Origin of the sequence: Hymenobacter sp. BT559 (genome assembly GCF_017571525.1) — a bacterium.
GTDB lineage: Bacteria > Bacteroidota > Bacteroidia > Cytophagales > Hymenobacteraceae > Hymenobacter > Hymenobacter ginsengisoli.
In genome coordinates this window covers 1-177,433 of the sequence record NZ_JAGETY010000012.1, presented here as the reverse complement: position 1 = coordinate 177,433, position 177,433 = coordinate 1, and the positions used below count along the sequence as shown (strand labels likewise).

Sequence of the window (177,433 nt, the reverse complement as noted above, 5' to 3'; positions counted from 1 at the left end):
GTGCAAAGGTACGGTGAGCATTTTTGATTTCGCAAGCGATTTGAAAAATTTCTTTTTCTACTCGGGTTGCGGCGCGCTCGGCAGGTACTACCCGCTGGCTCGCCAGAAAGTTCCGCGACCGGTGCGTGTGCTAAAAACCTGCGTTTGCAGCTTGCCAGTGGGCCTTTTGCCGTTTGGGACTGCAAAGGTAGCAGGACTTTTGGAGCAGACAAGCATATGAGTACGAAATAGGACGTGCTGCAGTTGTAAGTGCCTGAGAATGGCGGCAAAAAAGTTCTGTATTATTTGCCACCGCATTTCTACTGAATTTTGCAACTTAGCTGCGTCATAATATGGGCCTTATTGCTCTTCTTAGGGCTATACCTCTCTACCTTAGCGTCTTATATCCAAGCAATAAACGAGAAATTCATCCCAGCATGCGCTGTCACAAAACGAGCTGCTACCATGCTCAAAGCTCACAAGGGTATTAAACACTTAAGGTAATCGAAAGCAGAATCGGATTTTGTATGCTAGTGAGTGATGGAATTGTAACTGCTCAAATTCGCTCTGGAGAGCGACAGACTAAGCTGGAAACGTGGCGCAAGGTCTTTTCAGACTTTTACCAATATCAGAATTACCCGCAATAAGCTTTACTTACAAGGAATCGGAGGGCAACTTTGGGCCATTCATGAATGAGGGTAAGAGAAATGACGGATTGAGTGTTGACAAACCCTGAAGCGACTTGGTGGAAAAAGGTCAGCTTAAGATTGGGGCACGTACTGGGTCGCTTTTGGACTACATATAAGGGCAACTGCCTATAGGCTTCTTATAAGGTGTTAAAGCCTGCCGACTTTAGCAGGTATAATATAGATCAATTGACGCTGATACATAATTAAGGTATTTGCCAAGTATATGTGCACCTTTTCGAGGAACGATAAGATGAGGCTGTATTTCACAAAAAAGGAGTGAGTACTAAGCCGAGAAGTATCTCTGGACTTAGTACTCACTCCAATTGAGAACATGTTCTGCTACTTATACAGGCAGCGGAAGCTCAGGTAGCTCTAACGAAACAACGTGCTCATTCTATCAGGGCCGACGCTGACAATGCGGATGGGCACCTGTAGCTCCTTTTCGAGGAAGGCTAGGTAGTCTCGGAGGGGCTGGGGAAACTGAGCAGCGTCGGTGACCTGGGTAAGGTCGGTATTCCAGCCACGGATGGCTTGATATTCGGGGGTGATAGTTTCGAGTTGGCCGGGGTCGGGCAGATTAGGGGTGCTTTCGCCAGTGGCAGTGCGGTAATGGGTGCAGGCCTGAATTTCGGCGAAGCCGTCGAGTACATCGGCTTTCATAAGATGCAGCTCGGTGACACCATTGAGCATGATGGCGTAGCGGAGGGCAGGCAGGTCTATCCAGCCGGTGCGGCGAGGGCGGCCGGTAGTGGAACCGAACTCGCGGCCAGCCTGGCGGATTTGCTCGCCCACTTCATCGTTAAGCTCGGTGGGGAAAGGACCGCTGCCGACGCGCGTGCAATAGGCTTTGGTGATACCGTATACCTTGTCGATGTGGCGTGGGGCGATACCCAGCCCAGTGCAAGCGCCAGCGGCGATGGTGCTCGATGAAGTAACGTAGGGGTAAGTACCAAAGTCGATATCGAGCAAAGAGCCTTGGGCCCCCTCGGCAAGGATGCGCTTGCCTTTGCTAAGCAGGTCGTTGAGTAGAAACTCGGTGTCGATGAGTTGAAGTGTGCGCAGAAACTCAACGGCGGAGAAGAAGTCGGCTTCGAAGTCTGCTATTTCCAGTTCCTTGTTATAGTGCGCAGCGATGCTGGCGTGGTGCGCCACGGCTTCCTGGTAGCGCTCCTGAAAATCGGGCAGCAAGATGTGGCTAACGCGCAGACCTACGCGACCAATTTTGTCGGAGTACGTGGGGCCGATGCCTTTGAGAGTGCTGCCGATTTTGGTGTTGCCACGCGCTTCTTCGCTAATGCGGTCGAGGGCACGGTGCGAGGGCAGAATGAGTTGCGCTTTTTTGGAAACAAAGAGGTTTTGGCTCCAGTCTACTCCCCTATCGGTCAGCTTTTGCAATTCCTGACGGAATACAACGGGGTCAAGCACAACACCATTGCCGACAATATTAAGGATGTGGGGGTGAAAAATGCCGCTAGGCACCTGGTGTAGCACATGCTTTAGTCCATCGAAGGTGAGGGTATGGCCCGCATTAGGCCCACCCTGAAAGCGTGCTACGGCATCGTAGGTGGGGGCTAGCACATCCACGATTTTGCCTTTTCCTTCATCGCCCCACTGGAGGCCTACTAATACGTCTACTGGCATTTCTAAAAAACAAAAAAATAGCCGCCTAAGAGGCGGCTGTGAGTAGTTGCTGGCGGGCGGTGGCTGCGTCAGCAGCTACGATGAAAATATTATTAAGCTTGGTGAGGGCTAACATCTTACGGGGGTGGTCGGCAGGGTTGATGAGAACCATCTCGCCACCCCGGCTCCGAAACTTGGTGAGCAGTGACACTAGGACGCCGATGCCAGTGCTATTGATGTAGCGAATACTAGATAAGTCCACGGCGCAGCTAGTGACCGCATCGCCAAGGTATTCATTTACCGAAGCAACAAGCTGCTGGGTATCGGGGCTGCCAATGAGGTCGCCATTCAGCGTTAGGTAAAGAATGCCGTCGGTGAGGGTGCTGGTAGTGGTCATCTACGCTACTTTACGGGCTCAGGAGCGGGGCCGCTAGCCCCCTTGGCGCGGCAATCGCCGCAGATACCGTACAAATTTAAGGAATGATGCAGAATGTGAAAGTTCAGCAGGTCGCCTACCATCGTCTGAATACCATGAATGCGGGGGTCGCAAAACTCTACCACCTTGTGGCACTCGGTACAAATAACGTGGTCGTGCTGCCGATAGCCATAACTTTTTTCGTACTGCGCGAGGTTGCGGCCAAACTGGTGCTTGCTCACCAAACCCTGCTCTACCAGCAAATCGAGGGTATTATAGACCGTGGCGCGGCTTACCTGCAGGTTACGCTCTTTCATCCCGGCATACAACTCCTCGACATCGAAGTGGCCCGAGCGCACATAAATTTCTTCGAGAATGGCATATCGCTCGGCCGTCTTGCGCAGGCCTTTGTTTTCGAGGTGAGCCGTAAATATTTTTTTTACTTCTTCCAGCCGGTCAGTATTCAGGGTGGCTTGGCTTGAAGCGCTAGGGGTATGACGGTCGGCGTAGCCAACTTCCGAGGAGCCGCCGGCGCCTTGGGCGGCCTCGGCAGCACGGTAAGGAAATGCTAGGGGTGTATTAAGCACGGAGTAGGTAAGGATAGATAATTACAAAAGCTCTTGGCTGCGTAAGTCGAAAACCCAGCCTTAAGTTTTACTGCTCGAAATAGAGGTGGTAATGTGTGGCACAGCCGGGGTTGAACGCCGCCTGGCAGCTAGGGCACTTATTAGCGCAGGCTAGATATTGCTCGATGCTGAGCGTGCTGTGGCAATTGCCGCAGTACACGGCCGGCTCGCTAAACTCCTGGCGCGGCCACACCTGCGCCGGGTGGCTAGCCGCCTCGTTATGACACTTGATACAAGCATAAAAAGTATCGCAACACTTATGCTTGATGGCAATAATGTCGCGCTCGGAGTGGTAATGCGCGCACTGCGTGCGGGCATTAACCCGGCTTCCGGATACAAAAACTGGGGCTGACTGCATTACGAATCGAAGCGCTCAACTTGCAGCACCCCATTAACTTTTGATAAACGCTGGATGAGCTTATTTAAATGGTCGGTATCGTTGACAAATACCATAATCTGGCCTTCGAAAAAGCCATCGTTCGAATCGACGGTAATGGAGCGCATATTTACCTTAAGGCTAGTGGAGATGATGCGCGTCACATCATTCACTATACCCACGCGGTCGGAGCCTTTAAGGCGAATGCCCGCTAAGAAGGCTAACTCTAGTTGGTCGGTCCATTTGGCCCGCACAATGCGGTTGCCATAGTTCGACATCAAATCGACGGCTCGCGGGCAACTTGTGCGGTGGATAATGAGGCCCGTTTCGGTTTCGAAGCCAAACACGTCGTCGCCCGGAATAGGATTGCAGCAACGCGCCAAGCTGTGGTTAAACTTATCCGTGCGCTCCCCCACTACGAGCATATCGGCCCGTACACCCCTGATTTTCTGCACTTCGTGGTCAAATGCCTTCCGCTCCAGTACCGAGCCTGGCCGAGCCGCCGTTGAGGTCTTAAACAGCGAGTCGCGGATTTCACGCCCATCGAGCTGGCCCATGGCTAGCCTATAGTAGAAGTCCTGCGCGTGAGGCACGTTGAAATAGGCTAGCACCCGCTGAAAATTTTCGGGCGTATTCTCTACCCCAATTAGCTCCAGACGCTTTTCGTAGATGAACTTGCCATCGTCGGCCTTGGCACGCTTGTCATCGCGCAAAAAGTCCTTGATACGCGTCTTGGCCTTACTGGTAATCACGTAGTTAAGCCACTCAGGCGTCGGCTTCTGCTTATGCGAAGTCAGAATTTCAACCTGGTCGCCGTTGCGCAGCTGGTAGCTGAAGGGCTCCAGCTTCTGGTTGACTTTAGCCCCTAGGCAGTGCAGACCGATGTGCGTGTGGATATCAAACGCAAAGTCGAGCGCCGTTGCCTTGTCGGGCAAGATAACAAGCTTGCCCTTGGGCGTAAAGGTGTATACCTCCTTCACAAACAGGTTCTGGCGGAACTCATCCATGAACTCCAGGGCACTGGAGTTATTGGTTTCCAGCATTTCGCGCACACGGTTCACCCACGCCTCAAGCGTTGATTCGGGCTGTAGGCTGCCGGTATCCTTGTATTTCCAGTGCGCAGCGTACCCTTTTTCGGCGATGTCGTCCATACGACGCGAGCGGATTTGCACCTCTACCCACTGGCCGGGGTGCGACATCACCGTAGTGTGCAGGCTCTCATAGCCGTTGGCTTTAGGCGTGCTTACCCAGTCGCGCAGGCGGTCGGGGTTAGGCTGGTAAAAGTCCGTCACAATGGAATAAACCTGCCAGCAAGCCGCTTTCTCTTGCTCGGGCGGCACATCCAGAATGACGCGAATAGCAAACAGGTCGTATACCTCCTCAAAGGTAACGTTCTGCTTGCGCATCTTCTTGAGAATCGAATAGATACTCTTTGGCCGGCCCTTTATTTCGTAGTGAAAGCCTTGGGCTTTCAGCTCCTCGTCAATGGGGTGCACAAACTCTTTGATGAAGCGGTTGCGGGCGCTTTGGCTTTGCTTCACCTTGCCTTTCAACTCCGCATACACCTCCGTGTCGGTATACTTGAGGTGCAGGTCTTCTAGCTCTGTCTTGATGGCGTAGAGACCCAAACGGTGGGCTAGCGGGGCATAGAGATAGATGGTTTCGCTGGCAATTTTGAGCTGCTTATGGCGCGGCATCGAGTCGAGCGTGCGCATGTTGTGCAGGCGGTCGGCTAGCTTGATGAGAATCACGCGCACATCCTCGCTCAGCGTGAGCAGCATCTTGCGGAAGTTCTCAGCCTGTTCGCTCGAACCGTATTCAAAAACACCCGAAATCTTAGTCAGGCCATCGATAATACGGGCGACTTTGGGCCCAAAGTCGCGCTCGATGTCCGACAATTCGGTGGGCGTGTCCTCTACTACATCGTGCAGCAGCGCCGCCACGATACTCGTAGTACCCAGACCTATTTCCTCTACCGCAATCTGGGCCACAGCCAGCGGATGCAGGATATAGGGCTCGCCCGATTTGCGGCGCATATCCTTATGCGCCTCCAGGCTCTGGTTGAAGGCCTTCTTAATCAGCTTAGTATCACCGTCGTGCAAGTAAGGCTTGGCCGTGCGCAGCAGGCGGCGGTAATGGCGCAGGATTTCCTGGCGCTCGGCTTCAAGGTCAATTACGGGAGGCATGATACCGCAAATAACACGCGTAGGAAGCAAAAGGTGACAGCCAATTATTTATTCTGGCTAGGGTTTTGCGCAGCCACCAAATAATTCCTACCTTTGCGGCCCCGCAGCGACCGGCAGCGAGGAGCCCACCTGCGGATGTGGCGAAATTGGTAGACGTGCCAGACTTAGGATCTGGTGCCGCAAGGCGTGTGGGTTCGAGTCCCTCCATCCGCACTTTTCTGTTAAGCAGGCCCCTGGCTACGTAGTTGGGGGCCTTTTTTTTAACCTTTCCGACTGGCAAGCACCAAGCTTGCTCCCACCGTTTTGAATATTACGCTTGACCGCAATGAGGAGCAGCTAACCGGGCTGCTAAACGTGCATCTCGATGAGGCTGACTACAGCGACGCCGTAGAGAAGCAAATCAAAGAGACCACCAAGAAGGCGCAGTTCAAAGGCTTCCGCCCCGGCAAAGTGCCCGCCGGCCTGGTGCGCAAAATGTATGGCAAAGGCATTCTCGCCGACGAAATCAACCGTCTGCTCGGCAGCTCGGTGGATTCGTACCTGCGCGACAACAACGTAAAAATCTTGGGCGAGCCGATTCCGGTGCCTAGCGACGTAGATTTTGACACGGCCAAATCGTTCGACTTCCAGTTTGAGCTAGGCCTGCTGCCCGACTTCGAGCTGCCCGCTGAAAACAAGGTAGAGCTGAAGCGTCCCGCCATTACCCTCGACGACGCAACCCTAGCGGAGACCAACGAGCAGATTGTGCGTCAGTTTGGTGAGACCACCAACCCCGAGGCTTCGGAAGCTGATGACTACCTCTTTGGCAAGCTGAAAAAGGCTGGCGCAGAAGGCGAAGGCCAGACAGTATTGCTGCCCATCAACAAGGTGAAGAATGGCCAGGAGCGCTTTATTGGTGTGAAGGCTGGCGACACGCTGACCTTTGACCTGAGCGATGCTTTCGGCGGCGACGCAGGCGCTATCCGTAGCTTCTCGGGCTTGAGCAAAGAGGAGGCTAGCGGTGCTACTGGCGACTACGAGTTTGAGGTAGAGAAAATCAACCGCACGGCTGCTCCCGAAGAAAACCAGGAGCTGTTCGACAAGGTGTTTGGCCCCGAGGCAGTTTCTTCGAAAGAGGAATTTGACGCCAAGGTGCGCGAAACGGTACAGGGCAACTACGACCGTGAGTCGGACAACCTGGTGAACCGTCGCCTCATCGACGCGATGATTGACAACACCACCATCCAGATTCCGACCGAGTTCTTTAAGAAGTGGCTAGTGCGCGCCAACGAAGGCAAGCTCGACGCCGCCACGGTAGAGCAGCACTACTCGGATTACGAGCGTGAGCTGAAGTGGAGCCTCATCCGCAACAAGGTGGTAGAAGACATGGGCCTCAAAGTAGAGACCGACGAAATCCGCAACCGCGTGCTGGACAAGATTTTGGGCCAGTTTGGTGGTGGCATGCAGCTGACCGACGAAATGCGCCAGGGCATGGTAGGTTTTGCTGATAACTACCTCAAGCAGGAGAACGGCAAGAACTACGTGCAGGAGTACGAAGCCATTCTGGCAGAGAAAGTAGTAGAGGCCCTGCGTGGCAAAGTTGTTGTTACGGATGAGCCCGTAACGGCCGAAGAATTCCGCAACCAGAACGAGGGCTAAACCTTCGGCCTAGTTGACAAGTTAAAAAGCCTTTACGCCCCGCGTAAGGGCTTTTTTGTGTTGTACACAGTACGTTTACAATATCACTAGCCCCTACTCGTCTTTTGGTTTTGAACACGGGCAAGCAGCCGCTTACCCCCTACTTAATCCCCAATGCTGAATAAACAAGAGTTTCGCAAATTTGCCGTAAAGCATCAGGGCCTCAGCGGCTTGGGTGTTGACCAATACATCCAGCACGTAGAGGGCCAAACGCGTGGCGGGCTCATTATGCCCACCGGCATGACCCGCTCGGTAATTGAAGAGCGCCCGCAGAACTTCCGGGAAATTGACGTGTTTTCGCGCCTCATCATGGACCGTATCGTGTTCTTGGGTACGGCCGTAGATGATTACATCGCCAATATCCTAACGGCGCAGATGCTATTCCTGGAGTCGGCCGACTCGAAGAAAGATATCTTGCTGTATATCAACTCTCCCGGTGGCTCGGTGTATGCTGGCCTCGGCATCTATGACACGATGCAGTATGTGAACCCCGACGTGGCGACCATCTGCACGGGCCTAGCGGCCTCGATGGGTGCCGTGCTACTGGCCGGTGGTGCCAAGGACAAGCGTTCGGCCCTCCCCCACGCTCGCGTGATGATTCACCAGCCTAGCGGCGGCGCCCAAGGTCAATCGACCGACATTGAAATCACGGCCCGTGAGATTTTGAAGCTCAAGAAGGAGCTATATGACATTCTGGCAAAACACTCGGGCAAGACGTATCAGGAAATCTATGACAACTCGGAGCGCGACTACTGGATGCGCGCCGACGAGGCCAAGGAGTATGGCCTGATTGACGAAGTACTGGAGAAAAAGCCTGCCTAGACCGCAGATTCAAACGGATTTCGCAAATACGCTCGCTAACGCGGGCTGACTAGCCGGGATTTGTGGCGTTTAGAAAAAGGCCGTTCGATTGGACGGCCTTTTTTAGTGGATTTTTAGTACTCGCAGCAACTAAACCCTGGAGCAACGTCTTTACTGCAACGCGTCTCTTTGAGGTTAGCCAGGCGCAATGCTGGGCGGCCAACTTATCTTTGTAGCCGTTTTCTTCGGAAAACGCTTCTTCTATCTGAATACTCCCGATGCCGGAAATAGCCTGCTCCTTCTGTAACAAGCCCAAGCGCGATGTCGCGGTGATGATTTCGGGCATTAATGCCCACATCTGCGAGAAGTGCGTGGCGCAGGCCCAGCACATCCTGAGCGAAGAAACCAAGCTGCAGGCCGAAGCCCGCACGCCCAAGTTCAACCTCATCAAGCCCCGCGAAATCAAAACCCACCTTGACCAATATGTGGTGGGACAGGACGAAGCCAAGCGTGTGATGAGCGTGGCCGTGTACAACCACTATAAGCGCCTGATGCAGAAGCCGCAGCACGACGAGGTAGTGATTGAAAAGTCGAACATCATCATGGTGGGCGAAACTGGCACTGGCAAGACTTTCCTGGCCCGCATGCTGGCCAAAATTCTGCAAGTGCCCTTCTGCATTGCCGATGCTACGGTGCTGACTGAGGCGGGCTATGTGGGCGAAGACGTAGAAAGCATCCTGACGCGCCTGCTGCAAGCGGCCGACTACAACCTCGAAGCGGCCGAGCGCGGCATCGTGTACATCGACGAGATTGATAAGATTGCCCGTAAGAGCGACAACCCCAGCATCACGCGCGACGTGAGCGGCGAGGGCGTGCAGCAAGCCTTGCTGAAGCTGCTCGAAGGCACGCATATCAACGTGCCGCCGCAGGGCGGCCGCAAGCACCCCGACCAGAAAATGATTTCGGTAAATACCGAAAATATTCTCTTCATGTGCGGCGGGGCGTTTTCGGGTATTGACCGCATTATTAAGAGCCGCCTGAATACTAAGCCAATGGGCTTCTCGAAGACCAACCTCGACGAGAACGTAGACACGCAGAATTTCCTGCGCTACGTGTCGGCGCAGGATATCAAGTCGTTCGGGCTCATTCCGGAACTGATAGGTCGCCTACCAGTGCTCACGCACCTCAACCCGCTGGATAAGAGCACACTGCGCCTTATTCTCACCGAGCCCAAGAACTCGTTGGTGCGGCAGTACAAGCGCTTGTTTAACATGGAGAACATTGCCCTCGACTTTACTGAGGAAGCCCTCGAATACATCGTGGAGCGCGCCGACGAATATCGCCTCGGTGCCCGTGGCCTGCGTTCCATCTGCGAGAGCATCATGACCGATGCCATGTTTGAGATGCCTTCGGAGGCAGGCGTGGTAGAGTTTACCATCACGGAGAGCTACGCCCGCAGCAAGTTTGAGAAATCGCCGCTACGGCTGATGCGCGCGGCGTAGGCCGCTGGCAACCCGCTAAGTAAGAAGGTCGTGCTACGCAAAGTGCAGCACGGCCTTCTTTTTTTAACTTTTCAGCAACTGAACCCTGGCCTAACTTGCGGGCCATGACGATAACTGAACGCGGGCGGCAGCTGCTGGGCGTGCGTCCCGAAGAAGGGCGCACGGTGTGGCTGTTCTTCCTGCACAATTTCCTGCTAGGGGTCGGTACCATCCTGGTCTATGTGGCGGCCAACGTGCTGCTGCTCGAAAACAACCCCGAGCGCAACCTGCCGCTGGCTTATGGGGTAGCGGCGCTGGCTATGCTAGCCACAGGCCAGGTGTATGCGCATTTCGAGCACCACTGGCTGCTGCAAAAGCTGGCGGTGCGGGTGCTGCTGGCGGCAGTGGCCCTGGCGGGCGTGCTAGGGGTACTGGTAGTAGTAGGCCACTCGGTGGCAGCGGCCATAGCCATTATGGCGGGCTACCGGGTTATTTATCTGCTGACTAATCTGGAGTTCTGGGGCGTGTCGGCAGTGGTGTTTGATGTGCGCCAAGGCAAGCGGCTGTTTGGCATTATCAGCGCGGGCGACATGCCGGCCAAAGCCATGGGCGCGGTGCTGGCCATCTTTATCCACAGCAATGGGGAGCTGCCGTGGCTGCTGGGCACGGCGTTTGGCGCCTATCTGCTGGCGCTGCTGGCCCTGCGGGCCACGCTAAGCTCACACGTAGTGGAGGCGGCGCCGATGGCACGCCGGGCACGCGTGCAGGCCGTGGCGCCGGGACTGCGACGCTGGTTTGGCGACAGCCAGATGGTGCAGACCATGTGCCTGGCCCTGCTAGGGCTAGCGGCCGTAACGACGGGCATCGAGTACTTGTTTTTTGTGAATGTGAAGCACCGCTTTCACGATGAAGCGGCCATCATGCGCTACGTGGGCACGGTGCTCGTGAGCACGTATCTCGTAGCCATGCTGTTCAAGCTGCTACTGTCGCAGCACACCGTAGACCGGCTAGGGGTGCGCTGGGTACTGTTGGCCCTGCCGGCCGCCGTGCTAGCGGGACTGGCCCTCTATGCCGGCCTGAACCGAGCCGATATCGAGGCTACATTACTGTATTTCTGCGGGTTGTATCTGGGGCTGGAAGTATTGCGCCGGGCAGTATTTGACCCCGTATTCCTGCTTTTATTTCAGCCCTTAACGCCTACCGAGCGCCTGCAGGCCCATACGTTGGCCAAGGGCTTGTATGAGCCGCTGGGCATGGCGGTGGGCGGCGGGCTGCTGTTTGCTCTGCACGCGCTGCCTGGCGGCCAAACGTGGGGGCCATTTATCTGGATGGGCCTGCTAATGGCGGGCGTGCTGGTTTTGCTGACGCGCACTTACCGCCAATACGTGGCCGAATTGCAGCACGCGCTCAGCCGCCGCTTTGCCGATGAGGAAGTCGTAGCAGAACCAACGAATATGGCAGGCGCCACTGCAACACCAGCAGTGGCGAGCGCCGACGAAATTCGCAGCCTAGCCCATCAATTGCACAGTAAAACCAGCCGGCCGGCCGCTACACAGCAGCTACTGCGCCTGGGCGATGCCGCCCTACCTACCCTGGCCGAGGTATTGAGCCTTGACGCTGACCAAAGCGTGGTGCGGCGCGTGGCCCAGGTATTCGGCCGGCTGCGCACCCCGGCCAGCCGCCAGCTGCTGGTGGCACTGGCCCGGCAGCCCAACCTATTTCGTCGCGAAGCGGCGCTACGGGCACTGCGCCATTTTGACGTGGCGCCAACTGAGGTCCCGCTGTTTCAGGCCCTGGTGCACGATGAATTGCAGCTGGCCCAGCAGCTACTGCACGGCCAGGCCACAGCTAGCCCCGAGCTAGCCAGCTGCCTCGACTATGAGCTGACGCGCACCCAGCAGCGCGTGTTTGCCCTGCTAGGCCAGATTTATTCGCCCCAACTCATTGCCGATGCCCAGCGTGGGGTAGCCCACGCCGCCCGCGAGCGCCAAGCCAACGCCCTTGAGATTCTTGATAACAGCATTGCCCGGCCCACCTACCAGGGCCTGCAAGCCCTGTTGAGCCTGGCCCCGCCAACTGAAAAAGAGCGCACCTTCGACCGCCTGCTGGGCCCGCTGCTAGCTCCCCCACCCATCGTCGAAACCATTGTAGAGCGCGGCGAAACGGCATTTTCGGACTGGACCGTGCGCGCCGCGCTAGCGCAGTGGCAGCCTGCGGCGACTACCGTAGCGGCCCTTTCCCCGCATTTGCGCAGCCCTAGCCCGCTGGTGCGCGAAAGCGCTTTTGCCATTTTGGCGCGGCTGAAAAGTCAGCAGCCTACCTTGTATCAGCAGCTGCACGCTGCCCACCAAACGCTTGATACCTTACTTATGAGCCACGCCGCCACTACCTCGCACATCAGCGCCGCCGAGCGGGTGGCGGTGCTTCAGCAAACGGCCCTCTTTGCCGAAACGCCCGAAAATGTGCTCAGCAGCATCGTGCCGATTATGCACGAAGTCAGCTTTGCCGCCGGCCAGCAGATTTTTGCCAAGGGCGACCTAGGGGCCTCGCTCTTTATTGTCTACGAGGGCCTAGTGGGCGTTTTCAACGGCGCGCAGCAGTTAGCCACGTTCAGCAAGGGCGACTTCTTTGGCGAGCTAGCCCTGCTCGATGCCGAGCCGCGGTCGGCCTCGGCCGTGGCGCAGGGCGCCGTGACGGCTTTCCGGCTCGACCAGGAGGACTTTTATGACGTGATGGAAGAGCGGGGCGAGGTACTGCGCAACATTATGAAAGTGCTCTGCCAGCGTCTCAGAAAGCAAAATGAGGCGATGCAGGTACGCTAGGCAAGCCAAGGACTAGGCCCCGCTTGTCATTGCGAGCAATGCGAAGCAATGACAAGTAGATTATAGGCTACGCCACTACCTCGTAGGTCATTATTGGGTTAGCTTTATTTTTCAGCTTCAACTCGCCTATCGGCTGGCACTCAAAGCTTTCCTTGATGCGCTCGTAGATAGTTTCGGTGATAACAATCTGGTTCGGCTGGGCAGCCGACTGTAGGCGCTGGCTCACGTTTACGGTGTCGCCTATCACGGTGTAGTCGAGGCGCTTGAGGCTGGCCGAGCCAATGTTGCCCGATACCATTTCGCCGGTATTGATGCCGATACTGATGGCCGGGCGGTAGTCGGTGCCGTTGGGCAGCGCGTCGTGGGCAGTTTGCAGCTGAGCGCGCACGGCTAGGGCCGCGTCGAGGGCGCGGTCGAGGTGGTACTCGCCCCGAAATACCGCCATCACGGCGTCGCCCATAAACTTATCGACGTAGCCGCCGTGGGCAATTATCTCCTTCACTATCTGGTCGAAATACTTATTTAGCAGCCCCACCACCGTGGCGGCCGGCTGCGTCTCAGACAGCGAGGTGAATCCGCAAATGTCTACGAACATCACCGAGGCCTCGACCGTTTCGCTGGCCAGCAGCTTGTTTTCGAAGCCGGGCCGGGCCATAAAATTGATGACCGTCTCGTCGACGTACATCTTCAGGATGTTGTTTTCCTGGATGGCCTTCATGGTGTCGCGCAATTGCTGCACGTGGCTAGCCGTCTTCTCAATGGTCAGCTCTAGGTCGTTGAAATCGACGGGCTTGCACACAAAATCGAAGGCCCCGCCGTTCATGGCCGCCCGGATGTTTTGCATGTCGCCGTAGGCCGACACCATCACGGTTTTGGTGACGGGGCTAGCCTCGGGCAGGCGGCCGAGCAGCGTGAGGCCATCCATGACGGGCATGTTGATATCGGAGAGCACGATATCAGTATCGGGGTGCTCACTGAGGCGGTCGAGGGCTTCCTGGCCGTTGCCGGCGAAGACAAACTCGTAGGCATTTTCGCGGATTTTGCGGCGAAACTTCTGCTTGATAAGCAGTTCCAAGTCAGCCTCGTCATCCACTACTAAAATCTTGGTTTTCATGTATTTTCAATAGCGTGGAGCTTGTCGCGCAGGGTAGCAAAATCGACAGGCTTGGTCAGAAAGTCATCGGCCCCTAGCTGAAGGGCTTGTTGGTGGGTAGCCTCGTCGCCGTAGGCCGTCAGCATCATTACGCGGGGTGGCGGCGGGGGCAGCGGGTCGCTCTTTACGTGGCGCAGTAGTTCGAGCCCGCTCATGCCGGGCATGTTGATATCAGATAGAATCAGGACGACTTCGCTCGGGTGGTCGCGCAAAAATGTGAGCGCTTCTTCGCCCGAGTAGGCAAAAGAGAACGTGAACTCGCCACTACGGATTTCGCGCCGGAAGCGCTGCTCGAATAGCATCCGCACGTCCATTTCGTCGTCAACTACCAGTATTTTCATCTTAAGTAAAGGTAAGAAAAAGCATGAGCCGCTAGGCTACCGACCGGGGTAGCCGCAACGTAAATTCGGTGCCCTGGCCGGGCTGGCTTTCTACCGTGAGCGTGCCGCCGTGGCCCTGGGTCACGATGTCGTGGCTGAGCGAGAGGCCTAGCCCCGTTCCCTCGCCGGTGGGCTTGGTAGTAAAAAAAGGCTGAAAAATCTTGTCCCGCACTTCGTCCGGGATGCCCGTGCCATTGTCCGACACCTGCACCTGCACATAGCCATCTGTTAGCTGGGTAGCTACGCGCACGGTGGGCTGGTAGCCTGGTTCGCCCGCCTGCTGGCGCTTTTGCACCGCATAAAAGGCATTGGTAACCAGGTTGAGTAGCACCCGGCCCAGGTCGCCGGGCACCGCCTCTATGAGGGGCAGCCCAGGCGCCAGGTCCAGCTTCAAGTCGGCGTTGAACGACTTATCCTTGGCGCGCAGGCCGTGATATGCCAGGCGCAGGTACTCGTCGGCCAGCGCGTTCACGTCGGTGGGCTGCCGCTCGCCGGTGCTGGCGCGGCTGTGCTCGAGCATACCGCGCACAATGCCCGCCGCCCGGCCCCCGTGCTGGGCAATGCGCGCTAGATTCTGCTTGAGGTCGGCGAGCAGCTCGGCTTCGAGGTCGTGGTCGCGGGTAGGGCTAACGCGCTCCTCGGTGAGCTCGGCCACGAGCTCCACGCTCACATCGGCAAAATTGTTGACGAAGTTGAGCGGGTTTTGAATCTCGTGCGCAATGCCCGCCGTGAGCTCCCCGAGCGAGGCCATCTTCTCACTTTGGATAAGCTGGTCTTGGGTGGCTTGCAGCTCGGCGAGGGTGGCGCGCAGCTCATCGGTCTGGCGGGCCAGGGCGGCCGTGCGCTGGTTTACTTCATATTCGAGCGTTTCGCTCTGCGTTTCAATGGCACGCTGCTCCTGCTCGGCGGCCAGGCGCGCCTGGGCCTCAGTTTTGAGGTTTTTGATTTGGCTGCGAGCCACTAGCAGCCAGGCCCCTGCCCAAAAAAGCACCAGCGCCTCCACACTATCGACCGCCCCACTCTTATCCAAGGCGGTAGTAAATGGCCGCACCAGCAGCTCGATAATCAGCAGGAGCGTGCCGGGCACCAGGGCCACGGCCATCCAGAGCGCGGGGCGGTAAGTGCGCAGCCGCCAGCCAATGGCTAGGCCCACACACATTACCAGGGCCAGAAAAATATCGTCGAGCCAATTTACCAGCGGCCCACCCACCACCATGCCTAGCCCTATAATGACCGCGGCCGGCTGCCAGAGGCGCGCAAGCCAGTGGTCCCACTGCGGCAGGCGCGTGGGAATGTCCAGGGCTTTGCGGCCCCAGTACACCATCCCGATAGCCATTGCCGGGGTCATTAACAATTCTCCATCTGCCATGCGCTCAGTTGGTTATAGTAGCATAAAAAGCATCCTGGCTCATCCCTTATCGAAACGGCAACCGTATCACAAACTCGGTAAACTCCCCCTCCTGGCTTTCCACGCTGAGCGTACCCTCGTGGCCCTGCACAATAATATCGTGGGCTAGCGAAAGGCCCAGCCCGGTGCCCTCGCCGCTGGGCTTGGTCGTGAAAAAAGGCTGAAAAATCTTATTCTGCACTGCCGCCGGAATACCGGTGCCGTTGTCACGAACGTAGATTTCGACTTCTTCGCCCGCCCGGCACGTGCGCACCTGCACGGTGGGCACGTAGCCAGGGCCTGCGGCCTGCTGGCGCTTTTGCACCGCATAAAAGGCGTTGGTGAAGAGGTTTAGCAGCACGCGGCCCAAGTCGCCGGGCACAGCAGGCACCAGCGGCAGCAGGGCCGCAAAATCAGTGTTGAGGGTAGCGTTGAAGGTCTTGTCCTTAGCCCGCAGGCCGTGGTAGGCCAGGCGCAGGTACTCATCGGCCAGCGCGTTCACATCGGTGGGCTGGCGCTCGCCGGTGCTCTGGCGCGAGTGGGCCAGCATACCGCGTACAATGCTGGCCGCCCGCTGCCCGTGTTGGTTGATTTTGTGGAGGTTGTGGCGCAGGTCGGTGAGCAGCTCGTCTTCCAGGCCTACATCGGGCGTGGGGCTGGCCTGCTCTGCTTCGAGCTCGGCTACCAGCTCGGCGCTCACATCGGCAAAATTGTTGACGAAGTTGAGCGGGTTCTGTATCTCGTGGGCAATACCGGCCGTGAGCTCCCCGAGCGAGGCCATCTTCTCGCGCTGAATGAGCTGTTGCTGCGTGGCGCGCAACTCGGTGAGGGCCCCTTGCAACTCGCTAGACTGCTGGGTAAGAGCCGCGGTGCGGGCGGCTACCAGCCGCTCAAGGTCGGCATTGCGGGCGGCGGCTTGGCGGCGCTGCTTTTCCTCCTCCTCGCGCCGGGCCTGCTGCTTAGCCAGCAATTTCTTTTGGTAAAAAGCTAGCCCCGTAATGATGCCGAACCAGTAGAGATTGAGCTTGCCCAAGCTCTTGAAATAATTGGACAGTGGCGCTACAAACTGATAGCCCAGCACTTGCTGCCCTAGCGAGGTGGCGCGGTATAGGGCGGGCACCGCCAGCGCCCAGAGCATAATGGCCGCCGGCCGGTAGTGGCGCACCGGCCACAGCACGGCCGCCGCCACCCCCAGCACGAAAAGAATGTACCATTCGTCGAGCAGGTCGTTGTGGTAGCGCAGCACCGCTGTAACGCCAAACCCCACGGCCGCCGGCACCCACAGCGCGAGCAGCCAGGTGCGGGCGCGGGGCATGTGGCGGGGCTTGTCGAGCAGGGCGCGCAGGATGGCTGCCAGCGCGAAAGCCATGCTCATGGCAGGCAGCAATTGCCAGTTATAGAGTTGCTTCCAGTCGAGAATGGCTTGCTTCATAGGGCGAGGGCCGGGCTGAGCGACAGCCGCCCGACAAACCTAGCACGGAGTGCCTGATTTGCGCATACCCGGCTCCCGCTTTCCTTCGGCTACCCTAGTGCCTGCTCGGCGGCGGCACGCTCGGCGGGCGTGTTCACGTTGCGCAGCGCCTCACCGGCGGGCGTGGGCAGCACGACTACGTCGCTGTTAATAAGCATTTTGCGGGGGCATGAATAGCCCAGCCCTAGAAACCGCAGCAGCTCGGGATAGGCGCGCGGCTCGAAAATGGTGATGAGCGGCTCTGGGAACTCGCTGCCCGGGCTCTGAAAGGCCGTGGCCAGCCGAGTGGGCTGGCGGCCAGCCACAAGCTGGCGCAGCACGTCGGCCGTGAGGAAAGGCAGGTCGCAGGCCAGCACCAGCCACGCGGCATTCGGGTCGTGGCGAAAAGCCGATAAAATTCCCCCTAGCGGCCCCAGACCCAGAAACGTATCGGGCAGGGGCTGCAAGCTGGCCGGCAGCTCAGCGGCCTGCTCGGCGCGGCACGACACAAAAACGTCTTGGCACACCTCGGCCAGCAGGCCAGCGGCTGCCTCGCGCTGCTCGCGGCCGCTAGGGCCGTAGCGCAGGCTGCCCTTGTCGGCGCCCATACGCTGGCTAAGGCCGCCGGCCAACACCAGGCCGCGCAACGGAGCCTGGCGGGCAGCCAGCCACTGCTGCACCCAAGCGGCTAGCCCGGCCACATCGGCCAGGGCAAAGCGTGGCAGCGTATGGTGGTTCGGCAAGTGGGCTTGCAGGTACTCTGGCACTTCGGCTACGCCTTCGGCCAGCACCAGGGCTTGCACATTGCTCAGCTTGTCGAGCTTGTGGGCCAAGGACTTGCGCGGGTCAATGAGTACTATCAGGTGGCTGGCGCGAAAATGGTTGCCGTTCACCAGGGCCAGGCTAGCCCCAGCCAGCAGGTCGGGCTGCGAAAAGCGGTCGAGGGCACGGCGCTCGTCGAGGCGGCGAAAGTGAATTTTGTCGGTCAGCTCGGCGTAGGCGCCGGCTTGTAAGAGCAGACTCTGGGTGCTGGCCGCATCGGCATCGCCGCTGGCGTGGTCGGCATCGACATAGCCCACGCGGTGGCCGGCCGGGGCTAGCACGGCCGTGAGCGCAGCTGCCAGCCGCTGAATATCGCCGCAGGGCGCGCCGAGAAAGGCGAGTTCGTGGCGAGCAAATTCGCCCACGGCGGGGCGGGTCAGGTCGGCGTGCTTGGTGCGGGGGGAAGCAGAATCAGTCATGGCACTCGTAACAATTGAACGGCAAAATAGCTTGCTTTGCGCGTATCAAATCGGGCTAGCCTGCCTTGCAGCGCTGCTTCTCACTTCTTCCTTCCGCCGTGCTTTCCGTCGAAGATGCCTCCCGCCAGGTGCTAGCCACTGCCCACCTGCTGCCCACCGAAACCGTACCGCTGGCCGCCGCCGTGGGCCGCGTGCTGCGCCAGGAAGTAGTGGCCGACCGCGATTTTCCGCCCTATAACCGTGTCACGATGGACGGCATCGCGGTGCAGTATAGCGCTTTGCAGAATGGTCAATCCACCTTTCCCATTGAGCGCACGCAGCTGGCCGGCGCCCCGCCCGCGCCACTGGCTAGCCCCCAGGCAGCCATCGAAATAATGACGGGCGCCGCCCTGCCGCCCGGCACCGACACCATCATTCGCTACGAAGACCTGGATATTAGCGATACGCCCAGCCGCCAGGCCACGGTGCGCGTGGCCCCGCCCCGCGCCGGCCACAACGTGCACGCCCAGGGCAGCGACCAGCCGGCCGGCGCGCGGCTGCTAGCCCCCGGCCTGGTGCTAAGCCCCGCCGAAATTGCCGTAGCTGCCACTGTAGGCGCCGCCACCCTGGCCGTAGCCCGCCGCCCGCGCCTGGCCGTAGTGAGCACTGGCGACGAAATTGTGCCCATTGAGGCCACGCCCCTGCCCCACCAAATTCGGCGCTCCAACGGCCCCATGCTGTGCGCCGCGCTAGCCCTAGCCGGCTGCGAAAGCCAGGAATTTCACTTGCCCGACGACCTGGCGTCGCTTAAGACGTCACTGCCGGCGCTGCTGGCGGACTTCGACGCAGTGCTGCTGAGTGGGGGCGTCTCGAAGGGCCAGGCCGATTTTTTGCCGCAAGCCCTACGCGAGCTGGGTGTGACGGAGATTTTTCACCGGGTGGCGCAGCGGCCGGGCCAGCCGTTCTGGTTTGGGCAAGCGCCGGGGGGCGCGGTGGTATTTGCGCTGCCCGGCAACCCGGTGGCCACGTTTGCCAATTACTACCGCTACGTGCAGCCCTGGCTGCGCCAGTGCCAGGGGCTGCCCGCCGAGGCTAGCCGGCCAGTAGTTGCCGAGCTAGCTGGCCCCGTGGAGTTCAAGCCAGCGCTCACCTACTTCCTGGCGGTGCGCCTCGAACAAGCGCCCGATGGCCGCCTGCTGGCTCACCCCACTCCCACGGCCGGCTCGGGCGACCTCGCCGGCCTGCTCGCCGCCGATGGCCTGCTGGAGCTGCCGCCCGACCAGTCGCAGTTTGCGGCGGGCACGGCGTGGCCGCTGTGGCGCTACCGGGCCTAGCCATTACCCCTACCACGACAAAAGCCGCTCATTCGGGGTAGAATGAGCGGCTTTTGGGTGGGCTAACTTTTGACTTACTTGAACAAAGCCAGCGCTTTCATAAACGTTTGCGACACGCCCCAGGCCAGGGGAATGCCCACGTAGAGCCAGGCCAGCACGGCCGAGCCGCCCGACGACGCTTCGGTCGCTACTGGGGCAGTGGTATTAGGGTTAGGGTTCATCGGTAGTAAGGTTTAGAGATAAGAAAAGGTGGCCTAGTGGCCGCCGGCTTCAATGGTTACCGGGCCTTTTTCCTGATATTTTTCGTTGACCGCCGTCACGGCCAGGTCGGCCAGGAAGCCCACGACCAGCAGGCCCGCCATCGTGTAGAATACGTTTTGGTAAGCTGCCGCGCCTACCAAGCCTTTTTCCTTGGCGTTGTCGTGCAATAGGTGCACGATAAGCGGCCCTAGCACGCCGGCCGTACTCCAGGCTGTGAGCAAGCGGCCGTGGATAGCGCCCACCTGGTACTTGCCAAACAGGTCAGATAAGAAGGCTGGCGCCGTGGCAAAGCCGCCGCCGTACATGCTGATAATTACGCAGGCCACCACCACAAACAGCGTCAGCTGCAAGCCGTGACCCAGGGTGGGGATAAGCGCGTACAAAATCACCCCTAGCCCGAAGTAAATCAGATAGGTAGGCTTGCGGCCGAGCTTATCCGAAGCCGACGACCAGAAGAAGCGGCCGAGCAGGTTGAACAAGCTGAGCAGGCCCACGAAGCCGGCAGCAGCAGCGGCCGTTACGCCCCGGCCTGCGCCCATAGCCGCGTCGGAAAAGGTTTCCTGGATGAGCGGCGAGGCCGTTTCGAGCACCCCAATACCGGCCGTTACGTTGCAGAGCAGCACCACCCACAGCAGCCAGAACTGCGGCGTTTTGATGGCGTTATCGGCCGACACGTTGCCAGTGGTGATGAGGGCGCTGTGCTCCTCGTTGGGCACGTAGCCAGCAGGCTTCCAGTCGTCGGCGGGCACCCGGATAGTCCACACCCCAAACTGCATGAAGAGCAAGTAGATAATGCCCATCGCAATAAACGTGGGCGCCACGCCCTGCGGCGCCGAGCCCTTGAAGTGGTTCATGAGGGCCACGGCCAGCGGCGAGCCTATCATGGCGCCGCCGCCAAAGCCCATGATGGCCATGCCCGTCGCCACGCCCTTGCGGTCGGGAAACCACTTGATGAGCGTGCTCACCGGCGAGATATAGCCGATACCCAGCCCGATGCCGCCCACGAAGCCGTAGCCGAAGTACACTAACCAGATATTATGCAGGCTCACCCCTAGCGCGGCAATGAGAAAGCCGCCGCCAAAGCACAGCGACGCGGCCAGCATGGCCTTGCGGGGCCCCACCCGCTCGAGCCACTTGCCAAAGAGCGCGGCCGACAGGCCTAGCAGCACAATGGCGATGGAGAAGGTAAAGCCAATCTGGGTGGGCGTCCAGTCGGTGGGCGCCGGGTTGGCCGGGTCGCCGCTGATAAGCGACCCTAGCGGCTTATTGAATACGCTAAATGCATAGGCCTGCCCGATGGCGAGGTGAATAGCCAGCGCGGCAGGCGGCACCAGCCAGCGATTGTAGCCGGGCGGGGCAATGGTACGGCTGCGGTCAAGCAGCGGGGCAGCGGAAGTATCGGCCATAGAAGGTGGGAAAGAGGAAGGTGAAAGCTGTGTGAACGATGGATTTAGCCGTGCTAAGCCTACGCAAGGTAGAAGCACTAGCGGGCCGGGCAAGCAGACTGAGCGCATTATTTTGCTCATCTGCTATAGCTGGCATTTTACTGCTAGGGGTCTGATTAGGTTGGGCAATGAAAAAGCCCCTGGCGAGGTTGCCAGGGGCCTTCATCGGGTATATTCGCTAGGCGGGCACGGCCTGCTGCCGCTGCTTCTGGGCTTGCGGCGCCTGCCCTACTTTAGTGGGTGCCACCGTCACTACCACGTACTTTGAGGTAGGCGTATTGCTCACCTTGGCCACGCTCGAAATAGGAACCAGCGGGTTGGCCTCGGGGAAGTAAGCCGACACGTTGCCCTTCGGAATGTCGTAGGGAATTGCCAGAAACTTCTCCACCGTGCGCTGCTCACCCTCAAAATGGCTCGTGATGTCGATGAGGTCCTTGGCTTTGAGGCCGCGCGCTGCCATATCCTCCTTGTTCATAAACAACACCCGGCGCTCGCCGTGGATGCCCCGGTAGCGGTCGTTGTAGTCGTAGATGGTGGTGTTGAACTGGTCGTGGCTGCGCACCGTCATCAGGATAAGCTGGTCGGGCTCCACGGTGTACTTCTCCAGGTCGGTGGTGGTGAAGTTAGCCATGCCGTTTTGGGTCGTGAACTTGCGCTCGCGGGGCCCGTTGGGTAGGTAGAAGCCGCCTGGCTGGCGCAGCTGCTCGTTGAACTTCTCAAAGCCCGGAATGACGCGCGAAATGTGGTCGCGAATCACGTCGTAGTTCTCGGTCATGGCCACCCAGTCGGCCACGTTGGTGCGGTCGGGGCCTAGCGTGGCAATGGCCACACCAGCCAGGATGGCGACCTCGCTCATCATGTTGTGGCCGGGCAGCGGCACGAGTACGCCCTTGTTCTGGCTTACCACACCCATCGAGTTTTCGCAGCTGGTCATCTGGTGGCCACTCTTCTGCATGTCGATGTCGGCGTGCGTGAAGCAGGGCAGCAGCAGGCTGGTTTTGCCGGTGGTAAGGTGGCCGCGGTTGAGCTTGGTGCCCACAAACACAGTCAGGTTTTGCTTGCGCATACCGTCGGCAATCAGCTCCGTGTCGGGGCCGGCGGCCAGCAGGTTGCCGCCCAAGCTGAAGAACACCTTCACGTCGCCGTGATACATGGCCTTGATGGTTTCAACCGTGTCGTGGCCGTGCTTGTAGGGCGGCGTGAAGTTAAACTCCTTGCCGAGCGCATCCTGAAACACTTTGGTAGGTTGCTCCCACACGCCCATCGTGCGGTCGCCCTGCACGTTGGAGTGGCCACGCACCGGGCAGGTGCCCGCGCCGGGCTTGCCGATGGCGCCCTTCATCAGGTGCAGGTTCACAATCTCCTGGATGGTCTGCACGCCCTGGCGCTGCTGCGTCACCCCCATGGCCCAGCAGGTCACTATCTTCTGTTTGGTGGCCAGCATATTAGCTGCCTCCAGCAGCAGCGCCCGGCTGATGCCGCTTACCTGCTCAATGTCTTCCCAGCTGGTGTTGCGGATATTCTGCTCAAACGACTCGAAGCCCGTGGTGAATTCCTTGATAAAAGCATGGTCTACCACCTGGCCGGGGTTACGGTCCTCGGCCTCGAAGAGGTGCTTCATGATGCCGCGCAGCAGGGCCATATCGCCATCTACCCGCACTTGCAGGAAGAGGTCGGTTATCGGCGTGCCATCGCCCAGCAGCACCCCTAGCGCCTTAAGGGGGTTCATGAAGTCCTGCGGGTTTTTGAAGTGGTTAAGGCCGGCTTCAATCAACGGGTTCACGCTGATGATTTTAGCTCCGTTCTTCTTGGCCTTTTGCAGGGCCGTGAGCATGCGCGGGTGGTTGGTGCCCGGGTTTTGCCCGATAATGAGAATTACCTCGGCTTCGTGAATGTCGTTGAGCGTTACCGAGCCCTTGCCGAGGCCTAGCGTGGGGCTAAGGGCCGCACCGCTGCTCTCGTGGCACATATTCGAGCAGTCGGGCAAGTTGTTGGTGCCGAACTGCTTGGCAAACAATTGAAACAGGAAAGCCGGCTCATTAGGTACCTTGCCCGAGGTGTAAAATGCAGCTTCCCAGGGCGAAGACAGGGCGTTCAGCTCCTTGCCAATTAGGTCGAAGGCTTCGGGCCACTCGATGGGCTCATAGTGAGTGCCGCCGGGGCGCTTCACCATGGGGTGCGTGAGGCGGCCGAGGTTGTTCTGGTCGCGGTCGGTGAAGTGCGAGAGCTCGGCCAGGCTGTACTTGGCAAATACTTCGGGGCCGCAGGCTTTGTCGTCGGCATCCGAGGCCGTGGCCTTGGCGCCGTTCTCACAAAACTCGGCCACCGAGCGGTGGTCATCCGGGTCAGGCCAGGCGCAGGAAGAGCAGTCGAAGCCGTCTTTCTGGTTCATCTTGAGCAGGCCGTGGGTGCCGCGCGTCACGCCCGCCTCGCCCCAGTTAAACTCCATCGACTTCATCACCGCCTGTACGCCGGCCGCTATTTTCATGCGCTTTTCGAGCCGCAGGCCAGTCAGCTCCTCGGTGGGCTGGGCCAGCACCGGGTTTTTATACTTGGCGCCGGCCACGTCGGGGGCCGGAATGTGACGCTGGTCGCGCTCGCCCTGGGGGTCGGGGCGGTAGTGGTCGTTGGTAGGCGCTGTGCCCTGGTCGGGACGCTCGCCGCTCTTGGGCGCGTTTTGCTGGGCGCCCTGCTGCTCGGTTTTGCCCGCCTTGCTCGGGTCGTTGATGGGAGACTCTTCCATATCAATAGGGGTAGTAAAGGGTGGGCTGAGAACGAAGGTAGAACAAGCTAAGGCGGCGAGCCGGTTATTAAATAAATCCTAGTGTTGACTGTCCAGGTCTTTTTCAACCAGAATACGTAATTCCCGGCCTTCAGCTACCAAAACCAGGCCTTTAAAACCAATGTTTTCGGTACCGGTCCAGTTGCGGGCCACGCTATCTGGCACTTCCACGGCCAGCGCACCAGCTTCGTAGCGCACCTGCACGGCTGTGGCTGGGCTAGCCGCCGGCAGGCGCTCCAAGGAGTAGAGCAGCGTTTGGGCCGGGCCCGGCCCAAACGCAATGCTATACGCCACCCGCCCAGTGGCGGCGAACTGCTGCACTTCGGCCTCCGACAAGCGCAGGCGCAGGGAGTTTTCTTCCAGTCGTAGTTTCATGACCGCAGATTCAAACGGATTAAACGGATTTCGCAGATACGCCCGCTGAAGCGGGCCGGCTGGTTTTTGGTGCTGAGGTTTGCTCGTTGTGGGGGTTATGCGGGGGCGATGCGCTGGGCATGGGTGTAAATATTAAAGCGGTCGCCGCGCACAAAGCCCAGCAGCGTGAGGCCAAACTCTTCGGCGGCTTCTACGGCCAGGCTGCTTGGCGCACCCACGGCGGCCAGAATAGCCACGCCTGCCAGGGCAGCCTTCTGCACCAGCTCGAAGCTGGCCCGGCCACTCAGCAGCGCAATATGCTGGCCCAGCGGCAGCTGGCCGGCCAGCAGGGCCGCGCCCACCACTTTATCAAAGGCATTGTGGCGGCCTACGTCTTCGCGCAGCAGCAATAGTTCGCCTTCGGCCGAAAACAGGGCCGTGGCGTGCAGGCCGCCCGTTTGCTCAAACACCGGCTGGGCCGCCCGCTGCCGCCCGGGCAGCGCATAAATGAGGCTGGCCGGCACCCGGGGGCTAGCGGGCGATGGCGGCACTGGGCAACTGGTGGCCTTCACTGCGTCGATGCTGGTTTTGCCGCACACCCCGCAGCTCGAAGTGGTGTAGAAGTGCCGCTCCAGCCGGTCGAGCTCCAGCACCACGCCCGGGGCCAGCACCGCGCGCAGCACGTTGCCGCGCTCCTTGGGCCGGCGCGGGTCGGCGTGGTGGGCTAGCGACTCAATGTCGGCCGGGCTGTTGATAATGCCCTCGCTCAGCAGAAAGCCCGCCACCAGCTCGGCGTCGTGGCCGGGTGTGCGCATGGTCACGGCCAGGCTGTGGGTTTGGCGCTGGCCGCTAGGGCCGTATTCCAAGCTGATTTCGAGCGGAGCCTCGATGGCCAGCACGTCGGTAGCGCGCGTGAGCGTGGTGCCCACCACGCGCTGCACGGTGGTGCGCTCGGCGCTGGCCTGGGCAGAAGAAAGGGAGGGCAGCATAGGGCTAGCCGGGCCTTAAACTAGTAGGGCCGGCCTGGCTACCTAAATAACCAAGCCGGCCCAAATGTTCAGGCGCTCCACGCGCTCGCGTAGCTGCCTCCGGCCTAAGCGGCGGCCTGCTTTTCACCCAAATAATTAATCATCAGTGCGGCGGCCTGGCGGGCAGCATTGTGCTGGCCCAGCTTTTCGCGCAGCTCGGCATAGCCGGCTTTTTGCTTTGCGATGTAGGCCTCGTCGGTGAGCAGGCGCTTAAGCTCGTCGAGCAGGTTGCGGGCCGTGAAGTCGCCCTGAATAAATTCTTCCACCACCGTGCGGCCCACAATGAGGTTGACGAGCGAGATGTAGGGCACCTTAATCACGGCCTTCCCAATCATGTAGGTGAGGCCGCTGGTGCGGTAGCACACCACTTGCGGCACCCCAAACAGGGCCGTTTCGAGGGTGGCCGTGCCGCTCGTCACGAGGGCCGCGCTAGCCCGGCTCAGCAGGTCGTAGGCCTGGTCGAACACGAGCTTGATGCCGTTGCGCTCGAAGTGGGCGTAGTAGGCGCGGTCGAGGTTGCTCACGGCCGCCACCACAAACTGGTAGTCCTGAAACGCGGGCAGCACGGCCAGCATCTCGTGCAGCATTTCTTCGATTTCCTGCTTGCGCGAGCCCGGCAGCACGGCAATAATCTTGCGCTCGGGGTCGAGCCCGTGCTGGGCCATGAAATTGGGGTCTTGCTGGAAGGCAGCTACCTCATCGGCCGTGGGGTTGCCGATGTAATCGACCTTGTACTCGAAGCGCTGGTAGAACTCGGACTCGAAAGGCAGAATAACGAACATCTTATCTACCAGTGCTTTAATTTTCTCGACCCGGCTCTGATTCCAGGCCCAGATTTTGGGCGAGATATAGTAAAACACCCGGATGCCGTGCGCCTTGGCCCAGGCCGCCATGCGCAGATTGAACCCGCCATAGTCCACGAGTATCAGCACATCGGGGCGATAAGCCAGGATATCGGCCTGGCACTGCTTCAGAAACCCCCGGAATTTGAGCAGGCTGGTAGCCGTTTCCCAAAAGCCCATCACGGCCAGCTCGCGGTAGTGGCGCACGAGGTGGCCGCCTTCGGCCTCCATTTGGTCGCCGCCCCAGTAGCGGAAGTCGGCGCCCGGGTCCTGGCTCTTCAATTCGCGCAAGAGGTGGGCGGCGTGGGTGTCGCCGGAGCGCTCGCCGGCTATTAGATAGTACTTCACCTTTTTAAGTCATCCTGAGCTTGCGAAGGACCTTCTCACGCCTGCGCCGCTGGGGTTGCTAATTTCTGATAAACGCCGCCGTGATAAGATGCTTCGTTCCTCAGCCTGACAAACGGCCCTAGCCGAAGTACTCTACCGCGTTGCGGGGCGTTTCGTAAATCTTGATGCAATGCAACTGGGCCGGTGTAATGGCTGGCAGCTCGCGCTGCAATATTTGCCAGAAGGCCACGGCCAGGTTCTCGGTGCTAGCCAGCTGTCCTTTCAGAAACGGCACGTCGAGGTTGAGGTTTTTGTGGTCTACCTGCTCGGTAATATGCGTGCGGATAAGGTCGCTGAGGGCCTTGAGGTCCACTACGAAGCCGGTGTCGGGGTCGGGCTGGCCCTTCACGGTCACTATCATTTCGTAGTTGTGGCCGTGCCAGTTTTCGTTGGCGCAGGGGCCGAATACCTCCGCGTTGCGCTCCGGGCTCCAGGCGGGGTTGTAGAGCTTGTGGGCGGCGTTAAAGTGCTCGCGGCGGCTGACGTATAGCATCTGGTTGTTGCTTGTTAATTGTTGATTATTGGCTGGCAAGCTGACTATGAGAAGTTTATTACTCAGCAATCAACAATTAACAGCCAACAATCAGCTTGTTTTGCGCAGCAAAGATACGAAAAACGGTACCCCCAGCAGGGCAGTCACTAGCCCCACCGGCAGGCCAGCCGGCGGATAAAGCAGCCGGGCCAGCAAGTCGCAGGCCAGCAGAAAGCCCCCACCCAGCACCGCGCAAAACGCCAGGTTGGCCCGCCCCGCCGTGCCCAACAGCCCCCGCGTGAGGTGCGGCACCACCAGCCCCACAAAGCCCACCGGCCCGCACAAGGCTACTACCCCACCCGTGAGCGCCGCCACCAGCGCCAGCAGCAGCCAGCGCAGCCGCGCCACCGGCAGGCCCAGTGCCTGCGCTCGCTCCTCCCCTAGCAACAAGATGTTCAGGTCTTTCTGCAAAAAAATCAGCAGTGCCAGGCTACCCGCCAGCACGGCGGCCGGGTAGCCCAGCACCGCCCAGCTAGCCCGCTCAAACGACCCAAACGCCCAAAATACCACCACCTGCAAATTGCCTTGGTCAGCCTTCAAAAACGTAATGAGGGACCCTAGCGCCGCGGCCAGGGCGCCCACCGCCACGCCGCCCAGCAGCAGCGGCGCCGGCAGCACCCGCCCCCGCCGCGAGCCGATGGCCACCACCAGCACCGTAGCCAGCAGCCCGCCCGCCAGAGCCGCCAGCGGCGGCAAATACAGCCCGCTCAGCGTAAGCGCCGGAAAAAATAAATAGGCCACAATGGCCCCCAGCGACGCCCCCGACGCCGTGCCGAGCAGGTAGGGGTCGGCCAGCGGGTTCGTAACCAGCGTTTGCAATAAGTAGCCGCTCAGCGCGAGGCTAGCCCCCGCCAGCCAGGCCAGCAGCAGCCGCGGCAGCCGCAGCTGCACCAGTACTAGCTGCGCCGGGTCAGTTGGGTCATAGTGGCGCAGTGTCTTGATAATGAAGGCATAATCAGTAGCATACGAGCCTACCCGCAGCCCTAGCCCGAGTAGCAGCAGCGTGAGCAGGATGCCCGCCAAGAGCCAGCGGCCGGGGTGCGTAGCGGGCATAAGCTACTTACGCAAAAGGGCTTGCAGCTCGCGTACGGCCTCTACGATGCGTGGGCTGGGCCGTTGCAGTAGGTTGGGCGTGGTAGCGTACACGCGCCGGGTCTGGTAGGCGCGGGTACGGCGCAGCTCGGGGTTGTTTTTAAAGAACGTGCTGTCCAGCTTGCCAAAGCGACCACCCAGTAGCACCTCTGGGTTCATCTTCAGAACGTATTCGCGCGTCAGGGCCGGGAAGGGCTGTGGAAAGGTATCGCGCACCGCGTTCTGCCCCCCCGCCAGCCTTATCTCATCCGTGAACAGGGTATTCTGCCCATACACATAAATGGGGTCGGCCGAGGCTAGCGCCAGCACCGTGGGCCGTGCAGCGCCCGGCACCGGCTTCGCTAGCCCGTTGAGTTGCGCTTGCAGCGAATCGGTCAGGCGCTTGGCCTGCGCCGGGCGGCCCAGCAGCCGGCCTATGTCGTTGATACCGCGCAGCACGTCGGCCACGCGCCGGTATTTCTGATAATAGACCGGGATGCCCAGCTGGCCCAGGCGAGCAGCTGCATCGGGCGGGGTAATGCCTTCGATGGTGAATACCACATCGGGGTGCAGCGCCACCAGGCGCTCCATATCGAGCGGATACGAGTTCACGAGGGGCTTGCGCAGGACCGCGGCGGGGTAGTCATCAACCTGCGTGCGGGCAATGATAGTAGCCGTATCGGCCACGGCATAGAGCGTTTCGGTGAGGCTGGGGGCTAGCGCCAGCACCCGGCGCGGGTGGGCGGGCAGCGTGAGGGCCCGGCCCAGGTCGTCGTGCACCTGCATGGTGGCGGGGGCAGTAGTCGGCTTATTTTCGGGCTGGCAGGCTAGCAAACCAAGCAGCCCCAGCGGTAGGTAGAGCGAAACGCGCATGGCTGCAAAGGTAGGCGGCGGCCCTAGCGCCGGCCGCCCTTGCTACCTTTAGGCCTTAATTCTCCTCGATATGATAGTCGTCACCGGCGCCGCCGGCTTCATCGCCAGCTGCCTAGTCTCCCGCCTCAACGCCGCCAATTTCAACGACCTCGTGGTGGTCGATAATTTCGCTATTGAGAAAAAGCTGCCCAACATTCACGGCAAAAAGCTGCGCGAGTACGTCGACCGCGAAGAGTTCTTTCCGTGGCTCGACGCCAACCACGAGCAGGTAGAATTCATCTTCCACCTCGGCGCCCGCACCGATACCACCGAGCAGGACCCGGCCATCTTCGACCTGCTCAACCTCAACTATAGCAAGCAGATGTGGCAGGCCTGCGTGCGCTACAACCTGCCGCTGGTGTATGCCAGCAGCGGCGCCACCTACGGCGACGGCCGCCTCGGCTACTCCGACCAGGACGATGCCCTACCCTACCAACTGCGCCCGCTCAACCCCTACGGCGAGTCGAAAAACGACTTCGACAAATGGGCCCTAGCCCAGGAGGAGAAGCCTTATTTCTGGGCTGGTCTCAAGTTTTTCAACGTCTACGGCCCCAACGAATACCACAAGGGCCGCATGGCCTCGGTTATCCTGCACGCCTTCCGCCAGATTCGCGAAAACGGCAGCATGCAGCTCTTCCGCTCGCACAACCCCGAGTATGTAGACGGCGGCCAGATGCGCGATTTCGTGTATGTGAAAGACGTGGTGGAAGTATGTTACTTCCTGCTGCACCACCGCACGCACTCGGGCCTCTACAACCTCGGCACCGGCCAGGCCCGCACGTTCATGGACCTCGCGCTCAATACTTTCGCCGCGATGGGCCAGCCCGCCGACATCCGCTTCCGCGACACCCCCGAAGATATCCGCGACACCTACCAGTACTTCACCGAGGCCGACATGCGCAAGCTCCGCAGCATCGGCTACGAGCGCCCTTTTGCGACGCTGGAGGAGGGTATTCGGGATTATGTGCAGGGCTATTTGGTGGAGGGGGCTTATTATTAGCTTTAGAACAAACACTAGCGCGAGTTCTACTTAGTTAAACTATTACTAGCGCCAGAGTAGTCCCCGCTAGAAAACCGCTTTTAGCAATGGAATGTGGACAATACCATCTAAGGTGGTGTAATCTATGTTCGCTTGACGCAGGCCTTCCTCAATTTGAGCTATGTTATCTATACGCTTGGGAGGTATGAGGCGCCCTGTATGCTCCATAGTGACAGGATTTATCTCTACCCATTCAACATCACGAACTGGCCAAGGCCCAACTGAGCCAAGCTCAATGTAGCTTGGAACTGGTATAATAATCCAAGACCAGCTACTTGCATCCAATCGCCCCTTTATTTTGATTCTAGCTGTGCATTTAGCAGCTTGAATAATGTCGACTAAAGCAGAGATATTCATTGTTGCAATAAATTAAAAGAGGCGTCACTTATGACGCCTCTTTTCTATTTCGTACCCGCCGACTTGCGGGCGCTAGCAGCCTGCCCGCCTGGCTTCAGTAATGCCGCGTAGCGGTTGGGGTCGTTGAGCACCGCGATGGCCGCCTGGATATTAAGGTCGTCGTCAAAGCCTGCTTCGGTGCGGCCCTTCTCGTAGTAGTAGCGCGAGGCTATTTCTTCTTCGAGCAACTCCCGAATTTCGGGCTTAAAGCGCTGTAAGTCGTTGGTTTTGTTGGCCGCTACTTTACGCTTGATGGCATCTAGCTCGGGCTTCACGTCGTCGTAGTGCTTTTCCTCTTTCACCTTTTTGGTGAGGTCGGTGAGCACGCGCTCGGCGTCGGTGCTGTAGGCCATGCTCTTGCCTTGCAGATACGTTACAAACTTCTGATAGTCAGCATCGGCCAGCTTGAAGTCGCGGGCCGGGGCAATGGTAGCGTGCTCGGCGCGGTAGCGGGTGGCAAAGTCAAAGAGATAGCCCTTTTGAATGAGCACGCGGGTAATATCCGCAATCTCGCGGTCCTGCACGTCAATGTCGGGGGCCACTCCCCCACCGTCGTACACCGTGCGGCCGGCCTGGGTTTTAAACGCCGTGCGCAACGAGTCGGGAAATTTACTGAGCGCACCATCTTCGGCGCGGTGCGAGTAGTCGATTTCCTGAATGCAGCGCCCGCTCGGGATATAATACTTAGCCGTGGTCACTTTGAGCTGCGAGTTGTAGCTCAGCGGCCGGGTGGCCTGCACAAGGCCCTTACCGAAGGTGCGCTCGCCCACCAGCACGGCGCGGTCGTAGTCCTGCAAGACACCCGACACAATTTCCGAAGCTGAGGCCGAGCGGTTACTCGTGATAACGGCAATCGGCATCTGGGTATCGAGCGGCACGTCGAGCGCCTTATAGGTTTTGTTCCATTCCGTCACCTTACCCTTGGTGCTCACCACGTCCAAGCCTTTGTCCACGAAAAGGTTGGAGATGTTTACGGCTTCGTTCAGCAGGCCGCCGGGGTTGTCGCGAATATCGAATACGATTTTCTTCGCGCCTTTCTCCTTAAGCTTTACCACCGCATTGCGCACTTCGCGGCCCGCATCCATCGTGAAGCCCCCTAGCTGGAAGTACCCAATGTCGTTGGTGAGCATGCCGTAGTAGCGCACGTTGTCTACCTGGATGCGGTCGCGGGTCACCTCAATCTCGACCGGCTTATCCTGGCCGTAGCGCGTCACCATCAGCTTCACCACCGAGTTGGCCTGGCCGCGCAGCAGCTTGTTGATATCCGAGCTGGATTTCTTATCCAGATTGATACTATTGATAGTCAGTATCTCATCGCCAGGCAGCAGCCCTGCTTTTTGGGCTGGGTAGCCCTCATAGGCACTCTGTACTACAAATTTGCCATTACGCCTAGCCACCTCAATGCCGATACCGCCATACTGCCCCGTAGTGAGCGTACGGAAGTCCTCTATATCGTCTTCCGGAATGTAATTGGTATAGGGGTCCAGCGACTTCAGCATGCCGTCGATGCCCGTTTTCACCAGCTTGCCGGGCGTAATCTCGTCCACGTAGTACGTGTTCACCTCCTTAAACAAGGTGGCGAAAATATCGAGGTTTTTGGCAATCTCGAAGTAGCGGTCGCTATCGGATGCGGCCCGAAAGCTGACCAGACCGAGCGCGCCAAGACCAAGAGTAGCGAGTAGTTTTTTACGGATTGTCATCGGGCAATTGAATAGCTGAGCGCCGTAACAGCGGTGGCACTACGCGAGGCTGCCCGCCTCACCTGCCAAACGCCGCCTTGCGCGCCCGTACGTATACTGACGTGAAGATAATCGAAACTACGGCGCGGGTTGCACGATAGATTCTGCCAGCAAACGATTCAGCCCAGAAATTAATTTTTTTTCGACCAGCGCCAGCTCACTTTTTTCTTTGCCGGTGTACAGAATACCCAGCACGGCCACCGCATGGCCGCCTTCGGCTTCGCTAAGGCGGTATTTATTAAGGCGATAGGCCTCGCGCACGAGGCGCTTGAGGCGGTTGCGGTCGACGGCCCGCTTAAAGGTGCGCTTGGGCACCGTAATCAGCACCTGGGGCGGGGCAGTAGTGCGCGCCGGCGCCGCCAGCCAGGTCAGGCGAAGCGGATACACCCCTAGCGATGGATTTTTCCGGCTGAAGAGCTGCTCAATCAGCTTCTTGCTGCACAGGTGCTCGGCCTTCGGAAAAGTATAGGTTCGGCTGGCGGATGCGGGTTGGGTGGTAGCAGCTGGCTCTTCCACGGCGGTAAGGGGGTAAAATAGCGAAGCCGCATTGTAGCGGCAGTGATTCCTGGCGTCGCCAGAAAACAACCTGCCCCAACAATGCGGCTACCTGCTAGCTTAAAGCCATCAGCTAGGTGCTAACAGCCTAAGATACTAGCGCTTGTGACGGCCTTCGTCCGATACGGTGAGGCGCTTGCGGCCTTTGGCGCGGCGACGGGCCAGCACGTTGCGGCCGTTAGCTGTTTCCATACGGTTGCGGAAACCGTGCTTGTTGCGGCGCTTGCGCTGCGAGGGTTGATAGGTACGTTTCATGTCCGGTCAAATTGCGAGTTGGGCCGGCAAAGGTACGGATTTGTATTTAGAATAGCAAGCAATCAACCCGATAAGGCGGCTCTTGGCTCAGCCTGACAGCGATGGGGGCGATGTTCTACGTACTGGCTACGCTCCTTCTGCCTCGCTAGGGCTAGTTTTACTCGTTGCTTTCGCTGCCGCCGCTCATGACTTACTACCACGTTTCGTTCGAGAATCCGCTCACGTTTTACCTGCAAATTCAGCTCATGGTGGAGGTGCCGGCCGAGGCCAGCGGCCCGCTAGCCCTGCAGCTACCGGCCTGGCGCCCCGGCCGCTACGAGCTGCAAAATTTTGCCCAGAAGATTCAGCGCGTGGAGATTAGCGACGCCGAAACCGACGAGCCCCTGCCCTACCGCAAAACCACCAAGGACCGCTGGGAGGTGCCCGGCGCGGCCGGCCGCAGCGTGCGGGTGCGCTACAACTTCTACGCGCACCAGATGGACGCGGGCGGCTCGTGGCTCGACGCCACCCAGCTCTACCTCAACCCGGTGCAGGCGCTACTATATGCCGAAGGGCACCAGGACGCCCCTTGCCAGCTCACGCTCGACTTGCCAGTAGACTGGCGCCTGGCCTGCGGCCTGCCCCAAACGTTGCCCAACACCTTGCAGGCCAGCAATTTTGACCAGCTGGCCGACGCCCCGCTCATCGCTAGCCCCACTATTCAGCACCAGCAGTACGAGGCCGGCGGGCTGCCGTTCCACGTGTGGGCGCAGGGCGAGGAGGCGCTACTTAACTGGCCGAAGCTGCTAGCCGATTTTAAGGCTTTTTCGGAGGAACAGCTGACGCTTTTCGGCAGCTTCCCGGTGCAGGATTATCACTTCCTGAACCAGTTTTTGCCCTACAAGCACTACCACGGCGTGGAGCACCACAACTCGACGGTGATTGTGCTAGGCCCCGCCGAGCTACTGATGCAGGAGGCACTATATAAGGAGCTGCTGGGCGTAAGCTGCCACGAGCTGTTTCATACCTGGAACATCAAGGCCATCCGGCCGGCCGAGATGCAGCCCTACGACTATGCCCGCGAAAACTATTTCCGCACTTGCTACATCGCCGAGGGCGTCACAACTTACTACGGAGAGTATTTGCTGGCTCGTAGCAAGGTGCGCACCCCTAGCCAGTATTTTGAGGAGTTGAATATTGTGCTGCGCAAGCATTACGACGACGCTGGCGGCCAGAATCTGAGCCTGGCTGACGCCAGCATGGACCTCTGGCTCGATGGCTACAAGCCCGGCGTGCCCGACCGCAAGGTGAGCGTGTACCACAAAGGGGCCCTGGCGGCCCTGTTGCTCGACCTCACGCTGCGGCAGCTGCACGGCCACGCTCGTAGCCTCGACGACGTGATGCGCCGCCTCTACGAAGAGTTCGGCAAAACGGGTAAGGGCTATACCGACGAGGACTACGCCCGCATCGTGAGCGAAGTGGCCGGCCGTAAGATGCAGGTGTACTTCGACAAGTTTATCAACGGTACCGCGCCTTTGCATGAGCCGCTCGACAAGGCGCTGCGCACCGTGGGCTGCCACCTTGTGGCTTATGAAAATGCCTCGGCCTCAGAAGGCACTTTTGGCTTCCGCACGGTGGTGAAAAACGAGCGCACTGAGGTGACGTACATCTGGCCCGGCTCACCGGCCGCCCTAGCACTTACCGTCGATGATGAGATTGTGGCTATCAACGGGCGCCGTGTAGATATGAACCTGCAAAGCCTGCTCAGCACCGAGGCGCCGCACTATGAAGTGGCCGTATTCCGCCAAAACCGCCTGTTGCTGATAGAGCTGGCGGCGCTACCGGGGGCGCACTTCGGCCCGCGCTACGCCGTGGAGAAGCTAGCCGAGGCCGACGAGGCGCAACGCGCCGGCTTCGCCAAGTGGCTGGGCTGGGAATTTTAACGCACAAGCAAAGGCCCGGGAGCTTGAGTTAACTCAAGCTCCCGGGCCTTTGCTTGCTAAACAGCGACTAGTGCTTGGCGTCGCCGCCTTTGCCCACTTTGCCGCTGTTTACCGACATCGGCTTATTGCCCTGCGGGTTATTGCGGATGTTATTGACGCCGTGGCCGGCGCTATTGCCATCGGTGGTGTTGCCGTGGGCCGATACGTCCATGGTATTCGGGCTCTGCACCTGCGTGCTTTTTCTCTTGGTATTGGCAGCAGGGTTAACAGACGTTTTATCGTTTGTGAGGTCGGTTTCTTTCTTGGCGAGTGACATGGCGGGAAAAGGGAAAGGTGATAGATACTTGCTTATCCTTTTACCGCTTGGCGCACGCTGGGGTTGCTTGGCCGGGCGCCTAAGCGGCCTAGGCGCTCACAAAGTACGGTCGAGGCTAGCCACCGGCACCCAGCTTTTCAAGAGCTGTCCGAAACGCGGGCGTGTCGTAGTCGGCCATGCCGTCGTGGCGGTCGGCCAGCCGGCCGCTAGGGGTCAGGATAACGGTGGAAGGAATCGAAGGTGAATCGAACGGCGCGGGCAGCGGCGCAGCCGGGAAAAACACCGGCATTGTGTAACCCTTGCGCTTCAGCAACGCCTTGGCCTTGTTGGGGTTGGCATCGAGCGAGATGAGCACGAAGGCCACCTTGCTGGTATCCGTTTTTTGGTACAGCGCCTGCAAGCCCGGCATTTCGGCCAGGCACGGCGGGCACCAGCTGGCCCATAGGTTTACCAGCACGGCCTTGCCCCGAAACTGGCGCAGGTTGGCCGGGCGGCCATCAAGCGTAAGCAGCGGCAGCGGATAGGGATAGTCAGTGCGCAGGCTGGCTAGCTGAACCTGTGGCCCAGCCTGCTGGCTAGCCGGGGGCGTGGCGCGCCACAGCCCGCTAGCCAGCAGGCCGCGCTGCAAGATGCTGACGACCGGCAGGCGCAGGTCGGTGCCCATCACCAAGGCAAAGGCGCTCAGACAGATGATTTCCCCGCGGTTTTTGCGCAGCCAGCTTTGCATTTTTCAGTGGGTTACCTATAAAACAAAAAGTCGTAAAAAAGAACGTCATGCCGAGCTTGCTGTAAACTAAGCCGTTACGCTGGCCGGCTGCACGCGCACTAGTTCTTCAAACTGGGCTTCGCGGGCTTCGATTTCTTCCTGGGTGAGGTTGAGCAGGCGCTCAGTACCGAACTTCTCGACGCAGAACGAGGCCATGGCCGAGCCATGAATAACGGCACGCTTGAGGTTCTCGAACGAGCAATCGTCGGTGGCGGCGATGTGGCCGATGAAGCCGCCCGCGAAGGTGTCGCCGGCGCCGGTAGGGTCGAATACTTCTTCCAGCGGCAGGGCCGGGGCAAAGAACGTCTTGTTCTTATGAAAAAGCAGCGCACCGTGCTCGCCCTTCTTGATAATGAGAAACTTAGGCCCTAGCGCCAGAATTTTACGGGCAGCCTTCACCAGCGAGTACTCGCCCGACAGCTGGCGGGCTTCCTCGTCGTTGATGCTGAGCACATCCACCATCTCGATGGTGGCCAGCAGCTCTTCGGCCGCGATGTCCATCCAGAAGTTCATCGTATCGAGCACGATAAGCTTGGGACGGTTCACGAGGCGCTGAATAACGAGGCGCTGCACCTGCGGAGCCAGGTTGCCCAGCATCAGGTACTTGCAATCGAGGTAGCTGTCGGGGATGATGGGGTCGAACGACCCTAGCACGTTCAGCTCCGTCGTGATGGTTTCGCGCGAGTTGAGGTCTTTATTATACTTGCCCGACCAGAAAAACGACTTCTCATCCTGTTTGATTTGCAGGCCCTCGGTGTTCACGCCGTGGCTTTTCAGAATCTGAATATCGGACTGCGGAAAATCTCCACCTACCACGGCTACCAGGTTCACCGGCTTGGTCGAGTACGAAGCCGAGAGGCTGATGTAGGTAGCTGCGCCACCGATGATTTTATCGGTTTTGCCGAAGGGAGTTTCCAGGGCGTCGAAGGCCACGGAGCCGATTACGAGCAGACTCATCGCGAGTAATTAGGGTAAAAAGAAAAGGAGGCGTTTGAAGACGCAACTATGCAAATAACAAAAAAAGTCCCCGGATTCGCATCCGGGGACTTCCTTGCGGGTAAATAATGGGGCTCGAACCCACGACCTTCGGAATCACAATCCGACGCTCTAACCAGCTGAGCTATATCTACCGTGTGGTGGTTTGTGGGTGCAAAGATACGCAATCGGCTAAACTTTGCAAGATTTTACATTAAAAAATCACTAGTAGCTGCCCCAGCAGCCAAGCTGGTTAAAACTGCTCCTTGCGCCCCGCGCAGCAAAATAGCCCGACCTTTGCGCTATGGATACCCCCGCCGCGTTCACCGACTTCAAGCTTAACAAGCAATTACTCACTGCCGTAGCCGAGGCTGGCTTCACCGAGCCCACACCGGTGCAGGTACAAACCATTCCGCTGCTGCTGGCCGGCCACGACGTGCTCGGCATTGCCCAAACCGGCACCGGCAAAACGGCCGCCTTCGGCCTGCCGCTGCTCATGAAGGTGAAATATGCGCAGGGCGAGCACCCCCGCGCCCTCGTTCTGGCACCCACGCGCGAGCTGGCTATTCAGCTTGAGAAGCACCTCAAGGCGCTGGCTACTTACACCGACTTGCGGATTTATGCCATCTACGGCGGGCTAGGGCCGAAAACCCAGATTGAAACGATAAAGGCGGGGCTCGATATCCTCATTGCCACGCCCGGGCGCCTGATGGAGATTTACCTGAAGGGCGACCTGGTGCTGAAAAACCTGACTACGCTGGTGCTCGACGAGGCCGACAAGATGATGGACATGGGCTTCATGCCCCAGATTCGGCGCATCCTGGAAATCATCCCGCGCAAACGGCAAAATGTGCTGTTTTCGGCCACCATGCCCGAGCGCGTAACCCAATTGAGCGAGGAATTTCTGGAGTTTCCGGTGCGCGTGGAGGTGACGCCGCCCGCTCAGCCCGCCCAAACGGTGACCCAGAGCCTCTACGAAGTGCCCAACCTGGCCACTAAGATTAACCTGCTAGAGTATCTGCTGCACCGCGATGCCGAGGAGATGACGCGCGTTATGCTCTTTGCCCGCACCAAGGAGAACGCCGATGAAATAGCGCGCTTCCTACAGCGCAAAGCACCCATTGGGGAGGTGCGCGTGATACACGGCAACAAAGGGCAAAATGCCCGCCTCAACAGCATGGACGCCTTTAAAGAAGGCAACGTGCGCTACCTGGTGGCGACCGATGTGGCCGCTAGGGGCATCGATGTACCGCAGGTGAGCCACGTGGTGAACTTCGACGTGCCGCTGATATACGACGACTATGTGCACCGCATTGGGCGCACCGGCCGGGCGCGGCACACCGGCGCAGCCATCACGTTTGCCAACCCCGCCGAGCGGCAGCACATCGAGCGCATTCAGGACATGATTCGCCAGGAGATTCCGCTACTGCCCATTCCAGCTGAAGTGGAAATTACGACCACGCCTTTCCTCGAGAAGCAAGCCCACGCCCGCGTGCTCGACGAGCAGCGCCGCCGCGAAGACCCCGACTTTGCGGGCGCCTTCCACGAGAAGAAGGAGTGGATAAAGCCGGGCGTAACCATCGACAAGCGCACGGGCAAGCCCTTTGAGGAAGGCCGCAAAAAAAGCCAGAAAGGCGCCAAGAAGAACCCAGGTAAAAAGGGCGCTTCGGCGCCGGGCATGAAAGCCATTAAGGCCCGGCCCCGGCGCAGAAGCAGCTAAGCTGAGACCTAAGAATAAAGCCGGCCGTTCAACAGCCTTAGCAAAGGTGTTGAACGGCCGGCTTTATTTCTTTTACGCTTCTAGTGGTGCAGCAAGTGCCCAATGCGGGTGCTTGCCAGGGTGAGGACACCTCCCCACAGCACGGCGCTCCAAAGCATGTGCAGCAGGATACGCTGGCGCGGCACCCCTAGCAGCGTGGCAATGACGGTGCCCCCGATGGGCGAGAGCAGAATAGGCGTCAGAAACGCGATGCCTCCCATGCCGAAGCGCTTAAATACCTTGATGATATTGCGCGAACGCTTGGAAAACACCGGCGCCCGGCGCAGGCGGCGCTGCTGCTGGCGGTGGCGCACCCAAGCCCGGCCCACCCCGGAAATGATAAAGACACTCGTCATCATACCCGCCACGGTGAGGGCGAGCGTGGGCCAAAACCCCAGCCCCATGCTACTGCCCGCTAGCGGACCGCCTAAAAATTTTACGGTGCTAAGTAGGAAAACGGAGGCAAGCTTCATGGCAAAGTGTAACACTAATACAGGAATAACAATAAACTAGCAGCCCAACCAACACTTTAAAACAGGTAGGACAGCAAAAATAGACAATTTCCTGTATCAATCTATGCGCTAGGCCTTGAAATTTAAGTGCTAGTGGTGAATAGCTGTTTTCGTGCCAGCATTTGCCCTGATACGAAAGAAGCCAGTAGTAGTGATAAAAATTTCGTTTGTCACCGTTCAAAAGGCTTGTATCTGATGAAGATACGGCAGCCAACGCGAAGCCACTAGCTACAATCCTAAATTTTACTACCAAAAGCCAAATCGCCAGCATCGCCTAGCCCGGGCAGTATGTAGGCCTGTTCATTAAGCTTCTCATCAACGGCGGCCACCCAGAGCGTGGCTTCCGGGATTTCGCGCATCACGTAGGCCACCCCTTCGGGCGAGGCAATAACGGCCGCGATGTGCACCTGGCGCGGGGTGCCGAAGCGCAGCATGGCGCGGTAGGTTTGCACGAGGCTTTTGCCGGTGGCAAGCATGGGGTCGGCCAGGATGAGCACCCGCTCGTCGAGGCGCGGGGCAGTGAGGTAGTCGAGCTGCACCTGCACCTGGGCCGTGCCCTCGATGCGGTAAGCTGCCGCGAAAGCACTCGGGCTTTGGTCGAAGTAATTGAGGAAGCCCTGATGAAATGGCAGGCCCGCCCGCAACACAGTGGCCAGCACCGGAAAATCGCGCAGCAGCTGGCTGGGGGCCTCCCCTAGCGGCGTGCGCACCGACTGTGGCGTATAACTAAGCTGGACGCTGATGCGGGTGGCAATGATTTCGCCCAGGCGCTGGAGGTTGCGCCGGAAGCGTAGGCTGTCTTTCTGAACGTCGACATCGCGCAGCTCGGCCAAAAAATGATTGGCAATGCTGGGCTCGGCACACACCACGCGCAGGCGGTCGGTGGGCAAAGCTGGGGCGGCCGGAGCTAGCGATTCGGGAGAGGTCAGGGGCGCATCCATGTTGAAAGCCAGGAAGTAGAAGTAAAAGAGAGGGCCGGGTAGCGTACGGACCGCGCCCCGAAATTGGCGAAGAAACGCCCAATGCCCGGCACACTGCCCCCCTCAAAGTCGAATACCTGGCCCGGCTGCCCGGCGTGGCGGGCCAGGGCATCGTCGAGCAGCAGCATGGGTGCCTTGGCGGCGCGCCCAGCCGACGTCACGGCCGCAAACAGGTAAATCACGCCCCCGGCGTGGTGGATGAACAGGGCGCCGGCCAGCAGCTCGCCCGTAGCCGGCGTCCGCACTTCGCGCAGCTCGGCTTGCCCCCGGGCCCGGGCGGCGGCATACACGCGCCGCAGGGGCTCGTAGTGGCGGGGTTGCAAGCCAGTGTGAGTGGGGCCGCGATACGATAAGAAAACCCGGATTAGCGCGTCCAGGTCGTGGCCCGCCGTTACCGTTAGCGGCTGGGCCAAGCGCAGGTTTTGGCGCAGGCGGCGGCGATACTCGGCCGTGTAGCCCGCCAGCAAGTCGGCATAAGCCGGCGCCAGACTCACTTGATAGGTGCAGCGCTCGGTGGCTGTGTAGCCGCGCGGCAACTTAGGCAACTGCCATTGGCTAGGCGGCAGCTGTTGGTAAAGCCGGGTGCAATAGCGTTTGGCCAATTCCAGGTACGCGGTCAGCTCGCGCTGCTGGCTTGCGGCGGTCAGCACCAAGCCCAGCTGCTGGGTGAAGAGCGGCTGGTAGGCCACCCGGCCCCAGGGCCGCCACTTGGTAGGCAGCGGCAGCAGCGAACGGTACTCGCCGGCCGGGCCCAGCTCGACTACGGCATTCCAGCGGCCAGCGGTGGCGGCCAGCCACCAGGCCTGCACGTAGGGTGGCGCACCGGGGCTAGCTGCCACGCAGGCGTCCCAGCGGGCCGGGTCGAGGTCATGAAAACGAAGCAGGCGCAGCACGGCAGACAAGGCAGCTTAAACTAGGGGGCTGAGGCCAAAGGTCGGGGCCGAAAGGCGGGGCCGCGTCGGCCGACGTAAATTTGCCAGGCCTGCCCCACTCAGGGTAGTTTTTTGATTGATGAAATACTACCTGTCTTCACTGCTTTTTGCCCTGGCTGGCCCGTTAGCGGCCCAGACTACGCCGCCCGCTGCTCCACCTCAGCCCAATTCGGCCAACTGGTACATTTTCAATCAGCCGCTGCCGGCAAACCCGGAAAGCGAAAAGCCGGTGAAAGACACCAAACCACTTAAAGCCGACCAGCCGCTGCGCGAGCCGGCCCCCGCGCCAGTGCCCGTAGTGCGCGAGCAGGCGCCCCGCCCGGCGGCAGCGCCCGCCGTGCTGGCTAGCCCCAGCCGCGCTAAGCATTCGCCCTACCAGGGGCCGCTCTACGTGCCGCTCGACCCGAATACGTACCGGCTGCTTGACCGCTACGCCATTAAATACGGGCCCGACTCGCTGCAAGACCCGCATACCAGCGTGCGGCCCTACACGCGCTCGGCGGCGGCGCACCTGGGCGAGCGCCTGCTGGCTAGCCCCAGCGGGCTGTCGGCCGCCGACCAGTTTAACGCCGCGTACTTAGCTAAAGACAACTGGATGTTCTCGCCCACCGGCGATAGCCTCAACCAGAGCCCGCAGCCGATACTCACGCATTTTTACCGCGACCAGACGGACTTATACCACGTTCAGAACAAGGACTTTGCCTTCCGGCTAAACCCCGTGCTGCTGCTGCAAGCCGGTAAGGATGGCGGCGACAACAGTCGCTCTGGTTTGCGCTATGTGAATACGCGCGGCGTGAGCTTTGAAGGACTGATAGACCAGCGGCTGGGCTTCTACGGTTTCCTCACCGACAACCAGGAGGCGGTGCCGGGCTGGGTGTATCAGCGCACTGTGCGCGACAGCTACCCCGGCTCGCTGGTGGCACCCCACGAGGGCTATACCAAGCTGTTTAAGGACAAGCCTGACCAGTATGACTTCTTCACGGCGCGGGGCGGCATTACCTACGCGGCTACCAAGCACATCAATGTGCAGTTTGCCCACGACCGTAATTTTATCGGCAACGGCTACCGCTCGCTTATTCTCAGCGATTATAGCGCCCCGTACTTTTTTCTGAAGCTGAATACGCGGATTTGGCGCTTCAACTACCAGAACATCTTTGCCGAGCTAAACGCCCGGCGCAGCATTTCGGGCCTCGACTCACTTTTTCCGAAGAAATACCTGGCGCTGCACCACCTGAGCCTGGATGTGACCAATAACTTCAACATTGGCGTGTTCGAGTCGGAGGTATCGGGCGGGCCCGGGCGCGGTCTGGAGCTGCAATACCTGAACCCAATTATTTTCTACCGCGCCATCGAGCAGAACCTGGGCTCGACCGACAACGCGCTGCTAGGCCTCGACTTTAAGTGGAACATCAAGCACCGCGCCCAACTCTATGGCCAGCTGGTGCTCGACGAGTTTAAGCTGAAGGAAATCTTGGCCGGCAATGGCTGGTGGGCCAACAAGCAGGCCTTTCAGCTAGGGGGCAAGCTGCTCGACGTGGCCGGCGTGCCCAACCTCGACTTACAGCTGGAAGTCAACTACATCCGCCCATATACCTATCAGCACGAAACCCCCTACACCAACTACCAGCACTACCAGCAGCCGCTAGCCCACCCTATGGGCGCCAACCTGACGGAGGTGCTTGGGGTGCTTAGCTATCAGCCGCTGCCCCGCCTCGGCCTCGTGGCGAAGGCGTTCTACACAGTGCAGGGCCTCGATGCGCAGGCCCCCGGTGGGGCGTCGGTGCTCACCAATTATGGCAGCAACCCACTGTTATCTTATAACACCCGGCCCATGGAATATGGTGTGCGCACGGGCCAGGGCGACAAAAACCGCCTGCTGCACTTCGACTTCACGGCTACCTATCAGCCCAAGCTGAACCTGTTTGTGGATGCCACCCTCATTGCCCGGCATTCATCGCTCGACCAGCCTACCTACTATGGCGCCGTAGCGGGCACGGAAGTATATGCCTCGCTAGCCTTGCGCTGGAACATCGCCCAGCGCTTGCACGAGTTTTAGGCCATGTCTGCAACTACCTTTTTATATCGTCCCGTCAATCAGCAAGAGCTGGATTTGATTGCGGCCAGCGATTGGCGCGCCTTTCCGCCGCGTTTGCCCGAGCAGCCTATTTTCTACCCAGTGCTGAATGAGGAATACGCCGTGCAAATCAGTCGCGATTGGAATGTGCCGTATTACGGCGTGGGCCACGTGGTGCGATTTGCCGTCGATAGCGACTACCTGGCCCAGTTTGCGGTGCAGAATGTGGGCGATGCGCAGCACAACGAGCTATGGGTGCCCGCCGAGCAGCTAGCCGAGTTTAATACGCACATCGTGGGCCCGATTGAAGTAACGGCTACCTTCCGGCGTTCTTAGTCGGTAGCCTCTTCTAGTTATGAAAATCTACCTCCGCCTGCTGAGCTTTTCGCGGCCATATGCCGACTTCGTGCCGCTGTATGCGCTGTATGCGACGCTAGGCATTGTGTTTGGCATTGCCAACTTCACGCTGATTATTCCGCTGCTCAATGTGCTGTTCAGCACTACGCAGGAGCATACGGCCGCCGCTCCGGCCGCTCTGCCGCATTTCACCTTGTCGCTAGACTACGTGAAGCAGGTGTTCGACTTTTACTTTCAGCAGATGCTGGTGCAGCACGGCAAGCTGGGCACGCTGTCGTTTGTGTGCGTCCTAGTTGTATGCTCCGTTTTTCTCAGCAACCTATTTCGCTACCTAGGGGGCAAGCTGCTGGCGGGCGTGCGTGCGCGGGTGGTGCGCAACGTACGGGGTACCCTCTTTGGGCGCATCACGGAATTAGAGTTGGGGTACTTTACCAACGAGCGTAAGGGTGACCTTATCTCGCGCCTCACCAACGACGTGCAGGAAATAGAGATTTCGGTGGTGAACACGCTGACGGCGGTATTTAAGGAACCGCTCAACATCCTGCTCATCTTCGCGCTGCTGCTCAAGATATCGCCCAAGCTCACGCTGTTCAGCCTGGTGCTGCTGCCTATTTCGGGCGGCATCATTGCCAGCGTTTCCAAGCGGCTGCGGCGGCACGCCGTCACGAGCCAGCAAACGCTGGGAGCCATGCTGTCCGTATTTGATGAGGTGCTGGGGGGTATGCGCGTAGTGAAAGCCTTTAATGCCCGCGCCTACGTGTACGCTAAGTTTCAGGCCCAAAACGACTTATACGCCCGCACCACGCAGAAGATTGACAACACCCGCGACCTGGCCTCGCCCTTCTCGGAATTTGCGGGGGTGAGCGTGGTGGCCGGACTGCTCTACTACGGCGGCTCGCTGGTGCTCAGTGGCCAGGCCGAGCTATCGGCGTCTGATTTTATCGGCTACATCATCCTGTTTTCGCAGATTCTGACCCCAGCCAAGAATTTGTCGGGGGCGTTTAGCAACATTCAGCGGGGCTTGGTGGCGGGCGCGCGGGTGCTGGCCGTTATTGACACGCCTCCCACCATCCAGGACCGGCCCGATGCCATCGAGCTGCCGGACTTTCACGAGCAGGTCGAGCTGCGCAACGTTAGCTTTCACTACGGCGATGTGCCGGTGCTCTTCGACCTCAACCTTACCGTGAAGAAAGGCCAGACTGTGGCCCTAGTGGGGCCGAGCGGTGGCGGCAAAAGCACCATTGCCGACCTGCTGCCGCGCTTTTACGACCCTAGCGCGGGCCAGGTACTCATCGACGGCCACGACGTGCGTGCCTGCACCTTGCACTCGGTACGCGCCCAGATGGGCATCGTAACGCAGGAGAGCATCCTCTTTAACGACACGATTTATAACAACATTAAATTCAACACCGAAGCTACGGAGCAGGAAGTAATCGAAGCCGCCAAAACGGCTAATGCGCACGACTTCATCATGGCTAGCCCCGAGGGCTACCAGACGACCATCGGCGACCGGGGCTCGCGGCTGAGCGGCGGGCAGCGCCAGCGCCTGAGCATCGCGAGGGCCATTTTGCGCAACCCGCCCATTCTCATCCTCGACGAAGCCACTTCGGCCCTCGATACCGAGAGCGAAAAGCTGGTGCAGGAGGCGCTTACGCGCCTTATGGCGTCCCGCACCTCGCTCGTTATTGCCCACCGCCTGAGCACGGTGCGCCATGCCGACGAGATTATCGTGCTCCAGCACGGCCGCATTGTGGAGCGCGGCACCCACGACGAGCTGCTAGGGCGCGAAGGAGGCCTGTATCAGCGCCTGAGCCAGCTGCAAACCAACGCGGCGTTGGTCTGAACGTAAGCTAACTACCGGGCCACGTGGCCTGGATTATCTTTCGCGCTCAACCTCCACCCTACTCTTCACATCATGCTCGCTCTCAAACGTATCGTAACCGTCGCCGTGATGGTGTATCTGCTCATCGCGCTATTATTTCTGCTGTTTCCGGCGGTGCGCTCTTCCATTGCGGGCATCGGCAGTGGCGCCCCCGGCCCGTACCAGGAGCGCGACTTTTTTATGATGCTCTGCTGGGTAGGTGTGGTCATTTTAGGGCTGCACCTCATCACCGAGAACCTGGACAGCACCCTGCTGCGCCGCAGCGTAGCACAGCAGGATAACCGCATCAATGAGCTGAAAGCCAAGCTCTATGATGCTCAGCAGCCCGCCGTGCGCCCGGCCGCCGTGCCGGTAGCGCCCGCCGTCACCTACCCCACCGCCGACGAAGCGCGCCTGCGCGATACGCCGCCGGCCCCCACCCCTCCCACCACCTACTAGCCTAGCCTTTTCGCTTGCACCTCCCCGACCTTATCCGCGCCGAGCTTACCGAAGCCCGCTCCGTCCTCGATACATTCCTGGCCGACGACGCCAACCTCACGCGCATTGCCCAGGCCGCTGAGCTCGTAGCCGCTAGCCTCCAAAACGGTGGCAAGGTACTTACCTGCGGCAACGGCGGCAGCCTCTGCGATGCCCAGCATTTTGCCGAGGAGCTGAGCGGCCGCTACCGCCAAAATCGCCGTGCCCTGGCTGCCATCGCTCTCACCGAAGCCTCGCACATGACCTGCGTGGCCAATGACTTCGGCTTCGAGTTCGTGTTCAGCCGCTTCGTAGAAGCGCTAGGCCGGCCCGGCGACGTGCTGCTGGCTATCAGCACCAGCGGCAACTCGCCCAACATTCTGCGCGCCGCCGAGGCTGCCCGCGAACTGGGCGTGAAAGTCATCTCGCTCACCGGCAAAGACGGTGGCCAGCTTGCTAGCCTCAGTGATGTCGAAATCCGGGTGCCCCACTTCGGCTACGCCGACCGCATCCAGGAAGTGCACATCAAGGCCATTCACATTATGATACTGCTGATTGAGAAGCTGGTAGCAGCCTAGCTACCAGCTTCTTCTCATGGCTGGGACGTCATGCTGAGCCCCGCGAAGGCTCTTGCGCGCATCGTTAGGATTAGTACCCCTAGCGGCGCGAGCGAGAGGCTTTGCGGGGCTCAGCATGACGTTCTTTTTGTGGGGCGCGTCATCGTTTATGCTTTAGCATAGCGTTTCTTTGTAAGTAAAATCGTTATACTAAAACCTATGCTAACCAAGACCTACGGCTCCGCCGTGCAGGGTGTTAATGCGTATACTATTACCATTGAAGTAGTTGTCACGGCCGGTACAAATTTTTATGTGGTTGGCTTGCCCGATAATGCTATTAAGGAAAGTCAGCAGCGCATCGAGTCGGCGCTGAAGCTGCGGGGCTACCGCATGCCGCGCACGAAAGTGGTCGTGAACATGGCCCCGGCCGACATTCGGAAGGAAGGTGCGGCCTACGACCTGCCCATTGCCCTGGGCATCTTGCACGCCTCGCAGCAGCTAAACACTGAGGAACTAGAGCGTTATATCATCATGGGCGAGCTAGCCCTCGATGGTGCGGTGCGGCCCATCAAGGGCGTGCTGCCGATTGCTATTCAGGCCCGCAAGGAAGGCTTTAAGGGCATTATTCTGCCCAAGGAAAACGCGCAGGAGGCGGCCATTGTCAACAACCTCGACGTGATTCCGGTGGAGACGATGCAACAGGCCATCGACTTCTTTGAAGGTCGCGAAACCATTGAGCCCGTGCGCATTGACACCCGCGACATCTTCCAGCACACTGCCAACCAATACGCTGCCGACTTTGCCGATGTGCAGGGTCAGGAAAACATCAAGCGGGCATTGGAAATAGCCGCGGCCGGCGGCCACAACGTGATTATGATAGGTCCGCCCGGCGCGGGCAAAACTATGCTGGCCAAGCGCTTACCCACCATTTTGCCGCCCCTGAACATGCAGGAGGCGCTCGAAACCACCAAGATTCATTCGGTGGCCGGCAAGCTGGGCAGCAACCAAGGGCTGCTCAGCCAGCGGCCGTTTCGGGCGCCGCACCATACCATTTCCGATGTGGCCCTAGTGGGTGGTGGCGGCAACCCGCAGCCAGGCGAAATATCGCTTTCGCACCACGGCGTGCTGTTTCTGGATGAGCTACCCGAGTTTAAGCGCACCGTGCTGGAGGTGATGCGCCAGCCTTTGGAAGAGCGCCGCGTTACCATTTCGCGGGCCAAGGTGAGCATCGACTTTCCGGCCAATTTTATGCTCATAGCCAGCATGAATCCTTGTCCCTGTGGCTATTACAACCACCCCGACAAGGAGTGCGTGTGCGGTCCCGGCGTGGTACAAAAGTATTTGAACAAGGTATCGGGACCGCTGCTCGACCGCATCGACCTGCACGTGGAAGTGACGCCCGTCACCTTCGACCAAATGGCTGAGACGCGCAAGGCCGAAACCAGCCACGACATTCAGCAACGCGTTGAGAAAGCCCGCGAAATCCAGAGCAAGCGCTTTGCCGAGCAGCCTGATATTCATTCGAATGCCATGATGCCGTCGCAGATGGTAAAGGATATTTGCCAGATAAGCCAAGCCGGCCGCAACCTGCTTAAAACTGCTATGGAGCGCCTCGGCCTGAGCGCTCGTGCCTACGACCGCATCCTGAAAGTGGCCCGCACCATTGCCGACCTGGCGGGCAACAACGAAATTCAGATTCAGCACTTGGCCGAGGCCATTCAGTACCGCTCGCTCGACCGGGAGGGCTGGGCGGGGTAACTTTGCCCGGCTGCTAAGCGGTTGCCGCGTTCCCCTGATGTATAAATCCTTCGTCAAGCCCCTGCTTTTCAAGCTCGATGCCGAGCGAGCGCACCACCTCGTTTTCGATAACCTGAAGCGAGTCAGCCAATTGCCGGGCACCGGCGCGCTGCTGAGCGGCCTCTACAACTACCAGCACCCTAGCCTGGGGCGTGAGGTCTTTGGCCTACGCTTCCCAAACCCCGTAGGCCTGGCAGCGGGGCTCGACAAGAATGCGGTGCTCACGGATGAGCTGGCGAGCCTGGGCTTTGGCTTTGTGGAAATCGGAACAGTAACGCCCCGGCCGCAGCCCGGCAATCCGCAGCCGCGTTTGTTTCGGCTGCCGCAGGATGGAGCGCTGCTAAACCGCATGGGCTTTAATAACGACGGAGCGGCGGCCGTGGCGGCGCGGCTAGCCCGGCGCCAGAACCGGCAGCTTATTATCGGCGGCAACATCGGCAAGAACAAGGATACCCCCAACGAGCGCGCGGCCGATGACTACGTAGCTGCCTTTGAAGCCCTGGCCGAGGTGGTCGATTATTTTGTAGTCAACGTCAGCTCGCCCAACACGCCGGGCCTGCGTGAACTGCAGGATAAGAAGCCACTTATCAGCCTCTTGCAGCAAGTGCAGGCGCGCAACCTGGCCCGCGCCACCCCGCGCCCGCTGCTGCTCAAAATCGCCCCCGACCTCACCGACGCCCAGCTCGACGACATCCTGGAAATAGCCCGCGAAACCAAGCTTAGCGGGCTGGTGGCTACCAATACCACCATCAGCCGCGAGGGGCTAGCCACATCGGCGGCCACGGTGGCAGCATATGGCGCAGGCGGCCTTAGCGGGCGGCCACTGCGCGCACGGGCTACTGAGGTTATTGCCTACCTGCACCGCCGCAGCCAGGGCGAGTTGCCCATTATCGGGGCTGGGGGTATCCATTCGGCCCAGGATGCGCTGGAAAAGCTAGCTGCTGGCGCCACCCTGGTGCAGCTCTACACCGGCTTCATTTACGAAGGGCCGGGGCTAATCAAACAGATTAACCAATCGCTGGTAGCGGCTGGCGGCCATTAGCGGGCAGCTTGCGGGCCCGCACTGCCCGCGTAGCGCCGCTGTGCCTCTAGCAGGGATAGTAGCGGGCCATCGGAAGAGCCAGCGCCAGAGAATGAAGTGCAGACTCGCGGCCAAAAAAACCACCACGGCCGCGAGATAAGCGCCTACAAACCCCAAAATACGGTTGCGCAACCACCCCGGCCACGCCCAAAACCATTGCGGGCACCATGCCGTGCCATATGCCATAATAGCCGAAAAAGCTAAATACCAGCAAGCCGGCCAGCGCCAGCCTAGCCCCAGCTGTTTGAGGGCAAGTGCCTGGTAAGGTGGCTAAAGCTTTACCCCTACTTTAAACTCAATAACATCAGCCGCAGCGCGATGGACCTTGAGGTCAATAGCACCAAAAATCACGTTCGTAAACTGGTATTTCAACCCGAGGCGCTCGTAGTAAACGGGATTCGACTTGTACGGATTATAGAAGTACAGCCCAAGGTGCGTAACGAGGGCTAGCCGCCCGAATAACAGCTCGTGGCCCACAAAAGCGCCTGCCTTCTTCACGTCGGGCAGGTGCTCTTGGCTGCGAGCCGAGTCGCGCAGCGCAGCTAGCAGCGAACGGTCGTAAAAACCCTCTAGCCCCACCAGCAAATTGCTTTTGCGGTTGAGGCGGCGGCCGGCGGCCAGGGTTACCGAGTTCACCAGGTAGTGCTTCGGGTCGCCGCTGCTGCGCTGCTTGTAACCCAGGCTAGTGCTAATGTTCAAGAAGTTGTGCCCCACATCAGCAGGTGCCGGCTCGGGCGCGCCCGCTGCGGGGCCTAGCCGCCACTGATGGTAGTTGAGGCCTACTTGCAGCGTGGGCAGGTTGATGCCAAAGTTGGGCTTGGCGGTGGCACCGTTAGAGTAATGGTTGAGGGCTAGCGCCAAGAGCAGACCTAGGTGGTCAGTCAGGGCCACGTCGTACTCCAGCCGCATTTGCAGCGTGGCATTGAGCGGCGAGCTCACAAACGTGTTCTTACGGTTGGTATAGAGGTCGTAGTGATTGGGGAAGTACGCTAGCCCCGTGCCCAGCCGAAAGCTCAGGTCGTGGCGCGCCGTGCGGCTGATGGGCTTGCTCAAGTACACTGTAGCCGCGTAGCTACGGCCTAGCACCGGGTTGTGGTAGTCGTAGTACACCAGTGCCAGGCCCACCTTGGGGTACTTATACCAGCCGTGCCAGGGCGCGGCCCCGGTGGTTTGGCGCTGCACGTTCAGCTCAATGCCCGTAGGGTGCGAGGCTATAAGGTGGCTAACGGGTACCGTGTGGTTGATGATACTACTGCCCTGCGCATAAACGCCAAAAATAAATGGACCGGGAGGCGCGGCCATTTTTAGCGAGTCGGGGGGGGCTAGCGCCACTGCCTGCGCCCGCCCGGCCGCCACCAGGCCGCCCAGCAAAATACCGGTAAGTATATAGTAACTAAGACCCTGCAAATTCTGATACAATCAAGACTACATCAACTAGCCAAACTTATTTCAAAACTACGTCTGGCCTTACCCGCCTGCCCACGGCCGGGCCCAAAAATCAAATTTCGTTCAGAATGCCAACCCGACTTCTTTCCAGCAAGTATAAGGCGCATTCCCGGTCAATTCTTCCATTAGCTATTCTATTCTTAAACTGACCCGGGACTATTAACCCCATTTTTTTCAATCATGAAGAAAGTACTTCTTTCCTTTGCCCTTCTAACCGGCTTCGCTGGTGCTGCCAATGCCCAGAGCGGCGTCCTAAAATATGGTGTAAAAGGTGGTTTCAGCCTGAGCTCGTACACGGGCGGTGGCAGCATTGGCACCAACACTGGCTTTAAGCCAGGCTTCACTGCTGGTGTGCTCGTAAATTATGGCCTTTCTGATATGACCTCGCTCCAAATCGAGGGCTTGTACTCGCAGAAAGGTGCTTACCTCGACCAAGTAAACTACACAGCATCTACTACCCAGTATAATGGGTATGCTTACCGCTCCACGCTCTCTTATATCGACGTGCCGGTATTGTTTAAAGTGAATACTGGCGAAGAGGGCAAGGGCCTTTTCTTCGAACTTGGTCCGCAGGCTAGCTTTGCCGTAGGCGACCGTGAATTTTTCCGCCCGCAAGGTGGCAAGGCTGGCGACCCAAGTGAAGTAACTGTATACAACAGCCGCGACCGGATGGTGCCCGTAGGCATCGGCTACGTAGGTGGCATTGGCTACCAGATTACGAGCGGCTTTGGCCTGGGCGTGCGTTACACCGGCGACTTCTCCAACGTGTATAAGGATGGCTTCGGCACGGGCAGTGCCCCGCTGCAAGGCTCCAACAACTTCCACAATGGCGTGTTCCAGCTTCAGGTGCACTACCTGTTTGGCGGCAAGAGCTAAGCTTTTGCATTTAGTCAAGGTATAACTCTAAAAAAGCCAGTTTCTACTTAGAGACTGGCTTTTTTATTTTCTCTTTATTCGGAATATGAATATAATCTAACAGTTGCCGAGCTTAGTTTTGCGCCGTAATTCACCTTTTTTACACTTCTCTATTCTTCCTATGAAGAAGACTTCTCTTTTTATAGCCCTGGCAGTAGGCGTAGCCAGCGCTGCTCAAGCGCAAAGCGCACGTTTCGGTGTAAAAGCCGGTGCTTCGCTCACTGGTGTAACTGGCAAAGACACTGATGGCACTGCCTATAAATTTGGTTTCAACGGCGGGGTAATGGCTAATTTTGCCATAAACGATATGTTCTCCATTCAGCCTGAGGTACTTTACTCTATGAAAGGTGCCAAAGACAACAGCAACAGCGATAATCGCATAAACCTGAATTACATTGATGTACCAGTGTTGGCAAAGGTATCAACCGGCGCTACAGGTCTGTTTTTTGAGCTAGGACCACAAATTGGTTTCCTAGCTTCGGCCAAAGCCAAGACAAGCAGCACTACCACCGATGTGAAAGACGGCTACAAAACAGTTGATTTTGGCTATGCTGCTGGCTTAGGTTTCCAAACTGAAGGTGGAGCTATGGTTGGCCTGCGCTACAATGGCGGCTTCACCAATGTAGGCAAGTCATATACATACAGTACCCCCTATGGCACGGTCACTGCAGATGCCGGTAATGCCAAAAACAGCGCTTTCCAGCTGTATGTAGGCTTTCTATTTGGCGGCAAATAAGCCGTTAGTTTACTTGCTTTTAAAGCCGGCCCTCGTACAAGGGCCGGCTTTTTTATGGCTACCAGCCCAAATTGGGGCCTAGCTTTGCCCAGTCAACCATTCCGTCATTTTTTGTTTTATGAAGAAACTCCTCCTTCTGCTGGCCGTAGTCCTATGCGTAAGTATTACCGCTCAGGCGCAGTATCGTGGGCGCGGTGGCAATGTTTCGCTGGGCATCAAGGCGGGCGCTTCGCTCACCAACTTCGTAGGCGCCGATGCCAAGGACGGCTCAGGCCACGACTTCAACAACCGCTTTGGTTTCCATGCCGGCATTTTTGCCAATATTGGGTTTGCTAAACTCTTTGCATTCCAGCCCGAGCTGCTGTACTCCCAAAAGGGGGCCAAAATAAATGGGGCCGATGCTGGCTACCGACTGCATTATATTGATGTGCCGCTTGCCTTTCATGTAAATACCGACGGTTTTTTCTTCGAAGCCGGCCCACAGGTCGGTTTTCTAGTGGCAGCTAAGTACGAGACAGGCAGCACATCGATAGACGCAAAACCTTCTTACAAATCTGTCGATTTTGGTTATTTGGCAGGCCTGGGGTATCAGCTCAAGCACGGCCTGGGCGTTGGCTTGCGCTACAACGGCGCCTTCACCAACTTCCCCAATTCCTACACCAACGGCAGCGTGACAGTGCAGCCACGTATCCGCAACAGCGCCTTCCAGCTCTACGCTACCTATTCATTCAACTAGCTCGTTGCGGTAGCTACTCCGGCCCTCCCACTTGTGTAGAAGCAAGTGGGAGGGTTATTTTTTATGAATATTTGATGAAGCAACTTGCTACGATTGAACCAGGTATAAGGCTCACACCGGATAATCCGGTCCATTATCCTATAGGCTATTCTTAGCTAACATGAAAAAATCATTCTTTACCCTCGGGCTTTGCATCGCGGCCATCGGCGCGGCCCATGCCCAGCAGCCCGCTAATACGGTAGGTATCACGCTCGGCTACGGCCGCACCAACCTTCGCGACAACGGCCCCTATTCTTCGGTGAACCACTCGGCCTACCAGGCCGGCCTAAATGCCGACGTGTACTTCAGCGAGATGTTCTCCTTCCACCCCGAGGCGCTGTACACGCTGCAGTATTTTGATGCCAGTAACGAGGCCTACAGCCGCGATATTTCCTACATCAACGTGCCGCTGCTAGCCCGACTGCACGCCAGCGGGCTGTTTTTTGAGTTAGGACCAGAAGTTAATTTTGCGCTAACGGCCAAAAACGAGGCCGGTGATAATGTGAAGAGCGACGTGAATACCGTGGTCCTCGATTACGTGGCGGGCGTGGGCTATCAACTAGGCTCCGGCCTGGGCATTGGTATTCGCTACGACGGCGGCGCTACCAACGTCTTTAAGAACAATACCTCGACTGTTATCGGCAACAATAGTCTAAAGTCGAACACTTTTTGGCTGAACCTTAGCTACGCTTTCGGCAAATAAAACCGGCAGCTGCCAGGCCTGCTTTTAGCTGCCTGCCAACAACAAGCCCCGGCTTCCTGTGTGGAGGCCGGGGCTTGTATTTTGAGGGCAGGGCAAGCGACTACTTCGCCGCAGCCGCGTACTCTTTGTAAAACTCGGGGATGGTTTCGATGCCTTTCAGGAAGTTGAAAACCCCAAAATGCTCGTTGGGCGAGTGGATGGCGTCGGAGTCGAGCCCGAAGCCGAGCAGCACCGAATCGAGGCCCAGCTCGGTTTTGAACATGGCCACGATAGGAATGGAGCCACCGCCGCGCGTGGGCACCGGCTTCTTGCCGAAAGTAGTTTCGAGGGCCCTAGCGGCGGCGCGGTAGGCGGCCGAGTCAGTGGGCGTTACAACGGGCTCGCCGCCGTGGTGAGGCGTCACCTTTACCGTGATACCGGCCGGGGCAATGCTTTCGAAGTGCTTCTGAAACAGCGCCGTAATTTCGTCGCTGGTCTGGTGCGGCACGAGGCGCATCGAGATTTTGGCGTAGGCCTTGCTGGCAATCACCGTCTTGGCGCCCTCGCCAATGTAGCCGCCCCAGATGCCATTCACATCGAGTGTGGGCCGGATGCTGGTGCGCTCGGGCGTGGAGTAGCCCGCTTCGCCCACGGCAGCGGGCAGGCCGATGCTCTGCTTAAACTCCTCTTCGGAGAACGGCGCCTGGGCCATTTCGGCACGCTCCTCAGCGCTTAGCTCGTCCACCTTATCGTAGAAGCCCGGGATGGTGATGTGCCGGTTTTCGTCGTGCAGGCTGCTTATCATGTCGCAAAGCGCGTTGATGGGGTTCATCACGGCGCCGCCATAAAGGCCCGAGTGCAGGTCGCGGTTGGGGCCAGTCACTTCTACCTCATGGTAGCTGAGGCCGCGCAGGCCGACTTCTATGCTCGGCACATCGTTGGCCAGGATGCCGGTATCGGAGATGAGAATAACGTCGGCCTGCAGCTTCTCTTTGTTTTCCCGGACGAAGATTGCCAAGTTGTTGGAACCTACTTCTTCTTCGCCCTCAAACATGAATTTGATGTTGCAGGGCGCCCCGGCGCCCCCATCGCGCAGCATCATTTCCAGGGCCTTCACGTGCATGTATACCTGGCCTTTGTCGTCGCAGGCCCCCCTAGCGTAGATGTTGCCGTCCTTGATAACGGGCTCGAAGGGCGGCGAGGTCCAGAGCTCATAAGGGTCGGCGGGCTGCACATCGTAGTGCCCATACACGAGCACGGTGGGGCGGTCGGGGCCGGCCATATACTCGCCGTACACAATCGGGTTGCCAGCGGTGGGGCAGATTTCAACCAGCGTAGCGCCGGCTTCGGCTAGCCTATCCTTCAGGTAGTCAGCCGCCCGCAGCACGTCGCCGTGAAATTTGGGGTCTGCCGAAACGGACGGAATGCGAAGCCAGTTGAGAAGCTCTTCGAGAAAGCGATTTTGATGTTGGGTTAAGTAGGCAGGTGCGGGCATAAGAGGAAAAGGATAAATGGTAGGACAAAAGTAGGCGGCTAGCAATAAGCCAGCCATACTTACCCCCTAGCAGCCGAGCTTATCCTGCTACGCTTCCGCTAGCCCACTCCCAGCGCCCGGGCCTTGCCGGGCAAGGTTTTGTGGCGCTCTTTGCCGAGGGCGGCGGCCGGCTCGGGCACCCAGTGGTGGCGCCCGCCGGCTTTTTCGTCGTTAAACTCCGTGGGAATATTGCCTGCGTCGGTGCGCTCCTTCCAGGTGAGGTGCTGGCTGCCGTCATCGCGGCGCTCCATCGTAATGCACTCATCTACTGGGCACACCAGCGAGCAGAGGTTGCAGCCCACGCAGTTTTCCTCGATAATGGCGGGCGTACGTGTGCCGGCTTGCAGCCGGATGGCCTGGTGCGCGCCGTCTTCGCAAGCGGTGTAGCAGAGTTGGCAGCCGATGCACTTTTCTTCGTGAATATGGGCCTTCACCTGGTACTTCATATTGAGGTCTTCCCAGTGCCGCACGTTGGGCAGGGCCTTGCCCACGAAGTCATAAATGGTCTGAAAATTTTTCTCCACCATGTACTGCTCCAGCCCGCTCACCATTTCGCGGATGATGCCAAAGCCGAAGTGCATAGCCGCCGTGCACACCTGCACCGAGCTGGCCCCCAGCAGGATATGCTCCACGGCATCGCGCCAGTTCTCGATGCCGCCGATGCCCGAAATGGGCAGGCGCACCTCAGGGTGCTGGGCGCAGTTCTTCACCATGTTCAGGGCAATAGGCTTCACGGCCGGGCCGCAGTAGCCGCCATTGGTGCCCTGGCCATCTACTATTGGGTAGGGCGAAAACTGGTCGAGGTCTACGCCCACGATGCTTTGGATGGTGTTTATCAGCGAAATAGCGTCGGCACCGCCGCGCCGGGCGGCCAGCGCCGGCTCCGTAATGTCGGAGATGTTCGGCGTGAGCTTCACAATGACGGGTTTTTGGGCTACCTCCATCACCCACTCCACTATCATTTGCAGGATTTTGGGCTCCTGCCCCACCGCCGAGCCCATGCCGCGCTCGCACATGCCGTGCGGGCAGCCAAAATTCAGCTCGAAGCCATCAGCACCGGCGTCTTGGCTTTGGCGCACAATGTCGTGCCATTCCTGCCGGCTCTGCACCATGAGCGAGGCAATAACGGCATGGTCGGGAAAACGCTTCTTGACTTCCGTGATTTCGCGTAGATTATCGGCTAGCGGGCGGTCCGAAATCAGCTCGATATTATTGAAGCCCACCAGCCGCTTGTCGCGGTAATTGACGCCACCGTAGCGGCTGGACACGTTGATGACGGGCACGCCGAGCGTCTTCCATACTGCGCCGCCCCAGCCCGCGTCGAAGGCTTTCATCACCTGGTAGCCCGAGTTGGTGGGCGGCGCCGAAGCCAGCCAGAAGGGGTTGGGCGACTTTATGCCGGCAAAGTTTATGGAGAGGTCGGGCATAGCAGTAGCGCGGGCTTTTAGTCCGCGATTGGATATAAAATGGAAGGAACCGGCTCAACTCGCGGACTGAAAGTCCGCGCTACTGGCTCAAATAGGCATAGATGCCCCTGGCGGCCACCTTGGCTTCGGCGGCGGCATTTACCACCTCGGCACCGCCGTTGCGGGCATCGCCCGAGGTGAAGTACTGCGGGTTGGTCGTCTGGCCCATCGCGTCGGCCACGATGCGGCCGCGGTTATCCAATTCCAGGCCGGGAATGTGGTGCAGAAAGTGCGTCTGCTTGGCCTGGCCAGTGGCTTTAATGACCATGTCGCAGGGCTGCACGAACTCGGTGCCGGGTACTTCCTGTACGCGGCCATCGACCACGGCGGTGCGGATGAAACGCACACCTGCCACGTAGTCGTCGCCCACTATTTCGAGCGGCGCTACGTTGAATAATCCTTTCACGCCCACACCTTTGGCCAGGCTATATTCAAACTCGTAGGCGCCCATTTCCTCCTTGCCGCGCCGGTAGGCTAGCAGCACGGTTTCGGCCCCTAGCCGCGCGGCTTCGGAGGCAGCGTCCATCGCAGTGTTGCCACCCCCCAGCACGATGACCGTGCGGCCAACCTGCATTTCGGCTTGGCGCATCCGTAGCTCTTCGATGAACTCGACCGCGCCCACGCAGTTTATTTTATCCTCGCCGGGCAGGCCTAGCGCACTGGTTTTGCCTAGCCCAATACCCAGGAAGATGGCGTCGTACTCCGCTTCAAGCGCGGCCAGGTTGGCGCGGCCGGTGATGGGCGCGTGGTAGCGCACCTCGTAGCCAAACTGCCCTTGCAGATAGGCCATTTCGGCTAGGGCCTCTTCATTGGTGATTTTGTAAGGTGCCACGCCATACACCGTCAAGCCCGAGGGCTGGGCCTTCGCCTCAAAAACGGTGACCTCGTACCCTAGCGACCGCAGCTCGCAGGCGGCCGAAATACCGGCCGGCCCCGCGCCGATTACGGCTACGCGCCTGCCGTTGGCCGGGCCGGGGCCGAAAAGCTTTTTGTTCTCCTTAATGGCCGCGGTGGTGGCGTAGCTTTGGAGGCGACCAATCTCTATTGGTTTCACATCCTGTAGGTTGTACACGCAGGCGCCTTCGCAGAGCACTTCCGTTGGGCACACCTTGCCGCAGGCGTTGCCGAAGTAGTTGGCCTCGTAAATCGTCCGGGCCGACCCCGTCACGTTGCCCGAGTTTATCTGCCGGATAAACTGCGGAATATCAATGCCCGACGGGCACGCCTGAATGCACGGCGCGTCGAAGCAGAACAGGCAGCGCGAGCTTTCATACAGCGCCTCCGTGCGGTTCATCAGTGGCTTGAGCTGCGCGAAGTTTTCGGCAAATTCCTGGGCAGTGGTAGGGGTAGAAAATTCGGCCATTTGATTATTGGTAAGAAATAACCCATCTGTCCTTGCGAGCCTGCGAAGCAATCGCATCAAAACGACCCTAGCGGAGTGAGCGGCGCGGGTGTCGTGCCGGTGCGATTGCTTCGCAGGCTCGCAATGACAATTGATTTTTAGTGCGCAGGTAACTAGCTACCTTACAGCTCCACCAGCTTCTCGTATGTCTCGGGGCGGCGGTCGCGGAAGAACTGCCAGGTGGCGCGCACCTCGTCAATCATATCGAGGTCAAACTCGGCGATGAGCAATTCATCCTTGTACTCATCGGCCTGGGCGATAATCTGGCCGCGCGGGTCCACGAAGTAGCTGGTACCGTAGAAGCGGCCCAGGTTCCAGGGTTTCTCCTCGCCTACCCGGTTGATGCAGCCCATGAAGTAGCCGTTGGCCGCCGCGTGGGCCGGCTGCTCCAGCTTCCAGAGGTATTGCGATAGGCCGGCCACCGTGGCCGAGGGGTTGTACACGATTTCGGCGCCGTTGAGGCCTAGTATGCGCGCGCCGTCGGGAAAGTGGCGGTCGTAGCAGATGTACACGCCCACTTTGGCATACATGGTTTGGAACACCGGGTAGCCCAGGTTGCCGGGCTTGAAGAAGAACTTCTCCCAAAAGCCGTTGGTGTGCGGAATGTGGTTTTTGCGGTACTTGCCGAGGTAGGTGCCGTCGGCGTCAATTACGGCGGCCGTGTTGTAGAGGAAGCCGGCGGCTTCGCGCTCATATACAGGCACTATCATCACCATTTTATATTTCCTGGCGTACTCGGCCATGCGCTCGGTAGTGGGGCCGGGCACCGATTCGGCTGAGGCGTACCACGACTGATTTTGGCCGGGACAGAAATACGGGGTGTTGAAAATCTCCTGCAAGCAGAGAATCTGCACGCCCTGGCGGCCGGCTTCCTCAATCAGCGGAATGTGCTTCTGCACCATCGCTTCCTTGATTTCTTCGATAGAGCCTTCGCCCTCGGTCATCGGCAGGCTCATCTGGATGAGGCCGGATTTGATAATGCGTGCCATGTGGGTTTGGTGATTGAATGATGGTTTTAACTACTGTTTTCGTCTTTTCCCGGCTGTCATTGCGAGCCTGCGAAGCAATCTTTCCTTGTCATCAGGGATACTAATCCTACTGAAGCGGACGACAAGGAAAGATTGCCGCGCTCCACTGCGTTGCGCTCGCAAGGACAGCCGGTTAGAATTAGGTAAAATGGCTCAAAAAGCCGTTTTGCCGCGCTTGATAAACTGCCCGTAGCCGGGCCCAACCCTCGCCTCGCCCGCCTCGATAGCTACCTGGCCGCGCAGCAGCACAGTCTCGATTTTGCCGGTTAGCTCCCAGCCTTCGTAGCCCGAATAGTCCACGTTCATGTGGTGCGTGGCGGCCGAAATGGTGTGCTGCTTTTCGGGGTCAATAACTACCAGGTCGGCGTCGGCACCAATGCTGATGGTGCCTTTGCGCGGAAACAGGCCGAATATTTTGCCCGCATTGGTCGAGGTCACTTCCACAAACTTTTGTGGCGTGATGCGGCCCTTGCTCACACCTTCCGAAAACAGCAGCTCCATGCGGTGCTCCACGGCGGGGTGGCCGTTCGGAATCTTCGAGAAGTCGTCTTTGCCCAGCAGCTTCTGCTCCCACATAAAGGGGCAGTGGTCGGTGCCCACCACATTCACTAGGCCCTGATTTATACCAGCCCACAGCGTGGCCTGGTCTTTTTTCTCCCGCAGCGGCGGCGACATGACCCACTTGGCACCTTCGGCCTCGTTCTCATACAGCGAGGCGTCGAGCACCAGATACTGAATGCAGGTTTCGACGAGCACGCGCTGGTTGCGCTCGGTGGCACGGCGCACTTGGTTGAGCGCGCCCTGGCAGGTGAGATGCACGATGTAGGCATTCACGCCCGTGTAGTTGGCAATGTCAGCGAAGCGGCCGGAGGCTTCGGCTTCGGTCACTTCGGGCTGCGACAGGTAGTGGTAGAGCGGCGACAGCTTGCCCTGCGCCCGGTGCTGCGCAATGAGCGTATCAATCATATCGCCGTTGGTGGCGTGGGCCGTTACGAGGCCGCCGTGCTTTTTCACTTCCTGCATCAGGCCCACCATCTGCGCGTCGTCAATCATGAGCGCGCCTTTGTAGGCCATGAAAGTTTTGAAGGACGTGATGCCTTCGTTCACCATGTCTTCGATTTCCAGCTGCGTGTTGGGGTTGAAATCCGTCACGGCCATGTGGAAGGAATAGTCGCCCACGGCTGTGCCGCTAGCCCGCCCACTCCATTCCTCAAAGGCCGCACGCAGCGAATTGCCTTGCTTTTGCAGAATAAAATCGATGACGGTGGTAGTGCCACCGTGCAGCGCGGCGCGGGTGCCGGTTTCGTAAGTATCGCTGCTGAAAGTGCCCATGAAGGGCATCGACAAATGCACGTGTGGGTCGATGCCACCGGGCACGATGAGCTTGCCCGCGCAGTCGATAACCTGCACATTTTCAGGCATGGGTAGGTTGCGGCCGATGGCGGCAATAGCCTCATCCTGCACCAGAATATCGCAAATACTGTCCGAATCGGCCGTGATAACACGGCCGCTTTTTAGTAGAATCGCCATACGAAAAGGTTAGTGCGTGTGCGCGTCCGCTATTTTCAAGGCCTCCGAAATGATGGCTAGGCCCTCATCCAGCTCTTGCTTGTTGATAGTCAGCGGCGGGACGATGAACACGTAGTTCCAGCGCACGAAGGTGTACATGCCCAGCTCCTTGATTTTGGCGGCCACCTCGTTCATGATGGTCATCTGGTCGGGCGTGGCATTCCAGGGAGCCATGGGCTCCTTGGTCTGGCGGTTTTTCACCAGCTCCAGGCAGCCGAAGAGGCCCGTATTGCGCCAGTCGCCGATGCTGGGGTGCTGCTTTATCAGCTCGGCCACGCGCTCATCGAGGTAGTGGCCCATCTCAACGGCGTTTTCGAGGAGGTGGTCTTCCTCGTAAATATTGAGCACGGCCACGGCAGCGGCGCAGCTTACGGGGTGTGCCGAATAGGTAAGGCCAATAGGCAACGGCTTGTTATCAAACGACTTGGCAATAGCCTCATCGACCATTACGGCCCCTAGCGGCACGTAGCCGGCCGTGATGCCCTTGGCCATGCACATGATATCGACTTTCACGCCGTGGTGGTCGGAGCCAAACCACTTGCCGGTGCGGCCGAAGCCCGACATTACCTCGTCGGCCACGAGCAGGATGCCGTGCTTATCGCAGATTTCGCGCACCCGCTTCCAGTAGCCAGGCGGGTACTTGATGCAACCCGACGTGCCCGACTCGCCTTCCAGAAAAATGGCCGCCACGCTGCCGGGATTTTCGTAGCCAATAATGCGCTCTAGGGCGTCGGCGGCGCGCTGGGCGCACTCCTCGGGCGTGGTACTGTGCCACGGGCACCGGTAGAAATAGGGGTTTTCGACGTGCACCGTGCCCGGCATGGCCTGGCTATCGACGGCGAACTTGCGCGGGTCGCCGCCCACGCTGATGGCCCCATAGCTAGCCCCGTGAAATGACTGGTAGAGCGACACAATCTTGTGCCGGCCGGTGTAGATGCGCACCAACTTGATGGCGTTTTCGATGGCCTCGGCCCCGCCCAGCGTAAAAAAGGCCTTAGTGAGGTTGGCCGGCGTTATTTCGGCCAGCTTCCGGCCCAAGTCGCCGCGCGCCTTGGTTATCATGCCCGGGTACACGTAGCTCAGCTCGCGCATCTGAGCGGCTACGGCTTCGGTCACGCGCTGGTCGCCGTGGCCGATGTTCACGTTCATGAGCTGCGACGAGAAGTCGAGGTAGCGCTTGCCGTCGCGGTCGTAGAGGTACACACCCGACGCCCGCTCGGCGCTAATGGGGTTCAAACCCGCCTGCTTCGACCACGAAAACAGCGTATGGTCGAGGTTGTCGTGCAAGATTTGCTGCTGGTCGGTGTCGAGGGTTGGGTGCATAATTATTAGAAAAAAAGCCAGCCTAACGACTTTAAAAAAGCCGGGCGCAAAACACCTAATAAATTAAAAACAAGTAGCTAAGCCTGCCTAGCTCATCCAGTTCACCCGCGACTCGGGGTTCCACTTGGTCGTGGTTTTCTTGAGCTGGGTCCAGAACTCGATGGAGCTTTTGCCGGTGATATCACAAGCGCCGAATTTCGACTCGTTCCAGCCGCCGAATGAGAAGGGCTCGCGGGGCACGGGCACGCCAATGTTCACGCCTATCATGCCAGCGCTGGCGTGGTCCATTACGTAGCGGGCATGGCTGCCGCTTTGGGTGAAAACGGCGGCGGCATTGCCGTAGGGGTTGGCATTTTCGATGGCTAGGGCCTCGTCAAGGCTCTTGGTGCGCAGAATGGCCAGCACCGGACCGAAGACTTCTTCCTTGGCGATAGCCATGTCGGGCGTCACATAATCGACTACCGTGGGGCCCACGTAGTAGCCATCCTCGTGGCCGGGCACGACCGCGCCGCGGCCGTCGAGCAGCACCTTGGCGCCAGCCGCTTCGGCCTCGGTGATGTAGCGCTCGATGCGCTCCTTGGCTTCGCGGCTGATAACAGAACCTAGGTTCTGACCCGGCACAATCTTCTTGGCTTCTTCGACCAGCTTACTTACAATGTGGTCGATACCAGCTACGCCCACCATCGTGGAGCCGGCCATGCAGCGCTGCCCCGCGCAGCCCGACATGCTTGCCGCTACGTTGCTAGCCGTCATTTCGGGGTGGGCATCGGGCAGCACGATGAGGTGGTTTTTGGCCCCACCCAGCGCCACGCAACGCTTGAGGTTGGAGGTGGCCCTGATGTAGACAGTTTTGGCAATGGGCGTCGAGCCCACGAACGACACGGCCGCGATGCCGGGGTGGTCGCAGATGGCTTCGACGATGGTTTTGTCGCCGTTTACCACGTTGAGCACGCCATCGGGCAGGCCGGCTTCTTTCAATAATTCGGCGATTTTAACGGCGCTCAACGGCACTTTCTCCGAGGGCTTCAGTATCATGCAGTTGCCGAGCACGAGGGCATTTGGAATGGTCCAGTGCGGCACCATGTTGGGGAAGTTGAACGGTGCGATGCTAGCCACCACCCCTAGCGGCTTGCGCTCGGCGCGGGCTTCCACGCCCTTACTCACTTCCAGAAACTCGCCTTGGATGAGCTGCGGCAGCGAGCAGGCAAACTCGGTGAGCTCCACGGCTTTTTCGACTTCGGCGCGGGCCTCGTCGTAGGTCTTGCCGTTTTCCTCGCGCACGAGGTCGGCCAGGGCCTTCATGTCGCGCTCCAACAGCGTTTTGTAGCGGTAAAATATCTGCACCCGCTCCTTAATCGGGGTGGCCGACCAGGCCGGGAACGCCGCCTGCGCGGCTTTCACGGCCGCATCCAAATCGGAGGCACTGCTCAGGGGCATGGCCGAGATGATGGCGCCGCTCAAGGGGCTAAACACATCGAGCAGGGCGGCGGCCGGAGTGTCTATGGGCTGACCGGCGACGTAGTTGCGGATGGCAGGATACTTCAGCGCTTGCGTTTCCATAGATTACCAAAGTGTTTAGGAGCGAAAGCTAGGGTTTTTTCTGGAAATACCAAATGCGCGCTACACTAATTTTCAGCTACTTGCTGCAGCTATCAGAAAATAAAGCCGCCACATCTGCTGAATTAGCAGATGTAGCGGCTCCGATTATTTTTCGGCAGGGCAGTTAGCGTCCGCTAGCGTCCTGTTTTGCGGCATCAGGGGGCCAGCCTTCCACAATTGGTCGGGGCCTCATTGCTTCAGAATGCGGTGCACCTGCTGGCCTTCGGCGCTGCTCACGGTGAGCAGATATACGCCCGCTGGGAGGCGGCTCACGTCGAGCTCGGTGCTGGCCTGGCCAGCCTCGGCAGTGGCGGTGTGTACTACAGCGCCGCGCAGGTCGCGCAGCACGAGGGTGTGGGCCGCCGCGCCGCTTAGCCCGACCGTGAGGCGGCTGGCGACGGGGTTGGGGTAGGCAGCATTAGTGGGGCTAGCTACGCTGGCGGGGACTGCGGGGGCCATGAGGCGGCCGGTGCAGGTAGTGCCGGCCGTGTAGCTGTGCGGCGTGGCACTGGAGTTGCGCTCGGTAGTGCTGGTACCTACGCGGTAGGTGAAGTAGAACGAAATAGCCGTGCCGGCCGGCTGCGCCTGCGAGAAGGTGAAATTGCTGCCCGAAGCTGTCATTTGATAGCCGGCGTAGCCGTTGGCCGCGCCCGCTTTGATGTAGATGAGCGCCATGGTGCAGCCCGCAATGGGCGCCTGCGGGATAAACGTCCAGTTGACGTTGCCGCTGGTGGTCGCTACCTGATAGGTGTAGTCGCCGCTAGCCACCGTGCCCGAGCAGGCGGTGCCTGTGCTGGTGCCACCGCTGGCGGCGGTGCCGTACACTTCCAGCTCGTAGAGCGAGTAGCCGTAGGTGGTGCCGCGGGCGGTGCCATACATGCGTACGTAGCGGCCGGTGCCGGCCAGGCCGGTCCAGTCGTTGGTGAGCGTGGTGTTGCCGGTCACGGTTTTGATGGTGGTCCAGGTCGAGGCATCGGGCGAGGTCTGGATGAGGTAATCTTTGCCGTAGGCAGCTTCCCAGGTCAGTTTTACCCGGCTCACATTGTAGCTAGCCCCCAGGTCCACGTAAAGCCACTGCGGGTCGGCAAAGGCGCTGCTCCAGCGGGTGCTGGTGGCGTCGCCATCCACAGCGGCCGAGCCGGGGGTGCCCGAGTTTTCGGTCGATGAGGTGAACGTGGGCTTGTTCAGGGCGAGGTTGGTGCTGGTGGGGGCGGCGCTCACCGTCACGCTCACGGCGGCCGAGGTAGTGGCGGCGCCCGCATTGTCGGTGGCTTTGGCCGCGAGCGAGTAGGTGCCCGCGGCTACGCCGGCCCAGGTGTAGCTGTAGGGGCTAGCGGTGGCCGTGCCTAGCAGCGTAGTGCCCTGGTAGAATTCTACTTTGCTCACCGTACCATCCGAGTCGGCTGCATTGGCGGTGAGCGTAAGGCTGGCGGGAGCCGTGTAGGTGGCACCCGCCGCTGGCGAGGTCAGGCTGACCGTCGGGGCCGCGTTGGTAGCGCCATTCTTGCTGAGGCTGCGCAGATTATCGACGTAGTACACATCGCCGGTGCTGGAATTGGGCGCGAACAGGAACACAGCCCGGTCTACGCTGGCGTCGGTAGTGCTGGCATCGGGCGAGCTGGCGTAGGTGAAGATGAGCGTGTGCCAGGTGTTGGTTTTCTGTACCACGGCCTGGTAAATGCTGTGGCGGCCCGCTGGATAATTGCTAGGGGTCGAAGCGGCGCTGCTTTCTAGCTGCCACGAAATAACGGTGCCCACGGGCGCGCTGGTATACAGGTCCATCGCCAGCACTTTAGTGCCCGAAACGTAGGCACTGCCATCCTTTATAGAGTTGGTGCTGAACGACAAGACGTCGTAGGTAGCTGTGGCCTTGCGGGCGTATTGGCCCACGTGAGCCGAGGTATTAACGCCCGTAGCCGAGGGGTTAGCCACGGTGGGCGAATAGGCGCCGTCCGAGCTGAGGTAGGTCAGGTTGTGCGTCGCCTCGTAGTCCTCAAACGTGGAGCCGGCCGAATACGTGGGGTCGGCCACGTGCTTGGCAATGCGCAGGTTGTCGAGGTAATAGGTATTGCCGGTATTCGAGTTGCCCGCAAACAACACGGCTAGCTGGTCGATGGCCACGTTGGCCGTGCCGGCATCGGGCGCGGTGTCGAAGTCTAGCGTGAGCGTTTCCCAGGCATTCTGCGTGGTGGTATTGACGATGTAGGTGCTGTTGCGGCCGGCCGGGTAGTTGCCTGCTGCGGCGGCTTTGTTTTGCAGCGTAATGCGCACCGAGGTACCCACTGGCGCGTCGGTGTAGAGGTCTAGCTGCAGCTGATACGTCTGGTCTTTAAACTTGCCCGCGTCGGTGATGACGGTGCCAGCCGGGGTAGCATTGAAGAACAGCACGTCGTACTGCTGGGTGCTGTTGCGCACGTACTTAGCCACCTTGGCCGAGGTATTTACGCCCGTGGCCGAGGGGTTGGCCACGGCCGCAGTGTAGGTGCCGTTGGTACCCGTGGCATCGTAGCTGATGGCGCTGGTGCCATCATAGTTTTCGAGCACGGTGGTGGCTACGATGGGCGGCGTGGGCTGGGTCAGCACCCGCACGTTGTCGAAGTAAAACGTATCGCCGGTGTACGTAGCTGGCTCAAACAGGAAAGCCACGTTGTTGATGGCGAAGATGCTCGTGCCGGCATCAATGGTTTGCTCGTAGGTGAACGCCAGCGTTTCCCAGGCATTCTGCCTGGTCGTGAACGCCTTGTAGGAGCTATGTCGCCCACTAGGGTAGTTGGTGGCAGTAGTTACCGAGCTGTTCTCAAACTGCATAGTGACCTTGCTGCCCACCGGCGCGGTCGAGTACACATCCACGTACACCTTTTTGCGGCCGGCCACGAAGTCATTGGCGTCGGCGATAGCCAGGTTCTTGACATTCAGCACATCATATTGCTGCGAGGCGGCGCGCACGTACTTGCCCACGGTCGAAGAGGTATTGGGCGCCGCGCTGCCGGGGTTGGCCACCGCTTGGGTGAGCGTGCCCGTGCCGGCATAGGCTAGCAGGCGGTTGCTCTCGAAGTCCTCAAATACTTTCTCTACCTGCAAGGCCGGACCGATGGTAACGGCCTTGGTGTAAGAGCCTGTGGTGCAGCCACTAACGGCTACCGATACGGCCACATTACCGCCGGTGCTGCCCCAGTTTACGGTGATGGTGTTGGTGCCCTGGCCGCTCACAACGGTGGCGCCGCTAGGCACCGTCCAGGTATAAGTGCCGCCCGCAATGGGGTCGATGCGGTAGTTTTTGTATTGCTCGTTGGGAAATACCTGCCCGTCGCCAATCACGGCGTAGTTGTAGGTGCCCTTGTACACGCGCACGTAATCCACTAGGGTCTGCGTGGGGTAGTCGGCGGGCGTAGGCGCGATATTGCCAGTGTAGCCCGAGCCGGGGCCACCCACGGCCGCGTTCAAAATGACGTAGAAGTTGTTGTCATTAAAGGGGAAGACACCGTTGGGGGTGGTCTGCGGCGTTACGGTATTGTAGAGGTTGCCGTCCACGTAAAAGCGCAGCACATCGGGCCCCCACTCCAGGGCATACACGTGGAAGCCCGTCGATAAATCGACGCCCGCCGCGTAGGTGCGGCTAGCGAAGTACGGATTATTACCTCCCGCATTGCCGATGGCCGTGCCCGTCACCGAAGTCGGGTTCTTGTGCTTGGCCTCCATAATGTCGATTTCGCCGGTAGTGGGCCAGTTGCCGGGGTCGGCCAGCATCCAGAAAGCCGGCCACACGCCGCCCGCCGAGGGTAGCTGCATGCGCGCCTCAATGCGCCCATACTTGAAGGTTTGGAGTGTACCCTTGCCCGGAATCTTCGACTGCAGCTTGCCCGAGCTGTACTGATACGTGTTGCCGCTAGGAGCCGTGGTGGTTTCAAACTTGGTGCTGATGACCAGATTACCGCCGGTGGTCGCGATGTTTTGGGCGCGGTAGTTTTCGAGCTCCGCGTTGCCCCAGCCGCACACCGTGGGGCAGCCATCGCCGGTGACGACCTTCCACTTGGTAGTGTCGAGGGTGGCGTTGTTGAACTCATCGGCCCAAACGAGCTGGGTGCATTGGGCGTGGCTAGCGGCTGGCAGGCCTAGCAGCAGTGCTCCGCCGTAGAGAGCGGCCCGCCAATAGCGGCGAGCCTGCACAGTAAAAGGTGCAGTCATACTTGTGGAAAAGGGAAAGAGGTTGGTAAACAGCCGGCGGCCTAGCCAAAATGGTCAGGGCCAGCACCCAAAGGTGCAGAAAATGCGCCTTAAAAAAGGCGTCTATCTTCTACCATCTGCCTGCTTCTCCTGCGCTTTTCCCCTACCCTATTCGCCTACTACACACTCACTTTTATGTTGATGGTGGTAGGCATGGCGCACTACCGCTAGCCGGCTTGGCCAGCCCTACGCTAAAAGACAACCCTACTTTTTACCGAATGCCAAAATTTTACACATCGGCTTGCTGCGCTGCGTACTCGGCCCGCGTGAGGCGGTACTGCCACAGGTCGTAGTAACGGCCGTCGCGCTTGGCATGCTGGGCCAGCTCTCCTTCCTTTACCATACCGTTTTTCAGCATTACCCGGCCCGAGGCTGGGTTTTCGGCAATGTGCGTGGCGTAGATTTTATTCAGCGCCAATTTCTCAAAGCCAAAGCGTAGCACCGCCGCCAGCGCCTCGCTGGCTAGCCCCTGCCCCCAGTAGGGCTGCCCGAGCCAGTAGCCTGCCTCGGCCCGGTCAAAGCGCCGCTCCACGGTGAGCCCGATGCCACCGATAAACTCGCCAGTGGCCTGCAGCTCGATAGCAAAGGCGTAGCCGGTTTGCCGCTCAATATTCTCCTGGGTAAGCTGCACCCAGCGGCGGGCATCCTCCACCCCATAAGGATGCGGAATATTGAGGGTGTTTTTGGCTACTTCGTAGTTGCCAGCCAGGGCCACGAGGTGGGGCACATCAGCAAGAGCGAAGGCGCGCAAACGCAAGCGCGAAGTGGTAAGTTGAGGAAAATTGGCAGTAGAAGACATATCATTTCGTTAGTTCACTCCTGATAATCTTCCCCGTTTCGGGGTCTAGTGTGCAACAGAAACAGTCAAAAGTGGCAGCTTGGAGCAAAGTACCATCGCCCACGAAATCAGTATAAAAATCTCCCAACCGCCGGGCTTCTGCTATCCATGCTCTACCGCCTTCCGCATCATATGCGTAGAGATTACGAACAGGCCCAGCGAATGGGAAATTCATCCAATCATAGATGACCACTAGCTTATTCCCGAACTGCCGCGTTGCAAGAACATTAAATTCCATAAGGCTCTATCGCTTGCCCCACAGTGGCACGCGGCTTTCGGTACCGGCACGCAGGCGGCCAATGTTAGCGCGGTGGGTATAGATGAGCATGAGGGCTAGCAGAAAGCCAAACCACACCTGCAGTGAGTTGGCGGGCCGGAAGGCGGGTAGTAATTGTAAAAAAGCAAATGTCACCCCGGCCGTCATGCTGCTCAGCGACACGTAGCGCGTAGTGCCCAGCACCACCAGAAACACCAGCAGCGCCACGCCCACCGTGGCCGGCGCAATAGCCAGCATCATACCCAGGATGGTAGCCACGCCCTTGCCGCCCCTAAACTGGGCTAGCACCGGGTAGATGTGTCCCACCACCGCCAGCACCCCGCAGGCCAGTCGGTAGTAAAACAGATTTTCGGGTTGAATAAGCCCTTGGCTTAGTAGCAGATTGGGCAGAAACCAGGCTGCCGCGAAGCCCTTAAAAGCATCGACGAGCAGCACAAACGAGCCTGCTTTTTTGCCCAGCACCCGGAAGGTATTGGTAGCGCCAGCGTTGCCAGAGCCGTGCTCCCGAATGTCGGCGAGGTTAAAAAACGCCCGGCCCACCCACAGGGCCGTGGGAATGGAGCCTAGCAAATACGCCGCAAGCAGCGCCAAAGCGATAAGTAGCATGGCGCAAAAGTAAGCCGCCCCGGAGGTCGGCTCCGGGGCGGCTTACTTTGGACTGCTAGGAGTCGCCGAAGGGGTCTTCGGCCTCCGTCTTCTTCTTTTTCTTTTTCGACTTTTTGTCCGTTTCCACCCCGGGTTCGGCGCTAGGGTCCGGCTCGGGGTCCTTGACCTTGGCCTTCTCCTTTTTGGCCGGCGCCTCGGGTGGGGCAGCAGCGGGCTCAGGGGCTTTCTCCTTCACCTTCTCCTTTTTAGCCGGGGCCGGAGCGGCGGCCGGCTCGATTATGCCATCGCCGAAGGGGTCATTCGCCTTCTTTTTCTTTTTCTTGGTGGGGGCCTCAACCGGGGGCTCGGCAAAGCTATCCGAGCCGCCGCCTGCCTCGGTGCCCGTGGCTTCGTCGGGCTTGCGCTTGCGGTTTTTCTTGGCTTCGATGGCCGCGGCAGCGGCTTCTTCTTCGGCCGCTTTTTCCTGGGCTAGCTTTTCCTCGGCGGCCGCCATGGCCTTGCGGCGCGCCATGGTTTCCTTGTCCGACTCGTTAAGGTAGGTCTTGCGGAAGCGCGTCCGGAAGGCTTCTACCTCATCGAGGTCGCCGAGGAAGGCGCCATACTCGGTAGCCGTGTTGTAGTCGTACTTGGCCTTGGAGCTAACGGCATAGTTATACTTCTCGTCGAGCGACTGCGTCACGAGCACGCCCTTGTCAAAGCGGAAGTAATAGAAGTAGCCCGGCGAGGGCTCCAGGTAGAGCTCCACATAATCCTGGCCATCCACGCGCTTTACTTCCAACAGGCCCTGCATGAGGGCATTGAAGGGCTGCTTGCCCACGCCACCCAGTCCGATGGGACCTACCGAGTACCAGGCCCGCTGCTTGGCATTCCAGCGCAGGTCAACCCGGTTGATAAGCAGCGTGCGCAAAAACTTGGGCGACAGCTTTTGCAAGGCATCGGGGGCAGCGCCCATCTTATGGTCGGCAAAGTTTTTAGCCGCTGCGTTGCCCCCTAGCTGGCCTATCAGGAACAGGTCGTTGGGGTCATTGCCGATGGCTTCGGCCGACGACTTGGTGAGCTTGACCACGTTAGCGGCCATAGCTTCCGGTGCCTTCTCAGGCATCGTGATATTAAAGCCCAGCATCGCCCGCATACGGTAGGCCCCCGAGTCGGGCGCTGCCGTGCCCACCGCAGCACCGGCGATGGTGAAGTTTTTCTGCGACGCTAGGGGGTTGAGCGGACCGCGCCAGGCCAGCTTATTGGTTGCTTCCTCAAAAGTTAGCGCAGCCCCTTCGTACTCATCCGGGTCGTCGAGTTTGGCCCGCGAGAGCGAGTATCGCCCCGCCTTGGTGTCGTAGCGCAGCGTGCCGTCTACTTTAAAGAGCGGCACATCGGTCGTGCTATTGGGCGTGCCAAAGTATAGGGGGTACAGGCCCTGCCCCTCATCGCCCATAAAAAGGCCGGCAAGGAGCGGAGTGCCATCCTCCCCTTTCGCATCTTCCAGGTTAATGGCAATGCTCTTCGGGTTGACGGTGTCCTTCATAGCTATCCAGTCGGCACCGGCCTTGTTCTTGCCGAAGTTGAGCTTCACCTCACCCTGGAAGGCCAGCCCACGCCGCTGCGAGTTCAGCTTTACCTCGCCCCGGTAGCCGATGCGCGGCGCCAGGTTGAAGTTGTCGGTGTCTTGCACATTGGCCGAGCCAGCAAGCGCCACTCCTCTGCTCACGGGAGCCTCGTCGCCAGCCTTGCGTGCCCGGAGCAGGCTGGTCAGGCCGCCGCGCTTGTGGGTGGTGGCACCGGCCAGGGGATGCGCATTGGCCGAGTCGGGGTGGAAGTCGCGAAACGTGAGGGCCACCGAGTCGCCATTCGCATACTTAAAGGTGTACTTGGCCTGGCCCGTAAACTCATACCTCGACTTAATAACGAGGCTACCCATGTAGAGGCGGTGAAACCTGGACACCGAGTCCATCAGTACCCGGGCCCGATGCATTTCCTGAAACTTGCCGCCCGGCAGCACCGCTACCCGGCCTGAATCGGGCATCACCCACGAGTCGGCAATGGCTATAGTATGCACCCCCTTGGCTTGCAGCTTGTACTTAGCCAGGTCGTAGATAGCCGACTCGGCCCGGAACTTCAGGCCGTACTGGTCGGGGCGCGTCGAGGTGAAGTACGAGTGCGTAGAGTCGGCGCCCGCACTCAGCAGCACGCGCTTTTTCTTGAAGTCCCAGCGCCCCGTGTTGAGCGAGCTGCTGAAGTCGGTATAAGGCAGGTCGATGGTGGCTTTACTGCCCGCTTCGCGCTTAAAATCAGCAAAGCCACGCTTGAGGTCATACGTCAGGCTCACGTCGTTGGCCGTGAGCGCGGGCTTGCCGGCCTGGGCCGACTTCACGCTTAGCAGCGCCTTCTGGCCCGAGTAAGAGTCGTTTTTGAACACCAGGCTTTCGGAGCGCACGTAGCTCTGGGGGCCATCGAGGCGGCCAGCGCCCCCCACTACCTTAGGCGTCAGCAGCAGCGAGCCTTTAAAGGTGTGGTCGGCATATACTTTAGCCGTGGCCCCATCGGGTGGCGTGCGCAGGCGCAGCGAGTCGGCGCGCGGGTTCCAGTTGATGAGGTAGCCGGTGGGCAGCACCACCTTGGGTGTAGTGGGGCTAGCGGCAATGCCGCCGGCCTTGCCCTCGCCGGTGAGCGAGTCGCTGTACATCACGAAGCGGTCGCTCTGGAGCGTAGCCGCCAGGTAGGTTACGGTGCCTTTCGCCTGCAGGCCGTCTTTATTGAGGCGCACTTTGGCGCCCGGCGCGAGGCGCCCCTTGCCGCCATACATGGGATAGCCAGCGGCAGGCACAGTGTGCACAAAGCCCATCGAGCCGTCTTCCTGCGTGCTCAGGGCCGTCTTGATGGGCGGCAGTGCCTTGCTATGAAATACGCCTATGAAGTTGCCGCGCGACTTGCCGGTGCCCATCGAGTCGAAGCTAAACGGGGGCACGTCGAAGTAGGTAGTGGTGTCGTAGGCCCCCCCTAGCACATCGGGCTTGTTAAAATAGACATAAGCGCCCGATGAGGAGGCAAAGGCCGGGTACTTCGGCATCTTCTTGCGGCCCGAGCGGTTGGTCGGGTCGTTCAGGTAAAGGCGCCCGCTTTGGTACTTACCCTTATTGGTGAGCACAAAATCGCTGGCGTGGGTTTCGTCAGCCGACACCGTTTTGTTGCTGGCTTTCTTGCGCTTATTCCGAATAGTAAGCGAGTCGATGCGGGGCATGTCGATGTAATACCCGTCATAGTCGAAAAGAAAGTCCTTGCCTTTAAAGCCGTAAATAGACGTTTTCACGCGCCCGCCAAACTTGAGATTACGGTTGCGCTCCATGCGCACCGTGCCGCTGTCGGGCTGCACAAACACTGCCGCCGAGTCATCGGAGAAGCTAAACTGCTTCACTCCGTGCACTATTAGCTGGTTGCTGGCCAGGTTGAGCGTGGCACTACGCCCCGAGCCGCTGAGCGACTTAATGTCGATGTGGTCGTAGTCTTTTTTGTCGCGCGCGGCGCCCACGTAGTGCCGGCCCTTACGCAGCAGCACTACCTCGCCGGTTTGGGGCAGAATATCAACGTACCCATCGCGGGCTAGCCCACTGATGGCCGAGCGCAGGTTGGCCTCGTTGGTGCCGGTGGCCACAGCCACGTCGTGCACATTGAGCACGCTGCTGTGGCCGTGCTCGATGCTGTAGCCCAGCAGCAACTGCAGCGGGTGCAGGTGGTTGATACTTTTAAGCTGCTGGTAGCGGGTAAACGAAAAAAAGTTGCTGCTCTCAAAATCGGCCGATACCTGCGTGGGCGAGGTAATAATGCTAAAGTCCATCTTCGGCTCGCGCAGGTTCCAGGTCAGCAGCTGGGCGCGAATGTCTACCTGGTGGTACGAGTCGGAGTAGGGCGCGTTATGGTATAAGCCCTTCTCGTATAGCAGCTTCAGCTGCTCTTTACTCTTCAAGTACTTCAGCTCCACGCCGGGGTGGGTAATGGAATCGCCGGTGCTCTCATACAGCGCCACGCCTGCCCGGCCGGCCGTAATGACCGAGTCGCCGAGCACAAAATTGCGCGAAGCCGAGCGGAAGCGCAGCTTGTTATCCTGGCTCACGGTGAGGTGCGAGAGCGAGCCATCGAGCGAGGCCGAGAGCAGCGTGCTGCCGGCCATCGACAAGCCGCCCTGGTATTTGATACCGGGCCCGATATCCTTGATACGCACATCATTGGTGAGCGAAATAAAGCGCGGATAGCTGCTTTCGGTAGCGCCCGCCTTGCGGCGCACACTCTTGTAGCTAAGGGCACCTTTTACGGGCGCTTCGAGCCGTGCGGCATAGGTCAGGGTTACGGGCTGGGCCGTGAATTCGGGCTTGGCCAGGTCGAAGTCGAAGGGGCCAAGGTCGGCCGTCACGGGGTTGCCCTTCACCGTCCAGGCCACCTGCCCGCCGGTGGCCAGAAAGTGGCTGCCCAGCGTGGCCGCCGTACCACTCACCTTATGAATCACAATCGAGTCGCTGGCCGTGCGCATCACCAGCTCCGCGTCCTTCAGCTCAATCGTGGGCCCGCTGATAGCCGGCGGATAGTAGGCGTCATACGCCGCGCTGGCCGATGGCGCAAAGGGCACGTTGGGCTGGTCGAAGTCCGAGGCACTGGGCGCCCGCGCAGCGGCCGGCTTTGCCGCTACGGGTTTAGGCGTCGCTTTAGCCGATGCCTTGGCGGTCGTTTTTTTCTTGGGCGTGCCCCAGCCATCATTAGCCGGTGCGCCCCAGCCGTCGTTGCTAGCCTTCTTTTTGGGGGCACTGCTGACAGGCGGGCCCCACCCGTCGTTGGCGCTACCCCAGCCATCGTTCTTGCTGGCTTTGCTAGGGGTGCTCCACATATCGGCCGTGTCCCAGCCATCACTGGCGCGCTTTTTCCTGGCTACGGGCTTAGGCTTGGGTTTCGGCTTAGCTGCGGCGGCCGCGGGCTTGGCGGCCGGCAGGGCTGCTGGCTTGGGCAGAGCCGGGGTGGTATCGAAGGTGGCGTTGGGGTCGGGCGCGGCGGCCGCTTTATAAGCAAACGACAACTGCCCGCTCATCACGCGCAACGCGTTAAAACCCGAGCGGTAGAGGTAGCCGCCATTGAGCACCCGCGCCGTGGTGAGCAGGTATTTTTCTACGTCGGCGGCCGGGTCTTTCTCCACCGACTGCCCTAGCGCGTCGAGGTACTGGTCTACTTGCTGGTCGCTCAGGCCAGCGCGGGCTTTGCCCGTCACGAGGGCGCTGTAAAATGCCGTGAGGTGCGGCACCGGCCGCAGCTTCTTATCCAGCATTTTTTGCGAAAGTGCCGCGATGGCAGTTTGCTGGCTGGCCGTGAGCTGGTTGCTACCCCAGAGCTGGCGCAGCTTGTCGCCCAGCGCCATCGCGCCCGCATTATTAGTAGCCAGCATCATTGTGCGCACATCAATGATAAACTGCGCCGGGTCGGGCGAGAGGTGCCCCGTGTAGCGCTGCACGCTCACCTGGCCGGGGCGCACCTCGCCGCTCGCCCGGCCATCGGTGGGCGGCACTGGCGTGGCGGCTGGCGGCACGCCGGGCTTGGCAGCCGGCGGCTTAGCCATTTGGGCCGCCGCGGGCAGCAACGGAAAACTTAAGCAGAAAAAGGCGGCGAGCAGTCGCTTCATAAGGTCGGGCAAAAGCCGGGGTGGCCGGCTGGGCGTTTCCCGGCGGGTAACCGGAGCAGCTTATAGTTTGGTGAAGATGGCCGAAACCCAGTTGCGCAGCGTGCGGTGCCGCTCGTAGCGCAGGTTCTGGCGGGTTGCCTCGGCCGTTATCTTGGGTAAATCCTCTTCGTAAAACCCGCTGAATAAAATTGGTTTCCCACTGGGCAGCAGGCGCGCATATTCGTGCATGTCCTCGAGCAGCACGTTGCGGTTGATGTTGGCCAGAATCAAATCAAAGGGCTCTTCATCGGCTAGGGTCTCGGCGCCGCCCAGCCGACACTCGATGGTGCGGCAGTGATTTTCGGCCGCGTTGTCGCGGGCATTTTCCACGGTCCAGGGCTCCACGTCTACGGCCAGCACCTGGCGAGCACCCAGCATCTCGGCCATGATAGCCAGAATGCCCGTGCCGCAGCCCATGTCAAGTACCCGCTTGCCGTGGTGGTCAATATCAAGCTGATTCTCAATCATCAACGCAGTAGTTTCGTGATGACCGGTGCCAAACGACATGCGCGGCATTATCTCGATATCATACTCCACGCCCTCGGGCTTGGGGTGAAAAGGCGCCCGCACCGACACGCGGTCAGCGATGATAAGCGGCTGAAAATTCTTTTCCCACTCCTGGTTCCAGTTCTGGCGCGTTATCACGCGGTCCGAATACGCGAGCTCGCCTAGCCCTTCGTAACGGCTCATAATCTCGGCCACCGCGTCGCGGTCGAAGGCATCTTCGGTAGTGTAGGCGCAAAAGCCAGCGTCGTTGTCTTCAAACGTGTCGAAGCCTACTTCGCCCAGCTCGGCAACCAGAATATCGGCCAGCTCGCGCGGGGCCTGCACAGTCAACTCAATAAAATCCATTTTGGCAACGTAAAATGTAGAAACGCAACAGCACCGCCGCGCATTGCAGGCGCCGCGGCCGAAGGATAGCGGGGGCTAATCCGGCGGTTGCGGCGCTTGCCCAGCGCAGCGGTGCTACTGCTTGCAGCCCGCAAACGAGCGCACCTTGGTGTAATGAATGGCGAAATCGGCCCGGCTGCGGTCGGTGGTTACGTACAGCGTGTAGTCGGCAAACTCGCGGTTTTCGGCTGGGCACCACAGCCCGGCCTTGTCAGCGAACAGCTTGTTAGTTTCGTTGAAAACCAACACGTCGGCAAATGCCTGCTCAGGTTCAATATACACCACGGCAAAGCACGAATTGGCGCGCCGCGGGTCGTTTTCGAGGTAGATGGAACCGTAAATTTTGCAGGGTTCTACCGAGCCGGCCGGGCGCACAGCTGCGCTACCCGGCCGGCTAGCCGCACTGCCCGAATTGGGCGGCGCGAAAAAAAGTAGAAAAGTGAGAAAAAAAGATAGCACGACGTAGCTGCGTAAAAGGATGAACTAGAATTTATAACAGTAGGCTAGCCGGTTAAGGCAATAATTCGGCCTAAAATACAATTCGTCCTCTTTGCAGTGCCAGCTAGCTAAAAGGACTTTACAATTTCGACAAAATCGCGCGATTTCAATGAAGCGCCACCAATAAGACCGCCGTCTACATCGGGCTGGCTGAAAAGCTCGCGGGCATTCTGGGCGTTGGCCGAGCCACCGTAGAGGATAGTGGTATCGTCGGCTGTGGCTTGGTCATAGGCGGCAGCTACCTGCTGGCGAATGAACGCGTGCACCTCCTGCGCCTGCGCGCTGGTGGCTGTGCGGCCGGTACCAATGGCCCAGATAGGCTCGTAGGCGATAACTACTTTCGCGAAGTCTTCCTTGCTGAGGTGAAACAATCCGTTGGCCAGCTGCTGGCCGATAAAGTCGAAGGTTTCGTCGGCTTCGCGGGTTTCGAGGCTTTCGCCCACGCAGAAAATTGGCTTCAGGCCCGCAGCTAGGGCCGTGCGTAGCTTCTCTGCCAGCAAGGCATCGTCTTCGCGGAAGTGCTGGCGGCGCTCCGAGTGGCCGAGTATCACGTACTCGCAGCCCACTGAATGCAGCTGCCGGGCCGATACCTCGCCGGTGTAGGCGCCGCTTTCCTTCTGGTGGAAGTTCTGGGCCCCTAGCGCGGGGTTGCCGCTGTCGCCCAGCAGCCGGTGCACGCCCATCAGTAGCGGAAAGGGCGGGCAGATAACCACCTGCGGCTTGGGGCCGGAAAGCTCATCGTGCAGCATATGCACTATTTCCGAGGTCAGGGCCTGCGCTTCGGGCAGGGTAAGGTTCATTTTCCAGTTGCCGGCAACGAATTTCTGGCGCATGTAGGGTGCTTATTGATAGGTGATTGATGGTTGTTAAGCAGGAGCCGCTCCTTGCTCTCGCAGGAAGAACAAGCCGCTGCCCCTTGTAACAATTACCTCAAAAGTACAGGCTGCCGCTAGCTCCCCGCCCCTACCCGGCCGCCAGCACCTGCTGGCTGCGCCGCCAGCCCACCACGGCCGCGCTCAGTAGCAGCACCGAGGCGGCCCCTAGCGCCGCCATGGCCAGGCCAGGCTGGCTAGCCCGCTGGGCCACCCAGGTGCCAACGAGCCCCCAGGCAATAGGCAGCGGCAGCCGCACATCGTGGCTGCGCCAGGCTAGCCCCACCCCCAGCCCTACGGCCACCAGCAGCAGTGCGCAACAAGCGGCCACGCTCACCTCGGCCGACCAAGTAAGGCCAAAGCCATCGCGCAGCCCGAAGATGAAATTGAGCACAGTGGCCAGCATTATCCAGCCCAGGTAAAAGCTCAGAAACCACGTGGGCCAGCCGGGAGCCATCTGCATAAGCACCAGCTGCCGCGCCCGGCCGTAGGCCTGGGCCAGCAGTAGCAGCAGCAACACCATCACGGTGAGGCTGGCACTGATGAGCTCATAGCTGAATACCAGCGTCCAGGCGGTAGTGGCCAGCACGGCCATCGTCAGCAAGCCGTTGATGGCCAATGGCAAGCGGGCGCCCCGCTGCGCCGGCAGCAATTGCCACACTGCGTACACTACCAGCCCCAAAAAGATGATGCCCCAGATGCTGAAGGCGTAGCCCGCCGGCGTGAGTAGCGTGGGATGCCGGGCCGACATGGCGCCGTTGCTGAGCGCGCCGGCGGGTGGGCTGGCATTGTACACATAGTTGACGTAGAGACAGGCTAGCACAGCCACAGGTAGCGCCCAGCGCCAGAAGCGGTCGGCCGAAATTTCCAGTTTTTCCATACCTGCTTATACGTGGTTGAAAATCAAAAAACAAAAGAACGTCAGGCTGAGCTTGTCGAAGCGGTTCGCTCGCACCGTTGGGATTAGGCCCCCAGCGGCGCGGACGAGCTGCTTCGACAAGCTCAGCCTGACGTTCTGTGTGCGGAGTAGTTTTTCAGCTACCCTAGCGCTTTACACAAACAAGCCTTCTACCGAGAGGTAGCGCTCGCCGGTGTCGTAGCAGAAGGTGAGCACCTTGCCTCCCTGCGGCACGTCGGCCAGCTTTTTGGCCACGGCAGCCAGCGAGGCGCCCGATGAAATACCGCATAGAATGCCCTCTTCGCGGGCGGCGCGGCGCGTCATCTCAAAGGCCTCGTCGCGGCTCACCTGAATCACGCCATCGAGCAGGTCGGTGTGCAGGTTTTCGGGAATAAAGCCCGCACCCAGGCCCTGCAGGGGGTGCGGCCCGGGCGCGCCACCACTGATAACCGGCGACAAGTCGGGCTCCACGGCAAAGGTCTTCATATTGGGAAACAGTGGCTTAAGCACTTCCGTAACGCCCGTGATGTGGCCACCCGTCCCCACACCCGTGATGTGCATATCGAAGCCGCCTTCCGGCGAATCGGCCAGGATTTCCTGGGCCGTGGTAGCCACGTGCACCGCAATGTTAGCGGGGTTCGAGAACTGCATGGGCATCCAGGCGCCGGGCGTGCTGTCTACTATTTCCTGGGCCTTGGCAATAGCGGCTTTCATGCCGCCCTCGCGGGGCGTTAGCTCCAGGTTGGCGCCGTAGGCCGCCATGAGGCGGCGGCGCTCAATGCTCATGCTCTCGGGCATTACGAGCGTGATTTTATAGCCTTTCACGGCGGCTACCAGGGCTAGCCCCACGCCGGTATTACCCGAGGTAGGCTCCACAATGAGGCTGTCTTTGGTGAGAATACCGTCTTTTTCGGCTTGCTCAATCATGCTCAGCCCGATGCGGTCCTTGATGGAGCCGCCGGGGTTTTGGCGCTCCAGCTTCACCCACACCTCCACATCGGGGCGCTCGGCGGCGAATAAGCGGTTGAGTTTGACCAGCGGCGTGTGCCCGATAACGTCGAGCATAGAATTAGCTTTCATGGGGTGGAGTGAGGGGGAGTTAAGAGAAGGCAATTAAGTTAAATAGAGAACATTAGCTCACCGGCCGGGTCATCTTGCCGGGCCATATGCAGCTGTGCCCGGTGATACACCCGCGAGTGCGAGGGCACGCTCTCGGTCAGCCACACGTTGCCGCCGATAATGCTGCGCGTGCCAATAACCGTGCTACCACCCAGGATGGTGGCGTTGGCATAAATCACGACATGGTCTTCAATAGTAGGGTGGCGCTTGAGGCCTTGCAAGCCCTTGGTGACGCTCAGCGCCCCTAGCGTAACGCCTTGATAGATTTGCACATGCGCGCCAATCTCAGCCGTTTCGCCAATCACGATACCCGTGCCGTGGTCGATGCAAAACGCGGTTCCGATGCGGGCGCCGGGGTGAATGTCGATGCCCGTGCGCTGATGCGCGTACTCGCTCAGCAGGCGCGGCAGGCGCGGCACGCCACGCTGGTGCAGCGCGTGGGCCAGCCGGTGCAGCGCCGTGGCATAAAACCCGGGGTACGTGCTTAGTATCTCCCCCATACTTTGGGCAGCGGGGTCGGCGGCCAGGGTAGCTTCGGCATCGCGCAACAGGGCTTCGCGCAGCATCGGCAGGCCATTGAAGAGGCTATGGGCCAGGGCGCCCGGGGCGCTGGGCAAGCCGGGCACCTGGGCCAGCAGCTCGGCCAGCTCGGCCTGCAGGTGGTAGAGGGTGGCCGCTACGGCATCGGTGCCGGCCAGCGGCCGGGCGGCGCGCTCGGGGAAGAGCACCGCCAGCACCTGCTCGGCTAGCGCGCAGAAAGCCTGCCCTGGAAGGGCGCTGGGCACGGCCGCATGCGCCCGCGCCAATTGCTCGGCAAAGGTTTCGAGAGCGGCGGCAGACACGGCAGAATCATGGCTAGGGTGCAAAAATGGCTGGCAGGATAAAATACCCCGCTAGCATGGGTTTCTTAACCGAGCGGCCGGGGCGAAGGTTTTGACGCGCTTGGCACAACCGCTGGGCTAGCTCGGCCGTTAGTAGCCCGGGGGCTGCCTGGCATGCTTGCCGCGCCTAGCTCCTCTTTATTTATCTTCTTAATAAGCGTGGCTTACTGCGCGTTACTTCCCTTTTCCATGTCTACTACCAATGTCAATGCCGCATCGGCCACGCCTGGAGCCGACGGCGCCAAACACCTGGCCACCGGCCACCACGTGGCACTGCGCCTCTGGGAAAACGAAGAGCCCGGCGAGCCTAAACCCCTCAGCAATAAGCCTTACGAAACCGTAGGCTACGTACTAAAAGGCCGTGCCGAGCTGCACCTCGAAAATAAGGTGACGATGCTGGAGCCCGGCGCGTCGTATCTGGTGCCGCAGGGCGCCTCGCACACTTACAAAATTCTGGAGACGTTCTCGGCTATCGAGGCCACTTCGCCCCCGCAAACAGCCTAGGCTTAGGCAACACGGTTCTGCTAGCGCCCTTCCGGCCCCCCGGATAGGCGCTAGCTTTGTTTTTTCATTTGCATCATGCAGCTAGAGCTACTTGCTGACCGGGCCGGAATCAGTATTTCCTACGACCATACCAATCAGTGGCTTTATGCTGATTGGTATGGAGACCACACGCAGGAAACCTCACGCGAAGCCTGTGTGCTGCTGCTTGAGCAGCTACGGCTTCACCCCACCAGGAAAATCCTGAACGATAACAGCCGCATCACAAATACTACCGTCGAAATGAGCGAGTGGGGCGCGTGGTGGCTAAGCGAAATGCGTACGGCGGGGCTCGCTGCGCTAGCCTGGATATATCCCCGCAATTTCGCCGCTCGTAAGGCTACCGATGCTGTATTGCTTCGCGTTCAGCAGCCTGTTATTGCCACTTTCGACGATGTGGCTTCGGCCTATTTTTGGTTGCAGGCACAGCCCTAGCCGGGCACGGCGCGGGTAAAAAAGTCGATGGCCCGCCGCTCGGAATAGTACGGTCCGGCGGGCCCGCCTTCGTTGAAGCCGACGTGCCCGCCGCCGGCCGGCGTTTCGAGGAAGAAAAACTGGCTGGCCGATGCCGCCTCACGCGGAAAGCAGCTAGCCGGCAAAAATGGGTCGTTCAGGGCATTTACCAGCAGCGTAGGAACGCGAATGCCCGCCAGGTAGCGCCCAGAGGCCGACTGCTCGTAATAATCATCGGCCGAGGCAAAGCCGTGCAGCGGCGCCGTGTAGCGCTCGTCAAACTGCGGAAAATCGCGCAGCTGGTTGAGCTCGGTGAGGTCGAGCTGGCCGGGCAGGTGCGAATCTTTCACCCGCATCTTTTCCTTGAGCGAGTTCATGAAGCGCCGCAGATAAATCTGATTCTGCCAGCGACTGATGTGCACTGAGCTGGCCTTCAGGTCGGTGGGCACCGAAAACACGGCCGCTCGCCGTACCTGCGCTGGCACCCGCGCCGCGTTTTCGCCCAGGTATTTAAGCGTCACGTTGCCACCGGCCGAGAAGCCGGTCAGGTAAATTTCCGGGTAGCCTTTTGCTTCGGTGGCATGCTTGATAACCTCGGCCAGGTCGTCGGTATCACCGAGGTGGTAGGCGCGCAGCAGGCGGTTGGTTTCGCCGCCGCAGCCGCGGTAGTTCCAGGCCAGCGCGTCAAAGCCCGCTTGGTTGAGGGCCCGCGCCATACCGCGCACGTAGGGCCGGCTGCTGTCGCCCTCCAGCCCGTGCGAAATGACCCCTAGCCGCCGCGCCGGCTGCCCTGCTTTAGCCAGCGACCAGTCGAGGTCCACAAAGTCGCCGTCGGGCAGTTCCAGCCGCTCGCGCTGGTAGCGCACCTCGGGCACCCTGCGCAAGGTGCTGGCGGCAATAGTTTGCAGGTGGCCATTGGCGAGCAGGGCAGCCGGACGATAGGAAGAGGCGGGAAGCAGCGGCATAAAAGCAAGAGAATAAACTGGTCAGCTAGCCTATATTTTGCAGCAAAAGCAGCGCCAACCTGCTGCTCCCAGGTGTACCTGACGCGTTATCCCCGCAAAGATGCGCGTAGCAGCTAGCTGTTTGCCCGCTTACGCTGACGCGCTTACAGCTCCTTTTTTTCTCTTATAAGCGCTGGGATTTCTTAGATTTATTGCTTACCTTTGCCCTCCCAAACGCGAAAACCGCAGCCGTCCGGCTGTCTCTATAGAATTTTCTTTTTTGTCATGGCAAACCATAAGTCGGCTATTAAGCGCATCCGCAGCAACGAAGCGAAGCGCGTACTGAACCGCTACCAGCACAAGTCTACCCGCACGGCTATCAAAAAACTGCGCGGCACTACCGATAAAACGGCTGCTCAGGAGCTGCTGAAGAAAGTAACTTCGATGCTGGACCGCCTGGCCAAGAAGAACATCATCCACAAAAACAAAGCTGCTAACAACAAGAGCAAGCTGACAAAACTCGTTAACGCGCTTTAGCGCGAGACGAGTTTAGCGGGACCGAACTCTGCCGCCCCACCGTTCGGTCCCGCGCTCATCACCAGAAAGCCCCGCTACTGCTAGCGGGGCTTTTTGCGTGGACCGCAGCTTCAAACGGATTGAACAGATTTCGGCGATACGCCTGCTGAAGCGAGTTGACCACGCAGCTAGGTTGTCGCATTAGGCGGATGCTACCGCTGTGTGCGTTCCATCAAGTAAAAAGGCCACCTCTTGCTGAGGCGGCCTTTTTAGTTATAGCAAACCGAAATCAGCGTAGTCAGCCCGCTTTAGCGGGCGTATCTGCGTAATCCGCTTGAATCTGCGGTCAGGTTACGCCACGCTCACTTTCACCATATTGGCCCGGCCGCGCTCGCTGATGGGCATGGTGCCCGTCGTGATGAACACGTTGCCGGTGTTGAGGTGACCGGTAGTCGTCAGGATGTTCTTGATGTCGGCAATGGTGCTATCAGTGCTGTTGAAGCGGTCGTAGTAGAAGCAGCGTACGCCCCACACTAGGCTCAGCACTGTGAGCAGCGGCCGGTTGTCGGTGAAGATGAAGATATCGGCCTTGGGGCGATACTTCGCTAGCTGGAAGGCCGTATAGCCTTTGCCTGTCATGCCCGTGATAACGCGGGCGGCAGTGTTCTTAGCCAAGTGGCAGGAGGCTGACAGAATGCTGTCTTCTACGAAAGTAGGGGCAGCCGAATCAACAGGCCACCACTTGTAGAACAGCTTAGGGCTGCGGCTTTCCACGCTCAGAATAGTAGCTACCATCGAGCGGATAACCTCGGCCGGGTACTGGCCCACGGCGGTTTCGGCGGAGAGCATCACGGCGTCGGCACCATCGATAACGGCGTTGGCTACGTCGCTGGTTTCGGCGCGAGTCGGGCGCGGGGCCGTTATCATGCTCTCCATCATCTGGGTGGCTACGATAACGGGCTTGCCAGCCCTGTTGCACTTCTCAATAATCATCTTCTGGGCCATCGGCACTTCCTCCATCTTCACCTCCACGCCGAGGTCGCCTCGGGCTACCATCACGGCATCGGTGAGGGCGATGATTTCGTCGATGTTGCGCAGGCCATCGGGCGTCTCGATTTTGGCTACTACACGGGTATTCTTGCCGGCCTCCGCAATCAGGTTTTTGATAAAGCGGATGTCTTCAGCTTTGCGGGCAAAGCTCAGCGCCACCCAGTCCACGTCGTGCTCCAGACCGAATTTCAAATCTTCAATGTCCTTCTCGGTCATGCTAGGGGCCGAAACCTCCGAGTCGGGCAGGTTAATGCCCTTGCGGGGCTTTACAAGGCCGCCGTATATCACTTCTACGTCTACCTCCTTGTCGCGGTCAGTGGCGAGCACTTTCAGCTCAATCTTACCATCGTCGATGAGAATCATGTCGCCGGGCTTGACGTCGCGGGCCAGGCCCAGGTAAATCGTGCTCAGGCGCGTGGCCGTGCTGATTTCCTTTTCGCCGCAGATAAGCTTGATTTTGTCGCCACGCTTTATTTCAACGCCGCCGCCTTCTACCTCACCAAGGCGAATTTTCGGCCCTTGCAGGTCTTGCAGCAGGCCCACGTTGGTGCGCATATCCTTATTAAGGCGGCGCACAGTGTTGATTACCGACAGGTGCTCTTCATAAGCGCCGTGCGAGAAGTTGAGGCGAAATACATCGACGCCCTCCCGGATGAGCATACCCAGGCGCTCGTAGGTGTTGGAAGCGGGGCCGACGGTGGCCACGATTTTGGTTTTATTGAAAGACACGGGGGACGGTTGCATGCGGAAAGAGTTAAGCAGCTTGGTTAAAAAATCAGGTTTTCTTTATACTTCAATTCGTTGGGGTCAAACTCGCTGGCGTACTGCACGGCTGGCAGCGCGGTGAGGCGGTCGAGCAGCTCAATACCGGCCCACTCGTCGGCACCGCCCTGCACCTGCAGCAGGTAGTCGTATTCTCTGATATCGGGGGCCAGAAACGGCTTGGCAAGCGTAGAAGGCAGCGCCGCCCGATTGCGCAGCAGGCGCAAAGTAAGCGCCTCCGTGGCGTAGAGGTAGTAGCTGAAAGCTAGAGCACCCTGCTGCACCAGGTTCAGCACAAAGTCGGGCTGGCGCACCAGCCGCATGCGCAAGCCCCGGTTGAGGCTCCAGGCCAGCGTATAGTCGCGGGTGCTCGACACAAGGCCAAACAGGGCGAAGTCGCAGTCGTACTCTGGCTCCAGGGTAAGGGTTTTCATGGGGCAGGGGCGAAATGCAAAGCTACAGCTTTCGGCGGGGCCCTGGCTGCCTCTTTTTGGCGCCAAGCCAAAATATTGTACGCCCCTCGAAGAGGGGTTTCGCGGCGTAGTTGCCAAAAGGTGCGTTACTTTGCAGGCAAGTTTCCCCCTTAACCACGACTGCAATGTCTGAAATCGCCGAAAAAGTAAAAGCCATCATTATCGACAAGCTGGGCGTTGAAGCCTCGGAAGTAACTCCGGAAGCCAGCTTCACCAACGACCTGGGTGCCGATTCGCTCGACACCGTGGAGCTGATTATGGAATTCGAAAAGGAATTCAACGTTAGCATCCCCGATGACCAGGCTGAGAACATCCAGACCGTGGGCCAGGCAGTAAGCTACCTCGAAGAGCACGCTAAGTAGTCTAATTGAAGCCTGGCTGCCATTAGCAGTCTGGCTTAAAAATGCCTATACCGGCCGGCCCGCCGCCGGCCGGTTTTGCTGCTTTACCCCTACCCCTTGTTTCGTTTCTAACTACGCCGCCCACTCGGCGTTTGCCTTATGTCGTCCATCCGCCGCGTTGTCGTAACCGGTATTGGGGCCATCACCCCGCTGGGTAATACTGCCCCTGCCTACTGGGAAGGGCTCGTAAATGGGGTTAGCGGAGCCGCCCCCATCACCCGCTTCGACGCCACCAAGTTCAAAACCCGCTTTGCCTGCGAGGTAAAAAACTACAACCCCCTCGATTATTTCGAGCGCAAGCAAGGGCCTAAGATGGACTTGTTTACACAATTCGCCGTCATTGCTTCTGATGAAGCCATTGCCGACGCCGGCCTGCTGACGGGCGGTGTCGATAAAGACCGCGTAGGTGTTATCTGGGGCTCGGGCATTGGCGGGCTGAAGTCGCTGCAAGAAGAGTGCTTCCAGTTTGAGCGCGGTGACGGCACACCCCGGTACTCGCCGTTCTTCATTCCGCGCATGATTGCCGACTCATCGTCGGGCAACATCTCCATCAAGAATGGCTTTCGCGGGCCCAACTACGTGACCACGTCGGCCTGCGCCTCGTCGAACGACGCGCTGATTGCGGCCTTCAACAACATCCGCCTGGGCCTGGCCGATGCTATCGTGACCGGCGGCTCGGAGGCGGCCATTACCGAATCGGGCGTGGGCGGCTTCAACGCCCTCAAGGCCATGAGTGAGCGTAATGATGACCCGGCCTCGGCCTCGCGCCCCTACGACAAAGACCGCGATGGCTTTGTGCTGGGCGAAGGCGCTGGCGCGCTGGTGCTCGAAGAATATGAGCACGCCAAGGCGCGCGGCGCTAAAATCTACTGTGAGGTTATCGGCGGCGGCATGTCGTCGGATGCCTACCATATTACGGCGCCCGACCCTACGGGCTCGGGCGTAGTGCTGGTAATGCAAAATGCGCTGCGCGACGCAGGCATCAAGCCTGAAGATGTGGACTACATCAACACGCACGGCACGAGCACGCCGCTCGGCGACGGCGCTGAGATTAAAGCCATCGAAACCGTTTTTGGTGAACACGCGCCCAAAATCAACATCTCTTCCACTAAGAGTATGACCGGCCACCTGCTAGGGGGCGCCGGCGGCATTGAAGCGGTGGCCAGCATCTTGGCTATGCAGCACGGCATGGTGCCGCCCACCATCAACCTGCACACGCCCGACCCGGAAATCAACCAAAAGCTGAACTTCACGCCCAACGTGGCGCAGAAGCGCGACGTGAATGTGGCCATCAGCAACACGTTTGGCTTCGGCGGGCACAACACCAGCGTGGTGTTCCGCAAGCTGACCGAATAGGCTTTTACGCCTTACTGCGCCTGATTAAGAACGTCATGCTGCGCTTGCCGAAGCATCTCTACCGAACGATACCCTAGCGGCGCGGTAGAGATGCTTCGGCAAGCTCAGCATGACGTTCTGGTTTATTTTATCAGTACCACTAGCTAACCGCTACTATCAAGATGCCCCTTCCCCTCTTTGGCCTGTTCCGGCGGCTGCTGGGCAGCGATAAACAGTTTCGGCAGGCTGTAGCCACCGTCATCGGCCAAGACCCGCAGAATGCGCGCCTCTACCAACTGGCTTTCACGCACTCGTCGGTGGTGAAGCAGGAACCCGGCGCGGGCCGCCACCAGAGCAACGAGCGGCTCGAATTTTTGGGCGATGCGGTGCTCGGTACCGTGGTGGCTGAGTATCTGTTTAAGAAATATCCCTACGAGCAGGAAGGCTTCCTCACTGAAACGCGCTCGCGCATCGTGAACCGCGAGAGCCTGAACGCCATCGCCCTAAAAATGGGCCTCGACAAGCTGGTGCAGCTCGATGCTACCCAAACCCGCGTGGCCCGCTCGCGCTCAGTCAATGGCAATGCGCTGGAGGCCCTAGTGGGCGCCGTGTACCTGGACCTGGGCTACAAGGCGGCACGCAAGTTTGTGCTTAAAGGATTAATTAAGCCTTTTGTTGACGTTAATAAGCTGACTACTACCACATCTAATTACAAGAGCAAGCTTATTGAATGGGCTCAGCGCAATGGCAAGGAAGTGCGCTACGAGCTCAGCGGCGAGCCCCGGCCGGGCGGCGTGATGGAGTTTACGGCCACCGTGCTACTGAGTGACGAGGTAATTGCCACCGGTATGGGCCTCAATAAAAAGCAGGCCGAGCAGCTAGCCGCCGAGCGGGCACTGGCCGCGCTAGGGGTGTAGCGGCTATTGCTTTACAAAACAACTATCATGGCGGTGAGCCTAGCGAACCGAAGGTCGGCGGAGCCAAGCAATCGCACCCGAACGAAACCTGTACCGCTCGTTCTAGTATCGTTTTGGTGTGATTGCTTGGCTCCGCCGACCTCTGGTTCGCTACGCTCGCAATGACAGTCGCTTTATGTACTCTTTATCTGCTTTTCCATGCGCATTGCCGGAGCCGCCCTCAACCAGATTCCCTTCGATTGGGCCCATAATATTCAGAATATCAGCACGGCCATTGCCCAGGCCAAGGAAGCCGGCGTGGAGCTGCTGTGCCTGCCCGAGCTGTGCCTGACGGGTTACAACTGCGAAGACCTGTTTTTGAGCGATTGGCTGCCGGCGGCGGCGCTGGAGCATTTACAACAGATTCGGCCGCTGACGGAGGGCATTTGCGTAGTCGTTGGCCTGCCGGTGCGGCTAGCCCACCGCACCTACAACACGGCCGCCGTGCTGCGCGACGGTCAGATTCTGGGCTTCGCAGCCAAACAGTTTCTGGCTAATGATGGCGTGCACTACGAAACGCGCTTTTTTGTGCCTTGGGTGGCGGGCGAAACGACAACCGTGGAGCACGAGGGCGAAAGCTGGCCGCTCGGCGACCTTACTTTTGAGCACCAGGGCGTGCGGTTTGGGTTCGAAATCTGCGAGGATGCCTGGCGGCCCGACGATGTGCGACCGGCCTGCCGGCTCGTGGGTAAGGTCGAGTTGATTATCAACCCGTCGGCCAGCCACTTTGCGATGAGCAAGACCGATGTGCGCTACAAGCTGGTGCTCAACGGGTCGCGCAAGTTTAAATGCACCTACCTCTACGCCAACTTGCTGGGCAACGAGGCCGGGCGCACCATTTACGACGGCGAAATTCTGATTGCCCGCAATGGCCACCTGCTTAAGCGTAACCAGTTGCTGAGCTTCAAGGAAGTGGATATGGAATGGGTGGACGTGGACTTCGCGGAGCCGCTCGAAGTAGCCGATGTAATCGTGGCGCTGCCCGAGCCCGACGAGTACCGCGAGCTCAACCAAGCCATGAGCCTGGGCCTTTTCGACTACCTGCGCAAGGCGCGCAGCCGGGGCTTTGTGCTGAGTCTCAGCGGCGGCGCCGACTCGTGCTTCTGCGCCGTGGGCGTGGCCGAGATGGTGCGGCTAGGAGTTGAGGAACTGGGGGTAGAGGAGTTTAAGCGCCGCAGTGGGGCCTTCGATGTGGCCAAAACGGCCGTAACGCAGGCCGGCGCGGGCGGCAAGGCCGAGCAGCAGGCTACAGACGTAGAAAACAAAGCTGCTCCCGAAAACCAGAAGCCGGCCAGTACCAATCAGCAGCTTGTCAACCACCTGTTGACGTGTGCCTACCAAGGCACTGTAAACTCGTCGGACGACACGCTGAACTCGGCAAAGGAGCTGGCCGACAGCATCGGGGCCCGCTTCTTTGACTGGACGATTGACGAGGAAGTAAGCGGCTACGTGGGCAAAATTGAGCACGCGCTAGGCCGTGAATTAACCTGGCAAACCGACGACCTGGCCCTGCAAAATATCCAGGCCCGGGTACGGGCCCCTGGCATCTGGCTGCTGGCCAATGTGCAGAACTGCCTGCTTATCACGACCTCCAACCGCTCGGAGGCCAGTGTAGGCTACTGCACCATGGACGGCGACACGGCGGGCAGCATCTCCCCCATCGCGGGCGTCGACAAGGATTTTGTAAAGAAGTGGCTGCGCTGGGCCCAAACGGCCCTTGGCTACGAAGCGCTGCGCCACGTAAACTCGTTGCAGCCTACCGCCGAGCTACGCCCCCTGGCCGACAAGCAGACCGACGAGCGCGACCTCATGCCCTACGTGCTGCTCAACCGCATCGAGCGGCTAGCCTTTTACGACCGGCTATCGCCGGCTGCCGTGCTAGCCCAGCTCGTGGCCGAAGAGCCGAACTACGAGCCCGAGCAGCTGCGCGCCTATGTGAAGCGCTTTTACCAGCTTTGGAGCCGCAACCAGTGGAAGCGCGAGCGCTACGCGCCTAGCTTCCACCTCGACGACTACAATGTGGACCCGCGCTCGTGGCTGCGCTTCCCCATCCTGAGCGGCGGCTTTGCCGAAGAGCTGGCGGCACTGTAAGTCCTGTTCTTTAACAAATAGTGTTTTTGTTAAATTATTATTGCTGACAGTCAGCATCTTACTAGTAGCACAGACAGGACGGCGCAAGTTTTTAACTACAAGGGCACCTTAGCTTTCGTGGGGCAGACCGGCTGGGCCGCGTTGGCCCCACGAAAGCTTTTTACTGCACTCACCTCCTTGTTTAGCTATGGCGTATTGCCTGCCGTTGCCGGCCACCCTTGCTGAGTCGCCTACCCCTAGCGCGGGCGCCGCCGATACCGAGCTGGTGGCCCAGCTGCAGCAGGGTAGCGAGGCAGCGTTTCGCACACTGGTTGCGCGCTTTCAAGGGCGGGTGTACAGCACGGCTTACTCCCTGCTGCGTTCGGCCGAAGAGGCGGAGGATGTGGCTCAGGAGGTCTTTGTGGAGGTATATCAAACCATCGGCCGGTTTAGGGGTGAGGCCACGCTTAGCACCTGGCTCTACCGGCTGGCCACCTCGCGGGCCTTGCAGCACCGCCGGCGGCAGAACGCCCGCAAGCGCTTCGCCTTTTTTACCAATCTGCTGGGCCTTACCAACGAGGTGCTCCATGAGCCGCCCGACCACGCGCACCCGCAGGCCCTGCTGGAAGGCGTGCAGCAATTGCAGCAGCTATACCTGCACATCGGCCGCCTGCCTGGCCAGCAGCAAGTGGCCTTCACGCTGCGCTACGAGCAAGACTTGCGTTATGACGAAATAGCGGCCGTGCTCGGCACCACTGTGCCAGCCGTCGAATCCTTGCTTTACCGCGCTCGGCACACGCTGCGCCAACACCTTCAGCCCGCTTCTCGCCATGCCTAATCCAGACCTTCGCCCCGGCTCCGATGCGGAGTGGCAGGAGTTGCTAGCCCGCTTGCGGCGCCAGCCCCCGCCCGAGCCCCGGCCATTTTTTTATGCCCGGGTGCAGGCCCGCCTTCAGGCGGAGCGCACCCGGCCCCTACCTTGGCTGGCTAGCTGGCTGCGCCGCCCGGCTTATGTTGTGCTGCTGGCCGCCTTACTGCTTGCCGTCAGCGGCGATGGCACGGCGTTGCGGGCCGCGCCAGTAGCCAGCCACCCGGGGCAGCTATCGCCCACCCCTACCCGCTGATTGTAGGCTAGGCCCCTGCCCTGCGCCGAGCGGCGGCCAGGCGCTGCCCGAAGTTACCTTTGACTCCTCTTTCCTTTTTGCTGCCCATGACTGCACCGCTCGCTTACATTACCTGGAACGTCTCGCCTATTATCGCCGAAATCGGGCCGCTGCTGCTGCGCTGGTACGGCGTGCTGTTTGCGCTAGGCTTCGTTATTGGCTCGTTTGTGCTCACGCACATTTATAAAGAAGAAAACGTGCGGCCGTATTGGGTCGATGTTATCACCTTCTACATGGTGGTGGGCACGGTGCTGGGGGCGCGGCTAGGCCACGTTTTCTTCTACGACTGGCCGTCGTACCGCGAGCATCCGGGCGAGATTCTCAAAATCTGGCACGGCGGGCTGGCCTCGCACGGCGCTACCATCGGCATCTTGCTGGCGGTGTTCATTTTCAGCATGCGCAATAAGTTTGACTACCTCTGGGTGCTCGACCGTATCGTGATTGTGGTGGCCATCGGCGGGGCGTGCATCCGCCTCGGCAACCTGATGAACTCCGAAATTGTAGGCAAGCCGACCGATGTGCCGTGGGCCTTCGTGTTTCCGCGCGATACCGAGCATTTGCAGCGCTATACGCCCGACCAACCACTGCCCACCGGGGCTGTGCTGGTGCAGCGCAGCCAGCTGCCCAATGGTGAGCAAACCACCGAAGTATTGCCCGCCGGCTCCACCCCTAGCGCCACCACCGAAGTGGCCGTGCCACGCCACCCAACCCAGATTTATGAGTCGCTGTTTTGCATTTTCCTACTAGTGCTGCTCTATAGCCTCTGGAATAAATACAAGGAGCGCACACCGCGCGGCCTGCTTTTCGGGCTGTTTGTGGTGCTGCTCTTCAGCTTCCGCATTGGGGTTGAATACTTAAAAGAAAATCAGGTATCCCAAGAAACGGGCATCATCGCGCAGTACCACCTCAATATCGGGCAGCTACTCAGCATTCCGTTCATTCTCATTGGCTTGTGGGTGCTGCTGCGCGCCGGCAAAGACCCCAAGAACCCCTATGGTTACGCCCCGCGCGACCTGGCCGAGGAAGAAGCTGCCGCCCGCGCCGCAGCGGTGAAGCCGTAGGCGGATGCACTAAAGCTTACACATAAAAAAAGCCCGCTGCTTACGTGCAGCGGGCTTTTTTTATGCTCGCCAGGATTTATAAACCGAGCTCGTACACATCACCCTGCTCGGTGGTGATGAGCAGCGTATTCTGGTCTTTGAAAGCCGCGCCTTCGGTTTGCCCGGCGCCTTTCAGGCTGATGTGGCGGGGGCTGGCTTTCAGGATGTCGGCCCAGGAATTACCATCCAGTATAAACAACTCTTGCCGGGCCAGCAGCACGAGGCGGTGGCCGTCGGGCGAGAGCGTGGCATCGGTCACTTCGCCCGGAATGGCCAGCTTGGTAATGAGCTTGGCGGTGTAGCTGCCGGGCTGGTCGGGCACCGTGTACACCTTGCAGGTGCTCTGGGTAGCGCGGTCTTTGGTAAACAAATACACCTGTCCGTCGTGCCAGAGGCTGGCCTCGCAGTCGAAGTTGCGCTCCTGCTTGCTGGGCGGAAACTCAGTTTGGTCGGGGTATTTGAAGTTGATTTTGCCGACCTGACTCGGGGTGGCGGGCCGAAACCGCAGGATGGCCAGGTTCTGGCGGTCCGAGTTGTTGTTGCCGCAGTCGCCCATGTAGTAGTTGCCGCTGTTGTCGCGGCTTAGGCTTTCCCAGTCGTGGTTGGGTGCGCCGAGGGTAAACTGGCCCACCTGCTGGCCGCGGCCATCGACGCGGTACACTACGGGGGGCTCGCCATCGTCGCCAAACGTGAAGTAGGTGCCGGCCTCGGGCGCGGCGCACAGCCCCGAGCTTTCCAGAATGCCCTGCGTGAGCTTGCCCACGCTGCGCAATCCATCGGCAGAGACCTCTTCTTTGTTCTTTTTGTGGCCACCTTTTTTCCCTTTTTTGCCGGGCTTGGCTTGGGCGGCTTCCTGTGGCTGGCCAGCCACGGCTTGTTCGCTAGGGGCCGACGAACAGGCTGCGGTAAGGAGCATTATGCCCACTAGCGGGCGAATAACGAATGGAATACAAAGCATAGGCCTGCGTGTACGGCAAAGGCCGCCCGCATGGTTAAGCTTTCATTATATCTTCAGGCACTAGGGCACCGGGTCGTAGCCCGAGCCGCCCCAGGGGTGGCAACGCCCAATGCGCCGCAGGGCCAGCCGCCCCCCGCGCCACGCGCCATACTTGCCGATGGCCTCGGCCGCGTAGGCCGAGCAGGTGGGCGTGTAGCGGCAGCTAGGGGGGGTAAGTGGCGAAATAAAGAGCTGGTAAAACCGCACCAGCAGCAGCAGTAAGCGACGCAGCATAAGCAGGAAAAGGCGGGGCGAGGCCACAAAGTTCGGTACCGGCTGCCTCAATCATCGGCAGGGGCTTCGTAACTGCCTCTTTTATCCGCAAGACTTGCAATACTTCGTATTCTAAAAAATTTATCAAGCTTATATTTCGACTTTATCCCTTTTAATAGCGCGTATGATAAAATACTTACTATTACTACTTATCAACTTGCTGTTAATGCCAAGCGCTTTGGTAGCCCAGGGCAATGGCCCGGCTGGGCACGGCGGCCGCGCGCAGGCGCTAGGCAACGCCTCGGCCACCCTGGCGGGCGAGGTATGGGCAGCTGCTAACAACCCAGCCGGGCTGGGCACTATCACCAAGCCCACTGCGGGCCTGTACTTTGAAAACCGCTACCTTATCCCGAGCCTGAATGTGGCAGCCGTGGCCGTAGCACTGCCGCTAGGCCCGGTAGAGCCCCTAGCAGCTGGGCAACCGCCCCGCGCCAGCCACGGCGTGCTGGGGCTGGAGGCGCAACGCTTTGGCGGCGTGCTATATAATGAGCTGCGGGTAGGTGCGGCCTACGGCTACCGGCTAGGGGTGATAAACATCGGCGGCCGGCTCGATGCGCTGCAAGTGAGCTTTCAGGACCTGGGCAGCCGGCGCGTACTGGTCGCCTCCTTAGGCGGGCAAGCTGAAATTTTGCCCCAACGCCTCACCTTGGGCGTGCACCTCTACAACCTGGCCCAGGCCCGGCTGGCCGACTACCAGGACGAGCGCGTGCCCACCGTGCTGCGCGCCGGCCTGGCCTACCGCGCCGGCCAGCAGGTGCTGCTACTGGCCGAAGCCGAAAAAGACGTGGAGCGCGACGCTGGCGTGAAAGCCGGCCTCGAGTACCTGCCCACCGCGGCCGTGGCCGTGCGGCTAGGCTACGCCAGCCTCAGCCAGCAGGCCACTGGCGGCGTGGGCCTGCGGGCCGGCGATTTTCAGCTTGACTACGCCGCTGGCTGGCACTCGGCGCTGGGGCTAAGCCAGTACTTCAGCCTGGGCTGGCAGTGGCGCAAAGCGGAAGCGCAGCATCCGGGCTGAGCCATGGAGAAGTACTGCTCCTTGTCGGCCGCTTTCGGCTGCTTAGCCAGTAAGAGCGGCTGGTGGCTTGTACTGCTAGCGTGCGGCCTCGCGCCTGGCTGGGCAGGGGCCCAGGAATACCCACGCCGCGCACCCGATTTTGACCGGCTTGCCCAAGAGCTGTTTGCCGAAATCCAGAGCGACCAGATTCCCTACGAAGACCTCTACGGCACGCTGCTGAATTATTACCAGTCGCCGCTCAACCTTAACACAGCCAGCCCCGAAGAGCTGCGCGCCCTGCCGCTGCTGCGCGAAAAGCAAGTGACGGCCCTGCTTACCTACCGCCGCGCGAACGGCCTGCTGCTGAGTGTGTATGAGCTGCAAGCTGTGCCGGGCTGGGACGTGCGCACCATTGCCCGCGTGGCACCCTTCGTAACGGTAGCCACTAATACCCCCAACTCGGTGCGCGGCCCACTGTGGCAACGCCTTAAAAACGAAGAGAACAACGCCCTGCTGCTGCGCTACCGGCGTGTAGTGCAGCCCCAAAAAGGCTACTCGCCGGTCGATACCTTTCAGGGCCGGCCCACGCTGCGCTACCTGGGCTCGCCCGATGCCGTGGCCCTACGCTACCGCGTGAGCCACGCCCACGACTTCAGCCTGGGCTTCACGGCTGAGAAAGACGCGGGCGAGCCGCTAGCCTGGCGGCCGGGTCAAAACCAGCTCGGACCCGATTTCTTATCGGCCCACTTCGTGCTCTATGAGCAGGGCAAGCTGAAAACACTGGCGCTGGGCGATTATCAATTGCAGTTTGGGCAGGGGCTGCTGCTATCGTCGGGGCTAGCCCAGGGCAAGGGGGCCGAAACCATTACCAGCCTGCGCCGGGCCTCGCTAGGGGTGCGGCCCTACGCGGCGCTGCTCGAAAACACGTTTTTTCGGGGTGCGGCGGCCACCTACCAGCTAGCCCCGCGCTGGGAAGCCACGGCCTTTGCCTCACGCAAAAACATCGACGCCAATGCCCGGCTGGCCACCGACTCGCTGGCGCAGTACGAGGAGTTTAGCAGCAGCTTGCTGCTGACGGGCTTGCACCGCACGGCCACCGAAATTGCCAACCGCCAACGCCTGGCCGAAACCGTAGGCGGCGGTCACCTCGGCTACCTCAGCCCCGATGGCAACCTGGCGCTGGGGGTCACGGCCGTGGGCACGCACTACGGCATGGCGTTTCAGAAGCGCAATGAGCCGTATAATCTCTACGAGTTTCATGGGCAGAACAACCTGGCGCTGGGCGTGCACTACAGCTACGGCTGGCGCAACCTCTTGCTGTTTGGCGAAAGCGGGCGCAGCAGCGGGGGCGGCCTGGGCACCGTGAATGGCCTGCTGGCCAGCCTCGGCCCCAACGTAGACGCCGCGGTGCTGGCGCGCCACTACGATGCCGACTTTCATACCTTTTACGGCAATTCCCTGGGCGAAAACACGCGCACCATCAACGAAAGCGGCTTTTATGTGGGCCTGAAAGTGCGCCCGCTAGCCCGCTGGGAAGTGTCGCTGTATTTCGACCAGTTTAGGTTTCCGTGGCTGCGCTACCGCGTAAGTGCCCCTAGCCACGGCCAGGATGCGCTGCTACGAGTGGCTTTTGCGCCTACTAAAACCAGCCTGCTCTACGCCCAGTACCGGGCCCGCCTCAAGCCGCTCGACCTGCCCGCCAGCCTCAGCGGACGGGCGCTGCCGCTGCCGGGCCAGCAATTGCGCCACTCGGTACTGCTCTATGCCGACGCGCAGCCCACTGCCGGGCTAGGCCTGCGCACGCGCCTGCAAGCCACCTACCTGCGCGCCGACGACGGCATGCCGTGGCGGCGCGGCTACATCCTGAGCCAGGATGCCTCGGTGCAGCTGGCCCGGCGCGTGAGCCTGGCCGGCCTATACGCCGTGTTCGACACCGACGACTACGACACGCGCCAGTATGTTTTTGAGCAAGATGTGCTCTATGCTGTGTCGGTGCACGCGCTCTACGGGCAGGGCACGCGGGCCTACCTTATCCTGCAAGCTTCTTTCAACAAGCATTTTACCTTGTGGCTGCGCTACGCCGACACGCGCTACCGCCACCAGACTACTGTAGGCTCGGGGCTGGAAGAAACTAAGGGTGCGGCCCACTCAGAAGTGACCGCCCAGGTACGCTACCGGTTCTAGAGAATCGAAAAAATCCCTACAAAGCTCGTGCGCTGACGTGCAACAGTTTTCGAGGTACATATGGTAGACCTCGCTCTGGCAATAGCCTCAGCAGTAGCGCCCTAGCAGCAGGTGATTGTCGTACTACGGTGAGCTGCTGCTTTCTCAGGCAGCTTTTTCGTCCTCATCACCTAGTGTTTTTATGGAAAAGCCGATTTCGCGCCGTCAGCATGGCTTTGCTGACTACTCCTACGTACCGCTTACCCTCGCGCTGCCCAAGCTAGCCGGCTTCGAGCACCAAAAGAAAGCGGTGCTGCTCACCCGAATTATCTCGAGCAACGTGCTGCTTTCCACGCTATTTACGCGGGCTGAATGGGGTGTATTCAAAAAAATTCCCTTCAAAACCCACCTTGCCCTCGATGTAGCGATGGGCGTGCTCATCAGCGGAGCGCCCTGGCTGTTTGGATTTTCGCACCACAAAGCCGCCCGCAATGCCTTCCTGGCGTTGGGCGCAACAAGCCTGCTCGCTGGCACGCTCACGCAGCCCGAGGAGATGCCGCTCGACGAGCCTGCTGCCCGCTAGGCGTCAGTTTTCACCAGCACCACTTGGGCATTATCAGCCTGGCTGATTTTACGACGGAAATCGCGGTATTCGCCGTACTTGGCCGCCGGCAGCGTGCCCCCTCCGGGGCGGCGCGTTTCGAGCTGGCGCACGTACTGCAGCGTGCCGTCGGGCAGCGCCGTGCAGGTGCTCGAATATGTACCATAGGCCGTGGTGAACTGCGCAGGCGCCGGCAAGTTTTCGACCTGAAAACCGGTAGGCACGTGCAGGCGCACGGTATCTTGGTATAATGCGGCAGGTGGCAGGGCTAGCGGCGCCTGGCGGGCTCCTACCTGGTTGGGTAGTGCTCCTAGGCGGCCTAGCACATTGGGTTCGAGCAATAGGCGGCGGCCAGCCGCGGTGCCCATACTAGCCAATTCGAGGCCCATTACTTCGACAACACCGGGCAACGCTGGGCCAGGGGCCGGGGCAAGCCGCAGGCTTGTGACCGTGAAATGACTCAGGCGCAAGTGGTTGGATACGTACTTTTTTTGCTCCTCGGGGTCTGCCTCATGCAAGAGCTGGGCATAGCGGTCTTGGGCCAGACCCAAGCGCTGGGTGCGCACCGTAGCCTTGGCACCACCGCTAGGGTCGAGCCAAAGGTCGGTGCGCCGCTGCTGCCGGTTGGCTTGCGCGCCGTAGCGTGGCGTGGCTACCAGGCGGCCGCCCTCCGGGGTGAGCAGCAGGGCGTGCCGGTTGCCCGTGAAGGAGCCCATGTAGCCGAAAGCCTCGGTCTGGCTGGTGCATTCCAGCCAGACCGTATCGGCGGGCGTGGTGCCGTGGCCGGCCAGCGGCAGGCACAAAATAGCGTGGTTGAACTGGCTGCTGGGAAAGCCCGTGCGCACGTCGGCGTGGTCGGCCCCGGCCCCCACCAGCGCCACGTAAGCCGGCAGGCCAGCTGCTTTTAGCAGCGCGCAGGTGTAGTTGCTCAGGGCTTTGCAATCGCCATAGCCGCCGGTGGCTACGGAGGTAGCCGGGCTCGTTTGCCAGCCGCCCAGGCCTAGCTGCACCGATACGTAGCGCGTCGAGCCCTGTAAAAACTCGTACACCTTGCGGGCCCGTTCGCGCGGGTCGGGGCTCGTCACCAGCAGCTGCGCCATCTTGGCCGTAAGGGCGGGCGGCAGCACATCGCGGCCTTTGCCCAGCTCATACACCCACTGCCCCAGGCTTTGCCAGGAGGCAAGCGAGCCGGCGTAGCCCTGCACTTCAAACGTGGCGGGGGCCAGATGCACGGCGGGCAATAGCGCAGATAGCGCGGGCGCCAGGGGCTCTTCCTCCACGGCCGGCGCGGCGGGCAGGCGCCAGCGGTAGGTAGTCTGGCTGCCCGCTACCACGGGCGGGCTAGCTGCCCCAGCGGGTAGCAGCTGCTCTTCGAAGCGCAGCGGCAGGGCAGTGGGCGTGGTCACTTGCAGGGTAGCGCCTTCCAGCGATACGTTTTCGTCGTGCTGCGGCTGCCAGTCGGGGTAGAAGAGCGTGTTCGCCGATGTCACCTCGTAGTCAAACTCCACGGTGTAAGGCGTGGCCGGCTGGCGTAGGTCGGCATAGCGCACCCGCACATCGGTCATGAGGCTGCCACCGGCGCTGCCCAGGCCCTGGTCGTGCACCTCGGCCGGCCGCAGCTGGTGCAGCAAGTTTCCTTGCGCATCGTACACCGCCCCGTGCAAATAATTGATACGGTTCAGGGCGTCGTAATACACCACCTCGCGGCCGTAGTCGTCACTTCCGGCTTCGTCTAGGACGGTTACTACGCGGTGCACCGTTTCTACTAGCTGCCCCGCCGATTTTACCGTCACTACTTTATCGAATGCCCGCACTACGGCATGGGCATTTTCGCGCAAGGCCGGCGCAATAGCATCGGCTGGGTATTTAGGAGCAGGGGGGACTAGCAGCGTTAGCGAGGCAAATACGGGCAGCAGCATACGGCGGCAGTAAGCTTAAAGAAGAAAGCAATAAAAGAAGCGTAAAGGCTAGCCAGCCTTTTTGATAACCAATGCCTCGGCCTGCTTGGCCAGCATTTGGCGGTAGAACTCGCGCAGGGCGTGATATTCCTGGGCGCTGTATACCGGCTTGTCGAGGGTGAGGCGGCTCATGAGCACCACTGTACCGGGCGTGGGGCTGCTGGCCGAGTAGGCATAGCGGCCACCGCCGTCGGGCAGCAGCAGGGCGGCTGGCTTGGGTAGCTCGGCGGTGTAGCCAGCGGGCACTTTCAGCGTGACCCGAATGACCTCTTGCTGCATCATCCCCATATCGACCGGGTAGGTCCGTAGCTCATGCTGAAACGGATTGCGCTGCTCAGCAAAGGTTTCCAGGGGCTTGATGTACAACTCGGTGGCTGTGCCGGTGCTGGCTGCGGGCAGGCGCAGCTCGTAGCTCAGCCCTAGCGGCTGGCCCACGTTAGCCTGCTGGTTGAACGTAAAGCTCGGAATCTCCCAGCCCATATGCGTGGCGGCCAGTTCAGCCACGTATTTCTTCTCCCCTAGCTGCTGCAGTTTTTCGCGTGCTTCGAGGTTTGCGTAGCCGCTATGCTCCTCACGCACCTGCCCGCTCAGGTTACCCTCAGCATCGAGCGCCAGTGTCACCTCCTGGTAGTGCGTATAGCGCTGCGCGGGCACCAGGCTTACCCAGCGGCCCTCGCCGCTGGCGGGCACAGTATGGCCTATTTTATTGAGACAGTGCGTGGGGAGCACCCCGGCCGGCAGCAAAGGTTCGGTTGCATCGAGCAACAGCTCTTTCTGGTCGGGCAGCTCGACTAGGGCCACTACATAGTTGAATTGCTCCAGCAGCGGATATTCCTGGCTGACCCGGCCGTGCCGACGAGTGCTTAAGAGCACGGGCACTACCGCTAGCCCCGCCTCGCGTAGGGCAGCAATGAGCAGCAGGTTCACATCGGCCGCCGTGCCGCGGTGCAGCTCGTAGCTTTTCTTCAACGAGCCACTGGCGTGGTAGCGGTTGGTGCCGTCGTACTTCACGTTTTTCATAATCAGCTCGCGCACGGCCGCGGCCCGGGCGGCCGGGTCGGGGTGCTGCGCCACCAGGGCCTGCGCCAGGGGGCGCACAAACTTGCACTCGGCCAGGGCCTGCCCAAAGAACTCATTGGCCAGCAAAACTTTGTTTTTCTGCGCCCAGCTATCAGTCAGGTCTTTGTAAGGCTCGTTGGGAAACTGGTAGCCCACCAGCTCAAACGTAATGCGCGGCAGGTAGTCGTTCGGCGTTGTGCTATAGGGCTCTTCCCGAAAAGCGGGCGCGTTTTGCAGCACCCACCGGTGCTGCTCGGTCGACATAGTCAGGCCGGTAGTGCCGACCTCCATGCCGGCCCCCGCGCCGGCGCCCTCGCTCAGGCGATTGGTCAGAATGAGGCTCACCGAGCCCGTATTCATTTCATTAACGGTCAGGGCCCCGTAGCCCTGATACAGCACTTTGTAGTGGTACACCTGCGGAATACTGGTGCGGTACTCGCTCCAGCGCGTTGGTATCTCGCGCTGAAAGGTCCAGTCCTGATAGTTATCGAAAAACGTAGAGCGCACCACGTAGCTGTACTCTATCACGGCCCCTTCCTGCACGGCAGGCAGAGTGAACTTGCGCACTTTCAGGTTGTTGGTACGCTTTTCCTCAAAGGCGGCACTAGACTCAAGCTTGGTTTTAGTAATCTTGCCATCGGCGCCCCGCACGTAGGTAAAGCCCCGCAGGTTACTCAGGGTTTCCGCATCTTCCTCGCGGTGGTAAAGCGGCACCTCTACAGTCGCATAGTCGTAGCCGGCTTTCTTAAGAATCTTGATGCGCGTCGTGCGCTCGGTGTTGATAGTCAGCTTACCGGCCGAGCTGCTAAACTGCGATACCCCGTAGTCGCACAGCACCACGGCCGGCGCGGTGCTATCGGCTACAAAGTTTTTGGCTTCAAAATCGGCTGGCTCGGGCTGGCCAAAGCGTATCGGCACAGGTGCGGGCTTCGGCGGGGCTAAGGTTTGCGCCGCGGCGGCGCTGGCTCCGGCTAGCTCAGCCCCCATTACCAGCAACCAGCCTAGCCAACCCAATCTATAAAAACGCAACAAATAGCTCATGCTGACTATTATGAGGAATACTAAGTAAGTGGCCGCTTATAAAAAACTATTCATTCTTTTTCACCACCAGTGCCTCGGCCTGCTTGGCTAGGGCGAGGCGGTAGAACTCGCGCAGCGATGCGTATTCCTCGGCTCCGTAAATAGGCTTATTGAGCGAGAGGCGACTCACCAGCTGCACCGTGCCGGGCGAAGTAGTCGCGGCCGTGAAAATATATCGCCCACCCTTATCTGGCATCTCCACCACCGCCGGCTTGGGCAGCTCGGCCGTGTAGCCGGCTGGCAGCGTGAGCGTAACCATAATGACCTCTTGCAGGGTCGTGCCAAAATCGACCGGATACAAGCGCTGCGCGTGTTGAAACGGGTTGCCGCTTTCGCCAAACATAGCCAGCGGGTTCAGATACAATTCACGGGCTGCACCAGGCGCGCTAGCCGCCCGGCGCAGCTCGTAGTTGAGGGTGAGGGGCTTGTCTACCTGGCTCACCTGGTTGAACTTGTAGCTCGGCAGTTCCCAGCTGGCATGCCGGCCGGCTAGCTCCGTCACGTATTTTTTCTCTCCTAGCTGCTGTAGCTTTTCGCGGGCAGCCGCCCCGGCATAGCCGGAATACTCTTCGTGCACCTGGCCCGTCAGATTACCTTGCTCATCCACGGCCAACGTCACTTGCTGGTAGTGACTGAGTGCGTGCCGAGGAGCCAGGCTTACCCAGCGGCCTTCGGTGCCTTTGGCCACAAGGCGGCCCGTTTGGTTGAGGCAGCGCGTGGGCAAGGCCCCGCAGGGCAATAGCGGCTCGGTCGCATCGAGCAGCAACTCCTGGTCTCCACCTAGCGGCAGCAGGCCTACTACATAATTAAACTGCTGAAGCTGTGGGAAATTAGCATCGACGCGGCCGTGGGCGCGGGTGCTCAGCAGCACCGGTTGGGCCGCCAGCCCGGCTTGGCGCAGGGCCGCAATGAGCAGCAGGTTCACATCGGCCGCCGTGCCGCGGTGCAGCTCGTAGCTTTTCTTCAGCGGCCCGCTGGCCGAATAACGGTTGGTACCATCGTATTTTACATTCTTGACAATGAGCTCGCGCACGGCCGCGGCCCGTTCGGCTGGGTCGGAGTACTGCGCCACCAGCGGCTTTATTGCTTCGGACAGGAAGCCGGCGCGGTCGAGCTGGCTGCCAAACTCGTCGCTAGCCAACAGGTCGGCATTAATTTTTTCCCAATTGCCAGCTACGTTCTGGTAGCCGCGGCCGGGAATGTTTTCGCCGGCAAGCTCAAAATTGATGCGGGCAACGTAGTCGCTAGGCGTCGTCATAAACGGCTCTTCGCGCAGCGCTGGCACGTTTTGCATGGCCCAGTGGTAGCTAGTGGCGCGCGCCGAGATGGTTTCATTTTCGGATGATACGTGCTGCCCGCGGTCCGTCATGCCACCTTCTGTATGCAGGTTATACTGGGTTTGTACCTGCTCCTGCGCTTGGAGGGCTAGCGGCTGGTAGCCCCGCATTAGTAGCTTATAGTCGAAATACTCGGGAATGGTAGCCCGAAACTCACTCCAGCGGGTGGGTATCTCGCGCTGAAACGTCCAGTCCTGAAAGTTGAAGAGAAAGTCCGACGTCACGGTGTAAGTGTACTCAATGACTGCCCCCTCGCGCACGTTGGGCAACGTGAACTTGCGCACTTTGACATTCTTGGTGCGCTCTTCGGTGAATGCCTGGCCGGTTTCGAGCTTTACTTTCTCAATCTTACCACCTACCTCATTATAGGTAAATCCTTTAAGGCCCGTTATTTTCTCTTCGCTCAGGTCTTTATGATAGAGCGGCACCTCTACAGTAGCCACGTCGTAGCCAGCTTTTTTGAGAATCTTGATGCGCGTTATGCGCTCCGATTCCAGCTGAAAGCTGGTGCCATTCAGTCGAAAGCGCGTGTTCCCAAAATCATAGAGCACTACGGCCGACGCGGCACTATCGGCCACGAAATTTCTGGCCTCAAAATCAGCCGGCTCCGGCTTGCCAAACTTTATTTCGACCACCTTTACCGGTGTAGGCTGTTGCGCCTGCCCTAGGCTTGGCAGGGCTAGCAAACGGGCAGCGAATAGGCTTAAAAACAGTAATTTTTTAACCATAGAAGGAGAAGTGCATAGCGTACCGGCTAAAATTTATATAGCAGACCTGCACTCGGTAAAAGTAGATGGCGACCACCTATTTACCAACTCCCCCTCATTCGTTCTACACCACTTCTTCGGGGCTAGCCACGGCCTGGGCCTGGGCAGCCAGCACGTCGTTCTGCGCCGGGCCAGCCGGCGTGTTTTTCACCCCTAGCACTAAGTAAGCAGTGGCCAAAAGCACGCTGGCTAGGCTCAGGGCGTGCACCCAGGGCAGGCGCGCGGGCTGGTTGCTGAAAATCCAGCCTGCCAGCAGCGCGCCCAGTCCAATGCCGACCTCAAGGGCAATGTACATGGTAGCGATGCCACGCCCGCGCCGCTCCGGGAGGCTCAGGTCTACCGTCCAGGCGTAGAGCGTGGGCGAGTTCAGCCCCGCGCCGAGGCCATATACCACCGCCCCGGCCAGGAATACCGGTACCGAGGGCGACCATACTAGCACAGCCAGGCCCACGGCCATCACTGCCGCCGACCACCGCAGCACGGGCACCCGCCCGTAGGTGTCGCTGGCCTTGCCCAGCCCTAGCCGCACCCCTAGCGAAGCCACCGTGTAGAAGCTGTAAAATAAGCCTTTGCTCGACATACCCAGCAGCGTGCTTTGGTCGGGCACTACCGTGAGCACGGCCCCGTAGGGAAACAAGCATAGCAGCGTGACGATGGCTGGGGCCAGCACGCGCGGCTCAAATACCTCGCGCCGCCAGTCGAGGCGCAGCAGCCCCAGGCTAAACGGCCGCCGCTGCGCCCGCGGCAGCGTTTCGGTGAGCGTGCCCTGCACCAGCACCGAGAGTAGCGCAATACCCGCCGAGAGGTAAAACAGGGTGTTGATGGAGAAATACTCCGTCACCTTGGTACCGAGCCAGGGCCCGGCCGCCATGCCCAGGCTACCCGTCACGCCGAGCAGCCCCATGGCCTCGCCACGCTTTGCTACGGGCACGATATCAGCCACAAATGCCGCCGTAGCGGTGGGCTTGAACCCAGTGCTGAAACCGTGCAGCAGCCGCAAAAACAAGAAGCTGCCCACCGCTAGCGCCCACGGATACACCAGCCCGCACACAAAACACACCAGCGAGCCGAATACCATCACCGGAATGCGGCCCACCGTGTCAGAAAGCTTGCCCGAAAACGGCCGTGAGATGGCCGCCGTCAGCGTGAAGAGCGCGATAATGAAGCCTTTATACTCGCCGCCCCCTAGCCGGGTGAGGTGCGCTGGCAGCTCGGGCAACAATAAATTGAACGAAGCAAAAAATAGAAATGACGACAGGCACATCAGCCAGAAGCCGCGCGAATAGGAACCAAACATAAGTGCCGCAAAGGTCGGGCAAATTACCAGAGTAGCTCGGTCTATAGGCTGGCTATAGCAGCAAGTTTCTAAAACTCTGGCATCTTATTTGGCAAGGCTGGGCTTCTCAATACTCCTTCCTTTTTCCTTCCAATTTCCCATGAAACGCTTTTCTCAAATCACTAGCAGTGCCCTGCTCCTTATTGGCCTCTCACTAGGCACTACCACTGTGCACGCCCAAAACAGAATCGCGGGTGCTGTGCAGCAAGGCAATGGCGCCTATGTGCAGAAGACCGATCGCACGACTTGCATTACTAGCCAGCTGCTCGGCGTGTCAGGTCTGGGCAGCTGCCTGGATATGCGCCAGGATAAGTTTATGGTTACCCCTTCGGGCAATGCCATGTCGGTATGGACCGGCACTTTGCCAGCATCGGTAGCGCACCCGGCACAGCGGCTGACTTACAATTCGACGTGGACGGAAACCAACAATGATGGGGTAACCCGTACCTACGACACCGTTGCTGTGACTGACCCCAATGGTTCGGTAAAGCTTACGCTGACGGACAAACAGAACGGCAACGGAAAAAACAACGGCAGAACCAGAAAATAGCCTGGTGTAGCACGCAGCGACTGTGCTTTGACGGCAACTTAAGCCTCAGCTTTCCAGCTGGGGCTTTTTTGTACAGCTTCTTTTCTCTGGGCCTCTAACTCCATGATAGCTACCTGTACTGCCAAAACGGCCACTTCCCCACCCCGGCCCCAAATGTGCCGTACCCTGGGCCTATGTCCTGGTTATTATGTCCTGGTTATCTTCTTTCATCAATTCTATTTCGGCTAAAAATCCCGGCCACGGGCGCGGCCCTGAAAAACCCGCCGTGAGCGTGCGCGAGCGTGTGTCGGCACTGCGCCACCTGCCAGCTTTCCTGAAGCTCATCTGGCAAACCTCGCCGACGCTGACGCTGAGCAACATCGGGCTGCGCCTGCTGCGGGCGGCGCTGCCGCTAGCCCTGCTCTACGTGGGGCGCCTCATTCTCGACGATGTGGTGGCCCTCACCAAGCTGCCGCCCGCGGGCCGCGCGCTAGGGCCCGTATTTGGGCTAGTAGCCCTGGAATTTGGCCTGGTGCTGCTCACCGATGCGCTGGGCCGCGCCGTGGCCCTGCTCGATTCGCTGCTCGGCGACCTTTTTGCCAATGCCTCGTCGGTGCGCCTCATGCGCCACGCCGCCGAGCTCGACCTCGACCAGTTTGAGGATAGCACCTTCTACGACAAGCTGGAGCGCGCCCGCCGCCAAACGCTCTCGCGCTCGGTACTTATGAGCCAGGTGCTAGCCCAGGGCCAGGATGCCGTGACGCTCGTGCTGCTCGCCGGGGGGCTAGTGGCCTTTCAGCCCTGGCTGCTGGGCCTGCTGTTGCTGGCCGTGGTGCCCGCCTTTCTGGGTGAAAGCCACTTCAACGAGCGCAGCTATTCGCTCTCGCACTCCTGGACGCCCGAGCGCCGCGAGCTCGACTACCTGCGCCAGACGGGGGCTAGCGACGAAACTGCCAAGGAAGTCAAAATCTTTGGCCTCTCCGATTTTCTCATAAACCGGTTTTCCACCCTCTCAGACCAGTTTTACAGCCAAAACAAAGCCCTGGCCCTACGGCGCGCTGGCTGGGGCACCGTGTTTGCGGCCATCGGCGCGGCGGGCTACTACGGCGCTTATCTATACATCATCAAGCAAGCCGTGGGCGGCGCAATCAGTATCGGCCAGCTCACCTTTCTGGCCGGCTCCTTCGCCCGGCTGCGCGCCCTGCTCGAAGGCATCCTGAGCCGCTTTAGCCAGGTAGCCGATGGTGCGCTGTACTTGCAGGATTTCTTCGACTTCTTTCAAATTATGCCGCGTATCGTGCGGCCCATGGTGGGCCAAGCGGTGCGGCCGTTTCCGCGGCCCATCCGGCAGGGCTTCACGTTTGAGGAGGTCGGCTTCAAGTATAAGAATGCCGAGAAGTGGGCGTTGCGCCACCTTAGCTTTGAGCTGCGCGCGGGCGAAAAACTGGCCCTAGTAGGTGAGAATGGCGCGGGCAAAACCACGCTCGTTAAGCTGCTGGCCCGCCTTTACGACCCTAGCGAGGGCCGCATCTTGCTCGATGGCCACGACCTGCGCGAGTACGACCCGGCCGAGCTGCGCCAGGAAATCGGCGTCATCTTCCAAGATTTCGTGCGCTTTCAGCTGCCAGCTGGCCAAAACCTGGCAGTGGGCCGCATTGAAGAGCGCAGCAATCAGCCGCGCATCGAGCAAGCCGCTCACCAGAGCCTGGCCGACTCGGTCATTGCTAAGCTGCCGCTCGGCTACGACCAGATGATAGGCCGCCGCTTCAACGGGGGCGTAGACCTGAGCGGCGGCGAATGGCAGAAAATCGCGCTAGGCCGCGCCTACATGCGCGAGGCCCAGTTACTTATCCTCGACGAGCCCACCGCCGCCCTCGACGCCCGCGCCGAGTACGAAGTCTTCGAGCGCTTCAAAGAGCTAACCCAGGGCAAAACGGCGGTGCTCATCAGCCACCGCTTCAGCACCGTGCGCATGGCCGACCGCATCCTGGTTATCGAGCACGGCCGCGTGCAGGAAATTGGCTCGCACGAGGAGCTGCTGGCCAGGGGCGGGCGCTACGCCGAGCTATTTCAGCTACAGGCCGCTGGCTATCGGTAGCCAAGCGCTTATGCTACAGCGCTAGGGCACTTGCCAGCGGTAAAGCCTTTAAGCGAAGAGCTTATTGCCCTTCCGAGCCGAAGTTCAGCTTCAAGGGTGCCACTCCAGCTTCTTCATACACGTCGGCCAGCGTCATGGTCAGGCCCAACTCTGGAATAGCTAAAGTGTCCTCTGCTTCGGCCAGGGCGGTGTGCGCCCACGCGCGATGCTCAGTTAGCTGGTACCACTCCACGAGCCACGTAGTCTGCGATACAAGCAGGTAGTGCCGCAGGCTTGGCAGCTTCTTGTACTGGTTGAATTTCAAGCCCCGGTCGTAGGCTTCGGTGGAGGGCGACAGCACTTCTACAATCAGCACCGGGTTGCGCAGCTGTTGGCTTTCGCGCTGGTCGGCCGGGTCGCAGCTTACCATTACGTCGGGGTAGGTATAGTGGCGGCCTTCTTCTACCGCCAGCCGCACGGCCTCTAGCTGCACCCGGCAATTTTTACCGCGTAAGCTTTGCCGTAGCATGATGTAAAAATTGCCAACAATTGTATTGTGCGCGATGCTAGCGCCCGCCATCGCGAAAATTTCCCCCTCAAAAAACTCGTGCCGCACCTCGCTTTGCGCTTCCAGCGCGAAGTAGTCGTCGGCGGTATACTGCTTTTGCTGCTCAGGCCGGCCCATGTGCTTGCGGTTTAATACTAGCCAAATATACTGGCTCCTGGGCCGGCCAGGCTAGCAGGCGGGCTTAATAAGCTGAGCAGTAGATAAAAAGTAAAATTCTTAGCGTAGCTTAGAGAATTCAAAGAATTCCCTCCTTACCTACTATGAAAGTTACTGCTACCCTCCAGCTTATCTGCCTGTTGAGCCTCGGCTTGCTCTCCAGCTGCCTCACTTCCCGCGATGCCCGTATTGAGTCGAGCTACAGCTACCGGGGCCGCTTTCGCCACTATCGCACCTATGGTTTTTTGAGCGGCAACGGGCTAGCTGCCGACAGCACTCGCCTCAGCGAGGCCCTGCGCGACGCCATCCGGCAGCGCCTGCGCCTGCAAGGCTACAAGTTTTCGCGCCGCAACCCCGACCTGATGGTGAGCTACAAGCTTTTTGAGGGCGATATGCGCTTTCCCGGCTTTGTGCAGGAAGACATCACCCGCTGGGTGAAAAATAATGAAGCCGAAGATGAGGAGACGCCCGAAGAGCAGCGTCATGCGTACCAGCAAACCCGCCTACTCATGCTCGACGGCACCCTGATGGTGACCCTCATTGATACTAAAACCGATAATGCTATCTGGAATGGCTATGCCTCGGGCGTAACCGTGCCCGAGGGCATCAAGGGCGAATATGTGCTGGTGCGCTCAGTGCGCTCCATCTTCGACCGGTACCGCATTTTCACCGAGAATTATTTCAACGGCGGCAACCTCGATGGGGCGATGAATGGCCAACCCACGGGCGAGCCGGGAGCCCCTAGCGTGGCTCCGCAGCCCACCGAAACCCCACGATAGGCCGTAACGGGCTACTTTTCGCTTTCGCTCAAACCGGCTCAGGTGTACCTTTGCTTGTCCGCGCCAGTGTGCCCGCTACCTAACTAGCTGAGTCCTATGCTTCTTGCCATTAATTCCTCGTATCAGCCCAGCGACTACCTGCCCATTCTTATTCAGTTTGGGCTAGCCGTGGCTTTTGTGGCTTTTGCCATGGTCGTGTCGCACCTTGTAGGCCCCAAGCGCCACAGCCGCGTCAAAGACGCCTCTTTTGAGTGCGGCATCGAGAGTGTGGGCAACGCCCGCACGCCCATCTCGGTGAAGTATTTCCTCACGGCCATCCTCTTCGTGCTTTTTGACGTGGAGGTAATTTTCATGTACCCCTGGGCCGTGAACTTCCGCCAGCTCGGCACCGCCGGGTTTGTGGAGATGTTCATCTTCATGACCCTGCTCATGGCGGGCTTCGGCTACGTTATCAAGAAAGGCATTCTGCGCTGGAACGAAGCCGTGCCTAGCCAAACTTTCGCGGCGAAACCGGTGTTGGAAAAACAGCCCGCAATCGCTGCGCAGGCTGCTTAAACTGACTTATTATCATGGTTGATACCCGCGTTCCCGAAATCAAAACCGTGCCGGCCCCCGAGGGCGTTGAAGGTGCTGGTTTCTTTGCTACCTCGCTCGAAAAGGTGGTGGGCATTGCCCGCGCCAATTCGCTGTGGCCCTTGCCCTTTGCTACCTCGTGCTGCGGCATCGAGTTCATGGCTACTATGGGCGCGCACTACGATATCTCGCGCTTTGGGTCCGAGCGCCCCAGCTTTTCGCCCCGCCAGGCCGACCTGCTGATGGTGATGGGTACCATCGCCAAGAAAATGGCCCCCATTGTGAAGCAAGTGTACGAGCAAATGGCCGAGCCCCGCTGGGTACTGGCTATGGGCGCCTGCGCTTGCTCGGGTGGTATCTTCGACAGCTACTCGGTGCTGCAAGGCATCGACCGCATCATTCCGGTCGATGTATACATTCCTGGCTGCCCACCCCGCCCCGAGCAAGTGCTCGATGGCCTGATGCGCATTCAGGACCTCGCCAAAAACGAAAGCATCCGCCGCCGCAACTCGCCTGAGTACCAGGCTCTGCTAGCCTCTTATAATATCAAGTAATTTAGAGCTGCTAGCCTTTAGCTGTTAGCTGTTAGCTTCTTGCCTTTGAAGTGTTTCAGTAAAAAGCTAACAGCTAACAGCTATAAGCTGACAGCTTAAATATGGCTGACCCGACCAAAGAAGAATCAACTGCCGCCCAGGAAACTGCTGCCGCCCTAGACCCTACCGCTCAGCAAAATGCGCAGGTGCTAGCCCTGCTGCACAGCCTGTTTGGCGAAGCCACGTTTACGGATGTGCAGGAGCCTTACGGCTTGCTTACGGTAACCACTAAGCGCGAGCACATCCACGGTATCGTGGCCGGCTTGCAGCAGGATGAAACGCTTAAGTTTCGCTTCCTGACGACCATGTGCGGTATTCATTATCCCGAGAACCTTAACCAGGAGCTCGGGATGATTTATCACCTGCACAGCCTGGTGCACAATATCCGGCTGCGCATCAAGATTTTCTTCCCCCTGGCCGACCCGGTGGTGCCCACACTCACCGACCTCTACGCCACCGCCAACTGGATGGAGCGTGAGGCCTACGACTTCTTCGGCATCATCTTCACCGGGCACCCCAACCTGCGCCGCATTCTCAATGTGGAAGACATGGATTATCATCCCATGCGCCGGCAGTACCCCCTTGAAGATGGCACCCGCGAAGACAAAACCGACCTGTTTTTTGGTCGGTAATTTTTAGAAGTGTCATGCTGACGAAGGAAGCATCTTATCACGATAGCCTTCGCCGGAAACAGTACCCTAGCGGCCCGGACGTGATAAAGTCATTGGCTGCACTTAGGATGACAATATAAAATGGCAGTAAACGACACCCTCGAAGGGACGCATCGCATTATTGAAGAAGCAAAGGAGCAGCAGAGCGGCCAGCTTGTGCCCACGCTCAACGACTTCTCCCAGGAGCTGACGACCCTCAATCTGGGTCCGACGCACCCAGCTACGCACGGTATTTTTCAGAACATCCTGCAAATGGATGGCGAGCGCATTGTGTCGGGTGTGCCCACTATCGGCTACATCCACCGCGCGTTTGAAAAAATCGCCGAGCGGCGGCCATTCTATCAGATTACGCCGCTCACCGACCGCATGAACTACTGCTCGTCGCCCATCAACAATATGGGCTGGCACATGACGGTAGAGAAGCTGCTCGGCATCACGGTGCCGAAGCGCGCGCAATATATGCGCGTGATTATGATGGAGTTGGCGCGTATCGCCGACCACCTCATCTGTAATTCTATCTTGGGCGTAGATACGGGCGCTTTCACCGGCTTCCTCTACGTATTTCAGGAGCGAGAGAAGATTTACGAGATTTACGAAGAAGTCTGCGGCTCGCGCCTTACCACCAACATGGGCCGCGTCGGCGGCATGGAGCGCGACTTCTCGCCGGTAGCACTCGAAAAGCTACGCAAGTGGCTGAAGGAATTTCCGCCCGTGATGAAGGAGTTCGAGGCCATGTTTAACCGCAACCGCATATTCATGGACCGCGTGGTAAACGTGGGCCCTATCTCGGCGGAAAAGGCGTTGAACTACGGTTTCACCGGCCCCAACCTGCGGGCTGCGGGCGTCGACTACGACGTGCGGGTAATGAACCCTTACTCTTCTTACGAAGACTTCGAGTTCGACATCCCGGTGGGCACCAACGGCGATACCTATGACCGTTTCTTGGTGCGCAACGAGGAGATTTGGCAGAGCCTGCGCATTATCAATCAGGCACTTGACAAGCTGCCCGATGGCCCTTTCCACGCCGATGCGCCGCACTACTACCTGCCTCCCAAGCAGGCCGTGTATAAAAACATGGAGGCGTTGATTTACCACTTCAAAATCATCATGGGCGAAATCGACGCGCCGGTTGGTGAAGTGTACCACTCAGTGGAAGGCGGTAATGGCGAGCTAGGGTTCTACCTTATCTCCGATGGCGGCCGCACCCCTTACCGCCTGCACTTCCGTCGGCCCTGCTTCATCTACTACCAAGCCTATTCGGAAATGGTGGTGGGCACGAGCCTCTCGGATGCCATCGTGATTTTGTCGTCGATGAATGTGATTGCCGGCGAGCTGGACGCCTAGTTTTAAAGTTGAAAGTACCTGATATGGAGCCGACTACCGCTGCCAAACCCCAGTTTTCGCCCGCCGCCCAGGCGGAGATTAAGCGCCTACTCACGCATTACCCCGACGACCGCCGCAAGTCGGCCCTACTACCTGTGCTCCACATCGCGCAGGCCGAGTTTGGCGGCTGGGTAAGCCCCGAGGTGCAAGACCTGGTGGCCGAAACGCTAGACCTGCGGCCGATTGAAGTATACGAGGTGAGTACGTTCTACACCATGTTCAACCTCAAGCCGGTAGGAAAGCATGTTATTGAAATCTGCCGCACTGGTCCGTGCATGTTGCGCGGCTCTGATGAACTGACGGCCCACCTGGAGCGCCTCACCGGAGCCAAAGTTGGCGGCAACTCGCCCGATGGTCTTTTCACTTTAAAGGAAGTGGAGTGCCTGGCAGCCTGCGGCTTTGCCCCAGTGGTGCAGGTGCGTGAGAAATACTACGAGTCGCTCGATACCGAGGAGAATGTAAATGCCATGCTGACCGAGCTCAAGGGTATGGTGCATCGGCCCATACTACCCTGGGAAGAAAATGGCTTGCCCACCTCACTGCAAAATAACTAACAGCGAATAGGTTAAGATTATGGGACGCAAGCTATTAACCGAACACGTCAACGTTGAAGGCATTGAAACCTTCGCCGTTTATCGCAAGCATGGCGGCTACCGCGCCGTAGAGAAGGCGCTGAAAATGACGCCCGAAGAGGTAGTTGAAGAAGTGAAAAAGTCGGGCCTGCGCGGGCGCGGCGGCGCGGGCTTCCCTACCGGCATGAAGTGGAGCTTCCTGGCTAAGCCCGAAGGCGTGCCGCGCTACCTCGTCTGCAACGCCGACGAGTCGGAGCCCGGCACGTTTAAGGACCGCTACCTGATGTCGAAGCTGCCGCACCTGCTCATCGAGGGCATGATTGCGGGCAGCTACGCGCTAGGGGCTCGCACCAGCTATATATACATCCGGGGCGAGTTGTTGTACGTGCTGCGTATTCTAGAGAAAGCTATTGCCGAGGCTTACGCTGCGGGCTTCCTGGGAGAAAACATCCAAGGCTCGGGCTATTCGCTTGATTTGCACGTGCACCCCGGTGGGGGCGCTTATATCTGCGGTGAAGAGACTGCTCTACTAGAGTCATTGGAAGGCAAGCGTGGCAACCCGCGCAACAAGCCGCCGTTTCCGGCCGTGCAGGGTCTTTATGCTCGCCCCACGGTGGTAAACAACGTGGAGAGTATTGCGGCCGTGGTGCCCATCCTGAACATGGGTGGCGATGAGTATGCGAAGATTGGCGTGGGCCGTAGCACCGGCACCAAGCTGTTTTCAGCTTGCGGCCACCTCAATAAGCCCGGCATCTACGAGCTAGAGCTAGGGGTGCCGGTAGAGGAGTTTATCTACTCTGATGAATACTGCGGCGGTATCTGGAAAGGCCGTGAATTGAAGGCTGTAGTAGCCGGTGGCTCCTCAGTACCAATTCTCCCTAAAGAGTTGATTCTAAAAACGGCCGCTGGCGAGCCGCGCCTCATGACCTACGAGTCGCTTAGCGATGGGGGCTTCGTGACGGGCACTATGCTAGGGTCGGGTGGCTTTATTGCGATGGACGAAACGACGTGCATCGTGAAAAACACCTGGAATTTCTCGCGCTTTTACCACCACGAAAGCTGCGGCCAGTGCTCGCCCTGCCGCGAAGGCACCGGCTGGCTTGAAAAAGTGCTGCACCGCCTCGAACATGGCCACGGCTCGATGCACGACATTGACTTGATTGTGAGCGTAGCTAAGCAGATTGAAGGCAATACCATCTGCCCGCTTGGCGAAGCTGCCGCGTGGCCGGTAGCCGCCGCCGTGCGTCACTTCCGCGATGAGTTTGAGTGGCACGTGACGCACCCCAAAGAGGCGACCCAGCCCGGCGCTGTGTACCGGGGCAACCTGGTAATGGCGTAATTTTCAGAGGTTACGCCTCCTACTATTTGTATTTCGATTAAGATAATGGCTAAAATAACCTTCGACGGAATTGAGGTGGAAGTGCCCGATGGCACTACTATCCTCAACGCGGCCCGCAAAATTGGGGGCAGCGTGGTGCCGCCTGCCATGTGCTACTACACGCCCCTGAAGGGCAGCGGCGGGAAGTGCCGCGCCTGCTTGGTGCGCGTAGCTGCTGGCTCGGCCAAAGACCCGCGCCCTATGCCGAAGCTTGTAGCCTCGTGTATTACGCCGGTGCAAGATGGCATGGTGGTCGAAAACACTACCAGCCAGCAAGTGCTTGATGTCCGTAAGGGCATTGTGGAAATGCTGCTCATCAACCACCCGCTCGATTGCCCCGTGTGCGACCAAGCGGGTGAGTGCGACCTGCAAAACTTTGCCTTTGAGCACGGCGTGAGCACCACGCGCTATGAGGAAGAGCGCCGCACATTCGAGAAAATCGACATCGGCCCCTACATTCAGTTGCACATGACGCGCTGCATCCTGTGCTACCGCTGCGTGTATACGGCCAACCAAGTGACTGACGCCCGCGTGCACGGCGTGCTAGGCCGCGGCGACGCTGCCGAAATCGGCACCTACATCGAAAACGCGCTTGACAACGATTTTATCGGCAATGTGATTGACGTGTGCCCAGTGGGCGCGCTCACCGATAAGACCTTCCGTTTCAAGCAGCGCGTATGGTTTACCAAACCGGTGAACGCCCACCGCGAGTGCTCGCACGAGAAGTGCAGCGGGCACGTAACGTTGTGGTACAAGGGCAAAGACGTGCTACGCGTAACCGCCCGCAAGGACGAATACGGTGAGGTAAAAGAGTGGATTTGCAACGAGTGCCGCTTCGAGAAAAAGGAAACGGCCGACTGGGTTATCGAAGGCCCGGCGCACATCGACCGCTCGTCGGTTATCTCGGCCAACCACTACGAGCTGCCCGTTATCAATCCGCAAGTAATTGCCGACCTGCCCGAAAGCACTGTGCGCGAGCTCGAGCAAAACCCACCGCTGAAGCTGGGCGGCCCTAGCGGGACTTCTTTCTAAGCTGCTATTTTTCCTGATATGTCTCTTGAATCTTTAGGCTGGCAAGGGCTGGTTATTCTGGTAGTATTTGGTATTTCACTGCTGATTGCCACTTATTGCACCTACGCCGAGCGCGTGATTGCCGCGTTTTTGCAAGACCGCGTGGGCCCCGACCGCGCCGGCCCTTTTGGCTTAGCTCAGCCTCTAGCCGATGCCGTGAAGCTGTTTACCAAAGAGGAATTCTTTCCGAGTGGGGCTAACAAGGCGCTATTCATCTTTGGCCCCTGCCTGGCCATGATTACGGCACTGATGTCATCGGCCGTCATTCCATTCGGCAGCTTCCTCAAGTTTGGCACTACCGTGGTGCACTTGCAGGGCATCGAAATCAACGTGGGCATGCTCTACGTGTTCGGTATCGTGTCGCTAGGGGTATATGGCATCATGATTGGCGGCTGGGCTTCTAACAACAAGTTTTCGCTGCTAGGGGCCATTCGGGCTGCTTCGCAAAACATTAGCTACGAGCTAGCGATGGGCCTGGCCCTGATTGCCGTGCTCATGATGTCGGGTTCGCTGTCGTTGCGCGACATTACCCTGCAGCAGTCGGTACCCGGCGAGTGGCACTTCTGGAACATCGTGAAGCAGCCGCTGGGCTTCATTATCTTCCTCGTGTGTGCTTTTGCCGAAACCAACCGCACGCCTTTTGACTTGCCCGAGTGCGAAACCGAGCTAGTTGCCGGCTATCACACCGAGTATAGCTCGATGAAGATGGGCCTGTACCTGTTTGCTGAATATGTGAACGTGTTTGTGGCTTCGGCCGTGATGAGTGTTATTTATTTCGGTGGCTTCAACTTCCCGTTCCAGTACGAGCTGCGCGAGTGGCTGCACACTTCACGGGGCCTCTCGCTCGATGCTTCGCAGAATATCATCGCCATTCTGGGCGTGGTAACGGTGTTTGCCAAGATTTTTGCTTTCATCTTCTTCTTCATGTGGGTGCGCTGGACGCTGCCGCGCTTCCGCTACGACCAGCTGATGCGCTTGGGCTGGACGATTCTCATCCCGCTGGCCATCTTCAATATTCTGCTCACGGGTGGCCTCATCACGACCGGCATCATCCCCGAAATCAAGCAGTGGTGGTAAGCTGCCTCCGTGGCTAGCCCTCCCCTACTCCCTCTACCGACTTATATGGAATCGCTAAGCAACCGCGCCAAGAAACTGGAAAAAAAGCCGATGACGCTCGCCGAGCGCGCCTATCTGCCGGCGATTTTTCAGGGATTGTCTATTACGATGCAGCACTTTTTCCGGGCTGCTACCAAGAAACAGGTTACCATTCGCTACCCCGAGGAAACGCGCCCGTTTTCGCCGGTCTTCCGTGGCCTGCACGTGCTTAAGCGCGATGAGCAGGGCCGTGAGCGCTGCACGGCCTGCGGCCTGTGCGCCGTAGCCTGCCCCGCCGAAGCCATCACAATGGTGGCCGGCGAGCGCAAAAAAGGCGAGCAGAACCTCTACCGGGAGGAGAAATACGCCGTCAGCTACGAAATCAATATGCTGCGCTGCATCTTTTGCGGTCTTTGCGAAGAGGCCTGCCCGAAGGCAGCCATCTACCTGCAAGCCGACAAAATGGCCCCGCCGCGCTACGAACGTGATGAGTTTATTTACGGCAAAGACCGCTTGGTAGAGCCTGTGTCGCCAGATGCGCGCTCGAAGCGCGGCATTCAGCTCACGCCCGAGCAGGCAGAGAAGCTGCGCAGCCAGCTGCAATCCGCATAATGTAGCGCGGGCTTCATAGTCCGCGTTTGCACGGCAACACCTTTTATCATCGTTCAAACGCGGACTACAAAGTCCGCGCTACTGTATGTCTCTCTTTCTCTTCCTGTCATTCGTTGCCCTGCTGAGTGCGCTAGGGGTGGTACTGGCCAAAAACCCGGTGCACAGCGTGCTGTTCCTCATTCTCACGTTCTTCACCCTCTCGGCCCATTACCTGACGCTTAATGCGCAGTTTCTGGCCGCCGTGAACATCATTGTATACGCTGGCGCTATCATGGTGCTATTCCTGTTTGTGATTATGTTCCTGAACCTGAACGAGGATACGGAGCCGCACAAGCCGGCCCTAGCCAAGATTGCCGCCACTATTGCGGGTGGCTCGCTGCTGCTCATCATGGTGGCAGCGTTGCGCAACGTGCAGCCTGTGGGATACGATGCTGCCACCTTCAACTCGCAAGTGGGCATGGTAGACAAGCTAGGCCTCGTACTGTTCAAGCAGTATTCGCTGCCTTTTGAGCTAGCTTCCATCCTGCTGCTGGCTGCAATGGTTGGCTCGGTGATGCTGGGTAAGCGCGAAACGGGCGAACGGAATTTCTAGCATCATTTTTTCTTAAAACAAAAGCGGCCACTGAGTTTCAGTGGCCGCTTTTGTTCATTATAGCTTTGGAGCAAGCTCCTTGATATAGACTTTCAACATGCGAGCTTCGATATCTAATTCGCGCAGGTTGAACCTTGCCAACTCTTGGTGCTGATTGAATCGGTTAAGGAGAACTAAGTAGGTCGAAACGGAGCGATAACCCACTTCCATCTTTATAATTGGCAGAGTTCTTCCCCAAGGCAAAAAATTAGTTTTAATACTCCATATGCCTTGCCGACCAATTTTTAGTTGAGGTCCTTGCTGCCGAAAACGCTTAACTGCTTGCCATATTGAGAATACACCAAGTATCGGCCAAAAAAGCCCAAGCCAGCTTCTTATCCAGAGCGAGAGTGCTAGCCCACCAAAAAGCAAGCAAAGGCCAAGTATCAAGTCGAACAAAATAGTCCCCTGCGAATAGCCTATGATGTATTCGTAAGCTATTTCGCCCGACTTGAAACTGCGGCGTTTCATACACTACTTCACCACCACATCCGTCTTGATACTCAACTCCGTCAGCTGCTTATCCGAAATCGGTGAGGGCGAGTCTATCATCACATCTCTCCCCGAGTTGTTTTTGGGGAAGGCAATGAAGTCGCGAATGCTGTCGGCGCCGCCGAAGAGCGAGCAGAGGCGGTCGAAGCCGAAGGCGATGCCGCCGTGGGGCGGCGCGCCATACTCGAAGGCGTCGAGCAGGAAGCCGAACTGGGCCTGCGCTTCCTCGGGCGAGAAGCCTAGCAGCGAGAACATACGAGCTTGCACGGCGCGGTCGTGAATACGGATGGAGCCGCCGCCCACTTCTACGCCATTGATAACCAAGTCGTAAGCATTGGCGCGGGCCTGGCCGATGGTGGCGGGGCTGTCGAGCAGGTGCAGGTCATCGGGCTTGGGCGAGGTGAAGGGGTGGTGCATGGCAAAGTAGCGGCCCTCCTCTTCGATGTACTCCAGCAGCGGGAAATTAACGACCCACAGCGGGGCGAAGGTATCCTTGTCGCGCAGGCCGAGGCGCTGGCCCATTTCGAGTCGCAGCACCGAAAGCGCTTTGCGGGTTTTCTCAGCCGGGCCAGCCATGATGAGCAGCAGGTCGCCTTCGTTGGCGTTGAAAGCCGTTTTCCACTTCTGCAATTCTTCCTGCGAGTAGAACTTATCGACCGACGACTTCACCACACCGCCCGATTCTACGCGGGCGTATACGAGGCCGGTGGCCCCCACCTGCGGCAGCTTTACCATAGCCGTCAGCTCGTCGAGCTGCTTGCGGGTATAGGCGGCACAGGTGGCGGCATTGATGCCCACTACCAGCTCAGCGCTGTCGAACACCGGGAAGCCCTGGCCTTGCGCCACGTCGTTCAGTTCCACAAACTTCATGGCGAAGCGCACGTCGGGCTTGTCGTTGCCGTACCAGCGCATGGCGTCGGCGTATTCCATGCGGGGCACGGTGGGAAAATCCAGGTTTTTGATTTCCTTAAACAGGTAGCGCACCAGGCCCTCGAAGGTATTAAGGATGTCCTCCTGTTCTACGAAGGCCATTTCGCAGTCAATCTGCGTGAACTCAGGCTGGCGGTCGGCGCGCAGGTCTTCGTCGCGGAAGCACTTTACAATCTGGAAGTAGCGGTCGAAGCCCGACACCATCAGCAATTGCTTAAACGTCTGTGGCGACTGCGGCAGGGCGTAAAACTCGCCGGGGTTCATGCGCGAGGGCACCACAAAGTCGCGGGCACCTTCGGGCGTGCTCTTGATGAGCACGGGCGTTTCAACTTCGATAAAGTCCTGGCCGTCGAGGTAGCGGCGCACGGCCTGGGCCATGCGGTGGCGCAGCATCAGGTTGTTGCGCACGGGTGTGCGGCGCAGGTCGAGGTAGCGGTACTTCATGCGCAGCTCGTCGCCGCCGTCGGTGTCGTCTTCGATGAGGAAGGGCGGCAGCTTGGCGGGGTTCAGCACCTCGATTTTCTCGACGCGAACCTCGATGTCGCCGGTTGGGATGTGTGCGTTTTTGGAGTAGCGCTCGGCCACTTTGCCGGTTACCGATACCACAAATTCGCGGCCCAGGGTGCGGGCCTTCTCGCGGACTTCTTCGCTTTCCACGCCTTCTTCGAGGGCTAGCTGCGTGATGCCGTAGCGGTCGCGCAGGTCTATCCAGAGGATGCCGCCTTTGTCGCGGGTGCGCTGTACCCAGCCCACGAGGGTGACGGTTTGGCCGACGTTTTCTTGGCGAAGCTCGCCGTTGGTGTGCGTTCTTAACATGGCAATAGTATTTCGGGCAAAGTTAGGCCGCTGGGACGGGCTAGCCACACGGCTTTTTCGCTGTGACAGGTTGAAAGCCGACCTAATCCAACCTCTTAGTTTGGTACGGAGTATGCAAGTGAGCCTAGCGACGGCGTTGCGTCGCCGGTTTATTTTTCCTTCCTGACCATGAAATTTCTTTCTTCGCTGGCCCTAGCGGCCGCCTTGCTCACGGCCGGCGCCGCCCAGGCCCAAACGAAAGTCAAAACCAAAAACAAATACGACGGTGGCACCGAAATAAAGGCAAAGGGCGAAGCCCCGGCCGTGACGCTCGACGGCCCCATCAAGCGGGTTGAAACGCTGTCGGGCATCGACATCTTCCCCAAGCCCAATTCTAATAGCGTGATGCTCAGCTTCACGCAGCAATTTACCAAGCCCGGCACGCTGGTGATGACGGACTACAAGAACAAGGTGGTGTATCAGCAGGCCCTCGACCCGCAGAACAACACCGGCGAGCCCGTGGACCTGGGCCATATTCAGGCCGGCACTTACCTGGTAGAAGCCAAAACGGGCAACTACGTGTACTGGAAGAAGGTGCGTATTAAGTACCCGACGGTGGTGCGCCGCTAGCTGCCTACTGCTTTCTCCTTTAGAACGTCATGCTGCGCTTGTCGAAGCATCCCGCTCAAATCGTTGGGGTTAGTACCCTAGCGGTGCGAGCGCGATGCTTCTCGTTGCGCAGCATGACGTTCTAGCTTTTTCGAGCTACCAATTCATCTGCCCCTACTTTTGCCCCGCCTATGAAAACTCTTTCGCTGCTCGCCGTTACGCTCACGCTCACCAGTTTTGCCCCCAAGCCCAAGCTAACCACGGTGAAGCTCGCGCCCGGCTTGTCGGTAGCAGTGCCGCAGGGCTTTGCGCCACTGCCCGATGCGGCCATTGCCGTCAAGTTTCCGTCGCCGCGCAAGCCGCTGGCCGTGTACAGCAACCCGAGCGGGCGCGTAGATTACAGCGTATCGGTGCGGCCCACCACCTTCGGGCCCGACTATAACGTGCTGCTGCCCATGTACAAGGCCAGCGTGCAGCGCCTCTACACCAAAGTTGACTTCCTGACCCAGGAAGTACGCAAAGTCAACGGCCGCGACTTTGTGGCCCTGGAGTTTGTCTCAACTATGAGCGACAGCCGCCGTGGGTCTAACGCCCTGGCTCCCATTAAAAAATACGAGTACATCGAGTATGCTGTGCAGGGCCAGCAGCTGTATATCTTCTCGTTTTCGGCTCCGGCCGAGGAGCAGGCGCAGTGGCGCCCTATTGCGCAGGCAGCGCTCGGCGATATCAGCCTGAAATAAGCCGTGCGTTATTGCTATAGAAATCGGCTGTCATTGCGAGCAGAGCGAAGCAAGCGCACCCGAACGACACCCGCCAGCTTTTGGTCGGCTGTACCTGCTTCGCTCTGCTCGCAATGACAGCCGATTTTATGCTCACCGACGAATACTTTATGCGGCAGGCCCTAGCCGAGGCGCAGCGGGCGCTGGCGGCGGGCGAAATTCCGATTGGGGCGGTGGTGGTGCTTGACGGGATGATAATTGGCCGGGGCTACAACCAGACCGAGCAGCTGCGCGACGTGACGGCCCACGCTGAAATGCTCGCCCTCACGGCGGCCGCCAACCACTTAGGCAATAAGTACCTCACCCACTGCACCCTTTACGTGACCGTGGAGCCCTGCGTAATGTGCGCCGGGGCTAGCGCCTGGGCGCAGCTCGGGGCCGTGGTCTTTGGCGCCGAGGAACCCAAAACCGGCTATCGGCGGCATGCGCTGGGCCTGCTGCATCCGCGCACCAAGGTGCGAGCGGGCGTGTGCGCGGCCGACTGCACGGCGCTTATGCAATCGTTTTTCAAACAGAAGCGGGGCTAGCCTACTTTTGGGGCGCCCAGCGGGTGGCCGTAACCCCGGCGGCCTGTTGGGGGTTATACCTGCGCCATCCATCTTTTCACTTTAAAACACCCGCACCATGGCTTTTGAACTGCCCAAGCTGCCGTATTCCTACGACGCCCTCGAACCCACGTTTGACGCGCAAACCCAGGAAATTCACCACACCAAGCACCACCAGGCTTACGTGACCAACCTCAACGCTGCCATCGCCGGCACCGAGTTTGAGAACCAGAGCCTCGAAGAGATACTGCACAACATTGCCAAGGCTAGCCCGGCTATTCGCAACAATGGCGGCGGCCACTGGAACCACTCGCTGTGGTGGACCATCCTGAGCCCCAACGGCGGTGGCCAGCCCACCGGCGTGGTAGCCGATAAAATCAACCAGGCCTTCGGCTCATTCGACAAGTTCAAGGAAGAGTTTACCAAAGCCGCCACCACGCGCTTCGGCTCGGGCTGGGCGTGGCTCTGCAAGCAGCCCGACGGCTCGCTGCAAATCTGCTCGACGCCCAACCAGGACAACCCGCTGATGCCCGACACCGGCTGCAAAGGCTTCCCCATCCTGGGCCTCGACGTGTGGGAGCACGCCTACTACCTCAAGTACCAGAACAAGCGCCCCGACTACATCGCGGCCTTCTTCAACCTCATCAACTGGGACCAGGTTAACAAGAACTACGAGGCAGCTAAGTAGTGTGGCGCGGACGTCTGTAGTCCACACCTCGCTACCTGCCGCATCAGAACGCGGACTACAAAGTCCGCGCTACAGTTGGCTAGCCCTCCTGCTGCACGCAGGAGGGCTTTTTTGTGCCCTAGCGGTTCTTGATTGGGCGTTCGGGCTTGTTACCGCAATGCTACGCGCTCGGCGCGGCGCACACCAGATTTAGTGTAACTTTAGGCGCAAAAGCCCTTTTTCTGAAATTTTAACGCTTCGCCTGCCATGAGCATTAAGCTGCGTCTTACTATTCTGAGCTTCCTCCAGTTTTTTATCTGGGGTGCGTGGCTGATTACGATTGGCGCGTACTGGTTTCAAACCAAAAACTGGTCGGGCGCGCAGTTTGGTGCCATCTTTTCCACGATGGGCATCGCGTCTATCTTCATGCCCTCGCTCATGGGCATCGTGGCCGATAAGTGGGTGAATGCCGAGAAGCTCTACGGCGTGCTGCACATCCTGGGTGGCCTCACGCTGTGCACCATTCCGCTGGTAACTGACCCCGGCGTGTTCTTCTGGGTTATCCTGCTGAACATGATTTTCTACATGCCCACGCTTTCGCTCTCCATCGCCGTGTCATACTCGGCGCTGAAGAGCCAGGGCCTCGACGTGGTGAAGGATTACCCGCCCATTCGGGTGTGGGGCACAGTGGGGTTCATCGCAGCCATGTGGACGGTTACCTTTCTGGGTTTCGAAAAGTCGGCCAATCAGTTTTACGTGGCCGCCGCTGCCGCGCTGCTGCTAGGGCTCTATGCCTTTACGCTGCCGGCCTGCCCGCCACCCTCGAAGGGCGCCTCGGGCCGCTCGCTGGTCGATGCGCTGGGCCTTAAGTCGTTTGCCTTGCTGCGCGACCGCAAATTGGCAACTTTCTTCGCCTTTGCCCTGCTGCTAGGGGCCGCTTTGCAGCTCACCAATGCTTATGGCGATACCTTCCTGCACGACTTCGACAAAGTGCCGGCCTACCGCGACACGCTCTCGGTGCAGCACCCGGCATTCATCATGTCAATTTCGCAGATTTCGGAAACGCTGTTCATCCTGGCTATTCCCTTCTTTTTGCGGCGCTTCGGCATCAAGCAGGTAATGCTATTCAGCATGGTGGCCTGGGTGCTGCGCTTTGGTCTGCTAGCCTTTGCTAACCCGGCCGAGGGCCTCTGGATGATTATCCTCTCGTGCATCGTATACGGCATGGCCTTCGACTTTTTCAATATTTCGGGCTCGCTGTTTGTCGAAACCCAGACCCAGCCCAGCATCCGGGCCAGCGCCCAGGGCTTGTTTATGATGATGACCAACGGCTTTGGGGCAGTGCTGGGCAGTTCCATCAGCGGCTTGGTTATCCAGCACTACTTCACCGATGCCAGCGGCAATAAGGACTGGCACGGCATCTGGCTGGCCTTTGCGGCCTACGCCCTAGTGATTGCGGTGCTGTTTGTGTTCATTTTCAAGCACAAGCACGAGGCGCTGGAAAGCAAATACGCTGAGCCGGCCGTGGCGGCGTAGCTGCAAACCCATTTTAATCATTATAGATGGCTCACACTCCGTTTCCGGTGGCTAACCCTGACTTTTCTGTTAGCCTCGACGACTATGGCGATTTTATTCCAGCTGCTTGGTTTTATGCGCGCTATCAGGAGCTTGCTTATCGTGAAGTATATCAACTAACCAGTGCTGATGCCCGTCAGCTAGTCATAGACGGCCTTGCTTCAGTGCCAGGGCAGCCTATAAACTATGAGATTGTTGCACGGTCGGTAGGAATTGATGAGGTAGATAGCACCCCTAGCTGGTATTATTACGGACTTTCTTTAGGACCAAAATTGCTACTCTATTTTGAGCGGCATGGGACGATGTATGGTGACCAAGGCGCACAGCTCTTCTATTCAGCAAATACAGATGTTACCTTGCTTGAAAGGGTACGTGCGCTACTCGTTTCACAATTAGCAGATGGTAAAATAGAGCGCCAGCGCATTAAAGTTTTGAGAATGAGTAGTGGTGACCTTGACTTCACCCCGCTGCCGCTTAAAATTCCGGCGCTCGACCTGGCTACCAATTACAACGATGACCTGCTGCCCGTGCACGAGGCCATCGTGAAGCGCCTGCAAAAGCCCGACGACAAGGGCCTGGTGATACTACACGGCCCGCCCGGCACCGGCAAAACCAGCTACATCCGCCACCTCTGCGGCCTTACCGATAAGCCCAAGCTGTTCATTCCGCCCAATCTGGCGCTGCGCATTGCCGACCCCGAGTTTATCAACCTGCTGCACGACAATACCAACTCCATCCTGCTTATCGAGGATGCGGAAGAGCTGCTAACCAAGCGCGACGCCACCGGCAGCAACGCCGTCAGCAACCTGCTCAACCTCAGCGATGGGCTGCTGAGCGATGGCTTTCATATTCAGATTATCTGTACCTTCAACGCAGACCTGGCCCGCATCGACAAAGCGCTGCTGCGCAAGGGCCGCCTCATTGCTTCTTATGCCTTCGAGGCCCTAGCCCAGCCCAAAGCACAAGGGCTGGCCACCGCGCTCGGCCAGACCGCGCCCATAACCGAAGCTATGTCGTTGGCAGACATCTATAACCGTGAAGATGCTACCTTCGTGAGCGAGCCCAAGGGCGGCGCACGTATCGGGTTCGGCCGCGAAACCTAAGCTTATCGGCACATAATTAGCACAAAAAAGGTCTGGTTTCAGCATAAAGAAAAAGGCCGCTCTGCACCATGCAGAGCGGCCTTTTTGGCATTAGCGGCCCTAGCGAGCTCGCTTTAGTTGCCTTACTTGCCGAAGAAGAAGTTGCCTTCGATTTGAGCATTCTCGTCCGAGTCCGAGCCGTGCACGGCGTTGGCTTCGATGCTCTTCGCGTACTTCTTGCGAATAGTGCCTTCTTCGGCATTGGCCGGGTTGGTGGCGCCGATGAGGGTGCGGAAGTCAGTCACGGCGTTGTCTTTCTCGAGGATGGCCGCCACGATGGGGCCGCTCGACATGTATTTCACCAGGTCGTTATAGAAAGGACGCTCTTTGTGCACGGCGTAAAACTCGCCGGCGCGCTCGGGCGTCAGGTTTACTTTCTGAAGCTCCACAATGCGGAAGCCGCCCTGCTCAATCATGCTCAGGATGCCGCCGATGTGGTTTTCGGCCACGGCGTCGGGCTTAATCATGGTGAAGGTGCGATTGGTTGCCATTCTTTTCTGCGGGAAATGTAAGTGGTTTGAGGCGGCAAAGGTAGGGCTGCCCCACGATAGCGCCCCTAGCCTCCGCGCGCCAGTGGGCTTTTGCCGAACCTTCCCAAGGCGGTTGATTGTTGAAACCCAATTCATGCCGACCTTTGCCGGCCCGTTTGCGTCTGGCTAGCTGCCTGGCGCTTTTTCAAGTGCATTCGTAGGCCTTTCACGTCGTCGATGTTTCCTTCCGTATCCGAGTTGCAAACGCTGCTGGCCCAGCCCCGGCAGATTTTTATTACCACGCACCACAAGCCTGATGCCGACGCGCTAGGGTCTTCGCTGGCCTGGGCGAGCTATCTAAAGAAAAAAGGCCATTCCGTGACCGTTGTCACCCCTTCCGATTACCCGGCGTTCCTCAACTGGATGCAGGGCAACGAGGAAGTGGTGGTGTACGAGCCGCGTCAGAACGACCGCCAGGTGCGCGACCTCGTGAACCGCGCCGACCTGCTTTTCTGCCTCGACTTTAACTGCCTGGGCCGCATCAACGAGCTAGGCGAGTACGTGCGCCGGGCGCCGGGCACCAAGGTGCTCATCGACCACCACCAGCGCCCCGAGAACTTTGCCGACGTCAGCTTTTCTGACCCCACGGCGGCCGCCACGGCCGAGCTGATTTTTGAGATTATCCGCGCCCTCGGCGACCAGGACCTCATCGACCAGGGCATGGGCGAGGCGCTCTACGCCGGCATTATGACCGATACGGGCTCGTTTCGGCACCCTAGCACCTCGCGCAACGTGCACCTCATCATTGCCGAGCTGCTAAATGCGCACATCGACCTGGCCTCGGTGCACCGCCGCATCTACGACTCGCACTCCGAAATCCGCCTGCGTTTCCTGGGCTATATTTTGAAAGATAAGCTCACGGTGCTGCGCGAGTTCAACACGGCCTACATCGCCGTGACCCAGCAGGAACTGCGCGACTACGAAAGTAAAACCGGTGATACGGAGGGCCTAGTAAACTATGCGCTCAGCATCGAGGGCATTGTGCTGGCAGCTGTATTCATCGACCGCGGCTCGGCCGTAAAAATCTCGTTCCGCTCGGTAGGCGACTTTTCGGTGAGCGACTTTTCGCGCAACCACTTCGACGGTGGCGGGCACCACAACGCCTCGGGCGGCGTCAGCAATGAGTCGCTGGATGCTACCGTAGACCGCTTTGTAGGGCTGCTGCCCCAGTACCAGGCACAGCTGGTGAGCACGCCCGTGGCGCCAGTACCCGTAGCAGTTGCGCCGCCCATCGCCTAACTTTGGGGCGGGTTCTGTCTTTATTCCAACTTTTTGTTTTCATGCAATTTTCCTTCCGGCCCGGCGCGGCCCGGCACCTGGCCCTAGCGGCAGGCGTGCTCAGCGTAGCTTCCTTCCTGTCATCGTGCAACAAAGGCGGCGGCGACTATGCCAAAACCAAGTCGGGCATCGAGTATAAGATTTTCACGAAAGACGGCGCGCGCCGCGACGTGGCTGGTGGCGAAGACGCTACTTACAAAGACCGCGTGGGCAAGGTGATGTCGGCCCACATCGAGTACCGCACGGCCGGCGACTCGGTGATGATGAAATCGCGCGAGCGCCAGTTTGGCGTGCCGGTGCGCATCCCGCTCGAAGCCCTCACGGCCAAGCAGCTAGGGGCTGAGCCCGAGGCATTTGCCCTGCTACAGCCCGGCGACAGCGGCGTATTCCGCTTCAACGCCGACACGCTCTACAAGCGCAACGCCCACATGCTGGCCCCGGCCAACCTGAAGAAGAAAGGCAATTACATCATCCTCACAGTGAAGGCCGTGAACCTGCAAACCCGCGACGCCGCGATGGCCGACGCCATGGCCGACCAGCAGAAGATGATGGCCGAGCAGCAGCGCCAGATGCGCGCCTACGCCGCCACGCAGGACAAAGTAGATGATGCTGCCCTGCAGGACTACATGAAGAAAAACAACTTGGCCAATGCCAAGAAGGACCCTAGCGGGGTATATATCATCACTACGCAGCCCGGCACGGGCTCTAATGCCAAAGCCGGCCAGACCGTGACGGTACAATACCGCGGCGCTCTGCTTGATGGCAAGGAGTTCGACTCGTCGGCCAAGCACGGCGGGCAGCCGTTCTCGTTCCCGGTAGGCCGCGGCCAGGTGATTCCGGGCTGGGATGCCGCCCTGCAGCAGCTCAACAAGGGTAGCAAGGCTACCATCCTCATCCCGTCGTCGCTGGCCTACGGCAAGCAGGGCTCGCCGCCCGCTATCCCGGCCAACTCGCCCCTGCGCTTCGATATCGAAGTAACGGATATTGCCAATGCACCGGCAGCCGCCGCGCCGTCGATGGCTCCTCCGGCGGGCCGCTAGGCCTATTTTAAGCCTAAAACTCGTTATTGCCGCCACGCCGTTTTGGCGTGGCGGCTTTGTTTTACCCCCTGCTTATGCAACGCTTCCTGCTCTTATTGCTGGCGGCTGCTGGCTTGGCCCTAGGGCCAGTCGCGGCTCAAACTACTCCCCCGGCGCCCGGCTTCGCACGCCTGCCCAGCGGCACCGAATACAAGCTGTTTCGGCGCGATGCGACCGGGAAGTACGCTCCCCGCGCCCTCACCGCCGCCCCTAGCCCCACCGACACCTCGCGGGCCGGCAAGTTTATGCTGATGCACGTGAGCTACCTCACGGGCCGCGACTCGGTGCTGCAAAGCTCGCGGCAGCTGACGCACGGCCAGCCGGTGCCTATTCCGCTGACTTCGGGCTTCCGCAAAGGCTCGCCCGAGGAAGCAATGGCTATTTTGCAGCCCGGCGACAGCGCCGTGTTTCGCCTGTCGGCCGACTCGCTGTTTCGGGGCCGCCCGGTGCCGGCTGAGCTACGGCGCAGCGGCAACGTGCTAGTACTGCAAACCACAGCCGTACGACTCGTAGACCAGGCTACCGCGATGGCCGCAGCGCAGCGCCTGCAGCAAGATGCGATGGCCGAGCAGCAGCGCCGCGCCAAAGCCCACCTGGCCGAGCAAATGCCCAAGGACAACGCGGCCATTGCCGCGTATCTGAAGGCGAATAACATGACGGAAAAGGCCAAGAAAACTGCCGGGGGCACCTGGTACGTCATCACCAAGCGCGGCGCCGGGCCGCTACCCCAGACCGGGCAAACGGTGAGCGTGCGCTACCGCGGCACAGTACTGGCTACGGGCAAAGAATTTGACTCGTCGGCCAAGCACGGCGGCACGCCCTTCGACTTTACGCTGGGCACGGGACAGGTAATTCCGGGCTGGGACCAGGGCATTGCCATGCTGCCCAAGGGAAGCACGGCTACGCTTATCATTCCTTCGACGCTGGCCTACGGCTCGCGCGGCGCTGGGGCCGACATTCCGGCCGATGCCAACCTGCGCTTCGACGTGGAGCTGGTAGACGTGAAAGGCACCGCCACTACCCCGGCAGCCAAACACCCCGCTGCCAAGCCGGCCACGAAACATACGGCTAAGCCTGCTACTAAGAAAGCCGCCCCGCACAAAGCGAGCAAGAAGTGAGTCGCCAGCAAACTTGCCGCTAGGCCCCTTCGCGGTCAGTAAAAGCTAAAACGCCCCGTCAAGCATGGCTTGACGGGGCGTTTTAGCTTTTATACAGCTTAGCTGCTAAGCACTTCGCTGAGTACTTCCAGCGATTTTATTTCGCCCAGGCCCTCGATGTGCAGCTGGTAGTAGCGCATGAGCACGGCCAACAGTTCGCGGCGCACCTGACCGCTAGGGATGGTGCTGGTACCGGGAGCTTGCAGCAGCTCGTCGAAATAGTGCTCAAACTCGCGCAGGCGCAATGTGGCCGGGCCGCTGCTGAAGCCGCTGCCAGCTACCGGGCCTGCCATGGCTACCTGGTCAATGAGCTCGGTTCCGCTGCGGATGCCGAAGCCCAGGTAGTCAGTAAGATGCAGCAAGAATAGCAGGCCAAAGTTTTCTACCCCCACATCTTGCTGGTCGAAAGTCAGGATGGAATCGTGCAGGAAACGAAATAGCGAAGCGTTTTCTTCTTCCTCACGCACCGACTTGCTCAGTACTTCGCTCAGAAAAAGCGCCACGCTGCTTTTGCGCACATCGTAGGGCAGGGAACGAAACGGCTCGGCACACCGAAACTCAGCTAGCCGGGTGAGGGTGCCCCCACCCTGGCGCGGCACGTAGGCCACAAGCTCCAGCAAGGTAAGGGGCTGAAACAGCGCAATGCGCCCCGGGGGCTTAGCTCGGCGCACGCCGTTTACGAGGTAGCTCTGCACGCCGCGCTGCTCGGTGTAGATGCGAGCGATAATACTGGTTTCGCGGTACTTGAGGTAGCTCAATACGATACCGCGGGTTTTAATTAGCATAAGTCTGTAAGTCAAGAAGCCAAGCTGGCCGGGCTAGCCTAGTGAACTAGCAAAGCCCGCAGCTGCACGAGGTATGGCTGTTTGGGCCGGTCCGCGCGCTTCGCTACGTTCAAAAGAACTAACGTTTTTTACGCGCAACTAGTCCCCTAATTGCTCAATACGGCTACTTTGCTGACGCAGGTATTTTTGCCCTCGGCGTCGGCGGTGAGGACCAGGTAGATACCTGAGCGCACACGGCGGCCGGCAGTGTCGGTGAGGTTCCAGGTCACGGTGCCGCCCGCGGCGTGCGTGCTGTACACGAGGTGGCCGGCCACGTCGGTGATGCGCACCTGGGCATTGTTTGCCACGCCGCTGATGCCCACGGTGCCCGCAAACTCGGGCCGCACGGGGTTGGGCGATACCTGGGCGCAGCCAGGGGTACCATCGGTGACGCTGGCCGAGCCCCGGTAGCTCACTAGGCCCGCGTCGGTGGCGACGAAGACCTCGCCGGTTTTGTCGTTCACGGCCACGTCCACGACGCTGTTGCTGGGCAGGGGTGAGTTGGCAGTGGTGAAGTTGAGGAGCGCCTCGGTGCAGTCGGCACTAAACAGCCAGAGGCCGTTGGGCGTACCCAGCCACTTGCGGTTGGCCCCGTCGATGGCGATGCAGCGCACAGTTTCGTTGTAGAGGGCATTGAAGCCGGTGCCGACGCCGCGCGTGACCAGGGGTAGGCGAAACACACCCTGGCTGGTGCCGCTGGCCGCCGCGCTCAGCAGCTGGCTAGGGTCGTTGTACACAGCCACGCCTGCCGCCGTGCCCACCCAGATGTCGCCGTTGCGGTCGCACACAATATCGTAGAGCAGGTTGCTGGGCAGGCCGGTGCTGGTGTTGAAATAAAAGGGCTTCTGGCTGAGGGTATCGAAGGCCACCAGGCCCTGGCCTCCCTTGCGCGACTGCGTGGCCCAGGGGTTGCCGAAGTTATCGACTGTAACGCGGTCGAGGTTCTCAAAACCTGTAAAAGCAGGCACCGAAAACCACGTATTGTTTGCGGGGCGAAAGCGAAACAGACCCGGCGCGCCCGGAAACTCCGGGTGGCGGTTGACGACCCACACGCGGCCACTGTTGGGGTCGGCCGCTACGTCGGTCACGCGCACGAAAAAGGGGTAGTTCGGGTCGCTCGTGGCGAGGCTGCTGCGCAACGGTGAGCCCGGCGTGCCCTGCGTAAACCGCCGGAACTGGCCGGGCCCCTTCCACTCCAGCAGGCCTTCGCCGTAGCTGGCAATATAGAGCGTGCCGTCGGGCGTGCGGGTGCCGCGTGACATATCCAGCAGGTTCGGAAAATCGGACGGTGACGGGTAGTTGGAAGCAGTATAATTAGTCCACTGCCTGTCTTTGTATTCATAAAAGCCATTGCGGCTACCTTGCTGCACGGCATTGTCGCCGCCATAGCCGCCGCTGAAAACGTCTACCGTATTGGTGCTCGCGTCGGCGAGCAAGCTATAGTCGAGGGCTTGCTCAGGGGCGTTGGGCCGAATAAGCTCGGGCGGCGCATTGGCTGAGGCAAAGCGTAGCAGGCCCTTATCGTAGCTAGCCACGTAATAGGTGCCATCGGCTTGCGCAACCGCATCGTTGATGATATTGCCAGTGGCTGATACCGGAATCACGTTTACTACTACGCCCGTTTTGGCATCGAAGCGACGCAGGGGAGTGTTGGTCTGGGCCACCAATAGCTGGCCCGCGCTCACGCGCAGGCGGCGCATCTCATCGGCGTAGGTAGTAGACGCAAAGCGCCAAGCGCGGGCCGCCCCTACCCCAGCCAAATAGTCGAGCCCGCGCGCGTCGGCGCCGGCTACTACGTGCCCCCGGTACACTACCAGCTGCGTATACACCTGCGTGGGCAAGCCCGCATTGGGCACCTCCGCCGTCCAGCTGCGGTAGTCGAGCAGGTTCACTGCCGAGCTAATGCGCCCGCGCAGAATGCCCGCCGAGGTGGCGGCATAAATGGTATCGTGCACCACGGCCGCAGCGTAAGCGCTCACTACCGCGCCGCCCGCGCCGATGGCGCTGTACGTATCGCGCACTTCGAGCTTGGCCAGGTCGAGCACTACCAGGCCCAGGGTGGTGCTCACGTAGGCTAGCCCGTTGTAAATCTGCACCTGCCTTACCACGCCTTTGGCCGTTTGTCCGGCCTTACGCACCACATCGGCCACATTGCGCACCGCGCCGCTAGCCCCCACTACGTCGAGGTTGCCGTTGCTATAGGCCACCACCAGCTTGGCTGAAGCTGAATCGTAGGCTAATGTGGCCACCCCTACATCGTTGAAGCCATCGCGGCGCGAAAGCATTTGAGTAGTATGCAGGCTTTTATCGTAGAAATAGAACGACGACTCGTCGGCCACGTACAGCCGGCTGCCCGCATCGGCCAGGCAGAGGGGGTGCCGGGCAGGCAAGTGCAGCTGCCAGTCGCCGTAAGCTGCCTGGCCCCGCGCACGCCCAGCGGCTAGCAGGGCCAACAGTAAAAACCAGGCGAAAAAACGTGGCATAAGCAAGTAGCAATCAAGACAGTAGGCAAATGCCGCATTCAACGCCAAAAATCGGGGGCTAGTGCGAGCTGACGCCGCAATGCCAGGCTGTATTTAGTGCTTTTTATTTTCAGCCAGCTGCTCATGGCCCGGGGTTTTCACGCTTTCGCCGGCCAGAAAGCAGGGGCGGCAGCGGGCCTCGTAGCTGTCGGTTTCGCCCAATAAAATCTGCTTTTCGCTGGCCGCAATGCGGTATGAGTAGGCCGCCAGCTCGCCGCAGCACACACACACGGCGTGCACTTTGGTCACAAACTCGGCGGTGGCCAGCAGCGCTGGCATCGGGCCGAAGGGCCGGCCGAGGTAGTCCATGTCGAGGCCGGCTACGATAACGCGCGTGCCCTGGTCAGCAAGCTGCTTGCAGATTTCGACCAGGCTTTCGTCGAAAAACTGCGCCTCGTCGATGCCTACCACATCGGTGGCGCCGCCGGCCAGCAGCAGGATTTCGCTCGGCGACTGCACCGGCGTCGAGCGGATACTATTCTGGTTGTGGCTCACCACATCCTGGGCGTGGTAGCGGGTATCGAGGGCAGGCTTGAAGATTTCGACCCGCTGGCGCGCAATGCGGGCGCGGGTGAGGCGGCGAATCAGCTCCTCGGTTTTACCCGAAAACATGGAGCCGCAAATAACTTCCAGCCAGCCCCGATGGCGCGGAAAATCGGAGTGGCGGCGAGGCTCGGTAAACAACAGGCAAACAAATAAGAAGTGAGAAAAGCCCATCAGAAAAGCTTCCACTGGCTTTATAGGCTAAGGTACAAAGTACGACACTAAGCCGGGATGCCTGTAGGCAGCACCCGCGCCTGGCAGGCTAGCCGCTCGTGGGCGCCCAGGCGGCCAGCGGCGCGGTAGCGCAGCTCGGGCTCAGTGGGCGGGGCTAGCGCTTCGGCACCGGCCAGCACGCGCACCCGGCAGGTGGTGCAGCGGCCCTTAGCCCCACAGGCGTGCCACCAGTCGTGGCCGGCGGCGTGGATAGCAGCGAGCACCGTGCGGCCCGCAGGCACCTCAAGCGGGGGGCCAGGCAGGCCTTGAATGGTCAGCAGGGGCATTTTATGGCTAACTTGGCGCCTGAAACCGGCCCTGCGGCCGGCCCACGCTATGCCCGACAAATATAGCCTCGCCAAGTGCGAGCACTACGGCCGCCGGCTGGCTAGCCGCCTCAGCCAGCAGTTTTTCGGCCCGCAGCCCGAGGCGACCCTCGACGGCCCGGCGCTGCTCAAGTTTACGCCCATCCGGCAGGTAAACCTGCTGGTGCTGCGCCAGCTGCTAGGCCGCTGGCAGCAGGAAGCCAACGCCTTACGCAGCCCTTACTTCGACTTTGAGGCCGCACCAGTGCGCGCCGCGCTAGGGCAGTTTATGAACGTGCTCTCGCGCCATATCCGCCTCGACCGGGCGGCGCTGGAGCCGCTGCTGGCCCAGGCCGTGGCCGACACGCTGGCGCTGGCCACCAGCCCGGCCGACGCCTTCGAGCGCCTGCTGCTGCCGCCTGCCGAGGCCGAAACCACCGCCGACGAGGCCGTGCCCCTCAGCACGCTGCGCGACTACCTGCGCTATTTCGACCAGGCCAAGCCTTTTTTTGAAGGTTTCGTGGAAAGCCTGCCCATCGACCAGCCAGCGCTCGGTCGCGGTTTTTTGCAGCAGCGCTTTACCCAGTACCTGGCCGCTCATGCGCCAGAGCTTCCCGCGCTAGGGCCGCTGCTTGCTGAATTTGGCGCCCTGCTGCCACTTACCGAGGCCGACCTCCAGGACGAAGCGCCAGCCAAGTCCGCGCCGGTGGCTAGCCCCGCCCCGCCCCCCGCCGAACCTGCCCGTGCCCCCGAGCCTGCTCCGACGCCTGTAGCCGCTCCGTCCATTCCGCCCGCGCCTCCAGCGCCAGCCTCAGCCTCCGCAGCTACGGCCGTTGCCCCCGAGCCCGCTAGCCCAGCCACCGAAGCGCCGCTCTATGCCAAGCTCAAGGCGACCCAGCCCAGCACGCCCCACCTGGCCGACACCCTGCGCGGGGCGGCGGGGGGGGCCTCACCGCTGGCCGAACGTGCCGTGCCCAAGGTAACCAGCCTGCGCGAGGCTATCTCCATCAATCAGCGCTTTAGCTTTATCAATGAGCTGTTTAACGGGGAAAACATGGAGTATCATGCCGCCATTCAGCACCTCGACACGCTGCCCACGGCCGAGGCCGCCACGGCCTATGTGCAACAGGAGCTGGCGGCCCACCACGACTGGAGCCTGAAGCAAGAGCACGTAGGCAAGCTGCTCAAGCTGATTGAGCGCAAGTTTGCTGGCGCCTAGTGCTGCCCCGGCCGACTACCGGGCGGGCGCGGCGCTGGCTGCTGCCCTGGGCGCTAGCCCTAGGGCTGCTGCTGAACGCCGCCTACCCCACATATCGGCACTATGATTTTTCGCACTCGCTCGACACGCGCAGCTACCTGCGCCTAGCCAGCGGCCGCTTCGACAGCGTGCGCGTGACGCGCCGCTATCGCCTGCTGGTGCCCCTGGCGGCCGGCGCACTGGCTCGGCCGCTGGCTAGCCTGCCCGCCCCAGCCACCGGGGAGCCGCGCCCAGCTGGCGAGTGGCCGCTGCGGCTGGCCTTCTACTTGATTAACTGTGGCTTGCTAGGGGCTGCCGGGGCGTGCTTTTATCGCGGTGCCCGGCTGGCAGGGGCTAGCGCGGGCGCGGCGGCGCTGGCACTGGCGGCGGTGCTCAGCAGCCGCTGGGCCGGCTACGCGGCGGGCTTGCCGCTCACCGACAGCCTCTACCTAGCAGTCTTTGGCCTGAGCTACTACGCAGCCCGGCGCGGGCCGGGGGCGGGCTGGGCCGTGGCGCTAGCCCTGCTGGTGGGACCATTGGCCAAGGAATCGTTTGTGTTTTTACTGCCTTGGCTGGTGTGGTTTGGGCGGCGGGCGATGGGCTGGCGCGGGCAGGCAGCGGCCCTCGCGCTAGGGGTGGCCGCGCTGGTAGCAGTGCACTGGTGGGTAGATAGAGCCTCTGGGGCCGCCCCAGAAGCCAGCCTCACGAATGCCGTAGCGCACGTTGCAAATATTACCTACTCGCTACAAAAGACCCTTTCAGTCAAAGGCATAGCCGAGCTCTTCAGCATCTTTGGCTTATTCTGGCTGCCCGTGCTGGCGGCGCTGATGCGGGCTGACGGCCGCCAAGCCCTGGCACCGGTGCTAGGGGGAGCCGAAGCGTGGCTATTGCTGGTGGTGGCTGTGCACATGCTGCTTTCCGGCGACCTGGGGCGCATGGGCTACTTGCTGGCACCGGCTTTCACGGCGGCGCTGGCATTGAGCATGGGGTGGCTACGCGGGGCCGGAATGGCTTCTGCTGCCGGGCCTAGCCGCGACAGGTAGCGCGGACCAAAAAACGTGCTCACCGAATCGAGGCGCCGCGCTGCAAGGCCGCTGAGGAGCCGTTGGGCCAGGTTGCCCTGGGCCATCTGCGCCCGGTCGAAGGGCCAGTGGCCACCCAGCGCATCGGTATACACTACATCGCCAGCGGCCAGGCGGGCCGCCAGCCAGCGGCGAAAGGTAGTAGCGTCTTGCCGGGCCAGCCCCACTATGCGCGGCGCGGCATCGGGCTGGCCCGTGTAGTAGTGCAGTTGATTGCGCAACACATTGGGCTCGCGCAGCAAAAACCACGCACCGGGCTCGCCCAGCACCCGCGCTCGCAGTGCCGGGCCGGTGCCCGTATAATCGAGTAGATGGGCTGGCACCAAGCCGAAGGCCAGATTCCAACTGAGTAGGGCCACACCCAGGGCCGCCACCCGCTGCGGCGGCCAGGCTAGCAGCGCCCCACCTGCCAGCCCTGTGGCAGCCAGCGCCGGCAGCATCATCATAAATTCGGCATTGCCGGCCGCTTGCACAGCAAAGACGAGGTGCAGCCCCCCAATGAGAACGTGCGTGCGCCGCACTGTGCGGGCCGGCTGGCGCCTACTGCTTTTGTCGCGGGTGGCTACCACGCGCCAGCCGCCTAGCCCGCCATACACCGCCAGGCCCAGGCTAGCCAGCGCCACCCCGCCGAGCAGCAGCGGCCAGCGCAGTAGCAAGGGCAACATATTGCCGTGCACCTGCACCGCCGTACGCACCAGGCTGATAGCGGTAAAGAGCAAGCTACTGGCTCCCAGCTCGACCCGTGCGCCGCCAGTGAGGTAGTCGTGCAACGCAAACCGTACCACGGCCCCCACCCCGGCGCTCGGCGCGGCCAGCGCGTAGGCTAGCGGCACCAGCAGCGCGGGCAAGCTGTAGCACAGTCCATCGACCACGGCGCGCCGGCCCTGCCAGGGCCGCAGCCCCAGCAGCAGCCCTAGCCACCACCACACCATGAGCTGATGCACCAAGCAGGCCAGCGCGGCCAACAGCCCCGCCAGTACTAGCCAGCGCCTACGCCCAGCGTCAGCATACACGGCGCGGGCCCAGGCCAGGCTAGCCAGCAGCGCCAGCAGCAGCGGCTGGTTATACGTCTCATTATCGGTGGCAAAGCGTAGCATACCGAAGCAACTGCCTACCAGCAGCAGCCATGCCGGAATGGCTGCCGTGGGCGCCCCGGCCCGCCACAGCAGCCGCCCCAGTGCCAGCAGGCTGGCCCCGGCGGCCAGCGCGTTCAGCATTTGGAGCCACGGAAGGGCTAGCTCGCCAGCAGGCGCCGGGCCGCTAGCCCCCACCAGCCGCAGCCACCCCCAGCCAATGGCATTATACAGCAGGTGGTGAGGCTGCCACAGCTCCTGGCCCCAGCGCGAGCAGGCAGCATAGTACCAGGCGTCGCCGGTGGCATTGCGCGTAGGCATAGCCAGGCACAAGGCTGTGAGCAAGCCGGCCACGGCCACGCTGGGCCACAGGCGGCCGGTGCGAAGGCGAAGGGAGGTGGCGCGAGCAGGCATAACGGGCGCAAACTAGACGAGGCCGAGACTTCGCGGCTTCGATGCCCATCTCATTGGCTATTTTTGGTGAATATTAATTCCCGCTCGCCACCACTACCGCTCGAGTATGTTTTTGTTGATGAGCGCACTACGTACCCTTCCTTATACAAACCAGACAGTACGTGGCAGAAATCTTCAGCGCATTCCTTGCTAGCGTTTTTATAGGATGTCATTTCAAATTCACTCTCTTCGGTACGCTGCTCACCGCGCGTAATGATAGTAGTGGCATAGTTGCCCGCTTCGTATATATACACTACCACAAGGTCAATGGGAGCTGTTTGCGCCCGCGCCGAAGCCACAGTCAGCGCCCAGCAGGCAGGCGCATAAGAGCATAAGCTTTTTCATGCTGGCCAAGGTAAGCCAACCTCTATATACCTAGCGCAGCAAATCCTGCTTGCGGTGGGCGTCGAGGGCCACCAGGGCAAACACCAGGATGGTGAACGACCACAGCGACGAGCCGCCGTAGCTGAAAAACGGCAGCGGAATGCCCACTACCGGCATCAGACCCATCGTCATGCCCAGGTTCACGGTGAAGTGCACAAACAGGATGCTGGCCACGCAGTAGCCGTAGGTGCGCCCAAACACCGACTTTTGGCGCTCGGCCACCAGCAGAATGCGCCACAGCAGCGTGAGATATAGCATAATGAGTACTGCGCAGCCGGCCCAGCCCCACTCCTCGCCTACGGTGCAGAAAATGAAGTCAGTGCTTTGCTCGGGCACGAAGTCGAACTTGGTCTGGGTGCCGTTGAGAAAGCCCTTGCCAAACCAGCCGCCCGAGCCCAGCGCAATTTTGCTCTGCGTCACGTTCCAGCCTTTGCCCAGCGGGTCTTTGCCGGGGTCGATGAGCATTTCGATGCGCTGCCGCTGGTGGGGCTGCAATACCTTATTAAAGAAAAAATCGACCCCGAACACCATGCCAATGACCAGCACCCAGGCGCTGAGACTAAGGGGCAAGTGATGGCGCCACAGCCGCGAGTTGAGCGCGAAGGCCCCTAGCAAAACCACCGTAAAGCCGCTCACCAGCCATACTTTAGGCACGAGCAGGGCGAGCAGTAGAATAACGCCACCCGCCGCCAACAGCAGCAAAATAATCGGCGACATGCCCTCCCGAAAATAGGCCAGCAGCAGCGCCGCAAACACCAGCGCCTGCCCCGTTTCATTGGAAGCCAGAATGAGGGCTACCGGCAGCAGCGTAAGGCCGGCCAGCACGGCCTGGTCACGCCAGTTCTGGTTGCGCAGGTTGATGCCGGCCATGAAGCGCGAGGCCGCCAGGGCCGTCGTAAACTTGGCAAACTCGGCTGGCTGTAGGCGCACTGGCCCAAACTCGAGCCACGAACGCGAGCCCGCAATGGGCCGCGCAATAACCAGCGTGACGAGCAGTAGCCCTATCATGCCCCCATACAGCACATAGGCCAACGTGTCATACGCCTTATAATCAACCACTAGCAAGATAACGATGAGCACGGCGGCCGTACCCATCCACAGCAGCTGCTTAAACCAGTTGAAGGCCATCAGCTCCGAAAAGCTGAGCGCCGTGAGCGGGTGCGGCGGCGCATCGGGCGAGTAGCTGGCCGCGTACACGGCCACCCAGCCCAGGCCCACCAGCACGAGGTAGAGCAGCAGTAGCGGCCAGTCGATGCTGCGCGAAGAACGGGTGGTAACGGGAGACATGAAGAGAAACTTTCCGCAAAGGTCGGCAGGAAGAAGCCCGAACGCCGTAGCTCCGCGCTAGGGGTGGTCGAGACGCGGACGCCTACGCTTTACGCTACCGTTCTTTAGTGGCGGCGCTTGGTGAAGTCGCCGTACATGACCCAGTCTTCCCAGCGCTTGCGGCGAGGGGCTACTTTGCCACGCAGATACTTTTCCATCATGAGGCCAGCGGCGGGGGCAGCGGCAGTGCCGCCAAAGCCGGCATTCTCGATAAAGACAGCAATGGCAATTTTGGGGTCGTTGGCCGGGGCGAAGGCCGCGAAGGTGGAGTGGTCTTCGCCGTGGGCATTTTGGACGGTGCCGGTTTTGCCGGCCACCGAAATGCCGTATTGCGCTAGGCTAGCGAAAGAGCCCGTGCCGCCGCGCCCGTCTACTACTTCCTGCATCCCCGGAATAAGGTACTTAAACAACGTCGTATCGACGGCCGTGTAGTGGCGCTCGCGGTACTGCGGCAGTGGCTGCCCGCTAGCCCCGATGCTGCGCACAAAGTGCGGCGTGATGTAGTAGCCCCGGTTGGCAATGGTCGCCAGCACGTTGGCCATTTGCAGGCCCGTAATACCGATTTCGCCCTGCCCGATGCTGAGCGAGTACACCGTCTTAAAATTCCAGTGGTGGTAGCCGCGCAGCTTGTCGTAAAACTCGGGCGAGGGAATGAGGCCGCGCTTTTCGTGGCCCATATCTACCCCCAGCTTTTCGCCCAGTCCGAAGGTTTTCACCATTTTCTGCCACTGGCCGAGGCCTAGCCGCGCATCCTCAAACTTGTTGGGCGACTGCCCGCGCACCACGGCGGCGCGCATCACCTGGTAGAAGTAGGGGTTGCAGCTCTGCTTGATGGCAATGTTGACGTTGCTAGGGTACTCGTGGCGGTGGGTGCAGTGCACAAGGTGCTGGTCGCACGGAAAGCCGGTAGCCGGCGTCACCACGCCCAGCTGCATGGCCACTAGCTCATTGACGAGCTTAAAGACTGAACCGGGCGGGAAGGTGGCCATCAGGGGGCGGTCGAAGAGCGGGCGGTCGGGATTGCGCAGCAGGTCCATGTAGCGGTTGCCCGAGCCCTTGCCGGTCAGCAGTTGCGGCTCGTAGTGCGGGGCCGATACAAAGCAGAGAATTTCGCCCGTTTTGGGGTCTAGCGCCACTATCCAGCCGCGGCGGCCAGCCAGCAGTTTTTCGCCGTAGGCCTGCAAGTCCGAGTCGATGCTAAGGTGCAGGTCCTGGCCTGCCTGCGACAGCGTATCAAACTCGCCTCCGCGAAACGTGCCTTTGTCGATGCCGCGCACATTCACGAGCCGGTACTGCACGCCGCGCCGGCCCATCAAAATAGGCTCGTAGTACGATTCGAGACCCGAGATACCCACGTTTTCGCCCGGCGCGTAGTGGGCGTACTTGGGGCTTTCGAGCAGCTTGGGCGTAATGGAGCCCACGTAGCCCAGGGCGTGGGCCAGGTTTTGGGTACGGTAAGCCCTCGCCATGCGCGCCTGCACCCGAAAGCCCGGAAAGTTTATCAGGTTGTCGTTGATGGAAGCCAGTTCGGGCGTGCTCAGGTTTTGGATGAGCGGCGAGGGGCGCACCCGCGAGTAGGCCTTGGCGGTGCGCAGGCCGAGCCGCAGGTCTTCGAGCGGCATTTGCATGAGCTGGCAAAACTTGGCCGAGTCGAGGCGCTTCACCTCGCGGGGCACCACCATCAGGTCATACACCGGCGTGTTGGATACCAGCAGCGAATCGTGGCGGTCGTAGATGAGGCCGCGAAACGGCACCTGCACCTGCCGCTGCAAGGTGTTGCGGTCGGCCGCCGTCTTGTACGAATCGTCGAGCACTTGCAGGTAGAAGAGCCGGCTCGCAAACAGCAGCCCTACCAGCGTAAAAATTGCCAGCACCACGTAGCGCCGGCCTTCCAGGTATTGCATACATCAAAGTTACGACTGGCTTAACCCGAGCCGCACCAAAATCATTCGCTCGCCCACTGTTGCGTTTCGCCACCACGCAAAAAGCCCGCTGGTACTACACCAGCGGGCTTTGCGAAGCTTGGAAGGCTATCAGATATTAGTTCAGCGAAGCCGAGTGGGCTTTCATAATTTGGCGAGCCTGGGCCAGGTTCGTGTCTTTCGAGTTTACGGCCAGGTAGATAAACTTATCGCCGGTGGGCGACAGCTTCAGCAGGTGCAGCTGGTCGGTGAGGGTGAGCAGAATGTCTTGCAGCGTCTGGTTGAGCTTCAGGGCCTGAATAGCCTTCAGCTTAGACTTTACTACCTCCGTGTTGTAGGCAGCGGCCGTTTCGATGTCGAAGTCGGCCATGTTGGTGTGCGAAGCCAGCGGCATGCCGGTTTCAGTTTCTACTACGGCTACGGCTACCAGGGTAGGTAGTTCAGACTTAATGCCGTCGACGGTTTGCTTAGGGGTTGACATGAAAATGTAAAAAGAAAAAAAGGGAGAAAATTAGTGTTATTCAGGCAGTAGCGCGACGCACTACTTCTTTTAAAATGCCGAGGTTAGCATCGGCCAGGCGCACCGCCACAAAGCAGTGCCACTGGCCGCCGGCTATTGGGCGCAGGTGGTGCAGCTGGTCGTCGAGCAGCACCGATACATCGAGTAGTGGCCCACCTAGCCAGGCGCCAGTGTCGAGCGCCTCATTCATGGTGCGCAGCATCTTGGTGTTGCGTAAGCTCAGCTGGTTAGGGTTGTAGTCGGCGCTGGCGGTGTAAGACGCCAGAATCGTCCCATTCTGGTTCTCAACCACGTAGGCTAGCAGCAGTTCGGGTAGCTCTTTCAGCAGGTTAGCCAACACCGCTTCGGCCCGCTGGCCGCTATCGCCTGGCTTGGCTACGACTATTTTTTTCAGCTGTAGCCGGTTGAAAAAAGGGAAATTCATTTGTCAATAAACTAGAGAGCACCAAGCTGCTGGTATGCGTGAGAGCCGGCTTTTGGCTAGGTCCTCGGTGCGGCTGGCTACACAGGCTGCTAGCAGCTGTACAAAAACACGACCGGCAGCTCTCTACGGCTAATATCGGCCGGTCGTGTTCTGTACTTAGCTACTCAGTGCCAAGGGCTAGAATTGCCACCAGTGGCGTTTTTTGGGCTGGTCGGTGCGTGGCAGCAGCGTCACGTTCTGCACGCCGCGGCCCGCTACCTGCACCATTTCCTCGGTGTAGCCGCCGTAGCCAAATTGCAGCTGGGTGGCTTTGTGCGCCGGCACGGCCAGGGTGTACTTGCCCTGGGCGTCGGTGCTCACGCCCCGGCCACTGAGTTTGTCAATAATCGTAGCGCCAATCAGCGGATGACCGTTTTCGTCCAGAATCTGGCCGTTTACGGTAGCCAGGCTGGCAGCTTCGAGGGCGCTAGCGTCCTCTTCGGCCATCGGGGTGCCAGCAGCCGGCACTTCGATGGCAGCCGGGGCACCCACCGTGGGGCGCATGGCCGAGTTGCTGGATGCAAATACTGCACCGCTCACCAGGATGCCAACGGCCAGCAGCGAGCCGGCGCGCTGACGGAAACGAGCAGGCTCGGTCCGAATCAGGTGGAGTTGGTTTTGCAGCCAGCCTACGGGGCGCACCTCGTGCCCTTTGGCTTGCAGGGTGTGAAAGCGCTGAAACGCTTCCCCGCCTTTGGTCGGGTTGGCTTTCAGGTAAGCATCTACTAGGGAAGTATTAGTACCCGACAAGTCGCCTCGCAGGTAAGCATCGCGGTAGCCAGGCAAAAGCTCGCCGGTAGCCGGATGGAAAGGGTTGGTAGTTATCGCCATGTATTAAGAAGGAAGGGTAGAGAGCAGCGGCAGGAAGGCTAGTGGGTAACGTACTAAATGGCGGAAACGAAACAAAACGAATAACGTGGCGGAAATCAGATTACTAACGGGCTTATCAATACACAAAGCTAGGCTCGGCAGCGATGATTGTGATTCCCATTCTAGGCGAATAAGTCAAAAATCTGGCTGAATGACGCAGGTAACGGGTCTAAGCAAAATAATGTTTTGACCTGCCCTGGCACCATCTACGGTAAATATGCTGTTTTTAGATTTAAAATTTTATACTTTAAACTTTATCTTACTTAAGTGCCATTTTATTTTTCTCTTTGATAGTTCTTCCATATTTCCCTTTCAAGTGGCTCCTGCGCTTGCCCCGGTTGCCCAAGCCCGGCGCCAGTACCTTTGCAGTTTCATATCCTGCTCATGCCGCCGCTCGCCACTCCCACTGCCAACACTGCTTTTTCGGGCCTCATTTCCGTAGTCGCGCCGCTCTACAATGAGATGGATACCGTGGCCCAGCTCGTGAGCCGCGTGGCCGCCGTGATGCAGCAGCATGGCTACGCCTATGAGCTGATACTGGTAAACGATGGCAGCACCGACCGCAGCTGGGCTATTATGCAGGAACTGGCCGCCCACGACCCCCACCTGGTGGCTATCGACCTGGCGGGCAACTACGGCCAGACGCTGAGCCTGCGCGCCGGCTTTGCCCAGGCACGCGGCGAGGTCATTATTGCCATGGATGGCGACTTGCAGCACGACCCGGCCTACATTCCGCAGTTTATCAGCCTCATCAACGAGGGCTATGATATGGTGGGCGGGGCCAAGGCCAAGCGCCCGGAGGGGCCCATTGCCACGGCGCTGGCCACCACGGCCCACGGCATTATCCGGCGCTTGTCGGGGGTGCAGCTACGCTACTTCGGGGCCACCTATAAGGCGTATCGGAGCTACTTGGTGAAGAATGTGGAGATGCTCGGCGACGCCCATCGCTTTCTGGGGGCCCTAGTGGCGCGCAAAAACCTGCGCTACTGTGAGTTTCCGATTGAGATACACGAGCGGCAGTTTGGCCAGAGCAACTACAAGATTAGCAAGCTTTTCTACGTTATTCTGGACCTGTTTATCCTGCGTTTTTTCATTGTGCACTCGCGCAAGCCGTTCCGCCTGTTTGGGCTGGCCGGGCTGCTGAGCCTGCTCACGGGCGGGGTGCTGGCGGGGCAGTTTTTGATACGCTCTATCTTCTTCGGCTTGAATATCGAGGCACGCTATCCGCTCGAATTCATTTTCAGCTTATTTCTGATAATGGCGGGGATTTTCCTACTTTGCTTTGGGGTGCTGGCCGAGATTGGGATGTACAATTACTACTCGCGGCGCACGCGCAAGCCCTACGTGGTGCGGCAACTGGCGGGCCAGGCCACCGGCGAGGCCGCGCGGTAGCCTAGTGGTCTCGTTAGGAAACGAACCAGGATTTAGCGCTTCACAGGTTCCTATACTCGCCGCTGTACTACTGTGAAAAAGCTCATCATCAACTGCGACGATTTTGGCTGGGACGCGCCGGCCACGCAGGCCATTCTGGAGTTGGGCGCAGCCGGGCAGGTGAGTAGCACCACCGTGATGGCCAATTTTGCCGGCGACGCCGACCTGCGCACGCTGGCCCGGCTAGCCTCCCCTGCCTTTTCGGTGGGCCTGCACCTTACCCTCAACGCCGGCCAGCCACTGAGCGCCGCGTCGGCCGTGCCCTCGCTGGTGAATTCAGAAGGGCAGTTTTATACTTCCAGCCAACTCTGGCAGCGGTTTTTGCGCGGCCAAGTGCGCCGCGAAGAAATGAAAGCCGAACTAGCGGCCCAGCTGCACCGCCTGGCCGGCGCCGGGCTAACCCCCACCCACGCCGACAGCCACCAGCACCTGCATCAATACCCGCTGCTGGGGCCGGCGCTGCTGGGCATTTTGCGCGAGCTGGGCGTGCGCCGGGTGCGCCGCCTCACGGCGGCTGGCCGCTTCGACGGGCGCGGGCTGGTGCTGCAAGCCTTTGCCGCCAGCAGCCGGCTGGCTTTGCGCGGCTTTGCCACGCCGGGCGCGCTGGTGAGTACTTTTTCTACCGAGCCGGCCAGCGCGGCGGGCTTTCGGCGGGGCGTGGCGACGGCGTTTCGGGGGGCTAGCGTGGTCGAGTTTATGAGCCATCCTGGGGTGAGTGAGCGTGCTGGCTCGCCCCTGATGCGGGTGCCGGAATATGCGTTTTGGCGCAGTGGGGAGGCTAGCGAAATCTTGCGCGAGCTGGGCGGCCAGCTGGTGAGCTACGCGGCAGTATAGAATTATTTTTGGTATTCATTCGCCAACCATATTTCTAGGGCTAGATTCATGCCTGATAATGCCCGCCTTCTCTTCGTCAACCGTATGAAATATGCACTACTCGTTGCCGCACTACTGCTGATGCTAGCGACCGGCCGTCAAGCCATGGCGCAGCGCGCACCGCTTCCTGCGCAGCTAATCAAGGACCGCTCAGTGGCCGCACCGCTGGATAGTGCGGCGGTGCTGCACCAATTGTTCAAACATTCGCGCCGCCTTGGCCTGCTGGGTCTGACTGCTTCGACCGGAATGACTAACGGTATCAATGCATTGAACGACCCTAGGTGGGGCCGCCAGCTACTAGGGGGCGTATCGGTGGGCACTAGCACCGGGCTATTGGTGATAATGTTAGTAGACAATCTGAAATTCAGCCGTCGGCGCGAGCGGGAAGCTATCGAGCAGCTACAGCAGCACCAGCCGCTGCGGCCATATGTACCAAAGAATTATTCGCTAGCCCTGCTGAAGGCAGCACTACATCGCTAGTCAGGCTGCCCCCTCTCTACCCGCACCAACGCCCCTACCAGCGAGACGAGGGCCGTAATCACGTAGAAGAGCACGCTCGCGCTCACCGCCACCGGCGCACTGAGGGCGAAAAGCTGGGCGCCGTACAGAAAGGTTAATTCGCGCGCCCCTAGCCCGCCTACCGTAAGCGGCAACACCGCCGCAATGCTCGACGCCAGAAAAACCAGTAGATAGGGCAGCACTGGCCCACTGGCCGCCCCTAGCGAGGCTAACAGCGCCCAGGCGCACAGCACCTGGGCGCCCTGCACGCCCAGCGCCTCCCACGAGGTGCGCCCGAAGGCTGAGCGAAACTCGCCGAAGCCCCAGCGACCCAGCCCGTAGCTCAGCGCCAGCCCTAGCGGAATGAGCGCCAATGGTACGGCCCGCCACCACTCGGGCAGGGCCAGGGCGCCGGCCGGGCGCAGCTCGGTGGCAGGCACCACGGCCAGCAGCGCCAGCAGCAGCACCAGCAGGGCCACCATGCCGCTGAGCCGGTCGAGTAGCAGCGCCCGAAAAATAAGGCCCCGCCGCCCCGGAAACTCCTTGCCCAGCAGGTACACCTTATAGCCGTCGCCGCCGATGCCGCCGGGCAAAAACAAGTTGTAAAACATGCCTAGCCAGTACAGGCGCAGGTTGTAGCGCTCGGTGAGCTGAATGTCAACGGCCCGAAAAAACGTATTGAGCCGCACCGAAGAAATGAGCTTCGAGAGCGTAAACAAGGCTGCCGCGAGGGCCAGCCAGCCCGGGCGGGCCTGGCGCAGGGTGCGGCCCAGCGCGGGCAGGTCGAGGTGGCGGCCTACTAGCCACAGCGCCCCCGCCATAAAGGCCAGCTTGACCAGCAGCCCCAGGTAGCGCCGCCCGGCCGGCGTGGCGGGGGCCGGTGCGTCGTCGTAGCTAGCCCTCATGGCAGGTCAAACTCCACCACCCGAAACGTGATGTTGCGGTCAATGATGAACGTATCGAGGGTGCGGTAGCGCAGGTCCGTGAGGGCGCGCTCGTCGGCCACGTACAGCGTGTGGGGGCGCAGCGGCAGCGGGGCCACGGTGAGCGTTTGCCCCCGCTCGCGGGCGATGTAGAACGCCTCTACGTTGTCGAGCTGCTCGCCACCGGGATACAGCACCAGCGGGCGGCCCCGGGTTTCGCGGCCCACCCGAATGGCCTCGGCGCGATACGTGACTTCGGGCGAGGTTTGCATACGGGCCGGAAAAATAAAAATGTCGAAGGCCAGGCGCAGCACCAGCAGGTAGTAGCCCAGCACCAGCAGGCGGTAGGTGGGCAGCCGCCAGAAGAGGTAGGCACCAAGGGCTAGCGAGGCGAATAGCGCCAGGCTCAGCAGCACCGAGTCGGGTACCCCGCGCAGCACCGTTAGCCTTGTGGCCGGCACCAGGCTTAGCGAGGCGGCCAGCCGTAGCAGGGGCGGCGCCAGCACCAGCACGCTGCTGGCCACCAGCAACCCAAGCAATAGGCTATCGACCAGCCGGATTGCCACCGGCTGCGCCGGCCAGTACTGCGCGTACAAGGCTATCACCACCGTGAGGCCCAGCGGCACCAACATAAACAGGTAGCGTGGAATGGTAGCCGGCGAAAGCCAGTAAACCGGCAGAATAGCCAGAAACAGCAGCGCGTTGTAGCGCAAAAACGGTTGCCCGGCGATGGTGCGCCGCGCCCCCGGCACCAGCAGGCACAGCACCAGCAGCGTCCAGGGCAGAAAATGCTTGAGAAAGTCGAAGGGAAACAGCAGCATGTAGCGCACCGATTCGGCCAGCGGGGTGGCGGTTACCACGCGCTGGCTCGACTGCGACCAGAGCGTAGCCAGGGCCACTTCGAGCGAGTTGTGGCGGCTGTACACGAAGAAGTACGTTCCTAGAATGCCCAGCAGCACCCCTACCCCTAGCACGTGCTGCCAGCTAAAAAGCCGGCGCCACTGCCGGGTGTCGAGGCAGTACACCAGCAGGGACAACCCCTGAAACACTACCGAGGGCAGCCCCTTCAGCAAAAAGCCTACGGCCGTGAGCGCGTAGGTGAGCACGAATAAGCGCGTCCACTGCCCACGCTGGCCCAGGTACCACACGGCCATAAAGCCCAGCCATGTGAGACCAGCGTGCCAAAGGTCGATGAGACCCAGAAAGGAATCATAAAAGAGTACCCGCCCGGTAGTAGCAAAGGCCAGCGCCACCGTGAAGGCCAGCCGACTGCCCAGCTGCGGGCGCAGCACCCGCCACAGCGCCGTGGTATAAAGCAGCAGCGCCGCAATAGTGGGCAGGCGCAACACCCATTCGTCTTGCCGCCCGGTGAGGCGAAACAGGGCCACCAGCAGCCAGTTGAAGAGGGGCGGCTTGTTATAATAAGGCAGCCCTTGCAGCGTGGGCGCGAAGAAATGGCCCGAATAATGCATTTCGAGCGCCACCAGTGCCCGGATGGGCTCATCGACCAGCAGCGGCTGCCAGCCTAGGTGCAGCAGCAGGGCGGGCAGGGCTAGCACCAGCGTAAGCCCCGCCACCCACCACGGCCGCTGGCTGAGCGCAACAATTGCCCGGCGGGCCAACGATTCTACCACAAGCTTGGTTAAGAATGAATGGGGGTTTTCCCAACAGGCCCGGCTAGCCATCAGCCGGGCCTGGCAAAGGTACGCCCCCAACGCAGCCTCTTTTATTTTCCCAGGCCTAGCCTTGGGCCGACTGCCGCCCGTTTTCGTAAGTTTGATTTATGTCCTCTCCCACTGCCGCTTCCCCTGCCCCCGACCGTCTGGCCCAAACGCTGCTGCGCCACGGCCTGCGCCAGACGCCCGTGCGCCGTGCCGTGCTTGCCGCGCTCACTGGCAAAGGCTACGCCCTCACCGGTGCCGAGATAGAGCAGGAAATTGGGGCCGATACCGACCGCATCACCCTCTACCGCACCCTCAAAAGCTTCGAGCAGCAGGGCCTCATTCACCGCGTTATCGATGACACCGACGTGCTGCGCTACGCCGCCTGCTCTATCGAGTGCTCGGCCGATGCCCACTTCGACAACCACGTGCACTTCAAGTGCGGCGTGTGCAGCCATACCTACTGCCTAAGCCAGGTCGCCATTCCAGCCGTGCAGCTGCCCGGCGGCTTTCAGGCGCAGCGGCGCGATTTTCTACTCTCCGGCACCTGCCAGTTTTGCCAGAGCTAGCGTATCAGAATTACCACAGAAAAGCAGTGGTATTTGCGAGCGCAGCTTTTAATATATTTCGCGTATGTGGTGGACCTATGCCCTTCTTTCGGCCGTATTCGCGGCACTCACGGCCGTGCTGGCCAAAGTTGGCATCAAGGGCGTCAGCTCCGATTTGGCCACGGCTATTCGCACGGTAGTTATTCTGGTAGTGGCGTGGGGAATTGTTTTCGTCCGGGACAACCCGAGCGACATCTTCACGCTGCAGCCGCGCACCTGGCTGTTTCTGGGGTTGTCGGGGCTAGCCACGGGCCTTTCGTGGCTGTGCTACTTCCGGGCCTTGCAGCTCGGCAAGGTGTCGCAGGTGGCCCCGGTCGATAAGCTCAGCGTGGCGCTGGCCATCGTGCTCTCGGTGGTTTTTCTGGGCGAAACCCTCACGCTTAAGGTGGCGCTGGGGGCTGCGCTCATCATCGGCGGCACGCTCGTGCTCATTCTATGATGTGGCCTCACCCCCAGGCCCAGCTTATTTACCCGCCGCCTGTGGAGTAGCAGGCGCCTTATCGGCCCGGTGCTTGCCGCTGTGTGCCGAGTACTGCGCAAATTGTGCGGGCGTCAAAATGCCTTGCAGGGCCGCCTTAAACTCCTGCGCATTGGCTTGCAGCGCCGTATTCTTGTCTTTGTTGCTGGTGGTGCCAGTTTGAATGGCGTCAATTTTTTGGTCGCGGGTGAGGGCCGCGGCCCGCACCTTAGCCGTAGTGGCCGCATCGAGGCCTAGCTGCCGGGCTAGCTCCTGGCTCATTTTATCGGCGCGCTGCTCGGGCGCTGCCGCGTGGTAGCCCCGGGCCGGGCTAGCCGCAGTAGTGGAGGCCGCCGGCGGGGTGGCCGGCGCTTGCTGGGCCAATGCACCGAGAGGGCTAGCCAGCAAAAGCAGTAAAAATGCGCGAAGGCGAATGGAGGTATTCATTCGTACAAAAAAGAAGTGAAGCTCAAAACTCTTCTCACAAGCTGAACTCTTCATGAACGCCTGGCTTTAACGCAAAAAGCGTCTGCCAGCCGAGGCTAGCAGACGCTTTTGTTTGAAACGGGAGTGGAGAATATCGGAGTCGAACCGATGACCTCTTGCATGCCATGCAAGCGCTCTAGCCAGCTGAGCTAATCCCCCGTTTTATAGCTTTACCGCAGCGCCTGTTGCGCGTTGGTTTGACAAAAGTACGGCGACTTTTGGCTTGTGCAAGCCCTGGCGGCAACATTCTTCGCAACTACCGCAAAATCAGGCATAAAAAAGGCCGGGGTAAGTCCCCGGCCTTTTCCTTTGTTTTGGTGCCGCTAGGGCTTAGTTGAAGCTGTAGCGCACGCCCAGCTGGCCCTGCCAGCGCGAGTTGAACGCCGCGATGCCGTAGGGGATGCCGGCGGTACCGTAAGCCTTAGGCAGCGAGAAGGTCGGCTGCGCGTTTACGTTGGTCGACTCTACTTTCAGCAGTTCGAAAGCGTTGTTGTTCACCACGTACTGACGGCCCCAGTTGTTGTTGAGCAAGTTGCCCACGTTGAAGATATCAAACGTGATTTGGATGCTATTGCGCTTGCCGCCGGCGTTGAAGAAGAAGTCCTGCGCTACGCGCAGGTCTACTTCGTGCGTCCAGGGCAGGCGGGCACCAAAGCGCTCTACCACCTGGCCGCGGTGGCTAGCCAGGTAAGGGTCGTTGTTGATGAAGTTCTCGAGGTCTCTGGCCTGGTCGGCGGCCAGGTACTGGGTAGCACCGCTACCCGTCGTTACCAAGCGAATCTGGTTAGGGTCGAGGGCGTTGGTGGGCACGTACAGCAGGTCGTTGCCGGTGTTGCCGTCGGCGTTCACGTCGGTGTTCTGGCCGTAGATATACGTAAGTGGCTGCCCCGAGAGACCTTCGTAGAACACGCTGATGGTAGTGCCCAGGTTGTTGTTGGCATAGTGGAAGGTGTAGCCCGTGCTGGCGATGATGCGGTGACGCTGGTCGTTGCGCGAGTAGCCTAGCTCGGGGTTGTTGGGGTCGTAGGCTACCTGGTTGAAGGAGTAGTTCGACGAAGCCGTGCTGCTCGTGCCGCTATTAATTTCCTTCGACACGCCGTAGGTATAGGCTACGGTGGTATTCAAGCCATTCATAAACCGCTTCTGCAGCTGAGCGGTAGCGGTGTAGCGGTAGCCCTTACTTGTATTGTCGAGCAGGTACACGTTAGTGTAGTTCTGGTTTACTCGCCGATTAACGAATACCACTGCTCCACTGCTGTTCTTTACCGTACCGGCGTCATATATCGGGCGCTGGTCCGGACCGGCTAGACGTCCGATGGGGGCCGCTAGGTTCAGGTCTTTGTAGTAGATATCGTTTAGCGTCTTCGAATAGATACCTTCCAGGGTGGCAACGATGTCGCCGGGCAGGCGGAAGTCCGCGGCCAGGTTTGAGCGCCATACCTGCGGCAGCTTAAAGTTATCGCTCACCAGGTTAATCTGGCTGGTCGAAACCTGGCTGAACTTAGTAGTGATATCGTTCATGTTGGTATAAACCGGCAGGTACTGCGTATTGGCGCCCGAACCAGTAGCATTCTGGCTTACCGAGCCCTGAATCAGGCCGCTATTGGTGTAGCTGTTCGAAATCCACACGAAGGGCACGCGGCCCGAGAAGATGCCGGTACCACCGCGCAGCTGCACTTTGCTGTCGTTGTTCACGTCCCAGTTGAAGCCAATACGGGGCGAATACAGCACCTGGCCGTTGGGGGTGTTGCTGGTGTGGTACTGCTGGCCAAACTGGGTAGCCACGCCTTCGTTGTTGCCGGGCTTATTCACGAACACCGGTACGTCGATGCGCATACCCAGCGTCAGGCGCAGGTTTTCGACAGGAGTATACTCATCCTGCGCGTAGAAGCCCAGCTGGGCAGCCTTGAATTTAGCCTCGCCACCGTCGGCGGTGGGGTAGCTAGCCTGCACCTGCGAAGCCTTGCCAGCCTGAAAGTTGGCCAGCGACGAGAACGTGTAGTAGCCAGCACCGTTGTTAAGAAACAGGTTGCGGAACTTGAAGCCTTCGTTGTGGGTGCCTAGCGTGAAGGTGTGCTTGCCAACCGACTTGGTCAGGTTGTCGGTAATTTCCACGATGTCCTGGTCAAGCTGGTTGGCTACTGAACTGCGCTCCTGGCCAAGGCTGTAGGTAACACCGCCTTCCGAAATCTGGTAGGCCGGGCCGGGAGCTCCCACCACATCGCGCGAGTCGCGAATAGCGGTGTAAGTCAAAATCAGCTTGTTGGAGAAGCCACCCGCAAAGCGGCTGTTGAGTTCGGCTACCGTGCTGTTAGTGAGGTTGCTGAAGCGGTAAACGTTGTTGCTGAAGCGCACGGTGTTATTCGTGCGGGTAATGTTGTCGTCAAATGCCTTAACAAAGTTGTGGCGAATGGTCAGCGTGTTGTTTTCCGACAGGTTGAAATCCAGGCGCCCGAAGATTTTGTTGCTTTCCGTCAGGCGGTTTACATCACCAATCGTACCGGGGTCGTAGCTTCCGTAGTATTGTGGATTACCAGGAATACCGGTGAGCGCAGCCTGGCGAATCTGGTTGATAACATCGACGCTGGCTTGCGATGCCGAAGTGCCGGGCAGGTAGCCTAGCGGCGTGTTTACGCGGGCAATCTCGCCGTTCAGGAAAAAGAAAACCTTGTCCTTTACGATGGGGCCACCCACGCGAAAGCCAGTCTGGTAGTTGTAGAAGTCGTCGGCCTTAGTGCGGGGCTCGGTTACGCTCTTGCCTACCGTGTTCTGATTGCGGCCAAAACCATAGATAGAGGCCGAAATGTCGTTGGTGCCCGAGCGCGTGATGGCATTTACGCCAGCGCCGGTGAAGCTACCCAGCGTTACGTCGTAGGGGGCTAGCACCACCTGAATCTGGTCGATAGCATCGAGGGCGATGGGGTTGGTGTTAGCCTGGCCACCGGGCGTGCCCGAGGCAGCAAGGCCAAACACATCGTTGTTCACGGCACCGTCGATGGTGATGTTGTTATAGCGATTGTTGGCGCCGCCAAACGACGAGCTGCCGCCGCCGCCCGCCTGCGGGGTGAGACGGGTAAAGTCAGTCAGCGAGCGGTTCAGGGTGGGCAGCTGGTTAATCTGGGCGCGGCTCACGTTGGTTTCGGCGCCGGTGCGGCCGGCATTGATAACCGGGTCGGGGCGGCCCGTTACGACTACGTTGCCCAGCTCAGTGGCCGAGGCGCTCAGCGGAATGTCAAGACGCAGGGTTTCGCCCAGGGCCAGCACGATGCCGGTTTTAGTTACGTCCTGGTAGCCTACAAACGAAACGCGGATGGTGTACGGACCACCTACGCGCATACCCTGAATGTTGTAGCGACCATCGGCATTGGTGCCCACGCCATACTGCGTGTTGGTCGGCGTGTGGATGGCTAGCACCGTTGCGCCGGGTAGCGGCTCGCCCTTGGCATCGGTAACGGCCCCGTTGAGCGAGGCCGTGGTAGCGCCCTGGCCCCAACCCAAATGGGCCGTCAGCAAGAGCAGCAAGAGCAGCGTGAAATGGCGTAAATTTAAATTTCTCATAAAATGAAAAAAAGTAAAAAGGCTCATAAGTGCCAATATGCCGCAAAGGTAAGCAGCACTGGCAAGCCGACTTCTTTTCGTCATTCTATCCTCATCTCCCCTTCCTTATATAAGGCCCGCCTATCTGTATACTTTTTTTCACTTAAAATTCACAAAACATGCGAATTACCTATCTGCATTCCACCGAATTTTTCTTCATATTTTCTTAAATCTACGCTGCTCGCCGAGCAAGTAAATTTTGCTAGCCCGTGGGTAGGACATAAAAAAACCGAGACCGGAAATACTTCCGGCCTCGGTATAAGGCTAGCGGGCGGCGCGGTCGCCGCGGCAGCTAGTTGAAGAGGTAACGCAGGCCAATCTGGGCCTGCCAGCGTGAAGCCAGGGAAGTTACGTCATTGCGGAAGGGAGTGGTGAGCAGCGTTGGCGTTGTTGCACCATTAGCGGTCTGCACCGGGTTGTTGATATACTGAAACTGGAACGTAGGTGTTCCCTGGGCGTTATAGCCTGCAAAGGCCAGTGGCTGAGCCGTGTACTGGAACTGCGCCGCACCCCAGTTGCGGTTTATCAGGTTGCCCACGTTGAAGATATCGATGCTGAACTGCAACGCATTGCGGTTTTCTCCAATGTTGGTGAAGATGTCCTGTAGCACACGCACATCTATCTGATGCTGCCAGGGCTGCGAGGCCCCATTGCGCTCGGCATACTGGCCGCGGTGCGCCCGCAGGTAGGGGTCCGACTGAATATAGTTTTCCAGGTCAACTGCCTGCTGAGCAGCAGTATAGGTGAAGTACGTTACTTTAGTCTGGCTGTTCGTAAACGCCCGGTCTACCAAGGCAACTTCGCTCGAATTGCGGGGGATGTACATCAGGTCGTTGCCCGATACGCCGTCGCCGTTCATGTCGCCGCCGTAGGTGTACGAGTAGCGGCCATACGGCGCGCCGTTGTAGAACAGCGAAAGCGTAGTGCCCAGGTGGCCCAGGTAGTTGAAGCGGTACGAGAGCGAGCCGATGATGCGGTGGCTCACCAAATAAGCCGAGTAGCCGAGCGCTTCTGCGTTCGGGTCGCCCGATACAGCACGACTAGACCAGCTCGACTGGGCGATGGTACCACCGTCGTTTACCGATTTAGCATCGGAGTAGGTGTAGGCCGCCATCGCGTAGAGGCCGTTGCTGAAGGTTTTCTGCAATTGGGCCGTGAGGCTATAAGAATAGCCTTGGCTCGTGTTGTTCAGCAGGATAGCGTCGGTGATGGCCGGAGTAGCTGCCGTAGCAGTCGTGGCTTTGCCGTCGGGCGTTTGGCCGTAGAGACGGTTGTACGGGCTGGTATTTACGCCCCCGTTACCATTAGAGGTGTAGAAGATAGGGCGATTATCGACGCCCGCGGCGTGCTGCGTAGAAACGGGCAGGTCGATATTCTGGAAATATACCGCGTTCAAATCACGAGAGTACAGCCCCTCAATAGTAGCGACGATGCCACCACCAATCTCATGGTCAAAAGCCAGGTTGGAACGCCATACCTGCGGAAACTTAAAGTCGCGGCTTGTAACGGCAATGTTGTAAGAGGTATTGGCGCCGCCCGCCGCTAGCTGCGTGCGGTACTGGTTTACATTGCCGCTGAAGGTATAGGGCTGAGCGGCGTTGCCTTGCACGTCAATAGAGCCAAACTGCACGCCATTGTTGCTGGCCTGGTTTGACAGGTACACGTAGGGTACGCGGCCGGTAAAGATGCCGGTGCCACCGCGCAGCTGCGTTTTACGGTCGTTGTTCACGTCCCAGTTGAAGCCGATGCGGGGCGAAAACAGCACCGTGCGCTTGGGCGTCTGGCTGGTGTTAATCTGGATGCCGTCGCGGAAAGTCAGCTTCGCCAGGTCGGTGTTCTGCTGAATAGTCGAGTAGATGATGGGCAGGTCGCCACGCACGCCATAAGTCAGCTTAAAGTTGCTCTTCGGCGACCACTCATCCTGCACATACAAGCCAATCTGCGCCGCGTTCGTCACTGCAAAGGGGAAAGAGCCATCCGGCAGTGCCGAGTAGCGCAGCTGGTAGCGCTGCGCCGAAAGCAGGCCTTCCTGAGCAGTGCGCGGGGTAGGTGTGCCACCGCTGGTATAGTCGTAGCCGTAGGGTGCGGCCGTTGTTGAGGCCGAGGCATAAAAATCCTGCAGCGAGTTGTATACAAATGCGCCGTAATACTGCGGGGCAAAGCCGTTCGTAAACTTATACAGCTCGTTGTAAGTACCTACCGTCACGTTGTGCTCACCCAGGAAAGCCGTGAAGTTGTCGCCAATCTGATAGGTATCGGTGTTCAAGATGTTGAACGCCGTGAAAGGCTCGTAGCCGAAGGAGGTTAGCAGCTGCGGAGCCGTAACGCGGCTGTAAACCGGCTGGCCCGTCTTGGGGTCCGTCGTAACGGGGCTAAGGCCCGAAGCATTGCCAATGTCTACCAACGGGAACAGCGGGAAATCGCCGCCGCCAGCCGCCTGGCGAACATCGCGGTTGGCTAAATACCCGGCAGTCAGGTTGTTCGAGAATTTCGCCCCGAATGTGCTGTTCAGTTCGGCGATAAACGAATTGAGGTTGTTGTTGATGCGATAGTACGCCCCATAGTAAGGCAGGCCATAGATAGTCTGCGAACGGCTGTTACCGATAGCACCCGAGCCGCTAGGCGTTACATCACGGTACGACTTCAGGTAGTTGTACTTGATATTGAAGCGGTGATTCTGGCTGATGTTCCAGTCCAGCTTAGCCGTGATTTTATCGCTGTTGGAGGCTAGCGAATAGCCCTGGTAAACGCCAGGGTTGTAGTTATAGTTGCTCACCAGGAAGTTGCTGAGCGTAGTCAGGTCGGCATCCGAAGCCTGCGATACCGTCTGGCCGTTGGCGGGGCTAGCAGCCGTAGCGGCGGCATAGTTGCCCGTCGGCGGGTCAGTACGTAGCTCGCGCTCGGCATTCAGGAAGAAGAACAGCTTGTCTTTAATGATGGGACCGCCCACCCGGAAGCCAAAATTCTTCAGGTTGAAGGTCGGCACCGGATTATCCACGTTGCCAATGTGCTTGCCCACGTACTTCTGGTCGCGGTAAAAACCATATACAGAGGCCGATACTTTGTTGGTACCCGAACGGGTAACCGCGTTTACGTTGGCCCCGGTGAATGACCCCTGGCGCACGTCGTAAGGCGCGATGCTTACCTGAATCTGGTCAATGGCGTCGAGCGAGATAGGCTGGGCATTGGCCTGGCCACCGATGGTGCCCGCTAGGCCAAAAGCATTGTTGAACAGCGCACCGTCGATAGTTACGTTGTTCAGACGGCCATCGCGGCTACCGAAACCACCCTGGCCGTTGGCCTGCGGCGTCAGACGGGTATAGTCGGAGAACGAGCGGTTAATAGTTGGCAGCTGCTCAATAACTTGCCGCTGAATGGTGGTAGCGGCACCGGTGCGGTCGGCGTTGATAACCGGGTTCTGGCGGCCGGTTACGGTTACCTCCGTCAGCTGCGTCGAGGCATCGCCCAGCTTGGCATCGAGGCGGAAATTCTCCCCGAGGGTCAGGTTGATGCCTGTGCGGGTGAAATCCTGGTAGCCCACAAACGTGATTTTCACGGTGTAGGGCCCACCCACGCGCATGTTCTGGATGTTGAAGCGGCCGTCGGCGTTGGTCGGGGCCACATACTGCGTGTTGGTGGGCGTGTGCACGGCAATAACCGTAGCGCCCGGCAGCGCCTGCCCCTTGGTGTCGGCAATGGTGCCACTCATGGCGGCCGTGGTAGTGCCTTGGCTCCAGCCCAGCTGGGCCGTTAGCAGCAGCACGACCAGCAGCAGGGCGTGTCGTAAATAGATACCTTTCATATAGGGAAGAAAAAGTGGGAGATAAGCGCAGTGGGTGGGCTCCACAAAGGTACTCCTCCCCTAAAGATTCTTAACATTACGCCAACGTTAAAAATCTATTGGCTAGCTAGTTGCCAGCGCCATATCTTCACCTTTTCTTCATCAACAGCTTATAATCGGGGCCGCACCGCCCGAATAAAGCGGCTTAAGTAGTAATCGGCCTCGAAGCTGTTCTCAATGACACCCAGCGAGGTAGAGGCGTGAATAAACTCGACGCCCTCAGCATCGACCACCGTTACCATGCCCACGTGCGTGATGACTTGCGAGCCAGGCGAAGCACCAAAAAATAAGAAATCCCCCGGCCGCAATTCGGTGGGCTTTATGGGGTCGCCCCAGGCCGCCTGCTCATTGCTGGAGCGCGGAATGTCGATGCCCGCGTCGGCAAACGAGAGTTGCAACAGGGCCGAGCAATCCATGCCCAGCCGGGTAGTACCGCCAAACAGATAGGGTGTGCCTTGATACGAGCGCGCATTTTCGATGACGCTAGCCAGCACGCCCGTGGCATTGCCGGGGCGGAAGGGCCGCTTGACCACAGTTTTGGTAGTAGCCACGCTACCGCTGCCGGTGGGCGCCGTGGTTTTTACCTTGGTTTTGGTGCCGCCAGGCCGGGCCACCGCACGCTGGCCATGCTTGAGGCGCGCCATGTCGCGGGCTGAGTAGTAGCGGCCGTTCAGCTGGTTGAGCTTGCGCTGGCAGCTGCTGGCCAGCAGCAACCCCACGATTATCAAGCCATAGTAGCCCCGCCAGGCCCGGGCGGCGGCCGGGCGGCGAAGCGTATTTGGTGCTTTCGTCATCGGCCGTACCTTCGTTTTCTCACGCTGCATTACTGGCAAATATAGCCCAAGCGGCCCCTAGCCGCCTTTCACACCTATGCCCTTCAACGCTCTTACCCCCGAGCTAGTATCTGCCTTCGAGCAGATAGTAACTCCGGCGCACGCGCTCACCGCCGCCACCGCCGACGCCCAGCAGTACGAAGCCTACGGCCGCGACCACACCGAAGACTTCCACTTTGCGCCCGATGTGGTGCTGCGCCCCGGCACCCCCGAGGAGGTGAGCGCTATCATGAAGCTCTGCCACGAGCACCGCGTGCCCGTGACGGCGCGCGGCGCGGGCACGGGCCTCAGCGGCGGCGCGCTGCCTATTCACAACGGCGTGGTGCTCAGCATGGAGCGCTTCAATAAAATTCTGAAAATCGACGAGCGCAACCTGCAGGCCACCGTGGAGCCGGGCGTAGTAACCGAAGCCTTTCAAAACGCGGTGAAGGAAGTGGGGCTGTTTTATCCGCCCGACCCGGCTAGCAAGGGTTCGTGCTTTTTGGGCGGCAACCTCAGCCAGAGCAGCGGCGGCCCCAAGGCCGTGAAATACGGCACCACCCGTGACTACGTGCTGAACCTGCAAGTAGTGCTGCCCAACGGCGACATCATCTGGACCGGCGCCAACACCCTCAAATACGCTACTGGCTACAACCTCACGCAGCTCATGGTGGGCTCGGAGGGCACGCTGGGCATCATTACCAAGGCGGTGTTCCGGCTCCTCCCCTACCCGCAGCAGAATATCCTGATGCTGGTACCCTTCCGCCAGGAAGCGCAGGCGGCCGAGGCGGTGTCGGCGGTATTTCGGGCGGGCATCATCCCGTCGGGCATGGAGTTTATGGAGCGCGAGGCCATCGCCTGGTCGTCCGACTATCTGAAAATTCCGCTCACGCTGCCCGAGGATATTACTGCCCACCTGCTCATCGAGCTCGATGGCCAGGACTTAGACGAGCTGTATAAGGAAGCCGAGCAGGTGTATGGCGTGCTGGAGAAATACGACGTGGGTGAAATCCTGCTAGCCGATACGGCCGGCCAGAAGGACGACCTCTGGAAGATTCGCCGCAACATCGGCAATTCGGTGCGCTACAACTCCGTTTATAAGGAAGAAGACACCGTGGTGCCCCGCGCCGAGCTGCCCACTTTGCTGAAAGGTGTGAAGGAAATCGGTGCTCGCTACGGCTTCAAGAGCGTGTGCTACGGCCACGCCGGCGACGGCAACCTGCACGTTAATATCATCCGCGGCGAGCTCAGCGATGAGCAGTGGAACGTGGGCCTGCGCCAGCCCATCTCCGAGATTTTTGAGCTCTGCGTAAAGCTAGGGGGCACCATTTCGGGCGAGCACGGCATTGGGTTGGTGCAAAAGCCATTTATGCACATTGCCCTGGCCGAGGCTAACCTCAATATTATGCGCGGCATCAAGCAAGTGTTTGACCCGCATGGCATTCTGAACCCGGGCAAGATATTTTAAGGAATAGCCTTGCCACGACAAAGCGGCGCCGCTAGCCAGGAGTTTTCTCCGGCCGGCGGCGCCGCTTTGTGTATTACTAAGGCGCACGCTATAAGGTCATGCCGCCCGTTACCTCTATGCGCTGGCCGTTGAGCCACTTGGCTTCTTCGGTGCAGAGGAAGGCGACTACGCCACCCACGTCGTTGGGCATGCCCACCCGGCCCAGGGCCGTTAGCTGGGTGACGTAAGCCCGGAGTTCGGGCGTATCAGTCATTGCCCCACCGCCGAAGATGGCCCCGGGTGCTACCACATTGGCTGCGATGCCGCGGGCGCCTAGCTCTACCGCCAGGTATCGCGTGAAAACCTCTACCGCGCCTTTCATCGCGGCGTAGACCGAGGCACCCGCAAACGAGCTGCGCGTAGTGGCCGAGGAGATATTAATGATGCGGCCACCATCATTCAACAGCGCCAAGGCCTTTTGAGTTAAGAAGTAAACTCCTTTAAAGTGGATGTTCAGCATGTCGTCGAACTGCGCTTCCGTGGTGTCGGCGATGGGCGCCGTCAGGCTCGTGCCCGCATTATTGACCAAGAAATCGAAGCGGCTGGTGCCAAACGTGGCGGGCAGGGCCCTAGCGACCTGCTGGTAAAACGCGTCGAAACTGCCGAGGTCGGCCGCATTTAGCTGCACAGCCAGCGCCTTGCGACCCAGGGCTTCTATTTCGGCCACGGTGGCCTGCGCTTCGGCCTGCTGGCTGTGATAAGTCAGGATTACGTCAATGCCTTTTTGGGCAAGACTGAGGGCCATATTCTTGCCCAGGCCACGGCTGCCGCCGGTAACCAAGGCGATTTTGGAAGTTGTCATGTGGGTAAACTGTTGCGTTTAAGAACATGACAAAGGTCCCGCGTCCCCTTAGGGCAACGCTTGCGCTCAGCAATCCATTTTATGTAGAATTCAAACCGGCACCTGATTGCGGAATGCGCCGGGCGCTACCGCCGAGTAGCGCTTAAAGGAATGGGAGAAGTGCGCCACATCGGTAAAGCCCAGGCTGTCGGCAATCTCGGCCATCGTCCAGTCGGTTTGGCGCAGCAGGGCCTGCGCCTCCTGCGCTATGCGCTCCATGAGGAGGGCCGTGGTGGTGCGACCGGTGGTTTCCTTCAGCACCTTATTGAGATGGTTGACGTGCACGGCTAGCCGGTCGGCATAGTCGGTGGCCGTGCGCAGGTGCAGCTGCTGCTGCGGGCTTTCGAGTGGAAACTGCTGCTCCAGCAGCTCCACAAACCGCGACGTGAGCCGCGCCGGGGCACTGTGCGCGGGGTGGAGCGCGGTGGCGGGCTGCTGCTTTTGCCCCAGGTGAATCAATTCGAGCACGTAGGCACGCAACAGGTCGTACTTGTAGGCATAATCGGAGGGCATTTCCTCGTGCATACGCTGGAAAACGGTTTCGACACGGGCGGCTTCGGCGGCCGAAAGCTGAAAAGCGGGAAACCCATCAGCCTTAAAAAGCGGCAGCTCATCGAGCACCACGCCACTGTTGACGGGCCGCAGAAACTCGGCCGTGAAGACGCAGAACTGCCCGGCCTGGGACCCTTCCAGCGGCAGCCACTGATACGGCATTTTGGGCGTGGAGAACAGCAGGGCCGGCCCTGCCACCTCAATAGTCAGGCCCAGGTACTCGACCCTACTAGGGCCGTTCAGCAAGCTTATTTTGTAGAAGCTCCGGCACTGATAAGGCACCGTAGGCTGGGGCCGGCTGGGCAGCCAAAGGTCGGCCATTTTAAAAACATTAAAATGGCCGACCTCCTGCTGGATGCCGCTAGGCAGCAACGCGCCCAAGTCGGCGCCGGTGCAGGCACTTGCTTCCTGGTAAAATTCGGCTAGCGGCGCGGGCTTCATGGCAAGATGCAGCTTTGTGAAATTCAAAGGTACACCCACCCACGCGACAGCGTGCTGTCCGCGCTACTACCCTATTACCGGCTTAAAGCCCGGCGCCTTGCGGTGCTTGGTCGCCTGCTCGTAGGCGTAGCCCAGGCCCAGTAGCTCGGCCTCCTTATACGGAGCGCCTACAAACGAGAGGCCGATGGGCAGCTCGTGCACGTAGCCCATGGGCAGCGTGAGGTGCGGGTAGCCAGCCATGGCCGCTGCGCTCGCGGAGCCGGGACCGGTACCATACTCACCGTTGATGAGGTCGATGCAGGCGGCCGGGCCGGTAGTAATACCCACGATGCCCGCTAGCCCCCCGTCGGTTTTCAGGGCGGCGTCGAGGGCGGCGCGGCTGGTGTCAACTACTTTGCGCAGGGCGGATTTGTACTTCTCGCTGGCTAGCCCGTCGGTTTTTTCGGCCTGCTCCAGTATTTCCTGCTGGAAGAACGGCATGGCCTTGGCCGCATTGGCTTTGTTGAAGGCAATAACGTCGGCCAGGGTCTTCACGGGGGCTTTGGTACCGGCCAGGTATTTATTTACACCGTCTTTGAATTCGTAGAGCAGCACGTCGAACTCCGACTCCCCGATAGGCTGGGTGGCGGTGCGCACGTCTACTTCTACCACTGTGGCACCCTGGGCTTTGAGGTCGGCTACGGCTTTGCGCAGCAGCTCGCCGCCGATGGTCTGGCTAGCGAGGTGGCTTTTCTCCACGCCGAGCTTCTGGCCCTTCAGCGCATCGGGGCGCAGCAGGCGGGTATAATCGGCGGCTTTCGCCGGATTATTGGCTGAAACCGTGACGGCATCGGCCGGGTCGGGGCCGGCCAGCGCCCCTAGCAAAATGGCGGCGTCGCGCACGCAGCGGGCCATCGGGCCGGCCGTGTCCTGGGTAGCCGAAATGGGGATGATGCCCGTGCGGCTCACTAGACCCACGGTGGGCTTGAGGCCCACCAGACCATTGACCGACGACGGCGACACGATGGAGCCGTTGGTTTCGGTGCCCACGGCCGCCGCGCACAGGCTAGCCGACGCCGCCGAGCCCGAGCCGGCGCTGCTGCCGCTAGGGGTACGGTCGAGCACGTAGGGGTTGTGGGTCTGGCCGCCGCGGCTGCTCCAGCCGCTGGCCGAGTGCGTCGAGCGGAAATTGGCCCACTCGCTCAGGTTGGTTTTGCCCAGAATGATGGCCCCCGCCGCCCGCAGCTGCTTGGCTACGTGCGAGTCTTGGGCGGCGTGGTGGCCGGCCAGGGCCAGGGCGCCGGCGGTGGTCTGCATCTTATCGCCGGTGTCGATATTGTCTTTGATGAGCACCGGGATGCCGTGCATGGGGCCGCGTAGCTTGCCCGCCTTGCGCTCTTTATCGAGGCCATCGGCAATGCTGAGGGCATCGGGGTTCAGCTCAATTACCGAGTTGAGGCGGGGGCCGGCTTTGTCAATGGCGGCAATCTGGCTCAGGTACTGCTGGCAGAGGCTGCGGCTGGTAGCCTTGCCGCTGGCCAGCTGGGCTTGCAGGTCGGTAATGGTGAGTTCGCTGAGGGCAAATGGGGCGGCCGGGGCGGCTGAAAGCAAACTGGTATCGGCAGCGGAAGCAGGCAGGGACGGGGTCGCGGAAGCGGCTAGCGGCAGCAGAGCCGAGGCCAAGGCAGCCTGCGTGCCGTGCTGAAGAAATTGGCGGCGTTGCATGAACGTAAAATCAGAAAATAGGCAGGAATTGAGACCATCAAATGTAAGCCCGGCCCTAGTGCGGCCAAAGCCGGCCCCGCGCTATTTTTTGCTACGCTCGAGCTTACCCGAACGCGCGGCGCGCGGGGGCGTATAGCGAGGTATCGTCTGCTTGTTTTCCCACCCGTCACCTTCACCAGCCTTTTCTCATGCCTAGCCTCAACGACCAGCCCAACGAAATAGCCGGCAACCGCCCTAGCCTGCCGGCCGACGAAACTACCAAGATGGGTGCCGACGCCCAGAACACCAACGCCAACAGCTCTTTGCAACCCGCCACCCCAGCCATGCAGTCGGGCGAGCCGGCACCTTCGCCCCCACCCTCCAGCAAAGAGCTGTTTGATAGCGAGATGGAGGCTGGCAAAGGCGCCGTAGAGCACGGCGGCGAGCAGGAAAACCGCGAAGCCAACCCCGCCGATGTAAAGCCCCAGCCCACGGGTACTGAGCAGCCACTCAATAAGCTGACCGGTACCGCCCCGGTGCGCGCAGCGGCCCAGCCCGGCAGCGAGCCCGCCGCAACTACCTCCAGCAAGTCGCTGGCCAATAGCGAAACCAGCGTGCGCAAAGGCGCCGTAGAGCCCGGCGGCAAGCAGGAAAACCGCCCCGCCCCGCCCACCGGCATTGCCAACTCCACGCAGCCCAACACGTATGGCGGCAACTTCGGCAACGACGTGCAGGGTAGCTTTCAGGACGCTGACCGGGCTGGCAACCAGCAGGCTAATGCCAACCGGGGCGAGTTTGGCGAGCAGGGCACGCTAGGGGCTACCCACGGTGGCTTCGGCAACCAGTACCGCGAGTTTGACACGGCCGCCGAGCGCCCCAGCGCCGAGGCTACCGAAGAGAAATACTACGGCCAGGGCGCGTCGGAACCGGGCTTGCAGCACAACGCCTACCGCACCTACGACGGCCGCGACCAGCGCCCCGAGGAGCAGGGCCACGCCGTGCGCGACACACCTGCTCCCCATCAGCTGTCGTTTGGCGACAACGTAGCCGACCGCCAGACCGATGGCCGGGGCAATACCCAGGACAACCGCAACCTGCCCAGCAAATCGGGCGAGGCGGCTGCTTTTCAGAACGATAACGGGGCGCCTACGGTGGGCCCCGCCTACGCCGCCGACTATGGCCACACCTCGGGCGTGGGCCTGCCCAGCGGCACCCCTAGCCACCACCTCGCTATGGGCCCCAACGGCCACGGCGAGGTAGAAGACCAGCGCTCGTCGCGCGGGGGCTACGACAACCAGGGCAGCCAGGGTGGCCGCAGCCGCGACCAGCAGCCGGGTGGCAACGCTCCCGGCGGCCAGCAGGCGCCCGCGCCTGTCGATGCGCCCAACGCGCCCATCTCCGAGGGCTATGGCTACGGCCACGAGCGCAGCGAGCAGGCCCAGCCCGGCAACCCCAACACCGGCGACTCGCGCAATGGCTTTGGGGCCAGCGGCTCGAAGGAGGGCAACAGCAGCCAGGGCTACGGCTCGAAAGGCGGCTCGTATGACGACCAGAACCCCGGCGCCCGCGGCCCGGAATATGACAATTTTACTAAGCAAGACAAAGCCCAGAACTACGGCCAGGAAAACCGACTCGATTTCCGCCCCGAGGACGGCGACAAACCCGTCGACGGTGACTACGGCCCCGAGCCCCGCCGCAACGCCGGCCGCGACGAGCCAGCCCAGTAAGGCTAGCCGCTCCACACAGCAAAAAGGCGCTGCTCCAAGGGGAGCAGCGCCTTTTTGCTGTGTGTTTGTGCTGTGCCTGGCAGCTACCGGTGCACTTTCATGTCGATGTCGTACTTGTAGCGCGGTGGCCCCCCTAGCGGCACGGCAAAGAAGGGCAGCGCCGTATCGTACTGGTCGGTGACGTAGAACACGACGTCGTTGAACGTGGGGGCTTTGCTCACGAGGCGAAAATCCAGAGACAAGCCGTATTCTTTCGGGTTGATGGGCAGCACGCTGCTCGTCCACTGGCCGTCGCCGCTCACGGCCGCCGAATGACCATTCTTAGCCACGCTAAAAATGGTTAGCTTGGCCGAGTTATCCATGTCAAAATTGCTCTGCTTGATACTCACTACGTGCTCATTCGCAAAGGGATAGAGGTGCACCGTGACGGCCCGGCCTGCGGGCGCGGCCGGAATACGAAAGCAATACTCGTAGGTGAAGGCATTGCCTCCCGGAATGGGCACGTTCAGATTGGGGCTGCTGCTGAGAAAAAAGCGGTAGAGGTTGCCGTCGTTGCCACTCAGCCCGCGCACTACCACCTTATACACGTAGCCCTGAAACTGCTCGACCAATTCGCCCTCTAGCGGGTTGAGCGGGCCGAAATTGAAGTACTGACCATCATATTTGGGGTCGACACCAAAGGCCTGCTGCTTGATGAGGCGGCCGCTAGGGGTAGCGCCGGGGCTAGCCGGGCGCGGGTCGGTGGCACCCTTGGCCGAGTGCGTGCCCGGGCCACCATACAGGCTAAACTCGGTGCGGGTGTTGAACTGGCCCACCTTGGCATCGAGCTGGCCACCACAGTCGGGGTCAAACACCCGGATGTAGATGGGCCGGCGCTCGGCGGCCGGCACCAGAAAGAAGAACGTTTGCGTGAAGTCGTCGTCGCCGCTCGTGGTCGGCGCCTGCGCGCCAAACGTCACGAGGTTTTCTATTTTCTCGCCGGGGTTGGGCACGGCCTGGGCCGCTACGCCAGCCGCCAGGCCCAGCATCAGCCCGCACACCCCTAGCAAACGAGTTAGGAAGTAAACGTGTTTGTACATAAATGAAGCACGAAAGAGCCGGCTGCCCGCAAATGGTTTCCCAGCCTAGGCCGTAATATTACAACTCAATCCTTCCGCTCTGCCTGCTATTCTTCCGTTATGAGTGCTTCCGCACGCGATACTACCGAGTTCTTCGACCAGCTTACCAATCAGGTGCTGGCCCTGCGCGTGTTATCTCACCAACGCCTGCGCCCACTTACCTCAGAGCAGCTAAATCGGCGCCCCGGCTACGACAAATGGAGCGCCGCCCAGTGCCTCGAACACCTCAATATCGTGGGTGGCTACTACCTGCCCAGCCTCAAGGCGCGCCTGCGGCTGGCCCAGGCCAAGGGCTCGGTGGCCGGCACGCAGGTGCGCAGCGGCTGGCTAGGTCGCTATTTTACTGCTACGGCTCAACAGAAAAACGGTCTGGGCGACAACCTGTTGCGGCGACCCAGGCAGTTTGCACCCACTGGCACGCGCCTCACCGGCACGGTAGTCGAGGCCTTCAACCGGCAGCTCGACGAGCTGCTGCGCCTGCTGCTGCTAGCCCGGCAGGTTGATGCCGGCACCGTGCGCGTGCCCAACCCCCTCTATCCCTGGCTGCGACTGCGCCTCACCGACGTATTGGAAGCCCTCGTGACCCACATTCAACGCTACGCGAAGCAGGCCGAGCAAATAGCTAAAGCCACGAGCGATAGATAACAACCCGCACAACTGTCCTTACGCACAAAGCGAAGCAATCGCCCCGGAACGATACCCACAGGCTTTACGCTAGGGCCGTTCTGAGGCGATTGCTTCGCTTTGTGCGTAAGGACAACCGCGAATTATTCTTGGTACAGCACCTGTAGCACCGTCTGGCCTACGGCTTTCATCGTTTTGCGGTCGATGATGCTCATGTTGTCGGTGGTGGCGTGGTGGTAGGCCGGGAAATAGTCGCTGCCGTAGGGCGGGTGGTCGTAGATGTCCACGGTGGGCACGCCGGCCTGGTTGGTGTACACGTGGTCGTCGAGAATGGCCCCGGTATCGGTGAACAGGAAATAATCGGAGTAGCCGATTTTGGCGGCCGTGTTCCAGATTTTATCCACCACCGACCGGGCGTTTTGCAGCGACGTGCCCTCGCGGGTGAAGCGGCCGTTTTTAGCGCCCACCATGTCGAGCAAGATGCCGTACTCGGCCTTGTAGCCAGCGGGCAGCAGGTGCTTGGCCCAGTACTGCGAGCCCAGGCACCACGAGTCGGAGCCTTCAGGCAGCTGGTTTTTCTTGTCGGTCTGCGTGTCGGCCTCGTAGCCCCAGTCTTCGGCGTCGAAGAGAATAATATCGACACCCACATTGGGGGCCAGGCTATCGGCGCGCTGGCTGAGGCTGCGAGCTATTTCGAGGGCCACCGCTACTGCGCTGGCACCGTCGCTAGCCCCATCCATGGGCGCGTTTTTGTGCACCTTGTCGGCATCGGCAAAGGGACGGGTATCCCAGTGCGCAAAAATGGCCACGCGGCGTGCCGCCGTGGGCTGGTACTGCGCCACAATGTTGCGGCCGCTTATCTGCGTCCCGTCAAAGGTCATGGCCTGAAAGGGCTGCTCGCGCACACTCAGGCCAAAGCTTTTGAGCTTGGCCACCAGGTAGTTGCCGCAGGCCACGTGCGCCGGCTTATTGGGCACGCGCGGGCCAAAGGCTACCTGCCTGGCGGTGTAGGCATAGGCCGAGTCGGCATTGAAGGCCGGGGTCGGCACTGCCTTGGTGGCGCCGGGCTGGCTAGCCGTGGCCGTTTCGGCTGGCTTTTCGGCGGGGCAGGCCGTGAGCAGGGCTAGGCCCGCTACGGCGAGCAACGAGTAGCGAACGGGTTGAAAACGCATAGAATACACTTGTCATCCTGAGCTTGCGAAGGACTTTCTCACGCCTGCGCCGCATTATTTTTTCTTACCTGATGAAAGCAGCCGTGAGAAGATGCTTCCTTCGGGACGCCAGATGGCCTGACAAAACTACTCTTCGCTATACGCCCACTCAACCCCGGTCTTCGTGTCCTTGATGACGATGCCCTGGCCCTTGAGCGCCGCGCGAATCTGGTCTACCTTATCGTAGGCTTTTTCCGATTTGGCCTCCTGATAAAAGCCTAGCGCCAAGGTCAATAACTCTTCGGCGCTGGCGCGGGGCTCGTCGCGCAGGCCCAGAATATCGCTGACGATGGCGCGGTAGGCCGCGCCAGCCTCGGCCACGGCCTCGGGGCTTACCTCGGCTAGGGCGGCGGGGCTAGCGGCCAAAGTGTTGAAGCGCTTGAGCAGGTCAAACACAGCGGCTACAGCGCGCGGCGTATTCAGGTCGTCGTTAAGGAACTCGAACGGCTTCTGGCTTAAGGCTATCAGCTGCTGGCTGTTAGCGGCTAGCTTTTCAGCATCAGGCTGCGCTACCTCGGCGCTGCGTGCTTCCAGCTTGCCGCTATCCAGCAGGCGCAGGCCGTTCATGAGCTTGCGGAAGCCCTTGCGAGCCGCTTGCAGGGCATCGTCGCTTAGGTCAATGGGCGAACGGTACTGGGCTTGCAGAAAGAAGAAGCGCAGCGTCATGGGCGAATAGGCCTGCGAAAGCGCGGCGCTCTGCCCCTGAAACATCTCGGTCAGGGTCACGAAGTTGCCGAGCGATTTGCTCATCTTCTGGCCGTTCACGGTCAGCATGTTGTTGTGCAGCCAGAAGCGCGCCCCGGTGCTAGGGGTGCTCGAAGCCTCGTTTTGCGCAATCTCGCACTCGTGGTGCGGAAACATGAGGTCGAGGCCGCCGCCATGAATGTCGAAGGTGGCGCCCAGGTACTTGCGGCTCATGGCCGAGCACTCAAGGTGCCAGCCCGGAAAGCCTTCGCCCCAGGGCGAAGGCCAGCGCATAATATGCTGGGGGCTAGCCTTCTTCCAGAGGGCAAAGTCGGCGGGCGAGCGCTTTTCTTCCTGGCCGGCCAGTTCGTTGCGGGTGCCGGCCAGCAGTTCCTCTACCACGCGGCCCGAGAGGCGGCCGTACTCCAGGCCTTCGGCGTTGTACTTGGGCACATCGAAATACACCGAGCCGTTGACCTCGTAGGCCAGGCCCCGGCCGATAATTTCTTCAATCAGCCCGATTTGCTCGGTGATGTGGCCGCTAGCCTGGGGCTCAATGTCGGGCGGCAAGCACCCTAGCGCACTCATGGCTTGGCGGTAGCGCACGGTGTAGTGCTGGGCTACCTGCATGGGTTCGAGCTGCTTGGCACGGGCAGCCTTAGCCATTTTGTCCTCGCCGTCGTCCGAGTCGCTTTCGAGGTGGCCTACGTCGGTGATGTTGCGCACGTAGCGCACCTGGTAGCCGAGGTAGCGCAGGTAGCGCGTCAGCACGTCAAACACGATAGGGCCGCGCGCATTGCCCAGGTGGGCATCGTTGTACACGGTGGGGCCGCAGAGGTACAGGCCCACCAGCGGCGGGGTTACGGGCTCGAACTTTTCCTTTTTACGGGTGAGCGTATTATAAAGCGTCAGCGACATGGAGTAGTAAACAGGGAGCGGTAAGCCCTAACAGTTTTTGCTGCTAAGCTCACGGTGCAGGGAATCGGAGAATACGCAACGGCGAAGGTGCGGCAAAGTTCAGCATGTAGCGCCGAAGTAGCACGCAGCCGCTGCTTCGTGCGTGCGCAAAGCGAAGGCGGGGCCTGACGACCCCCAGCGACGATGCTCGCTGCGCTCGCGCAGGAAGCAGCTACTGCGCGCTACTTCAACCGGTACAATGCTTCGACCGGAAAGTGGTCGGAATACGGAATTTCAGTGTGCACGCGGCAGGCCAGCACCTGCCACTGCGGGCCGGCAAACTGCTGGTCGATGCGCAGCAGCGGCGGCAGGCGGCCGTGGTAGGTATTGCCCGGCCCAAAGCCTACGGTGGCCCAGGCATTCTGGAGCGAACCGGCCAGGCTATTGTAAGAATACGAGTAAGGCAGGTCGTTGCAGTCGCCGGCCAGCAGCACCGGGTAGGGCGAACGCACGATGCGGGCCACCAGCGTATCGGCCTGCCAGGCGCGGGCCGCCGCCCCGCGCACAAAGCGGCCCAGCAGCCCGCGCCCCTTGCTGCGCAGCCCGGCCTTGCTAGAGCCGGCAGCTACCAGGTCGCTTTCGTCCATGCTCATGCTTTGGAGGTGGGCGTTGAAGACGCGCACCGTATCGCCGGGCCGGGGGCCGGCTACATCAACCCACATAGCGTGGTTCTGGCTGAGGCGGCCGAAAGCGATTTCACCGCGGCCCACAATAGGCAACCGCGAAAAGATGGCCAGCCCAAATTGCGCGCCCATGCTGTTGGTCAGGCTTTTAGAAACAAATACCTGCCGCCCGCTGCCCGGCCCCAGCTTATCGGCCACCCGAAATAAGTCGCCATCGGACGAGCGCGTGCCGGTGGGTTCCTGATAAAATTCTTGCAGACAGAGCACGTCGGCCGGGCTGGTGGCCAGCCACTCCATAGCCTTGGCCGGGGCGGTGGGGTCGGCCTTGCGCAAATGCGCGTACACATTGAAAATGCGCACATTAGCCGAAAGTAGGCGCAGGCTGCGAGGCGGGGCTGGCTGGGCTAGCAGGCCACTCTTGTAGCCCGAGGCCAGCGCTTGCAACCCAGCCCAGTGCAGCGGCAGCCCGCGCTGCACCTGCGGCCACGCCAGCGCCAGCGCCGCCACTGGCAGCAGCGCGATGCGCCGGCGCCGCAAGGCCCACCCCAGCGCCAGCAAGGCCGTGAGCGCCAGCCACACGGGCACCGTAAGGGCTAGCAGTGGCGCCAGAGATACTTGTTCGCCCGACACCCGTTCGGCGGCCACGCTCAGCAGTAGGCCCAGCAGCACAAGCAGGGTGAAACGATAGGAAAGGATTCGACGCACAAGTAGCCCACGGCGCATGAGCAGGCCGCTGGTCCGGCAAAAATACGCCCGGCGCGCCTGCGTAGCCGGTTGGCATTTTTAGGCTATTGACTTAGATTTACCAAAGCGTTGCTCAGCCTGTTTTTTATGCCGAAGAATTTTTACGTTCATATCCTTTGTCTACTTGTGCTGAGCTTGCCGGGCTGGGCCCAAACCAGCCCCCCGCTACCCGCTGCCCCGCCCGATACGGCACCCAGCCTGGAGTTTGTGGCTAACAAAGGCCAGTGGCCGGCAGCCGTACGCTACGCCGCGGCAGTACCAGGTGGCCATCTATGCCTGGAGCCGGGCGGCCTGCGCTACATCCTACTGCAGCCCATCGAGCACCCACACGCCAAAACGGAGGCTAGCCCGGCCCGCAGTGCTTCGGCCAAAGCAAAGGCGGCGGCGGCCAGCCCCGGCACTGCCGACACCAACCCTATAAAAGGACACCAGCTGCGCGTGCGCTTCGCGGGGGCCGATGCGGCTACGCCGCTCGAGCCTTCCCAGGCTACGGGCGAGGTACGCAACTACCTGCACGGCAATGACCCCAGCCAGTGGGCCCGCGCCGTGCTCAGCTACCGGCAGGTACGCTACCAGGCGCCCTGGCCCGGCATCGCGGCACGCTTTTATGAGAATGGAACCCAGCACCTGGAGTATGATTTTGAGGTGGCCGCCGGGGCCGATGCCAGCCGCGTGCAGCTACGCTACGAAGGGGCTAGCAGCCTCATCCTCAGCGATGACGGGCAGCTGCACATCGGCACCTCGGTAGGCGCGCTCACCGAGCTGGCGCCGCATGCCTATCAGCTAGACCCCGCTACCGGCCAGCACCAGGCGGTAGCCTGCCGCTACCGCCTGCGCTCGGAGGAAGCGCAGGTATCGTTTGAGCTGGGGGCCTACGACCACCGCCGGCCACTGGTAATTGACCCCACGGTAGTGTTCTCGACCTACTCGGGGGCCAAGGGCAGCAACTGGGGCTTCACGGCTACTTATGACGCGGCAGGCAACATGTACTCGGGTGGCATTGTGCTCGATGACTTGTTTGCGCTGCCCAGCTACCCCACTACGCCAGGCGCTTTTCAAACCAGCTTTGCGGCCGTTATCGACATTGCCCTTATCAAGTATAACACGGCGGTGAATGGCCCCGCGTCGCGGGTGTGGGCCACGTACCTGGGTGGCAACCGGGCCGATTTTCCGAGCAGCCTGGTGGTGAACGCCCAGAATGAGCTCATTGTGCTGGGCAGTACTTCCTCCACCAATTACCCTACCACGAGCGACGCCGTGCAGCGCGGCTTCGCGGGTGGCTTGTCGGTTGACCCGTTTGGCCCCGCGCCGGCCGACATCTACCGGGTAAGTAATGGCACCGACATCGTGGTGACGCGCCTGAGCGCCGACGGTGGCTCTTTAGCGGCCTCTACCTACCTGGGCGGCAGCGGCAACGATGGCATCGCGGCCTATAACCCGGCGTCCGCAGCCCGGCAATTGCCCCAGAACTACGGCGATGCCCTGCGCGGCGACGTGCTCACCGATGCGCAGGGCAACATCTATGTGGCATCGGTATCGGGGTCCAGCAACTTCCCGACCACCGCCAGCTTCGGCCCCAGCTACCGGGGCGGCACCTGCGATGCGGTGGTGGTGAAACTGCCTGCAGCCCTCAATCGCCTCACCTGGAGCGGCTACCTAGGCGGCAGCGCGGCCGATGCGGCTTATTCCATTCAGCTCGACCCTAGCGGCAATGCCTACGTGGGCGGCGGCACGCTCAGCACCGGCCTGCCAAGCACGGCCAGCGGCTACCAGGCGAGCGCGCAAGGCAACGTTGATGGCTTTGTGGCGCGCATCGCGGCCGATGGTGGTGCCGTGCAGCGTGCCACTTACCTGGGCACCAGCAGCTACGACCAGGTTTTTTTTGTGCAGCTAGGGTCTGATGGGGGCGTATATGTGCTGGGCCAGACGCTGGGTACCTGGCCGGTGAGTGCGGGCGTGTACAGCAACCCCAACAGCCGGCAGTTTATTCGAAAGCTTGGTCCTGACCTGGATAAAAGCCTGATGAGCAGCGTTATCGGTAGCGGCAGCGCAACTATCGACTTCTCGCCCACCGCCTTTCTGGTAGACCAGTGCGACCGCATCTACGCCTGCGGGTGGGGCGGCCAGGTTAATAAGGATGTGTACACCTACCCGGGCTTTTTGGAGAACAACGGCTACACCGACCGGCTGCCCACCACCGCCAACGCCGTGCGCCGCGTGGCCGACACGCCCGGCGCGGGCTCCGATTTTTACCTGGCGCAATACGCTCCCAACATGGCGAGCCTCAGCTATGCCACCTTCTACGGCGACCCTACGCCCTACTCGGAGGGCGACCATGTAGACGGCGGCACCTCGCGCTTCGACCCGCGCGGGGTGGTGTACGCAGCCGCCTGCTCGTGCTTCAACCGCAATGGCTTTCCGGTGCCGCCGGGCGCCAATACCTACGCCACCGTCAACGGTGCCGTGTCGTACCCGACCTACGGCATGTATCTCTGCAATAACGCGGCTTTTAAGCTAAATTTTGAGCCGGCCTCGGCCACTGTGGGCAACGACCAGGCGGTGTGCGTCAACTCGCCGGCCCTGGCGCTGCGCGGCCAGCCGGGCGGCGGCATCTGGACGGGGCCGGGCGTGTCGGGCTCGGCGGCGGGGGGCTTCGTGTTTACCCCTAGCCCGGCGCTGGCGGGCGCGCAGGTGCTCACCTACACGGTGCCGGGCGCCACGGCGGCTTGCACGGCTTCGGCCAAGCTCACTATTACCGTTGATAGCCCGGTGCCGGCTGCCGCCACGGCCCAGGCGTCGGTGTGCGCAGGCAGCGGGCCGCTGGCGCTCACGGGCGGCAGCCCGGCGGGCGGCACCTGGACGGGACCGGGCGTATCGGGTTCGGTAGCGGGGGGCTTTGTGTTCACCCCTACCCTAGCGCTGGTCGGGCCGCAGCAGCTTACCTACACGGTTACGAGCACGGCGGCCTGCGGCGGGGGCAGCAGCCGGGCCGCAGTTACCATTGAGGTACTTGCGGCCCCGACCGTGGTGCTGCCACCCGATACGGTATTGTGCCCCGGCCGGCCCCAGGCCTTCCGGCTGCGAGCGTCGCCGGCGGGCGGCGTATGGAGCGGGCCGGGCGTGTCGGCCGGCAATGTTTTTACCCCGCCAGCTCTGCCCGGTATTACGGTGCTCACCTACACTGTAAATGCGGGCACTGCCTGCCCGGTAGTGGCTACGCGCCGCATTACGCTGCTGGCCCAGCCAGTGCTAGCCCCCGTGCTGGTACCTGGCCCCTGCGCGCCCAGCAACGTAGCGCCGCTGGTAGTGCACTTCAACCAGCCCACGGCCGGGCTGCCGCCCGATGCGGTGCTAACCTGGAATTTTGGCGATGACAGCACGGCCGTGACCGGCCTCGATGTAACGCACACGTACTTGCGAGCCGGCACCTTCCGCCCGCGCGTGACGCTGAGCTACAACCAAAACCGCTGCGGCCAAACGTTGGGCCTGCCGCCGGTGACGGTGCTAGGCATGTTCGTACCCAATGTCTTTACGCCCAACAGCGACCAGCAAAACGACTTCTTTGCGCCACGCATTGGGGGCTGCCCGCCGCGCCTGCAGGTATTCTCGCGCTGGGGCCAGCAGGTGTATGAAAACGCCGCTTATCAGAACACCTGGGATGGCGACGGGCTAGCCCCCGGTATCTATTACTACCTGCTTTCGCCGCCCGATGGCAGCCCTGCCGTCAAGGGCTGGGTTGAGCTGGTAAGGTGACGAAACCCAACAAAGAACGTCATACTTCGACAAGCTCAGCATGACGTTCTTTGTTGTCCGCCGTTTTCTAATTTTCTACTCATTACCTAAAAAATGGACATTTTCATGCAGGCAGCCATCGACGAGGCGCGGCAGGGCCGCCGCGAGGGCGGCATCCCGATTGGCTCGGTGCTGCGGCGCGGCAACGACATAGTGGGCCGCGGCCACAACAAGCGCGTGCAGGACCTCGACCCCATCGCCCACGGCGAAATGGACGCCCTGCGCAACGCCGGCCGCCAGCGCACCTACCGCGACACGGTGCTGTACACCACGCTCATGCCCTGCTACATGTGCGCCGGCACCATCGTGCAGTTCAAAATTCCGAAAGTGGTGGTGGGCGAAGCCCAGACCTTCGGCGAGTCGCTCGACTTCCTACAGTCGCACGGCGTGGAGGTCGAAATCCTCAACTCGCCCGAGTGCGTGGAGCTGATGCGCGAGTTTATCGAGGCCGAGCCTACCCTCTGGAACGAGGACATTATGGAGCTGTAAGCTACCAGTTAATTAGCTAATAGTCAATAGTTAATGGCGCATAATTAGCCTGGCGTCATTGACCATTGCTAAATTAATCATTACTTCCGCCCTAGCCAGCTTTCGGGGTTGAGGTTGGCCGAGTTGCGCCACACCTGAAACTGCACCTGGGCCGTGCCGTCGGCGTCGGTGGCGGCGGTGCCGATGGCTTCGCGGGCGCTCACCTGCTCGCCCTCGTGCACGTTCACCGAGCGTAGCTTGGCATACACCGTGAAGTATTCGCCGTGCTGAATCATGACGATGGTGTTCATGCCCGGCACCTGCGCCACCGTGAGCACGCGCCCGCCAAACACGGCGCGCACGGGCTCGCCCTGGTTGGTTTGAATATCGACGCCCCGGTTATCGACCGTGACATGCCGCAGCACCGGGTGCGGGTGCCGCCCAAAGTGCTGGGCCACAAAACCGTGGGCTACCGGCCAGGGCAAACGCCCCCGGTTGCCGGCAAAGCCCGACGACACCAGCGCCGTTTCGGGCGTGAGGGCCACGCGGCTGGCGCGGCGGTCGGCCACGGTTTCTTCGGGCGCATCGCTTTCAGGATTGGCGCTCGGGTCATCATCGCGGGCCGTGTCCGAGCTGCTGGCTGTGGTGGCTTCGTCGTTGCGGGCTTCGCTACGGCTAGCAGAAGCGCGGCGCCGGCTGGCGCTGGCAGCGGCCGTAGCCCGCGCCGCAGCGCGGCGCCGGGCCGCCGCAGCGGCTAGCCGGGCAGCGTGGGCGGCGCGGGCTATTTCTTCACGTACGCGCTGGGCAATGAGGTCGTCGAGCCTCGCCACGGCCTGCTGGCGCTCGGCCAGCTCCTGGCGCAGGCCCTGCTCCTGCTGGCTTAGCTGCTGCACCACTTCGTCTTGCTCAGATTTGAGGCCTAGCAGGTTGCGGTTTTCGACCAGCTGGGTGGTGAGCAGGCTTTTCTGGCGCTGGCGCTGCTGGGTGAGGCCATCGAGCTCGTGGCTGAGCTGCTGCTGCGCCCCAATGATGCGCAACGCCTGCTTCTGGCGCTCCTCGGTGTACTGGCGCACGTAGCGCAGCCGCACCACAAACTGATTGAACGACTCGGAGGCAAACAAGAACATGAGTTGGTTGAAGCCGCTGCTCGTTTTGGAGGCCGCGTACATCAAGTGGCCGTATTCTTCCTTGAGGCGGGCTAGCTGCTCCTGAGTACTGAGCACCTGCTTCACCGTCTGGTGCACATTGGTTTCGATGCCTTGCAGTTGGGTCGAAATGTGCTGAATCTGACCCTGCTTTACCGTCAGCTTCTCCTTGATGACGTTGAGTTGCCCTAGCGTAGCCTGCTTTTTCTGGGTAGTTTGGGTCAGCACCTTGCCCGCCTCCTCGATGCGGCTGAGGTTGGCCTGGCGCTCGCGCTCCAGCTGCTCCTTGCTTTTGGCGCGGGTGCGTGAGCGGCGCGGGGCCGGGCGCTCGGCGCGGGTTGTTTTGGCAGCTTTCTTAGCCTTACTTGGGCGGTGGCGCTGGGCAGCGGCCGGCGCGGCCAGCAGCCCTAGCAGCAGCAGGGCCGATACAAAACGCAGCTTAAAAACAGGCAGGAAAACTGTCACGAGCAAGGCAGGGCGCGGTGGGCAGGCTACCGCCCCGCAAAATAACGCATGAATGCCGGGCCAATTGACAGTCAAGAGAGTTCTGCCTACTGGTCATTATCGGCACTGCGCCTCACGGCCTACTTCGCACCCCGCCCAGCGCACAGGTTAAAATCCGTTACCGAGTACCAATCGTTACCCCTGCGGCTACTGCTAGGGCAGTTTTTGGAGTATAAGCAGTACTACTAACCTCTTTTGAAAAGTCGGCGCGCACGCCATAGCGTCTTGCGCCTCGAACAGTCAGGCAGGCATCATTTTGGGCACCTTCGTTTTCACGCATTACAAGCCAGGCTGGGATAGCATGCATGTCGCTCAGGGGCACTTCGACAAAAAATTATAATCCTCGCTCACCTACTGTTACAGGAATAGCTAAGGTCATTATCTTACCTAAACAACACGTCCTGCTCATCTGGCGTCCGCTTGCCGAAGCATCTCTACCGAAGACACCCTAGCGGCGTGGGTG

Annotated in this window: 152 protein-coding genes, 3 tRNA genes and 1 pseudogene; 68 read left to right on the top strand and 88 right to left on the bottom strand. The window is 60.0% G+C overall.

All coding sequences use genetic code 11. The features are described from left to right. A partial coding sequence (locus tag J4D99_RS16640; RefSeq protein ID WP_208132853.1) for a hypothetical protein occupies window positions 1-220 on the top strand: 220 nt, incomplete at its 5' end. Window positions 221-1,040: 820 nt separating this feature from the next. On the opposite strand, the gene J4D99_RS16635 is transcribed toward J4D99_RS16640, so the two are convergent. From J4D99_RS16635 to J4D99_RS16615, 5 genes are all read right to left on the bottom strand, one after another. Further along, window positions 1,041-2,309 carry an adenylosuccinate synthase gene (locus J4D99_RS16635; RefSeq protein ID WP_208132852.1) on the bottom strand — a complete coding sequence of 423 codons (1,269 nt, stop codon included), beginning with the start codon at window positions 2,307-2,309 and terminating at the stop codon, window positions 1,041-1,043. 25 nt (window positions 2,310-2,334) lie between these two features. Beyond that, on the bottom strand, window positions 2,335-2,685 hold the full coding sequence (locus J4D99_RS16630) for an STAS domain-containing protein (protein WP_208132851.1): 351 nt from the start codon (window positions 2,683-2,685) through the stop codon (window positions 2,335-2,337). A 5-nt stretch (window positions 2,686-2,690) separates the two neighbouring features. Further along, window positions 2,691-3,170, bottom strand: a complete 480-nt coding sequence (locus J4D99_RS16625; RefSeq protein ID WP_208132865.1) for a Fur family transcriptional regulator — start codon at window positions 3,168-3,170, stop codon at window positions 2,691-2,693. Between the two features lie 187 nt (window positions 3,171-3,357). After that, window positions 3,358-3,687, bottom strand: coding sequence for a CHY zinc finger protein (locus tag J4D99_RS16620; protein WP_208132850.1), 330 nt, complete (start codon window positions 3,685-3,687; stop codon window positions 3,358-3,360). Next, window positions 3,687-5,891 carry a RelA/SpoT family protein gene (locus J4D99_RS16615; RefSeq protein WP_208132849.1) on the bottom strand — a complete coding sequence of 735 codons (2,205 nt, stop codon included), beginning with the start codon at window positions 5,889-5,891 and terminating at the stop codon, window positions 3,687-3,689. Before J4D99_RS16615 ends, J4D99_RS16620 begins: the two co-directional genes overlap by 1 nt. A gap of 131 nt (window positions 5,892-6,022) precedes the next feature. Between J4D99_RS16615 and J4D99_RS16610 the strand changes: the two genes are divergently transcribed. The 3 genes from J4D99_RS16610 to J4D99_RS16600 all read left to right on the top strand — a co-directional run bounded on the left by J4D99_RS16610 (window position 6,023) and on the right by J4D99_RS16600 (window position 8,390). Next, window positions 6,023-6,104: transfer RNA gene (locus J4D99_RS16610), tRNA-Leu, on the top strand. A gap of 90 nt (window positions 6,105-6,194) precedes the next feature. Next, a complete protein-coding gene (gene tig, locus J4D99_RS16605; RefSeq protein ID WP_208132848.1) occupies window positions 6,195-7,529 on the top strand; it encodes a trigger factor in 1,335 nt (444 codons plus the stop codon). 153 nt (window positions 7,530-7,682) lie between these two features. Next, a complete protein-coding gene (locus tag J4D99_RS16600; RefSeq protein WP_173114800.1) occupies window positions 7,683-8,390 on the top strand; it encodes a ClpP family protease in 708 nt (235 codons plus the stop codon). Window positions 8,391-8,439: 49 nt separating this feature from the next. Here J4D99_RS16600 and J4D99_RS16595 read toward each other — a convergent pair whose 3' ends face one another. Beyond that, the gene (locus J4D99_RS16595; RefSeq protein WP_208132866.1) at window positions 8,440-8,715 is read right to left on the bottom strand and encodes a hypothetical protein; all 276 of its coding nucleotides are present in this window, start codon (window positions 8,713-8,715) and stop codon (window positions 8,440-8,442) included. Between J4D99_RS16595 and clpX the strand changes: the two genes are divergently transcribed. Both clpX and J4D99_RS16585 read left to right on the top strand, forming a co-directional pair. Beyond that, complete coding sequence (gene clpX / locus J4D99_RS16590; RefSeq protein WP_208132847.1) at window positions 8,648-9,871, top strand: ATP-dependent Clp protease ATP-binding subunit ClpX; 1,224 nt, start codon at window positions 8,648-8,650, stop codon at window positions 9,869-9,871. The two genes, J4D99_RS16595 and clpX, sit on opposite strands and share 68 nt — an antisense overlap. A 104-nt stretch (window positions 9,872-9,975) precedes the next feature. After that, on the top strand, window positions 9,976-12,672 hold the full coding sequence (locus J4D99_RS16585; protein ID WP_208132846.1) for a cyclic nucleotide-binding domain-containing protein: 2,697 nt from the start codon (window positions 9,976-9,978) through the stop codon (window positions 12,670-12,672). A gap of 67 nt (window positions 12,673-12,739) precedes the next feature. Here J4D99_RS16585 and J4D99_RS16580 read toward each other — a convergent pair whose 3' ends face one another. The 5 genes from J4D99_RS16580 to J4D99_RS16560 form a co-directional block, all read right to left on the bottom strand. Continuing rightward, window positions 12,740-13,786, bottom strand: coding sequence for an adenylate/guanylate cyclase domain-containing protein (locus J4D99_RS16580; protein WP_208132845.1), 1,047 nt, complete (start codon window positions 13,784-13,786; stop codon window positions 12,740-12,742). Further along, a complete protein-coding gene (locus tag J4D99_RS16575; protein ID WP_208132844.1) occupies window positions 13,783-14,166 on the bottom strand; it encodes a response regulator in 384 nt (127 codons plus the stop codon). The genes J4D99_RS16580 and J4D99_RS16575 overlap by 4 nt, the downstream gene beginning before the upstream one ends. Before the next feature lie 31 nt (window positions 14,167-14,197). Further along, window positions 14,198-15,574, bottom strand: a complete 1,377-nt coding sequence (locus J4D99_RS16570; protein ID WP_236018704.1) for a sensor histidine kinase — start codon at window positions 15,572-15,574, stop codon at window positions 14,198-14,200. 46 nt (window positions 15,575-15,620) lie between these two features. Next, entirely contained in the window at window positions 15,621-17,024 is a 1,404-nt protein-coding gene (locus J4D99_RS16565) for a sensor histidine kinase (protein ID WP_236018703.1), read from the bottom strand. 89 nt (window positions 17,025-17,113) lie between these two features. Continuing rightward, window positions 17,114-18,283: an NTP transferase domain-containing protein gene (locus J4D99_RS16560; RefSeq protein ID WP_208132843.1), complete on the bottom strand. Its 1,170-nt coding sequence runs from the start codon at window positions 18,281-18,283 to the stop codon at window positions 17,114-17,116. 98 nt (window positions 18,284-18,381) lie between these two features. Here J4D99_RS16560 and J4D99_RS16555 point away from each other — a divergent pair, with 98 nt between their 5' ends. Then, window positions 18,382-19,596 (top strand): molybdenum cofactor synthesis domain-containing protein, encoded by a 1,215-nt coding sequence (locus J4D99_RS16555; RefSeq protein ID WP_208132842.1) that lies wholly within the window; start codon window positions 18,382-18,384, stop codon window positions 19,594-19,596. Window positions 19,597-19,670: 74 nt separating this feature from the next. On the opposite strand, the gene J4D99_RS16550 is transcribed toward J4D99_RS16555, so the two are convergent. From J4D99_RS16550 to J4D99_RS16510, 9 genes are all read right to left on the bottom strand, one after another. After that, on the bottom strand, window positions 19,671-19,817 hold the full coding sequence (locus J4D99_RS16550) for an MFS transporter small subunit (RefSeq protein ID WP_208132841.1): 147 nt from the start codon (window positions 19,815-19,817) through the stop codon (window positions 19,671-19,673). Window positions 19,818-19,850: 33 nt separating this feature from the next. Beyond that, on the bottom strand, window positions 19,851-21,263 hold the full coding sequence (locus J4D99_RS16545) for an L-lactate MFS transporter (protein ID WP_208132840.1): 1,413 nt from the start codon (window positions 21,261-21,263) through the stop codon (window positions 19,851-19,853). Between the two features lie 217 nt (window positions 21,264-21,480). Next, window positions 21,481-24,045 carry an FdhF/YdeP family oxidoreductase gene (locus J4D99_RS16540; RefSeq protein WP_208132839.1) on the bottom strand — a complete coding sequence of 855 codons (2,565 nt, stop codon included), beginning with the start codon at window positions 24,043-24,045 and terminating at the stop codon, window positions 21,481-21,483. Between the two features lie 78 nt (window positions 24,046-24,123). After that, on the bottom strand, window positions 24,124-24,459 hold the full coding sequence (locus J4D99_RS16535) for a DUF7009 family protein (RefSeq protein WP_208132838.1): 336 nt from the start codon (window positions 24,457-24,459) through the stop codon (window positions 24,124-24,126). A 95-nt stretch (window positions 24,460-24,554) separates the two neighbouring features. Next, a complete protein-coding gene (gene fdhD, locus J4D99_RS16530) occupies window positions 24,555-25,427 on the bottom strand; it encodes a formate dehydrogenase accessory sulfurtransferase FdhD (protein WP_208132837.1) in 873 nt (290 codons plus the stop codon). A 104-nt stretch (window positions 25,428-25,531) separates the two neighbouring features. Then, the gene (lpxB, locus tag J4D99_RS16525) at window positions 25,532-26,656 is read right to left on the bottom strand and encodes a lipid-A-disaccharide synthase (protein ID WP_208132836.1); all 1,125 of its coding nucleotides are present in this window, start codon (window positions 26,654-26,656) and stop codon (window positions 25,532-25,534) included. 118 nt (window positions 26,657-26,774) lie between these two features. Then, window positions 26,775-27,188: a 6-pyruvoyl trahydropterin synthase family protein gene (locus J4D99_RS16520; RefSeq protein ID WP_208132835.1), complete on the bottom strand. Its 414-nt coding sequence runs from the start codon at window positions 27,186-27,188 to the stop codon at window positions 26,775-26,777. Between the two features lie 90 nt (window positions 27,189-27,278). Continuing rightward, entirely contained in the window at window positions 27,279-28,280 is a 1,002-nt protein-coding gene (locus tag J4D99_RS16515; protein WP_208132834.1) for a FecCD family ABC transporter permease, read from the bottom strand. A gap of 3 nt (window positions 28,281-28,283) precedes the next feature. Beyond that, entirely contained in the window at window positions 28,284-29,171 is an 888-nt protein-coding gene (locus tag J4D99_RS16510; RefSeq protein WP_208132833.1) for an ABC transporter substrate-binding protein, read from the bottom strand. Window positions 29,172-29,241: 70 nt separating this feature from the next. Here J4D99_RS16510 and rfaD point away from each other — a divergent pair, with 70 nt between their 5' ends. Continuing rightward, window positions 29,242-30,210, top strand: a complete 969-nt coding sequence (gene rfaD / locus J4D99_RS16505; protein WP_208132832.1) for an ADP-glyceromanno-heptose 6-epimerase — start codon at window positions 29,242-29,244, stop codon at window positions 30,208-30,210. A gap of 66 nt (window positions 30,211-30,276) precedes the next feature. Here the strand turns inward: rfaD and J4D99_RS16500 are convergent, their stop codons facing one another. The 4 genes from J4D99_RS16500 to rpmH all read right to left on the bottom strand — a co-directional run bounded on the left by J4D99_RS16500 (window position 30,277) and on the right by rpmH (window position 33,194). Continuing rightward, window positions 30,277-30,606 carry a DUF6678 family protein gene (locus J4D99_RS16500; RefSeq protein ID WP_208132831.1) on the bottom strand — a complete coding sequence of 110 codons (330 nt, stop codon included), beginning with the start codon at window positions 30,604-30,606 and terminating at the stop codon, window positions 30,277-30,279. Window positions 30,607-30,650: 44 nt separating this feature from the next. Further along, window positions 30,651-32,345, bottom strand: a complete 1,695-nt coding sequence (locus tag J4D99_RS16495) for a S41 family peptidase (RefSeq protein ID WP_208132830.1) — start codon at window positions 32,343-32,345, stop codon at window positions 30,651-30,653. A gap of 117 nt (window positions 32,346-32,462) precedes the next feature. Beyond that, window positions 32,463-32,900 (bottom strand): ribonuclease P protein component, encoded by a 438-nt coding sequence (locus J4D99_RS16490; protein ID WP_208132829.1) that lies wholly within the window; start codon window positions 32,898-32,900, stop codon window positions 32,463-32,465. 135 nt (window positions 32,901-33,035) lie between these two features. After that, window positions 33,036-33,194 (bottom strand): 50S ribosomal protein L34, encoded by a 159-nt coding sequence (gene rpmH, locus J4D99_RS16485; protein ID WP_068337113.1) that lies wholly within the window; start codon window positions 33,192-33,194, stop codon window positions 33,036-33,038. 185 nt (window positions 33,195-33,379) lie between these two features. On the opposite strand from rpmH, the gene J4D99_RS16480 reads away from it, so the two are divergent. Next, window positions 33,380-35,116 (top strand): M61 family metallopeptidase, encoded by a 1,737-nt coding sequence (locus J4D99_RS16480; protein ID WP_208132828.1) that lies wholly within the window; start codon window positions 33,380-33,382, stop codon window positions 35,114-35,116. 67 nt (window positions 35,117-35,183) lie between these two features. Here the strand turns inward: J4D99_RS16480 and J4D99_RS16475 are convergent, their stop codons facing one another. The 4 genes from J4D99_RS16475 to J4D99_RS16460 form a co-directional block, all read right to left on the bottom strand. Further along, window positions 35,184-35,432, bottom strand: a complete 249-nt coding sequence (locus tag J4D99_RS16475) for a hypothetical protein (protein ID WP_208132827.1) — start codon at window positions 35,430-35,432, stop codon at window positions 35,184-35,186. A 115-nt stretch (window positions 35,433-35,547) separates the two neighbouring features. Then, on the bottom strand, window positions 35,548-36,159 hold the full coding sequence (locus J4D99_RS16470; protein ID WP_236018702.1) for a TlpA family protein disulfide reductase: 612 nt from the start codon (window positions 36,157-36,159) through the stop codon (window positions 35,548-35,550). Window positions 36,160-36,225: 66 nt separating this feature from the next. After that, window positions 36,226-37,155 (bottom strand): PfkB family carbohydrate kinase, encoded by a 930-nt coding sequence (locus tag J4D99_RS16465; RefSeq protein ID WP_208132826.1) that lies wholly within the window; start codon window positions 37,153-37,155, stop codon window positions 36,226-36,228. A 99-nt stretch (window positions 37,156-37,254) separates the two neighbouring features. Then, window positions 37,255-37,328: transfer RNA gene (locus J4D99_RS16460), tRNA-His, on the bottom strand. Window positions 37,329-37,477: 149 nt separating this feature from the next. Between J4D99_RS16460 and J4D99_RS16455 the strand changes: the two genes are divergently transcribed. Further along, window positions 37,478-38,893: a DEAD/DEAH box helicase gene (locus J4D99_RS16455; RefSeq protein ID WP_208132825.1), complete on the top strand. Its 1,416-nt coding sequence runs from the start codon at window positions 37,478-37,480 to the stop codon at window positions 38,891-38,893. A gap of 80 nt (window positions 38,894-38,973) precedes the next feature. Here J4D99_RS16455 and J4D99_RS16450 read toward each other — a convergent pair whose 3' ends face one another. From J4D99_RS16450 to J4D99_RS16440, 3 genes are all read right to left on the bottom strand, one after another. Further along, entirely contained in the window at window positions 38,974-39,405 is a 432-nt protein-coding gene (locus J4D99_RS16450) for a hypothetical protein (RefSeq protein WP_208132824.1), read from the bottom strand. Between the two features lie 275 nt (window positions 39,406-39,680). Then, complete coding sequence (gene upp / locus J4D99_RS16445) at window positions 39,681-40,385, bottom strand: uracil phosphoribosyltransferase (protein ID WP_208132823.1); 705 nt, start codon at window positions 40,383-40,385, stop codon at window positions 39,681-39,683. Beyond that, complete coding sequence (locus J4D99_RS16440; protein WP_309509641.1) at window positions 40,370-41,317, bottom strand: GNAT family N-acetyltransferase; 948 nt, start codon at window positions 41,315-41,317, stop codon at window positions 40,370-40,372. Before J4D99_RS16440 ends, upp begins: the two co-directional genes overlap by 16 nt. A gap of 118 nt (window positions 41,318-41,435) precedes the next feature. Between J4D99_RS16440 and J4D99_RS16435 the strand changes: the two genes are divergently transcribed. The 7 genes from J4D99_RS16435 (at window position 41,436) to J4D99_RS16405 (ending at window position 49,521) form a co-directional block, all read left to right on the top strand. Further along, window positions 41,436-43,412, top strand: a complete 1,977-nt coding sequence (locus J4D99_RS16435) for a capsule assembly Wzi family protein (RefSeq protein ID WP_208132821.1) — start codon at window positions 41,436-41,438, stop codon at window positions 43,410-43,412. A 3-nt stretch (window positions 43,413-43,415) separates the two neighbouring features. Further along, the gene (locus J4D99_RS16430; protein WP_208132820.1) at window positions 43,416-43,766 is read left to right on the top strand and encodes a hypothetical protein; all 351 of its coding nucleotides are present in this window, start codon (window positions 43,416-43,418) and stop codon (window positions 43,764-43,766) included. A 19-nt stretch (window positions 43,767-43,785) separates the two neighbouring features. Then, entirely contained in the window at window positions 43,786-45,630 is a 1,845-nt protein-coding gene (locus tag J4D99_RS16425; RefSeq protein ID WP_208132819.1) for an ABC transporter ATP-binding protein, read from the top strand. A 72-nt stretch (window positions 45,631-45,702) separates the two neighbouring features. After that, window positions 45,703-46,107, top strand: coding sequence for a hypothetical protein (locus J4D99_RS16420; RefSeq protein ID WP_208132818.1), 405 nt, complete (start codon window positions 45,703-45,705; stop codon window positions 46,105-46,107). Window positions 46,108-46,121: 14 nt separating this feature from the next. After that, the gene (gene lpcA / locus J4D99_RS16415; protein WP_208132817.1) at window positions 46,122-46,703 is read left to right on the top strand and encodes a D-sedoheptulose 7-phosphate isomerase; all 582 of its coding nucleotides are present in this window, start codon (window positions 46,122-46,124) and stop codon (window positions 46,701-46,703) included. A gap of 198 nt (window positions 46,704-46,901) precedes the next feature. Continuing rightward, the gene (locus J4D99_RS16410) at window positions 46,902-48,440 is read left to right on the top strand and encodes a YifB family Mg chelatase-like AAA ATPase (protein WP_208132816.1); all 1,539 of its coding nucleotides are present in this window, start codon (window positions 46,902-46,904) and stop codon (window positions 48,438-48,440) included. A 37-nt stretch (window positions 48,441-48,477) separates the two neighbouring features. Further along, window positions 48,478-49,521, top strand: coding sequence for a quinone-dependent dihydroorotate dehydrogenase (locus tag J4D99_RS16405; RefSeq protein WP_208132815.1), 1,044 nt, complete (start codon window positions 48,478-48,480; stop codon window positions 49,519-49,521). A gap of 309 nt (window positions 49,522-49,830) precedes the next feature. Here J4D99_RS16405 and J4D99_RS16400 read toward each other — a convergent pair whose 3' ends face one another. Continuing rightward, window positions 49,831-50,931 carry an acyloxyacyl hydrolase gene (locus J4D99_RS16400; RefSeq protein WP_208132814.1) on the bottom strand — a complete coding sequence of 367 codons (1,101 nt, stop codon included), beginning with the start codon at window positions 50,929-50,931 and terminating at the stop codon, window positions 49,831-49,833. A 255-nt stretch (window positions 50,932-51,186) separates the two neighbouring features. Here J4D99_RS16400 and J4D99_RS16395 point away from each other — a divergent pair, with 255 nt between their 5' ends. The 4 genes from J4D99_RS16395 (at window position 51,187) to J4D99_RS16380 (ending at window position 54,135) form a co-directional block, all read left to right on the top strand. After that, on the top strand, window positions 51,187-51,882 hold the full coding sequence (locus tag J4D99_RS16395; RefSeq protein WP_208132813.1) for a porin family protein: 696 nt from the start codon (window positions 51,187-51,189) through the stop codon (window positions 51,880-51,882). 160 nt (window positions 51,883-52,042) lie between these two features. After that, window positions 52,043-52,657, top strand: coding sequence for a porin family protein (locus J4D99_RS16390; protein WP_208132812.1), 615 nt, complete (start codon window positions 52,043-52,045; stop codon window positions 52,655-52,657). Between the two features lie 118 nt (window positions 52,658-52,775). Next, the gene (locus J4D99_RS16385; RefSeq protein WP_208132811.1) at window positions 52,776-53,393 is read left to right on the top strand and encodes a porin family protein; all 618 of its coding nucleotides are present in this window, start codon (window positions 52,776-52,778) and stop codon (window positions 53,391-53,393) included. A gap of 160 nt (window positions 53,394-53,553) precedes the next feature. Beyond that, the gene (locus J4D99_RS16380) at window positions 53,554-54,135 is read left to right on the top strand and encodes a porin family protein (protein ID WP_208132810.1); all 582 of its coding nucleotides are present in this window, start codon (window positions 53,554-53,556) and stop codon (window positions 54,133-54,135) included. Between the two features lie 100 nt (window positions 54,136-54,235). Here J4D99_RS16380 and J4D99_RS16375 read toward each other — a convergent pair whose 3' ends face one another. The 18 genes from J4D99_RS16375 to J4D99_RS16295 all read right to left on the bottom strand — a co-directional run bounded on the left by J4D99_RS16375 (window position 54,236) and on the right by J4D99_RS16295 (window position 80,792). Continuing rightward, complete coding sequence (locus tag J4D99_RS16375) at window positions 54,236-55,609, bottom strand: dipeptidase (RefSeq protein ID WP_208132809.1); 1,374 nt, start codon at window positions 55,607-55,609, stop codon at window positions 54,236-54,238. 98 nt (window positions 55,610-55,707) lie between these two features. Further along, window positions 55,708-57,075, bottom strand: a complete 1,368-nt coding sequence (preA, locus tag J4D99_RS16370) for an NAD-dependent dihydropyrimidine dehydrogenase subunit PreA (RefSeq protein WP_208132808.1) — start codon at window positions 57,073-57,075, stop codon at window positions 55,708-55,710. A gap of 79 nt (window positions 57,076-57,154) precedes the next feature. Then, window positions 57,155-58,477: an FAD-dependent oxidoreductase gene (locus J4D99_RS16365; protein WP_208132807.1), complete on the bottom strand. Its 1,323-nt coding sequence runs from the start codon at window positions 58,475-58,477 to the stop codon at window positions 57,155-57,157. Window positions 58,478-58,638: 161 nt separating this feature from the next. Beyond that, entirely contained in the window at window positions 58,639-59,505 is an 867-nt protein-coding gene (locus tag J4D99_RS16360; protein ID WP_236018701.1) for a nitrilase-related carbon-nitrogen hydrolase, read from the bottom strand. Window positions 59,506-59,697: 192 nt separating this feature from the next. Beyond that, a complete protein-coding gene (gene hydA / locus J4D99_RS16355; RefSeq protein WP_208132806.1) occupies window positions 59,698-61,074 on the bottom strand; it encodes a dihydropyrimidinase in 1,377 nt (458 codons plus the stop codon). A gap of 9 nt (window positions 61,075-61,083) precedes the next feature. Then, window positions 61,084-62,436 carry an aminotransferase class III-fold pyridoxal phosphate-dependent enzyme gene (locus J4D99_RS16350; protein ID WP_208132805.1) on the bottom strand — a complete coding sequence of 451 codons (1,353 nt, stop codon included), beginning with the start codon at window positions 62,434-62,436 and terminating at the stop codon, window positions 61,084-61,086. 87 nt (window positions 62,437-62,523) lie between these two features. Further along, a complete protein-coding gene (locus tag J4D99_RS16345) occupies window positions 62,524-63,996 on the bottom strand; it encodes a CoA-acylating methylmalonate-semialdehyde dehydrogenase (RefSeq protein WP_236018700.1) in 1,473 nt (490 codons plus the stop codon). A gap of 228 nt (window positions 63,997-64,224) precedes the next feature. Next, window positions 64,225-68,220: a discoidin domain-containing protein gene (locus J4D99_RS16340; protein ID WP_208132804.1), complete on the bottom strand. Its 3,996-nt coding sequence runs from the start codon at window positions 68,218-68,220 to the stop codon at window positions 64,225-64,227. Window positions 68,221-68,488: 268 nt separating this feature from the next. After that, window positions 68,489-69,058, bottom strand: coding sequence for a GNAT family N-acetyltransferase (locus J4D99_RS16335; RefSeq protein ID WP_208132803.1), 570 nt, complete (start codon window positions 69,056-69,058; stop codon window positions 68,489-68,491). Between the two features lies 1 nt (window position 69,059). After that, entirely contained in the window at window positions 69,060-69,272 is a 213-nt protein-coding gene (locus J4D99_RS22330) for a DUF7957 family protein (RefSeq protein ID WP_503104895.1), read from the bottom strand. A 69-nt stretch (window positions 69,273-69,341) separates the two neighbouring features. Further along, window positions 69,342-69,980 carry a glycerol-3-phosphate 1-O-acyltransferase PlsY gene (gene plsY, locus J4D99_RS16330; RefSeq protein ID WP_208132802.1) on the bottom strand — a complete coding sequence of 213 codons (639 nt, stop codon included), beginning with the start codon at window positions 69,978-69,980 and terminating at the stop codon, window positions 69,342-69,344. A gap of 55 nt (window positions 69,981-70,035) precedes the next feature. After that, window positions 70,036-75,633 carry a hypothetical protein gene (locus J4D99_RS16325; RefSeq protein WP_208132801.1) on the bottom strand — a complete coding sequence of 1,866 codons (5,598 nt, stop codon included), beginning with the start codon at window positions 75,631-75,633 and terminating at the stop codon, window positions 70,036-70,038. Window positions 75,634-75,693: 60 nt separating this feature from the next. Continuing rightward, window positions 75,694-76,524, bottom strand: a complete 831-nt coding sequence (gene prmA / locus J4D99_RS16320) for a 50S ribosomal protein L11 methyltransferase (RefSeq protein ID WP_208132800.1) — start codon at window positions 76,522-76,524, stop codon at window positions 75,694-75,696. Between the two features lie 114 nt (window positions 76,525-76,638). Then, the gene (locus J4D99_RS16315) at window positions 76,639-77,022 is read right to left on the bottom strand and encodes a 7(1) septoil knot domain-containing protein (RefSeq protein WP_208132799.1); all 384 of its coding nucleotides are present in this window, start codon (window positions 77,020-77,022) and stop codon (window positions 76,639-76,641) included. Window positions 77,023-77,129: 107 nt separating this feature from the next. Beyond that, window positions 77,130-77,894, bottom strand: coding sequence for a triose-phosphate isomerase (tpiA, locus tag J4D99_RS16310; protein ID WP_208132798.1), 765 nt, complete (start codon window positions 77,892-77,894; stop codon window positions 77,130-77,132). Window positions 77,895-78,024: 130 nt separating this feature from the next. Then, complete coding sequence (locus tag J4D99_RS16305) at window positions 78,025-78,813, bottom strand: TspO-related membrane protein (RefSeq protein ID WP_208132797.1); 789 nt, start codon at window positions 78,811-78,813, stop codon at window positions 78,025-78,027. Window positions 78,814-78,984: 171 nt separating this feature from the next. After that, window positions 78,985-79,911 carry a cysteine synthase A gene (gene cysK / locus J4D99_RS16300; RefSeq protein WP_208132796.1) on the bottom strand — a complete coding sequence of 309 codons (927 nt, stop codon included), beginning with the start codon at window positions 79,909-79,911 and terminating at the stop codon, window positions 78,985-78,987. A gap of 38 nt (window positions 79,912-79,949) precedes the next feature. After that, window positions 79,950-80,792, bottom strand: a complete 843-nt coding sequence (locus tag J4D99_RS16295) for a serine O-acetyltransferase (protein ID WP_208132795.1) — start codon at window positions 80,790-80,792, stop codon at window positions 79,950-79,952. A 228-nt stretch (window positions 80,793-81,020) separates the two neighbouring features. On the opposite strand from J4D99_RS16295, the gene J4D99_RS16290 reads away from it, so the two are divergent. Beyond that, the gene (locus tag J4D99_RS16290; RefSeq protein ID WP_208132794.1) at window positions 81,021-81,335 is read left to right on the top strand and encodes a cupin domain-containing protein; all 315 of its coding nucleotides are present in this window, start codon (window positions 81,021-81,023) and stop codon (window positions 81,333-81,335) included. 75 nt (window positions 81,336-81,410) lie between these two features. Then, window positions 81,411-81,806 carry a hypothetical protein gene (locus J4D99_RS16285; protein WP_208132793.1) on the top strand — a complete coding sequence of 132 codons (396 nt, stop codon included), beginning with the start codon at window positions 81,411-81,413 and terminating at the stop codon, window positions 81,804-81,806. Here the strand turns inward: J4D99_RS16285 and J4D99_RS16280 are convergent. Next, window positions 81,803-82,789 (bottom strand): YheT family hydrolase, encoded by a 987-nt coding sequence (locus J4D99_RS16280; RefSeq protein ID WP_208132792.1) that lies wholly within the window; start codon window positions 82,787-82,789, stop codon window positions 81,803-81,805. The two genes, J4D99_RS16285 and J4D99_RS16280, sit on opposite strands and share 4 nt — an antisense overlap. Before the next feature lie 264 nt (window positions 82,790-83,053). On the opposite strand from J4D99_RS16280, the gene rpsT reads away from it, so the two are divergent. Continuing rightward, window positions 83,054-83,305: a 30S ribosomal protein S20 gene (rpsT, locus tag J4D99_RS16275; RefSeq protein ID WP_144852434.1), complete on the top strand. Its 252-nt coding sequence runs from the start codon at window positions 83,054-83,056 to the stop codon at window positions 83,303-83,305. Between the two features lie 330 nt (window positions 83,306-83,635). On the opposite strand, the gene pyk is transcribed toward rpsT, so the two are convergent. Both pyk and J4D99_RS16265 read right to left on the bottom strand, forming a co-directional pair. Further along, complete coding sequence (gene pyk, locus J4D99_RS16270) at window positions 83,636-85,078, bottom strand: pyruvate kinase (RefSeq protein WP_208132791.1); 1,443 nt, start codon at window positions 85,076-85,078, stop codon at window positions 83,636-83,638. A 23-nt stretch (window positions 85,079-85,101) separates the two neighbouring features. Beyond that, on the bottom strand, window positions 85,102-85,530 hold the full coding sequence (locus tag J4D99_RS16265; protein WP_208132790.1) for an IPExxxVDY family protein: 429 nt from the start codon (window positions 85,528-85,530) through the stop codon (window positions 85,102-85,104). A 164-nt stretch (window positions 85,531-85,694) separates the two neighbouring features. Between J4D99_RS16265 and J4D99_RS16260 the strand changes: the two genes are divergently transcribed. The 7 genes from J4D99_RS16260 (at window position 85,695) to lgt (ending at window position 92,555) form a co-directional block, all read left to right on the top strand. Beyond that, window positions 85,695-85,931 carry an acyl carrier protein gene (locus tag J4D99_RS16260; protein WP_068229068.1) on the top strand — a complete coding sequence of 79 codons (237 nt, stop codon included), beginning with the start codon at window positions 85,695-85,697 and terminating at the stop codon, window positions 85,929-85,931. Between the two features lie 138 nt (window positions 85,932-86,069). Next, on the top strand, window positions 86,070-87,326 hold the full coding sequence (gene fabF / locus J4D99_RS16255) for a beta-ketoacyl-ACP synthase II (RefSeq protein ID WP_208132789.1): 1,257 nt from the start codon (window positions 86,070-86,072) through the stop codon (window positions 87,324-87,326). Between the two features lie 161 nt (window positions 87,327-87,487). Further along, entirely contained in the window at window positions 87,488-88,222 is a 735-nt protein-coding gene (rnc, locus tag J4D99_RS16250; protein WP_208132788.1) for a ribonuclease III, read from the top strand. A gap of 198 nt (window positions 88,223-88,420) precedes the next feature. Continuing rightward, entirely contained in the window at window positions 88,421-90,352 is a 1,932-nt protein-coding gene (gene nadE, locus J4D99_RS16245; RefSeq protein ID WP_208132787.1) for an NAD(+) synthase, read from the top strand. Window positions 90,353-90,539: 187 nt separating this feature from the next. Next, the gene (locus J4D99_RS16240; RefSeq protein WP_208132786.1) at window positions 90,540-91,169 is read left to right on the top strand and encodes an RNA polymerase sigma factor; all 630 of its coding nucleotides are present in this window, start codon (window positions 90,540-90,542) and stop codon (window positions 91,167-91,169) included. Further along, a complete protein-coding gene (locus J4D99_RS16235) occupies window positions 91,162-91,455 on the top strand; it encodes a hypothetical protein (RefSeq protein WP_208132785.1) in 294 nt (97 codons plus the stop codon). The genes J4D99_RS16240 and J4D99_RS16235 overlap by 8 nt, the downstream gene beginning before the upstream one ends. Window positions 91,456-91,541: 86 nt before the next feature. Then, window positions 91,542-92,555, top strand: a complete 1,014-nt coding sequence (gene lgt, locus J4D99_RS16230; RefSeq protein WP_208132784.1) for a prolipoprotein diacylglyceryl transferase — start codon at window positions 91,542-91,544, stop codon at window positions 92,553-92,555. Window positions 92,556-92,631: 76 nt separating this feature from the next. On the opposite strand, the gene J4D99_RS16225 is transcribed toward lgt, so the two are convergent. Then, the gene (locus J4D99_RS16225) at window positions 92,632-93,510 is read right to left on the bottom strand and encodes a hypothetical protein (RefSeq protein ID WP_208132783.1); all 879 of its coding nucleotides are present in this window, start codon (window positions 93,508-93,510) and stop codon (window positions 92,632-92,634) included. 102 nt (window positions 93,511-93,612) lie between these two features. Beyond that, entirely contained in the window at window positions 93,613-93,825 is a 213-nt protein-coding gene (gene yidD / locus J4D99_RS16220; protein WP_208132782.1) for a membrane protein insertion efficiency factor YidD, read from the bottom strand. Between the two features lie 205 nt (window positions 93,826-94,030). Between yidD and J4D99_RS16215 the strand changes: the two genes are divergently transcribed. The 3 genes from J4D99_RS16215 (at window position 94,031) to J4D99_RS16205 (ending at window position 97,604) form a co-directional block, all read left to right on the top strand. After that, the gene (locus tag J4D99_RS16215; RefSeq protein WP_208132781.1) at window positions 94,031-94,879 is read left to right on the top strand and encodes a PorV/PorQ family protein; all 849 of its coding nucleotides are present in this window, start codon (window positions 94,031-94,033) and stop codon (window positions 94,877-94,879) included. Window positions 94,880-94,882: 3 nt separating this feature from the next. Continuing rightward, window positions 94,883-97,042 (top strand): helix-hairpin-helix domain-containing protein, encoded by a 2,160-nt coding sequence (locus J4D99_RS16210; protein ID WP_208132780.1) that lies wholly within the window; start codon window positions 94,883-94,885, stop codon window positions 97,040-97,042. A 181-nt stretch (window positions 97,043-97,223) separates the two neighbouring features. Beyond that, a complete protein-coding gene (locus J4D99_RS16205) occupies window positions 97,224-97,604 on the top strand; it encodes a hypothetical protein (protein WP_208132779.1) in 381 nt (126 codons plus the stop codon). On the opposite strand, the gene J4D99_RS16200 is transcribed toward J4D99_RS16205, so the two are convergent. The 4 genes from J4D99_RS16200 to J4D99_RS16185 all read right to left on the bottom strand — a co-directional run bounded on the left by J4D99_RS16200 (window position 97,601) and on the right by J4D99_RS16185 (window position 105,120). Further along, window positions 97,601-99,541, bottom strand: a complete 1,941-nt coding sequence (locus tag J4D99_RS16200; RefSeq protein WP_208132778.1) for a DUF3857 domain-containing transglutaminase family protein — start codon at window positions 99,539-99,541, stop codon at window positions 97,601-97,603. The two genes, J4D99_RS16205 and J4D99_RS16200, sit on opposite strands and share 4 nt — an antisense overlap. A 48-nt stretch (window positions 99,542-99,589) precedes the next feature. Next, entirely contained in the window at window positions 99,590-101,557 is a 1,968-nt protein-coding gene (locus J4D99_RS16195) for a DUF3858 domain-containing protein (protein ID WP_208132777.1), read from the bottom strand. A gap of 169 nt (window positions 101,558-101,726) precedes the next feature. After that, complete coding sequence (locus J4D99_RS16190) at window positions 101,727-103,784, bottom strand: transglutaminase family protein (RefSeq protein ID WP_208132776.1); 2,058 nt, start codon at window positions 103,782-103,784, stop codon at window positions 101,727-101,729. A 103-nt stretch (window positions 103,785-103,887) separates the two neighbouring features. Next, the gene (locus tag J4D99_RS16185) at window positions 103,888-105,120 is read right to left on the bottom strand and encodes an MFS transporter (protein ID WP_208132775.1); all 1,233 of its coding nucleotides are present in this window, start codon (window positions 105,118-105,120) and stop codon (window positions 103,888-103,890) included. Between the two features lie 139 nt (window positions 105,121-105,259). Here J4D99_RS16185 and J4D99_RS16180 point away from each other — a divergent pair, with 139 nt between their 5' ends. Together J4D99_RS16180 and J4D99_RS16175 are read left to right on the top strand one after the other, a co-directional pair. Beyond that, the gene (locus J4D99_RS16180) at window positions 105,260-105,709 is read left to right on the top strand and encodes a hypothetical protein (RefSeq protein WP_208132774.1); all 450 of its coding nucleotides are present in this window, start codon (window positions 105,260-105,262) and stop codon (window positions 105,707-105,709) included. Window positions 105,710-105,896: 187 nt separating this feature from the next. Beyond that, entirely contained in the window at window positions 105,897-107,786 is a 1,890-nt protein-coding gene (locus J4D99_RS16175) for an ABC transporter ATP-binding protein (protein ID WP_208132773.1), read from the top strand. Window positions 107,787-107,847: 61 nt separating this feature from the next. Here the strand turns inward: J4D99_RS16175 and J4D99_RS16170 are convergent, their stop codons facing one another. Further along, entirely contained in the window at window positions 107,848-108,450 is a 603-nt protein-coding gene (locus J4D99_RS16170; RefSeq protein WP_208132772.1) for a Uma2 family endonuclease, read from the bottom strand. Window positions 108,451-108,593: 143 nt separating this feature from the next. Between J4D99_RS16170 and J4D99_RS16165 the strand changes: the two genes are divergently transcribed. From J4D99_RS16165 to J4D99_RS16115, 11 genes and pseudogenes are all read left to right on the top strand, one after another. After that, a complete protein-coding gene (locus J4D99_RS16165) occupies window positions 108,594-109,268 on the top strand; it encodes a DUF4136 domain-containing protein (RefSeq protein WP_208132771.1) in 675 nt (224 codons plus the stop codon). 96 nt (window positions 109,269-109,364) lie between these two features. Continuing rightward, window positions 109,365-109,742, top strand: a pseudogene (locus J4D99_RS16160) (NADH-quinone oxidoreductase subunit A); the annotation flags it as partial. Window positions 109,743-109,837: 95 nt separating this feature from the next. Further along, complete coding sequence (locus J4D99_RS16155; protein WP_213019574.1) at window positions 109,838-110,395, top strand: NADH-quinone oxidoreductase subunit B; 558 nt, start codon at window positions 109,838-109,840, stop codon at window positions 110,393-110,395. Between the two features lie 101 nt (window positions 110,396-110,496). Beyond that, window positions 110,497-111,066 (top strand): NADH-quinone oxidoreductase subunit C, encoded by a 570-nt coding sequence (locus tag J4D99_RS16150; protein ID WP_208132770.1) that lies wholly within the window; start codon window positions 110,497-110,499, stop codon window positions 111,064-111,066. A gap of 120 nt (window positions 111,067-111,186) precedes the next feature. Further along, the gene (nuoD, locus tag J4D99_RS16145; protein ID WP_208132769.1) at window positions 111,187-112,449 is read left to right on the top strand and encodes an NADH dehydrogenase (quinone) subunit D; all 1,263 of its coding nucleotides are present in this window, start codon (window positions 111,187-111,189) and stop codon (window positions 112,447-112,449) included. A gap of 23 nt (window positions 112,450-112,472) precedes the next feature. Next, a complete protein-coding gene (locus J4D99_RS16140) occupies window positions 112,473-113,042 on the top strand; it encodes an NADH-quinone oxidoreductase subunit NuoE family protein (protein ID WP_208132768.1) in 570 nt (189 codons plus the stop codon). A 19-nt stretch (window positions 113,043-113,061) separates the two neighbouring features. Then, window positions 113,062-114,399: an NADH-quinone oxidoreductase subunit NuoF gene (gene nuoF / locus J4D99_RS16135; RefSeq protein WP_208132767.1), complete on the top strand. Its 1,338-nt coding sequence runs from the start codon at window positions 113,062-113,064 to the stop codon at window positions 114,397-114,399. A gap of 45 nt (window positions 114,400-114,444) precedes the next feature. Further along, a complete protein-coding gene (locus J4D99_RS16130; RefSeq protein WP_208132766.1) occupies window positions 114,445-115,470 on the top strand; it encodes an NADH-quinone oxidoreductase subunit G in 1,026 nt (341 codons plus the stop codon). A gap of 18 nt (window positions 115,471-115,488) precedes the next feature. Then, window positions 115,489-116,586: an NADH-quinone oxidoreductase subunit NuoH gene (gene nuoH, locus J4D99_RS16125; protein ID WP_208132765.1), complete on the top strand. Its 1,098-nt coding sequence runs from the start codon at window positions 115,489-115,491 to the stop codon at window positions 116,584-116,586. 45 nt (window positions 116,587-116,631) lie between these two features. Next, the gene (locus J4D99_RS16120; RefSeq protein WP_236018699.1) at window positions 116,632-117,216 is read left to right on the top strand and encodes a NuoI/complex I 23 kDa subunit family protein; all 585 of its coding nucleotides are present in this window, start codon (window positions 116,632-116,634) and stop codon (window positions 117,214-117,216) included. 85 nt (window positions 117,217-117,301) lie between these two features. Further along, window positions 117,302-117,808, top strand: coding sequence for an NADH-quinone oxidoreductase subunit J family protein (locus tag J4D99_RS16115; protein WP_208132764.1), 507 nt, complete (start codon window positions 117,302-117,304; stop codon window positions 117,806-117,808). Between the two features lie 57 nt (window positions 117,809-117,865). Here J4D99_RS16115 and J4D99_RS16110 read toward each other — a convergent pair whose 3' ends face one another. Together J4D99_RS16110 and aspS are read right to left on the bottom strand one after the other, a co-directional pair. Then, entirely contained in the window at window positions 117,866-118,318 is a 453-nt protein-coding gene (locus J4D99_RS16110; protein WP_208132763.1) for a hypothetical protein, read from the bottom strand. A 3-nt stretch (window positions 118,319-118,321) separates the two neighbouring features. Beyond that, a complete protein-coding gene (aspS, locus tag J4D99_RS16105) occupies window positions 118,322-120,085 on the bottom strand; it encodes an aspartate--tRNA ligase (RefSeq protein ID WP_208132762.1) in 1,764 nt (587 codons plus the stop codon). 168 nt (window positions 120,086-120,253) lie between these two features. On the opposite strand from aspS, the gene J4D99_RS16100 reads away from it, so the two are divergent. From J4D99_RS16100 to J4D99_RS16075, 6 genes are all read left to right on the top strand, one after another. Then, complete coding sequence (locus tag J4D99_RS16100) at window positions 120,254-120,694, top strand: T9SS type A sorting domain-containing protein (RefSeq protein WP_208132761.1); 441 nt, start codon at window positions 120,254-120,256, stop codon at window positions 120,692-120,694. A gap of 170 nt (window positions 120,695-120,864) precedes the next feature. Beyond that, entirely contained in the window at window positions 120,865-121,413 is a 549-nt protein-coding gene (locus tag J4D99_RS16095) for a hypothetical protein (RefSeq protein WP_208132760.1), read from the top strand. 113 nt (window positions 121,414-121,526) lie between these two features. Further along, window positions 121,527-121,979 carry a nucleoside deaminase gene (locus J4D99_RS16090; protein ID WP_236018698.1) on the top strand — a complete coding sequence of 151 codons (453 nt, stop codon included), beginning with the start codon at window positions 121,527-121,529 and terminating at the stop codon, window positions 121,977-121,979. Between the two features lie 97 nt (window positions 121,980-122,076). After that, the gene (locus tag J4D99_RS16085; RefSeq protein WP_208132759.1) at window positions 122,077-122,685 is read left to right on the top strand and encodes a superoxide dismutase; all 609 of its coding nucleotides are present in this window, start codon (window positions 122,077-122,079) and stop codon (window positions 122,683-122,685) included. A gap of 246 nt (window positions 122,686-122,931) precedes the next feature. Next, complete coding sequence (locus J4D99_RS16080) at window positions 122,932-124,200, top strand: nucleoside permease (protein ID WP_208132758.1); 1,269 nt, start codon at window positions 122,932-122,934, stop codon at window positions 124,198-124,200. A gap of 476 nt (window positions 124,201-124,676) precedes the next feature. Further along, window positions 124,677-125,342 carry an AAA family ATPase gene (locus J4D99_RS16075; RefSeq protein WP_208132757.1) on the top strand — a complete coding sequence of 222 codons (666 nt, stop codon included), beginning with the start codon at window positions 124,677-124,679 and terminating at the stop codon, window positions 125,340-125,342. A 122-nt stretch (window positions 125,343-125,464) separates the two neighbouring features. Here the strand turns inward: J4D99_RS16075 and J4D99_RS16070 are convergent, their stop codons facing one another. Continuing rightward, complete coding sequence (locus tag J4D99_RS16070; RefSeq protein WP_208132756.1) at window positions 125,465-125,872, bottom strand: nucleoside-diphosphate kinase; 408 nt, start codon at window positions 125,870-125,872, stop codon at window positions 125,465-125,467. A gap of 216 nt (window positions 125,873-126,088) precedes the next feature. Between J4D99_RS16070 and J4D99_RS16065 the strand changes: the two genes are divergently transcribed. From J4D99_RS16065 to J4D99_RS16055, 3 genes are all read left to right on the top strand, one after another. Continuing rightward, window positions 126,089-127,150 (top strand): DHH family phosphoesterase, encoded by a 1,062-nt coding sequence (locus tag J4D99_RS16065; protein ID WP_208132755.1) that lies wholly within the window; start codon window positions 126,089-126,091, stop codon window positions 127,148-127,150. Between the two features lie 41 nt (window positions 127,151-127,191). Further along, on the top strand, window positions 127,192-128,229 hold the full coding sequence (locus tag J4D99_RS16060; RefSeq protein ID WP_208132754.1) for an FKBP-type peptidyl-prolyl cis-trans isomerase: 1,038 nt from the start codon (window positions 127,192-127,194) through the stop codon (window positions 128,227-128,229). A 74-nt stretch (window positions 128,230-128,303) separates the two neighbouring features. Continuing rightward, on the top strand, window positions 128,304-129,386 hold the full coding sequence (locus tag J4D99_RS16055; protein WP_208132753.1) for an FKBP-type peptidyl-prolyl cis-trans isomerase: 1,083 nt from the start codon (window positions 128,304-128,306) through the stop codon (window positions 129,384-129,386). Window positions 129,387-129,484: 98 nt separating this feature from the next. Here the strand turns inward: J4D99_RS16055 and recO are convergent, their stop codons facing one another. The 4 genes from recO to J4D99_RS16035 form a co-directional block, all read right to left on the bottom strand. Continuing rightward, on the bottom strand, window positions 129,485-130,210 hold the full coding sequence (gene recO, locus J4D99_RS16050) for a DNA repair protein RecO (RefSeq protein ID WP_208132752.1): 726 nt from the start codon (window positions 130,208-130,210) through the stop codon (window positions 129,485-129,487). Window positions 130,211-130,356: 146 nt separating this feature from the next. Continuing rightward, complete coding sequence (gene porZ, locus J4D99_RS16045) at window positions 130,357-132,732, bottom strand: type IX secretion system anionic LPS delivery protein PorZ (RefSeq protein ID WP_208132751.1); 2,376 nt, start codon at window positions 132,730-132,732, stop codon at window positions 130,357-130,359. 93 nt (window positions 132,733-132,825) lie between these two features. After that, window positions 132,826-133,455: a thymidine kinase gene (locus tag J4D99_RS16040; protein WP_236018697.1), complete on the bottom strand. Its 630-nt coding sequence runs from the start codon at window positions 133,453-133,455 to the stop codon at window positions 132,826-132,828. 80 nt (window positions 133,456-133,535) lie between these two features. Continuing rightward, window positions 133,536-133,814 (bottom strand): 2Fe-2S iron-sulfur cluster-binding protein, encoded by a 279-nt coding sequence (locus J4D99_RS16035; RefSeq protein ID WP_208132749.1) that lies wholly within the window; start codon window positions 133,812-133,814, stop codon window positions 133,536-133,538. Window positions 133,815-133,863: 49 nt separating this feature from the next. On the opposite strand from J4D99_RS16035, the gene J4D99_RS16030 reads away from it, so the two are divergent. Together J4D99_RS16030 and J4D99_RS16025 are read left to right on the top strand one after the other, a co-directional pair. Then, window positions 133,864-135,051, top strand: coding sequence for a DUF8457 domain-containing protein (locus tag J4D99_RS16030; protein WP_208132748.1), 1,188 nt, complete (start codon window positions 133,864-133,866; stop codon window positions 135,049-135,051). Next, on the top strand, window positions 135,051-136,112 hold the full coding sequence (locus J4D99_RS16025) for a hypothetical protein (protein WP_208132747.1): 1,062 nt from the start codon (window positions 135,051-135,053) through the stop codon (window positions 136,110-136,112). Before J4D99_RS16030 ends, J4D99_RS16025 begins: the two co-directional genes overlap by 1 nt. On the opposite strand, the gene J4D99_RS16020 is transcribed toward J4D99_RS16025, so the two are convergent. From J4D99_RS16020 to J4D99_RS15995, 6 genes are all read right to left on the bottom strand, one after another. Next, window positions 136,010-137,638, bottom strand: a complete 1,629-nt coding sequence (locus J4D99_RS16020; protein ID WP_208132746.1) for a hypothetical protein — start codon at window positions 137,636-137,638, stop codon at window positions 136,010-136,012. The two genes, J4D99_RS16025 and J4D99_RS16020, sit on opposite strands and share 103 nt — an antisense overlap. A 414-nt stretch (window positions 137,639-138,052) precedes the next feature. Beyond that, window positions 138,053-139,348, bottom strand: a complete 1,296-nt coding sequence (rodA, locus tag J4D99_RS16015) for a rod shape-determining protein RodA (RefSeq protein ID WP_208132745.1) — start codon at window positions 139,346-139,348, stop codon at window positions 138,053-138,055. Window positions 139,349-139,452: 104 nt separating this feature from the next. Beyond that, the gene (gene mrdA, locus J4D99_RS16010; protein WP_208132744.1) at window positions 139,453-141,291 is read right to left on the bottom strand and encodes a penicillin-binding protein 2; all 1,839 of its coding nucleotides are present in this window, start codon (window positions 141,289-141,291) and stop codon (window positions 139,453-139,455) included. Window positions 141,292-141,427: 136 nt separating this feature from the next. Continuing rightward, the gene (locus tag J4D99_RS16005) at window positions 141,428-141,790 is read right to left on the bottom strand and encodes a hypothetical protein (RefSeq protein ID WP_208132743.1); all 363 of its coding nucleotides are present in this window, start codon (window positions 141,788-141,790) and stop codon (window positions 141,428-141,430) included. A 40-nt stretch (window positions 141,791-141,830) separates the two neighbouring features. Beyond that, window positions 141,831-142,253, bottom strand: coding sequence for a hypothetical protein (locus J4D99_RS16000; protein WP_208132742.1), 423 nt, complete (start codon window positions 142,251-142,253; stop codon window positions 141,831-141,833). A 177-nt stretch (window positions 142,254-142,430) separates the two neighbouring features. Further along, the gene (locus J4D99_RS15995; RefSeq protein WP_208132741.1) at window positions 142,431-143,123 is read right to left on the bottom strand and encodes a carboxypeptidase-like regulatory domain-containing protein; all 693 of its coding nucleotides are present in this window, start codon (window positions 143,121-143,123) and stop codon (window positions 142,431-142,433) included. 402 nt (window positions 143,124-143,525) lie between these two features. On the opposite strand from J4D99_RS15995, the gene J4D99_RS15990 reads away from it, so the two are divergent. From J4D99_RS15990 to J4D99_RS15980, 3 genes are all read left to right on the top strand, one after another. Beyond that, window positions 143,526-144,554 (top strand): glycosyltransferase family 2 protein, encoded by a 1,029-nt coding sequence (locus J4D99_RS15990; RefSeq protein WP_236018696.1) that lies wholly within the window; start codon window positions 143,526-143,528, stop codon window positions 144,552-144,554. Between the two features lie 72 nt (window positions 144,555-144,626). Continuing rightward, window positions 144,627-145,427, top strand: a complete 801-nt coding sequence (locus J4D99_RS15985) for a carbohydrate deacetylase (protein WP_208132740.1) — start codon at window positions 144,627-144,629, stop codon at window positions 145,425-145,427. 84 nt (window positions 145,428-145,511) lie between these two features. Beyond that, window positions 145,512-145,946: a hypothetical protein gene (locus J4D99_RS15980; protein WP_208132739.1), complete on the top strand. Its 435-nt coding sequence runs from the start codon at window positions 145,512-145,514 to the stop codon at window positions 145,944-145,946. Here J4D99_RS15980 and J4D99_RS15975 read toward each other — a convergent pair. Then, complete coding sequence (locus J4D99_RS15975; protein ID WP_208132738.1) at window positions 145,943-146,869, bottom strand: lysylphosphatidylglycerol synthase transmembrane domain-containing protein; 927 nt, start codon at window positions 146,867-146,869, stop codon at window positions 145,943-145,945. The genes J4D99_RS15980 and J4D99_RS15975 overlap by 4 nt on opposite strands. After that, window positions 146,866-148,521 (bottom strand): glycosyltransferase family protein, encoded by a 1,656-nt coding sequence (locus J4D99_RS15970; RefSeq protein WP_208132737.1) that lies wholly within the window; start codon window positions 148,519-148,521, stop codon window positions 146,866-146,868. Before J4D99_RS15970 ends, J4D99_RS15975 begins: the two co-directional genes overlap by 4 nt. Window positions 148,522-148,670: 149 nt before the next feature. On the opposite strand from J4D99_RS15970, the gene J4D99_RS15965 reads away from it, so the two are divergent. Continuing rightward, the gene (locus J4D99_RS15965; RefSeq protein WP_208132736.1) at window positions 148,671-149,117 is read left to right on the top strand and encodes a Fur family transcriptional regulator; all 447 of its coding nucleotides are present in this window, start codon (window positions 148,671-148,673) and stop codon (window positions 149,115-149,117) included. A 64-nt stretch (window positions 149,118-149,181) separates the two neighbouring features. After that, entirely contained in the window at window positions 149,182-149,595 is a 414-nt protein-coding gene (locus tag J4D99_RS15960) for an EamA family transporter (protein WP_208132735.1), read from the top strand. A gap of 24 nt (window positions 149,596-149,619) precedes the next feature. On the opposite strand, the gene J4D99_RS15955 is transcribed toward J4D99_RS15960, so the two are convergent. The 5 genes from J4D99_RS15955 to J4D99_RS15935 all read right to left on the bottom strand — a co-directional run bounded on the left by J4D99_RS15955 (window position 149,620) and on the right by J4D99_RS15935 (window position 158,331). Continuing rightward, window positions 149,620-150,060, bottom strand: a complete 441-nt coding sequence (locus J4D99_RS15955; protein ID WP_208132734.1) for a DUF4890 domain-containing protein — start codon at window positions 150,058-150,060, stop codon at window positions 149,620-149,622. A 124-nt stretch (window positions 150,061-150,184) separates the two neighbouring features. Beyond that, a tRNA-Ala gene (locus J4D99_RS15950) sits at window positions 150,185-150,258 on the bottom strand. 171 nt (window positions 150,259-150,429) lie between these two features. After that, window positions 150,430-153,657 carry a TonB-dependent receptor gene (locus J4D99_RS15945; protein WP_208132733.1) on the bottom strand — a complete coding sequence of 1,076 codons (3,228 nt, stop codon included), beginning with the start codon at window positions 153,655-153,657 and terminating at the stop codon, window positions 150,430-150,432. Window positions 153,658-153,988: 331 nt separating this feature from the next. After that, the gene (locus tag J4D99_RS15940) at window positions 153,989-157,498 is read right to left on the bottom strand and encodes a TonB-dependent receptor (RefSeq protein WP_208132732.1); all 3,510 of its coding nucleotides are present in this window, start codon (window positions 157,496-157,498) and stop codon (window positions 153,989-153,991) included. A 149-nt stretch (window positions 157,499-157,647) separates the two neighbouring features. Then, the gene (locus tag J4D99_RS15935; protein ID WP_208132731.1) at window positions 157,648-158,331 is read right to left on the bottom strand and encodes a C40 family peptidase; all 684 of its coding nucleotides are present in this window, start codon (window positions 158,329-158,331) and stop codon (window positions 157,648-157,650) included. Window positions 158,332-158,407: 76 nt separating this feature from the next. Between J4D99_RS15935 and J4D99_RS15930 the strand changes: the two genes are divergently transcribed. Continuing rightward, window positions 158,408-159,817, top strand: coding sequence for an FAD-binding oxidoreductase (locus J4D99_RS15930; RefSeq protein WP_208132730.1), 1,410 nt, complete (start codon window positions 158,408-158,410; stop codon window positions 159,815-159,817). An 88-nt stretch (window positions 159,818-159,905) separates the two neighbouring features. On the opposite strand, the gene J4D99_RS15925 is transcribed toward J4D99_RS15930, so the two are convergent. From J4D99_RS15925 to J4D99_RS15915, 3 genes are all read right to left on the bottom strand, one after another. After that, entirely contained in the window at window positions 159,906-160,658 is a 753-nt protein-coding gene (locus J4D99_RS15925; RefSeq protein ID WP_208132729.1) for an SDR family NAD(P)-dependent oxidoreductase, read from the bottom strand. Between the two features lie 90 nt (window positions 160,659-160,748). Then, window positions 160,749-161,690 (bottom strand): helix-turn-helix domain-containing protein, encoded by a 942-nt coding sequence (locus J4D99_RS15920; RefSeq protein WP_208132728.1) that lies wholly within the window; start codon window positions 161,688-161,690, stop codon window positions 160,749-160,751. Window positions 161,691-161,756: 66 nt separating this feature from the next. Next, window positions 161,757-163,394, bottom strand: coding sequence for an amidase (locus tag J4D99_RS15915; RefSeq protein ID WP_208132727.1), 1,638 nt, complete (start codon window positions 163,392-163,394; stop codon window positions 161,757-161,759). A gap of 188 nt (window positions 163,395-163,582) precedes the next feature. Between J4D99_RS15915 and J4D99_RS15910 the strand changes: the two genes are divergently transcribed. Continuing rightward, window positions 163,583-165,100 carry a hypothetical protein gene (locus J4D99_RS15910; protein WP_208132726.1) on the top strand — a complete coding sequence of 506 codons (1,518 nt, stop codon included), beginning with the start codon at window positions 163,583-163,585 and terminating at the stop codon, window positions 165,098-165,100. A gap of 83 nt (window positions 165,101-165,183) precedes the next feature. On the opposite strand, the gene J4D99_RS15905 is transcribed toward J4D99_RS15910, so the two are convergent. Continuing rightward, complete coding sequence (locus tag J4D99_RS15905; RefSeq protein WP_208132725.1) at window positions 165,184-166,179, bottom strand: hypothetical protein; 996 nt, start codon at window positions 166,177-166,179, stop codon at window positions 165,184-165,186. A gap of 99 nt (window positions 166,180-166,278) precedes the next feature. On the opposite strand from J4D99_RS15905, the gene J4D99_RS15900 reads away from it, so the two are divergent. Further along, a complete protein-coding gene (locus J4D99_RS15900) occupies window positions 166,279-166,863 on the top strand; it encodes a DinB family protein (RefSeq protein WP_208132724.1) in 585 nt (194 codons plus the stop codon). Window positions 166,864-166,985: 122 nt separating this feature from the next. Here the strand turns inward: J4D99_RS15900 and J4D99_RS15895 are convergent, their stop codons facing one another. The 3 genes from J4D99_RS15895 to J4D99_RS22025 form a co-directional block, all read right to left on the bottom strand. Continuing rightward, the gene (locus J4D99_RS15895; RefSeq protein WP_208132723.1) at window positions 166,986-168,014 is read right to left on the bottom strand and encodes a M28 family peptidase; all 1,029 of its coding nucleotides are present in this window, start codon (window positions 168,012-168,014) and stop codon (window positions 166,986-166,988) included. A gap of 126 nt (window positions 168,015-168,140) precedes the next feature. Further along, the gene (gene cysS, locus J4D99_RS15890) at window positions 168,141-169,655 is read right to left on the bottom strand and encodes a cysteine--tRNA ligase (protein ID WP_208132722.1); all 1,515 of its coding nucleotides are present in this window, start codon (window positions 169,653-169,655) and stop codon (window positions 168,141-168,143) included. A 221-nt stretch (window positions 169,656-169,876) separates the two neighbouring features. After that, entirely contained in the window at window positions 169,877-171,022 is a 1,146-nt protein-coding gene (locus J4D99_RS22025) for an endonuclease/exonuclease/phosphatase family protein (RefSeq protein ID WP_208132721.1), read from the bottom strand. 126 nt (window positions 171,023-171,148) lie between these two features. Here J4D99_RS22025 and J4D99_RS15880 point away from each other — a divergent pair, with 126 nt between their 5' ends. Continuing rightward, entirely contained in the window at window positions 171,149-174,814 is a 3,666-nt protein-coding gene (locus J4D99_RS15880; RefSeq protein WP_208132720.1) for a DUF7948 domain-containing protein, read from the top strand. A gap of 93 nt (window positions 174,815-174,907) precedes the next feature. Further along, a complete protein-coding gene (locus J4D99_RS15875) occupies window positions 174,908-175,342 on the top strand; it encodes a nucleoside deaminase (protein ID WP_208132719.1) in 435 nt (144 codons plus the stop codon). Window positions 175,343-175,422: 80 nt separating this feature from the next. Here the strand turns inward: J4D99_RS15875 and J4D99_RS15870 are convergent, their stop codons facing one another. Continuing rightward, complete coding sequence (locus J4D99_RS15870; RefSeq protein ID WP_309509629.1) at window positions 175,423-176,931, bottom strand: murein hydrolase activator EnvC family protein; 1,509 nt, start codon at window positions 176,929-176,931, stop codon at window positions 175,423-175,425. Between the last annotated feature and the right edge of the window lie 502 nt (window positions 176,932-177,433).

Coding starts and splice junctions, on each gene's coding strand:
- J4D99_RS16635 (WP_208132852.1), bottom strand. CDS start 2,309: ATGCCAGTAGACGTATTAGTAGGCCTCCAGTGGGGCGATGAAGGAAAA.
- J4D99_RS16630 (WP_208132851.1), bottom strand. CDS start 2,685: ATGACCACTACCAGCACCCTCACCGACGGCATTCTTTACCTAACGCTG.
- J4D99_RS16620 (WP_208132850.1), bottom strand. CDS start 3,687: ATGCAGTCAGCCCCAGTTTTTGTATCCGGAAGCCGGGTTAATGCCCGC.
- J4D99_RS16615 (WP_208132849.1), bottom strand. CDS start 5,891: ATGCCTCCCGTAATTGACCTTGAAGCCGAGCGCCAGGAAATCCTGCGC.
- J4D99_RS16600 (WP_173114800.1), top strand. CDS start 7,683: ATGCTGAATAAACAAGAGTTTCGCAAATTTGCCGTAAAGCATCAGGGC.
- clpX (WP_208132847.1), top strand. CDS start 8,648: ATGCCGGAAATAGCCTGCTCCTTCTGTAACAAGCCCAAGCGCGATGTC.
- J4D99_RS16595 (WP_208132866.1), bottom strand. CDS start 8,715: ATGCCCGAAATCATCACCGCGACATCGCGCTTGGGCTTGTTACAGAAG.
- J4D99_RS16585 (WP_208132846.1), top strand. CDS start 9,976: ATGACGATAACTGAACGCGGGCGGCAGCTGCTGGGCGTGCGTCCCGAA.
- J4D99_RS16580 (WP_208132845.1), bottom strand. CDS start 13,786: ATGAAAACCAAGATTTTAGTAGTGGATGACGAGGCTGACTTGGAACTG.
- J4D99_RS16575 (WP_208132844.1), bottom strand. CDS start 14,166: ATGAAAATACTGGTAGTTGACGACGAAATGGACGTGCGGATGCTATTC.
- J4D99_RS16570 (WP_236018704.1), bottom strand. CDS start 15,574: ATGGCAGATGGAGAATTGTTAATGACCCCGGCAATGGCTATCGGGATG.
- J4D99_RS16565 (WP_236018703.1), bottom strand. CDS start 17,024: ATGAAGCAAGCCATTCTCGACTGGAAGCAACTCTATAACTGGCAATTG.
- J4D99_RS16560 (WP_208132843.1), bottom strand. CDS start 18,283: ATGACTGATTCTGCTTCCCCCCGCACCAAGCACGCCGACCTGACCCGC.
- J4D99_RS16550 (WP_208132841.1), bottom strand. CDS start 19,817: ATGAACCCTAACCCTAATACCACTGCCCCAGTAGCGACCGAAGCGTCG.
- J4D99_RS16545 (WP_208132840.1), bottom strand. CDS start 21,263: ATGGCCGATACTTCCGCTGCCCCGCTGCTTGACCGCAGCCGTACCATT.
- J4D99_RS16540 (WP_208132839.1), bottom strand. CDS start 24,045: ATGGAAGAGTCTCCCATCAACGACCCGAGCAAGGCGGGCAAAACCGAG.
- J4D99_RS16535 (WP_208132838.1), bottom strand. CDS start 24,459: ATGAAACTACGACTGGAAGAAAACTCCCTGCGCCTGCGCTTGTCGGAG.
- fdhD (WP_208132837.1), bottom strand. CDS start 25,427: ATGCTGCCCTCCCTTTCTTCTGCCCAGGCCAGCGCCGAGCGCACCACC.
- J4D99_RS16520 (WP_208132835.1), bottom strand. CDS start 27,188: ATGCTATACGTCAGCCGCCGCGAGCACTTTAACGCCGCCCACAAGCTC.
- J4D99_RS16515 (WP_208132834.1), bottom strand. CDS start 28,280: ATGCCCGCTACGCACCCCGGCCGCTGGCTCTTGGCGGGCATCCTGCTC.
- J4D99_RS16510 (WP_208132833.1), bottom strand. CDS start 29,171: ATGCGCGTTTCGCTCTACCTACCGCTGGGGCTGCTTGGTTTGCTAGCC.
- rfaD (WP_208132832.1), top strand. CDS start 29,242: ATGATAGTCGTCACCGGCGCCGCCGGCTTCATCGCCAGCTGCCTAGTC.
- J4D99_RS16500 (WP_208132831.1), bottom strand. CDS start 30,606: ATGAATATCTCTGCTTTAGTCGACATTATTCAAGCTGCTAAATGCACA.
- J4D99_RS16495 (WP_208132830.1), bottom strand. CDS start 32,345: ATGACAATCCGTAAAAAACTACTCGCTACTCTTGGTCTTGGCGCGCTC.
- rpmH (WP_068337113.1), bottom strand. CDS start 33,194: ATGAAACGTACCTATCAACCCTCGCAGCGCAAGCGCCGCAACAAGCAC.
- J4D99_RS16480 (WP_208132828.1), top strand. CDS start 33,380: ATGACTTACTACCACGTTTCGTTCGAGAATCCGCTCACGTTTTACCTG.
- J4D99_RS16475 (WP_208132827.1), bottom strand. CDS start 35,432: ATGTCACTCGCCAAGAAAGAAACCGACCTCACAAACGATAAAACGTCT.
- J4D99_RS16470 (WP_236018702.1), bottom strand. CDS start 36,159: ATGCAAAGCTGGCTGCGCAAAAACCGCGGGGAAATCATCTGTCTGAGC.
- J4D99_RS16465 (WP_208132826.1), bottom strand. CDS start 37,155: ATGAGTCTGCTCGTAATCGGCTCCGTGGCCTTCGACGCCCTGGAAACT.
- J4D99_RS16455 (WP_208132825.1), top strand. CDS start 37,478: ATGGATACCCCCGCCGCGTTCACCGACTTCAAGCTTAACAAGCAATTA.
- J4D99_RS16450 (WP_208132824.1), bottom strand. CDS start 39,405: ATGAAGCTTGCCTCCGTTTTCCTACTTAGCACCGTAAAATTTTTAGGC.
- upp (WP_208132823.1), bottom strand. CDS start 40,385: ATGGATGCGCCCCTGACCTCTCCCGAATCGCTAGCTCCGGCCGCCCCA.
- J4D99_RS16435 (WP_208132821.1), top strand. CDS start 41,436: ATGAAATACTACCTGTCTTCACTGCTTTTTGCCCTGGCTGGCCCGTTA.
- J4D99_RS16430 (WP_208132820.1), top strand. CDS start 43,416: ATGTCTGCAACTACCTTTTTATATCGTCCCGTCAATCAGCAAGAGCTG.
- J4D99_RS16425 (WP_208132819.1), top strand. CDS start 43,786: ATGAAAATCTACCTCCGCCTGCTGAGCTTTTCGCGGCCATATGCCGAC.
- J4D99_RS16420 (WP_208132818.1), top strand. CDS start 45,703: ATGCTCGCTCTCAAACGTATCGTAACCGTCGCCGTGATGGTGTATCTG.
- J4D99_RS16410 (WP_208132816.1), top strand. CDS start 46,902: ATGCTAACCAAGACCTACGGCTCCGCCGTGCAGGGTGTTAATGCGTAT.
- J4D99_RS16405 (WP_208132815.1), top strand. CDS start 48,478: ATGTATAAATCCTTCGTCAAGCCCCTGCTTTTCAAGCTCGATGCCGAG.
- J4D99_RS16395 (WP_208132813.1), top strand. CDS start 51,187: ATGAAGAAAGTACTTCTTTCCTTTGCCCTTCTAACCGGCTTCGCTGGT.
- J4D99_RS16390 (WP_208132812.1), top strand. CDS start 52,043: ATGAAGAAGACTTCTCTTTTTATAGCCCTGGCAGTAGGCGTAGCCAGC.
- J4D99_RS16385 (WP_208132811.1), top strand. CDS start 52,776: ATGAAGAAACTCCTCCTTCTGCTGGCCGTAGTCCTATGCGTAAGTATT.
- J4D99_RS16380 (WP_208132810.1), top strand. CDS start 53,554: ATGAAAAAATCATTCTTTACCCTCGGGCTTTGCATCGCGGCCATCGGC.
- J4D99_RS16375 (WP_208132809.1), bottom strand. CDS start 55,609: ATGCCCGCACCTGCCTACTTAACCCAACATCAAAATCGCTTTCTCGAA.
- preA (WP_208132808.1), bottom strand. CDS start 57,075: ATGCCCGACCTCTCCATAAACTTTGCCGGCATAAAGTCGCCCAACCCC.
- J4D99_RS16365 (WP_208132807.1), bottom strand. CDS start 58,477: ATGGCCGAATTTTCTACCCCTACCACTGCCCAGGAATTTGCCGAAAAC.
- J4D99_RS16360 (WP_236018701.1), bottom strand. CDS start 59,505: ATGGCACGCATTATCAAATCCGGCCTCATCCAGATGAGCCTGCCGATG.
- hydA (WP_208132806.1), bottom strand. CDS start 61,074: ATGGCGATTCTACTAAAAAGCGGCCGTGTTATCACGGCCGATTCGGAC.
- J4D99_RS16350 (WP_208132805.1), bottom strand. CDS start 62,436: ATGCACCCAACCCTCGACACCGACCAGCAGCAAATCTTGCACGACAAC.
- J4D99_RS16345 (WP_236018700.1), bottom strand. CDS start 63,996: ATGGAAACGCAAGCGCTGAAGTATCCTGCCATCCGCAACTACGTCGCC.
- J4D99_RS16340 (WP_208132804.1), bottom strand. CDS start 68,220: ATGACTGCACCTTTTACTGTGCAGGCTCGCCGCTATTGGCGGGCCGCT.
- J4D99_RS16335 (WP_208132803.1), bottom strand. CDS start 69,058: ATGTCTTCTACTGCCAATTTTCCTCAACTTACCACTTCGCGCTTGCGT.
- J4D99_RS22330 (WP_503104895.1), bottom strand. CDS start 69,272: ATGAATTTCCCATTCGCTGGGCCTGTTCGTAATCTCTACGCATATGAT.
- plsY (WP_208132802.1), bottom strand. CDS start 69,980: ATGCTACTTATCGCTTTGGCGCTGCTTGCGGCGTATTTGCTAGGCTCC.
- J4D99_RS16325 (WP_208132801.1), bottom strand. CDS start 75,633: ATGAAGCGACTGCTCGCCGCCTTTTTCTGCTTAAGTTTTCCGTTGCTG.
- prmA (WP_208132800.1), bottom strand. CDS start 76,524: ATGGATTTTATTGAGTTGACTGTGCAGGCCCCGCGCGAGCTGGCCGAT.
- tpiA (WP_208132798.1), bottom strand. CDS start 77,894: ATGCGCCAGAAATTCGTTGCCGGCAACTGGAAAATGAACCTTACCCTG.
- J4D99_RS16305 (WP_208132797.1), bottom strand. CDS start 78,813: ATGGAAAAACTGGAAATTTCGGCCGACCGCTTCTGGCGCTGGGCGCTA.
- cysK (WP_208132796.1), bottom strand. CDS start 79,911: ATGAAAGCTAATTCTATGCTCGACGTTATCGGGCACACGCCGCTGGTC.
- J4D99_RS16290 (WP_208132794.1), top strand. CDS start 81,021: ATGTCTACTACCAATGTCAATGCCGCATCGGCCACGCCTGGAGCCGAC.
- J4D99_RS16285 (WP_208132793.1), top strand. CDS start 81,411: ATGCAGCTAGAGCTACTTGCTGACCGGGCCGGAATCAGTATTTCCTAC.
- J4D99_RS16280 (WP_208132792.1), bottom strand. CDS start 82,789: ATGCCGCTGCTTCCCGCCTCTTCCTATCGTCCGGCTGCCCTGCTCGCC.
- rpsT (WP_144852434.1), top strand. CDS start 83,054: ATGGCAAACCATAAGTCGGCTATTAAGCGCATCCGCAGCAACGAAGCG.
- pyk (WP_208132791.1), bottom strand. CDS start 85,078: ATGCAACCGTCCCCCGTGTCTTTCAATAAAACCAAAATCGTGGCCACC.
- J4D99_RS16265 (WP_208132790.1), bottom strand. CDS start 85,530: ATGAAAACCCTTACCCTGGAGCCAGAGTACGACTGCGACTTCGCCCTG.
- J4D99_RS16260 (WP_068229068.1), top strand. CDS start 85,695: ATGTCTGAAATCGCCGAAAAAGTAAAAGCCATCATTATCGACAAGCTG.
- fabF (WP_208132789.1), top strand. CDS start 86,070: ATGTCGTCCATCCGCCGCGTTGTCGTAACCGGTATTGGGGCCATCACC.
- rnc (WP_208132788.1), top strand. CDS start 87,488: ATGCCCCTTCCCCTCTTTGGCCTGTTCCGGCGGCTGCTGGGCAGCGAT.
- nadE (WP_208132787.1), top strand. CDS start 88,421: ATGCGCATTGCCGGAGCCGCCCTCAACCAGATTCCCTTCGATTGGGCC.
- J4D99_RS16240 (WP_208132786.1), top strand. CDS start 90,540: ATGGCGTATTGCCTGCCGTTGCCGGCCACCCTTGCTGAGTCGCCTACC.
- J4D99_RS16235 (WP_208132785.1), top strand. CDS start 91,162: ATGCCTAATCCAGACCTTCGCCCCGGCTCCGATGCGGAGTGGCAGGAG.
- lgt (WP_208132784.1), top strand. CDS start 91,542: ATGACTGCACCGCTCGCTTACATTACCTGGAACGTCTCGCCTATTATC.
- J4D99_RS16225 (WP_208132783.1), bottom strand. CDS start 93,510: ATGCTCCTTACCGCAGCCTGTTCGTCGGCCCCTAGCGAACAAGCCGTG.
- yidD (WP_208132782.1), bottom strand. CDS start 93,825: ATGCTGCGTCGCTTACTGCTGCTGCTGGTGCGGTTTTACCAGCTCTTT.
- J4D99_RS16215 (WP_208132781.1), top strand. CDS start 94,031: ATGCCAAGCGCTTTGGTAGCCCAGGGCAATGGCCCGGCTGGGCACGGC.
- J4D99_RS16210 (WP_208132780.1), top strand. CDS start 94,883: ATGGAGAAGTACTGCTCCTTGTCGGCCGCTTTCGGCTGCTTAGCCAGT.
- J4D99_RS16205 (WP_208132779.1), top strand. CDS start 97,224: ATGGAAAAGCCGATTTCGCGCCGTCAGCATGGCTTTGCTGACTACTCC.
- J4D99_RS16200 (WP_208132778.1), bottom strand. CDS start 99,541: ATGCTGCTGCCCGTATTTGCCTCGCTAACGCTGCTAGTCCCCCCTGCT.
- J4D99_RS16190 (WP_208132776.1), bottom strand. CDS start 103,784: ATGGTTAAAAAATTACTGTTTTTAAGCCTATTCGCTGCCCGTTTGCTA.
- J4D99_RS16185 (WP_208132775.1), bottom strand. CDS start 105,120: ATGTTTGGTTCCTATTCGCGCGGCTTCTGGCTGATGTGCCTGTCGTCA.
- J4D99_RS16180 (WP_208132774.1), top strand. CDS start 105,260: ATGAAACGCTTTTCTCAAATCACTAGCAGTGCCCTGCTCCTTATTGGC.
- J4D99_RS16175 (WP_208132773.1), top strand. CDS start 105,897: ATGTCCTGGTTATCTTCTTTCATCAATTCTATTTCGGCTAAAAATCCC.
- J4D99_RS16170 (WP_208132772.1), bottom strand. CDS start 108,450: ATGGGCCGGCCTGAGCAGCAAAAGCAGTATACCGCCGACGACTACTTC.
- J4D99_RS16165 (WP_208132771.1), top strand. CDS start 108,594: ATGAAAGTTACTGCTACCCTCCAGCTTATCTGCCTGTTGAGCCTCGGC.
- J4D99_RS16155 (WP_213019574.1), top strand. CDS start 109,838: ATGGTTGATACCCGCGTTCCCGAAATCAAAACCGTGCCGGCCCCCGAG.
- J4D99_RS16150 (WP_208132770.1), top strand. CDS start 110,497: ATGGCTGACCCGACCAAAGAAGAATCAACTGCCGCCCAGGAAACTGCT.
- nuoD (WP_208132769.1), top strand. CDS start 111,187: ATGGCAGTAAACGACACCCTCGAAGGGACGCATCGCATTATTGAAGAA.
- J4D99_RS16140 (WP_208132768.1), top strand. CDS start 112,473: ATGGAGCCGACTACCGCTGCCAAACCCCAGTTTTCGCCCGCCGCCCAG.
- nuoF (WP_208132767.1), top strand. CDS start 113,062: ATGGGACGCAAGCTATTAACCGAACACGTCAACGTTGAAGGCATTGAA.
- J4D99_RS16130 (WP_208132766.1), top strand. CDS start 114,445: ATGGCTAAAATAACCTTCGACGGAATTGAGGTGGAAGTGCCCGATGGC.
- nuoH (WP_208132765.1), top strand. CDS start 115,489: ATGTCTCTTGAATCTTTAGGCTGGCAAGGGCTGGTTATTCTGGTAGTA.
- J4D99_RS16120 (WP_236018699.1), top strand. CDS start 116,632: ATGGAATCGCTAAGCAACCGCGCCAAGAAACTGGAAAAAAAGCCGATG.
- J4D99_RS16115 (WP_208132764.1), top strand. CDS start 117,302: ATGTCTCTCTTTCTCTTCCTGTCATTCGTTGCCCTGCTGAGTGCGCTA.
- J4D99_RS16110 (WP_208132763.1), bottom strand. CDS start 118,318: ATGAAACGCCGCAGTTTCAAGTCGGGCGAAATAGCTTACGAATACATC.
- aspS (WP_208132762.1), bottom strand. CDS start 120,085: ATGTTAAGAACGCACACCAACGGCGAGCTTCGCCAAGAAAACGTCGGC.
- J4D99_RS16100 (WP_208132761.1), top strand. CDS start 120,254: ATGAAATTTCTTTCTTCGCTGGCCCTAGCGGCCGCCTTGCTCACGGCC.
- J4D99_RS16095 (WP_208132760.1), top strand. CDS start 120,865: ATGAAAACTCTTTCGCTGCTCGCCGTTACGCTCACGCTCACCAGTTTT.
- J4D99_RS16090 (WP_236018698.1), top strand. CDS start 121,527: ATGACAGCCGATTTTATGCTCACCGACGAATACTTTATGCGGCAGGCC.
- J4D99_RS16085 (WP_208132759.1), top strand. CDS start 122,077: ATGGCTTTTGAACTGCCCAAGCTGCCGTATTCCTACGACGCCCTCGAA.
- J4D99_RS16080 (WP_208132758.1), top strand. CDS start 122,932: ATGAGCATTAAGCTGCGTCTTACTATTCTGAGCTTCCTCCAGTTTTTT.
- J4D99_RS16075 (WP_208132757.1), top strand. CDS start 124,677: ATGAGTAGTGGTGACCTTGACTTCACCCCGCTGCCGCTTAAAATTCCG.
- J4D99_RS16070 (WP_208132756.1), bottom strand. CDS start 125,872: ATGGCAACCAATCGCACCTTCACCATGATTAAGCCCGACGCCGTGGCC.
- J4D99_RS16065 (WP_208132755.1), top strand. CDS start 126,089: ATGTTTCCTTCCGTATCCGAGTTGCAAACGCTGCTGGCCCAGCCCCGG.
- J4D99_RS16060 (WP_208132754.1), top strand. CDS start 127,192: ATGCAATTTTCCTTCCGGCCCGGCGCGGCCCGGCACCTGGCCCTAGCG.
- J4D99_RS16055 (WP_208132753.1), top strand. CDS start 128,304: ATGCAACGCTTCCTGCTCTTATTGCTGGCGGCTGCTGGCTTGGCCCTA.
- recO (WP_208132752.1), bottom strand. CDS start 130,210: ATGCTAATTAAAACCCGCGGTATCGTATTGAGCTACCTCAAGTACCGC.
- porZ (WP_208132751.1), bottom strand. CDS start 132,732: ATGCCACGTTTTTTCGCCTGGTTTTTACTGTTGGCCCTGCTAGCCGCT.
- J4D99_RS16035 (WP_208132749.1), bottom strand. CDS start 133,814: ATGCCCCTGCTGACCATTCAAGGCCTGCCTGGCCCCCCGCTTGAGGTG.
- J4D99_RS16030 (WP_208132748.1), top strand. CDS start 133,864: ATGCCCGACAAATATAGCCTCGCCAAGTGCGAGCACTACGGCCGCCGG.
- J4D99_RS16020 (WP_208132746.1), bottom strand. CDS start 137,638: ATGCCTGCTCGCGCCACCTCCCTTCGCCTTCGCACCGGCCGCCTGTGG.
- rodA (WP_208132745.1), bottom strand. CDS start 139,348: ATGTCTCCCGTTACCACCCGTTCTTCGCGCAGCATCGACTGGCCGCTA.
- mrdA (WP_208132744.1), bottom strand. CDS start 141,291: ATGCAATACCTGGAAGGCCGGCGCTACGTGGTGCTGGCAATTTTTACG.
- J4D99_RS16005 (WP_208132743.1), bottom strand. CDS start 141,790: ATGTCAACCCCTAAGCAAACCGTCGACGGCATTAAGTCTGAACTACCT.
- J4D99_RS16000 (WP_208132742.1), bottom strand. CDS start 142,253: ATGAATTTCCCTTTTTTCAACCGGCTACAGCTGAAAAAAATAGTCGTA.
- J4D99_RS15995 (WP_208132741.1), bottom strand. CDS start 143,123: ATGGCGATAACTACCAACCCTTTCCATCCGGCTACCGGCGAGCTTTTG.
- J4D99_RS15980 (WP_208132739.1), top strand. CDS start 145,512: ATGAAATATGCACTACTCGTTGCCGCACTACTGCTGATGCTAGCGACC.
- J4D99_RS15975 (WP_208132738.1), bottom strand. CDS start 146,869: ATGAGGGCTAGCTACGACGACGCACCGGCCCCCGCCACGCCGGCCGGG.
- J4D99_RS15965 (WP_208132736.1), top strand. CDS start 148,671: ATGTCCTCTCCCACTGCCGCTTCCCCTGCCCCCGACCGTCTGGCCCAA.
- J4D99_RS15960 (WP_208132735.1), top strand. CDS start 149,182: ATGTGGTGGACCTATGCCCTTCTTTCGGCCGTATTCGCGGCACTCACG.
- J4D99_RS15955 (WP_208132734.1), bottom strand. CDS start 150,060: ATGAATACCTCCATTCGCCTTCGCGCATTTTTACTGCTTTTGCTGGCT.
- J4D99_RS15945 (WP_208132733.1), bottom strand. CDS start 153,657: ATGAGAAATTTAAATTTACGCCATTTCACGCTGCTCTTGCTGCTCTTG.
- J4D99_RS15940 (WP_208132732.1), bottom strand. CDS start 157,498: ATGAAAGGTATCTATTTACGACACGCCCTGCTGCTGGTCGTGCTGCTG.
- J4D99_RS15935 (WP_208132731.1), bottom strand. CDS start 158,331: ATGACGAAAGCACCAAATACGCTTCGCCGCCCGGCCGCCGCCCGGGCC.
- J4D99_RS15930 (WP_208132730.1), top strand. CDS start 158,408: ATGCCCTTCAACGCTCTTACCCCCGAGCTAGTATCTGCCTTCGAGCAG.
- J4D99_RS15925 (WP_208132729.1), bottom strand. CDS start 160,658: ATGACAACTTCCAAAATCGCCTTGGTTACCGGCGGCAGCCGTGGCCTG.
- J4D99_RS15920 (WP_208132728.1), bottom strand. CDS start 161,690: ATGAAGCCCGCGCCGCTAGCCGAATTTTACCAGGAAGCAAGTGCCTGC.
- J4D99_RS15915 (WP_208132727.1), bottom strand. CDS start 163,394: ATGCAACGCCGCCAATTTCTTCAGCACGGCACGCAGGCTGCCTTGGCC.
- J4D99_RS15910 (WP_208132726.1), top strand. CDS start 163,583: ATGCCTAGCCTCAACGACCAGCCCAACGAAATAGCCGGCAACCGCCCT.
- J4D99_RS15905 (WP_208132725.1), bottom strand. CDS start 166,179: ATGTACAAACACGTTTACTTCCTAACTCGTTTGCTAGGGGTGTGCGGG.
- J4D99_RS15900 (WP_208132724.1), top strand. CDS start 166,279: ATGAGTGCTTCCGCACGCGATACTACCGAGTTCTTCGACCAGCTTACC.
- J4D99_RS15895 (WP_208132723.1), bottom strand. CDS start 168,014: ATGCGTTTTCAACCCGTTCGCTACTCGTTGCTCGCCGTAGCGGGCCTA.
- cysS (WP_208132722.1), bottom strand. CDS start 169,655: ATGTCGCTGACGCTTTATAATACGCTCACCCGTAAAAAGGAAAAGTTC.
- J4D99_RS15880 (WP_208132720.1), top strand. CDS start 171,149: ATGCCGAAGAATTTTTACGTTCATATCCTTTGTCTACTTGTGCTGAGC.
- J4D99_RS15875 (WP_208132719.1), top strand. CDS start 174,908: ATGGACATTTTCATGCAGGCAGCCATCGACGAGGCGCGGCAGGGCCGC.